This window comes from Allobosea sp. 47.2.35, from assembly GCF_024655635.1.
Lineage (GTDB): Bacteria > Pseudomonadota > Alphaproteobacteria > Rhizobiales > Beijerinckiaceae > Allobosea.
This window is the reverse complement of record NZ_JANLGI010000008.1, coordinates 1-214,834: the sequence shown is the minus strand read 5'-3', so window position 1 is coordinate 214,834 and position 214,834 is coordinate 1. Positions and strand designations below refer to the sequence as shown.

199 protein-coding genes, 1 tRNA gene, 6 pseudogenes and 1 riboswitch are annotated in these 214,834 nt (G+C 66.1%); of the genes and pseudogenes, 115 read left to right on the top strand and 91 right to left on the bottom strand.

Going from position 1 to position 214,834, the window contains the following annotated elements; translation table 11 throughout:
* The 3 genes from NUV79_RS12800 to NUV79_RS12790 all read right to left on the bottom strand — a co-directional run.
* A partial coding sequence (locus tag NUV79_RS12800) for a CoA-transferase (protein ID WP_308218200.1) occupies window positions 1-169 on the bottom strand: 169 nt, incomplete at its 3' end.
* Entirely contained in the window at window positions 169-879 is a 711-nt protein-coding gene (locus tag NUV79_RS12795) for a CoA transferase subunit A (protein WP_257733462.1), read from the bottom strand. The genes NUV79_RS12800 and NUV79_RS12795, both read right to left, overlap by 1 nt.
* 182 nt (window positions 880-1,061) lie before the next feature.
* On the bottom strand, window positions 1,062-1,496 hold the full coding sequence (locus NUV79_RS12790; protein ID WP_310090700.1) for a PACE efflux transporter: 435 nt from the start codon (window positions 1,494-1,496) through the stop codon (window positions 1,062-1,064).
* Window positions 1,497-1,595: 99 nt separating this feature from the next.
* On the opposite strand from NUV79_RS12790, the gene NUV79_RS12785 reads away from it, so the two are divergent.
* The 5 genes from NUV79_RS12785 (at window position 1,596) to NUV79_RS12765 (ending at window position 7,260) form a co-directional block, all read left to right on the top strand.
* Window positions 1,596-2,483, top strand: a complete 888-nt coding sequence (locus tag NUV79_RS12785; RefSeq protein WP_257733460.1) for a LysR family transcriptional regulator — start codon at window positions 1,596-1,598, stop codon at window positions 2,481-2,483.
* 244 nt (window positions 2,484-2,727) lie between these two features.
* A complete protein-coding gene (locus NUV79_RS12780) occupies window positions 2,728-4,293 on the top strand; it encodes an ABC transporter substrate-binding protein (RefSeq protein ID WP_257733459.1) in 1,566 nt (521 codons plus the stop codon).
* 104 nt (window positions 4,294-4,397) lie between these two features.
* Window positions 4,398-5,339 (top strand): ABC transporter permease, encoded by a 942-nt coding sequence (locus NUV79_RS12775; RefSeq protein WP_257733458.1) that lies wholly within the window; start codon window positions 4,398-4,400, stop codon window positions 5,337-5,339.
* Between the two features lie 10 nt (window positions 5,340-5,349).
* A complete protein-coding gene (locus tag NUV79_RS12770; protein WP_257733457.1) occupies window positions 5,350-6,195 on the top strand; it encodes an ABC transporter permease in 846 nt (281 codons plus the stop codon).
* Window positions 6,196-6,273: 78 nt separating this feature from the next.
* Complete coding sequence (locus NUV79_RS12765; RefSeq protein ID WP_257733456.1) at window positions 6,274-7,260, top strand: MurR/RpiR family transcriptional regulator; 987 nt, start codon at window positions 6,274-6,276, stop codon at window positions 7,258-7,260.
* Between the two features lie 15 nt (window positions 7,261-7,275).
* On the opposite strand, the gene NUV79_RS12760 is transcribed toward NUV79_RS12765, so the two are convergent.
* The gene (locus NUV79_RS12760) at window positions 7,276-8,148 is read right to left on the bottom strand and encodes a MurR/RpiR family transcriptional regulator (protein WP_257733455.1); all 873 of its coding nucleotides are present in this window, start codon (window positions 8,146-8,148) and stop codon (window positions 7,276-7,278) included.
* 96 nt (window positions 8,149-8,244) lie between these two features.
* Here NUV79_RS12760 and NUV79_RS12755 point away from each other — a divergent pair, with 96 nt between their 5' ends.
* From NUV79_RS12755 to NUV79_RS12720, 8 genes are all read left to right on the top strand, one after another.
* Window positions 8,245-9,858, top strand: a complete 1,614-nt coding sequence (locus tag NUV79_RS12755) for an ABC transporter substrate-binding protein (RefSeq protein ID WP_257733454.1) — start codon at window positions 8,245-8,247, stop codon at window positions 9,856-9,858.
* Between the two features lie 84 nt (window positions 9,859-9,942).
* Window positions 9,943-10,920: an ABC transporter permease gene (locus NUV79_RS12750; RefSeq protein WP_257733453.1), complete on the top strand. Its 978-nt coding sequence runs from the start codon at window positions 9,943-9,945 to the stop codon at window positions 10,918-10,920.
* Window positions 10,917-11,825 (top strand): ABC transporter permease, encoded by a 909-nt coding sequence (locus NUV79_RS12745; RefSeq protein ID WP_257733452.1) that lies wholly within the window; start codon window positions 10,917-10,919, stop codon window positions 11,823-11,825. Before NUV79_RS12750 ends, NUV79_RS12745 begins: the two co-directional genes overlap by 4 nt.
* Window positions 11,822-12,814 (top strand): ABC transporter ATP-binding protein, encoded by a 993-nt coding sequence (locus NUV79_RS12740; protein WP_257733451.1) that lies wholly within the window; start codon window positions 11,822-11,824, stop codon window positions 12,812-12,814. The genes NUV79_RS12745 and NUV79_RS12740 overlap by 4 nt, the downstream gene beginning before the upstream one ends.
* Entirely contained in the window at window positions 12,811-13,887 is a 1,077-nt protein-coding gene (locus NUV79_RS12735) for an ABC transporter ATP-binding protein (protein WP_257733450.1), read from the top strand. The genes NUV79_RS12740 and NUV79_RS12735 overlap by 4 nt, the downstream gene beginning before the upstream one ends.
* A 54-nt stretch (window positions 13,888-13,941) precedes the next feature.
* Complete coding sequence (locus NUV79_RS12730) at window positions 13,942-14,817, top strand: alpha/beta hydrolase (protein WP_257733449.1); 876 nt, start codon at window positions 13,942-13,944, stop codon at window positions 14,815-14,817.
* Window positions 14,818-15,014: 197 nt separating this feature from the next.
* Entirely contained in the window at window positions 15,015-15,656 is a 642-nt protein-coding gene (locus NUV79_RS12725; RefSeq protein WP_257733448.1) for an outer membrane protein, read from the top strand.
* Between the two features lie 165 nt (window positions 15,657-15,821).
* Window positions 15,822-16,505 (top strand): response regulator transcription factor, encoded by a 684-nt coding sequence (locus tag NUV79_RS12720; protein WP_257733447.1) that lies wholly within the window; start codon window positions 15,822-15,824, stop codon window positions 16,503-16,505.
* Window positions 16,506-16,520: 15 nt separating this feature from the next.
* Here NUV79_RS12720 and NUV79_RS12715 read toward each other — a convergent pair whose 3' ends face one another.
* Window positions 16,521-17,849, bottom strand: coding sequence for a sensor histidine kinase (locus NUV79_RS12715; RefSeq protein WP_257733446.1), 1,329 nt, complete (start codon window positions 17,847-17,849; stop codon window positions 16,521-16,523).
* 186 nt (window positions 17,850-18,035) lie between these two features.
* Between NUV79_RS12715 and NUV79_RS12710 the strand changes: the two genes are divergently transcribed.
* Complete coding sequence (locus tag NUV79_RS12710) at window positions 18,036-18,716, top strand: DUF1134 domain-containing protein (protein WP_257733445.1); 681 nt, start codon at window positions 18,036-18,038, stop codon at window positions 18,714-18,716.
* A 14-nt stretch (window positions 18,717-18,730) separates the two neighbouring features.
* Here the strand turns inward: NUV79_RS12710 and NUV79_RS12705 are convergent, their stop codons facing one another.
* From NUV79_RS12705 to NUV79_RS12690, 4 genes are all read right to left on the bottom strand, one after another.
* On the bottom strand, window positions 18,731-19,414 hold the full coding sequence (locus NUV79_RS12705; RefSeq protein ID WP_257733444.1) for a lysophospholipid acyltransferase family protein: 684 nt from the start codon (window positions 19,412-19,414) through the stop codon (window positions 18,731-18,733).
* A 105-nt stretch (window positions 19,415-19,519) separates the two neighbouring features.
* Complete coding sequence (locus NUV79_RS12700; RefSeq protein WP_257733443.1) at window positions 19,520-20,644, bottom strand: amino acid ABC transporter permease; 1,125 nt, start codon at window positions 20,642-20,644, stop codon at window positions 19,520-19,522.
* 1 nt (window position 20,645) lies between these two features.
* Window positions 20,646-21,818: an amino acid ABC transporter permease gene (locus NUV79_RS12695; RefSeq protein ID WP_257733442.1), complete on the bottom strand. Its 1,173-nt coding sequence runs from the start codon at window positions 21,816-21,818 to the stop codon at window positions 20,646-20,648.
* 188 nt (window positions 21,819-22,006) lie between these two features.
* Window positions 22,007-23,029, bottom strand: coding sequence for an amino acid ABC transporter substrate-binding protein (locus tag NUV79_RS12690; RefSeq protein ID WP_257733471.1), 1,023 nt, complete (start codon window positions 23,027-23,029; stop codon window positions 22,007-22,009).
* 195 nt (window positions 23,030-23,224) lie between these two features.
* Here NUV79_RS12690 and NUV79_RS12685 point away from each other — a divergent pair, with 195 nt between their 5' ends.
* The 11 genes from NUV79_RS12685 (at window position 23,225) to NUV79_RS12635 (ending at window position 32,554) form a co-directional block, all read left to right on the top strand.
* Window positions 23,225-24,772 (top strand): sensor histidine kinase, encoded by a 1,548-nt coding sequence (locus NUV79_RS12685; RefSeq protein ID WP_257733441.1) that lies wholly within the window; start codon window positions 23,225-23,227, stop codon window positions 24,770-24,772.
* Window positions 24,769-25,374 carry a response regulator transcription factor gene (locus NUV79_RS12680; protein WP_257733440.1) on the top strand — a complete coding sequence of 202 codons (606 nt, stop codon included), beginning with the start codon at window positions 24,769-24,771 and terminating at the stop codon, window positions 25,372-25,374. Before NUV79_RS12685 ends, NUV79_RS12680 begins: the two co-directional genes overlap by 4 nt.
* A 125-nt stretch (window positions 25,375-25,499) precedes the next feature.
* A complete protein-coding gene (locus NUV79_RS12675) occupies window positions 25,500-25,991 on the top strand; it encodes a GlcG/HbpS family heme-binding protein (RefSeq protein ID WP_257733439.1) in 492 nt (163 codons plus the stop codon).
* Between the two features lie 83 nt (window positions 25,992-26,074).
* Complete coding sequence (locus NUV79_RS12670) at window positions 26,075-26,764, top strand: ankyrin repeat domain-containing protein (RefSeq protein ID WP_257733438.1); 690 nt, start codon at window positions 26,075-26,077, stop codon at window positions 26,762-26,764.
* Between the two features lie 52 nt (window positions 26,765-26,816).
* Entirely contained in the window at window positions 26,817-27,605 is a 789-nt protein-coding gene (locus NUV79_RS12665; RefSeq protein WP_257733437.1) for a sulfite exporter TauE/SafE family protein, read from the top strand.
* A gap of 147 nt (window positions 27,606-27,752) precedes the next feature.
* Window positions 27,753-28,514 carry a GntR family transcriptional regulator gene (locus tag NUV79_RS12660; protein ID WP_257733436.1) on the top strand — a complete coding sequence of 254 codons (762 nt, stop codon included), beginning with the start codon at window positions 27,753-27,755 and terminating at the stop codon, window positions 28,512-28,514.
* Window positions 28,515-28,533: 19 nt separating this feature from the next.
* Window positions 28,534-29,511 carry a 2-hydroxyacid dehydrogenase gene (locus NUV79_RS12655; protein ID WP_257733435.1) on the top strand — a complete coding sequence of 326 codons (978 nt, stop codon included), beginning with the start codon at window positions 28,534-28,536 and terminating at the stop codon, window positions 29,509-29,511.
* 89 nt (window positions 29,512-29,600) lie between these two features.
* Window positions 29,601-30,404 carry a transporter substrate-binding domain-containing protein gene (locus NUV79_RS12650; RefSeq protein ID WP_257733434.1) on the top strand — a complete coding sequence of 268 codons (804 nt, stop codon included), beginning with the start codon at window positions 29,601-29,603 and terminating at the stop codon, window positions 30,402-30,404.
* Window positions 30,405-30,529: 125 nt separating this feature from the next.
* Complete coding sequence (locus tag NUV79_RS12645; RefSeq protein WP_374679266.1) at window positions 30,530-31,189, top strand: amino acid ABC transporter permease; 660 nt, start codon at window positions 30,530-30,532, stop codon at window positions 31,187-31,189.
* On the top strand, window positions 31,189-31,842 hold the full coding sequence (locus NUV79_RS12640; protein ID WP_257733432.1) for an amino acid ABC transporter permease: 654 nt from the start codon (window positions 31,189-31,191) through the stop codon (window positions 31,840-31,842). The genes NUV79_RS12645 and NUV79_RS12640 overlap by 1 nt, the downstream gene beginning before the upstream one ends.
* Complete coding sequence (locus NUV79_RS12635; RefSeq protein ID WP_257733431.1) at window positions 31,823-32,554, top strand: amino acid ABC transporter ATP-binding protein; 732 nt, start codon at window positions 31,823-31,825, stop codon at window positions 32,552-32,554. Before NUV79_RS12640 ends, NUV79_RS12635 begins: the two co-directional genes overlap by 20 nt.
* Before the next feature lie 27 nt (window positions 32,555-32,581).
* Here NUV79_RS12635 and NUV79_RS12630 read toward each other — a convergent pair whose 3' ends face one another.
* From NUV79_RS12630 to NUV79_RS12595, 8 genes are all read right to left on the bottom strand, one after another.
* Entirely contained in the window at window positions 32,582-32,968 is a 387-nt protein-coding gene (locus NUV79_RS12630) for a RidA family protein (RefSeq protein ID WP_257733430.1), read from the bottom strand.
* Between the two features lie 84 nt (window positions 32,969-33,052).
* Window positions 33,053-34,078: an SIS domain-containing protein gene (locus NUV79_RS12625; protein WP_257733429.1), complete on the bottom strand. Its 1,026-nt coding sequence runs from the start codon at window positions 34,076-34,078 to the stop codon at window positions 33,053-33,055.
* Window positions 34,071-35,018 carry a carbohydrate kinase family protein gene (locus NUV79_RS12620; RefSeq protein WP_257733428.1) on the bottom strand — a complete coding sequence of 316 codons (948 nt, stop codon included), beginning with the start codon at window positions 35,016-35,018 and terminating at the stop codon, window positions 34,071-34,073. Before NUV79_RS12620 ends, NUV79_RS12625 begins: the two co-directional genes overlap by 8 nt.
* Window positions 35,015-36,091: an ABC transporter ATP-binding protein gene (locus NUV79_RS12615; RefSeq protein WP_257733427.1), complete on the bottom strand. Its 1,077-nt coding sequence runs from the start codon at window positions 36,089-36,091 to the stop codon at window positions 35,015-35,017. Before NUV79_RS12615 ends, NUV79_RS12620 begins: the two co-directional genes overlap by 4 nt.
* Complete coding sequence (argH, locus tag NUV79_RS12610; protein ID WP_257733426.1) at window positions 36,091-37,605, bottom strand: argininosuccinate lyase; 1,515 nt, start codon at window positions 37,603-37,605, stop codon at window positions 36,091-36,093. The genes NUV79_RS12615 and argH overlap by 1 nt, the downstream gene beginning before the upstream one ends.
* A 5-nt stretch (window positions 37,606-37,610) precedes the next feature.
* Window positions 37,611-38,453 carry a carbohydrate ABC transporter permease gene (locus NUV79_RS12605; RefSeq protein WP_257733425.1) on the bottom strand — a complete coding sequence of 281 codons (843 nt, stop codon included), beginning with the start codon at window positions 38,451-38,453 and terminating at the stop codon, window positions 37,611-37,613.
* Window positions 38,453-39,394, bottom strand: coding sequence for a carbohydrate ABC transporter permease (locus NUV79_RS12600; RefSeq protein ID WP_257733424.1), 942 nt, complete (start codon window positions 39,392-39,394; stop codon window positions 38,453-38,455). Before NUV79_RS12600 ends, NUV79_RS12605 begins: the two co-directional genes overlap by 1 nt.
* A gap of 31 nt (window positions 39,395-39,425) precedes the next feature.
* Entirely contained in the window at window positions 39,426-40,685 is a 1,260-nt protein-coding gene (locus NUV79_RS12595; protein WP_257733423.1) for an extracellular solute-binding protein, read from the bottom strand.
* A gap of 165 nt (window positions 40,686-40,850) precedes the next feature.
* On the opposite strand from NUV79_RS12595, the gene NUV79_RS12590 reads away from it, so the two are divergent.
* A complete protein-coding gene (locus NUV79_RS12590; RefSeq protein ID WP_257733422.1) occupies window positions 40,851-42,092 on the top strand; it encodes an ROK family protein in 1,242 nt (413 codons plus the stop codon).
* Window positions 42,093-42,116: 24 nt separating this feature from the next.
* Here the strand turns inward: NUV79_RS12590 and NUV79_RS12585 are convergent, their stop codons facing one another.
* The 9 genes from NUV79_RS12585 to NUV79_RS12545 all read right to left on the bottom strand — a co-directional run bounded on the left by NUV79_RS12585 (window position 42,117) and on the right by NUV79_RS12545 (window position 50,320).
* The gene (locus NUV79_RS12585) at window positions 42,117-42,461 is read right to left on the bottom strand and encodes a RidA family protein (RefSeq protein WP_257733421.1); all 345 of its coding nucleotides are present in this window, start codon (window positions 42,459-42,461) and stop codon (window positions 42,117-42,119) included.
* A 19-nt stretch (window positions 42,462-42,480) separates the two neighbouring features.
* Entirely contained in the window at window positions 42,481-43,608 is a 1,128-nt protein-coding gene (locus NUV79_RS12580) for an NAD(P)/FAD-dependent oxidoreductase (protein ID WP_257733420.1), read from the bottom strand.
* Window positions 43,605-45,059, bottom strand: a complete 1,455-nt coding sequence (locus NUV79_RS12575; RefSeq protein WP_257733419.1) for an NAD(P)/FAD-dependent oxidoreductase — start codon at window positions 45,057-45,059, stop codon at window positions 43,605-43,607. Before NUV79_RS12575 ends, NUV79_RS12580 begins: the two co-directional genes overlap by 4 nt.
* The gene (locus NUV79_RS12570; RefSeq protein ID WP_257733418.1) at window positions 45,056-45,364 is read right to left on the bottom strand and encodes a (2Fe-2S)-binding protein; all 309 of its coding nucleotides are present in this window, start codon (window positions 45,362-45,364) and stop codon (window positions 45,056-45,058) included. Before NUV79_RS12570 ends, NUV79_RS12575 begins: the two co-directional genes overlap by 4 nt.
* A complete protein-coding gene (locus NUV79_RS12565; RefSeq protein ID WP_308218199.1) occupies window positions 45,345-46,472 on the bottom strand; it encodes an NAD(P)/FAD-dependent oxidoreductase in 1,128 nt (375 codons plus the stop codon). Before NUV79_RS12565 ends, NUV79_RS12570 begins: the two co-directional genes overlap by 20 nt.
* Before the next feature lie 5 nt (window positions 46,473-46,477).
* Window positions 46,478-47,278 carry an ABC transporter permease gene (locus tag NUV79_RS12560; RefSeq protein ID WP_257733417.1) on the bottom strand — a complete coding sequence of 267 codons (801 nt, stop codon included), beginning with the start codon at window positions 47,276-47,278 and terminating at the stop codon, window positions 46,478-46,480.
* Window positions 47,275-48,141 (bottom strand): ABC transporter permease, encoded by an 867-nt coding sequence (locus NUV79_RS12555; RefSeq protein WP_257733416.1) that lies wholly within the window; start codon window positions 48,139-48,141, stop codon window positions 47,275-47,277. The genes NUV79_RS12560 and NUV79_RS12555 overlap by 4 nt, the downstream gene beginning before the upstream one ends.
* Window positions 48,138-49,181 (bottom strand): ABC transporter ATP-binding protein, encoded by a 1,044-nt coding sequence (locus NUV79_RS12550; RefSeq protein WP_257733415.1) that lies wholly within the window; start codon window positions 49,179-49,181, stop codon window positions 48,138-48,140. The genes NUV79_RS12555 and NUV79_RS12550 overlap by 4 nt, the downstream gene beginning before the upstream one ends.
* A 104-nt stretch (window positions 49,182-49,285) precedes the next feature.
* The gene (locus tag NUV79_RS12545) at window positions 49,286-50,320 is read right to left on the bottom strand and encodes an ABC transporter substrate-binding protein (RefSeq protein WP_374679265.1); all 1,035 of its coding nucleotides are present in this window, start codon (window positions 50,318-50,320) and stop codon (window positions 49,286-49,288) included.
* A gap of 122 nt (window positions 50,321-50,442) precedes the next feature.
* On the opposite strand from NUV79_RS12545, the gene NUV79_RS12540 reads away from it, so the two are divergent.
* Window positions 50,443-51,348: a LysR substrate-binding domain-containing protein gene (locus NUV79_RS12540; RefSeq protein WP_257733414.1), complete on the top strand. Its 906-nt coding sequence runs from the start codon at window positions 50,443-50,445 to the stop codon at window positions 51,346-51,348.
* Between the two features lie 10 nt (window positions 51,349-51,358).
* On the opposite strand, the gene NUV79_RS12535 is transcribed toward NUV79_RS12540, so the two are convergent.
* Together NUV79_RS12535 and NUV79_RS12530 are read right to left on the bottom strand one after the other, a co-directional pair.
* Entirely contained in the window at window positions 51,359-52,552 is a 1,194-nt protein-coding gene (locus NUV79_RS12535; RefSeq protein WP_257733413.1) for a glycosyltransferase, read from the bottom strand.
* Window positions 52,501-53,115 carry a MarR family transcriptional regulator gene (locus NUV79_RS12530; RefSeq protein WP_257733412.1) on the bottom strand — a complete coding sequence of 205 codons (615 nt, stop codon included), beginning with the start codon at window positions 53,113-53,115 and terminating at the stop codon, window positions 52,501-52,503. Before NUV79_RS12530 ends, NUV79_RS12535 begins: the two co-directional genes overlap by 52 nt.
* A 316-nt stretch (window positions 53,116-53,431) precedes the next feature.
* Here NUV79_RS12530 and NUV79_RS12525 point away from each other — a divergent pair, with 316 nt between their 5' ends.
* The 14 genes from NUV79_RS12525 to NUV79_RS12460 all read left to right on the top strand — a co-directional run bounded on the left by NUV79_RS12525 (window position 53,432) and on the right by NUV79_RS12460 (window position 71,766).
* A complete protein-coding gene (locus NUV79_RS12525) occupies window positions 53,432-55,177 on the top strand; it encodes a type I secretion system permease/ATPase (protein ID WP_257733411.1) in 1,746 nt (581 codons plus the stop codon).
* Window positions 55,174-56,529 (top strand): HlyD family type I secretion periplasmic adaptor subunit, encoded by a 1,356-nt coding sequence (locus NUV79_RS12520; RefSeq protein WP_257733410.1) that lies wholly within the window; start codon window positions 55,174-55,176, stop codon window positions 56,527-56,529. Before NUV79_RS12525 ends, NUV79_RS12520 begins: the two co-directional genes overlap by 4 nt.
* A 284-nt stretch (window positions 56,530-56,813) precedes the next feature.
* Window positions 56,814-57,608, top strand: a complete 795-nt coding sequence (locus tag NUV79_RS12515; protein WP_257733409.1) for a calcium-binding protein — start codon at window positions 56,814-56,816, stop codon at window positions 57,606-57,608.
* Between the two features lie 134 nt (window positions 57,609-57,742).
* Window positions 57,743-60,034: a glycosyltransferase gene (locus tag NUV79_RS12510; RefSeq protein WP_257733408.1), complete on the top strand. Its 2,292-nt coding sequence runs from the start codon at window positions 57,743-57,745 to the stop codon at window positions 60,032-60,034.
* Entirely contained in the window at window positions 60,031-60,870 is an 840-nt protein-coding gene (locus NUV79_RS12505; RefSeq protein ID WP_257733407.1) for a class I SAM-dependent methyltransferase, read from the top strand. Before NUV79_RS12510 ends, NUV79_RS12505 begins: the two co-directional genes overlap by 4 nt.
* Window positions 60,867-62,114, top strand: a complete 1,248-nt coding sequence (locus NUV79_RS12500; RefSeq protein WP_257733406.1) for a glycosyltransferase family 4 protein — start codon at window positions 60,867-60,869, stop codon at window positions 62,112-62,114. Before NUV79_RS12505 ends, NUV79_RS12500 begins: the two co-directional genes overlap by 4 nt.
* Window positions 62,111-62,863 carry a hypothetical protein gene (locus NUV79_RS12495; RefSeq protein WP_257733405.1) on the top strand — a complete coding sequence of 251 codons (753 nt, stop codon included), beginning with the start codon at window positions 62,111-62,113 and terminating at the stop codon, window positions 62,861-62,863. Before NUV79_RS12500 ends, NUV79_RS12495 begins: the two co-directional genes overlap by 4 nt.
* Window positions 62,864-62,867: 4 nt before the next feature.
* Window positions 62,868-65,069 (top strand): glycosyltransferase family 2 protein, encoded by a 2,202-nt coding sequence (locus NUV79_RS12490; protein ID WP_257733404.1) that lies wholly within the window; start codon window positions 62,868-62,870, stop codon window positions 65,067-65,069.
* A gap of 2 nt (window positions 65,070-65,071) precedes the next feature.
* Window positions 65,072-66,376, top strand: a complete 1,305-nt coding sequence (locus NUV79_RS12485) for a glycosyltransferase family 4 protein (RefSeq protein WP_257733403.1) — start codon at window positions 65,072-65,074, stop codon at window positions 66,374-66,376.
* A 32-nt stretch (window positions 66,377-66,408) separates the two neighbouring features.
* Window positions 66,409-67,605, top strand: coding sequence for a polysaccharide pyruvyl transferase family protein (locus NUV79_RS12480; RefSeq protein ID WP_257733402.1), 1,197 nt, complete (start codon window positions 66,409-66,411; stop codon window positions 67,603-67,605).
* On the top strand, window positions 67,602-68,774 hold the full coding sequence (locus tag NUV79_RS12475; protein ID WP_257733401.1) for a glycoside hydrolase family protein: 1,173 nt from the start codon (window positions 67,602-67,604) through the stop codon (window positions 68,772-68,774). The genes NUV79_RS12480 and NUV79_RS12475 overlap by 4 nt, the downstream gene beginning before the upstream one ends.
* Entirely contained in the window at window positions 68,771-70,228 is a 1,458-nt protein-coding gene (locus NUV79_RS12470; RefSeq protein ID WP_257733400.1) for a polysaccharide pyruvyl transferase family protein, read from the top strand. The genes NUV79_RS12475 and NUV79_RS12470 overlap by 4 nt, the downstream gene beginning before the upstream one ends.
* Before the next feature lie 83 nt (window positions 70,229-70,311).
* Complete coding sequence (locus NUV79_RS12465) at window positions 70,312-71,346, top strand: GSCFA domain-containing protein (RefSeq protein WP_257733399.1); 1,035 nt, start codon at window positions 70,312-70,314, stop codon at window positions 71,344-71,346.
* Between the two features lie 72 nt (window positions 71,347-71,418).
* The gene (locus tag NUV79_RS12460; protein ID WP_257733398.1) at window positions 71,419-71,766 is read left to right on the top strand and encodes a hypothetical protein; all 348 of its coding nucleotides are present in this window, start codon (window positions 71,419-71,421) and stop codon (window positions 71,764-71,766) included.
* Window positions 71,767-71,773: 7 nt separating this feature from the next.
* On the opposite strand, the gene NUV79_RS12455 is transcribed toward NUV79_RS12460, so the two are convergent.
* Window positions 71,774-72,349 (bottom strand): TetR/AcrR family transcriptional regulator, encoded by a 576-nt coding sequence (locus tag NUV79_RS12455; protein WP_257733397.1) that lies wholly within the window; start codon window positions 72,347-72,349, stop codon window positions 71,774-71,776.
* Between the two features lie 260 nt (window positions 72,350-72,609).
* Here NUV79_RS12455 and NUV79_RS12450 point away from each other — a divergent pair, with 260 nt between their 5' ends.
* The 6 genes and pseudogenes from NUV79_RS12450 to NUV79_RS12425 all read left to right on the top strand — a co-directional run bounded on the left by NUV79_RS12450 (window position 72,610) and on the right by NUV79_RS12425 (window position 78,880).
* On the top strand, window positions 72,610-73,674 hold the full coding sequence (locus tag NUV79_RS12450; RefSeq protein WP_308218198.1) for an ABC transporter ATP-binding protein: 1,065 nt from the start codon (window positions 72,610-72,612) through the stop codon (window positions 73,672-73,674).
* 39 nt (window positions 73,675-73,713) lie between these two features.
* Window positions 73,714-74,760, top strand: a pseudogene (locus NUV79_RS12445) (ABC transporter substrate-binding protein).
* A gap of 28 nt (window positions 74,761-74,788) precedes the next feature.
* Window positions 74,789-75,625, top strand: coding sequence for an ABC transporter permease (locus NUV79_RS12440; RefSeq protein ID WP_257733396.1), 837 nt, complete (start codon window positions 74,789-74,791; stop codon window positions 75,623-75,625).
* A complete protein-coding gene (locus NUV79_RS12435; RefSeq protein ID WP_257733395.1) occupies window positions 75,622-76,431 on the top strand; it encodes an ABC transporter permease in 810 nt (269 codons plus the stop codon). The genes NUV79_RS12440 and NUV79_RS12435 overlap by 4 nt, the downstream gene beginning before the upstream one ends.
* Window positions 76,424-78,040 carry a class I adenylate-forming enzyme family protein gene (locus NUV79_RS12430; RefSeq protein ID WP_257733394.1) on the top strand — a complete coding sequence of 539 codons (1,617 nt, stop codon included), beginning with the start codon at window positions 76,424-76,426 and terminating at the stop codon, window positions 78,038-78,040. Before NUV79_RS12435 ends, NUV79_RS12430 begins: the two co-directional genes overlap by 8 nt.
* A gap of 42 nt (window positions 78,041-78,082) precedes the next feature.
* Window positions 78,083-78,880, top strand: coding sequence for an enoyl-CoA hydratase/isomerase family protein (locus tag NUV79_RS12425; protein ID WP_257733393.1), 798 nt, complete (start codon window positions 78,083-78,085; stop codon window positions 78,878-78,880).
* A 21-nt stretch (window positions 78,881-78,901) separates the two neighbouring features.
* On the opposite strand, the gene NUV79_RS12420 is transcribed toward NUV79_RS12425, so the two are convergent.
* On the bottom strand, window positions 78,902-80,227 hold the full coding sequence (locus NUV79_RS12420; protein WP_257733392.1) for an MFS transporter: 1,326 nt from the start codon (window positions 80,225-80,227) through the stop codon (window positions 78,902-78,904).
* Between the two features lie 184 nt (window positions 80,228-80,411).
* Here NUV79_RS12420 and cyoA point away from each other — a divergent pair, with 184 nt between their 5' ends.
* From cyoA to NUV79_RS12395, 5 genes are read left to right on the top strand one after another with little or no spacing between them, the layout of a single operon-like run.
* Window positions 80,412-81,494: a ubiquinol oxidase subunit II gene (gene cyoA, locus NUV79_RS12415; RefSeq protein WP_257733391.1), complete on the top strand. Its 1,083-nt coding sequence runs from the start codon at window positions 80,412-80,414 to the stop codon at window positions 81,492-81,494.
* 11 nt (window positions 81,495-81,505) lie between these two features.
* On the top strand, window positions 81,506-83,503 hold the full coding sequence (cyoB, locus tag NUV79_RS12410) for a cytochrome o ubiquinol oxidase subunit I (protein ID WP_257733390.1): 1,998 nt from the start codon (window positions 81,506-81,508) through the stop codon (window positions 83,501-83,503).
* Between the two features lie 9 nt (window positions 83,504-83,512).
* A complete protein-coding gene (gene cyoC / locus NUV79_RS12405) occupies window positions 83,513-84,145 on the top strand; it encodes a cytochrome o ubiquinol oxidase subunit III (RefSeq protein ID WP_257733389.1) in 633 nt (210 codons plus the stop codon).
* Entirely contained in the window at window positions 84,142-84,525 is a 384-nt protein-coding gene (gene cyoD / locus NUV79_RS12400; protein ID WP_257733388.1) for a cytochrome o ubiquinol oxidase subunit IV, read from the top strand. Before cyoC ends, cyoD begins: the two co-directional genes overlap by 4 nt.
* 10 nt (window positions 84,526-84,535) lie before the next feature.
* Window positions 84,536-85,276, top strand: coding sequence for an SURF1 family protein (locus NUV79_RS12395; RefSeq protein ID WP_374679261.1), 741 nt, complete (start codon window positions 84,536-84,538; stop codon window positions 85,274-85,276).
* Between the two features lie 78 nt (window positions 85,277-85,354).
* Here NUV79_RS12395 and NUV79_RS12390 read toward each other — a convergent pair whose 3' ends face one another.
* The 4 genes from NUV79_RS12390 to NUV79_RS12375 all read right to left on the bottom strand — a co-directional run bounded on the left by NUV79_RS12390 (window position 85,355) and on the right by NUV79_RS12375 (window position 89,993).
* Entirely contained in the window at window positions 85,355-86,353 is a 999-nt protein-coding gene (locus NUV79_RS12390; RefSeq protein ID WP_257733387.1) for an extracellular solute-binding protein, read from the bottom strand.
* A gap of 80 nt (window positions 86,354-86,433) precedes the next feature.
* The gene (locus NUV79_RS12385; protein ID WP_257733386.1) at window positions 86,434-88,074 is read right to left on the bottom strand and encodes an ABC transporter permease; all 1,641 of its coding nucleotides are present in this window, start codon (window positions 88,072-88,074) and stop codon (window positions 86,434-86,436) included.
* The gene (locus NUV79_RS12380) at window positions 88,071-89,129 is read right to left on the bottom strand and encodes an ABC transporter ATP-binding protein (RefSeq protein ID WP_257733385.1); all 1,059 of its coding nucleotides are present in this window, start codon (window positions 89,127-89,129) and stop codon (window positions 88,071-88,073) included. The genes NUV79_RS12385 and NUV79_RS12380 overlap by 4 nt, the downstream gene beginning before the upstream one ends.
* Before the next feature lie 69 nt (window positions 89,130-89,198).
* Window positions 89,199-89,993 carry an inositol monophosphatase family protein gene (locus tag NUV79_RS12375; protein WP_257733384.1) on the bottom strand — a complete coding sequence of 265 codons (795 nt, stop codon included), beginning with the start codon at window positions 89,991-89,993 and terminating at the stop codon, window positions 89,199-89,201.
* 140 nt (window positions 89,994-90,133) lie between these two features.
* Here NUV79_RS12375 and NUV79_RS12370 point away from each other — a divergent pair, with 140 nt between their 5' ends.
* On the top strand, window positions 90,134-90,910 hold the full coding sequence (locus tag NUV79_RS12370) for a DeoR/GlpR family DNA-binding transcription regulator (protein ID WP_257733466.1): 777 nt from the start codon (window positions 90,134-90,136) through the stop codon (window positions 90,908-90,910).
* A 52-nt stretch (window positions 90,911-90,962) separates the two neighbouring features.
* Here the strand turns inward: NUV79_RS12370 and NUV79_RS12365 are convergent, their stop codons facing one another.
* The 11 genes from NUV79_RS12365 to NUV79_RS12315 all read right to left on the bottom strand — a co-directional run bounded on the left by NUV79_RS12365 (window position 90,963) and on the right by NUV79_RS12315 (window position 107,151).
* A complete protein-coding gene (locus NUV79_RS12365) occupies window positions 90,963-91,964 on the bottom strand; it encodes a 4-hydroxyproline epimerase (protein WP_257733383.1) in 1,002 nt (333 codons plus the stop codon).
* Window positions 91,965-91,974: 10 nt separating this feature from the next.
* Window positions 91,975-93,216 carry an NAD(P)/FAD-dependent oxidoreductase gene (locus NUV79_RS12360; protein ID WP_257733465.1) on the bottom strand — a complete coding sequence of 414 codons (1,242 nt, stop codon included), beginning with the start codon at window positions 93,214-93,216 and terminating at the stop codon, window positions 91,975-91,977.
* A gap of 123 nt (window positions 93,217-93,339) precedes the next feature.
* Window positions 93,340-94,299, bottom strand: a complete 960-nt coding sequence (locus NUV79_RS12355) for a dihydrodipicolinate synthase family protein (protein WP_257733382.1) — start codon at window positions 94,297-94,299, stop codon at window positions 93,340-93,342.
* A gap of 159 nt (window positions 94,300-94,458) precedes the next feature.
* The gene (locus NUV79_RS12350) at window positions 94,459-95,169 is read right to left on the bottom strand and encodes a GntR family transcriptional regulator (RefSeq protein ID WP_257733381.1); all 711 of its coding nucleotides are present in this window, start codon (window positions 95,167-95,169) and stop codon (window positions 94,459-94,461) included.
* 117 nt (window positions 95,170-95,286) lie between these two features.
* Window positions 95,287-97,434, bottom strand: coding sequence for a tetratricopeptide repeat protein (locus NUV79_RS12345; RefSeq protein ID WP_257733380.1), 2,148 nt, complete (start codon window positions 97,432-97,434; stop codon window positions 95,287-95,289).
* Complete coding sequence (locus tag NUV79_RS12340) at window positions 97,425-98,423, bottom strand: family 8 glycosyl hydrolase (RefSeq protein WP_257733379.1); 999 nt, start codon at window positions 98,421-98,423, stop codon at window positions 97,425-97,427. The genes NUV79_RS12345 and NUV79_RS12340 overlap by 10 nt, the downstream gene beginning before the upstream one ends.
* 17 nt (window positions 98,424-98,440) lie before the next feature.
* Window positions 98,441-100,894, bottom strand: coding sequence for a cellulose biosynthesis cyclic di-GMP-binding regulatory protein BcsB (locus NUV79_RS12335; protein WP_257733378.1), 2,454 nt, complete (start codon window positions 100,892-100,894; stop codon window positions 98,441-98,443).
* Window positions 100,891-103,074, bottom strand: coding sequence for a UDP-forming cellulose synthase catalytic subunit (bcsA, locus tag NUV79_RS12330; RefSeq protein ID WP_257733377.1), 2,184 nt, complete (start codon window positions 103,072-103,074; stop codon window positions 100,891-100,893). Before bcsA ends, NUV79_RS12335 begins: the two co-directional genes overlap by 4 nt.
* A 26-nt stretch (window positions 103,075-103,100) precedes the next feature.
* The gene (bcsN, locus tag NUV79_RS12325; RefSeq protein ID WP_257733376.1) at window positions 103,101-103,880 is read right to left on the bottom strand and encodes a cellulose biosynthesis protein BcsN; all 780 of its coding nucleotides are present in this window, start codon (window positions 103,878-103,880) and stop codon (window positions 103,101-103,103) included.
* A 594-nt stretch (window positions 103,881-104,474) separates the two neighbouring features.
* On the bottom strand, window positions 104,475-105,650 hold the full coding sequence (locus NUV79_RS12320) for an OmpA family protein (protein WP_257733375.1): 1,176 nt from the start codon (window positions 105,648-105,650) through the stop codon (window positions 104,475-104,477).
* A gap of 49 nt (window positions 105,651-105,699) precedes the next feature.
* A complete protein-coding gene (locus NUV79_RS12315) occupies window positions 105,700-107,151 on the bottom strand; it encodes a caspase family protein (protein ID WP_257733374.1) in 1,452 nt (483 codons plus the stop codon).
* 169 nt (window positions 107,152-107,320) lie between these two features.
* Between NUV79_RS12315 and NUV79_RS12310 the strand changes: the two genes are divergently transcribed.
* The 7 genes from NUV79_RS12310 (at window position 107,321) to NUV79_RS12280 (ending at window position 113,864) form a co-directional block, all read left to right on the top strand.
* Window positions 107,321-108,580 carry a DUF4399 domain-containing protein gene (locus tag NUV79_RS12310; protein WP_257733373.1) on the top strand — a complete coding sequence of 420 codons (1,260 nt, stop codon included), beginning with the start codon at window positions 107,321-107,323 and terminating at the stop codon, window positions 108,578-108,580.
* A complete protein-coding gene (locus NUV79_RS12305; RefSeq protein WP_257733372.1) occupies window positions 108,580-109,020 on the top strand; it encodes a DUF4399 domain-containing protein in 441 nt (146 codons plus the stop codon). The genes NUV79_RS12310 and NUV79_RS12305 overlap by 1 nt, the downstream gene beginning before the upstream one ends.
* A gap of 22 nt (window positions 109,021-109,042) precedes the next feature.
* The gene (locus tag NUV79_RS12300; RefSeq protein WP_257733371.1) at window positions 109,043-110,734 is read left to right on the top strand and encodes an SUMF1/EgtB/PvdO family nonheme iron enzyme; all 1,692 of its coding nucleotides are present in this window, start codon (window positions 109,043-109,045) and stop codon (window positions 110,732-110,734) included.
* Between the two features lie 113 nt (window positions 110,735-110,847).
* Window positions 110,848-111,597, top strand: a complete 750-nt coding sequence (locus NUV79_RS12295; RefSeq protein ID WP_257733370.1) for an SDR family NAD(P)-dependent oxidoreductase — start codon at window positions 110,848-110,850, stop codon at window positions 111,595-111,597.
* 122 nt (window positions 111,598-111,719) lie between these two features.
* Window positions 111,720-112,364, top strand: a complete 645-nt coding sequence (locus NUV79_RS12290) for a MarR family winged helix-turn-helix transcriptional regulator (RefSeq protein WP_257733369.1) — start codon at window positions 111,720-111,722, stop codon at window positions 112,362-112,364.
* Window positions 112,365-112,399: 35 nt separating this feature from the next.
* Window positions 112,400-113,116 carry a hypothetical protein gene (locus NUV79_RS12285; RefSeq protein ID WP_257733368.1) on the top strand — a complete coding sequence of 239 codons (717 nt, stop codon included), beginning with the start codon at window positions 112,400-112,402 and terminating at the stop codon, window positions 113,114-113,116.
* Window positions 113,117-113,297: 181 nt separating this feature from the next.
* Complete coding sequence (locus NUV79_RS12280; protein ID WP_308218197.1) at window positions 113,298-113,864, top strand: thioredoxin domain-containing protein; 567 nt, start codon at window positions 113,298-113,300, stop codon at window positions 113,862-113,864.
* A gap of 61 nt (window positions 113,865-113,925) precedes the next feature.
* Here NUV79_RS12280 and NUV79_RS12275 read toward each other — a convergent pair whose 3' ends face one another.
* The 3 genes from NUV79_RS12275 to NUV79_RS12265 are packed head-to-tail and all read right to left on the bottom strand — an operon-like array spanning window position 113,926 to window position 117,197.
* Window positions 113,926-114,555, bottom strand: coding sequence for an Isoquinoline 1-oxidoreductase subunit (locus NUV79_RS12275; protein ID WP_257733367.1), 630 nt, complete (start codon window positions 114,553-114,555; stop codon window positions 113,926-113,928).
* Window positions 114,555-116,735 carry a xanthine dehydrogenase family protein molybdopterin-binding subunit gene (locus NUV79_RS12270; RefSeq protein WP_257733366.1) on the bottom strand — a complete coding sequence of 727 codons (2,181 nt, stop codon included), beginning with the start codon at window positions 116,733-116,735 and terminating at the stop codon, window positions 114,555-114,557. The genes NUV79_RS12275 and NUV79_RS12270 overlap by 1 nt, the downstream gene beginning before the upstream one ends.
* A 3-nt stretch (window positions 116,736-116,738) precedes the next feature.
* Window positions 116,739-117,197 carry a (2Fe-2S)-binding protein gene (locus NUV79_RS12265; protein ID WP_257733365.1) on the bottom strand — a complete coding sequence of 153 codons (459 nt, stop codon included), beginning with the start codon at window positions 117,195-117,197 and terminating at the stop codon, window positions 116,739-116,741.
* A 201-nt stretch (window positions 117,198-117,398) separates the two neighbouring features.
* On the opposite strand from NUV79_RS12265, the gene NUV79_RS12260 reads away from it, so the two are divergent.
* The 7 genes from NUV79_RS12260 (at window position 117,399) to NUV79_RS12230 (ending at window position 124,645) form a co-directional block, all read left to right on the top strand.
* On the top strand, window positions 117,399-118,019 hold the full coding sequence (locus tag NUV79_RS12260; RefSeq protein ID WP_257733364.1) for a TetR/AcrR family transcriptional regulator: 621 nt from the start codon (window positions 117,399-117,401) through the stop codon (window positions 118,017-118,019).
* Window positions 118,020-118,039: 20 nt separating this feature from the next.
* A complete protein-coding gene (locus tag NUV79_RS12255) occupies window positions 118,040-118,582 on the top strand; it encodes an ureidoglycolate lyase (protein ID WP_257733363.1) in 543 nt (180 codons plus the stop codon).
* Between the two features lie 108 nt (window positions 118,583-118,690).
* A riboswitch (cobalamin riboswitch) is annotated at window positions 118,691-118,895 on the top strand.
* A gap of 230 nt (window positions 118,896-119,125) precedes the next feature.
* Window positions 119,126-119,884, top strand: a complete 759-nt coding sequence (locus NUV79_RS12250; protein WP_257733362.1) for a methyltransferase domain-containing protein — start codon at window positions 119,126-119,128, stop codon at window positions 119,882-119,884.
* Complete coding sequence (locus NUV79_RS12245; RefSeq protein WP_257733361.1) at window positions 119,881-122,049, top strand: TonB-dependent receptor; 2,169 nt, start codon at window positions 119,881-119,883, stop codon at window positions 122,047-122,049. Before NUV79_RS12250 ends, NUV79_RS12245 begins: the two co-directional genes overlap by 4 nt.
* Window positions 122,050-122,925: an ABC transporter substrate-binding protein gene (locus NUV79_RS12240; RefSeq protein ID WP_257733360.1), complete on the top strand. Its 876-nt coding sequence runs from the start codon at window positions 122,050-122,052 to the stop codon at window positions 122,923-122,925.
* Complete coding sequence (locus NUV79_RS12235) at window positions 122,922-123,905, top strand: FecCD family ABC transporter permease (RefSeq protein ID WP_257733359.1); 984 nt, start codon at window positions 122,922-122,924, stop codon at window positions 123,903-123,905. The genes NUV79_RS12240 and NUV79_RS12235 overlap by 4 nt, the downstream gene beginning before the upstream one ends.
* Window positions 123,902-124,645: an ABC transporter ATP-binding protein gene (locus NUV79_RS12230; protein ID WP_257733358.1), complete on the top strand. Its 744-nt coding sequence runs from the start codon at window positions 123,902-123,904 to the stop codon at window positions 124,643-124,645. Before NUV79_RS12235 ends, NUV79_RS12230 begins: the two co-directional genes overlap by 4 nt.
* A gap of 618 nt (window positions 124,646-125,263) precedes the next feature.
* Here the strand turns inward: NUV79_RS12230 and NUV79_RS12225 are convergent.
* The 18 genes and pseudogenes from NUV79_RS12225 to NUV79_RS12145 form a co-directional block, all read right to left on the bottom strand.
* Window positions 125,264-126,052: a citryl-CoA lyase gene (locus tag NUV79_RS12225; RefSeq protein WP_257733357.1), complete on the bottom strand. Its 789-nt coding sequence runs from the start codon at window positions 126,050-126,052 to the stop codon at window positions 125,264-125,266.
* A 67-nt stretch (window positions 126,053-126,119) separates the two neighbouring features.
* Window positions 126,120-126,887: an SDR family NAD(P)-dependent oxidoreductase gene (locus NUV79_RS12220; protein WP_257733356.1), complete on the bottom strand. Its 768-nt coding sequence runs from the start codon at window positions 126,885-126,887 to the stop codon at window positions 126,120-126,122.
* A gap of 50 nt (window positions 126,888-126,937) precedes the next feature.
* Window positions 126,938-127,093, bottom strand: a pseudogene (locus NUV79_RS25295) (acyl-CoA dehydrogenase family protein); the annotation flags it as partial.
* Between the two features lie 50 nt (window positions 127,094-127,143).
* Window positions 127,144-127,464 (bottom strand): hypothetical protein, encoded by a 321-nt coding sequence (locus NUV79_RS12215; protein WP_257733355.1) that lies wholly within the window; start codon window positions 127,462-127,464, stop codon window positions 127,144-127,146.
* On the bottom strand, window positions 127,464-127,916 hold the full coding sequence (locus NUV79_RS12210) for a MaoC/PaaZ C-terminal domain-containing protein (RefSeq protein WP_257733354.1): 453 nt from the start codon (window positions 127,914-127,916) through the stop codon (window positions 127,464-127,466). The genes NUV79_RS12215 and NUV79_RS12210 overlap by 1 nt, the downstream gene beginning before the upstream one ends.
* Window positions 127,913-128,275: a MaoC family dehydratase gene (locus tag NUV79_RS12205; RefSeq protein WP_257733353.1), complete on the bottom strand. Its 363-nt coding sequence runs from the start codon at window positions 128,273-128,275 to the stop codon at window positions 127,913-127,915. The genes NUV79_RS12210 and NUV79_RS12205 overlap by 4 nt, the downstream gene beginning before the upstream one ends.
* A 25-nt stretch (window positions 128,276-128,300) precedes the next feature.
* Window positions 128,301-128,693, bottom strand: a complete 393-nt coding sequence (locus NUV79_RS12200) for a hypothetical protein (protein ID WP_257733352.1) — start codon at window positions 128,691-128,693, stop codon at window positions 128,301-128,303.
* Window positions 128,690-129,094 (bottom strand): Zn-ribbon domain-containing OB-fold protein, encoded by a 405-nt coding sequence (locus NUV79_RS12195; RefSeq protein ID WP_257733351.1) that lies wholly within the window; start codon window positions 129,092-129,094, stop codon window positions 128,690-128,692. The genes NUV79_RS12200 and NUV79_RS12195 overlap by 4 nt, the downstream gene beginning before the upstream one ends.
* Complete coding sequence (locus tag NUV79_RS12190) at window positions 129,094-130,245, bottom strand: thiolase family protein (protein ID WP_257733350.1); 1,152 nt, start codon at window positions 130,243-130,245, stop codon at window positions 129,094-129,096. Before NUV79_RS12190 ends, NUV79_RS12195 begins: the two co-directional genes overlap by 1 nt.
* Before the next feature lie 43 nt (window positions 130,246-130,288).
* The gene (locus tag NUV79_RS12185; RefSeq protein WP_257733349.1) at window positions 130,289-131,062 is read right to left on the bottom strand and encodes an IclR family transcriptional regulator; all 774 of its coding nucleotides are present in this window, start codon (window positions 131,060-131,062) and stop codon (window positions 130,289-130,291) included.
* Window positions 131,063-131,127: 65 nt separating this feature from the next.
* Window positions 131,128-132,726: an AMP-binding protein gene (locus NUV79_RS12180; RefSeq protein WP_257733348.1), complete on the bottom strand. Its 1,599-nt coding sequence runs from the start codon at window positions 132,724-132,726 to the stop codon at window positions 131,128-131,130.
* Window positions 132,723-133,796, bottom strand: a complete 1,074-nt coding sequence (locus tag NUV79_RS12175) for an SDR family oxidoreductase (protein ID WP_257733347.1) — start codon at window positions 133,794-133,796, stop codon at window positions 132,723-132,725. The genes NUV79_RS12180 and NUV79_RS12175 overlap by 4 nt, the downstream gene beginning before the upstream one ends.
* A 32-nt stretch (window positions 133,797-133,828) precedes the next feature.
* Complete coding sequence (locus tag NUV79_RS12170) at window positions 133,829-134,482, bottom strand: ABC transporter ATP-binding protein (protein WP_257733346.1); 654 nt, start codon at window positions 134,480-134,482, stop codon at window positions 133,829-133,831.
* A 59-nt stretch (window positions 134,483-134,541) separates the two neighbouring features.
* Window positions 134,542-136,233, bottom strand: a complete 1,692-nt coding sequence (locus NUV79_RS12165; RefSeq protein ID WP_257733345.1) for a branched-chain amino acid ABC transporter ATP-binding protein/permease — start codon at window positions 136,231-136,233, stop codon at window positions 134,542-134,544.
* A 4-nt stretch (window positions 136,234-136,237) separates the two neighbouring features.
* A complete protein-coding gene (locus NUV79_RS12160; protein WP_257733344.1) occupies window positions 136,238-137,101 on the bottom strand; it encodes a branched-chain amino acid ABC transporter permease in 864 nt (287 codons plus the stop codon).
* Between the two features lie 45 nt (window positions 137,102-137,146).
* Window positions 137,147-138,304 (bottom strand): ABC transporter substrate-binding protein, encoded by a 1,158-nt coding sequence (locus NUV79_RS12155; RefSeq protein WP_257733343.1) that lies wholly within the window; start codon window positions 138,302-138,304, stop codon window positions 137,147-137,149.
* Between the two features lie 277 nt (window positions 138,305-138,581).
* Window positions 138,582-139,238, bottom strand: a complete 657-nt coding sequence (locus NUV79_RS12150) for a TetR/AcrR family transcriptional regulator (protein ID WP_257733342.1) — start codon at window positions 139,236-139,238, stop codon at window positions 138,582-138,584.
* A gap of 37 nt (window positions 139,239-139,275) precedes the next feature.
* The gene (locus tag NUV79_RS12145) at window positions 139,276-140,766 is read right to left on the bottom strand and encodes an AMP-binding protein (RefSeq protein WP_257733341.1); all 1,491 of its coding nucleotides are present in this window, start codon (window positions 140,764-140,766) and stop codon (window positions 139,276-139,278) included.
* Window positions 140,767-140,986: 220 nt separating this feature from the next.
* On the opposite strand from NUV79_RS12145, the gene NUV79_RS12140 reads away from it, so the two are divergent.
* The 14 genes from NUV79_RS12140 (at window position 140,987) to NUV79_RS12075 (ending at window position 155,062) form a co-directional block, all read left to right on the top strand.
* Window positions 140,987-142,246: an ABC transporter substrate-binding protein gene (locus NUV79_RS12140; RefSeq protein WP_257733340.1), complete on the top strand. Its 1,260-nt coding sequence runs from the start codon at window positions 140,987-140,989 to the stop codon at window positions 142,244-142,246.
* Between the two features lie 93 nt (window positions 142,247-142,339).
* Entirely contained in the window at window positions 142,340-143,242 is a 903-nt protein-coding gene (locus NUV79_RS12135; protein WP_257733339.1) for a branched-chain amino acid ABC transporter permease, read from the top strand.
* Between the two features lies 1 nt (window position 143,243).
* Entirely contained in the window at window positions 143,244-144,254 is a 1,011-nt protein-coding gene (locus NUV79_RS12130) for a branched-chain amino acid ABC transporter permease (RefSeq protein ID WP_257733338.1), read from the top strand.
* The gene (locus NUV79_RS12125; protein ID WP_257733337.1) at window positions 144,251-145,039 is read left to right on the top strand and encodes an SDR family NAD(P)-dependent oxidoreductase; all 789 of its coding nucleotides are present in this window, start codon (window positions 144,251-144,253) and stop codon (window positions 145,037-145,039) included. Before NUV79_RS12130 ends, NUV79_RS12125 begins: the two co-directional genes overlap by 4 nt.
* Window positions 145,032-145,784, top strand: a complete 753-nt coding sequence (locus NUV79_RS12120) for an ABC transporter ATP-binding protein (RefSeq protein WP_257733336.1) — start codon at window positions 145,032-145,034, stop codon at window positions 145,782-145,784. Before NUV79_RS12125 ends, NUV79_RS12120 begins: the two co-directional genes overlap by 8 nt.
* A complete protein-coding gene (locus NUV79_RS12115) occupies window positions 145,781-146,497 on the top strand; it encodes an ABC transporter ATP-binding protein (protein ID WP_257733335.1) in 717 nt (238 codons plus the stop codon). Before NUV79_RS12120 ends, NUV79_RS12115 begins: the two co-directional genes overlap by 4 nt.
* Before the next feature lie 18 nt (window positions 146,498-146,515).
* Window positions 146,516-147,874 (top strand): MmgE/PrpD family protein, encoded by a 1,359-nt coding sequence (locus NUV79_RS12110; protein WP_257733334.1) that lies wholly within the window; start codon window positions 146,516-146,518, stop codon window positions 147,872-147,874.
* Window positions 147,875-147,988: 114 nt separating this feature from the next.
* Complete coding sequence (locus NUV79_RS12105) at window positions 147,989-149,014, top strand: thiamine pyrophosphate-dependent dehydrogenase E1 component subunit alpha (protein ID WP_257733333.1); 1,026 nt, start codon at window positions 147,989-147,991, stop codon at window positions 149,012-149,014.
* The gene (locus NUV79_RS12100) at window positions 149,014-149,988 is read left to right on the top strand and encodes an alpha-ketoacid dehydrogenase subunit beta (RefSeq protein ID WP_257733332.1); all 975 of its coding nucleotides are present in this window, start codon (window positions 149,014-149,016) and stop codon (window positions 149,986-149,988) included. Before NUV79_RS12105 ends, NUV79_RS12100 begins: the two co-directional genes overlap by 1 nt.
* Window positions 149,989-150,017: 29 nt before the next feature.
* Window positions 150,018-150,800 (top strand): enoyl-CoA hydratase/isomerase family protein, encoded by a 783-nt coding sequence (locus tag NUV79_RS12095; protein WP_257733331.1) that lies wholly within the window; start codon window positions 150,018-150,020, stop codon window positions 150,798-150,800.
* Between the two features lies 1 nt (window position 150,801).
* Complete coding sequence (locus NUV79_RS12090) at window positions 150,802-152,049, top strand: dihydrolipoamide acetyltransferase family protein (protein ID WP_257733330.1); 1,248 nt, start codon at window positions 150,802-150,804, stop codon at window positions 152,047-152,049.
* A complete protein-coding gene (locus NUV79_RS12085; protein WP_257733329.1) occupies window positions 152,046-153,218 on the top strand; it encodes an acyl-CoA dehydrogenase family protein in 1,173 nt (390 codons plus the stop codon). The genes NUV79_RS12090 and NUV79_RS12085 overlap by 4 nt, the downstream gene beginning before the upstream one ends.
* On the top strand, window positions 153,218-154,393 hold the full coding sequence (locus tag NUV79_RS12080; RefSeq protein ID WP_257733328.1) for an NADH:flavin oxidoreductase/NADH oxidase: 1,176 nt from the start codon (window positions 153,218-153,220) through the stop codon (window positions 154,391-154,393). Before NUV79_RS12085 ends, NUV79_RS12080 begins: the two co-directional genes overlap by 1 nt.
* Before the next feature lie 3 nt (window positions 154,394-154,396).
* Complete coding sequence (locus NUV79_RS12075) at window positions 154,397-155,062, top strand: EthD domain-containing protein (protein WP_257733327.1); 666 nt, start codon at window positions 154,397-154,399, stop codon at window positions 155,060-155,062.
* Window positions 155,063-155,340: 278 nt separating this feature from the next.
* Here NUV79_RS12075 and NUV79_RS12070 read toward each other — a convergent pair.
* A pseudogene (locus NUV79_RS12070) lies at window positions 155,341-156,198 on the bottom strand (IS110 family transposase); the annotation flags it as partial.
* Between the two features lie 143 nt (window positions 156,199-156,341).
* Here NUV79_RS12070 and NUV79_RS12065 point away from each other — a divergent pair.
* Both NUV79_RS12065 and NUV79_RS12060 read left to right on the top strand, forming a co-directional pair.
* Window positions 156,342-156,686 (top strand): annotated as a pseudogene (locus NUV79_RS12065) (integrase core domain-containing protein); the annotation flags it as partial.
* 22 nt (window positions 156,687-156,708) lie between these two features.
* Window positions 156,709-157,173: pseudogene (locus NUV79_RS12060) on the top strand (transposase); the annotation flags it as partial.
* Window positions 157,174-157,449: 276 nt separating this feature from the next.
* Here NUV79_RS12060 and NUV79_RS12050 read toward each other — a convergent pair.
* The gene (locus NUV79_RS12050) at window positions 157,450-157,635 is read right to left on the bottom strand and encodes a hypothetical protein (protein ID WP_257733326.1); all 186 of its coding nucleotides are present in this window, start codon (window positions 157,633-157,635) and stop codon (window positions 157,450-157,452) included.
* 105 nt (window positions 157,636-157,740) lie between these two features.
* On the opposite strand from NUV79_RS12050, the pseudogene NUV79_RS12045 reads away from it, so the two are divergent.
* Window positions 157,741-157,929, top strand: a pseudogene (locus tag NUV79_RS12045) (IS21 family transposase); the annotation flags it as partial.
* A gap of 20 nt (window positions 157,930-157,949) precedes the next feature.
* Here NUV79_RS12045 and NUV79_RS12040 read toward each other — a convergent pair.
* The gene (locus NUV79_RS12040) at window positions 157,950-158,927 is read right to left on the bottom strand and encodes a LysR family transcriptional regulator (RefSeq protein WP_257733325.1); all 978 of its coding nucleotides are present in this window, start codon (window positions 158,925-158,927) and stop codon (window positions 157,950-157,952) included.
* 788 nt (window positions 158,928-159,715) lie between these two features.
* Between NUV79_RS12040 and NUV79_RS12035 the strand changes: the two genes are divergently transcribed.
* From NUV79_RS12035 to NUV79_RS12025, 3 genes are all read left to right on the top strand, one after another.
* On the top strand, window positions 159,716-160,978 hold the full coding sequence (locus tag NUV79_RS12035) for an AAA family ATPase (RefSeq protein ID WP_257733324.1): 1,263 nt from the start codon (window positions 159,716-159,718) through the stop codon (window positions 160,976-160,978).
* Window positions 160,979-161,888: 910 nt separating this feature from the next.
* Window positions 161,889-162,050, top strand: a complete 162-nt coding sequence (locus NUV79_RS12030) for a hypothetical protein (RefSeq protein WP_257733323.1) — start codon at window positions 161,889-161,891, stop codon at window positions 162,048-162,050.
* A gap of 876 nt (window positions 162,051-162,926) precedes the next feature.
* Window positions 162,927-163,895 carry a hypothetical protein gene (locus tag NUV79_RS12025; RefSeq protein WP_257733322.1) on the top strand — a complete coding sequence of 323 codons (969 nt, stop codon included), beginning with the start codon at window positions 162,927-162,929 and terminating at the stop codon, window positions 163,893-163,895.
* Window positions 163,896-163,982: 87 nt separating this feature from the next.
* Here NUV79_RS12025 and recD2 read toward each other — a convergent pair whose 3' ends face one another.
* Window positions 163,983-166,172 carry an SF1B family DNA helicase RecD2 gene (recD2, locus tag NUV79_RS12020; protein WP_257733321.1) on the bottom strand — a complete coding sequence of 730 codons (2,190 nt, stop codon included), beginning with the start codon at window positions 166,170-166,172 and terminating at the stop codon, window positions 163,983-163,985.
* Between the two features lie 242 nt (window positions 166,173-166,414).
* Between recD2 and NUV79_RS12015 the strand changes: the two genes are divergently transcribed.
* Window positions 166,415-166,693 carry a type II toxin-antitoxin system RelE/ParE family toxin gene (locus NUV79_RS12015; RefSeq protein ID WP_257733320.1) on the top strand — a complete coding sequence of 93 codons (279 nt, stop codon included), beginning with the start codon at window positions 166,415-166,417 and terminating at the stop codon, window positions 166,691-166,693.
* Between the two features lie 46 nt (window positions 166,694-166,739).
* Complete coding sequence (locus tag NUV79_RS12010) at window positions 166,740-167,054, top strand: HigA family addiction module antitoxin (protein WP_257733319.1); 315 nt, start codon at window positions 166,740-166,742, stop codon at window positions 167,052-167,054.
* 84 nt (window positions 167,055-167,138) lie between these two features.
* On the opposite strand, the gene NUV79_RS12005 is transcribed toward NUV79_RS12010, so the two are convergent.
* From NUV79_RS12005 to NUV79_RS11990, 4 genes are read right to left on the bottom strand one after another with little or no spacing between them, the layout of a single operon-like run.
* Window positions 167,139-167,369, bottom strand: a complete 231-nt coding sequence (locus NUV79_RS12005) for a hypothetical protein (protein WP_257733318.1) — start codon at window positions 167,367-167,369, stop codon at window positions 167,139-167,141.
* Between the two features lie 20 nt (window positions 167,370-167,389).
* Window positions 167,390-168,022, bottom strand: coding sequence for a hypothetical protein (locus NUV79_RS12000; RefSeq protein ID WP_257733317.1), 633 nt, complete (start codon window positions 168,020-168,022; stop codon window positions 167,390-167,392).
* A gap of 7 nt (window positions 168,023-168,029) precedes the next feature.
* Complete coding sequence (locus NUV79_RS11995) at window positions 168,030-168,722, bottom strand: hypothetical protein (RefSeq protein ID WP_257733316.1); 693 nt, start codon at window positions 168,720-168,722, stop codon at window positions 168,030-168,032.
* Window positions 168,723-168,781: 59 nt separating this feature from the next.
* Window positions 168,782-169,159 carry a hypothetical protein gene (locus NUV79_RS11990; RefSeq protein WP_257733315.1) on the bottom strand — a complete coding sequence of 126 codons (378 nt, stop codon included), beginning with the start codon at window positions 169,157-169,159 and terminating at the stop codon, window positions 168,782-168,784.
* Window positions 169,160-169,511: 352 nt separating this feature from the next.
* Between NUV79_RS11990 and NUV79_RS11985 the strand changes: the two genes are divergently transcribed.
* The 4 genes from NUV79_RS11985 to NUV79_RS11970 all read left to right on the top strand — a co-directional run bounded on the left by NUV79_RS11985 (window position 169,512) and on the right by NUV79_RS11970 (window position 173,858).
* Complete coding sequence (locus NUV79_RS11985; protein ID WP_067988163.1) at window positions 169,512-169,895, top strand: hypothetical protein; 384 nt, start codon at window positions 169,512-169,514, stop codon at window positions 169,893-169,895.
* Complete coding sequence (locus NUV79_RS11980; RefSeq protein WP_067988160.1) at window positions 169,892-171,667, top strand: hypothetical protein; 1,776 nt, start codon at window positions 169,892-169,894, stop codon at window positions 171,665-171,667. The genes NUV79_RS11985 and NUV79_RS11980 overlap by 4 nt, the downstream gene beginning before the upstream one ends.
* A 1,022-nt stretch (window positions 171,668-172,689) precedes the next feature.
* Window positions 172,690-173,160, top strand: a complete 471-nt coding sequence (locus NUV79_RS11975) for a GIY-YIG nuclease family protein (protein WP_067988157.1) — start codon at window positions 172,690-172,692, stop codon at window positions 173,158-173,160.
* Between the two features lie 14 nt (window positions 173,161-173,174).
* Window positions 173,175-173,858, top strand: coding sequence for an AbiJ-NTD4 domain-containing protein (locus NUV79_RS11970; RefSeq protein ID WP_257733314.1), 684 nt, complete (start codon window positions 173,175-173,177; stop codon window positions 173,856-173,858).
* 118 nt (window positions 173,859-173,976) lie between these two features.
* On the opposite strand, the gene NUV79_RS11965 is transcribed toward NUV79_RS11970, so the two are convergent.
* The 8 genes from NUV79_RS11965 to NUV79_RS11930 form a co-directional block, all read right to left on the bottom strand.
* Entirely contained in the window at window positions 173,977-174,882 is a 906-nt protein-coding gene (locus tag NUV79_RS11965) for a DNA-methyltransferase (RefSeq protein ID WP_257733313.1), read from the bottom strand.
* A 75-nt stretch (window positions 174,883-174,957) separates the two neighbouring features.
* A complete protein-coding gene (locus NUV79_RS11960; protein WP_257733312.1) occupies window positions 174,958-175,791 on the bottom strand; it encodes a hypothetical protein in 834 nt (277 codons plus the stop codon).
* On the bottom strand, window positions 175,769-177,034 hold the full coding sequence (locus NUV79_RS11955; RefSeq protein ID WP_257733311.1) for a 5-methylcytosine restriction system specificity protein McrC: 1,266 nt from the start codon (window positions 177,032-177,034) through the stop codon (window positions 175,769-175,771). The genes NUV79_RS11960 and NUV79_RS11955 overlap by 23 nt, the downstream gene beginning before the upstream one ends.
* 53 nt (window positions 177,035-177,087) lie before the next feature.
* Window positions 177,088-178,230: an AAA family ATPase gene (locus NUV79_RS11950; protein ID WP_257733310.1), complete on the bottom strand. Its 1,143-nt coding sequence runs from the start codon at window positions 178,228-178,230 to the stop codon at window positions 177,088-177,090.
* Window positions 178,227-178,889 carry a hypothetical protein gene (locus tag NUV79_RS11945; RefSeq protein ID WP_257733309.1) on the bottom strand — a complete coding sequence of 221 codons (663 nt, stop codon included), beginning with the start codon at window positions 178,887-178,889 and terminating at the stop codon, window positions 178,227-178,229. Before NUV79_RS11945 ends, NUV79_RS11950 begins: the two co-directional genes overlap by 4 nt.
* The gene (locus NUV79_RS11940) at window positions 178,879-181,092 is read right to left on the bottom strand and encodes an Eco57I restriction-modification methylase domain-containing protein (protein ID WP_257733308.1); all 2,214 of its coding nucleotides are present in this window, start codon (window positions 181,090-181,092) and stop codon (window positions 178,879-178,881) included. The genes NUV79_RS11945 and NUV79_RS11940 overlap by 11 nt, the downstream gene beginning before the upstream one ends.
* On the bottom strand, window positions 181,089-182,132 hold the full coding sequence (locus NUV79_RS11935) for a DNA adenine methylase (RefSeq protein WP_257733307.1): 1,044 nt from the start codon (window positions 182,130-182,132) through the stop codon (window positions 181,089-181,091). The genes NUV79_RS11940 and NUV79_RS11935 overlap by 4 nt, the downstream gene beginning before the upstream one ends.
* Before the next feature lie 183 nt (window positions 182,133-182,315).
* Window positions 182,316-185,198 carry a TrlF family AAA-like ATPase gene (locus NUV79_RS11930; RefSeq protein WP_257733306.1) on the bottom strand — a complete coding sequence of 961 codons (2,883 nt, stop codon included), beginning with the start codon at window positions 185,196-185,198 and terminating at the stop codon, window positions 182,316-182,318.
* Between the two features lie 664 nt (window positions 185,199-185,862).
* On the opposite strand from NUV79_RS11930, the gene NUV79_RS11925 reads away from it, so the two are divergent.
* The 11 genes from NUV79_RS11925 to NUV79_RS11875 all read left to right on the top strand — a co-directional run bounded on the left by NUV79_RS11925 (window position 185,863) and on the right by NUV79_RS11875 (window position 197,161).
* A complete protein-coding gene (locus NUV79_RS11925) occupies window positions 185,863-186,321 on the top strand; it encodes a hypothetical protein (RefSeq protein WP_257733305.1) in 459 nt (152 codons plus the stop codon).
* 9 nt (window positions 186,322-186,330) lie between these two features.
* Window positions 186,331-187,737, top strand: coding sequence for an exonuclease domain-containing protein (locus tag NUV79_RS11920; RefSeq protein ID WP_257733304.1), 1,407 nt, complete (start codon window positions 186,331-186,333; stop codon window positions 187,735-187,737).
* A 113-nt stretch (window positions 187,738-187,850) separates the two neighbouring features.
* On the top strand, window positions 187,851-188,849 hold the full coding sequence (locus NUV79_RS11915; protein ID WP_257733303.1) for a hypothetical protein: 999 nt from the start codon (window positions 187,851-187,853) through the stop codon (window positions 188,847-188,849).
* Window positions 188,850-188,967: 118 nt separating this feature from the next.
* A complete protein-coding gene (locus NUV79_RS11910; protein WP_067993459.1) occupies window positions 188,968-189,888 on the top strand; it encodes a hypothetical protein in 921 nt (306 codons plus the stop codon).
* 122 nt (window positions 189,889-190,010) lie between these two features.
* On the top strand, window positions 190,011-191,012 hold the full coding sequence (locus NUV79_RS11905) for a hypothetical protein (RefSeq protein WP_257733302.1): 1,002 nt from the start codon (window positions 190,011-190,013) through the stop codon (window positions 191,010-191,012).
* 151 nt (window positions 191,013-191,163) lie between these two features.
* The gene (locus tag NUV79_RS11900; RefSeq protein ID WP_257733301.1) at window positions 191,164-192,060 is read left to right on the top strand and encodes a hypothetical protein; all 897 of its coding nucleotides are present in this window, start codon (window positions 191,164-191,166) and stop codon (window positions 192,058-192,060) included.
* A 126-nt stretch (window positions 192,061-192,186) separates the two neighbouring features.
* Window positions 192,187-193,128, top strand: a complete 942-nt coding sequence (locus NUV79_RS11895; RefSeq protein ID WP_257733300.1) for a hypothetical protein — start codon at window positions 192,187-192,189, stop codon at window positions 193,126-193,128.
* 8 nt (window positions 193,129-193,136) lie between these two features.
* Window positions 193,137-194,348: an AAA family ATPase gene (locus tag NUV79_RS11890; protein WP_082732964.1), complete on the top strand. Its 1,212-nt coding sequence runs from the start codon at window positions 193,137-193,139 to the stop codon at window positions 194,346-194,348.
* 53 nt (window positions 194,349-194,401) lie between these two features.
* On the top strand, window positions 194,402-195,247 hold the full coding sequence (locus NUV79_RS11885) for a hypothetical protein (protein ID WP_257733299.1): 846 nt from the start codon (window positions 194,402-194,404) through the stop codon (window positions 195,245-195,247).
* A gap of 419 nt (window positions 195,248-195,666) precedes the next feature.
* On the top strand, window positions 195,667-196,065 hold the full coding sequence (locus tag NUV79_RS11880) for a helix-turn-helix transcriptional regulator (protein ID WP_156450885.1): 399 nt from the start codon (window positions 195,667-195,669) through the stop codon (window positions 196,063-196,065).
* Window positions 196,066-196,123: 58 nt separating this feature from the next.
* Window positions 196,124-197,161 (top strand): tyrosine-type recombinase/integrase, encoded by a 1,038-nt coding sequence (locus NUV79_RS11875; protein WP_257733298.1) that lies wholly within the window; start codon window positions 196,124-196,126, stop codon window positions 197,159-197,161.
* Window positions 197,162-197,225: 64 nt separating this feature from the next.
* On the opposite strand, the gene NUV79_RS11870 is transcribed toward NUV79_RS11875, so the two are convergent.
* Both NUV79_RS11870 and NUV79_RS11865 read right to left on the bottom strand, forming a co-directional pair.
* A tRNA-Arg gene (locus tag NUV79_RS11870) sits at window positions 197,226-197,302 on the bottom strand.
* Between the two features lie 235 nt (window positions 197,303-197,537).
* Window positions 197,538-197,747 (bottom strand): hypothetical protein, encoded by a 210-nt coding sequence (locus NUV79_RS11865; RefSeq protein ID WP_257733297.1) that lies wholly within the window; start codon window positions 197,745-197,747, stop codon window positions 197,538-197,540.
* Window positions 197,748-197,991: 244 nt separating this feature from the next.
* On the opposite strand from NUV79_RS11865, the gene ykgO reads away from it, so the two are divergent.
* On the top strand, window positions 197,992-198,117 hold the full coding sequence (gene ykgO, locus NUV79_RS11860) for a type B 50S ribosomal protein L36 (protein ID WP_038363015.1): 126 nt from the start codon (window positions 197,992-197,994) through the stop codon (window positions 198,115-198,117).
* Window positions 198,118-198,256: 139 nt separating this feature from the next.
* Window positions 198,257-198,910 (top strand): tetratricopeptide repeat protein, encoded by a 654-nt coding sequence (locus NUV79_RS11855; RefSeq protein WP_257733295.1) that lies wholly within the window; start codon window positions 198,257-198,259, stop codon window positions 198,908-198,910.
* 135 nt (window positions 198,911-199,045) lie between these two features.
* Here NUV79_RS11855 and pyk read toward each other — a convergent pair whose 3' ends face one another.
* The 3 genes from pyk to NUV79_RS11840 form a co-directional block, all read right to left on the bottom strand.
* The gene (gene pyk / locus NUV79_RS11850; RefSeq protein ID WP_257733294.1) at window positions 199,046-200,485 is read right to left on the bottom strand and encodes a pyruvate kinase; all 1,440 of its coding nucleotides are present in this window, start codon (window positions 200,483-200,485) and stop codon (window positions 199,046-199,048) included.
* Between the two features lie 173 nt (window positions 200,486-200,658).
* Window positions 200,659-201,102, bottom strand: coding sequence for a DUF1036 domain-containing protein (locus tag NUV79_RS11845; RefSeq protein WP_257733293.1), 444 nt, complete (start codon window positions 201,100-201,102; stop codon window positions 200,659-200,661).
* 2 nt (window positions 201,103-201,104) lie between these two features.
* The gene (locus NUV79_RS11840; RefSeq protein ID WP_257733464.1) at window positions 201,105-202,379 is read right to left on the bottom strand and encodes a glycerate kinase type-2 family protein; all 1,275 of its coding nucleotides are present in this window, start codon (window positions 202,377-202,379) and stop codon (window positions 201,105-201,107) included.
* A 292-nt stretch (window positions 202,380-202,671) separates the two neighbouring features.
* On the opposite strand from NUV79_RS11840, the gene NUV79_RS11835 reads away from it, so the two are divergent.
* Both NUV79_RS11835 and NUV79_RS11830 read left to right on the top strand, forming a co-directional pair.
* Window positions 202,672-202,914 carry a DUF2312 domain-containing protein gene (locus tag NUV79_RS11835; RefSeq protein WP_047574439.1) on the top strand — a complete coding sequence of 81 codons (243 nt, stop codon included), beginning with the start codon at window positions 202,672-202,674 and terminating at the stop codon, window positions 202,912-202,914.
* A 418-nt stretch (window positions 202,915-203,332) separates the two neighbouring features.
* Window positions 203,333-203,689: a hypothetical protein gene (locus tag NUV79_RS11830; RefSeq protein WP_257733292.1), complete on the top strand. Its 357-nt coding sequence runs from the start codon at window positions 203,333-203,335 to the stop codon at window positions 203,687-203,689.
* 12 nt (window positions 203,690-203,701) lie between these two features.
* Here NUV79_RS11830 and NUV79_RS11825 read toward each other — a convergent pair whose 3' ends face one another.
* On the bottom strand, window positions 203,702-204,058 hold the full coding sequence (locus NUV79_RS11825; protein ID WP_257733291.1) for a helix-turn-helix domain-containing protein: 357 nt from the start codon (window positions 204,056-204,058) through the stop codon (window positions 203,702-203,704).
* Window positions 204,059-204,103: 45 nt separating this feature from the next.
* Between NUV79_RS11825 and NUV79_RS11820 the strand changes: the two genes are divergently transcribed.
* Entirely contained in the window at window positions 204,104-204,598 is a 495-nt protein-coding gene (locus NUV79_RS11820; RefSeq protein ID WP_257733290.1) for an NADAR family protein, read from the top strand.
* 4 nt (window positions 204,599-204,602) lie between these two features.
* Here the strand turns inward: NUV79_RS11820 and NUV79_RS11815 are convergent, their stop codons facing one another.
* Window positions 204,603-205,535: a PfkB family carbohydrate kinase gene (locus NUV79_RS11815; protein WP_257733289.1), complete on the bottom strand. Its 933-nt coding sequence runs from the start codon at window positions 205,533-205,535 to the stop codon at window positions 204,603-204,605.
* Between the two features lie 868 nt (window positions 205,536-206,403).
* Here NUV79_RS11815 and NUV79_RS11810 point away from each other — a divergent pair.
* The 4 genes from NUV79_RS11810 (at window position 206,404) to NUV79_RS11795 (ending at window position 210,546) form a co-directional block, all read left to right on the top strand.
* On the top strand, window positions 206,404-208,899 hold the full coding sequence (locus tag NUV79_RS11810) for a TniQ family protein (RefSeq protein ID WP_257733288.1): 2,496 nt from the start codon (window positions 206,404-206,406) through the stop codon (window positions 208,897-208,899).
* 171 nt (window positions 208,900-209,070) lie between these two features.
* Window positions 209,071-209,508 (top strand): Ros/MucR family transcriptional regulator, encoded by a 438-nt coding sequence (locus NUV79_RS11805; RefSeq protein ID WP_257733287.1) that lies wholly within the window; start codon window positions 209,071-209,073, stop codon window positions 209,506-209,508.
* Window positions 209,508-209,813, top strand: coding sequence for an HU family DNA-binding protein (locus tag NUV79_RS11800; protein ID WP_257733463.1), 306 nt, complete (start codon window positions 209,508-209,510; stop codon window positions 209,811-209,813). Before NUV79_RS11805 ends, NUV79_RS11800 begins: the two co-directional genes overlap by 1 nt.
* A gap of 124 nt (window positions 209,814-209,937) precedes the next feature.
* Window positions 209,938-210,546: a plasmid pRiA4b ORF-3 family protein gene (locus NUV79_RS11795; protein ID WP_257733286.1), complete on the top strand. Its 609-nt coding sequence runs from the start codon at window positions 209,938-209,940 to the stop codon at window positions 210,544-210,546.
* A 391-nt stretch (window positions 210,547-210,937) separates the two neighbouring features.
* On the opposite strand, the gene NUV79_RS11790 is transcribed toward NUV79_RS11795, so the two are convergent.
* The gene (locus NUV79_RS11790) at window positions 210,938-212,029 is read right to left on the bottom strand and encodes an alpha/beta hydrolase (protein ID WP_257733285.1); all 1,092 of its coding nucleotides are present in this window, start codon (window positions 212,027-212,029) and stop codon (window positions 210,938-210,940) included.
* Between the two features lie 23 nt (window positions 212,030-212,052).
* On the bottom strand, window positions 212,053-213,240 hold the full coding sequence (locus NUV79_RS11785; protein ID WP_257733284.1) for an MFS transporter: 1,188 nt from the start codon (window positions 213,238-213,240) through the stop codon (window positions 212,053-212,055).
* Between the two features lie 132 nt (window positions 213,241-213,372).
* On the opposite strand from NUV79_RS11785, the gene NUV79_RS11780 reads away from it, so the two are divergent.
* Both NUV79_RS11780 and NUV79_RS11775 read left to right on the top strand, forming a co-directional pair.
* Window positions 213,373-214,275: a LysR family transcriptional regulator gene (locus NUV79_RS11780; protein ID WP_257733283.1), complete on the top strand. Its 903-nt coding sequence runs from the start codon at window positions 213,373-213,375 to the stop codon at window positions 214,273-214,275.
* Window positions 214,276-214,626: 351 nt separating this feature from the next.
* Window positions 214,627-214,803 (top strand): hypothetical protein, encoded by a 177-nt coding sequence (locus tag NUV79_RS11775; protein WP_374679229.1) that lies wholly within the window; start codon window positions 214,627-214,629, stop codon window positions 214,801-214,803.
* Window positions 214,804-214,834 lie beyond the last annotated feature (31 nt).

The window sequence follows — 214,834 nt, the reverse complement described above, 5'->3', positions numbered from 1 at the left end:
GGAAGGGGCCGATGCCGAGCAGGCCGTTCTCGGACTGCAAGGTGACGTCGACGCCTTCGGGGATGTAGTTCGCCACCAGCGTGGGAATGCCGATGCCGAGATTGACGTAGAAGCCGTCCTGCAGCTCCTTGGCCGCGCGGGCGGCGACCTCTTCGCGAGTCCAGGCCATCAGGCTGCCTCCCTCTTGCGCTCGGTCAGCTTCTCGATGCGCTTCTCGTTGATCGTGCTCTTGATGACGCGGTCGACATAGATGCCGGGCGTATGGATGCCTTCCGGATCGAGCGAGCCGACCGGGACGATCTCCTCGACCTCGGCCACAGTCACCTTGCCGGCGGTCGCCATGTTCGGATTGAAGTTCCGCGCGGTCTTCCGATAGACGAGATTGCCGGCGGTATCGGCCTTCCAGGCCTTGACGATGGCGACATCGGCGCGCAGCCAGGTCTCGCGGACATAGAGCTGCCCCTCGAATTCCTCGACCGGCTTGCCCTCGGCGACGACCGTGCCGACGCCGGTCTTGGTGTAGAAGGCCGGAATGCCGGCTCCGCCGGCGCGGATGCGCTCGGCCAGCGTGCCCTGCGGGTTCAGTTCCAGCTCCAGCTCGCCGGCGAGGTACTGCTGCTCGAACAGCTTGTTCTCGCCGACATAGGACGCGATCATCTTCTTGATCTGGCGGCTTTGCAGCAGCATCCACAGGCCGAAGCCGTCGGCGCCGGCATTGTTCGAGATCACGGTGATGTTCTTCACGCCGGAATCGCGGATTTGGGGGATCAGGCTCTCGGGATTGCCCGACAGGCCGAAGCCGCCCGACATGATCGTCATTCCGTCGAAGAGCAGCCCCTCCAGCGCAGCCGCCGGGCCGTCATAGATCTTACCTGTCATCGTTCCTCCCAGGGCGCGGCCTGCTGCCGCGACATGCATTCGCGCCGGGACGGGCAGGCCGCCCCGGAGGTTCCGGGCGATCAGAATACGATCGCCCGCGAATGTCCATGGCTGCCGTAGCACAGATCGCCGGCAGGCTGGGAGGGTCTAAGCGATGCGGCGGCATCAGGCGGCCGGAAGGCTCAGGCGACGGCCAGCCGCGGCTGCGCCGGGACGGGGAAGGCCCGGTCATAGGCGAGATTGAAGAGGAAGGCGTAGACCACGTAGAAAACCACGATGGCGAGGTCCATCACGAGGGTCTCCCACAGGCCCATGCCGAGATACCAGGCCATCGGCGGCAGCAGCAGGACCAGCAACCCGCCTTCGAACAGCAGCGCATGCAGCACGCGCAGCCGCAGGCTCTTGCGGGTATGGCCGGTGAAGCGAAGCATCGCGTGGTCGAAGCCGAGATTGTAGACGAAGTTCCAGAGCGTCGCGACGGTGGCCGAGCCGACGCCGATCACGCCCATATGCGTCGCCGGCAGGTTGAAGAGCATGGCGCCGCCGGGGATCACCAGCGCCAGCCCGATGATCTCGAACATCACCGTATGGCGAACCCGATCGGGGAAGGAGCGCATGGACATCTAAGACACCTATCGTTCTGTTCTCGTTGACGCGGTGCCTTCTATCGCTAAACCTGACGATCTCAAGTTAGATTATATCTGGATATCAGATAGATGAATCTCTCGTTCGAGCAATTGGAGGCCTTCGTCGCGGCGGCTGAGCATGGCTCCTTCTCGGCGGCGGGGCGGGTGCTGCGCAAGGCGCAGTCGGCGGTGAGCACGCAGGTCGCCAATCTGGAGGAGGATCTCGGCGTCGTGCTGTTCAGCCGGGCGGGACGCAATCCCGTTCTGACGGCGGCGGGCGAGCGCCTGCTGCGCGAGGCGAAGGTGGTCCTGGACCGGCGCGCGCATCTGATCGGCGTCGCCAGCAGCTTCGAGAGCCATGTCGAGACGCGGCTCGTCGTCGCCATCGACGAGCTCTATCCCGAGCATCTGCTCGGCGCGCTCTTCGCCGATTTCGCGCGGCATTTCCCGCATGTCGAGCTGGAGCTGCTGTTTCCGCTGATGGAGGATGTCAGCCAGCTCGTGCTGGCAGGGCAGGCCGATATCGGCGTGATGTGGCGCCAGGGGGTGCTGCCGCCGGAGCTCGGCTTCCAGACGGTCGGCTGGGTGCCGATCAAGCTCGTTTGCGGCAAGGACCACCCGCTCGCCGGCACGCGCGTCGACTGGGAGGAGCTGAAGCGGCATCGCCAGATCCTCGTCGCCGCGCGCGGCGACGGGCCGGAGAAGCAGCGCCTGAGGGTGGCTGCCGAGGTCTGGTGGGTCGAGAGCCACTGGGTGATCCTGCAGCTGGTCAAGCAGGGCATCGGCTGGGCCTTCGTCTCCAGCTATGTCATCGCGAACTCGCCGGTGACGGCCGATCTCGTCACGCCCGATCTCCAGTTCGACGATTTCGACCTGCCCGTGGCGCTGGAGATGGTCTGGCACAAGCAGCGCCCCTGCGGACCGGCGGCGCGCTGGCTGCGCGAACGCTTTGCCGCGGCGCGCATCGGCGCGGCCTGAGCAGGCCCCGTTAAGCCGAAATTTCCCGATCCGTGGCGTGGCCCCTGCTTGGCTGACCTGTTTTGGCAATTAAATTACATACTTGACCTCGACGCTCCGCGCCGATTTTGGGCGCTATCGGGTGGTTTTGCGCCAATGGCGAGCTTTTTGGTGAATCTCGATTGCCTTTCGACGGCCGCTGCAGTAAATGATCCGTAATAAAATTTCATAACGCCGCAAATAGCGGCTTCTACGGGGAGTGATCATGCAGAACGATTTCCTGTCTCGTGCCGGCCTGACGCGCCGTGGCCTCGGCGGTCTCGCCGCCGGCCTCGCGGCCTCGACGATGCTTGCTCCAGTGGCCGCCCTGGCGCAGGGCGTTTCGAGCGCGAACCTCGCCATGGTGGGCGAGCCGCAGTCGCTCGACCCGATGGCCTCGACCGCCGATCTCGTCGGCACGATCATGCAGCATGTCTACGAGCCGCTGTTCACCTTCGACGCCAACTGGGCGATCCAGCCGATGCTGGCGGCGGCCCAGCCGACCGTCTCGGCCGACGGCAAGACTTATGCGATCGAATTGCGCAAGGGCGTGAAACTCCATAACGGCCGCGAGCTCGATGCCGAGGACGTGGTCGCCTCGCTGAAGCGCTGGCTGGAGATGACGCCGCGCGGCAAGGGGCTCGCCAAGAGCGTCGCCAGCCTGAGCGCCAAGGGTCCGTCGAGCGTCGAGATCGTGCTCAGCAAGGTCGAGCCGGCGCTGCTGGCGCATCTCGCCCTGCCGTCCGGCTTCGCCGCGATCATGGCGAAGGAATCGATCACCAATCCGCTGGTCGAATTCGTCGGCACCGGTCCCTACAAGTTCCGCGAGCGCAGGCCCGACCAGTTCGTCGTCCTCGTCAAGCATGATACCTACGCCTCGCGCAGCGAGCCGGCCTCCGGCTATGCCGGCAAGCGCGAAGCCAGGATCGACGAATTGCGCTTCATCCCGGTGCCGAACGCCAATACCCGCGTCGAGGGCGTGATCGCCGGCCAGTACCAGTTCTCGGACCAGCTGCCGGTCGAGGCCTTCAAGAAGCTGTCCGGCGCCAGCGCTGCCCGCGCCGTCCTGACCATGCCCTTCGGCTTCCCCTATTTCCCGACCAACACCAAGCAGGGGCCGATGGCCGATGTGAAGGTCCGCCAGGCCTTCCAGATGGCGCTCGACCTCGAAGAGGTGCTGATGGCCGGCTTCGGCGATCCGAAGTTCTTCGCGCTGGCGCCCGAGCATTTCCCGAAGGGCTCGCCCTTCTTCTCGGAAGCCGGCAAGGACAAGTACAGCAAGGCCGATGCCGCCGGGGCCAAGAAGCTGCTCGCCGAGGCCAAGTATGACGGCACGCCGATCCGCATCCTGAACTCCAAGCAGTACGACTTCCATCACCGCATGGCGCTGGTCATGGCCGAGCAGATGAAGGCGGCGGGCTTCAAGGTGCAGCTCGACGTCGTCGACTGGGCGACGCTGATCCAGCGCCGCGGCGATGCCGCGCTCTGGGACATCTACATTACCCACTCGGCCTTCCTGCCGGAGCCGATGCTCTCGCCGCCGCAGCTCGGCGAAGGCGCGCCCGGCTGGTGGTCCAGCCCGGCCAAGGAAGCGGCGCTCAGCACCTTCAACGCCGAGCCCGATCCGGCCAGGCGCGGCGCGCTCTGGGCCAAGGTCCAGCAGGTCGTCTATGACGAGGTTCCCTATATCCGCGCCGGCAACTTCGCCGCGCTCTCCGGCGCCTCGGCCAAGATGAAGGGCTTTGCCGCCATGCCGTGGCCGTCCTTCTGGAACGTCGAACTGAGCAAGTGATCCCGAGGGATCACAGTTCCATCTGACGCCTCCCCGGCGCGGTCTCGACCGCGCCGTTTCTCCATTTCCCGAAACGCCTGCCTCCAGCCAACGGAGCGTATCCGATGCTTGTGCATCTCGGACGCCGGTTCGCCGGCCTGCTGCTCGTGCTTTTCATCGTCGCCGCACTGGTCTTCTTCCTGACGCGGCTGGCCCCCGGCGATCCGGCCGCGCTGATGCTCGGCGACCAGGCCACGGCCGAGGACATCGCCAAGCTGCGTGCCGCCTATGGGTTCGACAAGCCGCTGGTGGTGCAGTTCGTGCTCTGGCTGAAGGAGGTCGCGAGCGGCAATCTCGGCCATTCGATCTTCCTGCAACGGCCGGTGACGCAGGCCTTGCTCGAACGCGCGGAGCCGACCTTCTTCCTGGCGATGTTCTCGCTCGCGATCGCGGCCGCGATCGGCGTGCCGGCCGGCATCGCCTCGGCGGTCTGGCGCGGACGCCCGGTCGACCAGGCGGTCAGCGGGCTTGCGATGCTCGCCGCGAATATCCCGAGCTTCTGGCTCGGGCTGATCTTCATCCAGCTCTTCGCGGTCAAGCTCGGCTGGTTCCCGGTCGCGGGCTACGGCTCGCCTGAGGCCAGCCTCACTGAGCGGCTCCAGCACCTGCTGCTGCCCTCCGCGGTGCTCGGCGTGGTCAATTCGGCGCTGATCACGCGCTTCACCCGCGCCAGCATGCTCGACATCCTCAGCGCCGATTTCCTGCGCACGGCGCGGGCCAAGGGCCTGTCCGAGCGGCGCGTGCTGCTGGAACATGCCTTCCGCAACATCCTCGTGCCGGTCATCACCGTGCTCGGCCTGACGCTGGCGCTGCTGATCGGCGGCGCGATCGTCACCGAGACCGTGTTCGGCCTGCCGGGCGTCGGCAACCTCGTGGTCTCCGCCGTGCTGCGGCGCGACTATCCGGTGATCCAGGGCGCGCTGCTCGCGGTCGCCGCGATCTATGTCCTGATCAATCTCCTCATCGACCTGATCTATACGCTGGTCGATCCGCGCGTCCGTTACTGAGGAGGCGACAATGAACTCACCTGTCCTCGCCTTCTGCCGTAGCCTGTTCCGGCGCAAGCTGGTGCTCGTCGCCGCGCTCGTGCTGCTGATCGCCTTCGTGCTCGCCATATTCGCGCCCTGGCTCTCGCCCTTCGACCCCGGCGCGATGCGCGTGGTCCGGCGCCTGCGCCCGCCGAGCGAGGTCAACTGGTTCGGCACCGACGAGCTCGGTCGCGACATCTTCTCGCGGGTCGTCTGGGGCGCGCGCGCCTCGCTCGGCATCGGTTTTTCGGTCGTGGTGATCTCGATCACGCTGGGCGCGGCGCTCGGATTGCTTGCCGGCTATTTCAAGCGCCTCGACGGCCCGATCATGCGGCTGGTCGATGCGCTGATGTCGCTGCCGGACATCCTGCTGGCGATCTTCCTCGTCGCCGTGCTCGGCGCCTCGGCCGGCAATGTCGTGCTGGCCTTGTCGATCGTCTATACGCCGCGCGTCGTCCGCGTCATCCGCGCCTCGACGCTGGTGGTGCGCGAGATGCCCTTCGTCGAATCGGCCCGCTCGATCGGCGCCTCGACCGCGCGCATCCTGTCGATTCATCTCCTGCCCAATATCGCTTCGCCGGTGCTGGTGCAGGCGACCTTCATCTTCGCCTATGCGGTGCTGGCCGAGGCCGGGCTCTCCTTCCTCGGCGCGGGCGTGCCGCCGGAGGTGCCGACCTGGGGCACGATGATCGCCTCCGGTCAGCAATTCGCGGATGACGCGTTCTGGCTCGTCGCCTTCCCGGGGCTGGCCATCGTGTTCGTGGCCCTGTCCTTGCAGATTGTCGGTGATGGCCTGCGCGACATGCTGGACCCGCGCCTCAGAAAGGCGCTGTGATGGCCGCACGGCCAAGGCATTCCCCGCAGGCCGGCTGTGGCCGGTCTGCATGATCGTTTCCAACCGAGGGCTTGCGGCATGACGCGCGGAACCGAAGCCTCCGACATTCCCGGCCGGTTTGCCGGGGGCGAAGATGCGGTCGGCGCGTCCGATATCCTCAGCGCCATCCGGGCCGGCATCGAGACGATGTCCGAGAGCCAGCGCCGCGTCGGCCGGCTGATCCTCGACGATCCCGACTGGGCGGTGAAGGCGAATGTCGAGGATATCGCGGCTAGGGCCGGCGTCAGCGCACCGACCATCGTGCGCTTCGCCCGCGCCGCGGGCTGCGAGGGTCTCAAGGATCTCAAGCTGAAGCTCGCCGGCGCGCTGGCGCTGGGCGCGCCGTTCCTGCATCGCTCGGTGCATGTCGGCGAGACTGCTGCCGATGTCGTGCGCAACGTCACCGGCAGCGTGACCACCGTCATCGCCGAATGGCAGCGCCGGCTCGACCCGGCCGAGCTCGACCGGGCGGCGGCGGCGATCAAGCGGGCGCGGCGGATCGACTGCCTCGGTACCGGCGCGACCTCGCATTTCCTGGCGCAGGACCTGCAGGCGCGGCTCTTCCGCCTGGGGCTGACCGCGAACGCCTTTTCGGACGCGCATTTCCAGCTGGTCGCGGCCGCGACGCTGACCTCGGCCGATGTGCTGGTCGCGATCTCCTTCGTCGGGCGGATGCCGGCGCTCTTGCGCGCCGTCGAGGTCGGGCGCGAGCGGGGTGCGACCGTGATCGTGCTGACGCAGACCGGGACGCCGCTTGCCGAACTCGGCCATATCGTGGTGCCGATGGACGTGCCGCGCGACGCGACCATGCTGGTCGGCACCGACGCCTATGTCGTCCAGCTGATCGCGATCGAGGTGCTGATGATCCTCGTCGGGCTGCGGCAGGGGCCGGGGCTGATCGCGCGGATGAACGATCTCCAGCATGTGCTCAACACCTACGGCGTCGATCGCGAGGACCCTTCCGTGCTGCATGCCGGCTGGCGGCAGATGCTGGAGCATGCGGACAGCCCGCCCGACACGGATTGATCCCGGTAACGCCGGCTACTGGTGGAAGGTCCAGAGCAGGCTTTCGCTGAGTTCCTTCAGGGCCTCGACTGCATCCGGCCGCTCGCGCGCGACGGCGGCTATGAGCGCATCGGCCAGGGCGAAAACCGCGGTCGGTGAGTTCGGCAGCAGGCGGCTGCGGGCCGGGGCGAAGAGCGTGACGTCGGCGACCGGAGCGAGCGGCGAGGTCGGGCTGTCGGTCAGGGCCAGCAGCGAGGCGCCGCGCTTCTTGGCGAAACTCGCGAGGTCCAGCGTGGCGCGGGAATAGCGCGGCACGGAGATCGCGACGACGAGATCATCGGGGCGGGCTGACATCATGTGCCGGATGGCGCGCTCCGGGCCGGTACGAGATGACGCGAAGATCACATCGGCATCGAGATAGAGCGCAAGCCCGTCCTCCAGGAACGAAGCGACGTGGTGGCTGGCGCCGGAGGCCGCGATGAAGACGCGTGGAGCCTTCAGCAGCAATTCGACGGCCTTGGTCACGGAGGCTTCGTCGAGCCCGTCGCGAGAGGCCTGGAGATTGGCGTTCTGGTCGGCGAGCGCGGCGGTGAAGGTCGCGAAGATCGAGCCTGCGGCGGAGCGAGCGCCGGCGAAATTATCGACCGGGTCGTGAGCGAATTTCAGGGCGGCGGAAAGCCCGCTGCGGAATTCGCTGTAGTTGGCGTAGCCGAGCGCCCTGACGAAGCGCGTGACCGTCGCGTTGGAGGTGCCGCTGCCCTCGGCCAACCCCTCGATCGTCATGGTCGCGACATCGAGCGGATGCTGCAGCACGAAATCGGCCGCGCGGCGATGGCCGTTGCTCAGCGACGGGTAAATCTGGGCGATCCGATTGGAAAGATCCGTCGTCGGCTTCAGGCCCTGTGACATGCGCGGCTACCCGATTGACGTTCGAAAATTTTCATGTTTGCTACTAGACGAAAATAAAGCTGTCAAAAGCGGTTTCAACCGGGAGCGGACCTGATCATGCGTAAACCCCTATTCCTCGCGGCCTTCGCGGCCGCCTGCCTTGCCGGCACGGCCGTCTCGGCGCAGACGCTGCGCATCGCGCTGGCCTCGGAGCCGACGGCCGTCGATCCGCATTACCACGACCTCACCCCCAACAACGCGCTGGCCCAGCATATCTTCGACTCGCTGGTGCGCCAGGACGAGCAGCAGAAGCTGCATCCCGGCCTCGCCACCGCCTGGGAGAACGACGGCAAGAACCGCTGGACCTTCAAGCTGCGCGACGGCGTGAAGTTCACCAACGGCAAGCCCTTCACGGCCGAGGACGTGGTCTTCACCTTCTGCCGCACGCTGAAGAACGAGACCAAGGTCTCCGATTCCTTCGCCGACATCACCGGCAATTTCGCCTCGGTCGAGACGCCCGACGCCCAGACGCTGGTGATCAACACGAAGGAGCCCGAGCCGCTGCTGCCGAACCTGCTTTCGGGCTTGAGCATCCTCTCGGCCTCGATCGTCGAGCACGGCCCGATCAGCTACGACATCGCCAAGAATTGCGGCGTCACCGGTCCATGGCCGACCGTGACCGGCTTCAACGATGGCACGCTTGCCGTCGGCACCGGCCCCTACAAGCTCAAGTCCTATGTGCGCGGCTCCGCGATCGAGCTCGAGCGCAACCCGACCCATTGGGGCAAGGCCGAGCCCTGGGCGACCGTTCGCCTGCTGCCCGTGACCAATGCCGGCCCGCGTCTCGCCGGCCTGCTCGCCGGCGACTACGACGTGATCGAGAACCCGGCGGCGCGCGACCTCGGCCGGATCAAGGACGACAAGCGCTTCGGCCATGTCATCACGCCCTCGACCCGAGTCGTCTATTTCCAGCTCGACGTCGCCCGCGACCAGAGCCCCTTCGTCAAGGCGGAGGACGGCAAGAACCCGCTGAAGGACCTGCGCGTCCGCCAGGCGATGTCGCTCGCCATCGACCGCGACGCCATCGTCAAGCGCATCATGGACGGTGCGGCCGAGCCGGCCTACCAGTACCTGCCGACCGGCATGTTCGGCACGCGGGCGAACCCGCCGAAGCTGGCCTATGACCCGGCGCAGGCGAAGAAGCTGCTGGCCGAAGCCGGCTATCCCAAGGGCTTCCAGCTCACGCTCTCGACTACCAACGACCGCTACATCAACGACAGCCAGATCACCCAGGCCGTCGCGCAGTACCTGACCCAGGTCGGCATCAAGGCCGAGGTCGATGCGATGACCCGCGCGATCTACTTCCCGCGCCGCGCCAAGAAGGAATTCTCGGTCGCGATCGGCGGCTGGGGCTCCGGCACCGGCGAGGCGGCGTCGTTCCTGCGCCAGTGGCCGCCGACCCCGAACGAGGCCAAGACGATCGGCGGTTCGAACTATGGCGGCTACAAGAACGACCAGTTCGACAAGATCATCCGCGAGGCCATCACCACGCTCGACGACAGCAAGCGCGCGTCGCTGCTGCAGGAAGCCGGCAAGATCGTCATCGACGACTACGCCTTCATCCCGCTGCACTTCGAAAGCGGCATCTGGGCCTTCAAGTCCGATCTCGACGTCAAGGGCCGCGCCGACCAGTTCATGCTGGCGATGTCGGTGAAGCCGAAGGCCAAGTAAGCCGCCGGCCGACAGGCCATCGACAAGTCGGGCCGCCGCTCGCAGGGCGGCCCGCGAACCCTTGAGCGGAGCCGGTCGAGCATCATGACCGCCTATGTCCTGCAGCGACTGATCCAGAGCGTGCTCGTGCTGCTCGCGGTCTCGGTCGTGGTGTTCTTCGCCGTCTACGGCATCGGCGATCCGATCGAGCTGCTGGTCTCGCCCTCGGCCAGCGCGGCCGAGCGCGAGGCGCTGGTCCGGCGGCTCGGCCTCGACCTGCCGGTCTGGCAGCAATATTTCGTCTTCATGGGCAACGCCTTGAAGGGCGATCTCGGTCGCTCCTTCGTGCATGGCGTGCCGGCGATCGAGCTCATTCTCGGGCGCCTGCCTGCGACCTTCGAGCTCGTCCTGCTCTCGATGACGCTCGCCATCGTCACCGGCGTGCCGCTCGGGCTTTATGCCGGGCTCGATCCGGACAGCCGTCCCTCGCGCATTATCATGGGCTCAACCATCCTCGGCTTCTCGCTGCCGAGCTTCTGGAAGGGCATGATGCTGATCCTGCTCTTCGCGGTCGTGCTTGGCTGGCTGCCGACGGCCGGGCGCGGTGAGACGGTCTCGGTCCTGGGCATCCAGACCAGCCTTCTGACCCGGGACGGTCTTGCCCATCTCGCCTTGCCGGCGATCAATCTCGCGATCCCGCAGATGGCGCTGATGATCCGGCTTGTCGCCGCCGGCACGACCGAGGCGATGACGCAGGATTATGTGAAGTACGCGCGCGCCAAGGGCGTGAAGCCGCGCCGCGTCGTTGGCCGGCATGTGCTGCGCAACATCCTGATCCCGGTGGTGACGGTCGTCGGCATCGAGTTCGGCAGCCTCGTCGCCTTCTCGACGATCACCGAGACGGTCTTCGCCTGGCCAGGCATGGGCAAGCTCCTGATCGACTCGGTCTATCAGCTCGATCGGCCGGTGGTCGTCGCCTATGTACTGCTGGCGACGCTGCTCTTCGTCACCGTCAACTTCCTCGTCGACATCCTCTATGCCGCGCTCGACCCACGCGTGAAGCTGACGGGAGACATGGCATGAGCGCCCCAGCGAAAGCCCCGGCCATTCCGGCTTATGCCGACACGCCGCTCCGCGAAAAGGTGCTGCGCCGCATCCGCAACCGGCCGACGACGCGCGGGGCCGCGATCCTGCTCGGCATCATGGTCGCGCTGGCGCTGCTGGCGCCCGTCATCGCGCCGCAGAACCCGCATGATCTCGCCGCGCTCAGCGTGATGGATAACCGCCTGCCGCCGGGCGAGGCCGGCATGAACGGCATGACCTATTGGCTCGGCACGGATTCGCAGGGCCGCGACATGCTGAGCGCGATCCTCTACGGGCTGCGCACCAGCCTGATGGTCGGGCTCACCGCGACACTGGGCGCGCTGTTCATAGGCATCTCGGCCGGGCTCGTCGCCGCGCAGTTCGGCGGGGTCGTCGATGCCGTGATCATGCGCGTCGTCGATTTCATGCTCGGCTTCCCCTCGATCCTGATCGCGCTCGTGCTGCTGGCCTCGATCGGGCGCGGCGTCGACAAGGTCATCCTCGCGATCGTCTTGGTTCAATGGGCGCAATATGCCCGGCTGATGCGTGCCTCCGCCCTGGTTGAGCGGCGCAAGGAATATATCGAGGCGGCGCTCAATTTCGGCCTGCCGACCCGGCACATCATGATCGCGCATCTGCTGCCGAACTCGGTCGGCTCCGTGCTGGTCGTCGCCTCGATCAGCATCGCCGGTGCGATCACGCTGGAGGCGACGCTCTCCTTCCTTGGTGTCGGCGTGCCGGTGACGCAGCCCTCGCTCGGCCTGCTCATCGCCAACGGCTTCGAGTTCCTGCTCTCCGGCGAATACTGGATCGCGGTCTTCCCCGGCATCGCGCTGGTGCTGCTGATCGGCTCGCTCAACCTCGTCGGCGACCGGCTGCGCCGCAGCTTCAACGTGCGCTCATGACTGATCTCACAACCAACCCGTTGCTCGAGGTCCGTGGCCTCAGGACCGTCTTCCATGCGCTCGACGGCGCCTGGCCTGCCGTCGACGGCGTGGATCTCAGCGTCTCGCGCGGCGAAGTGTTGGGACTGGTCGGCGAATCCGGCTCCGGTAAGTCGGTGACTGGCTTCTCGCTGGTGCGGCTGATCGATCCGCCCGGCGAGATCGTCGCCGGTACGATCAGCTTTGGCGGCGAAGACCTGCGCGCGGCGTCGGAAGAGCGCTTGCGCGACCTGCGGGGCGATCGCATCGCGATGATCTTCCAGGATCCGCTGATGACGCTGAACCCGGTGCTCAGCATCGGCGAGCAGATGAGCGAGGCGATCCTGGAGCATCGCGACTGCAGCCGCGAGGAGGCCCTCGGCGAAGCCGCGAAGGCCCTGGCCCGTGTCGGCATCTCCTCGCCGGAAGCGCGATTGAAGCAGTTCCCGCACGAGTTCTCCGGCGGCATGCGCCAGCGCGTCGCGATCGCGACCGCACTGCTGAACGCGCCCGACCTGATCATCGCCGACGAGCCGACGACGGCGCTTGACGTCACCATCCAGAGCCAGATCCTGTTCGAGGTGCAGAAGCTCGCCCGCGAGACAGGCACCGCCGTGCTCTGGATCACGCATGATCTCGCGGTGGTGGCCGAGCTCGCCGACCGGGTGGCCGTGATGTATGCCGGCCGCGTCGTCGAGATCGGGCCGGTCGACGAGGTGCTCGACGCGCCGCGCCATCCCTATACGCTCGGCCTTCTGAACTCATCGGCCGCCAATGTCGCGCCGGGCGAGCGCCTGAACCAGATCGACGGCGTCGCCCCGCGCATCGATGCCCGTCCGAGCGGCTGCCCGTTCCGCCCGCGCTGCCCGCGCGTCCAGCCGGTCTGCGCCGCGCGCGATCCAGAGACGGTGGGTGAGGGCGCCCGCAGCTTCCGCTGCCACAACCCGGTGCCGGTGGGAGAAGCGGCATGAGTGCTTCGACAACCACCCAGACCGGCGCCCCGATCATCGAGCTCAAGGGCATCACCAAGCATTTCCGCCGCAAGCCGACGCTGGCGGAACGCATCCTGATGGCGACCGGGAGGGGCAAGGCGCCGCCGGTGCTGCGCGCCGTCGACGGCATCGATCTCAGCGTGAAGCGCGGCGAGGTGCTCGGCCTCGTCGGCGAATCCGGCTGCGGCAAGTCCACGCTGGCCCGCGTCGTCACCGGCATCCTCAAGCCGACGACGGGCGAGGTGGTCTATGAGCAGCGGCCGGTTGCGGGCCTGAAGGGCAAGGAGCGGCTCGATTTCCTGCTGAAGGTCCAGATGATCTTCCAGGACCCCTATGCCTCGCTCGACCCGCGCATGAAGGTCAGCCGCATCGTCGGCGAGGCCTTAAGCGTCCACAAGCTCCTGCCCAAGGCGGAGATCGATGGGGCGGTGGATCAGGCGCTGAGCGAGGTCGGGCTCGACCTCGCCTATCGCGAACGCTATCCGCATCAGTTCTCGGGCGGGCAGCGCCAGCGCATCGGCATCGCGCGGGCGCTTGCGGTGAAGCCGGATTTCCTGGTCTGCGACGAGCCGGTCTCGGCGCTCGACGTCTCGATCCAGGCGCAGGTGATCAACCTGTTCATGGACGTGCGCGAGCGCCATGGCCTGACTTATCTCTTCGTCAGCCATGATCTCGGCCTCGTCCGCCATATCAGCGACCGCGTCGCGATCATGTATCTCGGCCGCATCGTCGAGGTCGGCACGGCGGCGGAGATCTTCGCCAAGCCGGCGCATCCCTATAGCGCGGCGCTGATCGCGGCGATCCCCTCGGCGGCGCGGCGCAAGCGCGCCTTCCAGCCGCTCAAGGGCGAATTGCCCTCGCCCCTGGCGCCGCCGCCGGGCTGCCCGTTCCATCCGCGCTGCGAGCAGGCGATGCCGGTCTGCCGCGAGGTTCGGCCGGTCCTCACCGAGATCGCGCCGGGCCGCAGCGCCGCCTGCCATCTGCACACCAGCATCGGACCGAAAAGTGGAATCCACTTTTCGGAAAAATCCGATGCGGTTCCAATAGAATAGATCATCGTTATCGCGTCCGATCGGACGCGCGATGATCCAGGCTCCGGAGGCCGCATGACCACCAAGACCCTGAACCCACCGGTCGGGCGCAGCACGCTGCCCTTCATCGACGTCAGCCATCCGGACAAGCCGCTGGAGGTGAACTTCTACCGCCCGGCGCGTCACATGCCGAACGATCCCGTGATCGTCGTGCAGCACGGCATGCTGCGCAATGGCGACGAGTACCGCGATTTCTGGATCGATGCGGCCGAGAAGCACAACCTGCTGATCGTCGCGCCGACCTTCCCGAACGCGCCTTTCCCCAAGGCGGAGGGCTACAACAATGGCCTGGTCGTTTCGGGCGATGGCGCGATCGTCCCACGAACTGAGTGGCTCTACGCCGTGCCCGGTCGCGTGCTCGATGCCCTGCGCGCTGCCGGCGTGATCGACAAGCCGGTCATCCGCATCTTCGGCCACTCGGCCGGCGGCCAGTTCGTGCATCGCATGCTGGCGACGGAAGGCGGCGCGCCGTTCGAAGCGGCGATGGCCTCCAATCCCGGCTGGTACACCTTGCCGACGCCGGAGCGGAATTTTCCGGAAGGGCTCGGCGGTCTCGGGCTCGACAAGGCGGCGCTGACGAACTGGCTCGCCTATCCGATGATCCTCTTCGCCGGGGATCGCGACATCGCGACCGACGATCCGAACCTGCCGGCGCAAGCCGAGGCACTGGCGCAGGGGCCGCATCGCTATGGCCGTGCGCATTTCATGCTCGATTTCGGCAAGGTGGAAGCCGCGCGCCTCGGCGTGCCCTGCAACTGGCAGCTGCTCACGGTCGCCGGCATCGGCCATGACGGGGCGGCGATGTCGCGCGCCGCCGCGTCCTACTGGTTCGAGAACGGCCGGATTCCGCCGGCCGAGGAACTTGGCAAGCAGGCCGCTCCGGTTCTCTGACCAGTTTCTACCTAGCCTCGCCCACCACGGGCGGGGCCTTTTTCGACATCGCTCCGCTCCGGCCGCCATTGCCCTCGGAATGGGCAACCTTGCCGTAATCTTCGCCCGCAATCTGCGCATGCCGGCCCGCTCCGATCCACGGAGCCGAATCGGCTGGCAGATGTGTCGGCGGCGACAGGCGCCGCAAGGAGTAATCGATGTCTCGTATCCTTCCGATGGCCGCCCTCGGCCTGATGGCCCTGTTCGCGTTGCCCGCCGCTGCGGCCGACCGTGCACGGCCGCGGCCCCAGGAATGGCCGGCCTATTCGGCGCCGCGTGCCTATAACTGGAACGGCCTCTATGTCGGCGCCCATGCCGGCGGCGCCTTCGACCGCTTCAACGGTGTCAGCAAGAAGAGCCGCAACGAAGTGCTGTTCGGCGGGCAGGTCGGCTACAACGTCCAGATGGGCACGATGCTCTTCGGCGTCGAAAGCGACCTGTCGATGAACGGCTTCGGCAAGGGCTCGAAGCGCGGCGGCGGCACCAGTGCCGATATGCGCTATGTCGGGACGCTGAAGGCGCGCGCCGGCGTCACCTTCGACCGGCTGCTCGTCTACGGCACCGGTGGTCTCGCCTATGGCAGCATCAAGGCGAGTGACGGCCTTGTCTCCAAGACGCGCGGCAAGACCGGTTATATCGTCGGCGCCGGTGCCGAATACGGCATCACCGACAACCTCTCCGCCAAGGTCGAGTACAACTACGTCTCGCTCGGCAAGGACAACTTTCAGCTCGGCAATACCCGCACGCGGGTCGGCGTCACCGAGCACCTGGTCAAGGCCGGTCTGAACTACCGGTTCTGATCGAAGGCTCCGGGCCGGCCCGTCAGCCGGCCCGGTTCGGGTTGCGGTCTCGCGCGTGCGTCGCTGTCGTGCCCGCCGCAACCGGTCATGGGTGGAGCGTCATGTCTGGATTTGTCGCCCCTTCTCCGACATGACGTTCCATCCATGCATCACCACGGACGTGACATGCGCGCTTTGATTGTCGAGGACGAGCCCGAGCTCATGTCCTATCTCTCGCTGCTGCTCGGCAATGCGGGGATGGTCGTGGACCGCACGGACAGCGTGGAGACCGCGCTCGCGGCTCTGCGGACGGCGCCGTTCGACATCGCCGTGGTCGATCGGCGCCTGCCCGATGGCGACGGCTTGTCGATCGTGAAAGCCATGGCCGCGGCCGAGAACCGCCCGGCCTTCCTGATGCTGACAGCGCGCGACGCCAAGCCCGATGTGATCGAAGGGCTGAACGGCGGGGCGGATGACTACCTGGTCAAGCCATTCGAGCCGGGCGAGCTGATCGCGCGGGTTCGTGTTCTCGCACGGCGGCGCCATCCGAAGCGCTCGCTCGTCCTCAGTGCCGGCAATCTTTCGCTCGATCTCGAAGGCCGCAACGCCTCGGTCGGGACGGAGGCGCTCGATCTGCGCCGGCGCGAGGCGCTGATCCTGGAAGCACTGGTGCAGCGCACCGGCCGCGTCGTCACCCGCGACGTGCTGATCGAGGCGGTCTACGGCTTCGACGACCTGATCGAGTCCAATACGCTGGAAGCGCAGATCTCGCGGCTCCGGCGCAAGCTCCGCGATGCCGGGGCGGATGTCGAGATCACCTCGCTGCGCGGCATCGGCTATATCCTGAAGAAGGCCGAGCCGGCGCTCTAGCGCCGATCAATCCAGCTACACCGTCCGGAAGGTCAGGCGGATCGTCGTGCCGCCGCCTTCGGTGTCGCTTAGATCGAGGGTGCCGCCATGAGCGGCCATGATGTCGCGCACGATCGTCAGGCCGAGCCCGGCACCGGTCGAATGCGGCGACATCCGGTTGAACGGCTCGGTGACCTGCGCGCGCTTGGCGGCAGCAATCCCGATTCCGTCGTCGCTGACCTCCAGCACGTTCCCGTCGATGACCTTGACCAGGATGGAAGAACGCGCCTGCGCGTGGCGCAGCGCATTGTCGATGAGATTGGCGAGAGCGGCGCGGGTCGTGGCTTCGTTCGATGCGATCAGGACATCCTGCGAGCCTTCTTCCTCCAGCGCGATGCCGATGCCGTTGCTGAGCACGAGCGGGGCGAGGTCGGCGAGCACGTCGCGAGCCAGCACGTTCAGGCGCAGCGGCTCGAAGGGCAGGTCGGTATTGTGCAGGCGGGCGAGCTGCAGCATCGAGGAGACGATGGTGGTGAGACGGCTGACATCGGTCGTGAGCGCCAAGCGGGCGCCTTCGTCGGATAGCGAATCCACCTTGGTGCGCATCACCGCGAGCGGCGTGCGCAGTTCATGCGCGACATTGTTCATGAAGCGCCGCTGCACCTCCATGTTGCCCGCGATCTGGTCGAGCGCGGTATTCAGCGCGGTGGTCAGCGGCATCAGTTCGACCGGGGTCTCCTCCGTCGGGAGCAGGCCGCGCGGGGCGCGCGGGTCGATCCGGGCGGCCGCCTCGGCCGCACTGCGCAGGCGGCTCGAGATATAGGACACCGACATGGCGATGGCCGCTGCGATCATGATCCCGAACACGACCGAGATCGCTGCCGCGGAGCCTGCGATGGCGCGCAGGAAATAGCCGAGGATCACGTCCCAGCCCGGCCGTCCGCCGCCGGTGGCGACGAGGATGCGGCTGCCATCCTGCTCGGCGACATCGACCGAAAGCGCATCGTCACCACCGACCCGCATCTGGGCGGCGATGGTCGGGCCGTCCAGCCGGATGTCGATCGGCAGGCCCGGCCGCAATTCTGGCGCATACTCGACGACGGAACGTCCGTCGGAGACCAGATACCAGAGCAGTGGGCTGGCCTGCTCGATCTTGATCAGGCCCGGCGATTTCTCGACCTGCAGCGCGGCGCTGCCGGAGGGGCGCACGCTTTGCCGAATGATCTGGGAGGTGACATCGTTGCGCAGGACACCCGGGTCCTCGGTGATGAAGGTGAAGGCGAGCACGGCCGCGATGAAGGCGACGAACAGCACGGTTCCGAGCAGCGTCAGCCGGATGGTGAGGGCGCGCGAGAGCGAGGTCATCGCCGGGCAATCGTCGGCCGCCGCGCGCGTTTCGACGCAGGGGATATCGAAACGGTTTCAACGTTGCGGGTCGTCACGGAGCCTCTGTGCGGGTATGGCTTCTCGGGCCGGGGGCGTCGCCCTGCCGGCCTCTGCATGGACCGTATCACCCTTGTCGTTCAACTCCCTCATGGATCCCCTCGCCTGATGCAAGCGCTGCGCGCCATGGCGGGAAGGTTCCGGCTGCGCCGCATGGTGCTGGCGGTTCTGCTCGCCATCGCGCAGGTGCAGGCGCCGGTTCTCGCGCAAAGCGTTCCGCGGCGCGAAGATATCCGGCCCGGCCAGTTGCCGACCGCGTCGCGGCAGGACATCGCCCGGCTGGTCGAGGGTGTGTTCGATACGGCCTCCAGGACGGTCAGCGTGCCGATCGAGCGTTCGCTCGCGCTCTTCGGGGAGCCGAACGCCTATATCGTCGGCGGCGAGCTCAGCGGTTCCTTCGTGGTCGGCGGGCGGCATGGCAGCGGCGAGTTGCGGTTCTCGGACGGGATACCGATGCCGGTGATCTGGACCGCGCTCTCGGTCGGCATCGGGCTCGGCGCCGATTACGGGCGGGTGATCATGCTGGTCTACGGGCTCGACCGGCAGGAGGACGTGTTCGGCACCTATGCCAGCCTGGGCGGCAGCGCCCATTTCCTCGCCGGAGCAAATGCGACGATCCTCGCCTCCAGCCGCGCGCGGATCGTGCTGATCTCTTCGGGCCTTGGCTTGAGGCTTTCGGGAGACCTTAGCCGGATTCGGATCGAGCCCGGCGGCGAGCCGGAGACGCTGCGCCCGCCGGCGGATATCTGCGGGGCGCCCGGCGGCTGCGCACCGCCCGGCCGCCGCTGAGGCGAGGAGCGGGTTCAGCGCTCGCGACCGATATTGCGCTGAGCCGTCGTATGGAGATCGTCCAGCCGTTCGGAGATATCCATGGCGATCAGGCCGACCTCGCGGGCATCGGCGGCTTTGCGCACGTAAAGAGGCTCGGACCAGAGGACACAGCCGCGCCCGAAGGGCAGGGCGATGCTGGCGCGGTCCCAGTTGTCGAGATCGACCCGCGCGCTGGTGACAGCCGCGAAGAGGTAGATCGGCCGGCCGGTGACGCGGGCGAGCTGGACGGCGCCCTTGCCGGCGACGCGCGATAGCTTGGGGACATCGGCGGTGAGCATCAGGCTCGTGCCCTGGCGCAGGGCATCGCGCATCTCGAAGAAGGCGGGGACGGCGCGCTTCGCCATGATCTTGGCCGGGGTCTGCGTGCCGGAGCCGCGGATGCTGCGGAAGCCGGCGCGCTCGACCACGGTGCTGACGACCGATCCGTCGAAATGCAGGGAGGTCAGGACCGCGACGCGCGGGGCGCCTTCCAGCGCGGCGAAGGTCAGCATCTGCTGGCCATGCCAGGTCAGGGCGATGAAGGGCTCGCGGTTGCGCTCCCAGGGCCGGGCGCCGGGAATGACCGGCTTGAAGCGCGTCGTGCGTTTGACCAGGCCGAGATAGGCATGCAGGGCGCGGCCGGCGAGCGCCGCCGACCGGTCTGGGCTGAAGAGCATCGTCCGATCTCCACGATGAGAATCATCGGGAGTGGTCGGCGCGGGGGCTTGCTGGAACATTGCGCGGGCGCGAAAGGGTCCACGCAGTGGCCTCAAAAGCCCCTGTCAGTGCCTTCCGTGGCCGTGGTCGGTCTTCAGGCGCCTTTCGATGAAGCGGCTATAGGAACCCATGCCGTAGCTGAACACGGCATAGACCAGCGCCGCGAAGATATAGCCCTCCAGCACGGCGATGCCCTGCCAGGCTGGATCGCGCATCGCCGAGCGCACCGTGTCGAGGAAATCGAGCAGGCCGATGATGGTGACCAGCGTCGTGTCCTGGAAGAAGCCGATGAAGATGTTGACCAATGGCGGGATCACGATCTTCAGCGCCTGCGGCAGCACGATCTTGCGCATCGACAGCCAGTAGCCGAGGCCGAGCGAGGCCGCCGCCTCGTGCTGGCCCTTGGGCACGGCCTGCAGGCCGCCGCGCACGGTCTCGGCGATATAGGCGCCGGCGAAGATGATGATCGCGACCTGCGCCCGCAGCAATTTGTCGATGGTCACGCCGTCCGGCATGAACAGCGGCAGCATCACCGAGGCCATGAACAGGATCGAGACCAGCGGCACGCCGCGCACCATCTCGATGAAGACGACGGCGATGACCTGGATCGCCGGCAGCTTGGACGAGCGCGCCAGTGCCAGCAGCACGCCGAGCACGAAGCCGAAGGCGAGCCCGACCGAGGAGAGCATGAAGGAGAGCGGCAGGCCGCCCCAGTTCGTGGTGTTGACCACGGTGAGGCCGAAGAGCCCGCCATACATCAACACGCCGCAGGTGACGACGACCGCGAGCCAGAGCCAGAGCAGGCGGCGCGACCAGAAGCGCGGGATCATCGAATAGATCATCGCGCCCAGGAAGAGCAGCACCGCCAGGGCCGGCCGCCAGTGCTCGTCATAGGGGTAGAAGCCGAAGATCAGGAAGCGCAGCTTCGCCGCCAGGAACGGCCAGCAGGCGCCGGCTCCGGCCGCCGCCTTGCAGGTCTGCGGCCCGCCCTCGACGATGGCGCGGGTGACGAGCCAGCCCCACGCGCCCGTGACCAGCCGATAGATCAGCCAGAGGCAGGCGAAGGTGACGACGGCGTTGAAGGGCGAGCCGATATAGGGCTTGAGCAGCGTGTACCAGCTGCTGGCGTTGCGCGTCGGACGCTCGTCGGCGACGGATGCGAGGGTGTTGAGCTGAGCGGCGTCGGTCATCTCAACGCTCCACCAGCGCGACGCGGGCGTTGTACCAGTTCATCAGCATGGAGATCGTGATCGACATGCCCAAATAGACCAGCATGAAGATGGCGATGCCCTCGATCGCCTGCCCGGTCTGGTTCATCGTCGTGTTGGAGACCATGACGAGGTCGGGATAGCCGATGGCGATGGCGAGCGAGGAGTTCTTGAAGGTCGAGAGATAGGAGCTGGTCAGCGGCGGGATGATGACACGCAAGGCCTGCGGCAGCACGACGAGCCGCATCGTCTGGCGATCATGCAGCCCGACCGCGCGCGCCGCCTCCCATTGGCCGCGCCCGACCGAGAGGATGCCGGCGCGCACGATCTCGGCTATGCCGGCGGAAGCCGAGAGGCCGAGTCCGACGAGCAGCGCGGTGAATTCGGGGGTGACCTGCAGGCCGCCGGTGATGCGGAAGCGCCCCTTCTCCGGCCAGTTCACCACCAGGTCCGGCTGGAAGACCAGCATGGCCAGGAGGATGGGGACGGCCAGCGCGGCCAGGACATAGGGCCAGGCCATGCGGCTCTGGCCGGTGGCGACGCGCTTTCGGCGGAAGGACGAGGCGACGATGCAGGCCAGCACGATGCCGAACACGGCCGCGACCAGCACGCCGGTATGCGCCGGCGACCAGCGCAGCGAGGGCACGATCAGGCCGCCATTGCTGAGGAAGACGTCGGGCAGGATCTGCCAGGCCTCGCGCACCGGCGGGAAGACCGCGACGATCAGTGCGTACCAGAGGAAGAGATAGAGCAGCAGCGGCACGTTGCGCAGCGCCTCGACATAGAGGAGCGCCAGCGTCGAGAGCAGCGGGTTGCGCGACAGCCGGGCGATGCCGACGACGAGGCCCAGCACCGTCGAGAGGGCGACCGCGAAAACCGAGACCCAGACCGTGTTGAGCAGGCCGACCAGGATGGCGCGGCCATAGGTGTTGCCGGAATCGTAGGAGATGAAGGACTGGCTGATGACGAAGCCGGCAGGCCGGGACAGGTAGTCGAAGCCGGTCGCGATGTTCTGATCCGCCAGCTTCCGCGAGACGGTGCCGAAGAGATAGAAGCCGATGCCGACGACGAGCGCGACCGCGACGACCTGATAGAGCACGGCGCGGACGCGCACGTCATAGAGCAGCCGCACCGGGCTGGAATCGGAGGTGGCCATCGGGCTGTTCCGGGCTGGGGACGCACCGGCCGCGCAGGGGCGGCCGGCGGTCTCAGGTCAATCGAGGGAACGCATGGCAGATCGCTCCGCGTCCCGCCGGGCGCGGCAACAGCGATCGAGGTGTTTCTTGCCGCAGCGGGTTTTCCGGACAGTGGAAGCCACTTTCCGGTCCGGTGCGATGGCAGAGCTCACCGGAAGGGCGGGGAGTAGATCAGGCCGCCCTTGTTCCAGAGCTGGTTGGGGCCGCGGGTGAGGCCAAGCGGGGTCTTCTCGCCGAGATTGCGCTCGAAGAGCTCGCCGTAATTGCCGAGCTGCTTGATCGCGTTATAGGCCCACTTGTTATCGACGTTCAGCATCTTGCCGAGGTCGCCGTTGACGCCGAGCAGGCGCTGGATCTCGGGGTCCTTGCTCTTGAGCTGCTCGTCGATATTGCCCTTGGTGATGCCGTATTCCTCGGCCGCGATCAGGGCGTTGACCGTCCAGGAGACGATGTCGCGCCAGTTGCTGTCGTTCTGGCGGACGACCGGGGCGAGCGGCTCCTTCGAGATCGTCTCCGGCAGGATGACGTATTGCTTGGGATCGTTGGCGATGGCGCGCACGGAAGCGAGGTCCGAGCGGTCGGTGGTGATGACGTCGCAGCGGCCGGAGAAGAAGGCGTTGCGCCACTCGTCGGGATTCTCGAAGACCACCGCCTCGTACTTGATGTTGCGCGGCTTGAAATAGTCCTCGAGGTTCTGCAGCGTCGTCGTGCCCGGCAGGATGCAGACGGCGGATTGCGAGAGTTCCGACGCGCTCTTCACGCCGAGCTTGGTCGAGACCATCAGGCCCTGGCCGTCATAGAAGACCACCGGCGCGAAATCGAGGCCGAGCGAAGTGTCGCGCGAGAAGGTCATCGTGGTCTGGCGCGAGAGCAGGTCGACCTCGCCCGATTGCAGGCCCTGGAAGCGCACATTGGTGTTCAGCGGAACGAAATCGACCTTGTCCGGCACGCCGAAGACGGCAGAGGAGACCGCGCGGCAAACATCGGCGTCGAAGCCCTGGCGGACGCCCTTATCGTCGGCATAGGAGAAGCCCGGGGCCGTCGGGGAGACGCCGCAGAGCACCTTGCCGCGCTTCCTCACGGCTTCGAGCGTGGCTTGCGCCGAGGCCGGCGCCGCAAATACGGAAAAGGCCGCAGCGGCAAGGCCGAATGCGACCATTCTGGTGATCATCTTTGACATAGGCGTTTCCCCTTGCGCGCGCCTGTGATCGGCGCGTCGAAAGCGAGCCTATTGAGGCGTGATGGCGTCCGCAAGAGCATTGCAGGCGTCCAGCATGAGGGATTTTCGATCTTTGCGTCACAGCACTTGCTTTACGTCCGACGGTGACGACGCGCGTCCGGCGCGGTAGGCTGGGCATGAAACCGGATGAAATCCTTGACACCGCGCCTCGCCCCTTTCCTGCTGTTGTGGGTTCCGCTGGCACTGGCCGGGCTGGGGCTGGGCGCCGTCGTGGAATTCATGCGGGCGAGCGAGGCGCTCCAGCGCGAGGGAACGACGCTGCACCGCATCGTCTCCCAGCGTGCCGAGCAGCATGATGCGCATCTCACCAGCCTGGCTGCGGTTCTGGCCAGCTCGAACGCGGAATCGGCGAGCTTCCGCGCGGTGATCGAGGCGATGCAGCGCTTCTATCCGCGCATTGCGGCCGTCGAGCTGATCGAAACCGTCTCTGCCGGTGCCACGCCCGCCAGCCTTGCCGATTTCGATCCGGCCGCCTTGTCGACGCGCGTGAGCGCACTGGCGCCGGGGCAGGCCGTCACGCTCGCGAGCCGCTCGGGCAAACCGTTCTACGCGCTGGTCAAGCGTGTGCCGGATGACGGCCATGGGCCGCGGGCGCTGGTTCTCGTCATCGATGCCCGGTTGCTGACCGAGCCGGAAGGCGGACTGCCGGATGATGCCGCGCTGAAGCTGAGCGATGCCTCCGGGACCGCGATCATCCAGCATGGCTGGCCGCTGCAAGCTGGGGCGTCCATCCCGGAGATCGTCTTCGCGAAGCCGCTGGGCAGCCGGTCGCAATCGCTCGTGCTGGAACTGGCGCGGCGGCCGGCCTTCGCCGAATTGCTGCCACCGGGCCTGCTGTTCGGCTGGCCGATCGTGGCGGGGCTCGGCCTGTTCCTGCTGCTGACGGTGCTGCGCGAGCGGCGCGCCAGCCGGCGGGCTCGCGAGGCAGTGCGCCTGCACGAGCATGATGCCAAGCTCGCCCATGCGATGCGCGTCAACACGGTTGGCGAGATGGCCTCCGGGATCGCGCATGAAATCACTCAACCGCTGACCGCGATCCTGAGCCAGAGCCAGGCAGGTCTGAGGCTCGCCAAGTCGGGCGAGGCGGCGCCCGGGGACCTCACCGGCGTGCTTGAGGCCAATGTCCGGCACGCCCGCCGGGCCGGCGAGATATTGGAGCGGTTGCGGGCTTATGTGACGCGGCGCGAGCCGCAAAGGCAGCCGCAGGATCTCAACCGGATCGTCCGCAACGTGGTGGAACTCAGCCAGCGCGACCTGCAGGAGCGGGAGGTCTCGCTGCGGCTGGAGTTGAGCGAACCCGGCCCGCAGGCACTGCTCGACCGGGTTTCGATCGAGCAGGTCGTGCATAACCTCGTCCGCAATGCGGCGGAGGCCGTCGACGCCATGCCAGTGGGCCGGCGCGAGATCGTGCTGGCCACGCGGCTCGTCGACGGCGAGGCCGAGATCACCGTGGCGGATGACGGCCCCGGCATTGCGGAAGCCGACATGGCCCGCCTGTTCGAGCCGTTCTTCACCACCAAGAGCAGCGGAATGGGGCTGGGCCTGCCGCTCTGCGAGCGGCTGGTCGAAGCGGCCGGCGGGCGCATCGCCGTGCGCAACGCGGCGGAGCGCGGGGCGATCTTCAGCGTGCGCTTTCCGGCGATATCAGCCGAATTTGGGATGGCCGCCGAATGAAGCCGGCGCCGCGCACCGTCTACCTGATCGACGACGATGCCGATGTGCGCGACGCGCTCGTCCTGTTGCTGCGCACGATGGGCCTCGCGCCGCGCGCCTTTGCCGGTGTGCAGCCCTTCCTCGACCGACCCGATCCGCGCCAGGACGGCTGCCTCGTCGTCGATATCCGCATGCCCGGCACCTCCGGCCTGCAATTGCTGGAGCGCATGGCCAAGGAAGCCGGCGGCATGCCGACGGTGATGATCACCGGCCATGGCGACGTCGCTGCCTGCCGGCGCGCCTTCAAGGCGGGAGCGGTCGATTTCCTGACCAAGCCGATCGACGAGCAGGTGCTGCTCGAAGCCATCGAGGCGGCGTTCGCGGCACTCGACACGCGCAACCGGACCGAGGCCGCCCGCGCCGGGCGCGAGGCCCGCATGGCAAAGCTCACCCAGCGCGAGCGCGAGATCCTCGATCTCGTCGCCGAGGGGCTGTCGACCAAGGAGATCGCGCGGGCGCTCGACGTCTCGCCGCGCACCGTCGAGACCCACCGCGCCCATATCGCCGAGAAGCTCGGAGCCGGCTCGGTCGCCGAGATGGTGCGCTTCGCGCTGGAAGGTTAGGGCGGGTTCCTCCGTAGGATTACGGAGGTGGCTCCGGCACCGCACCGATCAAAACGCCTGACGGGACCGGATAGCTTGCGGTCATCGAGCTCACGGCTCGTCCTCGCTCAAGTCCCGGAGAGATCATGACCAAGATCCGTTTCGCCGCTGCTGCCGTTGTGCTCGCGCTCGTTCCGGCCGCCGCCGGCGCCCAGGTCCTGCAGGAGCGCAACATGCCGCTCGCCATCGCCCAGGAAATCGCCCAGGCGACCGTCGAGGCCTGCGCCGCCAAGAACTTCAACGTCACCGCAACGGTCGTCGACCGCGCCGGCGTCACCCGCGCCGTGCTCCGTGCCGACCGCGCCGGCCCGCACACCGTCGCCGCCAGCCGTGACAAGGCCTTCACCGCGGCCTCCGCCCGCAACGCCACCGGCGCGATTGCCGAGAACGTCGAGAAGAACCCGGCCGCGCGCAACATGGCCGCGATCGAAGGCTTCCTGCTGCTCGGCGGCGGCGTGCCGGTCAAGGTCGGCGACGAGGTGATCGGTGCGGTCGGCGTCGGTGGCGCCCCGGGCGGCCATCTCGACGAGGAATGCGCCAATGCCGGCATCGAGAAGGTGAAGGCCAAGCTGCGCTGAGCCTGAATCCAGTTTGAAACGGGGCAGGCGGTTGCGGAAGCGGCCGCCTGCTTCGTCATATCGTCGCAAGGAGGAGCGCCGTGATGGCGAGGATGCTGCTGATCGCCTTGGCCCTTGTGGCTGCCACTCTGGCCGGCCCGGCCGTCGCGCAGACGCCGCCCGATGCGGCCGAACTCGCCGCTTATCGCGGCCTGCACGCTGCGGCGGCCTCCGGCGATGTCGCCGCCATCCGCCGCCTCGCGGGAGCCCGAGAGGGGCTCGATGCGCGCGACGGCAATGGCCGCACGCCGTTGCATGTCGCGGCCTTTCGCGGTCAGGTCGAGGCGATCCGCGCGCTGATTGCCGCCGGAGCCGATCCCGGCCTGTTCGACAACCAGCGCTATGACGCCGTCACCATCGTTGCCGTCAGTGACGACGTCCCGGCGCTGAAGGCCCTGCTGGCCTCGGGCGCTTCGGCCAAGCTTACCACCAGCCGTTATGACGGCACGGCGCTGATCGCCGCCGCCCATCTCGGCCATGACGGCATCGTCCGCGAGCTTATCGTGGCCGGGGCGCCGCTCGATCACGTCAACAATCTCGGCTGGACCGCCCTGATCGAGGCGGTGATCCTCGGCGATGGCGGCAAGCGCCATGTCGAGACCGCGCGGGCCCTTCTCGCGGCCGGCGCCAACCGCAATCTCGCCGACCGGCAGGGCGTGACGCCATTGCAGCATGCCCGCTCGCGCGGATACGCCGCTATGGTCGCGCTGCTGGAGGCTGGCGCCGCCCGGTGATAGGCAGGGGCTTCGGCCATGCCTGAGCGGCGTGGGTCGATTCGGGGGCTTCATGACGATCGCGGCGCTACTGCAGCCGTTCAGCACGGCGCAGGTGGTGGCCAGCATGATCGTCGTCTTCCTGACGGCGATCATGCGCGGCTATACCGGGTTTGGCTTCGCGCTGGTGGCCGTGCCGCTGCTCGCCCTGATCGCCGATCCCGTCACCGCCGTGCCGATGGTGCTGCTGCTTGAGGTGGTCGGCAGCCTGCAATTGCTGCCCGGCCTCTGGCGCTCGGCGCACCTGCGCTCGGTGATGATGCTCGTCGCCGGTGCACTCGTAGCGACGCCGATCGGTCTCTACGGGCTCGCTTCGCTTCCGGCCGACGTGATGCGCCTCGTCATCGGGCTGGTCGTGCTCGCGACGACCTGCGCGCTCGCCGCCGGCCTGAAGGCAAGCGGCGAGCCGGGCGCGCCCGCGACCTTCGGTGTCGGCATCCTGTCCGGCCTGCTCAACGGTGCGGCGGCGATGAGCGGCCCGCCCGTGGTGCTGTTCTATCTCAACGCCCAGACGGCGATGCATGTCGGGCGCGCCTCGATCATCCTGTATTTCCTGCTCTCGGATGCGGTCGCGATCGGCTTTGCCGGCGCATCCGGGCTTCTGGTCGCATCCACGGCGGTGCTGGCGGCGGTGACCATTCCCGCGCTGTTTCTCGGGCAGGTCATCGGGACGCGCCTGTTCCGTTCCGCCCTGCAGCGCCATTACCGCATCGTCGCGATCGCGATCCTGCTCGCGGTCAGCGGCTTCGCCATCGCGCAATCGGTCCATGCCTTGTGGGGCACCGGCGGCTATGGCGCTTGAGCTTATCTGCCAACCCAAGCGCTTCCGCATCATCACGGCTGCGGCAGCGCTTCCGGGCAACAAATAGCTTCTTGTAAAATTTCACAACATGTCTACGTTTCCTGCCAACGGGCGCCGACCAAGAGCGCCCTTGCGGAGGAGACCGGGATGGCGCGCAGCGCGGTCCAGCCGAGACAGGCCGAGGTCGAGGAGGCGCCTGCGCCGAAGCGGCGCAATCGCGTCAACCTGTTCGAACTCGCCTATGAGCGCATCGAGGCGATGCTGATCACCTGCGAGCTGCCGCCGGGCCGCTTCCTGTCGCTTCAGGATCTCCAGGACATGACCGGCTATGGCCGGACTCCCATCCATCACGCCGTCAACCGGCTGGCGGCGGACACCCTGATCGTCGTCCGCCCGCGTCATGGCCTCCAGATCGCGCCGATCGACCTGGCGCGCGAGCGCGTGCTGTTGCGGCTGCGGCGCGATCTCGAACGCTTCGTCATCGGGCTGGCGGCGGAGAGGGCCGGCTCCTCCCATCGTAACCAGTTCCTGCATATCGAGCGTTTGCTGCGCGAGCGTCGGGATAGCCTGAGCCTCGCCGATTTCAACACGCTGGATCGCCGGATCGACGAGACGGTGCTCTCGGCTGCGGCGGAACCCTTCCTCCAGCACACGCTGCGCCCGCTGCACACGATCTTCCGGCGCATCGGCTTCATCTATCACAGTGCGATGCCCCAGCGCGTCGCGCTGTCGGTCTCGATCGATCACCACATCGCAGTGTTGAACGCCATCGCGGCGCGCCGGGCGGACGAGGCTGTCGCGGCCTCCGACGCTCTGATCGGTTTCGTGGACGGCATGTTCGACGAGATGGAGGCGGGCATCGACCCATCCCTGCTGGATTGCAGGGTCGAGCCGCTGCTGAAGAGTTGACGGAAGGGACCACCGGATCATGCGCATTGTCTTCCATGGCGAGAATGCCGCCTCGTTCAGCCACGGCTTCGCCGGGCTCGTCGGCGATAAGGCCGAGATCCGGCTCCTGCCCGACCATCTCGAAGCGGGAGCCGACCAGAGGGCCTATGCCGAGGCGGAGGTCATCGTCGGCGTGAAGTTCGATGCCGGCCTACCGCCGCCTGCCGGGCTCAAGCTCTTCCATGTGCCGGGCGCCGGTTACGACATGGTCGATCTCGGCGCGCTGCCGGCAACCGCTGCGGTCTGCAACTGCTTCGGCCATGAGCAGGCGATCGCCGAATACGTGATGGCGGCGCTGCTCGCGCGCAACATCCCGCTCGCCGATGCCGACCGGCGCCTGCGGCAGGGTGACTGGGCCTATTGGGCCGGCGCGCCGGAACGGGTCCATGGCGAGATCGCCGGCCAGACCATCGGCCTGCTCGGTTTCGGCCATATCGGCAAGGCGATCGCGGCGCGGGCCAAAGCCTTCGAGATGAAGGTCCATGTCGCCAATCGTAGCACTGTCCCGGCTTCGCCGCTGGTCGACCGTGCCTTCACGCTCGATGCGCTCGCGGAATTCTGCGGCTCGGTCGATGTCGTCGTCGTCTCCGTGCCTTTCACCGCGGAGACCAAAGGCATCCTCGGCACCGCCGCCTTCGCCGCGATGCGGCCGGGCGCCGTCGTCATCAATGTCGGGCGGGGCCCGACCATCGATGAGCAGGCGCTGTTCGATGCCCTCAAGGCCGGGCGCATCGGCGGGGCGATCATCGACACCTGGTATCGCTACCCCAGCGCTGGGGACAGCGCACCCTTGCCTGCGAATCTGCCTTTTCATGATCTTTCAAACGTTTTAATGACGCCGCACATGTCCGGATGGACCAGCGGCACGATCAGCCGCCGGCAGGGGGTCATTGCCGAGAACATCAAGCGCCGCTTCGCCGGCGAACCGCTCGTCAACGTCGTGCGCGCCAGCGCCTGACAGTCGATGCGCTGACCCGTTTCTTCCCGAACCGGCCGCCAGAAGCCGGGCCATGACAAGCGGCAAGGCCGCAGCAGAGGAGACACCAGATGAATATGCTCAAGCATCTCCGGATTGCCGGCACCTTGCTCGCGCTCGGCGCTGGCATGCTCGCAGCCGGCCAGGCCTCGGCCCAGACGGTCACCGACATCATCAAGCGCGGCTCGGTCAAGATCGGCGTGCTGATCGGCGCGCCGCCCTATGGCTCGGTCGATTCCCAGGGCAACGCCATCGGCTATGATGCCGATGTCATCGCTCTGATCGGCAAATATCTCGGCGTGAAGGTCGAGCTGGTGCAGCTCACCCCGCCGGCCCGTATTCCGGCGCTGGAAGCCAACAAGGTCGACTTCCTCGTCGCCACGCTGGCCCCGACGCCCGAGCGCGCCAAGGCGGTGATGTTCTCGATCCCCTACAGCGCCTTCCAGACCGGCATCTACGCCAAGAAGAACGTTGCGATCAAAACCTGGGTCGATCTCAAGGGCATGAAGGTTGGCGTCAACCGCGGTTCCAGCGTCGAGCGCGAGTTCACCAATCGCGAGAAGGAGCTGAACCTCACCATCCTGCGCTTCGAGGACGACGCCACCACGATGCAGGCGCTGTTCTCCGGCCAGGTCCAGGCCATTGCCGGCCCGGACGCGCAGGCCAACGCCGCCATGAAGGCGCGCGGCGAGACCGAGACCGAGCTCAAGTTCGTCTTCGGCATGCAGCCGAACTCGATGACCATGCGCAAGGACGCCTATGAGCTGCGCCAGTGGCTCAACAACTTCATCTACTACGTCAAGCAGAACGGCGAGCTCGACGCGATCGCCCAGAAGTGGGTTGGCAGCCCGCTGCCGCCGCTCCCGACCTTCTGATCCGCCTTTTCCACCGGATCTGCCGAAAAGCCGGCGCGCCCAGTGTGCGCCGACGACCCTCGACCTACCCCTGAGGCCGAAGGAGCGGGCCATTGCTCTTCCAAGACGTCTTTTCCAAATGGCCGATGATCCTGAACGGGGTCTGGCTGACGATCGTGCTGTCCTTCGTCGCGATCGCGCTCGGCCTCGTGCTGGCGACCGCGATGACCGCGCTGCGTAGCCTCGCAGGCAGCTGGGCCGGCTATATCGTCGACGCCTATGTCGAGCTGATGCGCAATACGCCGTTCCTGGTGCAGCTCTTCATGATCTTCTTCGGGCTGCCGCAGATCGGCATCCGGCTGAACGGGCTTGAAGCCTCCCTGCTGGCGATGACGCTCAATCTCGCGGCCTACGCGACCGAGATCATCCGCGCCGGCGTCGACTCCATCCATAAATCGCAGATCGAGGCCGGGCTCGCGCTCGCCATGACCAAGTGGCAGGTGCTGAAGCATGTCGTGCTGCAGCCGGCCTTCGCCCGGGTCTGGCCGGCGCTGTCGAGCCAGTTCGTGCTGATGATGCTGGCCTCCAGCATCTGCTCCTTCGTCTCGGTGCAGGAATTGTCGGGCACCGCCGCGATCATCGAGCAGGACACGTTCCGCTCGTTCGAGACCTATATCGTCGTCACAGTGCTCTATCTGGTGCTGGCGCTCTCCTTCAAACTCTTCCTCAACTGGCTCGGCAGGAGGCTCTTCCCGCAGGTCTCGGGCCTCGCCCGCCTCACCGAAGCGCATGGGGAGGCCGCCTGATGCAGACCTTCGGTTGGCCAGAGGCCCTCTTCATCCTGCGCTCCGCCGGCTGGACGCTGGCGCTGACCGCGATCGCCTTCTTCATCGGCGGTGCGATCGGGGGCGTGTTCGCGATCATGCGCCTGTCGCGCATCCGCTGGCTGCGCCGTTTTGCGGCCGGCTACATCCTGGTGATCCAGTCGATCCCGGTGCTGATGGTGCTGTTCATGAGCTATTACGGGCTCTCGGCGCTGGGCATCGAATTGCCGCCCTTCCTCGCAGCCTCCGCTTCGCTGTCGATCTATGTCTCGGCCTATCTCGCCGAAATCTGGCGCGGCTCGATTGAATCCGTGCCACGCCAGCAATGGGAGGCCTCGGCCTCGCTGGCGCATACGACGGCGCAGACCTACCGCCATGTCATCCTGCCGCAGGCGATCCGCATCTCGCTGCCGCCGACGGTCGGCTTCCTCGTCCAGCTCGTGAAGAACACCTCGATCGTCCAGGTCGTCGGCTTCGTCGATCTGATGCGTGCCGGCATGCTGGTCAACAACGCGACCTATCAGGCCTTCCAGATCTTCACGCTGGTCGGGGCGATCTATTTCGCGATCTGCTTCCCGCTCTCCCGGCTCAGCCGCCATCTCGAAAAGGTGATGAATGCCAGCCGTTCTCATTGAAGACATCCACAAGAGCTACGGCTCGCTGGCCGTCCTGAAGGGCGTCTCGCTCAGCGTCGATGCCGGGCAGGTCGTCGCGATCATCGGCCGTTCCGGCTCGGGCAAGTCGACGCTGCTGCGCTGCATCAACGGGCTCGAGACCTTCCAGTCCGGCAAGATCGAGGTCGCCGGCCACATGATGACGCAGGACCCGACGAAGCTGCGCGAACTGCGCAAGGATGTCGGCATCGTCTTTCAGAGCTACAACCTGTTCCCGCACCTGACGGTGGGGCAGAACATCATGCTCTCGCCACGGATCACCAAGAACGTGCCGCAGGCGCAGGCTCTCGCGCTCGCCAAGGAGGTGCTGGCGCAGGTCGGCCTCTCCGAGAAGTTCGACAGCTATCCGGACAACCTCTCCGGCGGCCAGCAGCAGCGCGTCGCGATCGCCCGTTCGCTCGCGATGCAGCCGAAGGTGATGCTGTTCGACGAGGTGACCTCGGCGCTCGATCCGGAACTGACCGGCGAGGTGCTGCTGGTGATGGAGAAGCTCGCCAAGGGCGGCATGACCATGCTGCTGGTGACGCACGAGATGAGTTTCGCGCGCAACGTCGCGGATACCACCATCTTCATGCATCAGGGGCTGATCTGGGAGAGTGGGCCGTCGAAGGAGCTCTTCGCCAATCCGCAGACGCCGGAGCTGGCCAATTTCGTCAAGGCCGGCGCTCACTGAGCGCCTGCGGACTTGCAGGCGGCCGGTTCAGTAGACGGCCGTCGCCTCGACCTCGACCAGGAATTCCGGGCGGCTGAAGCCGGAGACGATGACCAGCGTCGAGGCGGGTTTGACCGGGCAATCGGCCAGCGCCTCGTCGCGCGCCTTCATATAGGCCGGCATATGCTTGCGGTCGGTGACGAAGGCGTTGAGGCGCACGATATTCGCCATCGACAGGCCGCCTTCGCGCAGGATCGCGGCGATGTTTTCGAAACAGATGCGGGCCTGCTCGCCGGCATCCTCCGGCACGCTGCCGTCATTGTTGATGCCGAGCTGGCCGGAGGTCAGCAGGACGCCCTGCGCGTCGGCCTTCATGCCATGTGAATACTGCCCGAAGGGCGGGGCGAGCGAAGCGGGCGTGAGCGGCTGTTTCATAAGCTGACGATCCAAGGCGTGAGGCCGCATACGGTCTAGAGCAAGCCGCGTTTCGACGGAACCTCGCCCGATATCGGCCGGGGCTCAAAGTGTCTGTGTGACCTTGCGCAGGTGAGGCGGGCGGTCGGGATCGAGCCCGCGCGCCGCCGCCAGCGCCGCGATGCCACCGTAGAAGGCGCGCGCCTGCAGCAGAGGCATCAGCACGGGCGGGGCCTCGGCCGGTACGGGGAGCGCGATGCCCGGTGCCGCATCGGAGCCGGCATAGGCGATCTCGGCACCCAGCGCGGCGAAGTTGCGGGCGACGGAAAGCGTGCTCTCGCTGCCTTCGTCGGCGGGGTCGAGGACGAGCGCCGGGAAGCCCGGCCCGACCAGCGCCAGCGGCCCATGCAACACCTCGGCGGCGCTGAAGGCCTCGGCATGGATGCGGCAGGTTTCCTTGAATTTCAGCGCCATCTCCTGGGCGATGCCGAGGCCGAGCCCACGCCCGATGACATAGAGGCTCGTCGCCTGTTCAAGGCGCCGGAGGAAGGGCGACCAGTCGCAGAGCCCGGCCTGCCGGAGCAATTCGGGCGAGCGCACAAGCGCGTCCGCGAGAGCGCGCTCGCTGCTCCAGGCGGCGGTGAGGTGAAGGAGGGCGATGCCGGTGGCGAGAAAGCTCTTGGTCGCGGCGACGCTGGTCTCGGGGCCGGCGGCGAGCGGCAGGGCGACATCGACCAGTGCCGCCAGCGGCGAGTCCATGTCGTTGATCAGGCCGACCGTCAGCGCGCCGCCGCGCTTCGCCGTCTCGGTCAGTTGCAGTGCGTCCGGGCTGCGGCCGGATTGCGAGGCGGCGATGAAGACGGAGCCGGATAGGTCGAGTTCTTCGCGATAGACGGAAGCCAGGCTCGGGCCGAGCGAGGCGACCGGCAGCCCGAGTGTTCGCTCCAGCAGGTATTTGCCATAGGTCATGGCGTGGTCGGAGGAGCCCCGCGCGCAGGTCGCGATGAAGGCGGGCTTGCGCCGCCGAAGCCGTTCGCCGAGCTGCGCCATCGCGTCGGCATTGGCCGAGATCTGACGGGCGGCGACCTCGGCCGCCTCGGCGGCCTCGCGGGTGAGAATGGCTTCAGGCATCGATCCGCTCATGGCTGTGCAGCAGGTTCTGGCTGATGTCGTCGACTTCGGCGCGATGGAGCCGGGTTCCGGCCCCGCCGACGGACCGGACGGACAGGGTACCGCAGGCGATCCCTTCCGCCAGAGCCTGTTCGGCCGGGCGCCCGGCGAGCCAGGCGGCGAGGAAACCGGCGTTGAAAGCGTCGCCCGCGCCGGTCGTATCGAGAACCGGACCGCCTTCCGGGGCGGGCAGGGCGATGGTGTCATCGCGCTCAAAGATGCGGGCGCCCTTGCTGCCATCCTTGATGACGACGAGCGGGAAATGCCGGGCAAGCTGGGTTCCTGCCTGATCGAGATCGTCGCAAGCGGCGATGGCACGCGCCTCCGCTGCGTTGGGCAGGAAGATATCGGCGCCGGCGGCGCGCGCGATCAGGTCCGGCCGGCGAATCCAGTCGTCATCCCAGCTCGGGTCGAGCGAGACGGTGAGGCCTGAGCGCTTCGCCCTGTCGATCAGGTCGGGGATTTCAGCGAGCGTCGCGAATTCGGCGATGTGGAGATGGCGCGCGGCCGGATCGGCGAGGGCCGCGTCCAGCGTCGCCGGGCGGGCGCTGCCGGCGCGCCGCGACAGGAAGGCGCGCTCGCCGTCCTGAACCATCACGACGGTCGGCTGCGGGCCGGCCTCGGGCGTGCGTTCGAGCCAGCGGAGGTCGACACCGCTTTCCGTCAGTGCCGGTGCAAGCGTGCCGGAGAGCGGGTCCGTGCCGAGGCGGGCGAGCAGGCCCGCGCGTGTTCCGAGCGCGGCGAGATGGGCGGCCGTGATGAAGCCGCCGCCGCCCGGCACGATCGCCACCGTCTCGGCGAAACGTTCCTCGCCGAGGCGCGGCATCGCGTCGAGCCCGCGGAAGACGATGTCGCAGTAGAGCCGGCCGATGCTGAGGACGAGGTCGCGGCCTGCGCTCATAGCGCGCGCTCGGTCGCCGCGTCGAACAGGCGCAAGGAATCGATGCCGGCGCCGAGTCGGACCTCGTGGCCGACGACCGGCGGCGCCTTGGCCGAGGCCGAGGCGAGGATCAGCCCGTCGCCATGCTCGACATGCACGAAGGTCTCGGAGCCGAGCGGCTCGACCACCGCGACCTTGCCGGGGAGGACGAGATCGGCGGTTTCGCCAAGGGCAAGCACACGCAATTCCTGAGGGCGGACGCCGACCAGCACCCCGGCGGGGAGCGGTGCCGGGCGAGACGGCAGGGCGACGGCGTTGCCTGCGATCTCCAGCTTCTGCTCGCCATCGGCCGTGGTCGCCTTGGCCGGCAGGATGTTCATCGTCGGCGAGCCGATGAAACGGGCGGTGAAGACGTCCGCCGGCTTCTCGTAGAGCTCCATCGGCGCGCCGACCTGAAGGATGCGGCCGTCGCGCATCACCACGATCCGGTCCGCCAGCGTCATCGCCTCGACCTGATCATGGGTGACGAAGACGATGGTGCGGCCGAGCCGCTGATGCAGCCGCTTGATCTCCAGGCGCATCTGGGCGCGCAACTGCGCGTCGAGATTGGAGAGCGGCTCGTCGAAGAGGAAGGCCGAGGGGTCGCGCACCATGGCGCGGCCGATGGCGACGCGCTGGCGCTGGCCGCCCGACAGGGCCGAGGGCTTACGTTCGAGCAGCGGCTCGAGGCCAAGGGTGCGCGCGGTCTCTTCGATCCGGCGGCGCTTCTCGGCCTTGTCGAGCTTGGCCGTGTAGAGGCCGAAGCCGATATTCTCGGCGACACTCATATGCGGGTAGATCGCGTAGTTCTGGAACACCATGGCGATGTTCCGCTCCTTCGGCTCCAGCCGGTTCACCGGACGGTCGGCGATGGTGATGGTGCCGCCGTCGATCTCCTCAAGGCCGGCGATCATGCGCAAGGTCGTCGACTTGCCGCAGCCGGAGGGGCCGACGAAGACGACGAATTCGCCGTCCTCAATCGCAAGATCGATGCCGTGGACGACCTGAGTCTTGCCGTAGCGCTTGACCAGCCCCTGAAGCTCGATACCCGCCATCAGGCTGCTCCCATCAGATCCGCGAAGGCGGCGTCGAGTTCATGGCGCGCGGAGGCCTCGCGCGCAGCGGTCGCGGTCGCAGCGAGGCCAGCGGCTACGAGGACACCGCGATAGCCGGCGAAAGCGGCAGCAAGCGCCTGCGGCCCCGGCCCGCCGAAGCGTTCGCGCACCGCGACGAAATGCTCGGGCGAGACGGCCTCGGCAAAAGCGACCTCGTTCAATGCGGGCTCGCGGCCGGCATGCTCGCGGAAGGCCTTGCGGAACGGGGCATAGCCGTCACGCGGGAGGTCGCCATCGGCGGCCACCACCGCACGCGCGACATCGGCGGCGATCTCATGGGCTGTGCGGAAGGAGAGGCCCTCCGAACGGACCAGCGTGTCGGCAAGCTCCGTGATGGTGATGCAGGAGCGGCGGATGTTCTCGGCGACGCGCCGCCCGTCGACCTGTAGCGCTGGCAGCAGCGCGGCGAGCAGGCTGAGGACGCGCTCGCCCGTCGCGAAGGCCTGGTAGCCGGCTTCGTTGGTTTCGCCCTCGGCGTCGTTCATGTCGGTGAAGGGCGTGTTGTGGACGATGTCCCTGACCATTCGGGCGCGCGCCACTGTCTGCGAGGCCAGATGGCGCAGATGCTCGATCGGGACGGGATTGCGCTTCTGCGGCATGATCGAGGAGATCTGCACGAAGGCGTTGGGCACATAGAGCTGGCCGACCTCGAAGGCGGTCCAGACCTGCAGGTCCTGGATCAGCCGGCCTAGATGCAGGAAGACGAGTTCGACCGCGCTGTAGGTCGCGGTGAGGTAGTCGATTGCGGCGATGCAGCCGTAGGAGTTCTGCAGCGGGGCGGAAAAGCCGAGCAGATGCGCGACGCGGGCGCGATCCAGCGGGAAGCCCGAGGTGGTGATAGCAGCGGCGCCCATCGGCGAGAGATCGAGCAAGGCGCGTGCCTGCACCAGCCGCTCGTGATCGCGCAGCATCACTTCGATCGCGGCGGAGAGGTAATGGCCGAAGGTGGTCGGCTGCGCCGGCTGGCCATGGGTATAGGCGACGATCAATGTCGCCTTCTCGCGCTCGGCGAGTTCGAGCGTCGCGGTGATCAGGGCGCGCAGCAGGCCGGCCACATGGTCAAGCCGCGGCTTGAGGGCGAGCTTGAACAGGGTGTGGTCGATATCGTTGCGCGAGCGGCCGGTATGGAGGCGCCCGGCATCGTCCGCCGGCAGGCGCTTCTTCAGCTCGGCCTCGATCAGGAAGAAATAATCCTCGACCGTGCCGTCATAGCTCAGCTTGGCCGGGTCAATCTCGGCATCGATTTCGGCGAGCGCGCGGGCGATGCGGCCGGCTGTGGCGCGCGGCAGGATGCCGGTCTCGGCGAGCATGACGAGATGGGCGCGATCGATGGCGCGGAAGCTCTCAACATGATGCGTCTTCGCCCCGTCGAAGAGCGGGCGAAGCACCGTCTCCTTGTAGACGGGATCGGGGAAGACGGACGTGTCGCTCGCCCGTGGATCGGTTTTCGTCATGGCAATCAGCCCTTGAGACCGGCGAGGACCACGCCGCGCACGATATAGCGCTGGAGCAGCAGGAAGACGGTCAGCGTCGGCAGGGTGGCGAGCGCGGCGCCCGTCATGATCAATTCCCACTGCACCTGCGATTCCACCGCGAAGCTCGTGAGGCCGACCGGCAAGGTGTAGAGTTCCTTGGAGGTCGTCACGATCAGCGGCCAGATGAAGGCGGTCCAGTTGCTGAGGAAGGTGAAGATCGCCAGCGCCGAGAGGGCGGGCGTCACCAGCGGCATGGCGATGCGCCAGAAAATCGCGAATTCGTTGAGCCCGTCGATGCGCGCGGCTTCGAGGAAGTCGTTCGGCACGGTCTCGAAGAACTGCTTCATCAGGAAGGTGCCGAAGGCCGTCATCATGCCCGGGAACATGATGCCCCAGTAGCTGTCGAGCCAGCCGAAGTTCTTGGCCATGACGTACCAGGGGATGACCAGCATCTCGGTCGGGATCATCAGCGTCGAGAGGATGGCGATGAAGACGAGATAGCGGCCGCGGAACTGGAACTTCGCGAGGGTGTAGCCGACGAGGCTGTCGAAGAAGACGTTCGAGAGCGTGACCGCGACCGCGATGCCGAAGGAATTGGCGAACCAGCGCAGGAAGCGGCCGTCCGAAAGCACGGTGACATAGTTTTGGAGCGTCGGATGGGCCGGGAAGAAGGCGAGATCGTAGATCTCGGAGGAATCCTTCAGCGAGGTCGCGAACATGAAGGCGAGCGGCGTCACCATCAGCAGGCCGCCACCGAAGAGCAGCAGCCAGGCGAGGATGCGGCCGGGCTCGATGCGCAGGGCCATGGGGGAGGCGGCGGCGCTCATCAGCGATCCCTCAGCAGCCTGAGCTGCAGCAGCGAGACCACGAGCAGCACGAGGAAGAGCACGACGGTCTGGGCCGCGGCATAGCCCATGTCGAAGGAGGAGAAGGCCGTCTGGTAGATCATCAGCACGAGCGGCTTGGTGGCATTCAGCGGCCCGCCGGGATCGCTGCTCGTCTGGCTGGTCATGTTGTAGACCTGATCGAATATCCGCAGGAACCCGATCGAGGAGAAGACGACGAGGAAGACGATCGTCGGCTTGAGCAGCGGCAGGGTGATCCGCCGCAGGATCGTTCCGTTCGAGACGCCGTCGATGCGGGCGGCCTCGTAATAGGTTGTCGGGATCGCGCGCAGGCCGGCCATGAAGATCACGACCTGGAAGCCGAGGCCGGCCCAGATCGCGGGCGCCAGCACGGCCGGCAGCGATTGCGTCGTCGAGCGCAGGAAGGGTTGCTGGGCGATGCCGATGCCGGCGAGCAGGTTGTTGAACAGGCCGATCGGGACCGGCTGGTAGAACCAGCGCCAGACCCAGGCCATCGCCGCCGCGGTCGTCAGGAAGGGCAGGAAGTACAAAGCCCGGATGAAGCCGTGCAGGAAGCGCACGCGGTCGAGATGATAGGCGATGGTGAAGGCGAGCAGCAGGCTGATCGGCGTGCCCAGCAGCAGGTAGAGCGCGGTGTTGCGGAAGACCTGCCAGAACACCGGATCGGCCATCAGGCGCTTGAAATTGGCCAGCCCGATGAAGGAGGGCTTGGTCAGCAGGTTCCAGTTGGTGGTGGCGATCCAGAATGCTTCCAGCGTCGGATAGAAGCGCACCACCGCATAGAACAGCACCGGCACGGCCAGGAAGGACCAGGCCCAGAGGACCTGCTTCTGGCGCATGCCGAGGCCCGATGAGAGACGGGCGCCGGATCGCGCATCGACACGAGACGAAGAGGCGTTCATCGCGACAATCCGATCCGGCGCCCGGTCCGCATCACTTCTTGTAGAAGCGGTCGAGGATGGCCTGCTCGGCCTTGGCGGCCTCGGCGAGTGCGGCCTTGGCGTCCTGGTTCTGCAGCAGCACGCGGTTGATCATGTCGAGCGCGACCTGGCGCTGGGCTAGCTCGTCGACGAAGACCGTGGCGTGCGAGTAGTTCAATGCCTTGAGGAACGGCCCGTAGACCGGGTGGTTGAGGTTCTTCTCGGTCTCGGCCGCGGCCTTGCGCGCCGGCAACTCGCCGACGGTCTCGAGCCAGAGCTGCATCGCCTCGGGCGTGGTGACGAAGGCGAGGAACTTCTTGGCCGCTTCCAGCTTCGGGCCGGTCGGCTTGGTGGTGATGGCGTTGACCCAGTAGCTGGCGAAATTCGCCTTCTTGCCGTCGGCCGAGGCGGGCAGTTCGGCGACGCCCCATTCGAAGGCCTTGATGCCACCGAAGGCGCCGAGGCGGAAGGAGCCGTCGATGGTCATCGCGGCGCGGCCGGCGCGGAAGGCAGCCTGGCCCTCGTCCATGAAGCCGACCTGGCCGACCTTGTGGGTGCGCTGGAGATCGGCATACCAGTTCAGCGACTTGGCGCCGGCCTCGCTGTCATAGGTCACCTTGCGGTTGTCGTCGCTATAAGGCGCGCCGCCGTTCTGGCGCAGCAGCGTCTCGCGCCACCAATGGTAGTCCTGGCCGGGGAAGTCGAGCGTGATGCCGGCCGAAAGCATGTTACCGGCGCCGTCGCGCTTGGTCGTCTTCTTGGCCATGTCGAGCAGTTCGTCGACGGTCTTCGGCGGCGTGTTCGGGTCGAGCCCGGCCTCCTGGAACAGCTTCTTGTTGTAGAACAGCGCGAGCGAGCGCACGGCCGTCGGCAGCGCGTAATACTCGCCGTCGCGCTTCATCGCCGAGACGATCGGATAGAATTCCTTCTCGATCATCGCGGGCGGGAAGGCGTCGCGCGGCAGCGGCTGGATGAACTTGGCGCCGACGAAATTGTCGAGCCAGCCATAGAAGAGCTGCACGACATCCGGGCCCTGGCCGGCCGGCATCGCCGCGGCGATCTTGGTCTGATAGTCGGCATAGGGGAAGGTCGTCTGCTTGACCTTGATATTCGGGTTCGCGGCCTCGAAGCGCTTGATCAGCTCGGTCATCGCCTTGACGCGCGCGTCGAAGACATACTGCCAGTATTCGATCTCGACGGTCTGCGCCTTGGCGCCGGCGACCGCGCCGACCGAGACCATCAGACCCAACAGCATCCCGCGTAAGCCGCGCATGACCCTCTCCCCTGATTTCAGCGTCCCCCGCCCCTGCCGGCGGACGGCATTCGGGAGGCTCGCAGACATCGTCGTCTCGGCGGCCCGCGACTGTCAATCAATTAATTCACTTGAGTTGGATTAATTGCCGGAGCAGGCTGTCCACCCGATCCAGCGCGACCGCCTATGCCGAACCGTCCCGTCCCTCCCTCACGCAGCGTCGCCGTCGGCACCAATCCCGAGCGGACGCGCAGCCATAACCGCCGGGTGGTGCTCGAAACCGTGCGCCAGCACGGGCAGCTCGGCCGGTCCGATATCGCGGTGCTGACGAGGCTCACGGCGCAGGCGGTCTCCAACATCGTCGCCGAGTTGGTCGAGGAGGGGTTCCTCACCGAGCTCGGCCGGCGCCGGACGGCGCGCGGCCAGCCGCCGGTCGAATTCGCTGTCAACCCCGAAGGTGGGATGACCGCGGGGATGGAGATCGCGGCGGATCACGTCACGACCGTCCTCGTCGACCTTGCAGGCCGGATCAGGGCGCAGCGCATCGCGCCTCTCGCGGATACGACCGTCGCGGGTGTGCAGAAGACGGCCGCGGCGGAGCTGGCCGCGGTCAGGCGCGAGGCCGGCCTGCTTGAGCGCTTGCTCGGTTGCGGTGTGGTGATGCCCGGTCCCTTCGAAATCGAGGGCATGAACTCGGTCGGCACCTCGCCCTTGCCGGGCTGGGCCGGGCAGGATGCCGCGCAGCTCCTGCAGGACGCCCTGAATACGCCGGTGGTGATCGAGAACGATGCCAATGCAGCGGCGGTGGGCGAGCATCTCCATGGGCTCGGCCGCAACCTGCGCCATTTCTGCCAGATCTATTTCGGCGCGGGCCTGGGCCTCGGCGTCATCGTCGCAGGCCAGCCCTATCGCGGCGCCTTCGGCAATGCCGGCGAGATCGGTCATATTCCCGTGGTGCGCGACGGACGCGCCTGCGCCTGCGGCGGGCATGGCTGCCTCGAACGCTACGCCTCCTTCCATGCGCTGGCGGAGACTTTGCGCGAGGCCGGGATCGTCGGTGTGGGGCCGGAGGAGGTGGCGCGCCTGCATGCGCAAGGGCATCTCGCCCTGTCCGGCTGGATCGCGGAGGCGGCCGGGCTATTGGCGCCGGTCGTGACAATGCTGGAGAACCTGTTCGATCCGGAGACGGTCATCCTCGGCGGTGAGATGCCGGATACGGTGATCGATGCGCTGATCGCGGCGATGTCGCCTCTGCCGATCTCGGTGGCGAACCGGCCGGGGCGGACGATCCCGCGCGTCCAGCGCGGCGGGACCGGGCGATTGACGGCAGCGCTCGGTGCGGCGGCGCTGCCCCTGCTCGACACGATGACGCCGAAGCTCGACCGGGTCAGCCTGCTTCCGGAAGTCTCCGCTTCGGTTTCAGACTGACCGTCGCTCGGCCTGGGACGCCGCTCAGCGCGAGGCGGTGACCACGATCTCGATGATCGCGCCGCCGCCGAGATCGGCGACGCCGACGGTCGCGCGGGTCGGCATGTCCTCGCCGAAGAAACCGGTCCAGGCCGCGTCCATCTCCTTCTTCTGGGAGAGATCGGTGACGAAGATCTGCGCGGCGACGATCGCCTTGCGGTCGAGCCCGACCTCGCCGAGATAGCCCTCGATCTTGCCGAGTATGTTCTGGGTCTGCGGACCCATCGACTGCGTGGTGTCGTCGGCGATGACGCCGCCGACGAAGACGAGATTGCCGGTCTCGACGATGCGGTTCTGGATCGGCGTGCGGATGGAACGCTTGATGGCCATGGGTCTTCTCCTTTGAAATTCAGTGCGTATTGGTGAAGCGGGCGATGTCGAGGCCGTCGATCGGCACGTTCGAGCGGCCGGTCGCGATGATCTCGGCCATCACGGCGCCGGCGCCGGGGCCGAGCTGGAAGCCATGGGCCGAGAAGCCGAACTGGTGGTAGACGCCCTCATGCCTGGCGCTCTTTCCGAAGACGGGCAGGTCGTCCGGCATGCGCGCCTCGATGCCGGCCCAGGCCCGCACGACGGGCGCGCCGCGCATGATCGGGAAGAGGTCCCAGACCGTGCCGGCGCTGATTGCGAGCTTCTTCCAGTCGAGCAAAGTGACGTTCTCGTCGCGCAAGGGCGTCCCGAGATGGCCGCCGCCGATCAGCACCGTGCCGTTGTCGAACTGCTTGAAGGAGAGTTTTCGCCCACGCAGGATCACCACGGGCTTGATGAAGGCCGGCAATGGCGCCGTGATCATCAGCATCGGCGCGATGACCGAGAGCGGCACCGCCTCGCCGAGATCGCTCGCGATCCGGTCAGCCCAGGCGCCGGCGGCATTGACGATGCGGGGTGCTAGGAAGTCGCCTGCATCGGTGACGACGCGCCAGTTCGACCCGTCCTTCTCGACCTTGGTGACGCGCACGCCCTCGCGGATGATGGCGCCGAGGCTCTCGGCCTTGCGCTTGAAGGCCTGCGTCGCCCGCAAGGGAATCGCGGCGCCGTCGCGGCGCGAGATCACGCCGCCGGGACAACTCTCGGAGACGGCGGGGACGATCGAGCGTAATTCCTTGGCGTCGATCAGCTCCTCATGGTGGAAGCCGCGCAAAGTCAGGTCGGCGACGCGGGCGCGGCAGCCTTCGAGATCGGCCTCGTCCTCGGCGACCAGCACCTGCCCGTCGCTGGTGAAGCCGCAATCGTCGTCGACCAGCTCGGCGATATCGTGCCAGAGCGCCATCGAGGCGTTGGAGAGCGGGATTTCCGCGACATGGCGCGCGAGTTGGCGCACGCCGCCGGCATTGACGCCTGAGGCATGGCGGCCGGCATGGTCTTTCTCGATCAGGATGACCGAGAGCCCGCGCATCGCGCAATGCAGCGCGGTGGAGCAGCCATGGATGCCGCCGCCGATGACGATGACATCGGCACTATTGCCGGATGGGCTCACCGCACGACCGCCTTCACCGAGGCGTCGGTTTGCGGCAGAGCGGCCAACTCGGCCAGCGTCACCGGCTTGATCGGCGGGCGCAGGCGGTAGTAGCCGGTCTCGGCCGGAGTCGTGCCGCGCGTCTCGGCGATCAACTCGACCACGGTCGGGCCGCAGAGGCGGCCCTGGCAGGGGCCCATGCCGCAGCGCAGGAAGGCCTTCATCTGGTTGGGGCCGGTGACGCCGAGGCGCTTGGCGGCATCACGGACCTGACCGGCCGTGACCTCCTCGCAGCGGCAGACGATCGTTTCGTCCTTGGGGGGGGCCAGGAATTGCGGCGCCGGCTTGTAGAGCAGGTCGAGGAAACGTCGCCCACGCAGCTTCTTGTCCAGTTCGGCGCGAACTGGCACGGCCTGCCGGTCGCGCTCGGCCTCGCTGAGCTTGCCGAGCCGCGACGCGGCGCCGAAGGCCGCGATCTCGCCGCGCAGGGCCGCGCTTTCCGCGCCGCCGATACCGGCGCCGTCACCGGCGATGGCGATGCCGGGCACGGTCGAGGCGAACCAGACATCGACGCGCGGCAGCCAGGCGTGCTGCTCGACATCGAAATCATGGGCGCAGCCGGCTGCGTTGGAAAAATTGACGCTGGGTATCACACCCTGATGCAGCAGCAGCGTGTCGCAAGCGATGGTGCCGGTGCGGCCGCCCTGCTCGAACTGCACGGAAGCGAGCTTTCCATTGCCGGTTGCCGTCAGGCTGGTCACGCCGGAGACGAAGCGCAGCTTGCGCCGTGCCGCTGCCATAAGCTTGAGGCCCTTGGCGAGATAGGGCGAGCGCAGGAAATCCGGGACGGCGGCGAGCGCCTTCGACCAATTGGTGGAGGGTGTCGTGTCGAGCACGGCGGCGATCTGGCAGCCGGCGGCCGCGAGCTGCCCCGCCAGCAGGTAGAGCAGTGGGCCGCAGCCGGCGATGACGGTGCGCCCCGATGGGATCGCGCCGGCGGACTTGAGGGCGATCTGGGCGGCGCCCGCCGTCATCACGCCGGGCAGGGTCCAGCCGGGGATTGGGAAGGGCCGCTCCTGCGCGCCGGTCGCGAGGATCACCTGCCGGGCGCCGATGATGCGGGCCTTGCCGTCAAGCGAGAGGCCGAGCTCGAAGGTTCCGGGCGCGGCCTCGTCCGGGCCGATCGACCAGACGGTGCAACGCGGGGCATAGGCCGCCTCCGAGCGCTCGAAGCGGGCGACGATGTCGGTGCCACGCCAGTAGTCATCGCCTAGGATCGCGCGGTTCTTCACCGGTGTCGTGGTGACCGCACGGTAGATCTGGCCGCCCGGCGCCGGGTTCTCGTCGGCGAGCAGGACGGAGAGACCGAGCTCGGCTGCGCGGGCGGCTGCCGAGAGGCCGGCCGGGCCTGCGCCAACGACGAGGAGGTCATAGCTCTCGGCGAGCTGTTCGATGCTGGCGACCGGAATCATTCCGCGACCTCCGTCAGATGGCGGCGCCCATGCTGGGTCTCGATGCGCATGCCCTCCGCGAGAGGGACGAGGCAGCCCTGCCGGTTGCCGATGCCGTCGATGACGACGAGACAGTCGAAGCAGACGCCCATCAGGCAATAGGGCGCGCGTGGCGTGTCGGAGACCGGGGTCTCGCGGCAGGCGGTGATGCCGTTGACGAGCAGGGCGGCGGCGACGGTGTCGCCCGCGCGCGCCGTCATCGGGCGGCCGTCGAAGGTGAAGCTCAGCTCCCCGCTCGCGGCAAGATCAGCTATGGGCCGGAACATGGAACCTCCGTGCGGTGAAGCTCGCGACGCTCTCCGGCAAGGTGCCGGCGAGAATCGCGGGAGCGAGCGTCAGGACATGGTTGGCGGCGAGCGTCACGCCGGAATGGCAGGTGACGACGAAGGCGCCGGGATGGGTCTCGGACTGGTCGTAGATCGGGAAGCCGTCGGGGCTCATCACGCGCAAGGCCGACCAGGTGCGGACCACGTTGAGGCCGGCGAGGCGCGGGAACATCTTCACCGCACGCTCCGCCATGCTCGAGAGGATCGGCTGGCCAACGACGGTGTCGAAGCCGCGATCCTCCTGGCTGTCGCCGATCATCACGCCACCCTCGTCGGTCTGGCGGACCGTGACCATCGGATTGTGCAGGAAGGGCTCGGTCTTCTCGGTGACGATGATCTGGCCCTTGCTCGGCTTCACCGGCGCGTCGAGCCCGACCATCGGGGCGAGACGCGCATTACCGAGCCCGGCGCAGAGCACGACCTTGCCGGCCCGCATTTCGCCCCAGGCGCCGGTGATGGCGAAGCCGCCATCCTTCGGGACGATGCTCTCGACCGGGCTGTTCGGGCGATAGTCGACGCCACGTCTCACCGTCGCCTCGCGCAAGGCCCGGAACAGCTTCAGCGAATTCACATGGCCGTCGAGCGGGGAATAGAGCGAGCCGACCACGTCCTTGCCGATGGCCGGCAGGCGCCGCTTGGTCTCGGCGTGGTCGAGCACCTCATAGGGAAAGTCAAAGAGCGGCCGGCTGTTATGGAGGCGGCGCATGGCGTCGACGCGCTTGTCGAGCTCGTCCTGCGAGAGGCAGAGCATGAAGCCGCCGGGCTGGCTATGGGCGACGTCGATCCCGGTCTCGCCGGCCAGCGAAGCGGCAAGCTCATGCCAGGCATCGGCGGAGCGGCGCGACCAGAGCGCGTAGTCGGGCATGCCGAAGCCCTTGGACTGGACCCAGACCAGCGCGAAATTGCCGCGCGAGGCGCGGAAGGCGGTGTCGCCCTCGTCGAGGATCGCGACCTTGGCGCCGTTGCGAGCGAGGCCGAGCGCGATGGCGCCGCCGACCACGCCGCCGCCGATCACGGCGACATCGGGTTCTTTGATGGTGGTGGACACTGGCGTCAGCCTTTTCCGGTTCCGACGAACAGCCGGTCGAGCCCGAACAGCCTGTCCAGCGCCATCAGCAGGATGGCGGTCAGGGCGATCAGGCAGGCGGAGACGGCTGCGATGAGCGGGTCGATATTGTCCTGGATGTAGAGGAACATCCGGACGGGAAGCGTGGTGGTGGCGGGCGAGGCGATGAAGACCGTCATCGTCACCTCGTCGAAGGAATTGATCGCGGCGAGCAGCCAGCCCGAGACGACGCCGGGCAGGATCAGCGGCAGGGTCACCCGCCGGAAGACGACGGCCGGACTCGCGCCGAGCGAGATCGCGGCATGCTCGATGCGCCGGTCGATGCCGTAGGAGGCGGCGAGCACGAGGCGCAGCGCGAAGGGGATGATCACGATGATATGGCTCAGGACCAACCCGAGGAAGGTCCCGGAGAGGCCGATCTGCGTGAAGAAGCGCAGGAAGGCGATGCCCAGCACGACATGGGGGACCATCAGCGGTGACATGAACAGGGCCGTCATCGCCTCGCGGCCGGGGAAGCGATAGCGGGCGATGGCGAGCGCGGCTGGAACCGCAAGCCCGATCGCGACGGTGGAGGAGAGCGCCGCCAGCCAGAGCGAATCCCGGAAGGCGCGCAGGAACTCGGGATAATCCAGAATCGCCCTGAACCAGCGCAAGCTCCAGACCCGGCCGGGCAGCGAGAGATAGCCCTCCGGCGTGAAGGCGACGAGGCAGACCACGACCAGCGGCGCCAGCATGAAGACGACGAAAAGCGTGTGGAACAGGATGGCGAAGGGACCGTTGCGGCTCATTCGAACACCTGTGAATAGCGGCGCTCGACCAGCCGGTTGGCACCGACGGTGAGGATGACCAGGGCTGCGAGCAGCAGGACGGCGACGGCGGCGCCGAGCGGCCAGTTCAGCGTGTTCAGGAACTCGTCATAGGCCAGCGTCGCCGCGACCTTGAGCCGCCTGCCGCCGATGATGGCGGGGGAGGCGAAGGCGCTGGCCGCCAGAGCGAAGACGATGATCGAGCCTGATAGGATGCCAGGCACGATCTGCGGCAGGATCACGCGGCGCCAGATGGTGAGGCGCGAGGCGCCCAGCGAGAGCGCGGCGTTCTCGATCTGCGGATCGAGCCGCTGCAGCGAGGCCCAGACCGCGAGGATCATGAAGGGGATCAGCACATGGACGAGCGCGATCACCACGCCGGTCTCGGTGAACATGAATTCGAGCGGCTGGCCAATCAGGCCGAGCGCCATCAGTCCGCGATTGACGAGGCCGTTCGAGCCCAGCAGCAGCGCCCAGCCGAGCGTGCGTGCGACGACCGAGACCAGCAGCGGGCCGAGGATCGCGAGCAGGCAGAGGCCGCGCCAGGCCGGTGACATGCGGTTGAGGATATAGGCCTCGGGCACGCCGATCAGGATGGCGAACAGCGTCACCAGCACGGAGATGCGGAGGGTGCGCAGGAAGACTTCGAGGAAATAACTGTCGCTGAAGATCTCGCGGAAATTCTTCAGCGTGAACTCGGCGACGATGCCCTTGTACTGGCCCCAATCGTAGAAGGCGAGCAGCACGGTCATGCCGAGCGGGATGATGACGAGGCCGAGGAAGACGGCGAGCGCAGGCCCCGTCAGCCAATAGGGTGTGGCGCGGGCGGAGGCGTCCGTGCTCATGTGCCTGAGCCCTCCGCCAGCAGCGCGGCGTCGCCGGGGCCGAAGCTCAGCGTCACGCTCTCGCCTTCGCCGGGAACGAGCGTACCGTCATTGTGCCGGATCAGGGTGACCGGGCCGGCGGTGCTCTCGGCCGTCAGCAGCCAATGCGCGCCCTGGAAGACGCGCGAGGTGATGCGGGCGGTAAAGCCGGCGGCGCCATCCGCCGCGAAGCCGAGGCGCTCGGGCCGGACCGCGATGCGCAGCGCGCCTGAAGCCGCGCCGGCGAGTGGTACGGACAGGGCTTCGATTGTCACATGGCCGCTTCCGTCGCCGGTGGCGTTGAGGACATTGGTCTTGCCGAGGAAGTTCGCGACGAAGGCGGTATCGGGCGTGCCATAGACGGCATCGGGTGCTCCAATCTGCTCGACACGGCCCTTGTTCATCACGACGATCCGGTCGGACAGCGCCATCGCCTCGTGCTGGTCATGGGTGACGAGGATGGTGGTCGTGCCGATCGAGCGCTGGATCTGGCGGAGTTCCCCTTGCATCTCCTCGCGCAATTTGGCGTCGAGATTGGAAAGGGGTTCGTCGAGCAGGAGGAGCGAGGGCCTGATCACCAGCGCGCGGGCCAGCGCAACACGCTGCTGCTGGCCGCCCGACATGCGGCGGGGATAGCGATCCTCGAAGCCTTTCAGCCCGACAAGGGCCATTGCCTCCAAGGTGCGCTTCTCGCGCTCGGCCTTCTCGATGCCACGCATTTCCAACCCGAAGGCGATGTTCTGCGCCACCGTCATATGCGGAAAGAGCGCATAGCTCTGGAAGACGATGCCGAGGCCGCGCTTGTTGGGGGCGACGCCGCCGAGATCGCCACCGTCGAGCAGGATGCGGCCGCGATCGACCGGCACGAAGCCGGCGATCATCTGCAGCGTCGTGGTCTTGCCGCAGCCGGAGGGGCCGAGCAGCGAGATGAACTCGCCGCGCGCGACCGAAAGGTCGAGCCCCTCGACGGCAACGGCCGTGCCATAGGACTTGCCGAGGCCTTCGAGAACGAGATGGGACATGGATCCTGCGCTTCGTGAAGGAGGTCGCCGACACACCGCCGTCATCCCGGCGCTCCGCTTCGCTGCGGCCGGGATGACGAGGGTGTTTGCAGAAGGTGCCGGCCTTACCGCTCGACCTCGCGGTTCCAGCGGCGGGTCCATTCCTCACGCTTGGCGTTGACGATGTCCCAATCGACGGCCTTGAGCTTCTTCACGTCCTCGCCATAGGGCAGACCCTTCTGCTCGTCGGGCGTCAGCGTCACCGTCACATTGGCGGGGCCGAAGCCGGCGCCGGTCGCCATCACCTTCTGGATCGCGGGCGAGAGCATGAACTGGATGAAGGCATTGGCCTCGGCCGCGTTCTTCGAACCCTCGACCGGGCAGGCGGCGACGCCGAGCGCGAAGCCGCCTTCCTTCGGATAGACGAACTCGACCGGGAAGCCGGTATCGGCGAAGGCCTTGACGCGGCCCGAGCCCCAGACGCCGAGCACGGCCTGCCCGTTCTGGAAGAGCTCGGTCATCTTCGCCGGGGAGGGCTCATAGGCGACGATGTTCGGGTTGATGTCCTTCTTGAACGCCTCGAATCCCGGCTCGATATTGTTCTCGCCGCCGCCGCCGATCTGCGCAAAGGCGATCAGGGCGTGCAGGCCATAGGTGTTGTTGATCGGCGGGCTGACGATCTTCTTGCCGTAGGCCTTCGACTTCAGGTCGTTCCACGAGGTCGGGGCCGGCCACTTGTTCTCGTCGAAGACCTTCTTGTTGTAGAACAGGCCGGTGCCGACGAGGCCTAAGCCGACGCCCTTGTTCGATTTGAACTTCATCACCGGCGCGACGTCCTTGTAGACCGCGCCGTCGGTCAGCGTGCCGCAGAAGCCGAGCGCCACCGCCTGATAGGCCGGGCCGTCATCGACGATCGCGACGTCGATCTGCTGGTTGCCCTTCTGTGCCTGCAGCTTGGCGAGCGTGTCGGTGGAATTGCCGGCGACGTACTCGATCTTGACGTTGGCCTGCTTCTCGAAGGCCGGGATGACCTCCTTGCGCATGGTCTGCTCGTAGGAGCCGCCATAGCCGGCGACATAAAGCGTCTTCTGTTGGGCGAAAGCGGCGGAGCCGGCGAGCGCGGTTCCGGTAACAAGAGCGAATGTGATGGCGAGCTTCACGGTATCCCCTCCTCGTTTTCGAGTGATGCCGTTAGGTTCGAGGCTGTTTTGGAACTGGTCAAATCGAATGTTTCGCGCAGTCCATGCCGAAATGTTATGTTCGATTCGAGAGAGGATCGAGCATGCTGAACCCGCGCCAGATCGAGGCTTTCCGGACAGTGATCGTAACCGGCGGCATCACCGCCGCCGCGCAGGCGCTGAACGTCACGCAGCCGGCGGTGACGCGATTGATCCAGGACCTGCAATATGCGCTCGGGCTGCCGCTTTTCGTGAAGCGCGGCGCGCGGCTGGTGCCGACCAATGAGGCGCTGTCGCTCTATCGCGAGGTCGAGCGTCAGTTCGTCGGGCTGGAGCGCATCGAGAACGCCGCCCGCAACCTGCGCGACGGGCGGGCAGGCTCGCTGCGCGTCGCGGCGCTGCCGGCCTTCAATGTCGGCTTCCTGCCGCGCGTCGTCGGCCGTTATCTCAAGCAGAAGCCGGACCTGGAGATCGCGATTTACGGGAGCATTTCCTCGCAGGTCGTGGATTGGGTGACGTCGGGCTTCTGTGAACTGGGCTTCGCGCAGCTGCCGCTGGATTTTCCGGGGATCGACATCGAGATCCTGCCGGCGATGGCGCCGGTCGCCGTGCTGCCGACCGGGCACAGGCTTGCGGCCAAGGCCGTGCTGGCGCCGGAGGATTTCGTCGATGAGCCCTTCATCTCGCTCGAGCAGTCGACGCAATTGCGATACCGCATCGATGCGCTGTTCTCGGCCCATCGCGTGGCGCGCCAGACCCGGGTCGAGACGCCGTTGTCGATGATCGCCTGCGGGCTCGTTGCGGCGGGCGCGGGGCTCTCGGTGGTCGATCCGTTCACAGCCGAGGAATATCGCGGCAAGGGTGTCGAGGTGAGACCGCTCAGGCCGTCGGTGACCTACGATATCGCCATCATCTGGGGCGCCGGCCGCTTCCGCTCCGCCGTCGCGCAGGATTTCGCGGAGACGGTTCGGACGGCGGCTCTCGATTTCGCCGGAACGGCAGCGGCGTGAAAACCGGGCCTCAGTCGCTGAACTGATGGATCCAGCCGGTCTGGCGAGCGATACAGCGCTCGCGCTCGTAATCGGCGGTGACGGTTTCCCGTGCGGCGCGGCGCAGCGGCTGCAACAGCGTGGGGCTCGCCAGCGCTTCCTCGATGCGTTCAGCCAGCGCTTCACTGTCATGGAACGGGACGAGCAGGCCGTTGCCGCCGTCGCGGATCACCTCCTTCACCGGTTCGGTGTCGGAGCCGATGACGAGGCAGCCGCAGGCCATGGCCTCCAGCAGCGACCAGGACAGGACGAAGGGGACGGTGAGATAGACATGGGCCGCCGATACCTGGAACAGGCGGACAAGCTCATGATGGGCGAGCCAGGGGATATGGACGATCCGGTCGCCGAGCCTTGTCTCGGCCAGCATCGCCTCGCGCCAGCTGTTGCCGTCGGAACGGGGGCGGCCATAGCCGGAGCCGTCGCCGCCGACCACGACGAAGAGTGCGTCGGGGCGGCGGGCTGCAAGGAGTGCGGCGGCGCGCATGAATTCGGGATAGCCGCGATAGGGATCGAGGTCGCGGGCGACGAAGGTCACGACGGGCATGCAAGGCTCGAGCACGCGGCCGTCGGGCAGGACGAAGGTGGCGTCGGGGTCGGGCCGGCAGAAGCGGGTGTCGATGCCGTCATGGCAGACGGCGATGCGCTGGCGATAGGCGGGCGGGTATTGCCGACGCTGCCACTGCGTCGGCGCATAGGCCGCGTCGAGCGTGTCGAGCGCGAGAAGCTGGGCGGCGTTGCGCATGCGCACGCGTTGGCGGTCGGCGGTCGGGATGGGCTCGTCGATGCCGAAATCGAGATCGGAATCCGTGCTGCGATAATAGTACTCGCAATAGCCGATCAAGCCTGCTTCAGGCAGTGCGTCACGGGCGAAGAGCATGCCGCCCCAGCCGATATGGCCGAGGACGACATCGGGCGGGTCGCTGCGCTTGAGGCGTTCCATCAGGCGGGCCACCGCCTCACCGGTGCGCAGGTGATACTCGGTCGCCGCGAGCGCGGGATGCTGGGTCGTGCTCTCGTCGACTGCATAGACGAGCTGGCGAACGCCCGGCGCCTCCTGCGCCGGACGTTCGGTGATCAGCGTGACCTCGACGCCCTCCGCGACGAGGCTGCCGATCAGAGCAGCGAATTGACCAGATCCTGCGCGATGAACGAATAGGACATGCATGATGCGAGCAGCACTCCGCCGTAGCGGAGCGCGTCGTTCCACCACTGTTCGAGTTGGCGCAGGGTTTCGTGGGTTGTGTGCAGGTCGGTGTCGCGGTTGCTCTCCAGGCGCTGGCCGAACTGGCTGGCTTCGTCGAGCAGACGCAGCCGCTCGCACAGCATCTGCCCCTTGAGCGATAGCGAGATCCGAGCCTGCCGGCGATCGCGCGGCGAGGCCCCGCGGTCGAGATAGCCATTCTCGACAAGCTGCTTGAGATTATAGGAGGCGTTCGAGCCGCCGTAATGGCCGCGGTCAAGCAGATCGCGCACCGCGATCTCGCCTTGTCCGATCGTCATCAGCACCATGACTTGCGATGGCGAGATGTCGTCGATGCCGAGCTTGGCCAACTCAAGCCGGAGGTAGTCGAGGAAGCGCCGGCTGACCCGTTCGATCACCCGCGCCAGGTCAAAAGGGGAAATTCGGCGATCGGGGACCTCTTCGAGGGCACCGGAACCATTCGCCGGATGGTGGCCGTTCAGGGAACTGCCTGAGAATTGCTCGCCGCCGTGCAATTTAAAGTGCATTCCTTACCCCACCTGATCGAAAATTAAACAATCCATCTCTTTTGCCTCTTTGTTGTGGTTGGAAGCCTATAGGCAAAGCACATGCCACCTACGTTAGCTAATAGATAAGATTGTAGTATTCTTTGGATGCGCAGAAACTGTTTCGAAATTCAAAATTTCTCATAGTTCAGCCTTATTTGCTTCTGTCTGAGTCGGTGAGCTACGCTTCTAATCTGTCATAATCTTGACACTCCCTCCATGTCTCGTTGCAAGTCCGATGACGGGGTTTTCCCCGCAGCTCTCTCGGGCCCAACGCATCTCAGTCTCGGAGCCTTGCATGAAGGCGGTGAAGCCGGCGCCCGACGCCCTGATCCGGAATCTCCAGCGCTCGTTCGTCGGCGGCCTGAGCTATGCGGGCTTCCTCAGCCTGTGCGTGAACCTGCTGCTGCTGACCGTCCCCCTGTTCATGATGCAGGTGCAGGACCGCGTGATCGTCAGCCGCAGCCATGACACGCTGACGATGCTTCTGGTGATCGCCGTCGGGGCGCTCGTGCTCTATGGCACGATCGAGTTCATCCGCTCGCTGACCTTCCAGGCGATGGCGAGCATCTTCGCGCGCAAGCTCAATTTGCCGGCTTTGCAGGCGGCCGTGAGCTCCTCGCTCGAAAAGGGATCGAGCCAGGCGACGCAGGCGATCCGCGACCTCAACGACATCCGCTTCTTCATCGCGAGCTCGGCCATCGCGACGCCGCTGGAGGCGGCGTGGTCGCCGATCTTCCTCGCGGTGCTCTTCGCCCTTCATCCGGTCTATGGGCTGGTCGGCCTTGCCTCGCTGATCATCCTGCTGCTGCTCGGCGTGCTCTCGGACATGCTGACCCGGCGCGTCCTGAAGGAAGCCAACGATGCCGGCGTCGCCAGCATCAACGAGGTCGGCGCGAGCCTGCGTCATGCCGAGACGATCGAGGCCATGGGCATGCTGCCGGCGCTGTCGCGGCGCTGGCGCGGCCAGCAGCTGGCGATGATCGAGCAGCTCGACATGGGTACGCGGCGCGGCAAGTTCATCGCTGCCCTGACCCGCTCCTCCCGGATGACGATGCAGCTCGCGGTCTATGCGACCGGCGCCATCCTGATCATCCGCAACGAGGTGACGGCGGGCACGCTGATGGCTGCGAGCATCCTGCTCGGCCGGCTGCTGGCGCCGTTCGATTCGATGATTACGGACTGGCGGCAATGGGTGCTCGCCGCCGCCGCCTGGAAGCGCGTGCGCGAGCTCGTGCTCGGCCGCAGCTCGCAGCGCCAGACGGTGCCGACGCCGCCCTGCCAGGGCGATCTCGTGGTCGACCGCGTGATCTATGCGCCGGCAGGGCAGGAGCTGACGGTCATCAAGAGCGTCTCCTTCTCGTTGCAGCCCGGCGAGGTGCTCGGCGTCGTCGGTCCATCCGGTGCCGGCAAGTCGACCTTGGCGCGCTTGCTCGTCGGCGTGCTCCGGCCCAATGTCGGCGGCGTCTATCTCGACGGGCACAGCACCTATCTATGGGAGCGCGGCTCCTTCGGCGCGATGGCCGGCTATCTCCCGCAATCGGTCTCGCTGCTCAACGGCACGATCGCCGAGAACATCGCTCGCATGCGCGATCCCGATCCGCATGCGATCCTGGAGGCGGCGCGCATCGCCGGCGTGCACGAGCTGATCGGCCGCCTGCCGCTCGGTTACGACACCAATGTCGCCGACAGCGACTTCAATCTCTCCGGCGGTCAGCGTCAGCGCATCGGCCTGGCGCGGGCGCTCTACGGCATGCCGCGCCTGATCGTGCTCGACGAGCCCAATGCCAACCTTGATGCCGAGGGCGAGCAGAGCCTGATCCGCGCCATCGCGGCAGCGCGCGACAGCGGCGCCATCGTCGTGCTGATCGCGCATCGCCCCTCGGTGATGCAGGTCGTCGACAAGCTCCTGGTGCTGCGCGAGGGCCGGGTCCAGCAATTCGGCCCGCGCGGCGAGATTGCCGGCATGATCACGCCCGGTGGGCGGGTCGAGATCGAGCCCGCCGCCAATGCTTCGGCCCCGGTTCGCGAGGTGAAGGCATGACCGGACGTTCCCTGATCAAGCGCCCCGAGCACTCGCTCACCGTGCAGATCGAGCCGGAAATCCCCGAGGAGCGCATGCCGAGCCTGCGCAACCTCGTGCTGGCCGGCGTCGCCGCGATCGGCGTCGGCTTCGGCGGTTTCGGCGCCTGGGCGGTGACGGCACGGCTCGACAATGCCGCCGTCGCACCCGGCCTCGTCGCAGTCGACAGCAAGCGTAAGACCGTTAGCCATCTCGAAGGCGGTATCCTCAAGACCCTGCTCAAGGCGGAAGGCGAGCGTGTCGCGCGGGACGAGCCGCTGCTGCGGCTGGAGGATGCGCGCCAGCGCGCCGAATTGCAGCAATTGCAGGCCAAGCGCATCGGGCTTGAAGCCAAGCTCGCGCGCCTGCGGGCCGAGCAGACAGGCGCCGGCGAGATCGCCTTTCCCGCCGATATCGCGCGGATGGAGTCACCGATCGCGCGCGAGGTGCTCCGGGCCGAGCAGGGCCTGTTCAAGTCCCGCGCGCAGGTCCATGACGGCAAGGTCCATATCCAGCAGCGCGTCATCGAGCAGCATCAGGCGGAGTCGGACGCGCTGAAGGCCCAGATCGACGCCACCACGCAGCAGCGCTCGCTGATCGACGAGGAGGCCAGGATCATGGCCGAGCTCTACGAGAAGCGTTACGCCAAGCGCAGCCAGCTCGTCGAGCTCCAGACCAAGCAGAGCGAATTGTCCGGCAAGGCCGGCGAACTCACCGCGCGCAAGGCCAAGGCCGAGCAGGCGGTTGCCGGCGCCAATCTCGAAATTCTCTCGATCAGCCTCGAGCGGCAGAACGATATCGGCGGGGAGATTCAGGAAGGCCAGCTTCTGCTCTCGGAGGTGACCGAGCGTATTGTTCAGGCCGAAGACGTGTTGCGCCGACTGGTGGTGACCTCGCCGCAGGAGGGCGTCGTCGCCAACATCCGGATGCGCACCGCCGGCAGCGTGATCGCGGCAGGCGAGGCGATCCTCGACATCGTGCCGGAGCACGAGCCGCTGATCGTCGAGGCCAAGGTTGATCCGCGCGACATCGACGCAGTGAAGATCGGTTCCACGACGCGCGTGCGCCTGACGGCGTTCAACTCGCGCCTGCTGCCCCCCTTGCAGGCCAAGGTGAGCTATGTCGCGCCGGACCAGTTGATCGACGAGAAGACCGGCGCGCCCTATTTCGTGGTGCGAGCCGAGATCGATCCGGACAGCCTGCGCGACTACAAGGTCTCGCTGCATGCCGGCATGACCGCCGAGGTCATGATCGTCAACGGCGCGCGCCGCGCCATCGACTACCTGCTCTCGCCGATCACCGACAGCTTCAACCGAGCTTTCCGCGAGGATTGAGCGCGCTTTTGGCGCTGCGGCAGCCTGTTATCGGCATATTTCGATTTTGGAAGTATTTCTTGTCGAATACTGATGGAATATCGATCGTAAAATAAAGTCTAAATCATGCTGCATCGCAAAATCGTCACAATAAATCTCTTGCTGCAGCGCATCTATTGAGCAATTCTCATGTGGTCGAGCGACAGTCTGATCTATTGATCGCTGTCGGAAATGTCCTGGTCTTTCCGTTTTGCGGTGCGGCCGCAGAACGTTCCAGGTTCACCAGATCGCCCAGGAGGTGCCGTATGGCGACGATCGAAGGAAGTGCATTCGACGACTTTTTGATTGGGAGTCGTTTCAGTGACGTGATTCTCGCCGGAGCTGGCGACGATATCGTCAAGGGTGGGGATCAGGTCGATTCCCTGTTCGGCGAGGAAGGCGACGACACGCTGTTCGGCGACGGCGGCAATGACGCCCTGTTCGGCGGCGAGGGTAACGATACCCTGTTCGGCGGGCTTGGCGACGATGTCCTGTCCGGCGATGAGGGTAATGACGCCCTGTTCGGCGGCGAGGGCAACGACATCCTCACCGGCGGCGCGGGCGACGATATCCTGCGCGGCAATAACGGCGACGATGTCCTGATCGGCGGTGAAGGCAACGACATCCTGCAGGGCGGGCCCGGCGACGATATCCTCCAGGGTGGCGCCGGAAACGACGTCCTTCAGGGCGGTGACGGGGCCGACATCCTCAATGGCGGCGAGGGCAACGACATCCTGCAGGGTGGCGCTGGCGACGACATGCTGTTCGGCGGTGCCGGCAACGACATCCTGCAGGGCGGTGCCGGCAGCGACACCTTCGTGTTCGAGGGTGGCGGCGGCAACGACGTCGTCCTCGATTTCGAGGCCGGCTCGGACATGCTGCAGATCGCGTCCGACATCAACGGCACGGGCATCAGCTCGGCAGAAGACGTCGCGGCGCGCGCCACCACCGTCGGCGGCAACACCGTCGTCGATCTCGGCAATGGCGACACCCTGACCCTGGTCGGCGTCTCCGCCGAAGACGTTCAGGCCGATCCGAACTCCTACTTCACGGTCGCCTGATCCTGATGCTGCCTCTCGCTCGGCCGCTGCGGCCGGGCGGGAGGCTCGCAGCTCCCGGAGCGCGCACGCCCCCGGAAAGCCTCCCCCGCTTTCCGCATGCGCTCCGGGATTTTCCGTGCCGCAGGAACGCCCCAATGCTTTCTCTCGCGCCCGTCGCGATGGCGACGACACCGCCTGCCCAGCTCGAACTCCACCGCCTCGGCGGCTCGGTCTTCCTGCTCTGCTGGACGCTTGAGGCCTCGCCCTTCGGCAAGCCCGCGATCGCGCTCACGGCCAGCGGCCGGCGCCTGCCCGCGGCCTCGATCTCGCTCGGCCTGCGCGATGGACGCGAGCGGCTCGCCGTCGCCTTCCGCTCCGCCGGCCATGACAATGTCGTCGCGACCCTCAGCGACCATGGTCCGCAAGGCGAGGTGACGGCCGGCTTCGATCCGACGCTGGTCCACGGCCTCGCCGACCCGGCTGAAATCCTCAAGGACCTGACGCCGCAGGCGCGCCTGACGCTCGCCAATGCGCTGGTCCGGGCCTGGCCGCCCCTGTTCGGCCTCGCCGCGATCCCGAATTACCTGTCCTTCCTGCGCCAGTTCCTGCTGACCTTGTTCCCGAAGCCTATCGCGATGCAGCCGACTGCGGCGCTGGTCGAGGGGCAATGGCTGTTCGAGACGGTCGTGCCCGCCGATTTCGGCGCCTTGCAGGGCGTCGCCCGTCTCGATGGCGCGGGGCTGACGCGCCTCGATCTCAAGGCCCGCCTTGGCGCGGCCGATCGCAGCGGCAGGCGCGAGGCCCATCTTGTGCTGGACGCTCCGCCGAGCCGCGGCGGTGGATTACTGATCTTGCAAGGCGAGCGCTCGCTGGTGCTGCGCGCGCTGCCCGGCCGGCAGTCCGCGCCTTCGCTCGGCCGCTGGTGGGCCGGCAAGGCCGCAAGCCGCGATGGTTTGCGCAACTGGGTCGTCGAGCAGCTTGCCGGGCTGTCGGAGCAGGGCCGCCTGCTTGCCATCGAGATGCAGCGGCGCGTGCCGCTCGCCGTGCAGCATGTGCGCCGCAGCGACGACCTGCCCGCTGCCGAGCTTGATCTTGCCGTCTGCAACCGCGCCGGGCTGCTGATCGGCGGCTGGCTGCGCGATCCCGACGATCTCCTCGAAGAAGTGCTGCTCCATCGCGGCAACGGCGAGCCGATCGCGATGCTCTCGCGGTTGCAGCGTTTCCCCGTGCGCCTGCCGACGGGTGCGGATGGCGAGACGCGCGCCGGGACGGGGTTCGCGGGTTTCGCTGCCGATTATGCCGGCGGCGCGCCGGTGTTGCAGCCGCGCTGCGAGATCAAGCTGAAATCCGGAACGACGCTGACATTGCGCCCGCCGGTGCAGCCAGCCGATGCCGTGACGATCCGGGCGAGGGCGCTGGCGGCGATTCCGCCGCAATACCTCACCGCGGAGATGATCGAGACGACGCTCGCGCCGATCCTCGCCGCCTGCCAGGAGGATTTGCGCGACAGCCGGCCGGGACCGGTCGTCAAGGCGTATGGGCAATTGCCGGCGCGGCCGAAGGCTTCGGTCGTGATCCCGCTCTACCGCGTCTATGATTTCCTGCGCGTGCAGGTCGCGGCCTTCGCCGGCGATCCGTGGTTCTCGGAGCATGCCGAGCTGATCTATGTGCTCGACTCGCCCGAGCACGAAGCCGAGGTCGCGCATCTGCTCGGCGGCCTGCATCTCGCCTATGGCTTGCCGATGCAGCTCGTCGCGATGCGGCGCAATGGCGGCTTCTCGGCCGCCTGCAATGCCGGGGCTGCCGTAGCCCGCAGCGAGGCGCTCGCCCTCGTCAACTCCGACGTGATTCCGACCGGCAATGGCTGGCTCGAGGGCTTGATCGCCCGGCTCGATCGTCGCGCAAAAGTCGGCGCCGTCGGGCCGAAGCTGCTCTATGACGACAATTCGCTGCAGCATGCGGGGTTGTTCTTCAAGCGCGACAGCAAAGGCACCTGGCTCAACCATCATTACTTCAAGGGCATGCCCGGCAGCTATGCGCCGGCGAACGTCGAACGGCCCGTACCGGGGGTCACCGGCGCCTGTATCGTGATGGCGCGCGATCTCTACGAGGAACTCGGCGGCTTCGACGAGAGCTATGTGATCGGCGATTACGAGGACAGCGATCTCTGCCTCAAGATCAGGCGCGCCGGCTTCGGCATCCTCTATGTCCCGGATGTCGCGCTCTACCATCTCGAACGGCAATCGATCGCGCGTAGCATCGACTACACGCGCGGCGCCGCCTCCCAGCACAATGCCTGGCTCCAGAGCCAACGCTGGGGCGCCCAGATCGAGGCGCTGATGCAGGCCTTCGAGACCTCCGCGCCGGAACTGGCGCTGCCGGCCCCGGCACCTGCCGAGCCCGACCTTGTTCCCCGCTTCACCTTCAGGAGAGCGACCGCCGCATGACCGCCCTGAGACAGATCGCACCGGAGCCAGTTCCCGCGGAAGCCTCCGTCGGGCCCGAGCTCGACTGGCTCCTGGCCTCGCTGCAGAGCAACCGCTTCATGCCGCACCCGCCGCCGGATTCGATCTTCGTCGGCGACGGCGACTATCGCGCCATCGGCGCCGAATTCCTCGGCCATTTCATCCGCATCGGCCGGCTGAAGCCGGATGAGCGCGTCTTCGATATCGGCTGCGGCATCGGCCGCATGGCGGTGCCATTGACGCAGTATCTCGACCCCGAGCGCGGCAGCTATGACGGCGTCGATCCGGTGATGGAGGGCATCCTCTGGTGCGCCCAGACGATCACGCCGGCCTATCCGCGCTTCCGTTTCCAGCGGCTCGACATCGCCCATCCGCTGTATAATCCGGCCGGTTCGCTACCGGGCATCGAGGTGCGCTTCGGCTTCGCCAATGGCAGCTTCGACTTCGTGACGATGACCTCGGTCGCGACGCATCTGCCGCCGGAGGAACTCGTGGTCTACCTGCAGGAGGCGGCGCGCCTGCTCTCACCGGGTGGGCGGCTCTTCCTCACCGCCTTCGCCCTCGATGGCGCCTCGACCGGGCAGGAGCGCCTGTCGTTCAAGCGCTGGCAGGACGGGCCGGGCTGGTACGCCATCGACGAGGCGCCGCTCGCGGCCGCCGGCATCGACAGCCGCTTCCTGCTGGAGCAGACGGCTGAGGCCGGGCTCGCCGTCGAAGCGCTCAGGCCGGGCCATTGGCGCGGCATCAGCGCGGCGCATTACCAGGACCTGCTGATCGCGACGAAGCCGGGGGGCAAGCAACCGGGGGGCGTGGCATGAGCCGGCGCATTCTCGTCGTCGCGCATAACCATCCGTCGCTGCATCCGGGCGGCACCGAGATCTTCGCGCATGACCTGTCGCAAGCCTATCGCGAGCAGGGCTGCGAGGTTCTGTTTCTCGGCGCGACCAATGCGATGCATCGCGGGCCGCATCCCGGCACGGCGCTGCAGGCGATCGGCGAGGACGTGGTGCTGTGGAGCGCGCATTACGACCGCTTCCACATGAGCCAGATCGACCATTACGGCACGCTGCAGGACCTCGCGACGCTACTGGAGGAGTTCCGGCCGGACGTGATCCACGTCCACCATCTCGTGCTGATCGGCGCGGAGTTCCTGACGCTGGCGCGACGGCTGCTGCCGCAGGCGGCGATCGTGATGACGCTGCACGACTACTATCCGATCTGCCACCATGACGGGCTGATGGTGCGGCCGGGCGACCGCCAGCGCTGTAACGGCTCCTCGCCCTCGGCCTGCCATGGCTGCTTCCCCGAGATCGGCTCCGACCGCTTCCTGCTGCGCGAGCGCTTCATCAAGACGCATCTCGCCGCCGTCGACCGCTTCGTCGCGCCGAGCCGCTTCCTGCGCCAGCGCTATGTCGATTGGGGCTTAGCCAGCGAGCGGATCGAGGTCATCGCCAATGCCCGCCCGGCACAGGAGGCCGCGCCGTATCGGCAGGCCAAGGGGCGCCGTACCAGCTTCGGCTATTTCGGCAACCTCAATCCCTGGAAGGGCGTGCTGCCGCTGTTGCAGGCGGCGCAGTTGCTGCGCGCCTCCGGCGAGACCGAATTCTCCCTGCGCATCCATGGCGGCGCGCCGTTCCAGAGCGAGGTCTTCACGACTGCGTTCGATGCGGCGCTCGCAGGCGCCGAGGGCGTTGTTACCCATTGCGGGCCCTATTCCCGCGACGAGGTGCCCGGCCTGATGGCCGAGGTTGACTGGGTGGTGATGCCCTCGATCTGGTGGGAGAACGCGCCGCTCGTCATCCAGGAAGCGTTCCAGCATCGCCGCCCGCCGATCGTCAGCGCCATCGGCGGCATGGCCGAGATGGTGCGCGACGAGATCGACGGGCTGCATGTCCGGCCGGGCGATCCGGTCGCGCTGGCCCGTACGTTGCGCCGGGCGATGGAGGAGGCCGGCCTCTGGCAGCGCCTCGTCCACGGCGTTGCCGAGCAGCCGACGCTGGCCGACTGCGCCGGCCGCCACCTCGCCCTCTTCGATGACCTCAAGCTCGCGGAGGCCGCATGACCACGGCTCAGCATCAGGACAACGAAGTCCGCCTGCCCAACGTCAATCCCGCCCGCCTGAACGGGCGGGTCGATGCCCTCGATGGCAGCCGGCTGCATGGCTGGATCTGGGACGAGGCCCGTCCCGACGAGGCGATCACCGTCAGGATCTCCCTGGACGGCAAGGTCGTCGCGGAAACGAAGGCCGACCAGAGCCGTATCGACCTGCGCCGCAACGGCATCGGTGACGGCAAGCACGCCTTCTCGATCGATCTCGACGAGACGCTGGTCGCGGCGCGCGCCCGGCTGAGCGTCGTCGGCATATCGCCTGCGACCGGCGCTGAGTTCGAGCTGCGCCTGCCGGCGGCGGACGAGCTCGCGGCGGAGGCGGCGATCGCGGTGCCGCTGGCGCGCTTTTTCGACAAGGTCGAATTGCTGATCGCGCTCAACCGGCGCGGCCAGCTTGCCCAGAAGGAGCTCAACGAGAAACTCGACCGCATCGTGGCGCGGCTCGAAGAGAACCACGCGCTGGCCGAGGCGACCAAGGCCGAGACCGAGAGCCAGAGCGAGATCGTCCGCCGGCTCGGCGAACTCGACGTTTTCCAGTTGCGTTTCGACGGCACCTTGCGCGGCTTCGACGAACGGCTCGACGCGATCCGCAAGGAGGCGCGGGCGCCGCTCAGGCAGGTCACCGTCATCCTCGGCTTCCTTTCGGCGCTCGCCGCGGTGATGTCCTTCGTCACGCTCGCCGTCACCCTGTGGGGAGGGTGAGCCGATGAGCGAGGTCATCGTTCCCGAGAGGACCGCGATCGCGCAGGCGCCGACCGTCTCCTGGACGCCGCTCGGCGAGAACGCGATCCTCGTGCGCAGCCATTGCGACGCGATTCCGGCGAAGGTGCCGGTTGCGGTCGACGGCAACCCGCGCAACCGCGCCCAGACGATGGTGCTGAGCTGGCGCCGGCCCGGTGCCGAGCTCTCGGCGGCGACCGGCTTCCTGTGCCTCGCGCCGGCGCCGAGCGTCGACGATAGCGGCACCGGTGCTCTGCTGATCGGCCGCCCCGACCGGCCGCTACGCCTGATCTTGGCGCCCAAGCCGCAGCCCCTGCAGGCCTTCCTCTCCGAGCTCGCCGACGATGCCGGGCAGGCCTTCCCGAGCGTGGTCGACGGCTTGCTCGAAGTGCTGCTGACCGGCGCACCGAACCCGCGCCGCCTCAGGGCCGTGGCGATGCTGCTGCAGACGGTCGCACGGCCAGGCGGCTTCGTCGAGGTGATGGGTAAGCTCGACGATATCGCTGGATCGGGCGGCGGCATCTTCCTGCAGGGCTGGACGTCACATTTCGCCGCCGGGCGCGTGAAGCTCCTGATCTCGCATGGTGGGCTGTCGCCGGCCCATCTCGAAACCGGGACCTTCGAGCGTGACGATCTCGGCGAGGGCGCGCGCGGCTTCTTCGGCCTGCTGGAGGATTGCCACGCCCAGCATCCCGGCGAGATCGAGCGGCTTTATTTCCGCGGCAATGACGGCTGGCGCGCGCTTGAAGTCTACGAGCGTCATGTCCTGCTCGAGCCGATCACGGTTCCCGGCCATCTGCGCGACGGCTTGCAGCGCGGTACCGCCCCGCAGGCCACGGCCGACAAGCTGAAGCGCGCCTCGCAGCGCTTCGACGGGCGCGACACGGTCTGCCTGCTGGAGGAGCCGGTCCGGGCCGGCATCGACTCGGTCACGGTGGTCGAGGGCACCGGCGTGCTCATCATCGGCTGGCTGTTCGATCCCGAGCGCCGGGTCGGCGGCGTCTCGCTGCGCAGCGGCAGCCAGTCCTGCGCCGTCGACCGCGTGTGGACGCGGGTGCAGCGCGCCGACGTGACGGCGGCCTTCATGGAGGACCCGCGCTTCGGCCCGGCCTTGGCCTCTCGCCGTAACAATCACGGTTTCATCGTCTTCGCGCCAAAACTTCTGCCCGAAGCCGACCAGCCGCTGCATCTCGCCTTCGAGGTGCAGGGTACGGGCCCCGCCTTCCTGCCGCTCGAACCTAACCGCGCCCCGGCGCGTCGCGCGCTTGAGCGCGTGCTCGGCCTGCTCGACCCCCGTTCCTCGACCGCGAACGCCGTGGTCGAGCGCCAGATCGCGCCGGCCTTGCAGGCGGCCGAGATCGCGCCGCCGCGCGCCGCCGAGACGCTCGATGTCGGCACCTTCGATCCCGAGGCCCAGCTCGGCCTCGTCATCGGCCTCGATCATCGCCATCGCGAATTGTCGGCGCTGTTCGCATTGCTCGCGATGGACCCGGAAGCGCGGCCCTTGCCGATCGTGCTCGCGGCGCCCTCGGAGAGCTTCGACCGCGTCGGCGCCGAAGCGCGGCGGCTGGCGCGCTTCTATGGCTTGTCGGTACGCCTCGTCGCGGTCGAAGGCGTCGAGGATGCCTGCGATGCACTGGAGGCGGGCGTGCGTGCGTGCCGCTTCAACACCGTCGCGCTGCTGTCGGGCGCTGCGCAGATCCGCATGCCCGGCTGGCTCAGCCGGCTGGAGCGGGCCTATCGGGCGCGGGGCGGCCAATGCGTGGCGAGCCCGACGCTGCTCTTCGAGGACGATTCCATCCGCTGGGCCGGCGCCTGGCTGGAAGGCGAGGGGGCGAGCCGGCGCATCGCCAACCGTTTCGTCGGCTATCCCCTGGAGGCGGTCGGCAATCTCGGGCCCATGGAGGTCGCGGCCGGGGCCAGCGAATGCTGCGTCCTGTCGCGCGCCGCCTTTATGGAGGTCGGCGGCTTCGCACGCAATTATTTCACCACGGCGGAGAAGGGGCTCGATCTCTGCCTCAAGCTCCGGATGGCGGGCTCGCCCTCGCTCTGGGTGCCCGATGTCGAGGTCTATGCCGTCGACGATGCGGAGACCGCGACGCCCCATGCCGGCGCGCTCGCCCAGCTCGCCGACCGCACCAGCTTCGACCGGCGCTGGGCGCTCGCCATCTCCAACATGAAAGGCTGAGGATGCGGGTTCTCGTGATATCGCACGGCCATCCTTCGCTCTCGCTCGGCGGGGCGGAAGTGGCGTCCTACAACCTGCACAAGGGCTTGCAGGCCGGCGAGGGCGTCGATTCCCATTTCCTTGCCCGCGTCGGCGCGCCGACGCCGCGCCATGCCGGCACGGCCTTGATGAGCCTGCGCCAGCGCGGCGGCGAACTGCTCTACTACGCCGAGGATTACGACCACTTCCTGATCTCGAACCGGGCAACGGAGGAGATCGACCGCGATTTCGTGCGCGTGCTGAACGACCTGAAGCCCGACGTGGTGCATTTTCACCATTTCATCGGGCTCGGGCTCGAATGCCTGTTCGCGGTGCGTGACGCGCTGCCGGACGCGCTGATCGTGGTGACCTTCCACGAATACCTCTCGATCTGCCACCACCACGGCCAGATGGTGAAGACCGGCGCCTTCAAGCTCTGCTACCGGGCCTCACCGACCGATTGCAACGCCTGCTTCCCGGACATCTCGCCCGCCCGCTTCCTGGCGCGCGAGACCTTCATCAAGGGCATGCTGGGGCTGGCCGACCATTTCGTCTCGCCGAGCCGCTTTCTCGTCGATCGCTATGTCGACTGGGGCCTCGCCGAGGAGCGCTTCTCGGTGATCGAGAACGGCATCGACGTGGCGGGTGCCGCGCCGCCACGCCCGTTGCCGGACGGCAAGGGACGGCGTTCGCGCTTCGCTTATTTCGGTCAGCTCACGCCCTACAAGGGCGCCGATGTGCTGATCGACGCGGTGACGCGTATTCCGGAGAAGGTCTGGGGCGAGGATTCGATCCTGCTGGTCTATGGCGGCAATCTGGAGCGGCAGCCACAGGCCTATCAGGACAAGTTCGCCAAGCTGGTCGAGGCGGCCGGCCGGCGCGTGCGCTTCTGCGGCGCCTTCCAGAACCGCGAGATGCCGAACCTGATGCGTTCGGTCGACTGGATGGTGATGCCGTCGGTCTGGTGGGAGAACTCGCCGATCGTGATCCAGGAGGCGTTCTTCCACGGCCGCCCGATCCTGGCGAGCAATCTCGGCGGCATGGCTGAGAAGATCACCGACGAGGTCGACGGCCTGCATTTCCGGCCCGGCAGCCCGGAAGACCTCGTCGACTGCATGACGCGCGCGCTGACCGAGCCCGGTCTTTGGGAGCGGCTGCGCGGCGGCATCAAGCGGCCGATGAGCCATCGCGAATGCGCGGGCTCGCATCTCGACCTCTACCGCCGCCTCCTCGTCGAGCGCAGCAAGCCTGTCCCCGCGCGGCAGGACCCTGCCGCGATGATCGCCTGAAACCATAACGAAACAACAGGGGAGACCCGACCATGGCCCGCATCCTCGTCATCAGCCCCTCCGGGGAGGTCTATGACCACGACAATGTCCGCTGGTATCGCCATGCCGATCTGCAGAGCCATATCGAGCACTATCACAATATCGGCGATGCCTTCGTCTTCGATTCCTCGCTGAAGCTGCTCAATTTCGAGAAGCTCGACGAGTTGCCAATCGATCGCGTCGATCCCGCGATGATCGACCGGCTCAATGCCGAATACGACTACGTCTTCCTGCGCGGCTCGAACTATGTCCATGCGCAGATGAACTGGTCGAAGGCCGCCGAAGTGCTGCGCCGGCTTAAAATTCCGGTGATCGCCTTCGGCATCGGCGCGCAGGCTCCGGTCAGCGGCAAGCTGGAATTGAGCGAGGACACCAAGACGGTGCTCAAGCTCATTGCAGATTCGACGGCGTCGCTCGGCGTGCGCGGCACCTACTCCGCGGAGGTGCTGAACGATCTCGGCATCAGGAATGTCCGCATCATCGGCTGCCCGACGGCGTTCCGGAACAACGATCCCAACCTCGCCATCCGGCTGCCGCCCCTGGAGCAGGTCAAGACCGCCGGCGTCACGCTGCGGCGCGAGGTCTCGAAGACCTATGCCCAGGACATCAAGCGCTACCTCACCTTCCACCGCTCGCTGGTGAAGGCGATGGCGGACCGTTTCGAGGTCACGCTGATGTCGCAGGGCGAGGTCGAGGAAAAGAAGCTCGCGCTCGGCACCATCGACCAGCAGGCACAGGCGATGACGGCGCTGCGTGCGAACGAATGGGCCAATAACTGGTATCTCGACGAGCAGGTCGAGCGGCTCTACCAGACCCGGATGTTCTATTCCGACGTGGTCGCGGAATATGAGCGGCTGGTGCGCGGGCTCGACCTCGTGCTTGGCTACCGTCTGCACGGCAACCTGATGGCGCTCGCGAACGGCACGCCCTCGATCTACTTCACCTATGACAGCCGCACGGTCGAGTTCGCGGATACGTTCAAGATTCCGAGCGTCGACGTTTTCGCCGGCCAGGATTTCAGGCTGGAGGAGTATTGGGAGCAGGCGCGCTTCGACCGCTTCAACGCGGCCTACGGGCAGGTCTATAGCGCGATGAGCGCCTTCCTCAGCGAGAACAAGGTCGACCACAAGATGGTCAGGCGGGCTGCGGTTGCTCAGGAGGCGCCCGCGCCGGAAAGGAAGGTGGCATGAGGGCCGCCCGCATCCTGCGTGGGGCGCTGTCGGCGGCCTGCCTGCTGCTGGCAGTGCCCGCGATGGCGCAGGGCTATCGGCTCGAGCTCGCGCCCGACGCGCAGGAGGAGACGGTGGTGTCCTGGGCGCGCGAGCGTTGCGAGCAATGGGACCTGCCGGACGCACCGCTGCGCGCTTTCCGCGACGACAAGGGCGAGGTCGTCGCCTTCGCCAGCCATTACCGCAACCGCCCGCTGATCGGCCGCGACCTCGCCTCCATCCGCAAGAGCTGCGCGGTTTCCTTCGAGGCGAAGAACAGCGCCGATCCCAGCGCCTTCAGCGACAAGAGCTGGATCGCCGCGACCTGGACAGGCGATGGGCGCCATGTCGAGGCGCTGATCCATGCCGAGTACCATGCCGATAAGCACCCCGGCGCCTGCCGCTTCAAGGAGGCGATGAGCTGCTGGTACAATGTCGTGACCGCCGCCCGCTCGAACGATGGCGGCCGTAGTTTCAGGACCGACGAGCCGCGACCCTTGGTGGCGGCGCCGCCTTACAAACAGGATGTCGGACAGGGTCGGCATCGCGGCTTCTTCAACCCCTCGAATATCGTCGAGAAGGACGGCGTCTGGTACGCGCTGATCGCGACGACGGGCGGCGAGGGCCAGAAGAACGGCGTCTGCCTGTTCCGTTCGACGGATATCAAGGACGCGACGGCGTGGCGCGCCTTCGACGGGCAGGATTTCACGATTCCGGCGGTCGATCCCTATCGCGACGACCTGAGCCAGGCACGGCCGTGCCAGCCGCTCAGGCACCTGCCGACGACGGTCGGCTCGGTCACGCGGCACGAGGCGAGCGGGCAATGGCTCGCGATCTTCCATCTCGGCCCCGACCCCAGGCAGGGCGTCTCCGGCGGACGCGTCGCCTATAGCTGGTCGAAGGACCTCGTGACTTGGTCGCCGCTGCAGACGCTCGTCACGCATCCGACGATGTGGAGCAAGGATTGCGGCGACCGCGACCGCTACGGCTATGGCGCCGTGGCTGACCCGGCCTCACCCTCGCGCAATTTCGAGACCACGGGCGACCAGCCCTTTCTGTTCATGACCAAGATGCATGTCGCCGACTGCAAGATCGGCCCGCAGCGCGATCTCGTCCGCATCAAAATCCGCATCGTGAAGGACAATCCATGAATGCGCCCGCCCATCCACTTCCGGCCAGCCAAGCCGTGCAGACCATGAAGATCCTGCGCGCTACGACGCAAGAGGTCGTCGTACTCGTCGCCCGCGAGCCTGGCGGGAGCTGGCCGTCGCTGCGCCTGCTGCTTGACGGGCAGGACTACGCCACGATCAACCCGGGCGCGCTCGTCACCGGCGATGCAACGGTGGCCGAGATCGCCATCCCGCTGCCGGCCCTGCCGGAGACGCGTCTGCGCTCCATCGCGGTGGCGGATGCGCGCACCGGCGCGCTCGCGCCCGGCTCGGAATTGCGGCCGGTCTCGAAGACCAAGGCTCTGCGGGCGCTGGTGATCTATCCGGCGGGCGAGGTCTACGACCACGACAAGGTGCGCTGGTACCGCGCGCCGATGGAGAAGCTGCTCAGCGACTACTTCAATATCGGGGACATGATCGTCTACGACTCGACGCTGAAGCTCCTCGATTACGCGCATCTGGAGCCGATGAAGATCATGTCGCCGACCGATGCCGACATCGCGCGCTATGCCAGCGAGTTCGACTTCGTCTTCGTGCGCGGCTCGAACTTCATCCATGAGAGCATGGAGTGGTTCCGTGCGGTCGAGGTGCTGGAGAAGGTCAAGCTGCCGGTCTACGCCATCGGCGTCGGTGCGCAGGCGAGCCAGAACCGTCGGATCGAACTCCCCGAAGCCTCGAAGCGCTTCTGGTCGATCGTGGCGGAGCGTTCTGCCGCCATCGGCGTGCGCGGCGCCTTCAGCGCCGAGACGCTCAGGCAGAACGGCATTCGCAATGTCGAGGTCGTCGGCTGCCCCTCGATCTTCCGCACCCGCAATCGCGACCTCAGGATCCGTGTCCCCGACCAACGGGACATCCGCAAGGTCGCGTTCAGCCTGCGTCGTGAAGCCGACAAGAGCTATACCGCCGACCCGGAAGCCTATCTGCGCAACCAGAAGGCCGCGCTGCTCAAGGTCGATGCCCAAAGCGAGATGGTGATGTCCTCGCATGGCGAGCAGGAGGAGAAGGCCTTCTTCCTGCGCGATCCCGCCGCGAAGGAGAAGGCCGTCGCCGAATTCACCCGGACCGGCTGGTGGAACGGGGCGGAGGATGCCGCGATGCGCCGGATCTACGAGAAGCAGCTCTTCTCGTTCTTCGATGTCGAGCATTACGACGCCTTCGCCCGCTCGCAGGACCTCGCCGTGGGCTATCGCGTCCATGGCGTGCTGCCGGCGGTGGCGCATGGCGTGCCCGGCGTGCTCGTCGCCTATGACACGCGCAGCCAGGAACTGGCCGAGACGCTGAAGATCCCGGTCGTGCCGGAGGCGGCGTTGGCCGAGGGCGGGTGGCGCGCGGTCTATCAGGAGGCGGCGCTGAACGGCCTCGCGAAGAGCTATGCCGGATCCTACGACCGGATGCGCGGCTTCCTCGACCGGAACGGCATCCCCAACCGGATGTGAAGGGCCAGCCCGGACCCATGACCGGCCCTCGCAGAGGCGCGAAGGCCTTCCGGCTATCGGCTTCCACGAACCAGGAGACGATCATGAAGATCGAGTACGATGCGGGCACGGCCCTTTCGATCATGCGCGGCAATCCCGTGCGCGGCTGGACCTCGGGCAAGCCAGAGAAGATGGCCAAGGAACGCCTGACCACGGGCGACTATGTCGCTGTGGAGCACAAGTCGAAGTTCAAGCTCGATCCATCCGAGCCGATCTTCACCATGGGTTCGTGTTTTGCGCGCGAGGTCGAGAACATCCTGATGATGCGCGGCCTGCCGCTGCTGCTCGAAGGCCATGGCGTGCCGGCCGAGCATTTCGAGAGCTGGAACGAGGAGAACGGGCGCGGCGGCGGGGCCGATCGCGGCCAGCTCAGCCGGGGCGCGCTGAACAAGTACTCGGTGCGCTCGATGACGCATGAGATCAAGCGCGTCCTGCTCGGAGAGAGCTACCCGGACGAGGGGCTGATCGAGCTTGCGCCCGGGCAATGGTTCGATCCGCAGGCCAGCGGCCTCAGGCTGCTCGATCGCGAGACCGCGCTCGCCAACCGCCAGCGCCTCACCGCCGCGACCGCGCAGATCAGGCAGGCGCGCGTCTGCTTCTTCACGCTGGGGCTGACCGAGACCTGGCTCGACGCCGAGACGGGCATCGCCATGAATGCCCATCCCGGCCCGGTCTGGCTGCAGCGCATGCCGGAGCGCTTCCGCTTCGTCGATTACGGCTATGACGCGACGCTGGCCGACATGCTCGACATCATCGGGCTGATCCGCGAGCACTGCCACCCGGAGATGCGCTTCGTCGTCACGGTCTCGCCGGTGCCGTTCGGCGCGACCTTCAAGGATGCCGATGTCATCGTCGCCAACAGCGCCTCGAAATCCGTGCTGCGGGCCGTGGCGGAGGAATTGTTCCGGCGCCACGACTTCGTCGACTACTTCCCGAGCTACGAGATCGTGCTCAACTCGCCCCGCGCGCTCGCCTTCCAGGACGACCAGCTCCATGTCGCGCGCGACATGGTCGGGCATGTGATGGAGACCTTCCAGGGCGCCTATCTCGCGCCGCAGGAGCAGCCGCGGGCGGCCTGAGCGCGACCGCAGGCCCGGCGTCATCCGTATGGACGATGCCGGGTGCCGCGCCGGATGGGATTATGCGGGCCCATGAAGATCGTAGCGGCAACAGTCCTGCTTGGCCTCCACTTGCAATCCGTTCAGGCCGAAACCCTGTTCGTGACCTGCGACAACGGCATCCGCTGCTTCCGGGCGCCGTGCCCGGCCCGCGACGTCCTGCTGCTGCCCTCCAACCGGCGCCTGCCCGGCACGGAAGCTTCGCTGGAGCAACTGACCGTCGCTGAGCGCAAGCGCGTGGCGGATGTCAGTGGCAGCTACTACGGCACGATCGTCTTCGCCGGCGAGATCGATGAAAGCCGGAAGCCGCCGGTGATCGCGACGCGCATCGTCCGCAACGCGACGAAGGTCGAAGCCGCTCTCTGCCGGAAGCGTTCCTAGAACGCGGTCACGGATCGCGACCGAGCAGGGCGCGATGCCAGCTCAGCGAGAGCGTCCCGGCGAATTCGTCATCGCCGAGGCCGAGGGCCAGGCCCCGCGCGAAGACCTCGTGCAGCAGCTTGTCGACCATGGCGATGCAGCCCAGCGCCGTCGCGAGGCGCTGGGGGATCGGCTGCGCCGCCAGCGAGGGCTCCTCGCGCTCCGCCGCGCGCAGGACGCGATGGGCCAGCGCGAGATTGGCTTTCAGGCCGATTGCAGCGAACTCGTCCAGTTCGTCGGCAAGCTGCCCTTGGCAGCGCATCAGGCCGATATTCCGGCGGTAGAGGTCGATATAATAGAGATGCCCGACGACGAGCCGCTGATAGAAGCTCTGGCCGGGCTGGCGCTGCGGCCGGTGCGCGCGGATCGCTTCCATGAAGGCTGTCAGCACGTCATGGGCGACGCCGCGCTTGTCCTTCCAGTGCAGGTAGAAGGTGCCGTGGGCGAAATCGGCGCGCTTGCAGACATCGGCGACCTTGAGCCCACCGAAGCCCGAATCCTGAATCAGTTCCGCCGCCGCGATCATCAGTTTTCGGCGGGTCATCTCCGAGCGCGACAGTTTCGGCGCGGCTTCCAGTTCGGCTCGCATCGCTTCCGGCAAGCTGAAGCCGGAGGTTGCAGCTTGCGGTTCATTTGAGCCAGTGGTTGCGCTAACGGCCATTCTGGCCGCGTCGATAGCTTCGTCAGCCTGCTTTGCGGATGGATGGCCGCTTGACACGTCTCGTCTCCGATTCACATACTGACATTGATATCAGTTTCAGGATCGTGATGCACCCATCTCTAGCACATCGCGGCGCGAAAGGGTTGCAGGCCTCCACAGGCGGGGCGCCGATCTCGTTCTCCGGGATCACGAAGCGCTACGGGCCGGTCGAGGCGCTCCGGGAATTCTCGCTGGATATCGCGGGCGGGGAGTTCGTCACCTTCCTCGGCCCGTCGGGCTCCGGCAAGACGACGGCGCTCAACATCCTCGCCGGCTTCATCGAGCCCAGTGCCGGCGACGTGCTGATCGACGGCGTCTCGATCACCCGCTTGCCGACCGAGAAGCGCAATGTCGGCATGGTCTTCCAGAGCTATTCGCTGTTCCCGCACATGGATGTCCGCGACAATGTCGCCTTCCCGCTGCGGATGCGCGGTGTGCCGAAGGCGGAACGTCATGCGCAGGCCGAGCAGGCGCTGGCGATGGTCCGGCTCGCAGGCTTCGGCGGGCGCAAGCCGCATGAACTCTCCGGCGGCCAGCGCCAGCGCGTCGCCTGCGCCCGCGCCATCGTGTTCGAGCCGCGCGTGCTGCTGATGGACGAGCCGCTCGGCGCGCTCGACCTCAAGCTGCGCGAGGCGATGCAGGACGAGATCAAGGAGGTGCAGCGCCGCATCGGCTGCACGGTGATCTATGTCACGCATGATCAAGGCGAGGCGCTCGCCATGTCCGACCGGATCGTGGTGATGAGCGAGGGGCGGATCGAGCAGATCGGCACGCCGGCCGCGGTCTATGACAGCCCGAGCAACGCCTTCGTCGCGCAATTCGTCGGCGAGACGAATTTCTTAGCCGCAGAGCTGGCCGGGGGGCGGCTCGCCTTCGCGGGGGCCGACGCGCCGGCGCCGGCGCGCCTGCCGGAAGGCTGGCGCGGGCGGGTGGCCTTGCGGCCGGAGCATTTCACGAGGGTCGCGGAGACTGGCGGCGCGCCTGCGCTCGCCGGGCGGATCGGCGACGTCGCCTTCCATGGCGGCAGCTACCGCTATGTCGTCGAGACGGAGCAGGCCGGGCGCGTGATCGTGCAGGAGCAACGCCGGCATGGCGGCGACGGCCCCGTTGCCGGTGCGCCGGTGACCCTCGGATTCAGCCTGGAAAGGGCAGCGTTCCTCGACGGCTGACGATCGATTCCACGACATAACAAGGGGAGGGAACGAACGATGACCGCAGTGACGAGACGTGACATGGGCCGCCTGGCGCTGGGCGGCGCGGCGCTCGCCGCATTGGGCACGAGCGCCCGCGCGCAGGCCGTGACGATCACCGTCAACGGCTCCGGCGGCAGCCTCGCCAAGTCGCTGGAGCGGATCTACGAGAAGCCCTTCACCGCCGAAACCGGGGTTGGCGTCCGCGCCACGGCGCCCGTCTCGCTGGCCAAGCTCAAGGCGATGGTCGAGACCGGCAACATGGAATGGGACCTGACCGAGATGGGCGGGGCTGACATGATCGAGGCCGTGAAGAACAACTGGCTGACCGAGGTCGACTGGTCGATCGTCGATCCCGACAACAAGCTGCCGCCGATCGCCCGCCAGAAATACGGCATGGTCACCTCGACCTTCTCGACCGTGATCGCCTATCGCACCGACAAGTTCGGTGGCAAGGCGCCGAAATCCTGGGCCGATTTCTGGGACGTGAAGACCTTTCCGGGGCCGCGCGCCTTGTAGGATTCGCCGGTGCAGAACCTCGAATTCGCGCTACTCGCCGACGGCGTGCCGGCCGACAAGCTCTATCCGCTCGATGTCGAGCGCGCCTTCAAGAAGCTCGACCAGATCAAGCGCCATGTCGCGGCCTGGTGGACGACCGGCGCCCAGCAGGTCCAGCTCCTTGTCGATGGCGAGGCGGTGATGGGCACGGTCTGGAACGGGCGCGTGCCGCCGCTCAAGAAGGAAGGCAAGCCGGTTGACATCATCTGGAACGGCGGGGCGCTGCAGCTCTCCTACTGGGCGGTGCCGAAGGGTGCCAAGCACCCGAAGGAAGCGATGCGCTACATGAAGACGCGCCTCGATCCCGACAAGGGCGTGCAGCTTCTGCAGGATTCGCCCTATCCCGGCTTCGCGCCCGGCCTGATCGAGAAGGTCGATCCGGAGCTTGCCAAGATCCTGCCGATCCATCCCGACAATGTCGCGGTCCAGTATTCGTTCAACCCGGAATACTGGAGCGAGAACCGGCCGAAGCTGACCGAGCGCTGGGCCGCCTGGCTGCTGAGCTGAAGCGAGCGACTGGCCGAGGACAGGTAACGTGCTCAGGAAATCGCTGGTGGCGCCGCTTCTGGCCGCGCCGCTCCTGCTGCTCTTCGCGATCTTCTTCGTGGTCCCGTTCGTCGAGATCATGCGGATCTCGTTTGCGAGCAAGGGCGGGGCATGGGCCGGCGTCAGCTGGCTGATGTCCTCGCCGGTCTTCGCGGTGGTCTTCCTGAACACGCTGAAGCTCGCGCTCAGCGTTACGCTGATCTGCCTCGTCCTCGGCTATCCCGCCGCCTGTTTCATCGCCGGCCAGCCGGCCTCGCGGCGCGGCATCTATCTCGCGCTGGTGCTTTTGCCGTTCTGGACCAGCGTGCTCGTGCGCACCTACACATGGTCGCTGGTACTCGGGCGCGAGGGGCTGCTCAATGCCTCGCTGATCTGGCTCGGGATCACCTCCGAGCCGCAGCGCTTCCTATTCACGCCGCTCGCGGTGCATCTCGGCATGGTCCAGATCCTGCTGCCGGTCGCCATCCTGACGCTGGTCGGCGTCATGACCGAGCTCGATGCCGGGCTGGTCCGGGCTGCGCGCGTGCTCGGCGCCTCGCCCTGGCGCGCCTTCTGGCATGTCTATCTGCCGATGACGAAGCCCGGCATCGTCGCCGCCGCGATGCTGCTCTTCATCCTCTCGCTCGGCTTCTATATCACGCCGGCGCTGCTCGGCGGGCCGCGCCACCGCACCATCGCCAACTTGATCGACCTCCAGGTCCACCAGATGAACGACTGGACGGCGGCTTCCGCCATGGCGCTTGTCCTGTTGGCGACGACGATCGTTGCGGTCGGCCTGCTGCGCTGGCTGGTGCCGGAGCGCAATCTCTACGGGGGTGCGCGATGAGCTCCCGCCTCGTTCGCATCGCGCTCGCTCTTTGGTTCTGCGCTGTCGTCTTCTTCCTGCTGTTCCCGCTGATTTTCCTGATCCCGCTCTCCTTCAACGAGTCGGAAATCCTGAGCTTCCCGCCGAGTGCGTGGTCGCTGCGCTGGTATCGCGTGCTCTTCACCGATGCGTCCTGGAGCGGGGCGCTCTGGCTCAGCGTCAAGATCGGCGTGCTCGTGACGATCCTGTCGGTCGCGATCGGCACGGCAAGCGCATTGGCGATCGTGCGCCATCGCCTGCCGGGAGCAGGGCTGCTCTACGGGCTGGCGATCGCGCCGCTGATCGTGCCGGGCATCGTCATCGCGCTCGGCATGTTCATGCTGTTCGCGCGCCTCAAATGGCTGGAGAGCCTGACCACGCTGGTCCTCGCCCATACGGTCGTGGCTGTGCCCTATGTCATCGTGGTGGTGAGCGCTGCCCTGCGCAATCTCGACGAGACGATCGAGCGGGCGGCGCGCGTGCTTGGTGCCGGCCCGTGGCGGAGCTTCCTGCTGGTGACGCTGCCGGCGCTCAGGCCCGCGATCCTCGCCGGAGCGATGTTCGCCTTCTTCGCCTCCTTCGACGACCTGATCATCACGCTCTTCGTTTCCGGGGCGATCGAGACCCTGCCGCTCCGGATCTGGAACGACCTCAATCTCAGGCTCGACCCGACCGTCGCCGCCGCTGCCTGCGTGATGGTGGCGATGTCGATGGTCGGGCTCGGCATCGCGGAAATCGCACGCAGCGCCGGCTTGCGCCGGCTCAGGACGGAACAGGCCGATGGATAGGGAATTGCAGGAAGCCGCGGATTTGCGCGCATTGATCGAGGCCGAGCCGTTCCCGCGCAATCTCGCGGCCTTCATCGACGGCTGCGCGGATGAGATGGGCGATGCGCCGGTAGCGAATTTCTTCGAGGCCGGCATCGCGCTGAGTTATCGCGAGCTTGCCGAGAAGACGCGCGCGCTCGCGGCCGGGCTTGCGGCACGCGGCATCGGCTTCGGCGACCGGGTCGGCGTGATGCTGCCGAACATCCCGGCCTTTCCGCTGACCTGGCTGGCGCTGGCACGGATCGGCGCGATCATGGTGCCGGTCAATGTCCGCTATACCCCGCGCGAGGTCGCCTATGTGCTGACCGATAGCGGCGCCGGGACGATCGTCATCGATGCCGGCGTGCTCGCCGAGATTGGCGAGGCGCCGGAGGTCAGGGACCTCCCAGCTTTCGCCAGGCCGATCGTCGTCGGTGGTGCGGGCGATTGGGAGGCTCTCGCCGCGACCCCGGCGGCTGATTTCGTGCCCGTGCGCGAGCCGGAGCTCGATGACCTCATCAACATCCAGTACACTTCAGGCACGACCGGCTTTCCCAAGGGCTGCATGCTCAGCCACCGCTACTGGCTGACGCTCGGCCGGGTCGCGGCGATGCGCGCCAACGGCATCGTCAAGCATGTCATCGCGGCCCAGCCCTTCTACTACATGGACCCGCAATGGCTGCTGCTGATGGCGATGCGGCTCAAGGGCACGCTTTTCGTCGCGGCCAAGGCCTCGGGGACCCATTTCCTTGACTGGGTCCGGCGCTACGGCATCGAATACTGCATCTTCCCGCAGATCGTCCTGAAGCAGGCGCCGCGGCTGGATGATCGCGATATCCCGCTGAAGATGGTTTCGGTCTTCGGCCTGCGGAAGAACATGCATGCCGAGCTGGAGGCGCGCTTCAACGTGGTGGCGCGCGAGAGCTTCGGCATGACCGAGGTCGGCTCGGCCCTGTTCACGCCCTATGGCGCGACCTCGATGGTCGGCTCCGGCACCTGCGGCATCGCCTCGCCCTTCCGGGAGGCCACGGTCCGGGACGAGGAGGGCAACGAAGTCCCGCCCGGCGAGATCGGCGAATTGTGGATTCGTGGCCCCGGTATCCTGCAGGGCTACTGGAACAAGCCTGAAGCCAATGCCGACAGTTTTCGCGAGGGTGGCTGGTTCCGCACCGGCGACCTGTTCCGGCGCGACGAGCGCGGTTTCCATTATATCGTCGGGCGGATCAAGGACATGATCCGCCGCTCCGGCGAGAACATCGCGGCGCGCGAGGTCGAGGCGGTGATGCTCGGCTGGCAGGATATTCTCGAAGCCGCCGCGATACCCGTTCCCGATATCGATCGGGGGCAGGAGGTGAAGGCCTGCATCGTGCTGAAGCCGGGCGTTGCCGCCGATGCCTTCGATGTCGACGGCTTCTTCGCGCATTGCAGCGCGCATCTCGCGCCGTTCAAGGTGCCGCGCTTCCTCGAATTCCGCGCGAGCCTGCCGAAAACCCCGTCCGAGAAGGTCGCCAAGCACGTCATCGTCGCCGAGCGCGAGGACCTGCGCGCCGGCGCCTATGACCGCCTGTCCCGTGGCTGGCTCGCCGGCTGAACCGCTTCCGTTTCGAGATATCCGCGCCGAAGGAGAATCGCCTTGCCGCTTCGCTACGAGAAGGATGGCGACATCGCCGTCTTCACCATCGAGAACGGGTCGGTGAATCCGACCAATCCGATGATCCACAAGGAGCTTTTCCTCGCGCTCAAGGACTTCCTGGCGGATACCTCGATCCGCTGCGGCATCCTGACCGGGGCCGGCGAGCGCGGTTTCTGCGCCGGGGACGACATCAAGACCCCTTACAAGCGCGGCACCACCTCGCGCGACGAACTCGCCGACCATCTCTGGCCGCATAATGGCGAGGGCGAGACGCCGCATGATTTCTCCTGGTCGCGCGACGTTCTGGCGCTCGAGCGCTTCAAGCCGATCATCGGCGCGGTCAACGGCTGGTGCCTGGGGCAGGGCATGATCTACCTGCTCTCGCTGACCGATATCCGGATCGCCTCGACCAATGCCAGGTTCGGTTTCCCCGAGGTCGCCTATGGCATGGGCGGCGCGGGCGGCACCTCGCGGCTCGGCCTCCAGCTGCCGCACACGGTCGCGATGTGGATGCTTCTGACCGGCGAGCCGATGGAGGCCGAGGAAGCCCTGTCGCATCGTCTGATCAACAAGGTCGTCGCGCCCGACGCCCTGATGGCGACGGCGCGCGAGGTCGCCGGCAAGATCACGCGCCATCCGCCGGAGGCCGTGCGCGTCGAGATGGAGGCCTATTACCGGGGCCGCGAGCTCTCGCGTGCCGACGCTTTGGCCTTCACCAAGCATCTCTACCGGGTGCAGCGCATGGGCCTGCGCGAGGAACCGGTCCAGCCGGACCGCTTCCTCTATCGGCAGGGCTGAGGTGGGCGGGGGCGGGGCGCGCTATTCGTAGCGCGCTTCCAGCCGCCGGTCGATCCACAGAGCCGCCAGCGTGCAGAGCGCGCCGGAGAGCAGGTAGAGCCCGACCCAGGCGAGGCCGAAAGCGCTGGACAGCGTCAGCGCCACCAGCGGGGCAAAGCCGGCGCCGATCAGCCAGGCGAGGTCGGAGGTCAGCGCCGCTCCGGTATAGCGGTATTGCGGCTTGAAGCTGGAGGCGACCGCGCCGGCGGTCTGGCCATAGGCGAGGCCGAGCAGGCCGAAGCCGACGATGACATAGATCGTCTGGCCGGCGAGGCTGTCGCCGAAGAGCAGCGGCGCGACGATGCTGGACAGGCTGAACAGCGCGATCATGCCGCCCGAGAGCAGCAGCGTGTTGCGGCGGCCGATCTGGTCGGCGATCAGGCCGGAGGTCACGACCGCGCCGGCGCCGACCACGGCGCCCGCGCTCTGTACCAGCAGGAACTCCGAGACCGAACGGTTGGTGAAGAGGTTGATCCAGCTCACCGGGAAGATGGTGACGAGGTGGAAGAGCGCGAAGCTCGCCAGCGGCACGAAGGCGCCGAGGATGATCGTGCGGCCATGGGCGCGGATGAGCTCGACCACAGGGACCGGCATCAGTTCGCGGGTTTGCATCAGCTCGGCGAATTCAGGGGTCGCGACCATGCGCAGGCGGGCGAAGAGCGCGACGACGTTGATCGTCAGCGCGACGAAGAAGGGATAGCGCCAGCCCCAGCTCAGGAAATCCTCCTTGGAGAGCGCACCCTCGAAATAGGCGAAGAGACCGGCGGCGAGGATGAAGCCGAAGGGCGCGCCGAGCTGCGGCAGCATGGCGTACCAGCCGCGGCGGTTCGGCGGGGCGTTGAGGGCGAGCAGGGAGGACAGGCCGTCCCAGGCACCGCCGAGCGCGATGCCCTGCAGCAGGCGGAAGCCGGCGAGGATGACGATCGACCAGATGCCGAGCGTCGCATAGCCCGGCAGGAAGGCGATCGCCGCCGTCGAGCCGCCGAGCAGGAAGAGCGCGGCGGTGAGCTTGGTCCCCCGGCCGTAGCGGCGGTCGATGGCGAAGAACAGCACGGAGCCGATCGGGCGGGTGACGAAGGCGAGCGCGAAGATGCCGAACGCATAAAGCGTGCCCGTCAGCCGGTCGGCGAAGGGGAAGACCAGCTCGGGGAAGACCAGCACGCAGCCCAGCCCGAAGACGAAGAAGTCGAAATATTCGGAGGTTCGTCCGATGATGACGCCGAGCGCGATATCGGCCGGCGCCACATGGCCGTGGCCGCGCTCTTCCGTCTTGTGTCTCGATGAACGGCTCGCCGCGTCAGCGCTCATGACCGCGAATTCCTCTTTGGCGGGCCGGCCGTCAGAACCGGACTTGCCCGCACCTCCTGCAAATGGATACGGTGGATAGAAGCCACCCGTCAAACCGTCGCAATGGGACAGATTGTCCGATGTGCAGTGCGGGAGAATGGGAATAGAGAACGGCGGTTCCCGGATCAGGGAGGTCTCGAGTCTCTTGAGAATCTTTCGAATTCTACCGATTTTGCCGTTGTTCGCGCTGCTCGGCGGCTGCCAGATGGTGCTGCTTGGCCCATCAGGCGATGTTGCGATGCAGCAGCGAAACCTCCTGCTCGCCTCGACCGCGCTGATGCTGCTGGTCATCGTGCCGGTGATGGCGCTGACGATCTTCTTCGCCTGGCGCTACCGTGCCTCGGCCAAGGCGAGCTACGATCCGGACTGGAACCATTCGCTGCCGCTGGAGGTGGTGATCTGGTCGGTGCCGCTGCTGATCATCGTCATCCTGGGTGCGATGACCTGGATGGGCACGCATCTGCTGGACCCTTATCGCCCGCTCAACCGGATCAGCGCCAGCAAGCCGGTGGTCGAGGCCAGGGCCGGCGGTAACGGGGTCAAGAAGGAGCCGCTCGTCATCCAGGTCGTCGCGCTCGACTGGAAATGGCTGTTCCTCTACCCGGCGCAGGGCATCGCCTCGCTCAATGAGGTCGTGGCGCCGGTCGACCAGCCGATCGAGTTCCGCATCACCTCGTCCTCGGTGATGAACTCGCTCTTCATCCCCGCGCTGGCCGGCCAGATCTACGCGATGCCGGGCATGCAGACCAAGCTCAACGCCGTGATCAACCATTCCGGCGAGTTCGAGGGCTTCTCGGCCAATTACAGCGGTGCCGGTTTCTCCGACATGCGCTTCCGCTTCCGCGGCGTCGACGACAAGGGCTTCGGCGACTGGGTGCAGGGCGCGATCCGCAACGGCAGCACGCTGGGGCGCGAGGACTATCTCGTGCTGGAGCGGCCGAGTGAGCGCGAGAAGGTCCGTTATTTCCGCGACATCCCGTCCGATCTCTTCAGCGCCATCCTCAACATGTGCGTCGACCGTGCCAAGATGTGCACGCGCGACATGATGGCGCTGGACGCCAGGGGTGGGGGCGGCAAGGAGGGCATCCATATCGTCGCGCAGCTCGAATACGACAAGAGCGTGCGCCGGGGCGGGCAGCCGATGCCGCCGCGCCCGTTCGTGACGGCGATCTGCACGCCGACCGATGTCTACGGCACCGCGGGCGTCACCGCCCGCGCCGCCAACTAGGCGAGTGAGCGATGACCTATCCCGACTGGTGGAAGCTGATCTTCGGCCGCTTCACCCTTGAAGCGATCCCCTATCACGAGCCGATCCTGATCGGGACCTTCGCCGCAGTGGCGCTCGGCGGCCTTGCCCTCGTCGCGCTGGTCACCCGCTACAAGCTCTGGGGCTATCTCTGGCACGAGTGGTTCACCAGCGTGGACCACAAGAAGATCGGGATCATGTACATGATCCTCGGCGTCATCATGCTGCTGCGCGGCTTCGCCGACGCGCTGATGATGCGCGGCCAGCAGGCGATCGCCTTTGCCGGCAACGAGGGCTACCTGCCGCCGCATCATTACGACCAGATCTTCACGGCGCATGGCGTGATCATGATCTTCTTCGTGGCGATGCCCTTCGTCACCGGCCTGATGAACTATGTCGTGCCGTTGCAGATCGGCGCCCGCGACGTCGCCTTCCCGTTCCTCAACAATTTCTCGTTCTGGATGACGGTCGGCGGCGCCGTGCTGGTGATGATGTCGCTGTTCGTCGGCGAATTCGCCAAGGTCGGCTGGCTCGCCTATCCGCCGCTCTCGGGGGCCGCCTACTCGCCTGGGGTGGGCATGGACTACTACCTATGGGCCCTGCAGATCGCAGGCGTGGGTACGACCTTGTCCGGCGTGAACCTGATCGCGACCATCGTGAAGATGCGCGCGCCCGGCATGGACATGATGAAGATGCCGGTCTTCACCTGGACGTCGCTGTGCACCAACGTGCTGATCGTCGCGACCTTCCCGATCCTGGCGGCGACGCTCGCGCTTTTGACGCTCGACCGCTATGTCGGCACGAATTTCTTCACGAACGATCTCGGCGGCAACCCGATGATGTACGTGAACCTGATCTGGATCTGGGGCCACCCGGAGGTCTACATCCTGATCCTGCCGATCTTCGGGGTGTATTCGGAGGTGGCCTCGACCTTCTGCGGCAAGCGCCTCTTCGGTTACGCCTCGATGGTCTATGCGACGGTGGTCATCACCATCCTGTCCTACCTGGTCTGGCTGCACCACTTCTTCACGATGGGCTCGGGCGCCAGCGTGAACTCCTTCTTCGGCATCACGACGATGATCATCTCGATCCCGACGGGCGCGAAGATATTCAACTGGCTGTTCACGATGTATCGCGGCCGCATCCGCTTCGAATTGCCGATGCTGTGGCTGCTCGCCTTCATGATCACCTTCGTGATCGGCGGCATGACCGGCGTGATGCTGGCGGTGCCGCCGGCCGATTTCATCCTGCATAACAGCCTGTTCCTGATCGCCCATTTCCACAACGTCATCATCGGCGGCGTGGTCTTCGGCGTCTTCGCCGGCATCGCCTACTGGTTCCCCAAGGCCTTCGGCTTCAAGCTCGACAAGTTCTGGGGCCTGCTGTCGTTCTGGTTCTGGGTGATCGGCTTCTACGTCGCCTTCATGCCGCTCTACATCCTCGGCCTGATGGGCGTGACGCGACGCCTCAGTCGCTTCGAGGACCCCTCGCTGCAGATCTGGTTCGTGATCGCGGCCGTCGGCGCGGTGCTGATCGCGCTCGGCATCCTCTGCTTCATCATCCAGATCGCCGTCAGCATCGTCAGGCGCGAGCCATTGCGCGATACGACCGGCGACCCGTGGGACGGGCGCACGCTGGAATGGTCGACCTCCTCGCCGCCACCGGCCTACAATTTCGCGTTCACGCCGATCGTGCATGATCTCGATGCCTGGGCCGACATGAAGAAGCGCGGCTACCGGCGCCCGCTCGGCGGCTTCAAGCCGATCCACATGCCGCGGAACACCGGCGCCGGCGTGATCATCGCCGGGCTCGCCACGATCTGCGGCTTCGCGCTGATATGGTACATCTGGTGGCTGGCGGCGCTGACCTTCGTCGGCGTGGTCGCGACTGCGATCGCGCATAGCTTCAACTACGACCGCGACTTCCACATTCCCGCTGACGCAGTCGTGCGTGAAGAGGAAGCGCGCAGCAGACAGCTCGGACGGGCCTGAGGGGCGATGATGGCCAAGGCGAAAGCACAGGCACAGGCCGCGGGCGTTCCGACGTTCTACGTGACCGAAGACGAGCACGAGCACTCCGGCGGCTCGACCATGCTCGGCTTCTGGCTCTATCTGATGAGCGACTGCCTGATCTTCGCAGTCCTCTTCGCGACCTATGGCGTGCTCGGGCGCAACTATGCGGCCGGGCCGTCGGGCGCCGACCTGTTCGATCTCAGGCTGGTCGCGGTGAACACGGCGATGCTGCTGTTCTCCTCGATCACCTACGGCTTCGCCATGCTGGCCATGGACAAAGGCAAGCAGGCGCTGATGCAGCGCTGGCTGCTCATCACCGGACTGTTCGGCCTCGCCTTCCTGGCGATCGAGCTCTACGAGTTCGCGCATCTCATCCGCGAGGGGGCGACGCCGATGCGCAGCGCCTTCCTGTCCTCCTTCTTCACGCTGGTGGGCACGCATGGCCTGCACGTCACCTTCGGCCTGATCTGGTTGACCGTGCTGATGGTGCAGGTCTCGAAGCGCGGGCTGATCGAGGCCAATCGGCGGCGCCTGCTCTGCCTCTCGATGTTCTGGCACTTCCTCGACGTCATCTGGATCGGCGTCTTCACCTTCGTCTATCTGATGGGCGTGCTGAAATGAGCGGTTCCCAAAGCCACGTCGACCCGCACGCCGAGCAGCATGGCGCCCATGGCGACGACCATGCCCCGCATGGCAGCCTGCGCGGCTATGTCACCGGCTTCCTGCTCTCGGTCGTCCTGACCGCGATCCCGTTCTGGCTCGTCATGAACGACGTGCTCGGCAACGCGACGCTGACGGCGATCGTGATCATGGCCTTCGCCGCCGTGCAGATCGTCGTCCACATGGTCTATTTCCTGCACATGAACGGCCGCTCCGAGGGCGGCTGGAACATGATGGGCCTGATCTTCACCATCGTCATCGTGGTGATCGTGCTCGCCGGCTCGCTGTGGGTGATGTACCACCTCAACACCAACATGATGCCGGACATGCATAAGATGTGAGACCGGATCGGTGCCGGTGGAAGCGGGCGGGCGCAAGCGAGGCGGCCTTGCTCGGTTCGCTTTTGCAACAGCACTTGGTCTGTTCGTCCTCGTTTTCGCTGGTCTCGGCATCTGGCAGCTTGAGCGCCGGAGCTGGAAGGTCGACCTGATCGCCCGCGTCGAGGCGCGGATTCATGCTCGAGCCGCCGCGGCGCCGGGATCGGCGGAATGGTCCAGGATCAGCGCGGCCACCGACGAATATCGCCGCGTCATGCTGCAAGGCCGCTATCTCGATGCCCCGGAAACGCTGACCATGGCGGTGACCGAGCGCGGGCCGGGCTTCTGGGTTCTCGCGCCGTTCCGTAGCGATGCCGGCTTCACCGTCCTGGTCAATCGCGGCTTCGTGCCGGAAGGGCAGCGCGGGGCGGGAGAGCGGCGAGCGACGGGCGCCGGGGATACGAAGGTGGTGGGCCTGCTGCGGCTGAGCGAGCCTGGCGGCGGCTTCCTGCGCAGCAACGATCCCGCTGCCGGGCGCTGGTATTCGCGCGATGTCGTTGCGATCGCTTCTGCGCGCGGGCTGGGAGAGGTCGCGCCCTATTTCGTCGATGCCGATGCGGCCGCGGAGCCTGGCCCGCTGCCGCAGGGCGGCATGACCCAAGTCAGCTTCCGCAACACGCATCTGGTTTATGCGCTGACATGGTTCTGCCTCGCGCTGATGAGCGCGGGTGCCGCGATCTTCCTGATCCGCCGGGGCGGCGAGGAAGCGCCGTGAGGGAGCTTCAACCGGGTGGCTTCCTGAAACGAAATCAGGCGCCCGGAGGCGCCTGAGAACTATCGGGTTGCGGCCCGCTTACTTCGTGGCTGTGCCGTAGGACTGCCAGCGCTTGAGGAACTCATCGCGCTTGGCGGCGGCCTCGTCCTCGTCGATGGCGAAGACCTTGACGCTGTCGATCGCCGGCAGCTCGACATGCTTGGAGACGTCGATATCGCTGCGGCTCGGCCGGCGGAAGGCGTTCTCCAGCAAGGCGATCTGGGCTTCCTTCGACAGCATCAGGTCATAGGCTGCCTTGGCGTTGGCGCCGGCCGGCGCGCCCTTGACCAGCACCTGGAACTCCGGCGTCGAGAAGGTGCCCTCGGCCGGATAGAGCAGCGAGATCTCGCGCTGGCCGCCGGCGACATAGGCATAGGCGTTCGACTCGAAGGTCAGCCCGATGGCGAATTCGCCCTGGCCGACGGCGCGCAGCACCGTCGATGCGGCGCTGGAGACGGTCAGGTTGGCGGCGAGCGCCTTCAGGCCGTCCGGCCCCATCAGCTTGTCGACGCCCCAGAGGATGGTGAAGGCGGTCGAGCTGTTGGCGGGGTCGGCGATGATGATCTTGCCCTTGAAGGCGGGGTCGATCAGGTCCTTCCAGGTCTTCGGCGCCGGCTTCCCGCCGAGCTGGTTCTTGTTGATCATCGCCACCACGAGATGGACGTTCGAGGCGGTCCAGAGATTCTCCGGGTGACGCAGCGCAGCCGGAATGGCGGATGCGGCCGGGGAAGCATAGGATTCGAAGAGCTGCTTGAAGGCGCCGAGCGTGTTGGCGCTGGAGCTCCAGAAGATGTCGGCCTGAGGCTTGGCGGCCTCGGCTTCGATGCGGCGCAGCAGCTGGCCCGAGCCGCCGGTGATCGTGCTGATCTTCAGGTTGGGCTGCTTTTCCTTGGCGACGCCGAGCACGGCATCGACCGATTGCGCGTTATTGGAGGTGTAGAGCACGACGGTGCCCGAGGCGCTTTGCGCGAATGCGGGCGCTGCGGCCATGCCGGCGAGGCCGGCGAGCACGGTGCGGCGGTCGATCAGGTGGGTCATGTTCGTTCCTTTCACTCCGCCTTCCCCTCTGAGCGCGGGCGGCAGGCGGCGCCGGCCCGGCCTTGTGTTGGTCGGTTCGTTCAGCTCTTCGACGAGAACAGGTCGATCTTGAAGACGCGGGTCGCGACGATGATCGGGATCAGGATCACCGCGACCAGCACGAGGCCATAAGCCGAGGCCGGGGCCATCAGGTTGGAGTCGATCAGCTTGTAGATCTGGATCGGCATGGTCTCGCGCCCGCCGGAATAGACGATGATCGAGGCCGAGAGCTCGGCGACAGTGGTCGTCCAGGTCAGTACCGCAGCGGCGGCGACGGCCGGCAGCATCAAGGGCAGCACGACCTTGAAGAAGGTCGAGACCGGCGGCACGCCGAGGCTGATCGACGCTTCCTCGATCGAGTTCGGGATGTTGTAGAGCGTCGAGGACGCGTTGCGGATGCCGAAGGGCAGGCGGCGCACGATATAGGCGAGCACGATGATGCTGGCCGTGCCGGTGAGCGGCAGGAAGCCGGTGTTGAAGGACATGATCAGGCCGATGCCGATGATCGTGCCGGACAAGGCCAGCGGCAGTGCCGTCAGGTAGTCGAGCGCGGGCGTCAGAATGTTGCGCTTCTTGACGATGAGATAGCTGACGATGGCCGAGAAGGTGATGCCGATCGCGGTCGCTGCGGCCGAGTAGAGCAGCGTGTTGATCACCGGATCGGGCGCGATCCTGACGAGGCGCTCGACATGCGCCGTGGTCCATTCGCCCCAGCGCATGACCGGGCCGCGCGAGACGGTGAAGGCGCCGACGACGATCGAGCCCAGCGGCAAGAGCGAGACGATGACGAGGAGCCCGGCGGCCAGCCCGATGAAGAGGCCAGGCAGGCCGCGCAGCTTCTCGGCCCGCGCGCCACGTCCTTGCGTGACCTCGTGGCGGCCGCGCGAGACGATCCAGCGCTGGACGAAGAGCACGATCATGACCAGCGCGATCGAGACGGTCGCGAGCGTCGACTGCATCACCGGGTCGGAGCCGCCTTCGGCGACCGCGGCCTGGTAGGTCAGGACCGAGAGCAGCGGCACGCGGCTGCCGAGGATGGTGGCAGTGGCGAAGTTGCCGACGACGAGCGTGAAGACCAGCAGCGCGCTTGCCAGAACCGAGGGCAGCACCACCGGCAACATGACGTTGAGGCGCGAGCGGGCGGGCGAGGTGCCGAGGCTCTGCGCGGCCTCCTCGAGCTGGACGTCGAAGCCGCGGATGGCGGCGAGCGTGCCGATATAGGTGTAGGTGTAATAGGTGAAGGTCATCACCGTGATCAGGCCGGGCCAGCCGTAGAAGCTCGGCATGTCGATGCCGTGGCCGCCGAGCCAGCGCGTGATGAAGCCGTTATTGCCAAGCATCATCAGCCAGGTCTGGGCGGCGATGACCTCGGGAATGACCAGCGTGACCAGCGGCAGCACCGCGACGATGCCCTTGCCGGGAAAGTCGAAGCGCGCGGTGAAATAGGCGAGCGGCACGCCGATCAGCGTCGTGGTCAGCGTCACGGCGATGCCGAGCACGATGGTGTTGAGGATGGCGGCGAAATATTTGGGGTCGCCGGCCAATGTCACCCAGCCGTTGCGGCCACCGCTGCCGATGGAGCCGGTCAGCACGTTGAGCAGGGGATAGAGCAGGAAGACGGCCAGGATCGCCAGCGCCAGCGCGGAGAACCAGAACCAGATCGAGCTGAACTGGCGGGTCATGACGCGAGCACCAGCGTGCGGGCGGGATCGAAGCCGAGGCCGACCGCCGCGCCGGGCTCGAAGCGGTCATGCGCGCCGCTCTGCAGGTCGACCGCGAGCACGCGCCCGCTGTCGAGCGCGACCTTGTAGCTGGTCTTGCCGCCGAGATACTGGCGATGCGCGATCTTGCCCGGCAGCGTGCCGGCCGTGCCGGGCTCGGCCAGCAGGATATCCTCGGGACGCGCGACCAGAGTCGCCTTGCCGGCGGCCAGCGCCGCCGGGGCGCGGGCCGTGATGGCGGCGCCGTCGAGGGCGATGGTCGCGGTCTCACCGGCCTGCCGCGCGGCGGTCTCGACCGCCATGATGTTGGCGCCGCCGACGAAATCGGCGACATAGCCGGTGCGCGGCTCGCGGTAGATCTGGGCGGGCGTGCCGACCTGCTCGAGCCGGCCCTGATTCATCACGCCGATCCGGTCGGACATGGCGAGCGCCTCTTCCCGGTCATGGGTGACGAAGACCGTGGTGATCTTCGCCTCGCGCTGGAGCTCGACGATGGTCTCGCGCACCTGGAGGCGCAGCTTGGCATCGAGATTGGAGAGCGGCTCGTCCATCAGCAGCACTTTCGGCTGGATGACGAGGGCGCGCGCCAGCGCAACGCGCTGGCGCTGGCCGCCGGAGAGCGCGGCCGGATGGCGGCTACCCAGATGGCCGAGGCCGACGCGCTCCAGTGCCGCCTGGACCCTGGGCTTGATCGCGCTTTCCGCCAGCTTGCGGGCGCGCAGGCCATAGGCGACGTTGTCGAACACGGTCTTGTCCGGGAAGAGCGCGTAGTCCTGGAAGCACATGCCGATATCGCGCTTGTGCGGCGGCAGATGCGTCACCTCCGTGCCGCCGAAGCGCATATGCCCGCGCTCGGCGGGGACGAAGCCGGCGATGGTGCGCAGAAGCGTGGTCTTGCCGCAGCCAGACGGGCCGAGCAGCGTGAAGAACGTGCCCGGCTCGATCGTCAATGCCAGCCCGTCGATCACACGCTGACCGCCATAGGCGACGGCCAGATCCTCGATCGCAATGCCCATCTCGTCGTCCCCTCTGACTGAAGCTCCGGCGGATCGGCGCCGTCTCGGAGCGAATGGTCTGTAGTCGGCTTAACGCTTCATCGCGGTCTCGACGAGTCCCAGCATCTCGCGGTGACGGGCCGGATCGCCGGCCGCCATGATGCGCTTGCCCGTCCGGTGATCGATCGGCCGCCCGTCCCAGTCGGTGATGACGCCGCCGGCGCCTTCGATGATCGGGCGGAAGGGCGCGAAATCCCAGAGCTTCAGACGCGTGTCGAAGGCGGCATCGGTGCGCCCCGAGGCCAGCAGGCCGAAGCTCATGCAGGCGCCGCCCCAGATGCGCCAGGCGGTCGCGGCACGCATGGCGTCGAGCGCCGGGGTCTCTTCCGCGTCGAAGAAGTCGGGATTGCTCGCGGAGAGGATGGCCTCGCCGAGCGCACCGCAGGCGCGGGTACGGCAGGGGCGTCCGTTATGCGTGGTGGGGCTGCCCTTGACGCCAATCCAGCGATCGCCGGTGATCGGGTGGTCGATGATCCCCAGGATCGGCTCGCCTTCCTTCATGAGGGCGATCAGCGAGCCGTAGACCGGCAGGCCGGCGATGAAGGCGGCGGTGCCATCGATCGGATCGAGCACCCAGACCAGATCGGCGTCACCATCGGAGGGAGCCTCCTCCTCGCCGATGATGCCGTGGGTGGGGAAACGGTCTGCAAGCATTTCGCGCATGCGTCGCTCGATGCGAGCGTCGAGCGCGGTGACGAAGCTGCGATCGGGCTTGACCTCGACATCGGGGCGGACGGTCGCCGCATCGCGCAGGATCGCGCCGCTCTCCGTCGCTAGCTGGAGGGCGAAGGCCAGCCACTCGTCCTGATTGTTCCCGGCGCGCATCCGCTATCCCCGATCACTCTGGAGATGGCTTAGCATTCGTGGATATCTGTGGCAATGTGTATTTATGTGTATTTTATGGAGGCTCTGGTTGTGCGCTGCTGCGAGCGGTGCCATGAGCGTTGCGGAGGAGGCGATTGCATATGTGGCAAGGTGATCGAAAGCAGCGCATCGGCACGCTTCTCGAGACATTCGGTAGCGTTTCGGTCGAGAGGTTGGCCCAGGAGTTCGAGGTCTCCCACGAGTCGATCCGCCGCGATCTCGTCGCCATGGAGCGGAACGGCCGCTTGCGGCGCATCCACGGTGGAGCGGTCAGCCTTCCCGCAGAGCAGGACGCGTCCTACGGAGCCCGTTCCACGGTCCGGCTGCAGGAGAAGCGCGCCATCGCACTGGCTGCGCTGGCCCTGATCAAAAGCGGCCAGACACTGTTCCTCGACGGGGGAACCACGACGGCGGCACTGGCGGAGGAACTGAAGAGCGTTCCCGAGCTCAACATCCTCACGAACTCGCTGCAGGTCGCGACGAGCATGGCCTCGACCCAGCAGAGGATGGGCAGCCGTGTCTTCCTGCTCGGTGGTGCGATCGTGCATGAGCCGCCGGAGACCGGCGGCGCATCGACGATCAACGACATCTATCGCTTCAAGGCCGACGTGGCGCTGCTGTCGCCCTTCGGCGTCGACGTGGACGGCGCGGCGACCAACTTCTTCGAGCACACGGCGGAGATCGCCCGGGCCATGGTCGCCAATTCGGCCAGCGTCGTCCTGATCGCCGATCATTCCAAGATCGGCGTGACGAGCCGTGTCCGCTTCTGTGAGCTCGATCGGGTTTCCGCCATCGTGACCGACAGGAAGGCGAGGCGGTTGCCGGCTCTCGCTGCGCTGTCGACCGTCGTCGGACGCGTCATCGTCGCCAATGGCTAGGGCATCGGGGCGACCAGCGCTCTGCTGAGATGAAGCGGGCCGCCGAGGCCCCTCACGTCACCACGAAGCCGTGGGCGAAGGGGTCGCGATCGTCGATGAAGATCGTGTTGTAGCCGGTCATCCGGGCCCAGCCGGCGATGGAGGGGATGATCGCGGGCCGGTTGGCGACGGTCAGGGCAGCCTCGACCCGGCCCTTGAACAGCGAACCGATGATCGATTCATGCACGAACTCGTCGCCGACGGCGAGCTTGCCCTTGGCGGCGAGCTGCGCCATCCGGGCCGAGGTGCCGGTGCCGCAGGGCGAGCGGTCGATCGCCTTGTCGCCGTAGAACACGGCGTTGCGGGCATGCGCCTCCGGCTTCGTCGCCTTGCCGGTCCACTGGATATGGCTGAGGCCCTGGATCTCAGGGTGCTCGGGATGGATGAACTCGTATTTCCTGTTCAGCGCCGTGCGCAGCTTCGGCGACCAGCCGATCAGCTCGCCGGCGGTATGGTCGATCATGTCCCGGAAATTCTTCTGCGGCTCGACGATGGCGTAGAAATTGCCGCCATAGGCGACGTCGACGACGATCTCGCCGAGACCCTCGACCTCGGCCGTCAGGCCCTCGGCATAGAGGAAGCCCGGCACATTGGTCAGGCGGACCTCCTCGACGAAGCGGCCTTCCTGGCGATAGCTGATATCGACCTTGCCGGCGGGCGCGTCGATCGAGAGCTTGCCGGGCTCGCGCGGGGTGATCAGCCCGTTCTCGATGCCCATGGTGATCGTGCCGATGGTGCCGTGGCCGCACATCGGCAGGCAGCCCGAGGTCTCGATGAAGAGCACGGCGACGTCGCAATCGGGGCGGGTCGGCGGGTAGAGGATCGAGCCCGACATCATGTCGTGGCCGCGCGGCTCGAACATCAGACCGGTGCGGATCCAGTCGAATTCGCGCAGGAAATGGGCGCGCTTCTCCAGCATGTTGTTGCCTTCGAGCCGCGGGCCGCCGCCGGATACGAGGCGCACCGGATTGCCGCAGGTGTGGCCGTCGATGCAGGAGAAGGTGTGGCTGGCCATGGTCCGACTCTCAGAAGCGCTGCGGTGAGAAGGAAGCGATGTCGATGGCCGGCGGCCGGTCCGTCAAGAGATCGGCGACCAGCCGGGCGGTGCCGGCCGATTGCGTCAGGCCGAGATGGCCATGGCCGAAGGCATAGATCACGCGCGGCGTGGCGCGAGCGCGGCCGATCGCCGGCAGGCTGTCCGGCAGCGAGGGGCGGAAGCCCATCCATTGCACGCCGTCATCGGGCCGGAGACCGTGCAGGAAGGTGCGGGCCTTGGCCAGCATCGCCTCCGAGCGGCGGAAATTCGGGGCTAAGTCGAGCCCGCCGAGCTCGACGGCCCCGCCGACGCGGATGCCGATCGAGAGCCGGCTGACGACGAAGCCATGGCCGCCGAAGGTGATCTGCGTGCGCAGGTCGAAGGCATCGGGCGGCAGCGTGGTGTTGTAGCCGCGCTCGGTTTCGAGCGGGATGCGTTCGTCGAGGCTGTGCGCGATGCGGTGGGAGAAGGCACCGGCCGCAAGGACGACCTGCGCGGCCTGACGCGGGCGGCCGTCGCGGACATGGACCGCGACGCCGTCGCTGAGCGGCTGCAGACTTTCGACCTCGAGCCGCTCGATGATACCACCGCGGGCGCGGAAATGGTCGGCGAGAGCCAATGTATAGCCCTGCGGATCGGCGATCGAGTACCAGCCGGGGGTGAAGGTGCCGTGGGTGAAGCGCGGAGCGAGGCCGGGCTGGATCGCGGCCATGCCGTCGGCGTCGAGATGCCGGAAGGCGATGCCGTGTTCCTCGCGTGCCTGCCAGCCGGGCAGGGAAGCCTCCAGCTCGGCCTTGCCCTCGTAGACCTGGAGATTGCCGTCCTTGCGCAGCATCCCGAAGGTGCCGGTTTCGTGCAGGAACGGTTCCAGCTCCGCCTTGGACAGGTCCATCAGGGCGGTCTGCGCCGTCGTGGAATGCGCGACGCGGGCAGGCGAGCAGGCGCGCCAGAAGCGGAGCATCCAGGGTGCGATCCTGAGCGCATAGGCCGGCGGTACCGAAAGCGGCCCAAGCGGATCGAGCAGCCATTTCGGCGCCTTGCGCAGGATGCCGGGCGAGGCCAGCGGCAGGATGTCGGTGAAGGCGAAGGCACCGGCATTGCCGGCGGAGGCGCCCGCGGCCGGCCCGGTCTTGTCTAGTACGGCGACCGTCAGGCCGCGCCCCTGCGCCGCGATCGCGGCGGAGAGGCCGACCACGCCGGCGCCTATGACGATGACATCGGGATTGGCCATCTGCGGATGCGTTTCACGAATGCGGGCCGAAAGGTCGCCCCGGCCGGACAGCGGCCCGGGCGCGCCCGACATGGAGCTTTTCGACGCGCGGCGGAAGATGCTCCGCCGCGCGGGGTTGCATGATCAGGCCGCGTATTTGCGCACGGCGTCCTGCTTCGACCAGTCGGCATACCAGGCGTCGAACAGCTTGAGCTGGGCTTCGCAATAGCCGCGCTGGCTGTCGCTCAGCGCATCGGTCTCGTTGAAGTGCAGCGCGTATTCCGCGTCGCCCTTCATCACCATCATGTGCTTGAAGAACAGAACGAGATCCGGGCCCGCATCGAAGGATGAGAGCACGCCGAGCGCCTGCTCCAGTTCCTGCGCGCGGCGGCGCGCCTCGGCATCGCCGGCCGCGGCAGCGACCGAGAGCTTGCAGAGATGGAGCACTTCCTTCGGCAGCACGTTGCCGATACCGGTGATCGCGCCGGTCGCGCCGCAATTGACGTAGCCATGGACGACGGTGGTGTCGATGCCGATCATCAGCGAGACGTCGTCGTCGCGGCTGGTGATGTTCTCGGCCGCATAGCGCATGTCGTCGGCGCCGCCGAATTCCTTGAAGCCGACGAGGTTCGGATGGTCGGCGCGCAGCGCGAAGAACAGGTCGGCGCGGGTGGCGAAGCCGTAATAGGGGCTGTTGTAGATCACGGCCGGCAGCCCGGGCGCGGCGGCCAGGATCGCCTTGAAATGAGCCTTCTGGGCGGCGATGACCGAGCCACGCGACAGGACGCGCGGGATCACCATCAGGCCCTTGGCGCCGACCTTCTGGGCATGGGCGGCGTGCGCCACGGCGGAGGCGGTGTTGACCGCGCCGGTGCCGACGATGACCGGGATGCCGGCCTTCACCAGGCGTTCGACGCCTTCCATGCGCTGCGCATCGGTCAGGAGCGGCCAGTCACCCATAGAGCCGCAATACACGACGGCGGACATGCCGGCGGCGATCAGCTCCTTGCCCTTGCGCACCAGCCCGTCGAAATCGGGCGTGCGGTCGGCGTTGCACGGGGTCATCAGCGCGGGGATCACGCCGGAGAAAATCTGGGCCTTCATCTCGCTCTCCTTCTGGCTGTCATTCTTGCAGAGGCTTCGCCGCCAGAGCCGTGTCCGATCAGATCGCGATCCGATTGGTGCGTGCTCCGGCGGCGCCCCCCTCCGAGCCCTTCATAGCGGTTTGCATATTCTTTGTCGACAAGAATTACACAAGAAGCGTCACAGCGTGACGTCGAGGCGTTCCTCTCCGATCATAAGTTTCTGAATCTGCTGCACGATCTGCTCGGCGTGCGCCTTTCCGAGGCGATCGGCCAAGGTGGTGTCGCGTGCCACGATGGCGGCGATCATGGCCTCGTGCTCGTCGACGAACTGCTGGGGCAGCCGGTCGTCATAGGACTGGTAGTAGAGCCGCAGGAAGCGGCGGCCCTCGTCGAGGAGGCGGCTGAACAGGCCGTTGAAATAGGGATTGCGGCCAGCCTCGGCGATGGCGGCATGGAAGGCGGCGTTGGTGGCGATCATCGCGAGGGCATCCTGCGCCTTCACGGCGGCGGCGAATTCAGCCTGCCGGGCCTGGATCGCCTCGAGGTCGGCCGGACGGCGGTTCTGCGCGGCGAGCTGCGTCGTCACGCGGTACATCAGCGTCAGCGCGTCGAAGAAGGGCGACATGTTGAGGAAGTCGAGATTCGCCACCATGGTCGAACGGTTCGGCAGCGTGTCGATCAGCCCTTCGCCAGCCAATCGTACCAGCGCCTCGCGGATCGGCGTGCGCGACATGCTGAAGCGCTCGGCAAGCTGCACCTCGTCAATCGGACTGCCGGGCGGCAGGACGAGATCGAGGATTTCATTGCGCAGCAGGTCATAGACGAATTTCACGCCCGAGCCGCGCTTGCGCTCCGGGGCGGGCGCTGCCTTGTTCTTGGTGGCTTTCATGGGGAATCCTCTTGTCGACAAGAGGAATACTGTTGACGCGCTCGCGGATCAATCAGGTGTCGGCGCTTCACCACGTCATGACGGCCGTCATCACCTGAAAAGCGGCCGATTCCCGCCTCAATACCGGTTGAGGCGGGTGGCGTCGCGGATCGCCGTGATACCCGACAAGGCCTCGGACGACCTGTTCACCTTGTACAGGGTTTCGAAGATGCGCCCGGCATCGTCGTAACGGCCGAGATTGTAATAGGCCCAGCCGCGCATCAGCATCAGGTCGGTCGTCTCGGGGGCATGCCGGCGCCGTTCCGACAGGGTGAGCAGGGCTCCGTTGAAATCCTTCGCCTCGTACTGGGCATAGAACCGTTCCGACAGAAGCAAGGTGGCAAGTTCCCGGCGTCGCGCGGGCGGCAGGTTGGTGGCACCGGCTACGGCGGCGGCTTCGCTGGTCAGGCCCTGCTGGATCTTGGCATAGGTCAGGCCGGTGGCGGCATCGGCCGCGACCTCGGCATTGCCGCTGCGCCGTGCCGCCTCGAAAGCCTGTGCAGCAGCAACCGGGCGCTTGAGATTGAGCAGGCACCAGCCGCGCTGCAAGGCGGCAGCGCCGGAGCTGCCGTTGCCGCAATTGCCGCCGACGGGGCGGGGCGCGGCGGCGCGCCCGGTGGCTGCCATCTCCTCGCGCTCGACCGGGCTCCCGCGGCGGGTGCGTACCGTCGGAGCTGGACGTTGTCCGATCGGCTCGGCGGCTGCTTCCGGGCGCGGAACGTCGCGGATTTCCACGGGACGCTCGGTGGTCGCGGCCGGGCGGGCGCGGCGGGGATTGAGCACCTCCGCGATCCGCTGCGAGCGGCTGCCCCATTCGGAGACAAGGGCGCGCAGGCCCGCCTGGTCGCGCTGCCGTTCGCGGACCAGCGCCAGGCCGTAAGCAGCAGGTTCGTAGTTGCGATCCCAGGAGAGCGCGGTCTCGAACCAGGTTCCGGCGGGAGCGGTCTGCCCGGCATTATAGGCATACCAGCCGAGCGCGCCGGCGCCGGGCGCGTATTTGTCCTGCCCGACCGCCCGGGCGATGCGCTCGACCACGGTGCGGTCGAGGCGCGGCGGCGGCTCCTGGGTCAGCAATGCGGTGATGACGTCGAGATAGGCCTTGCGATTGGCTGCACCGGCTTCCAGCCATTGGGCGCCGAGCGTCTCGGCTTCCTGGTACTTCCTGGTCGCGCCCAGCGCGAGAACGGCCCCCTCGGCTGCCTTGGCGCCGCCATTGCGCGCCAGCGCCGTCTGGAACCAGGTCGCGGCCTTGGCCGGCTCGTCGTGATGCAGGGTGTAGAAGCCGAGCAGGATGGCGTCGTCGGGCGTGGTCGCGGCGTTGGCGAGGGCCTCGATGCGCTGGATCTCGGCGGCGGTCGCCTTCTGGGTCGGGTCGTCGGCGGCCTTGCCGATATGGCGCCGGGCGATCTCGTCGCGGATGCTCGCAAACTCGTTCTGCCGCTCCTGGGCGAGAAGCGCATCGACGAGAGCCTCGGGTAGGGTGGCGAGCGCTTTCTGCATCGTGCCGGCGCGCTCGGCCGGATTGGTGCAGTTGGTCAGGACGTAAGCATAGGCGTCGCGGGCGCGTTCGGGCTTGCCGGTCTGGACGAAGGCCTCGGCGACGCGCCAGAGCGCATCGACGCTGGCACAGGTCAGCAGCGCCGGCGTCTCGGTGCCCAGGCGGATGACCTGCTCCCATTGCCGGGCGTTCGATGCGTTGACGAGGCGCTGGCGCGCCTCGGCCGCGTCAAGCTGGGCGATGAGATCGGCGGGCGCTCGCCAGCTCGGATCGGCACTGCCGCGCTGGACGATGGCGGCGCGGATTTCGCCGTGTTTGCCCTCGGCGAAGAGCCGCCACATCCGCTCCAGCTCTGGATCGCCAGCCTGCCCCTGAGAGGCAGGATCGGTCGACGGCTTCCATTCCGGATAGAGCGCCCTGAGCCGCGCGAGCTCGGCCTCGTAGCGGCGGGTATCACCCTGCGTCGCGAAGTAGCGCAAGGCGGTTTCGTCGACCTTGGGCGCTGGTGACGGAGGTGTTGCCGGGCGGTCCGGCGAAGCGGCTTGCGCGATTTCGTTCGCTGCCGGAGCGGGCAGGCTCTGCGGGGATTGTTGAGGAGCCTGTGCCTGCGCGGGCTGGATGATCGGCTGCGCCGGTTCGCGCGATGCGGTGTCATGGCCGTAGCGGCCGAGCGCGTAGAAGGCGAGGCCTGAGACTGCCACGGCGATGAGGACGGGTTTCACAGGCATTGCGGATACCTCTCGCTGAGCATCGAGAGGGTGAGAAGATGCAGCGTCGACGGGTAATAGGCGGTGGGCTGGAATGTCCTGAGCTCAGCCGGCACCGGCGTGTCATCAAGCGCGCAGGCCATCGCGGCGGAGAGGATGCGGTAGCCCGCATCCGGCAGCGGCTCGACCGGCTTGCCGCTGATCACATCGACGACGGCCGTGCCGTCGGCCCAGGCCTGGCGGAAGGGCGCAAGGCGCGCCTTGTCGCCTAGCCCCGCGCGCAGCAGGTAAAGCGGGATACGGATGGCGTTGTAGCCGAACTGGGCCGGGAAGCCTTCGGCCGGCTTCGCGGCGGCCTTGATCGAGAGCCATTCGGGCGCCGGCATCTTGCGCTTGGCGAGATCGTCGAGCAGCTTCAACCCGCTGGCCTGTACCTGCATCCAGCGCTGGTCGCCGGTCAATTTGGCCAGCACCGGAAAGGCTTCGAACACCCAGTAGGAGGGGTTGATCACCGGCCCGTCCGCGCGGTCCTTCTCCGAGAAGCCCACCGCGCCGGGCATCAGCCAGGCCTGCCCGGCATGCTGCCTGAGCGCGACCTTTGCCAGCGCGTTGGCGATCTGGCGGGCAGCGGCGGTGTGGGCCGGCATGTTCCAGCGTGCGCCGGCGCAGGCCAATGCGTGCGCGATCAGAAGATCGCCGTCGCTGGCATTGTTGATGTCGGTGACATGCGGGCTCGCCTTCGGGTCCCAGCGCCAGGCCGCGAGACCGTCATCGCGGATGAGAAGCTCCGTGCGGGTGAAGGCGAATATCTTGGCGAAGGTCGCGCGGTCGTCGGCGAGGCAGGCCAGCAGCAGGCCGTAGCCCTGGCTCTCGCTATGGCTGATGCCGCCGTTCACATCATCGACGACGCGCCCCTCCGCCGTGACGAACTTATCCCGATAGAGCGCCCAGGCATTAGCGGGCACGGCCGCGTATGCGCCCGGCATGAGGCCGAGGAAGACGGCTGCCATGGCTGCGAGGACCCATCTCATGAGCGCCGACCCAACCGCCCGAGCATCAGGGAGGTTCCGATGCCGAGCCCGATGCAGGCAAGCAGCAGAGCCAGCGCGTAGATGCCGATATTGCTCGACATCCAGTTGGCGAAGACCAGCCGCATGTTGGTGAGGCTGAATGGCCGGGTCATGACGAAGGAGGTCCTGTCGGCCGAGATGACATGGGCGTCCTGCGCGCCGCGGAAGGCGGTGATCCGCCCGGCCATGCCGGCCCAGTTGCCGGGCGAGACGATGCGGCTGACCGCGCTCTGCAGGGTCTCGTCGCGGCGCGCGATGAAGGCGGTCCAGACCTGCCGCGTCTCGGGGTCGGCGGCCTGGGCTGCGATCAGTTCGGTTCCCTCCGCCGGCTCGTAGAGCGTGGGCGCTCGCGACGGTGCCCGTAACTGTGCGAAGGAGAGGTCGAAGGTGCTCTGCAGCCACTGGTCGAAGCCGACGAAGTAACGGGCCAGCGGACCGCCGAGCGAGCCGCGCCAGCGATCGCGGACGGCTTCGGTCGTCGGTGCCGCGCCGCCTGAGGCCTCGGGCGTCGCCTCGCGACCCTGCAGGCGGTTGATGACGGCGTCGAAGACGGCCGCGCCTTCCGCATCCGGTGTCACCACCACGGCATCGGCTCGCTGTGGCCAGGTGGCCCGGACATTGTCGGCGATACCGACGCGCGGCAGCAGTCCCGCGGGCATCTGGCCGGCGGTGCCGACGATCAGTGCCGGCCGGTCCCCGACCAGCGCGGGGTTGTTCACGACATCGACGGCGAGCGGCCGGCTGGCGTTGCGCGCGATGCGCGCGAGCAGCGTCGCGGCGGCGCTGAGATTGGCGGTGTCCTGCCGGCCCATGATCAGGGCGACGCGCGACGCGACCGAGTAAGGGAAGCCGGTGCCCGCGATCGCCGCGAGATTGGGGCTGACGCCGATCTTGGCGAAGTCCGGCATGGAGAGGACAGAGGTATCGAACAGGGCGAAGCGGCTCTTGCCCGGCAGCGTCGCGCCGGGGCCGCAGGCGAGGTCCGACTTCGTCAACGTCACCGCCTCGAACCAGATCTCGTTGATGCCCGGCTGGAAATGCCGCAGCGGGATGGTGATCGGGAATTGCTGGAAGAGCCCGCCCGTCGCCGCATTGAGCGGCACGGTCGCTGCGACATTGCCGTTGACGAAGATCTCGATATGGCTGTCGCCCGGCAGGACCTCCTGCGAATAGGCACCGTCCAGATAGAGCGTCGTCTCGCCATAGGCGTTGGCATAGAAATCGCCGGGCATCGCGACGACCGCGCGCACGCGCATGCGCCTGCCGGTCGATTCCTGCGTGGGGATGCCCAGCTCGGAGAAGCGGATCGCCTGCCGGTCGGAAATGAAGGGCGCGTCCGGCAGGTGCCAGCTCGCGGTGTCCATGGTCTTGCGGTTGATATTGGCCGGCCGGGAGACCGGCGTGGTCAGGAGCTTCGCGATCAGGGCTTCGAGATCGGGCCAGCCTTCGCCGGTGACGAGCAGGAGATCGCTGCTTTTCTGCGCGGGTACGAAGCCGAGGAAGCTGCGGCCATTCGCTTCGGCGGGGAGCGTGCCGAGCAGCGCGCGCATCTCCTCGTTCGTCCCGAGCGCCACGGTGAGCGTGCCCGGCCGGAGGCGCGCCGGCATTTGCTCGGCCACCGTCACCGCGACCTGCCCATAGCGGCCGCGCAGCGCGAGTGCCTGCGCCGTGGCGAGGATGCTGCCGGCGGCAACGCCTCGCGAGGCGCCGGGCGCGACGATGACGATGTTTGTCTGCCCGCCTTCGTCGGCGCCGATGGCGGCGAGGTCGTCGATGCCGCGCAAGGCCGATGGCCGGGCGCTCGCGTTCCTGAAGCTCAGGCGCGTGCCGGCGCCGTCGATGCGCGTCCAGAGCTCATAGGTCGAGCCCACCGTGCAGTCGGTGCGATGGCGCTGCACGGCCTCGAAGCCGATCGTGTTCTGGCCCGCCCGGAGCAGGCCCTTGCGCAAGGCGACGGAGGTCCGCTTCAGCCGATCGGACGAGGCGATCGGCATTTCGCTGACGCGCTCGCCGTTGATCCGGACCGTGAGGCGCGAGGCTTCCGGCATAACCACGAGCGCGTTCTGGAAAGCGATGTCGAGGTTCAGCTCGGCTGCCGCCTCGTCCTGCGTCAGGTAGAACGCCCAGTTGCGCATGTCGCTCTCGCCTTCGAGCGTGACGCGCGCCGCCGGCAGGAGCGGCTTGAACAGGAGGGCGGAGGCAGCTGCCGCCGGAGCCTCCGCCGGAGCTGCGGCAGGAGCGGGGCTGGCGGGCGGAGGAGCGCTTGCCGGAGCCTGCATGGGCGGCGCGATCATGAACGGTGCCGGGCCCGGCTGGGCGGGTGGTGCTTCCTGCGCCGGGAGCGGCCCGGTTGTGAGCAGGGCCGAGGCGGCGATCGCGGCCAGATGCGTGGAAAACCGGATGCGCTTCATTCCGCAGCTCCCGGCCGGGTGGTCGAACGGGACAGGCGGTAGAGGCCGAAGAAATAGGAAAGACCGCGGCTTGTCTGGAAAACAGCCAGGCGCATGAAGCGCAGTGTTCCCAGGATCACGCCGGGGTTATGGCGCCGCGCCTTCTGGAAGCGGCTCCAGTTCTCGGCGTCGGAGAAGGCCAGGTCCGCGATGATGCGGCTATGCAAGGGCTCGGCCGGCTCGTAGCTGCAGCCAAGCAGCAAGCCCTTGTCGTCCAGCTCGCGCCGCCGGACGCGGACGGGCAGCGCGCCGGCAGGCATGTCGATCGTGGTCTCGAATGTGATCTCCCCGGCGGTATCGACCGGCAGCTTGTCGAACTCCTTCGACATCACCCTGATGGCGATGCCGTCGACGGAGACGTTTTCCGTGATGACCCGGGCCTTGCGTCCGTCGATGCTGATCTCGCCGCGGCGCTTGACCGCGAAGCGCCGTGCGCCGCGTCCTTCCGGCCGCTCGGAGACGACGCCGAGCGCGCAGCCCGCCATCAGCAGGTTGAGCATGTTCCACAGGCCGACGACCAGGGTGATGTCGGCGTTATAGGGCTCCGTGATCGTGCGCCAGTAGGTGGCGCCGACGCCGAGCGCGAGCACGGCGAAGATGATGAAGAACGGCCGGCCGAGCTCGGAGACGCGCCTTGTCTCCAGCGACTCGTTCTTGGCGGTGACCTTGAAGGTCGGCTTGCTCGGGTTGAGCAGCACCGAGATCACGGCCGGTAGCAGGTAGACCGACTGGATGAACTCGTAGAGCTCGGAGATCCAGGGCCAGCGATAGCGGCCATAGAGGTAGTTCTGCATCATCAGGTTCACCACCATGTAGCTCAGCACATAGGCGATGAACTCGGGCCCGGAGGCGACGAAGATTTCCAGGCCGAAGAACAGGTAGAACAGGGGCGCGACGAGGAAGGTCAGCCGGGCGAAGGGGAAGAGCCAGAACAGGGCCGAGGAGGAGTAGCAGAGGCGCTGCGGCAGCGAGAGACCGCGCTTGAACATCGGGCGGTGGAACATGAGAATCTGCATCATGCCCTGCGCCCAGCGCGAGCGCTGGCCGATGAAGCTGGTGAAGGTCGCCGGCTGAAGCCCGGCGATCAATGGCTTGTCGACATAGACGCTGTGCCAGCCGGTGGCGTGCAGGGTGATCGCGGTCTCCGCATCCTCGGTGATGCTGCGCCCGGAGAAGCCGTTGGTGGTCTCGAGCGCGGTCCGCCTGAGCACCGCGGCCGAGCCGCAGAAGAAGGAGGCATCCCATTTGTCGAGGCCGCGCTGGATGATGCCGTAGAACATCTCGTTCTCGGAGGGCATCGAGCGGAAGGTCTGGAGATTGCGCTCCAGGGGGTCCGGGTTGATGAAGAAATGCGGCGTCTGGACGAGGAAGAGCTTCGGGTCCTGCCCGAAATAGCCGATCGTCTCGGTCAGGAAGCTGCGCGCCGGGGCATGATCGGCGTCGAAGACGACGATCAGCTCGCCCTTGGAATGCGCGATGCCGTTGTTGAGATTGCCGGCCTTGGCGCTGATATTGCGCTCGCGCGTGAGATAGGTGACCCCGAGCCCCTCGCAGAGCTTCTGCAGCGTCGCGCGGCGCTCGCGGGCGGCGCTGGCTGCGGCGAAATCGTCGGCATTGCACTTCTCGTCGGTGGCGCCGTCGTCGAGCAGATAGATCGTCAGGCGGTCCGCTGGATAGTCCATCGCCAGTGCCGCCGAGAGCGTCGTCGCCAGCAGCTCCGGCTCCTCGTTATAGGACGGCACGAAGACATCGACCGTCGGCGCGTTCGCGAGGTCGATCGGCGGCGTCTCGCGCTTGCGCAGCGGCATCGCCACCACGAAGAGGCTCAAACCCAGCATGCCGATATTGTAGAGTTCGGCGAGATAGACGATCAGGCCGGGGATGAAGTCCTCGAGCTGGTTGACCGGCGGCAGCGTGCTGGTCGTGCGCCAGTAGACGTAGCGCAGCACGATCGCCGTTCCCAGGCCGAGCGCGATCAGCCGCCAGACGCCGTAAGGCCGCAGGAACTTGAGCACGACCATCGCGCCGACCACGATCGTGCCGGCGATCAGATGCGCCTGCAGGCTGATCGGCAGGGTCACGAGCGCGATGACGACGATCGCGGTCAGGGCCCAGAAAATGACGTAGCTCGCGGTTCGCATCGGGTGTTCGGCTATTCGGGTTGGGCTCAGGGCGCGGGTGGCGGCGGGACGGTGGGGTATCCTTCGAGAGGTCTGATTGAGACCGGGTCGGGGGCTTGGATTTCCACGGGCGCGGGTCGTTGTCTGCGCTCCGGCCGGGGCCTTGCGGCCTGCGGGCGCTGCGGGGCCTCGCCGAAGGAGGGCTGCGGCGCTTGCGGATAGATCGGCGCGCCGGCTTCGCCGAGGTCCGGGGAGGGCGCGGGGGCATCGCCGATCGGATTCCAGCCGACGCGCTGCAGCCGGGCATTGAGCGAATAATCATAAGCCAGGCGCAGGAGCGAGGCCTCGGTCGCGGCGGGATCGCAGATGCGCAGGCGAACGGAGATCACGCCCGAGCGTGGCCGGAACACGCTGTCTCCCCGTGCCAGCCGTTGCCAGGCGTAGAGGCAGGCTTCGCCGCCGGCGCCGCGTCCGAAGGCATAGCCGAAGGGGCCGTACCTGTTCTGGACGAAGACCGCTGATGGCGCCATGGCGACGCCGGGAAGGCGCTCTTCCATCTCCCTGGCGATGGCGAAGTCGTCGATGCTGGGTTCCCGCAGCAGACTGCCTTCGACGCCCGCTTCCTCGGGGAGATCGGCAGCCGTGAGGAAGGCGACGTGGAAGGCGTTCTCGCCCGGCGTTCGGCCGCGGGTCGCCAGGGAAATGGTCTGCGAGACGCCGTTATCATAGGTCCGCTGGGTGACGCCGATGACCGGTACGCTGCCGGGCGGAGGCAGCGCCATCGCACGGCCGATATCGACGGAGGTCGCGCGCGAGGCGGTGACCAACTGGTCGCCTGAGAAGCGCTGCTCGCCGCAGCCCGCAAGTATAAGGGCCAGGCACGCTGCCGCGAACCCGCTTGCCACAGGTCTGGAGGCGTCACGGAGCATGCCGGGGCGTGCCGCAGCGATGACGTTCCAGGCCCTCATAGGCACGCGCGCCGATGTCGGTGCAGCATCGTCATGTCTTGACCATTGGTTAATACAGGTTAACGCCCGGTTACACTCGCCAGGGCGCTGCGCTGCATGCTTCGCGCCTGCGGCCGTCCCCAATACAAGTGATTCGCGGGGTTATTCCAACCTTTGGGTGGGCGAATGTTTCGCTCCCGCAGGCGAGCCGAGCCGGCCGTGCCCGCGTAAACACAGGTTGCCGCCGGCGGAAACGTTTCTTCGCAGAGACAGAAAAAGACCGGGAACTGCGCGATCACTGAGGGGTGGAGAGGCCCGCGTCAGCCCGCAGGAGGCGACTGGAAGCATGCCACCTGTTCACAAAGAGCAGGGGACAAAGCCGCGGAATCTCCGGGGGCCGCTTGTCCGGCCCGGTCCTGTGTCAACCCATGATGCGCAGGCTCCGGTCCTGATGCCTTTTTGCGCGAAAGGGCTCTAGCAGCCGATCACCTTGAACTCGACCCGCCGATCGAGCGCGTCGCTGGCATCGTCCTTGCCGGTCCCGACGAGGTTCTCACGGAAGCCGCGGCCGGTCGCGATCATGCGACCCCGGTTATCCGGCGCGCCGGTGAGCAGCAGGTCCATGACGAACTGCGCCCGCAGGGCCGAAAGCCGGTCGTTCACCTGCGGCAGGCCGGTCTGCGAGGTATGGCCGACGATCTCCAGGCAGGCGCCCTTCTGGCGGGCGCGGGTCGCGATCTGGCTGAGCCACATCGGATAGGGCTCGGTGATCTGGCGGTCGTCGATGAACTGCGTCGTGCCGGGCTTGAACAGCAGCTTCACCATCAAACGGTCCGTGCCGAGGCCGTAATCGATCAGGTCGCCGAAGGCATCGACCATGTCCTCGCGCCGCGCGAGCTTGCTGGCGGCGAGATAGGTCCCGATCCTGACGCGGTGCTGCTCGCCGCCGGGCAGCTTGCGCGCCGCCCGGTAGAAGGCCAGCGCCTCACGGAAATGCTGCGTCTCATAGGCGAGGATGCCGTCATTGATCAGTGCATTGGCGGTGAGCCTCTCGACATAGGCGGGGTCGATGGCGTCGCCGAGCTTCGTGCCCTGGCAGGTCTTGATATAGACGTCCGTCGCTTGGTCCTTCGCCCAGAGTGGCGAGTCCCGGTAATATTGTGTCGGCGTCGCGTCGACGCCCTCTAACCGGGCGCGCGAGACACCCTTGGACACGACGCTGTTGGATTTGAGATCGGCCAGCGTCAGGCAGATGCGGTAGGCATCGCGCGGCCCATCGGTGACACCCTGGTTGTTCACGGCGGTGAAGGTGCCGACCAGTACCACAGGCTGGCTGGCGAGCGCCTCGCTGTCGAAGGGCAGCACGTTGAAGCGCGGGTAATTCGCCTTGACCATTTCCATCAGCGTCGCCTGCATCGAGCGCGTCGCGGCCGATTGCGCGCCGGAGGCCGCATCGATCAGCGGGTCGATGACGAGGTTGACCTTCTCGCCGGTCACGGCCGCCTTGCCGAACAGGTCGTCGGCCGCCTTGCGCAAGGCGTCGGCAAAGGGAACCGGGGTCGGTGGCGCGGGCTGGGCGCCGGCCGTGGTCATGCCCGCCAACAGGGCGAGGCCGATCGCTACGGTCTTGAAGCGGACAAACCCCGTCATGGCTCATCTCTCCAGCTTCGAGCGGGCTTTCCGCCACGGAGGCCCAGCATCAGCGGCATTGCCGCAGTTGTTCGCGCCCGCCCGGCGTCAGCTCGCCGAGCTGCGCCCGCATCAGGAGTTCGGCGCAATCGCCGGAGGACCTTCCCCGCGGCGCCGCTCCGGGAGCTGCTTCCGGGGCGCGTGGCGGCGCGCCCGGCAGGGCGATGGGTTGTGTCGAGCGGCTCGGCGCGCCGGGGGCGCCAAGCCGCGCCGCCAGCGCCTGCTCGACCGTCCGGCGCTCCTCGGCGAGGCGCTGCTTCTCCGCCTCGATCGCCGCAAGCTCGGTTTCCCGGCGGGCGAGTTCGTCGGCGAGGCGCGCGCGCTCGGCCTTGTCCTGGACACGTGGCGCGGGCTGAGCAGGGGCAGCCGCGACCGGCGCGGAGCCCGGAGCCGGCACGGGCGGCGGGACGCCGACGGCGTCGCCGATATCCTTGCGGGCGAGATCATCAGCAGCTTGCCGTCGTCCCTGTTCCGCCCGTTCAAGGCGCTGGAGCAGGGCGCGCTCGCGCTCGGCGAATTCGCGTACGAGCTTGTCGCGCTCGGTAGAGACCGAAGAGCGACGCTCGAGCAGGTCGAGACGCGTCCGAGCATCGATGACGAAGAAGCTCTGCGGATAGCGCTGGATGAAGGCCTGCAGGGCGGCAGGTTCGTCGCTGGCGCGGATGCGGCGCCAGACATCGGCATCCGTCTCTTCGCGGTTGAGGTAGAAATCGCCGAGCAGGGAGAGCGAGAGTTCCGGCGTCTGCCGCCCGGCGGTGGTGTCGTAGACGCTCTTCTGCACGCGCCGGAACAACGTTGCGACCTCCAGTCCGGGCTGATCGATCTCGCGCACCAAAGCGGCGGTGAAGGGGCTGTTGCGGCCGGCGCCATCGGCGGCGACGTCGTTGGCCTGCGTGGCATAGGCGATGACCATGCCCTGCGCGCGCTGGACCGGAGCCAGGCCTGAGCCGACCGAGAAACCGCGTGTCGCCTGCCGCTTGGCGAGCAGGCCGACGAAGGGATTGTTGCGGCAGGCGTCAAGCACCATGATCTTGACACCGCGGGCGTAGTTTAGGGCGGTGACGACATCGTTGAGCCGCGTCGTCTCGTACTGGACGCCGACCTCGTCCTCGACCTTCGCCTCGACCGGGACGAGATAGTTCTCGCCGTTAAACTGGAAGCCGTGGCCGGCGAAATAGAACATCGCGGCATCGGCATCCTGCGCCAGTCGGGCGAAGCGCGTCAGGGCCGCGTCCATGCCACGCTTGTCGAGATCGATGCCGTCGACCACCTCGAAGCCGACCTTGCGCAGGGCGACCACCATGTCGCGCGCGTCGTTCACGGTGTTCGGCAGGACGGGGGCGTTGCGGTAGCTGGAATTGCCGATAACCAGCGCGACGCGGCGCTCAGCCGGCGCCTCGGCCAGGACAAGGCCGGGCAACAGCAGGAGAAGCAGGCCGCAGAGTCGCGCGACGAGGGTCATGAATCACGGTCCTAAAGGCAGTCGGCAGCCTCTACGTCATGCTAATGCATGACCCCGATCGCCTCCAGAACAAAGCATAGTTTTCACCGAAACGGGATGGCGTTTTGCTTGAAGGCGCCAGTCGGCGCTGGTAGCCTTCGCTTCATCTCCTCGCGGAAGGAAGACGCTGATGCTTCGCCTCGCGCCGGCGCTTCTGCTGTTGGGTCTGGCCCTGGCGATCCCATTGGCCGATGCCTTCGCGCAGGAACGTGCCCGCCAACGCAGTCCGGCTCCGCCGACGGCGCGCCTTTCCTTCGTCGGCCTCGCCGACAAGGCGCAGGTTCCGGCCAAGCTCACGGTGCGTTTCGCGATCTCCGGCATGGAGGTCGTTCCCGCCGGACAGGTCTCGCGCAATGGCGGGCATCACCACCTGCTGATCGATACCGAATTGCCCCCGCTCGACCAGCCGATTCCCAGCGACTTCAACCATATCCATTTCGGCGGCGGCCAGACCGAGGCCGAGATCGCGCTGACGCCGGGCAAGCATACGCTGCAACTGCTTTTCGCCGACCACAACCATGTGCCGCATGATCCGCCGATCGTGTCGGAGCGGATCACGGTCGAGGTTCCGGCGACGGCGGCGGAGAAGCCGCGCTCGGCCGCGGCGCCCGGGGCCCGCGTCTTCTTCATCGATCTGCAGGACGGCGCCACGATCCCGAGCCGGACCAGGATCCGCTTCGGCTCGGAGGGTATCGCGGTGACGCCAGCCGGGACCACCAGCACGAATGGCGGCCACCACCATCTCCTCGTCGATACCGAACTGCCGGCGCTCGACCGCGAGATCCCCAGCGACTTCAACCATCTGCATTTCGGGCGCGGTCAGACAGAGGTCGAGCTTTCGCTGCCGCCTGGCGAGCATACGCTGCAATTGCTGATGGGCGACCATGAGCATGTGCCGCATGATCCGCCCGTGGTTTCCCAGCGCATCAGGGTCCGTGTCGTCGCCGATGGGCAACCCGCTGTCGCCGCGCCATCGGCGCCACATGCCCATGGCACCGGCAAGGCCCGCACCGCTTCGCCCAACGATGCCGTAGTCTATTTCGTCTATCCGCGGGACGGTGACCGGATCTATCCGACCTCGACGATCCGCTTCGGCCTGCGCAACATGGGCGTGGCGCCGGCGGGCGTCGCCAAGCCAAACACGGGGCATCACCATCTGCTGGTCGATACCGGGCCGCCCGCCTTCGGCGAGCCGATTCCGGCCGACCTCAACCATATCCATCTCGGCGGCGGCCAGACCGAATACCGGCTGACGCTGCCGAACGGCCGGCACACGCTGCAGCTTCTGCTCGCGGACGAGAACCATGTGCCGCATGATCCGCCGGTGATCTCGGAGCGCATCACGGTGATCGTGGCGCCGGGCGGGCCGCACGCGAGGAGGCGCCGGTGATGTCGCAAGCCCGCATCGCAGCCTGTCTCATTGCGCTGATGGCCTTGTCGGGGGCCGGCTTCCAGGCCATGGCGCAGGCACCGGTGCGTCAGGCGGCTCCGCCGGGCGCGCAGGTCTATTTCCATTATCCGGTCGATGGCTTGAGCGTGCCCGAGCGTTTCACGGTGCGGATCGGCCTGCGCGGCATGGGCGTCGCACCGGCCGGCATCAACCATGCGCGGACCGGGCATCATCACCTGCTGATCGACACCGATCCCGGCCCGCCGGACCAGCCGATCCCGTCCGACTACAACAACATCCATCTCGGCAACGGCCAGACCGAGGTGGTGGTGACGCTGCCCAAGGGGCGGCACACGCTGCAATTGCTGCTCGGCGACCACCTGCATATTCCGCATAATCCGCCCGTGATGTCCCCGAAGATCACGGTCAATGTCCGCTAGCCGCGAAGGGTTCTGTCCGCCGATGGCCTGGTTACGCGTCCTGGTTGCCGCTCTCCTGCTGCCGCTGCTGGCTCTGCCCGCCTTCGCCCAGCAGCAGGGGGAGCCTGCGCGCGTCGCCCTCGTCATCGCCAACGAGGCCTATCCGCAGGCGCCGATTGCTGGCGCCGCCCAGCAGGGGCGTGCCGTCGCCGAGACCCTGAGAGCCGGTGGCTTCGACGTGGTTGCGGTCGAGAATGCCGATCGCAACGCGCTGCGGCAGGCGATTGCCGGCTTCGCCAGCAAGCTCAGGCGCGGCGCGCAGGTCGTCGTGTTCTACAGCGGCCATGCCATCCAGCAGCGGAACCGCAATTTCCTGCTGTCGTCGCAGGGTGGCACCGAAGGCGCTGTCGATCTCGACGAGATCGTCGATCCGCTGATCATCGCGCGGCCGTCCAGCGCCCTGATCTTTCTCGATGCCGGCCGCGACAATCCCTGGCGAGGCACGGCGAGGGGGCTCCTGCCGCTCGAGCCGATGGAGGGGATCGCGGTGCTGTTCCCGGCGGCTCCCGGCAAGACGCTGCCAAGCGGCGCCGACCGCGCCGCCGAGGCCTGGCTGAAGGCGATCCGGACACCGGGGCTGGAAATGGCGCAGGCGCTGAAGCAGGTACGGGACACGGTCGCGCGCGAGACGAGGCGCAGCCAGCAGGCCTGGCTCTCGGCGGAGCCACCGAGAGGCCTCGTCGTCACGCCCGTCGCCCGGCCGGTCGCCGTGGCGCAAGGCAGCCGTGCCGTGATTCCGCCGCCCCAGACGCCGGGCGCGACCCAGGACGCGGCCTATGATCTCGCCTTCTGGGAATCCATCCGCAACAGCCGCAATGCCGCAGAATACCGCGCCTATCTCGATGCCTACCCGAACGGGCGCTTCGCTTCCCTCGCCCGCACGCGCGAGCAGGAATACCGCGCCAACCCAGCTGCACCGGCTGTTGCCGTCGCCGCGCCTCCGCCGGCCGCTCCTCAGGCCAACGGGGCGCCGCAGCGCGACTGCACGGGCTGCCCGGAGCTGATCGCGATCCCCGCAGGCAGCTTCCAGATGGGCTCGAACGATCTCTACGAGTTCGAGAAGCCGGTGCATCCGGTCACGATCCGTAGCTTCTATCTCGGCGCGCGCGAGGTGACCTTCGAGGAATGGGACCTCTGCATCGACCAGGGCGGCTGCGCCTATCGGCCGGATGATCGCGGGCTCGGCCGCGGCAAGCGGCCGGTCACCGACATCCACTGGAACGACGCCAATGCCTATCTCGCCTGGCTCTCGGCCCGGAGCGGAAAGCCCTATCGCCTGCCGACCGAAAGCGAATGGGAGTATGCCGTGCGCGCCGGCACCGCAACGACCTATCCCTGGGGCCAGACCCTGGTGAAGGAGCGCGCCAACTGCCTCGGCTGCAACGACCAGAAGCGCGGCAGCGCCGTTCCGGCCGGGCAGTTCCCGGCCAATGCCTTCGGCCTCTACGACATGGCCGGCAACGCCGCCGAATGGGTCGCCGATTGCTGGAGCGAGCATTATCGCAGCGCGCCTCGCGACGGCAGCGCCTATACGGTGGGGGGATGCCGCGAGCGCGTGCTCCGCGGCGGTTCGTTCAACAATGATCCGCGCTATCTGCGCTCGGCCGCGCGCTTCAAATACGAGGCCGATGTGCGCTTCTACACCAACGGCTTCCGCGTCGCGCGCGACCGCTAACACTGCTGGTCCTACCTGAAAGCGCAGGGGCGGCATGCGTGCCGCCTGCCTTGAAGCGCGTCCCTTCCCGCCGGCAATAAGGACCGGGAATCCATCAGGAAGGGGAGGCCAGCATGGCCAAGGAATTCACCGGCAAGCGCGTCATCGTCATGGGCGGCAGCCGTGGCATTGGTCGCTCGATCGCGCTCGGCTTCGCTGCGGGCGGGGCGTCCGTCTCGATCTGCGCACGCAGTGCCGGGCCGCTGGAAGCGACGCGCCGGGAGATCGAGGCGCTCGGCGTCACCGCCCATGCGGGAAACGTCGATCTCGCCGATGCCGAGCAGATCGCGACCTATGTACCGGAGGCGGTGAAGGCGCTCGGCGGGCTCGACATCCTCGTCAACAACGCCTCCGGCTTCGGCCAAACCGACGACGAGGAAGGCTGGGCGGCCTCGCTCAGCGTCGACATGATGGCGGTGGTGCGCGGCAGCCATGCGGCGATCCCCCATCTCCAGCCGGGCTCGTCGATCGTGAACATCTCCTCGATCTCGGCCCTGCGCGCGTCCTCGCGGTCGGCGCCTTATGGGGCGATCAAGGCAGCGGTGATGCACTACACCGGCAGCCAGGCAAAGATGCTGGCGCGCAAGGGCATCCGGGTGAACTGCGTCGCGCCGGGCTCGATCGAGTTTCCCGGCGGCTCCTGGGAGAACCGCAAGACCTCCAATCCCGAGCTCTATAATGCGACGCTGGCATCCATCGCGTTCGGGCGGATGGGCAAGCCCGAGGAAGTCGCCGAGGTCGTGCTCTTCCTCGCCTCCGCCAAGGCGAGCTGGGTTACCGGCCAGAGCATCGTCGTCGATGGCGGGCAGCTCGTCGGGCCCTGAAGACGCGTGTCACCGGCTGCCGGCGCCCTTTCTGGAGGGCGCCGGCAGCCTCTCCGCCAGGCTTTCGAACAAACCCGGCAAGTGGTTCTTGTTTATACATAGGAATCCTATATATTAGCGCCATGGAAACGCCCGGTAACCCGACGCTGATCAGTCACCGCCTGCGCGAGGCCTTTGCCCGCGTCGCGACCGTCATGCGCATCGACGACTGGGAGCGGGCGAAGCGGGCCGGCATCAACCCGACACAGCTGGCGATCCTCGAATTGCTGGAAGGCCGCGAGGGCGGGCTGTGCGTCAAGGAGATCGCGGCGCATCTCGGCGTCTCGCAACCCACGGCGACGGATTCGATCAATGCTCTCGTGCGCAAGGGGGCGGTCGAGAAGCGGGCGGTGGCCGGCGACGGGCGGGCCGTGGCCATCCTGCTGACGAGCGAGGGCAAGGCGCTGCTCGCAGCCGACGCGACGCTCGAGGGCACTACTGGTCAGGCCGTCGATGCGCTGGGAGCGGCGGAGCAGGAACGACTGCTTCTCAGCCTCATCAGGATGATCCGGGAATTTCAGGAAGCCGGCGCGATCCCGATCCAGCGCATGTGCGCGAGCTGTCAGTATTTCGCGCCCTTCGCCCATCCGGGCGCGGCGCGGCCGCATCATTGTCGTTTCGTGGACGCCGCCTTCGGCCAGCGCGAGCTGCGCATCGATTGCCGCGACCATCAGACAGCCGATCCCGCTTCCCGGGCTGCCACCTGGGAAGCATTCCAAGCGGGATAACCACCCCTCCAGGCAAGGATAGAAGGGAACAGATCATGATTGCCAGAAAGATAACCGGCGCGCTCGTCGCCGGGGCGGCCTCGCTATGGCTGGCGACAGCCGGGGCTCATTCGGTCAAGTCGCCGCCGGCCGAGGCGGTCCAGGCCTCCTTCGACATCATCGAGACCACGATCGTGACCAAGGGCGACACCGCCGTGTTCACGACACGGGTGCGCGGCGAGGCCGGCAAGGACAAGCCCGACGCCACCGGCAAGTTCGAAGGCTCCAGCGTCTACGCTTATGTCTGGCCGACCACGCTCAACAGCGGCGAGATCGGCTTCGAGAAGGACCAGGGCATCGTCGCGCTCGCCGTCACCTTCCATCCCGATTTCGACGACGCGGCCTATAGCGGCAAGAACCGGCATGTCTGGCACCCGCACTGGGTCGTGCTGGCGCAGGACAAGGCCTGTGGCGCCGGGCTCAAGGTCATCGACATTCCGGCAGGTGCCAAGCCGAAGGTGCCGCCAACCTGGCCGAATGTCCCGCTGCTGATCGACAGCCCGGACTATCCGACCAGCTTCAAGGGCGACACGGTCGATGTCTCGATCCCGGTATCGCTGATCGGCGGCATCAAGGGGGCGTCCTTCGACGGCGTCACCGCGGGCCTGAAGGTCAACGGCAACCTGCATGCGCCGCTGCTCTGCGTCAGCAATGTGTTCAAGGTCGCATCCGGCAATCTCAGCCTTCCCGGCAAGGTCATGCCGGCGCGCTGACGGCACTGGTGCCGGTTCGCCGACTGCCATCGACGAACCGGCCTGTTCTCCCCCTCCAGGCAAATGAAAGGACAGAACATGACGAGGATTACTCTTGCCGGCCGGGAAAGCGCAACGGGCACGGCCCGCAAGCTTACCGGCTTCTCCAGCCATGCAGCCGCCTGACGGAGGGATCGCCATGATGTCCGGCGATCAAGCCGTGCTCGCCCCGGAACTGGCCGTGAGCGAATGGTTCAACACCTCCGCGCCGCTGACGCTCGCCGGCTTGCGCGGGCGGCCCGTCTTCCTGCATACGTTCCAGCTGCTCTGTCCCGGCTGCATCGCACAGGCGATCCCGCAGGTGCAGCGCATCGAGCGCGTCTTCGCCGGGAGCGAACTGCAGATCATCGGCGTCCATACGGTGTTCGAGCACCATGCGGCGATGTCTCCCGTCACGCTGCGCGCCTTCCTGCACGAATACCGATTGAGATCGCCGGTCGGGGTGGACCTGGCCGAAGAGGGATCGGATATCCCCGTCACGATGCGGCGCTTTGGTCTGCGGGGAACGCCGTCCTCGGTGCTGATCGGGCGCGACGGCGCGATCCTGCACCATGCCTTCGGGGTGGAGGAGGATCTCGCCCTGGGCGCCCGCATCGCCATGGCTCTGTCCGCGCCCGCGACGGAGCTTCGCTCCGGCTCGACGGAAGCCGAAGCGGAAGGATGTGACGCTGGCCGGTGCGAGGCTCCCGCGATGACGGGCGCCGTGTGAACGACTGAATGCATGCGGGACGCCGGCCTGTCCGTGTTCAGGCCGGCTTCCTGTCTGTCCGCTACGATGCCGGGCAGGCAGCGCCTGTATCGGCCCAGGCCTGCATCAGCGCGCCGAATTCGGCTGCGGTGCCCGGCGCCGGCTGACGTCCCTTGCCGGGGTTCCAACCCCAGAGCACCAGCGTGTCTGTCGTGACATGCTTGACCAGCGCGGCGAGATCGCGGCTGCCGTTGCGGTTCTGGTCCTTCAACTGCTCGCAGATCTGGGCGACCGTCTTGCCTTCCCAGGCCATCGAGGCCGGGGCCAGCGCCCAGTGACCGTCGCCGGGAACGCCGGCTGGATCGAAGTTCTGCTTGCCGTGGCAGGCCGCGCAAGGCAGGCCGGCTGCGCCATGGCCGTCCTTGCCGCGCACCACGACGGGCTCGTGCAGCTTGCGCAAATCGCCCTGCCGTGGCCGCTCCGTCGCCGGGTGGCAGTTCATGCAGCGCGGATGGGTCAGCACCTTGCCCATCTCGGTGAAGAGCGCCACCGAGCGGTCGCGCTGGTTGGCGATCGAGGCGAAGCTCGCCACGGGTCGAAGTGTTGCGCCGCCGGGCTGGGCCTGCCCGGCATTCTGCGCCAGCGTCAATGCGCTGCCGCCGATGCAGACAGCAAGCGCGGCGCCGGCGGCGAGGATCAGGTTGCGGCTCATCAGACGGTGCCTCCCTGCATCGGCAACTGGCGCGGCCGGCCATGTCCGAGCGCGGCGAGCGCATTGGCGACGGCTGGACCGATCGGTGGCACGCCGGGCTCGCCGATTCCGCTCGGCTTCTCCGTCGAGGGAATGATCGTCACCTCGACCGCGGGCATCTCATGGATGCGCAGCGAACGGTATTCATGGAAATTGGTCTGGACCGGACGGCCGCCATCGAGCGTGATCTGGCCATAGAGGGCGTGGCCGAGGCCGAAGCCGATGCCGCCCTCGACCTGCGCGCGGATGATGTCGGGATTGACGGCGACGCCGCAATCGACCGCGCACCAAACCTTGTGGACCTTCGGCTCGCCCTCCGGCCCCATCGAGACTTCGGCGATCTGGGCGACGAAGGACCCGAAGCTCTCGACCACGGCCACACCGCGGGCGCGGCCATCGACCGGTCCCGGGCCCTTCCAGTTCGCGAGTTCCGCGACGGCCTTGAGTACGCCGGCCGCGCGCGGGTGCTTGTCGCCCATCAGGGCGAGCCGGCCGCGAACCGCATCCTGACCGGCTGCCTGCAACAGCTCGTCGACGAAGCACTCGACGGCGTAGCCGGTATGGGTGTGGCCGACCGAGCGCCACCACAGGGTCGGCACGCCGACCTTGGGGTTGTGCACCTCGCAGCGGAAATCCGGCACCTCGTAGAATATTTCGTTGGCGCCCTCGACCGAGGTCGCGTCGATGCCGTTCTTGACGACCATCGCCTCGAAGGGCGTGCCGAGGAAGAAGGACTGGCCGACGAGCGTGCTCGACCATGCGGCGATCTTGCCGTCCTTCACTGAGCCGCGGAAGCGATGCACGAAGAGCGGGCGGTAATAGCCGCCGGTGAGGTCGTCCTCACGGGTCCAGACCACCTTGACCGGGCGGTTCGGACCGATCGTCTTGGCGACGAGCGCGAGCTCGGCTGCCAGATGCTGGCTGACCTGCGCGCGCCGGCCGAAGCTGCCGCCGGCCAGCATCGTCTCCAGGGTCACCTTCTCCGGCGGCAGGCCGAGGATGCCGGCGATGGTCTGGTGCTCGGTGGTCTGGAACTGGCTGCCGAAGCGGGCATGGGCTTTCTGCCCGTCCCATTCGAGATAGCCGTCGAGCGGCTCCATCGGCGCATGGGCCAGATAGGGGAAGACGAACTCGGCCTCGATCACGCGCTCCGCCTTGGCGAGAGCGGCCTCGGCATCGCCATGGCTGCCGGCGACCGTGCCGGGCTGGCGGGTGAGCTTGCGATACTCGGCGATGAGTTCCGGGCTGCCGCGCTTCTCGGCGGCGCTGTCGTCCCAGGTCACCTTCAGCGCCTCACGGCCCTTCAATGCCGGCCACATGCCGTTGGCATAGACCGCGACGCCGTAACCGATCGACTTCACATCGACGACGCCCTTGACCTTGAGCGCCGCTGCCGCATCGAAGCTCGCGACCTTGCCGCCGAAGCGCGGCGAGCGGGCAACGACCACCGTCAGCATGTTCGGGGCGTGGATATCGATGGTGAACTGCGCTTTGCCGCGCGACTTGTCGGCGCTGTCGAGGCGCTTCACCGCGCCCTCCTTGCCGATCAGCTTGTAGGCCGAGGCCGGCTTCAGCGGCGGGTTTTCGGGCACGGGCAACTTGGCGGCGGCCTCCGCAAATTCGCCGAACGAGCCCTTGCGGCCGGAAGCGTGGCTGATCACCCCGTCCTCGACCTTGATCTCGCCAACCGGCATGTTCCAGGCGGAGGCCGCGGCCTGGACCAGCATGATGCGGGCGGCGGCGCCGGCCTTGCGCATCTGCTCCCAGCTGTTGGAGATGGCGGTCGAGCCGCCGGTGCCCTGCACGCCGAAGGCGAGATTGGCATAGAGCTTGACGTCGGCCGGGGCGTGCTCGGCGCGCATCTGGCTCCAGGCGGCGTCCATCTCCTCGGCCGCGAGCGTGGCCAGCCCGGTGAAGGGCCCCTGGCCGAACTCGATATGCTTGATCAGCACGGTCACGGTGGAGTCCGGCGCGACCCGGATGAAGGCGTTGGGCGCGAAGGTGGCGTTGCCGCCGGGCCGATAGGCCGCGCCGGCGCCCGACTGCGCCTTCGCATTGCGGGGCAAATGAAAGCCGATGACGAGCGCGCCGGCACCGGCCAGCAGCGAGCGACGGGAGAGCTTGGGATCATGCGCGGTCATGGCTCAGATCTCCAGCGCGCGGGCCGCGTCATGGATCGCGGCGCGGATGCGGACATAAGTGGCGCAGCGGCAGATATTGCCGTTCATCGCGAGGTCGATGTCGCGGTCGCTCGGCTTCTTGTTCTCCTTGAGCAGGGCGATGGCGCTCATCACCTGGCCGGACTGGCAATATCCGCATTGCGGCACGTCGCGTGCGATCCAGGCGGCCTGGACGGCATCCGCCTCCTTGCCGGCGAGGCCCTCGATCGTGGTGATCTCGCTGGTGCCGACCGCCGAGACCGGCGTCACGCAGGCGCGCAGCGGCTGGCCGTCGATGAAGACGGTGCAGGCGCCGCATTGGGCGACGCCGCAGCCGAACTTGGTGCCGGTGAGGCCGATATTGTCGCGGATCGCCCAGAGCAGGGGCGTGTCGTCGTCTACGTCGACGGTATGCGTCGTCCCGTTGACCTTGAGAGAGACCATGGCTGCCTCCGATGCTGGCATGACGCAGCGCGGCACCATGGTGCGGATCAAGGGCTCGCCCTCGATGGCCCGATCTGACATATCAGATGGCGGGCGATGGATCCGTAGCCCTGGGTCGCGCGACTGGACTAATTAGACGTTCTGAGTCTAACTAGGATGGTCGCGCGCAGTTTGGATTTTGTCAAGACTGCAGAAGCTGCAATGCCGGACGGAAACGAAGGTTCCAACGTTCTCCCTGCGGAGGATGCCAATGCCCGCACCGACCAGATCGCCGATGCGGCGCTACGTCTGTTCGCCCGCTACGGCTACAAACGCAGCTCGATGGACGACATCGCCAGGGAGGCAGGCCTCGCCAAGGCGACGCTCTACCTGCACTTCAAGGGCAAGGACGATGTCTTCCGGGCCATGCTGGACCTGCTCGGGCGACGGGTCGAAGCACGTTGCCGTGAGGTCGTGGCGCGGAAGGGGCCGTTTCCCGAACGGCTTGCGGCGCTGCTCCAGGCGCATCACGGGCTGGCCTATGCCAGCTTCGGCACCGGTGAGCATCTCGTCGAGTTGAAGGCGGTGATGAACACGATCGCGACGCATGAATTGCAGGCTTTCGAGCGGATCTTCTCGAGTTTTGCCCGTGAGTTGCTGATGCAGGCCGAGCAAGGCGGCGAGATCAATCTGTCGCGCCTGCCGGCCAGTGCCGACGACTGGATTGCCAGCCTGCTCTTCGCGACCGCTGGAGCGAAACTCGGCACGCCGCCCAGCGCCGCGGATTACGCACGTAGGCTGGACGCGATCGCCTTGGTCTTCGCGGCCGCATTGGCGCGATAGGCGCATCGAAGGAACGCTGCATGCAGGACGATAGCGGTACCGAGCTCCAGTCCCTTGCCCCGCTTCACATCCAGCCGGTCACGCAAGCCGCGTTCGAGCCTTTCGGCTGGATCGTCGAGGCCGGCGAGAACGGCCGCGCCGCCAATAACGGCACCGCGCGCCGGCACGATATCCATGCTCATCCAGCCGCCGAGGTGAGAACCGGCACGAGGCTGGTAACCTCGATCTTCGCGGCGAAGCGGCAGCAACCGGCCCTTGTGATCTCCATGCTGGAACGGCATGTGAATTCGATCCAATGGATCGTTCCGCTCGATGGCGCCGGCCATGTCGTCATCGTCGCCCCGGACGGTGAGGATGGCAGGCCCGATCTTGCGAGACTGACCGCCTTCTCATTCTCCGCGGCGCAGGGCGTGATCTATCGCCGCGGCCTCTGGCATCACCCCATCATGGCCGTGGGGTCCGATGCGCGTTTCCTCGTCCAGTCCTGGCAAGACGGCACCGAGGCGGATTGCGAAATCATCGCCATCGAGCCCACGGTGCTCGCCGCGAAGGACGTAAGCTGACGAGCGGCTGCCAGCAGCGCGTTGCGCGATGAGGGGCCGGCCGGATACCGTCCACAGCCTTCGTGCCTGCCGCCTCAACCAATCGCTTGACGCCACAATCTCGCCATCTACGTTAACCGGCGTCGAGGTCTTCGGAGCGATCCGAAGCTAAGAGGGAATCCGGTGACGTGCTCTTGCACGGAACCCGGAGCTGCCCCCGCAACTGTGAGCGGCGAGCTTTCGGCTACCTGAAGTCACTGGCGTCCGCGCCGGGAAGACAGGCTGAAAGCGACGACCCGCAAGCCAGGAGACCTGCCCCGACGCAGTGATGATGTCGCGCGGGCGGGGTGTCCGGCGGAATCGCAGTGCACCGGGCGCTTGCTGTCCGTCTGCCGCGCTTCCTCCCTCTGCCCCGGCCGCGACAGCGAGGGGCTGACGACCATGATAGGGTTTCTGACGTGGCCAGGAGGCGGCCACACGCGCGGGCTGACGCAAGCTGCGCCCTATGGGTCTGTGGTAGGGATAGGTTATTGTAATGTTATAACATTGCGATAGAAGGCGGATATGAGCTCTGCCTCCTCTTCTCTCCTCGCGCCCTCTGTGGCGCCCCTGGATCCGCTTGCGCTCTATGCCAGCGCCATCGATGCTTCCGATTATGTCGCGCGTGTCGCGCCTCTCATCCGCCAGCTCGCGCCCGGGATCGACGATCTGATCGATATCGGCGCCGGGGGAGGGCAGCTGGGCGCAGCGCTTCGCAGGCCCGGAGCGCGCTGGACAGCCATCGAACCGTCTCCGACGATGCAGGCTCGGCTCGCCGCCTTGCCGCAGCCGCCGGTCATCATCCCGCATGGCTGGGACGACCTTGCGGTCGAGTGCGAAGCGGCCGATACGGTCCTGGCCGCGACCATGCCCGGCTACTTCACGGATGCTGCCGGATTTCTGGCGCGCTGCTGGGGCTGGGCAACCCGTCAGGTCGTCTGGATCGTCGCGGCGCAGAAGGCGCCCAAGGGACTGATCCTCTCGGCCTGCCTGCCGCGCGAGTGGCACCGCGAGGACGAGACGCCGGGCATCGATCTGGTGCTGCCCCGGCTCGGTGCCGACCTGCCCGATCGCATGGACGCTGTCGATTGGACCTTCTCGCTGGTACTGCCGGACCTGCCGGCCTTCGCCGCCTTCCAGGCCGACCGGCTGGGCTGGTTGCCCAACGATCCGCGCCGCCCGCAGCTCTTCGACCATCTCCACAAGCAGGCCGAGCCCACGCCGGCCGGCTTCCGCCTTTCCTGCCATCGCCGCTCGGCCATCCTCGTCTGGGACCTGCCATGATCCGCCTGAATTCCCGCAAAGCCTGCCTGCTTGCTGCGACCTGCCTGACGGCGATCGGGACCGTGCCGGCCTCCGCCCAGACCGAAATCAGGCTCGACGAGCTCGTCGTCACGGCGACGGGCCGCCCCGAACCGCGCAGCAGCATTCCCGGCACCATCCAGGTCATCGATTCCGCGCAGATCGAGCGGGCCCGCGCGCAGTCGATCACCGATCTGCTGGCGGAGAACGCCGTCGGCTTCTTCAGTCAATGGACCCCCGGCCAGACCTCGATCAACATTCGCGGCGGCGCTACGGACGGGCAGGGCAAGGATTTCCGCAGCCAGGTTCTGGTGCTGATGAACGGTCGCCGCGCCGGCACGGCTAACCTGTCCAAGCTCTCTGCCGCCGATGTCGAGCGAATCGAGATCATCCGCGGCCCCTCTTCGGTGGTCTATGGCAGCCAGAATATCGGCGGCGTCATCAACATCATCCTCAAGACCGGCCGCACCGCGCCGGGCACGATGATCGAGGGGGCAGGCGGTTCCTGGGGGCTGCTGCAGGGCAAGGCCCAGACCGGCGGGCTCTATGACAGCATCGATTATTACGCCGGCATCTCGGGCGGCACACGCGACGACTACCGGTCCGGCCGCGGTGGCACGACCATGGCCAATACCGGCTGGAAGCGCCTCGGCATCGCCGGCGCGCTCGGCCTGCAGATCAATCCCGACCATCGCATCGAGACGACGCTGCGGACCGACGGCATCTACGATGTCGGCTTCCGCGGCTCAGGCGCCAACACGATCAGCCAGGAAGACCGCTACAACAATTCCGTCGACATCACCTATCGCGGCCAGCTCCCCGGCGGGCAGTATCGCTGGATGCTGCAAGGCTACGCCGTTCAGGACGTCGACAATTTCCGCTGGGCCTCGCCGGTCATCCGGGGCGGCACCGGCCTGCCTGCTGCCGGCACGGCTGCCGACTACAATCGCCGCGAATTGAACATCGTCGGAACCCGCTTCCAGCCGAGCATGACGCTCTGGGCCGGCAACGACCTGCTTGCCGGCTGGGACTGGGAACGTAGCACATTGCGCTCGATCCGTGACCGCATCGGCGTCCCCGGCAATCCGCTCAGCCCCGTCTCGCCGCAGGACAACAACCAGTCCGAGACGGTCAACGCGCTCTATGTCGAGGATTCCCAGAAGCTCTTCGACGATCGCGTGACGCTGCGCGCCGGCGTGCGTCGCACCTTCGGCACGACCAGCTTCGAATACACGCCGAACCTCGCCGGTCAGCGCCCGCGCGAGGTCGACTATCAGGCGACGACGTACTCGACCGGCGCGACCTTCAAGGCGACCGACCGGCTGACTTTCCGCGTCGGCTATGCCACGGGCTTCCGCGCTCCCACCGCGACGGAGCTCGCAGCCGATTTCAACACGCTCGGCGGCGGGCGCATCTTCGGCAATCCCGCGCTGAAGCCGGAAACGAGCGAGCAGGTCGAGGCCGGCGCCGCCTATGCCGGCGACGGCTGGCGCGCGGATTTTGCGATCTTCCAGAACGTCATTTCCGACCGCATCGTCACGCGCGCCCGGACCAATGTCGCCAATACCTCCGACTATGCGAACAATGCCGGAGACGTCGTCGTGCGCGGCGTCGAATTGCAGCTCGATGCCGATGTCCTGAAGCTGACCGGGTACGACAACACCGCCTGGCGCTGGTCGGTCTTCGGCAACGGCTCCTGGAACTTCGACATGGAGGACAAGGGCGCCGCATTAACGGCCAATAGCCGCAAGCCGGAGCGCATGTACCAGTACCAGGCGGCAGTCGGCACGCGCTTCGGCCAGGCCGGCGTGCGCTACCCGTGGTCGGTGCAGGTGTCGGGCGTGCTCTATGGCCCGATGTGGTACAACACCGAGGAGAACCTGCTCCTCCCCTTCGCCGAGCCCAACCGCGACTGGATCCACCGCAAGAATCCGTTCTGGGTCTGGAACCTGCGCGGCGAGGTGGAGGTGAGCAAGGGCGTGAAGCTCTTCGCCCTGGTCAACAACCTCTTCAACAAGAACGAGCACCCGATCTTCATCGGTATCGACAAGCGGCCCTACAAGCTCGATTCGCGCTTCGCCAATGGCGGCTACGGCACATCCATGCCGGGTCTCGAGTTCCAGGCCGGATTGCAGGCGCGGTTCTGAGTGCGGCGGGTCGTTCTTGCTCTCGCTGGCCTCATCGGTGCCGCGGCTCCGGCCATCGCCGAGACCGTCCGGCTGACCGATGCGGTCGGCCGGGCGGTCGAGATCGCGCAGCCGCCGCAGCGCATCGTGCCGATCTTCGCTTCCAACGCGGAGCTCGTGGCGGCACTGGGCCTCACCGATCGCATCGTCGGCGTCGAGAGCTATACGCGTTTTCCGCCGGAGCTGACGCAGAAGCCGCAGGTGGGTGGCCGGCTCGGCTTTTCCGTCGATGCCATCGTCGCGCAGCGGCCGGACCTGCTGATCGTCACGCCGGCAAGGCAGGCGATGCACCAGCTGATCGACCCGATGACGCGGCTCGGCGTGCCGGTCGTCGTGCTGCTGGCGCGCAGCGTCGCGGAGGTGATGGACAATCTGCGCCTTGTCGGCCGGGCCGCGGGTGTGCCCGAACGCGGCGAGGCTGTGGCCGCCGCGCTCGAAGCGCGCCTCGCAGGCATCGAGAAAGCTGCCCCCGTTGCGCGTCCTCGCGTCGCGATGATCACGGGCAGGCTCGGCAATGGGCTCGTTCTGATCGCGCGCGCCGACACTTATACGGGCGATGCCATCGTGAAGGCGGGCGGCCGTCACGCGTTGGAGCGCAGCGTCGTCGCCCATGTCTCGCCCGAGGCGATCGTGGCGGCCGATCCCGATGTGCTGCTCTTCGCGGGCACGAAGGCGGATCTCGACGCGCTCGTGGCCCAGCCCGGCTGGCAGCTTGCGCGGGCGGTGCGGGACGGGCGCGCCTATACGGTCGCCCGCGCCGAGTTCCTCATACCGGGGCCGCGCACCGTCGACGGCATCGAGAAGCTTGCAGCCCTGCTGCGGAGGCCCGACCGATGAAGGCGCGTTTCCTCGCCATGGCCGGGATACTGATGGCCGTCCTGCTCTTCGCCGTGATGGCAGGGCATGACTGGGCCTCGCCTCGCAAGCTCTTGCAGGCTTTGTCCGGCGCTCCGGACATGGAAAGCCGCCTGCTTCTGGTCTGGCGGCTGCCGCGGGTCGTCGCGGCTGCGCTGGTCGGCGCGCTGCTCGGGCTCGGCGGCGCCATCTTCCAGGGCGTGTTCCGCAATCCTTTGGCCGAGCCCTATCTGCTCGGGGCATCGGGCGGAGCGGCGATCGGCGCGACGATCGCCCTGCTCGTGCCGCTCGGGCTTCCGGGTGGTCCGGCCCTGGCGGCGCTCTCGTTCGCCGGTGCCTGGGGCGCGACCTGGGTGGTGCTGGCGGTCTCTGGACTGCACGGCCGGCCGGATACGGCCGGGCTACTGCTGGCCGGGGTCGCTGTTGCGGCGATCCTCGGCGCCTTGCGCTCCTTCCTCATGCTGGCTCTGTCGGACGACACGGTGAACCTGCAGGTCGTGCTCAGCTGGACGCTGGGTGGCATCCAGACCCCCGACCTGACGGGTTTGCTGCTATTGGGCGCGCTCGTGGCGGTTGGGCTGGCAGCGGCGCTCTGGCTTGCGCATGGGCTCGATCTTCTCGGGCTCGGTGACGAGCAGGCCTTTGCGTTCGGGCTCGATCCCGTCCGTTTCGCGCGGTGCGCCGTTCTGGTCGGTGCCGCGATCGTGGCGGCGGCCGTGGCCTTCGGCGGGCTCGTCGCCTTCGTCGGCCTGATCGCGCCGCATCTCGCACGCTGGTGGATCGGTCCGCGCCATCGCGCCCTGATGCCGGCGAGCGCGCTCATCGGCGCCGCGCTCGTCGCCGTCTGTGACGGCATCGCGCGGTCCGTGTTGCCGCCTGCGGAAATCCCGCTCGGATTGGTCACCGCCCTGATCGGCGGCCCGTTCTTCCTGCTGCTTTTGGCGCGGAGGCTGCAGGCATGATGCAGGTCGTCTGTCGCGATCTTCGGGTTCAGGCTGGTGGCGCCGCGCTGCTCGATGGCGTGAGCGTCGCTTTCGAGGCGCCTGCGCTCGTCGGTATTCTCGGGCCCAACGGCGCGGGCAAATCAACCCTGCTGCGCACCCTCGCCGGCTATCGCCGGCCGGATCGTGGCGAGGTGCTGTGGAACGGCCGGTTCCTCGCGGCATGGAGCGCAACGGAGCGCGGCTCGGCCTGCGGCTACTGTCCGCAGCAATTCGAGCCGGCATGGGATTACTCCGTCGCGGAGATCGTCGGCCTGGGGCGGGATCGCAACCCGCTTGGGGCCCCTATCGTCGATGAGACGTTGCGGGTGCATGGCGTCGAATCCTTGTCCCAACGGCGCTGGAGCCAGCTCTCGGGCGGAGAGCGGGCCCGGACGATGCTGGCCGCCACCCTGGCGACGAGGCCGCCTCTCGTGCTCGCCGACGAGCCCGGAGCCAGTCTCGACATGCGGCATCGGCTCGCCTTGCTGGAGCGGTTGAAGGGCTATGCCGGCTCGGCGCTGGTGATCGTCGTGATGCACGATATCGACCTCGCCCTGCGCTTCTGCGACCGGCTCATCCTGCTGGATGAGGGGCGTGTGGTCGCCGACGAGCCGCCATCAAGGCTGCTCGAGGCGCCGGCCTTCGAAGCGGCGTTTGGATTGCGCCTGCAGGCCGAGACGCGCCGGGCGGACCGGGACTGGGTCATCGGTCTCGGCTGACATCTCCGCTCAGTGATCGACGGCGCGTTGGCGGGCGCTAGCGATGCCGCCTCGCCGATAATGGCCAGACAGAATTGGTTACGTCATCGACCTTCGCGCCAAGCGCGGAGCCGGGAACCAAGCATGGATTTGCGGCTGTGAACGGCGCTCTCTGGAAAGAGCTAAGTGATGGCGCGCCCGAAAGGATTCGAACCTCTGACCCTCAGATTCGTAGTCTGGATCGAAATCGTTGTTTATCAGTTGCTTAGGTGAAGGTGTCTTGTAAAAATCGAACGTCAAGAGAGTTGGAAGATGCTGTCTTTTCCAACAGTCCAACAAAGTACGAATGGCTGGCACGACGTCGGTCTCTGTCCTAAACAGGAGGGGAAAGGAGTTTCAGGTCGAGTACATCATTAGGAAGGCGAGCATGCCGCCGAACGCGCCGGAGCCGAAAGCATCGACACAGCCGCCCGGAACCTCAGGAAACCCGCCAAGTTCCTGCCCAACGGACCGCAGATCAAGACAGCCTGAGACGACGAGGCTCGATTACCCAAACTCAACGCGAATCTGCCTCCGTCTCCAAGTCGACTTTTCAATGGCATCCACCGATATACAAAGTTTCGCAAGAACCGGTTGAAGTCATTCGTTACCGCGTGACGCGGTGCGCAGATGGCTGGACGCCTCGTCCTCCGCCCTTCGCCAGACTTCCAGCGCGAGGGGGTTACGCGCTTCCTCAGCCAGATGGCCGACTAGGCCGATCGCACGCGCCATGACGCCGAAACCGCGGATGATCTGCCATGGGAAGCCAAACTCACAGCAAATCGCACCGATCGCCCCAGTAGCATTGAGGGGCAGCGTCTTGCCCAAGGTCTGCTCGGCCTCTTGCTGGACGAGTTGCATGAGAGCGATGTAGCGGCCCGCCATGCCGTTCTGTTCGGCAAGCTGGAATAGTCGTGGGGTTCGGGGATCGACGGGCTTGTGCACTGGATGGCCTATGCCTGGAATGGCACGCTTGTCCGTCTTGAAGCGGTCAACAATATCGCGCGCAATAGGAGAAAGATTCGGCGGCGTCGGAGCATCTTTCGGTAGAGCTTCATAAAGCAGCTTTGCTGCCCCCTCAGTGGTGCCGACGAACACCGTGCCGAGGCCGCATAACCCGGCGGCGACGGCAGCCTGTAGGGATTCCGGAGCGCCTGCATAGGTCAATCGCGCGGCCAGTGCCGAGGGAGTGAGACCATGCTCCACCAATGTGATGATGATCGCGTTGAAGACCGCCGACTGTTGGGGTGTCGGCCGTTCGCCGGTCAGTTGAAGAAAAGCGAAGTCACCAAGATTGAAGTGCCCGAGAATCTCATCGGGCAGACTCAAGCCGCGGATCGCGATTGTGTCTGCGGAGCTCCAGGCGATATCCGAACGAAGTGGTTTCACGGTGATCTCGTCGCTCCCTGTCGATGGACTGACATTGGTCCCAGCCTCGTAACGACGGAGGCCTCTATTAAGACCTCGCAAAGCCGTCGTAGGCGGGCCATGCCATGCCCGCCAGGAAGCCGGCGTCGACCGGCAGGTTAGCGCCCGTTACGCCACTACTGTCGGACCCGATCAGCCAGGCAATGGCGCGGCCAACTTCAATCGGCTCGACCAGCCGGGCCATTGCCGATTGCGCCGTGAGCAGGTCGTGCTTCAATGCTCCCGCATCGAGGCCTGACTGTAACGCCGGGGTGGCGGTGAAGCCTGGTGACACCGCATTCACGCGAACGCCGTGGCGTCCCCAGGCTGCGGCGAGCGAGGTCGTTAACTGAATGACCCCTGCCTTTGCGGCAGCATAGGCATGTGCCGGGCAGCCGCTCATTCCGGCGATCGAGGCGACATTTACGATCGCTCCCTTCCCGCGCGAAGCCATGCGCGATCCGGCTGCGCGGCACATGAGGAACGTGCCGCGCAGGTCGACCGCCATCTCACGATCCCAGTTCTCCATTTTGATCCGCTCGGGCGCATGCATCTTGCCCAGGATGCCGGCAGCATTCACCAGCCCGGTAAGGGCGCCATGCCGCTCCTCGATAGCGGTGACTGCCTCTTCGACTTGTACCTCGTTCGCAACATCGACCGGCCGTTCCCATACCAGCGCTTGTTCCGGCAAGGGTTCTCCCGCATTGGACTCCCGATCGACGATCACGGGTGTTTCTCCCGCCGCGATCAGGGCGCGAGCAGCAGCCGCCCCGATCCCACGGCAGCCGCCCGTCACTAGGATCAAACCACCCGTCATTGTGAACCTCCAGCAGTGCTACCAGCTAAGCAGGCCTGGCGGCGGCGTTGTTAGTAGGAACGCTGCAGCCCGATATCGTGCTGTGCGACATAATTCAGGATCATCTCCTCTGAGACGGGAGCGACCCGGAATAGCCGCGCATCACGCCAGAGCCGTTCGACATGATATTCCTTGGAGTGCTCCATGCCACCGAGCGTCTGGATGGCACGGTCGGTCGTGAGGTCCGCCGTGTGTCAGGCGAGGTACTTGGTCATCTTCACTTTGGCATCGGCCAGCGGGAACTGGATGCTCTGATAGAGCCGATCGGCATGCCATTGAAGATCTTGCGCTCGCGCGCATAATCGGCTGCGAGGCGGATGGCGAGCTCCGCAGTGGCAGTCAGGCCCGCGGTCATGACGATGCGCTCGGTGTTGAGCACGTCGAGCAGTTCGCGAGAGCCGCCATCGCTCGCGCCGAGGGTTACGATTTCGTCCACGCCCCAAAGGGCATGGCCACGAGAGCCCGGCCGACTGCCGCCATGATGAACTGCGTGACGCTGCGCCGCGGGCTCGGCGTTGAACTCCTCACGCAGCGCCATCAGGCGCCGGGCCGCAGTGCGATCATCATGTCCGAGAAGCCGGACTGCACAAGTTCGCCGTTTTCATCGACGAGATCGAAGCGCCGCTCGACGATCCCCGCTTTGCCGGCTGATGTCATTCGCTTGCCGACGATGTGCATCTCGACGGTGATCGTGGTTCCGATCAGGATCGGCTTGCTGAAGGTCCATTCGCGGATGTTGAGCATCGCGATCGCCGATTCCTCGAACACCCCCCACTGGTTCATCGCGCCGAGAATGAGCGTCAGCCCGAAGATGCCGGCCACGACGCGCCCGCCGAAGCGTGTCTGCTTCGCATAGGCCTCGTTGGCATGGATCGGGTTCCAGTCGCCGGACATCATGCAAAAGAAGGTGTTGTCTGCGTCGGTGACGGTGCGTCCGCCGCTGCGATAGACAGCGCCGATCTCAAGGTCTTCGTAGAAGAGCGTGTTCATGTCGCTGCCTTTCGCCTTTCAGCTTGGCCGCCCACTTCCAGATGGCCGTGGATCACAAACTCGTCCTTCTGGTTCTTGACCCAGATGCTGTGTCGCCCGTCGCAAGCCTCTGCCCCGCCAGCAACGATGCGGTCGCCGGGCCGGACGGGGGAGACGAAGCGCACGGTCATCCGTGCCGCCGCTGCAGGCGTGCCGAGATTGCGGGCGATCATCTGCCAGATCAGCCCCAGCGACATCGTACCGTGGGCGATGATGCCATGCATCGGCGTCGTAGCGGCAAAGACGGGATCGAGATGGATCGGATTGAAATCGCCCGTGATCCTCGCATAGGCGTCGATCGCCGGCTGATCGACGAGCATCGCGATTTCACGGAACGGTCTCACATCATTTGGACCAGGCAACTTTCATCACTCCGTTGAATAGCAGTTCATGGCCTAGCGCGGCGCGAGTCATTGTCCCGAAGGTGACCCAGCGCCTATCGCGCCTGACCTCTTTGTCCGTGCAGAGCACATCGGTAACCACTCGCGAGCCAATCTCGGGCAGGCTGATGATTTCGTAGCTCTGTTCGCCATGGATATTGCCCGGCGGCCTGATCGGGCAGGCATGGGTATAGGCCCGCATGGCGATGACCGCGAGGAAGCCGACCGGAATCAAGCGGATATCCTCGTCCTCGGCGCCGGCCGGAAACAGGCGGCGCCAGTCGGCCACGGTCTGCGGGTCGAGGTTGAGTTCCATGCGCCCGAGATTCGCGCCGGGTTGAATGTCGTCGAAGATCATGACGTTTCCTCCATGCGCTCGGCGTAAGGCAGGACTCCGTCGGCCTCGTCCGCGACGAAGTCGATTGCGACCCTGTCGCCGATCGCCGGCTCCAGCGAGCCCACGAGCTGCATCATGGCGCGGAATCCCTCGTCGAGTTCGACGAGCGCGAGCGTGAAGGGCACGATCGGCTTGAAGCGGGGTGAAGCGGCCTTGTGTACGACCGTGAAGCTCGCGATGTGCCCGCGCCCGCCCGACACCTCATCGCGCAGCGCCCGACTGCCGCAGGATCGGCATGTCCTGTATCCGCAGAGCTGCGCCTCGCGACAGGCCGTGCAACGGCTGAAGACCAGTTGGCGGCGCGCGCACCCCTCGACATAAGGCCGATGCGGATCGCCGACCGTGTAGGTGTCGCTAGTCATCACTGCCTCCCGAGGATCAGCGAGCAATGGGCCGACAGGATGCCGCCATCGTTGTGCACGAAGCCGATCTCAGCACCTTCGACCTGGCGGCCCTGCGCCTGGCCGCGAAGCTGGCGGACCGTTTCGACGATGTGGAACATCCCGCCCGACGCGCCTGAATGCGCGTAGGAGAGGAGGCCGCCATGCGTGTTGCAGGGAAGCCTCCCGCCGAGATCAAGGGCGCCGCCGGCAGCGGCCGGTCCGCTCTCGCCTTTCTCGAAGAAGCCCATCGATTCGAGCTGGATCACCAGCGTGATCGTGAAGGAATCATAGATGCAGGCGACGTCGATATCGGCCGGTGTCAGCCCAGCCTGGCCGAAGGCCTGGGTGGAGGACTGCTTGCAGCCGAATTCCGTAAGCGATGCCGCGGAGACGATGTGCTCATGAGTGTGATGCTGGCCCATGCCGAGGATGTCGATCGCAGGCTGGCGCGTATCTCCCGCCGCATCGCGGGCACTGACGACGAGCGCGGCGCCGCCATCCGAGATCAGGCAGCAGTCGAGCAGCCGCAGCGGTGTCGCGATCGGGCGGGATTCGATGACGTCGGCGACGGTGATGGGGACGCGCATCTGCGCTCCCGGGTGGCGGGCCGCGTGGTTGCGGTGCGCCACGGCGACATGGGCGAGGTCCTCCGGCGTCGTACCATATTCGTGCATGTAGCGCTGGGCGACCAGCGCATAGGCGGCGGGGACGATGAGCCCGAACGGCTGCTCGAAGACCGGGTGGCCGACGCCGGCAATCGCGTTGATCGTGCTGTCGCGGCTCATGCCCGTCAGGCGGTTGTCGCCGGTGGCGATGAGCACATGGCGGCAGATCCCGGCGGCGACCAGAGCGGCCGCCTGCATCACGAGAATGCCCGCACTCGCGCCGCCGGCATGGATCGCCGAGCAGACCTTAGGCTGCAGCCCGAGCTGTTCGCTCAGGACGGACGCCATCATCAGATGCGGATGCGTGACCGAATAGGCGCAAAGGAAGCCGTCGATATCCGCTGGCTTCAAGCCTGCGTCGGCCATTGCGGCAATGGCGGCATCGGTGTTGAGGGAAGCCGCCGTGCTGCCCGGCAGCTTTCCGACCGGCGTGTCCCCGATCCCGGTGATGACGGCGCTCAGCATAGGCCGCCTCCGGTTGAAGCTGGGAGCGCTCCCGGTCTCGGTGCTAGGCGACTGGCACCTCGCCACCGGTCATAGCAACAAGGTCCTGCGCCGCCGCCTTCACCGCCACAGCCAGTGCCTTGAGGTTGTCCTCGTCGAATTGCGTCGACACGACGACGGTGGAGATCGCCATCCGAGCGATGCCATTGCGGCCAGGAACGGCCGCCGAAACCGTGGTGATTCCGGTATTGAAGTTGCCGTAATCGACCGCATAGCCTGTTTCGCGTGCAGTCTGGACATCCTGCCAATAGCTTTCGAAATCCGGCGCGTTCTGCCAGCGCAACTCCTTGAAGCGCTCGCGCAGTTCCTCTTTGCCGATGCCGCTCAAGGCCGCGACACAGCGGCCGGAGGCGCCGATCAAGATTGGAAAGCGCTGCCCTATGGTCAAATGAACCCGTATCGCGGCGTTTACTTCCGCCTTGTCCACCAGAACGAAGCGGTCCTGGCCGGCGTCCTGCCAGAGGAGAGCCGTCACGCCGAAGCGGCTTGCGATCTCCTCCAAACGCGGATGGAAATGTCGCACGAAGCCGGCGTCGAGCACGCTGTGCGCCAGTTCGACCAGCCCCAGGCCCAGACTGTACCGCTTGGATGCCGAATCGAAGACGAGGAGGCGTTCGTAGGCCAGCGTCTTCAGGATGTTGAAGCAAGTGCTCGCATTGATCCCCAGCGCCTGCGCAATCTGCGAAACGCTCGCAGGCTCGCGCGTGCGATTGAGATAGCGAAGGATCCGGATGGCGCTCGTGAGGGCAGGAACCAGCTTCTGCGGAGGCGTTGTCATTCTCCATGAAGAATACCATTCGCTATAGAAGTCAAACTTGATGAGATGGTCATGGCCTGATCGCTCTAGACTGCCGTGCCGCGGGCCCTGCGCCGGCCGAAGACGGCGTGCGCGTCCCAGGCTTTGTCGTTGGAGAGGGCCTTGAGCTTGTGCCGCTCCACCTCGCGCTTCGCGGCGGAACGAGGGAACTCGTCGATCTGTTCAACGAAGCGCGGCACCTTGAAAGCTGCCAGCTCCTTCGAAGCCCAGCGGATGAGTTCGGCGGGATCGACGCTGCTGCCGGGCTTCAGCTTGACGAAGAGCTTGACTTCCTCTTCGCCTAGGGCGGCCGGAACACCGACGACGACAGCCTCGTCGATCCCTTCATAGCGGCTGATCACCATCTCGATTTCATAGGCGGAGACATTCTCGCCGCCTGTGCGCAACCAATGCGCCTGGCGTCCGGTGAAATAGAGATAGCCGTCCTCGTCGAGATGGCCGAGGTCGCCGGTATGCAGCCAGAGATTGCGCCAGCATTCGACGGTCCGCTCCGGCTTGTTGAAATAGCCGAGCATGAAGGTGAAGGGCTTGGTGGGGCGAAGACAGATCTCGCCGGTCGCTCCTGGCGGCTTCGGACGATCGTGCTCGTCGAGGATGGCGATCTCGCACCAGCCCCACCCTTTGCCGTTCGCCTCAGGCTTCGGCGAACCGACCTTGTTATGCACGATCAGGACGCCTCCGGTCTCCGACAGCGAATAGACGTTGACGACGTCGATGCCGAAGCGGGATCGGAAGGCTGTGGCGATGTCGGCCGGGACCTGGCTCAGCACGCCAAGCGACACGCGGACCGCGTGGTCGCGATCGCCGGGGCCGTCCGGCTGCTGGCAGAGCAGCGTCACCATGGTGCCGATCGGATCGATGATCGTCGCGCCGGTTTCGCGGATCCGCGGCCAGAAGCGGCTGACGCTGAACCAGCGCTCGATATGGGTCGGGATGCCGGCGACCAGAGGGCCGATGCAGCCGATCATCAGCCCGCCGTTATGGAAGAGCGCGAGCACCGAATAGTGCACATCGCCGGGCCGGACATCGAAGGCTTCGATGTAGCGGTAGCCGGCGGCGATCCAGGCGAAATGCGGCAGCTCAACGCCCTTGGGCATGCCTGTCGTCCCGCCGGTATAGATGATCACAGCCGGGTCGCCCGGAGCGATGGCCACCTGCGGTACGGGGGGGCCTTCTGCGAGTAGGGTCGAGAAACCCTGCGAGCCTGTGGCTCCGATTTCGAAGATGCGGAACTGCCAGTCCCGCTGAGCGGCCAGCTCGTCTACTTTCGGTCGCGTCTCGCTATCGAGGACCAGTAGCTTCGGGCCGGCATCCTCCACCGAATAAGCCAGGTCGCCGCCGGTCAGAGCCACGTTCAGAGGAACCCAGACGGCACCGATCTTCATGCAGCCGAACCAGGTGAGCAATTGCTCGATCGCATTGTAGGCGAAGCTCGCAACCCGGTCGCCCTTGCCGATGCCGAACGCCGCGAGGTTCGCGGCGACGCGGTCGGAGCGGACGTCCAGCTCGCCATAAGTCAGCGCCTGTCCTGCCACCTCGACGGCAAGGGCGTCCGGTCTCTCACGGCCTCGAGAGCGGATCAGATCGTCGATCGTAACCCAGGCGGCATCGGCGAGCGTGGTCATGCGGGCAAAATCTTTCGCTTCTGGAGCTCGCCGAGAAGCTCGACAAACATGGCCTCGGTGTCGATGCACGCATCGAAGCCGGCCTGGCGGAGCTTGATCGTGCTCATATGGTGCGGGTTGGGACGCTGGCCGTAGCCGAGCAGGAAGTCGGCGAACTGCCACGACGGCACGATTTCCTTGTAACCGTAGGGCTGCAGCCCGTGCTTGGCGACGATGCGGTCCCAGATCGGCTCGTTCTGGGGCATGACGCGGGCGAGCGAGAACGGATGCGGCGGCGCGTACTCCATCCCAAAGAGTTCCGCGACCTTGGGCCAGACATTGTGCCAGACGTAGACGTCGCCGTTTGTGACATTGAAGACCTGATTGTGGGCGTTCGGACTCTCCGCTGCCCATTCGATCGCCTTTGCGATCAGGCGCGCATCGGTAGCCTCGCCAATCCGCTCGACGCCGCCGGGAAAACGGAGCGGCAGGCCGTATTCGCGCGAGATCGCGGCGAAGACGCCGATTGCGGTGATGATATTGAGCGGGCTGCCGATCGCAATGCCGCAGACGATCTGGGGCCTCAGGACCGACCATGTCCAGGATCTGGTCTGCTGCCGGTCGCCGATCCAGTCCTGCTGATTGTAGTAGAAATTCGGCGGCATGTAGCGCCGATCGCTTTCGCGCGCCGGCTGGCGGAACGGGCCGAGATGGCCGCCATAGGCCTTGGTTCCCTGCAGGAGCGTGATGTGCTGCAGCCCGGGCGAATTCTCCTCCACATTGGTCACAAGGTTCTGCAGCATCTGCAGATTGACCTCGACATGATCCATTTCAGACCAGCCGCGGGTGACGTCGGCCTTCTCGTAAACGGCGGTATAGGCAATGTTGGTGACGTCCTTGAGGCCCGCCAGCTTCTCCTTGCAGTCGGCCGGGTCGCGCAGATCGACCTGAATCCATTGGGCGCGCGTCGGAAAGTCGGGTTGGCGGCGCGCCATGCCGACGATCTCCCAATCGGGACGGGCTTCGAAATGCTCCAGCACGCAACGCCCGACCGCTCCCAGGGCGCCCACGATCAGCATCTTCTTCTTCATCGGGTGTCTCCGCTTTCGCCCCGGGCAGGGGCTCAAAGGTATTGGACCAGTACGGTACGGTCGGTGAGTGCGTCCGGCGGTCCGCAATAGACGGTCCGCCCCGTGCGCATGATCATCACGCGATCGGCGATAGGCAGGCTCTTTTCGATGTTCTGCTCGACGATCAGGATCGTTGCGCCAAGGCTGGCACGGACCCTCTGCACACTGTCCATCACGGCGCTGACCAGGTTCGGCGCCAGGCCGATCGATGGCTCGTCCAGGATCAGAAGCCGCGGCGAGAGCATCAGCGCGATCCCGATCGCCAGCATCTGCTGCTGCCCGCCGGACATCGTCCCGGCGAGCTGCGAGCGGCGCTCCCTGAGAATGGGGAAGAGGTCCTCGACCTGGCCGATGCGCCGTGCGATCTCGCTTTTGTCGGTGACCGTGAAGCCGCCGAGCACCAGGTTCTCATGCACCGTCAGCCGCCTGAACACCGCATGGCCCTGTGGGACAAAGGCGATGCCGTTCTTCACATTATTGCGCGGAGCGCGCGCCGTGATGTCGCGGCCGTCGTAGAGCACCCGCCCCGCGGATGGAGCGAGCAGACCGAACAGGGCGCTGAGCAGCGTTGTCTTTCCGGCGCCGTTGTGGCCGAGCAGTAGCAGGATCTCGCCGGGGGCGATCGCAAGGTCGAGCTCCTGGACCACGCGCCGCCTGTCGTAGCCGGCCGAGAGCTTCTGGATCTCGAGGATGGGAGGGATCGCGCTCATTGGATGTAGCGCTCCACCAGCTTGGGATCGCGCATCAGCTCCTCCGGTTTGCCGAAGGCTAGAACCTTGCCGCCGTCGAGATAGGCGGTGACGTCGCAGACCTCGCGGATCACGTCGAGATTGTGCTCGATCAGGCAGATCGTCCGCCCCTGTTCGGCGAGCCGCCTGACGATCGGCAGCACCTGGTCGAGCGTCGTCGGATCGAGGCCGGACAATGGCTCGTCGAGAAGCAGCACTTCTGCGTCGGTCGCTAGCAGGCGGGCGATTACCAGCAGCTTCTCTTCCGCATAGGACAGGTTGTCGGCGCTTTGCTCGGCGCGATCGCGCAGGCCGACGAAGTCGAGCACCTCGAGCGCTCGGGCCATGTTCGCATGATCCTGCGCTCGCACGGCGAATGGCCTCAGGAAGACATTCCAAAGCCGGTCGCCGAGCTGATCGGGAAACGCCGTGAGGACATTCTCCAGCACGGTCATTCGCTTGAATAAGCGGAGGTCCTGGAAAGAGCGCGCGATGCTGGAGCGAACGATCCGATGCGGTCGGCGGTCGGCGAGCGGCAGGCCGCGCATCGAGACTCGGCCCGCGGTCGGCGTCAGGAAGCCGGTCAGCAGATTGAATGCTGTGGTCTTGCCGGCGCCGTTCGGGCCGATCAGACCGGTCACGATGCCCGAGCGCAGCTCGAGATCGACCCCGTTGGCTGCGACGATTCCCCCGAAATTCTTGTGCAGATCGTTGCCGGCCAGGGTCACCTCGCCCCTTACGGGCCGCGTCCAGGCGTCGACCTCTAAGACACCGGCCGCACGCTTGGCGCTCTCGGGCAGGCGATAGCGATAGCGCTCCGGAAAGATCCCCTCCGGACGGAAACGCAGGATCAGGATCAGCATCAGGCCGTAGAAGGCATTGCGCAGCAGGTCGGCGGTGCCGACCGGCAGGGCCATCAGCTTGAGCAACTCGGGCAGCGCCACCAGGATCGCGGCGCCGGCGGCCGCGCCGAAGAGATTGCCCGTCCCGCCGAGGATGATCATCGCCAGCACCAGGATTGTCTCGTCGATCGAAAAGGACTGCGGGCTGACGAAAGTGATGTAGTGCGCGAGCAGCGAACCGGCGATCGCAGCGCTGGCGGCGGAGAAAGCGAAGGCGATCAGCTTCAGTGCCACGACGTTCTTGCCGATCGACTGCGCGGCGAGTTCGTCCTCCCGCATCGCCCGCAGCGCCCGGCCGAACGGCGAGAAGGCGAGCATATGCGTGATCAGGTAGACGAAGGCGGCGACGGCGGCGGCGAGCACCAGGAATGAGCCGGGCGTCGACAGCGTCTGGCCGAACAGGGTCAGACGCGGGATTCCGCTGATTCCGTCCGGCCCGCCGGTCAGGCCCTGCGCATTGCGCAGCACGTCGATGACGATGATCTGGAGAGCGAGCGTCACGACTACGAGGTAGTGGCCGCCGATCCGCAGCGCGGGCAAGGCCGCGATGGCGCCGATCACGCCGGTCAGGACAATACCGCAGACCAGAGCGGGCAGCACCGGCACGCCGTATTGCGTGGTGAGGATCGCCGTCGTGTAGGCACCGATCGCGTAGAATGCGGCATGGGACAGGGCGAACAGTCCGGCGAGCCCGATCACGACGTTGAAGGAGATTGCAAGGATGGCATAGAGACAGACCATCACGAGGACATGATAGACATAGTCCACGGCGTCAGTTCCCCCGCAGTAGACCGGTCGGACGCCACAGCATCACGACGAACAGAACCATGAAGGCGATGGTCGACTGCCATTCGGTCGGCAGCTTCCACATGCCGGCGCTTTCGACGAGCCCGAGCAGCAGCCCGCCGATCGCGGCGCCCCAGACCGACCCGACGCCGCCCACCACCACGGAGATGAAGGCATAGAAAACGGCAAAGAAGCCGATATGCGTCGAGGCTCCGTCGCGAACGAGGATGTTCGCCGCGCCGATAGCCGAGATCATCGAGCCGAGTGCGAAGACAACGATTGCGACCTTGCGCGTGTCGATCCCGATGATGCGGGCCATCGCGACATTGTCGGTGACGGCGCGGATCGCGTTGCCCCAGGCACTCGTGCGCAGGAAGATCGCAAGGCCCACGGCGATGATCACGAAGACCGCGATCTGGACGAGTTGCACGCCCGTGATGACGACGTCGCCGAGGACGTAGATGCCGTAGCTGATATCGGAGAGGGTCTTGGCATCCGTGCCGAACAGGACCGCCATCATGTTCGATACGAGGATGAAGAGCCCGAGCGAGGCGACAAGGACGACGAAGGACGGGCTGCCGCGGGCCAGGAGCGGTTCGTAGAGCACGAGGTAGGCGACGACGCCGGCAATGCCAGCGAATGCGACCCCAAGGACGAGAGCGACCGGAAAGGGCAGGCCGAGGCTGGCTGCCAGCCACCACATGACATAGGCCGAGGCCGCCAGGACCGGCCCATAGGCGAAATGCACGATGCCGGTGGTGCCGAAAATGAGGCCGAAGCCGATGCCAAGGAGCGCATACTGGCTCCCGTTGCTGACGCCATTGGCCAGCAACTGCAAGATGAGATCCATGTCCTGTGATCCGGTCTGGAGAGGTTCGCGCCTAGCAGGGTCGGCCTAGTCCGCCTGCGCGGGCAGGAAGCGCTCGAGCTTCAGCGCTCCCTCGTCGACCTTGAGGATCGCGACCCGCTTGAGCGCGACGCCGTTCTTCTGGAACGTCATCTTACCGCCATAGACGCTATCGAAGGCCGGATCTTCCCACAGCGCTTCCGTCAATCGCGCGCCGGTCCAGAAATCGCCGCCCTTGGCCTTGGTCCGGCGGATCAGCGTCGCAATAACCTGGACCGCTTCGTAATAGTTCGCGGCATAGAAGTCCGGCTCCTCGCCATAGCGCTTCTTGTATTCGTCGTAGAAGCGCTGCCCCATCGGATTGTCGGCTGCCGGGGCGAAGTAGTCGGTCGCGACCTCGACGCCGTTGGACGAGGCCACGCCGGCCAGTTTGGTGTCCTCGTTGGTCCATTCCATCGAGATGATCGGCTGTTCCATGCCGATCTCGCGTACGCGCTTGACCACGAGGCCGGCCTGGGGCGTCGTTGGCCAGTTGAGAACGACATCGGGCTTGGCAGCGCGCAATTTGGCTACCTGGGTGTCGATGTTGGTGGCGTCGGCCGCGAATTGTTCCGTGGCGACGACCTCCATGCCGAGCTTTTTCGCGACCTCTTGAGAGGCGGCGATGACGCTGTCGCCAAATTCGGATCGGCCTGCGATCTGCGCGATCCGCTTGAAGCCGCGATCCTTGGCCCGGCGGACGGCCGCGGCCGCCAGGTCGGTCGCCAGCGAGCGATTGTGGAACATGTAGGGAGAGACGCCGATCATCTTCAGACTGACGCCGCCACCATTCAGGACGAAGACCTGCTTCTCTTTCGAGATCGGCGCGATTGCGACCGTCGGGCCGGAGAAGGAGGAGAGCACAGCCGGTGTTTTCACGACGTTGATCAGCCGGTTCATGCCCGCGACGGCGGCCTGCGTGCTACCGCTCTTGTGGTCCTCGATGACCAGTTCGAGTTTGCGGCCATCGATGCCGCCGGCTGCGTTGATCTCGTCGACGGCAACCAGGGCGCCGCGGCTCATCACCGTTCCGTAGTGGGGGGTCGCGCCGCTCATCGAAAGGATCGCGCCGATCCGGTAGACATCCGGCTCTTGCGCAGGAGCCGCTCCCGCCAGCCCGACAACCACAAGCGAAGAGGCCGCTCTGAGAAACGTTCGCCGATCCATTTTATTCTCCCTATAGAATTATATTCTTTATTGAGAATAGACGAACATATGTCGCCGTCCTTGTCAATCCGTCGTTTGCGCGCCGGCCTCCCCCGACTGAAGTTCGCGGGCATTCACATGGGCGCCGGACCATGGGCCATCGCGAACGCCGTCTCAGCGGTATCGTCGCGCACTCGTTCCTCGAGCCGTCACATTTCCGAGCTACCGACGAAGAGCGGACTCGCTAGGAAGCGTCGTGAACGATCGCTTCGGTCCTCAGGCCACTCCGCCCCGCGCTTCAGCCAAGCGCGTCGGCCTTGTTGAACAGCCCGACGGAGATCAGCTTCTCATAAGCGGAGAAGACATGGTCCGGCACGGCCTGCGGCCCGTCCTCGCCATAGGCGTAGCGGCGGCTCAGATAGCCGCGCGCGCCCATCAGCACATGGACGATGACCTCGAGTTCCTCGTCGCTGTAGTCGCCGACCCGCCCCGGCCCCCGCGCACGCTTGAGCAGCCGGACATAAGCGGTCGAGATGTTGTCGAGATGGTGCTGGTAGCCTGTCGGAGCGTAGACCTCGGCCTCGTTCAGGATGCGGAGGAATTCCGGCGTCTCCTTCAGGAAATCGAAGAAGGCGCGGAAGCGCGTGACCTCCTTTTCCAGCTCGGAGCTCGCCTGCTCGATCCGCGTGCGGATGAAGGCGACCATCTGCTGGCCGATGGCCGGCAGCAACTGGTCCAGCAATTCCTGCCGGTTCTCGAAATGATTGTAGAACGTGCCCTGCGCCACGCCGGCAGCATCGGTGATGCGGGCAACGGAAGCCTCTGCATAGCCATAGCGGCCGACCATCTTGGCGGCGGCCTCGAACAGGCGACGCTTGACGTCGTCGTTCTTCTCGCTGCGCGTCAGTTTGACCGGACGCTTGGCGGTTGCCGTCTTGGTTTTGCTGATGACCATGCGCGTCAATGGCTCGCTCGTCGTGACAGTGCTTGGCTTAGGACCGGAATTCGTCCCGGAGAAGCCTTTTCAGAATCTTTCCGGACGGGTTTCGCGGCAGGCTTTCGCGAACGACGATGTCGCGCGGCGCCTTGAAGGCCGCAAGCTTTGCCCGGCAATGACGCCTCAGCTCCTCCAGCGACAGCTCTGCGCCCGGCTCGAGCACGACGAAGGCGACGGGCTTCTCGCCCCAGCGATCGTCGGGCGCACCGATCACTGCGACCTCGCGCACCTGCGGCAACTCGAAAATCACGCGCTCGACCTCCGAGGATGCGATGTTCTCGCCGCCCGAGATGATCATGTCCTTCAGCCGGTCGGTGAGGAAGAGGAAGCCGTCGGCGTCGAGATAGCCCATGTCCCCGCTGCGGAACCAGTCGCCGAAGAACGCCGCCTGCGTCTTGGCCGGATCCTTCCAGTATCCGCGGGTGATCTTCGGACCGCGCAGGCAGATCTCGCCGGTCTCGCCGGCCGGCAGCTCCCGCCCCTGCTCGTTGCGGATCGCGATCTCGACATGGGCCAGCGCCCGGCCGACGGAGCCGATCTTCTCGATCTCGCGCCCGGCTTCCATCAGCGTGTCGCCGCTGCAGGTCTCGGTCAGGCCATAGGCGTCGATATAGCGGGCCTTGGGGAAGCTCTCGCCGAATGAGCGGATGCGCGCTTCCGGCGTGCGTTCGCCGCCGCCGATGACCCAGCGCAGGCTGGTCAGGTCGAGACCGCTCGCGGGAGCCGCCGCCAGCATGGCGCTGGTCATGACGGGGGCGAGCCAGGCGCTGTCGAGCTGTTCGCCAGCGATCGCCGCCAGCGCCGCCTCGGCCGAGAAATCGCGCAGGATGCAGAGCATGCCGCCGACCCAGAGCACGGCCATGCCCGGCAAATCGAAGGCCCCGACATGGTAGAGCGGGCCGGTGACGAGCAAGCGATTGCCGGCATTCAGCCCGAGCGCGACGACATGGTCGCTGCACTTCCAGTAGAAGTTCTCGTAGCTGTGCATCACCCCCTTGGGCCGGTCGGTGGTGCCGGAGGTGTACATCAGGCGGAACAGGTCGCCCGGCTTTCGCACGACACGCGCCGCGATCTCCGCTCCGGAGCCGAGCCGCGTGCTGTCGGACTGGGCGGCGACGTCGAGCAGCACGACGTTGCCGGCCAGCGCCGCGCCGGCCGCCAGTTCCTCGTCCGCGATCAGAAGCTTCGCTTCGGAATTCCCGACGATGTAGCCAACCTCGTCCGCCGAAAGCCGGAAATTGATCGGCAGGAACACCGCGCCGATATACCCGACCGCGATCGCGATCTCGATGAAAGCGGCGCTGTTCTTCATCAGAACCGCCACGACATCGCCTTCTCCGATGTCGCGTTCCCTCAGCCAGCCACCGGTCCTGGCGACCCTGCCGGAGAGCGCCGCATAGCTGATCCGGGCCTCGCCGAAGACGATGGCGGTGCGCTCCGGCGTGCGGCTGGCATGGAAGTCGATGAAGCTTGAAAGATTGATCATTCGCGTCAGCCGCCCGTCTCGATTCCACCCTCGCGCCAGCCCGCCGCGAAGGTCGGCCCAGTCATTTTCTGATCAATGACTCGTAATTCATTTTTCGCTTGACGTCACCTCCCATCGTCACGACTATCAACCGCAACATGGCCGCGGGTATGCCTCCCGGCGAATAACGCACGCTCACCGCAGAAGCGGAAAGGGCGAGGGCAAACACAGGGAGAGAATGATGACCAAGACGCCGTTGACCTCAATGAATCGGCGCGGATTCCTCGCCGCGGGAGCGGCCGCCGCGGGCACGGTCTCGATGCCGTGGGTCGCCAGCGCGCAGGCCAAGACGATCAAGGTCGGCTTCCCGACGATCCTGTCCGGGCGCGTCGCCCAGCTCGGCACCTCCTCGCGCAATGCGGCGCAGATGGAAATCGAGAAGGTCAACGCGGCCGGCGGCATCGGCGGCCGGACGATCGAGCTGGTCGTGCGCGATACCAAGGGGCAGCCCCAGGAGGCCGCCCGCGTCGCCCGCGAGCTCGTCAACTCCGACGGCTGCGAATTGCTGATCGACGCCGAAGCCTCGACCGGCGCCTTCGCCGTGCACGAGGTGGCGCGCGACCTCGGCGTGCTGTGCATCCACACCAATTCGGAAACCTCCTCGCTCAGCGCCGATCCGAAGCTGAAGCTGCCGAACGCCTTTCGCTGCGCCCGCCAAGGCATCCACGATTCGGTCGTCGGCGGCACCTACGCAGCCGAGATCGCCAATGCGAAGAACCTGACGCGCTGGGCGACTTGCTCGCCGGACTACGCCTACGGGCGCGACACCACGGCCGAGTTTGTGATGTACTTGAAGCAGTTCGCACCGAAGGTCGAGGTGATTAGCGAGGCCTGGCCGAAGATCTTCCAGCCCGACTACACCGAGGCGATCACCAAGATCCTGCAGGCTAAGCCGCAGGCGCTCTATTCCTGCCTCTGGGGCGGCGACCTGACCTCCTTCATCGACCAGGCCGCGATCTATGCGCTGTTCACGCAGATGCAGTTCTACGCCGTCAACATGGCCGACTACACCGCCCTGACCGCAGTGAAGAACCTGCCGGCCGGCATCCATTCGGGCAACCGCTACATCAAGACCTTCCCGTCGACGCCGGAAAACGCCGCCTGGGGCGACGCCTACAAGGCCAAGTATGGCGAGTATCCGACCAACTGGTCCTGGCAGAACGCGCTCGCCATCAACTTCCTGGCCGAAGCGGCGAAGAAGGCCAACTCGGCCGACGGCAAGAAGATCGCCGAGGCGCTGCGCGGCCTGACCGTCAAGTCGCCCTTCGGCGCCGACGGCACGGTCACGATGCGCGCCGAGGACCAGACGATCGTCGGCTACGCCGTCGGCTGGGGCACGACGATCCCCAAGGAACCCTATGTGCCCGAGATGAAGAGCGTGCCGTGGCAGCGCATCTTCGAGCTCGAGACCGCCTGGAAGAAGTCGAAGGGCTTCGCCTGAGCTCTCAGCCGCGGCGATGGTGACCGCCGCCTCACTTCCCGGACAGGCCGCGCGAGCGCGCGGCCTGAACGCCCCTCTGTCGATGAGCGCGCGATGGATCTCAACGCCCTGACCGAATGCCTGGTCTCGACCTCCTGCATGGTGACGCAGGTGACCAGCGGCTTCATCATCGGAATGCTGCTGTTCCTGGTCGCGATCGGGCTCACGCTCATCTTCGGCGTGATGAAGATCGTGAACTTCACGCATGGCGCCTTCTACATGATCGGCGCCTATCTCGCGATGACGGTGTTCCAGGCCACAGGCAGCTACACGCTCGCTCTGCTCGGCGCGGCCATCGGCGCCTGCCTGTTCGGTGTCGTGGTCGAGCGCTTCTTCATGCAGCGCATCTATGGCGGCAACGTCCTGATGCAGCTCCTGGTCTGCTACGCGCTCGTCCTCATTCTCGACGATCTCGTGCGCATCATCTGGGGACCGGAATTCAAGTCGATGGGGATGCCGGACGCCTTCCGCGTGCCGCCGCTCTTCATCATGGGCGGCATCGTCCCGCCCTTCTATCTCTTCCTGATCGCGGCTGCGCTCGCCATCGCGGTGGTCGCGGGGCTCGCCATCGCCCGCACGCGCTTCGGCAAGACGATCCGCGCCGCCGCCCACAACCCGTCGATGGTCTCGGTGCTCGGCATCAACACCGGCCTGCTCTTCACCGGCGTCTTCGCGCTGGGCTGCCTGCTGGCCGGGCTCGCCGGCGGGCTGGCGGCGCCGGTGCGCTCGCTGACGCCGGGCATGGGCTTCTCCATCCTGATCGAGAGCTTCATCGTCACCGTCATCGGCGGCATGGGCTCGATCCTCGGCGCGCTGGTCGGAGCCGTGCTGATCGGCCTGATCCGGACCTTCGGCGCGCTGGGCTTCCCGCTCTTCACGGAGGCGCTGATGTATCTCGCCATGGCGGTCGTGCTGATCGTCAAGCCGTCGGGCCTGTTCGGACGCGAGGCCACCTGAGATGAAGAGCCAAGCCCTTCGCGACGGCCTCTTCGGCCTCGCCGCCTTCCTGATCCTCGCCGCCCTGCCGCTCGTCACGACGAGCAGCGCCCTGATCGACTTCGTCATCCGCTGCGCCGCGCTCGGCCTGTTCGCGACCTCGCTAAACCTGCTGGTGGGCTATGGCGGCATGGTCTCCTTCGGCCACGGCCTGTTCTTCGGCATGGGCGCCTACAGCTTCGGCATCATCATGCAGCGCACGGGCATGCCGATCCCGCTCGCCATCCTGCTGACGATGGCGGTCGCGGCCATCGTCGCGCTCGTCGTCGGCGCCATCTGCGTGCGGCTGAAGGAGATCTACTTCGCCTTCGTCACGCTCGCCTTCCAGATGCTGGTCCACAGCATGATCATCGCCTGGACCCCGGTCACAGGCGGCGACCAGGGCCTGCGCGGCGGCATCCCGCGCCCCTCCTTCCTCGGCATCAACCTCGCCGACCAGAAGCAGCTCTATCTCTTCGCCGCCGCCCTGCTCGTCGTCGGACTGCTGGCGATGCGCCACATCGTCTCCTCGCCCTTCGGCTACACGCTGCGCATGGTGCGCGACAACCCGACGCGCGCCGGCTTCCTCGGCGTCGACGTCTACCGCACCCGCCTTACCGCCTTCGTCCTGGCCGGCGTCTTCGCCAGCCTCGGCGGCGTCGTGATGAGCCTGTTCGTCTCGGGCGCCTATCCCGAGTTCGCCTTCTGGACGATGTCGGGCGAGGCCGTCTTCATCGTCATGCTCGGCGGCACCGCCGCCTTCCTCGGCCCGATGGTCGGCACCGTGCTGCTGCTCCTGCTGAACGACTTCGTGACCCGCGTCGCGGAGCATCACGGGCTGGTGCTCGGAGCGGTGATCCTGCTCTTCGCGCTCGGCCTCCGGAAGGGATTGCTGGACTTCGCCCTGGACTGGCGCGCCGCGCGCCGGACCCGCGCCCAGGCAGGCGGCGACAAGGCCGCCGGCGCAGACAAGATGCAAGGGGTTGCGACATGAGCGAGGCGATCATCGCCGTCGTCACCGGCGGGGCCAGCGGCATCGGCGCATCCTGCTGCCGCGAGCTGGCGCGGCGCGGGCACAAGGTCGTCGTGCTCGACCGCGACATGGCGAGGGCCGAGGCCGTCGCCAGCGAGATCGGCGGGAACGCCCTGTTCGGCGATGTCGGCGACGAGGCCGGGCTCAAGGCCGTCGCGGCCCGCATCGAGAGCGAGATCGGCCCGGTCGGGATCGTCGTCAACAGCGCCGGCGTGCTGCAGCCGCCGTTGCGGCCGACCGAACTGCCGATGTCGGTCTGGGACCATGTCGTCCATATCGACCAGCGCGGCACCTATCTCGGCTGCGTCGTCTTCGGCGCCGCGATGCTGGCGCGGCGCAGCGGCAGCATCGTCAACATCGCCTCGATCGCCGGTTCCCGCTCGATGGCGCTGCACGCCTATGCTCCGGCCAAGGCGGCGGTGATCTCGATCACGCGCTGCCTCGCCGCCGAATGGGGCCCGGCCGGCGTCCGCGTCAACTCGGTCTCGCCCGGCTTCACCCGGACGGCCGCCTTGCAGGAGGCGATCGACAAGGGCGAGCGCGACGTCACCAATCTCGTCGGCAGCGTGCCGATGGGCCGGCTCGTCGAACCGGACGAGATCGCCCGCGTCGTCGGCTTCGTCGCCTCGCCGGAAGCCTCGGCGCTCTCGGGCATCGATGTGCCCGTCGACTGCGGCTGGATGGCCGGCACCTCCTGGCACACCTATGGCGGCTTCCGCGATCCCGGGAACGGCCCGCATGCTTGAGATCACGAACCTCGTGAAGTCCTTCGGCGGCGTGCGCGCGACCGACGACGTCACCATGACCTTCGCCACCGGCTCGCTGACCGCGATCATCGGTCCCAACGGCGCCGGCAAGAGCACCTTCTTCAACCTGCTTTCCGGCGCCTTCCGCCCGGATAGCGGCGATATCCGCCTCGACGGCCAGTCGATCGTCGGCCTGAGCATCGGCGAGATCGTGCGCCGCGGCATCGGCCGGGCCTTCCAGGTTGCCAGCATCTTCCCGTCGCTGACCGTCGAGGAGACGATGCTGGCGGCGGTCAGCGCCCATCACCGCCAGTCCGGCAGGCTCGGAGCGCGCTTTCCGCTGCCCTCGACGCGCGACCATGCCGCCCACTGCATCGAGATGGTCGGGCTGACCGCCAAGCGCGACATCCTCTCCGCCAACCTCTCGCATGGCGACCAGAAGCTGCTCGACATTGCACTCGCGCTCGTCCTGGAGCCGAAGGTCCTGCTGCTCGACGAGCCGACGGCCGGCATGGGCCCGGAGGAGCGCTGGCGGGTGATCGAGAAGGTGCGCGAGCTGTGGGAGCGCCAGAAGATCACCGTCGTCTTCATCGAGCACGACATGGACATCGTCTTCCGCATCGCTCCCTCGATCCGCGTGCTGAGCTATGGCCGCGTCCTCGCCGAGGGCACGCCCCAGGAAATCCGCACCAACCCCGCCGTGATCGAGGCCTATCTCGGCACCGAACATGAGGCCGCGGCATGAGCGCGCGCACCGTCATCGAAGTCGCCGGCGTCGACGTGTTCTACGGCGCGAGCCAGATCCTGTTCGGGGTCGATTTCGCGATCCAGGAAGGCCAGACCATGGCTCTGCTCGGGCGTAACGGCGCCGGCAAGAGCACCACCATGAAGGCCATCGCCGGTCTCGCCCCGCCGAAGCGCGGCACGGTCAAGCTGTTCGGCAACGATCGCACCCGGCAGAAACCCTATGAGATGGCCCGCGCCGGCCTCGGCTTCGTACCCGAGGACCGGCAGGTCTTCCCCGAGCACAGCGTCGAGGACAACCTGCTGATCGCGTGCAAGCCCGGCCCGGACGGGCGCGACGAATGGAGCCTGGAGCGGATCTACGAGGTCTTCCCGCTGCTGACGCCGCTGCGCCAGCGCATGGCGGGCAGGCTCTCCGGCGGCGAGCAGCAGATGCTGGCGATCGCGCGCATGCTGATGGGCAACCCGTCGGTGCTGCTTCTGGACGAACCGAGCGAGGGCCTCGCACCGATCATCGTGCAGCGCATCGGCGAACTGATCCGCACCCTGCGCAAGACCGGCGTCACCATCCTGATCGCCGAGCAGAACATGCATTTCTGCCTCGGCCTCGCCAGCGATGCGACCGTGATCGACAAGGGCCAGATCGTCTTCCGCGGCTCGATCGCGGAACTGAAGGCCAATGACGACGTCCGCCAGCGCTACCTCGCGCTCTGATCTTCGAGGGAGACACGCATGCCGACACTGACGCAAGACATTGCCCGCTTCATCGCCGGGCTGGAGGCGACGACGCTTCCCGCCGAGGTCGCCGACAAGGCGCGCGCCTGCCTCGTCAACGCTCTGGGCATGGCCGTCAACGGCTTCGACACGCCCTATGCGCCGGTCGCGCGCAAGGCCGCGATCGCACTCGACGGCGAGGTTGCGACGGGCGCGACCCTGTTCGGCGACGGCCGGCGCAGCACGATCGGCGCGGCCTGTCTCGCCAACAGCGCGCTGTTCCACGGCCGCGCCCAGGAGGACACCTGCGGCGCCGCCCATTTCGGCACCATCCTGATCCCGATGCTGCTCGCCATGACCGAGGCGCGCGGCTACCCGCTGTCGCGGCTGATCCCGGCCCTCGTCGCCGGCTACGAGGCCGGCGGGCTGTTCGAGAACGCCTTCGCCGGCCGCACCACGCCCGCCGGCTTCCGCTCCTCGGCGACCTATGGCTGCATCGCGGCCGCAGCAGCGGCCGGAAAGCTGATAGAGCTGGACGAGGACAAGCTCGCCGCTGCACTGGCCAATGCGGTGTCCTTCACGGGCGGTGTCCTGCAATCCTTCGCCGACGGCACGGATGAGTGGCGCTATCAGGTCGGCGTCGTCGCCCGTAACGGGCTGATCGCGGCCGAACTCGCCGCGGCCGGCTCGGTCTCGGCGCCGCATGCCTTCGAGGGGCGCGCCGGCTTCGTCCGTTGCTTCGCCGGCGCAGAGATCCCGGCCGACCTCGCCTCCCGCCTCGGCCGGGACTGGTCGATCCTGCGCGTGACCTTCAAGCCCTACCCGGTCTGCGCCTTCAACCAGACGCCGGTGACCGGCGCGCTGGCGCTTCGCGAGACACTTAACGGTAGAGAGATCAAGGCCGTCCGGGTGCGGATGAACCCCTATGAGACCGGCTATGCCGGTATGGATGCGACCGGGCCGTTCAGCTCGATCTCCGGCACGCTGATGAGCATCCCCTTCTGCATCGCGACGACGCTCCTGCGCGGCGTTCCGAGCACGCGACACATGACGACCTATGACGACGCCACCGTGAACGGACTGGTCGCGCGGACGACGCTGATCACCGATCCGAAGGTGCCGATCCTCAGCGCCGTCATCGAGGCGGACACCGCTGCGGGCGACACACTCGTCCATGAGCAGCGCATGACGCCGACCGACTATGCCTTCGACCGCGCGACCTTGCGCGAACTCCTGACCCAGACCGGCGCCGAACAGGGTCTTCCCGGCGAGTTGTTCGAGCGGATCGAGCGCGCCGTCGATGCGCTGCCCGGCGGCCGGATCGAGGATTTCATCGGGCTGTTCACGGCCATCGAACCGAGACGCGCCGCCGCCTGACGGCTTTTCCGGATCAGGCGAAGCAGTGCACGGCCGTATTCCGCCTCGAATAAAATGAATCATGACTCATAAATCATATCATGCTAATGCTGCCGCATCGGGATCGAGAGCGTCATGAGTGAGCAAGCAACACCGAGGACAGCGCGCGGAGAGGCCGGCACGGGCCATAATGCGGCAGCCGAGCTGCTCGCGCTCTACCGCTCGCTCGTGCTCATCCGCCGCAGCGAGGAGCGGCTGAGCAAGATGTTCGCCGATGGCGAAGTGCCCGGCTTCATCCATCTCAGCATCGGGCAAGAGGCGGTTTCGGCCGGCGTCATGTCCACGCTGACGCCCGAGGACACCATCGCCTCCACGCATCGCGGCCATGGCCACGCCATCGCCAAGGGACTTTCGCTCGACGGCTTCTTCGCCGAATTGCTGGCGCGCGAGACCGGGCTCTGCCGTGGTCGCGGCGGCTCGATGCATGTCGCCGACATGTCGGTCGGCATGCTCGGCGCCAACGGCATCGTCGGCGCGGGCGCATCGATCGCACTCGGCAGCGCGCTCGCGCACAAGACGCAGAAGAACGGGGCGATTGCCGTCGCCTTCTTCGGCGACGGCGCGCTGGCCGAGGGGCTGATGCATGAATGCCTGAACATGGCGGCGCTGTGGAAGCTGCCGCTGCTCTTCGTCTGCGAGAACAATGGCTGGGGCGAGTTCCTGCCGACCTCGAAGCAGCTCGCCTTCAACCTGAAGGACCTCGCCGCCGCCTATCGCATCCCGCATGTCGTGATCGACGGCAACGACGTCGCCGTGGTCGCAGAACATGCGGCGCGAATCGTCGCCGAGGTTCGCCGGGACGGCCCGCGCGTGCTGGAATGCATGACGACGCGCGTGCGCGGGCATTTCGAGGGCGATGCCCAGAAATACCGCGACCCGGACGAGCTCGCTGGGCTGAGCGCGCGCGACCCGCTCGAGGTCGCAGCGGGGCAACTCAAGGCGCTGGGTGTCGGCGAGAGCGCGCTTACCGACATCGCCGACGAGATTGCAGCCCGGATCGAGGCGGCGGTCGAAGCGGCCCGCGCGGCGCCGATGCCGAGCTTCGAGGCGGCGCAGGCCGATGTCTACACCGGCGCCGTCGCCATGCAGGAGAGTGCCTGATGGCCGAGATGCGTTATCTGCGCGCGATCAACCAGGCGCTGGCCGATGCGATGGCGGCCGATCCGAGCGTGATCCTGCTCGGCGAGGATGTTGGCGAGGCCGGCGGCTCCTTCGGCGCGAGCCGCGGCCTGCGCGACCGCTTCGGTGCGGACCGGGTGCTCGATACGCCGATCTCCGAGGCGGCGCTGGCCGGCGCCGCGGTCGGCGCCGCGCTGAGCGGCTTACGGCCGGTCGCCGAGATCATGTTCATGGACTTCACCACGCTGGTAATGGACGCGCTGGTGAACCAGGCCGCCAAGGCCCGCTTCATGTTCGGCGGCCAGCGCTCGGTGCCGATGGTGCTGCGCACGCCCCATGGCGGCGGCCTCGGCGCCGGCCCGCAGCATTCGCAATGCCTAGAAGCCTGGTTCGCCCATGTGCCGGGACTCAAGGTGGTCTGCCCGTCGGACCCGGCCAGCGCCTATGGTCTGCTGCGCGCGGCCATCGCCGATCCGGACCCGGTCGTCTTCATCGAGCACAAGGCGCTCTATGCGATGAAGGGCGAGGTGCCGGACGATGCAGCCGTTCTGCCGCTCGGCCGAGCCGCTATCCTGCGCGAAGGCCGCGACGCCACGATCGTCGCCTATGGCGCCGCGGTCCACACCGCACTGAGCGCAGCCAAGCAGCTCGCCGAGGAAGGCATCGAGGCCGAAATTGTCGACTTGCGCAGCATCCAGCCCTGGGACGAGGCGACCGTGCTGGCGTCGCTATCGCGCACCCACCGGCTCGTCGTCGTGCATGAGGCGGTCGAGGCCTTCGGCGTCGGCGCCGAGATCGTCGCCCGCATGGCCGATATCGGCTTCGACGAGCTCGACGGGCCGATCCTGCGCGTCGCTGCGCCGTTCATGCCGGTGCCGTTCTCCAAGGGGCTGGAGACAGCCTACCTCCCCTCTCCGGAGCGCGTCGCCGCAGCCGTGCGCCGCACGCTCGCCTGAAGGAACTCGTCATGTCTGGAACGCCCGAAATGTCGGACAGCATCCTCTACGAACGCCGCGATGCGGTGTCGCTGATCACGATCAATCGTCCCTCGACGCTGAACGCCCTCGACATGGCGACGCTGGCCGCGCTCGACCAAGCCGTGGTGCGCGCCGCGGCGGACGATCAGGTCCGGGTCATCGTCTTCACCGGCGCGGGCGAACGCGCCTTCGTCGCCGGCGGAGACATCGCCGATCTCGACAGCCGCCAGGGGCTGCCGCACTACTTGGAACTGGGCGAGCGTCTGCACAGCGTCTTTCGCCGGATCGAGACGCTGGACAAGCCGACCATCGCGGCCGTGAACGGCTGGGCGCTGGGCGGCGGCACGGAGCTTCTGCTCTGCATCGACATCCGTATCGCCGCGGTCTCCGCCAAGCTCGGCCTGCCGGAGATCAATCTCGGCCTCTTCCCGGGCGCCGGCGGCTCGCAGCGGCTGATCCGCCAGATCCCGCTCTGCAAGGCCAAGGAGCTGATGTTCACCGGCTCCCGCATTGATGCCACGGAGGCCGAGAAGCTCGGCCTGATCAACCGCGTCGTGCCCGACGCCGAGGTGCTGCCGCAGGCGCTCGCGCTGGCAGAGACCATCGCTGCCAAGTCGCCTCTGGTGCTGAAACTGCTCAAGCGCACGATGAGCGACGGCCTCGACATGCCGCTGCCTTCCTCGCTGCGTCACGAGCAGGCGATGATCGGCCTCGTGCTCGATACGCAGGACGCTCACGAAGGCTGCCAGGCCTTCCTCCAGAAGCGCTCCGCGCAGTTCAAGGGCGCCTGAGATGAGCGCCTCTGCCGCGATCGTCATGCCCAAGCTCGGTCTGACCATGACCGAGGGCCTGCTCGCCTCCTGGCGGGTCGGACCAGGCGACACGGTCGCGACCGGCGATGTGCTCTTCGTCATCGAGACCGAGAAGATCGCGACCGAGATCGAGGCGGAGCGCGCCGGCCAGATCGACGCCATCCTGGTCCCCGAGGGTGAGACCGTGCCGGTCGGCGCCACGCTCGCCACCTGGGCGGATGGCACGGCTGCCGCCTCTGGCAGCGGCCCCGCACCAGCGCCCGTCGCGGCTGGCGAGGCCAGGCCGCAGCCGGCGCCCATGGCTGCCCCCACGGTCGAGGCACGCCCGTCCGGCGGCAGCAGCGCGCGCATCGTCGCCACCCCGCTCGCCCGGCGCGTTGCCCGCCAGAATGGCGTCGCGCTCGATCGCGTTGCCGGCTCGGGGCCGCATGGCCGCATCAAGCTGAAGGATGTCGAGGCTGCGCTCGCCGCCGCCCCGGCCGCAAGCCATGCCGCAGGCGCCGCCGCCCGCAAGGCCGACAGCCAGCGCCGCCCGGCGACTGCGGTCGAGCAGGTTGTGGCGCGACGGCTCTCGCAGGCGAAGCAGACGATCCCGCACTTCTACGTGATGGCGGAGGCCGACATCACCGCCCTGCTGGCCATGCGGGAGGAGCTGAACGCGGCCGGCATGCCGCAGCGCCTCAGCATCACGCATTTCATCATGACGGCGGTGGGACGCGCGCTCCTGGCCCAGCCCGAGATCAACGCGGTCTGGGACGAGGGCGACATCGTCACGCTCGCGGGCAGCGATGTCGGCATGGCGGTGGACAGTCCGCGTGGGCTGATGGTGCCGGTGCTACGCGATGCAGGGGTCCAGCATCTCGACGCCGTCGCCTCCTCCTGCGCCGGACTCGTGGCCAGGGCGCGCGAAGGCCGGCTGAGCGCGGCCGATTGCGAGGGCGGCGCGATCAGCGTCTCCAATGTCGGCATGTATGGCGCCTCACACCTCGTTTCGATCATCAATCCCGGGCAATCCGCGATCCTCGGCGTGGCGGCGGTGAAGCCCGTCTTCCGGCCGGATGCGCAAGGCCAGCCGACGCTTCGGCAGGAGCTCGGCCTCGTCCTGTCCTGCGACCACCGCGTCATCGACGGCGTGCGCGCCGCCCGTTTCCTCGACCTCGTCGTGACGACGCTCGAACACTCATTGCCGCTGCTGCGCCAGCCGGCGCCCCAAGGGAGCCAGACATGAATTTCGACCGCAGCGACGAGCAGACCATGCTCATCGAGACCGCGCGACGGGTCGGCGAGAAGTTCGGCCTCGACTACTGGCGCGAGCTCGACGCCGAGAAGGCCTTTCCCTCGGCGATCTGGCAGGAGATCTGCGACGCCGGCCTCTGCGGCATCGCGATCCCCGAGGAATATGGCGGGGCCGGCCTCGGCATGACCGAGGTCGCCATGGCGATCGAGGCGCTCTGCGCGGCCGGCGGCGGCTCGACGCTCAGCCAGATGTTCATGTGCAACCCGGTGTTCGGCGGCGTCACGATCAGCAATTTCGGCACCGAGGCGATGAAGCGCGAATTGCTGCCGGCGCTCGTCGCCGGCAAGGCGATGTTCGCGATGGCTCTGACCGAGCCGGATGCGGGCACCAACTCGCTCGCCATCAAGACCTTCGCGAAGGCCGATGGCGACGGCTGGCGGATCAGCGGCCAGAAGATCTGGATCACGGCCGTGCCGCAGGCCACCAAGATCCTCATCGTCGCCCGCACTAAGAAGCTGGAGGAGGTCAGCCGCAAGACCGACGGCATCAGCCTCTTCCTGATCGATGTCGAGCGCGCGGGGTTGACCCATCAGGCGATCGACAAGGTCGGCACCAACACCCTGCCCTCCAGCTCGGTTTTTCTCGATAATGTGCGGGTCGAGCCGCATGAGCTGGTAGGCACGCTCGACGGCGGCTTCCGCCAGCTGCTCGACGTGCTCAACACCGAGCGCATTGTCACCACCGCAGGCCTGGTCGCGACGGCGGAGCTCTCGATCAAGCTCGCCGCCGATTACGCCCGCGAGCGCAAGGTCTTCAACAACGCCCCGATCGGCTCCTATCAGGGCATCCAGTTCCCGCTGGCCGAGGCGCAGATCCAGCTCGAATGCGCGCGGCTGATGAACCACAAGGCCGCGACCTACTACGACCAGGGCAAGCCCTACGGCACCGAGGCCAACATGGCGAAGTACATGGCCGGCCAGGCCGCTGGCCTCGCCACCGACCGCGCGATCCAGACGCTCGGCGGCATGGGCTACGCCAAGGAGTACCATGTCGAGCGGCTGTGGCGCGATGCGCGCCTATTCAGGGTCGCGCCCGTCTCCGAGGAGATGATCCTGAACTACGTCGCCCAGCACGATCTCGGCCTGCCGAGGTCCTATTGATGCAGGCCGTCACGACCGCAAGCGACGCGGCGCCCGCCCTGCCGCTGCTGCTGCGACCGCTCGCCCTGCGCGGGCTGGAGCTCAGGAACCGCATCGTCGTCTCGCCGATGGCGACCTACAGCGCCGATGGCGGGATGCCGAGCGACTTCCATCTCGTGCATCTCGGCCGCTTCGCGCTCGGCGGCGCCGGGCTGGTGATGACCGAGGCGACGGCCGTCACCGAGCAGGGCAAGATCACGCCCGGCTGCCTCGGCCTTTGGCGCGACGAGCAGATCGCCCCCTTCCGGCGCCTGACCGATTTCCTCCACTCCTACGGCGCGGCCGCCGGCATCCAGCTCGGCCATAGCGGCGCGAAGGGCGCGAGCCAGCGGCCCTGGCACGGCTACGGGCCGCTCGGCGCGACCGACCTCGCGGCACGGGGCGAAGATGCTTGGCCGCTGGTCGCAGCGTCGGACGAGGCCTTCGATGCCGGCTACGAGACGCCGGCCGCCCTCGACGAGGCCGGCATGGGAGCCCTGATCGGAGACTATTGCGCGGCCGCGCAGCGGGCGGAGGCCGCCGGCTTCGACGTGATCGAGCTGCATTGCGCCCATGGCTATCTGCTGCACGGCTTCCTCTCCCCGCTCGGCAACAAGCGAAACGACCAATATGGCGGCTCGCTCGAAAACCGCATGCGCTTCCCACTGAGGCTCGCCCAGGCCCTGCGGCAGGCCTGGCCGAGCGACAGGCCGATGTTCGTCCGGGTCTCGGCGATCGACGGCGTCGATTATGGCTGGGGCCTCGCGGACACGATCGCCTTCGCCAGGGCGCTGAAGGGTGTCGGCATCGACCTCGTCGACTGCTCGACCGGCGGCATGCGGGTGCCACGCGAATACGGCCTGCCGGCACGCGCGCCCGGCTTCCAGGTGCCGTTCTCGGAGGGCGTGCGCAAAGAGGCGGACATCGCGACCATGGCCGTCGGCCTGATCCGCGACCCCGCCCAGGCGGAGGCCATCCTGCAGGAGGGGGCGGCGGACCTGATCGCGCTCGGTCGCGAGATGCTGTTCGACCCCAACTGGGCGGCCAAGGCGACGGTGGCGCTTGCCGGCGAGACGGGCTGGAACGCCTGGCCGCAGGCCTTCGGCTGGTGGCTCCAGCGCCGCGCCCGCCTCGACCGTCCCAAGTCCGGAGCCTGAGCGATGCGCAAGATCGTCACCCTCTTGAAACGGGCGCCCGGCCTCTCGGTGCAGGAGTTCCAGCGTCGCTGGTCGCAGGAGCACGGCCCGCTCGCCGCCGCAGCCCCCGGCGTGCGGCGCTATGTGCAGTCCCATGCGCTGGAAAAGGGCTACGCCAAGGGGGAGCTGCTGTTCGACGGGATCAGCGAAGCCTGGTTCGACGATGACGCCGCCGTCGCGACCCATGACGCCAGCGAGGCCGCGCGCCGGGTCGCGGCGGATGTGGTTCCGCTCGTCGATCCATCCCGGCTGGTGCGGATGGCCGTCGACGTCCATGTCATCAAGGACGGCCCGGCGCCGGAGCCCGCCGTCAAGAACATCGAATTCGTCAACCGCCGGCCCGGCATGCCTCTGGCGCCTTTCCGGGACTATTGGCGCAGCATCCATGGACCGCTTGCCGCCACCATCCCCGTACTGCGGCGCTATGAGCAGAACCACCTCGCCCTCTCACAATGCGAGACCGGTGAGCATGTCTATGATGGCCTGGCGATCACCTGGTTCGATTCGACGGCCGACATGAAAGCCGGCACGCTGACCGCGGAATATGTCGCGACCCGCGCTGATGAGCCGAACTTCCTTCCCGACGGTCACCTGCCGATCATCATCACCCGCGAAGTGTTCTTCGGCTAGTCGATGCGGAAGGCCCTTGCCTTCTGATCATCTGGAATAGGCCAGCTTTGCCCTGCCCAATAGCGGACGTTAGTTGTGCCCGCTCTGGGTGTGAGTAAGCGCCGAAGATTGACCCGGCGAATTCTGCCTTTAACGCGCTGACTTGAATGGCATTTTGCCGCCCAGCGACGGGGTTGCGCCCGGCGCCGATCGCCCCATCTCTAAATGCGGATAACCTTTTAAATTGAATGGCTTATATGCCGCTTGAGGTTGGGGCATGCTTCGGCGCTGAAACACACCGGAATCCGCCGCAGCAACTGATAATCGTGATGGTCGGCCAGCGTGGCCTGCGCGATCTCCTCGATCCGGTTGCGCTCCCGGATCAGGCCTCGCGCCTGGGCGATGATCATCCGGAACATCGTGATCGCCGCACTGTCCTCCGGCACAGGCAATGCGATTGATGTGCAGGCCGTCTGGTAGATGTCGTTGATCAGCCGTGCCTTGGAGACCTTGCGGCCGACCAAAGGCCAGGCCTCGAGTGCGAAGGCCTCTCGCCCCAGTGCGGTAATGCTGCCGGGCGTCGGGAAGCGCTCAATCAGTGCCAGGAACCAATCCGACCGGCTATTGCCGGCGAAGCGGCCAATCTCCGGGAAATACAGCGGCAGGTAGTGCGTCAGAATGCGGTGCCAGGTCTGGGTCTTGGTCTTCGAGATCGTCTCGTGCGTCTTCGACAACTCCTGGAGATCGTTGATGCCGGCCGCCAGCGGATCGACATAGGCCTGCGTGGCGCCGATCCGCAGCATGTGCAGGATCACCTGGGCATCCTTGGGATCGTTCTTGTCCCAGCCGTTGTGCAGAGCCTCTCGCGTCCGCGCGAGTGCGACCGAGGAGATCAGCCGCAGCTCGAAGCCTGCCGTCAGCAGCCGATAAGCGAGCGTGCGATGGTAGTTTCCGGTCGCCTCGAAGCCGACGATGATCGGGCGTCCGATCGCGGAAAGCTCAGCAGCCAGGCGGTCGTAGTCCGGCTTGGTCGCCAACACGGTCATCCGCCGGCGGCGGCCGCCTTCCGGTCGTTCGATCAGGACCTCCTGACGATGCTTGGACATGTCGATCGCTACCAGCACGGTGCCGGTGGGAGTAGAAAAGCGCTTGGTCATGGTTGGCCTCGCTCCAAAGTGTTGTCTCGACAACCTCACTTTAGAGACCTGTTGGCCGGCCATGACCGCCGTGACGGCGCGCTGCGCTACGCAAGGCTTCGCGCGCCGTCAGCCAACGGTCGAGCCTCTTCCCAATGTGCTACGGCCCCGAGTTCGTCGCCAAGGCCGTACAGGGTTGGATCGGCGCGGTTGGCGCGAAGACCGCCTACATCGCGCCCGGCAGCCCCTGGGAGAACGGCTTCATCGAGTCGTTCAATGCCAGGCTGCGGGACGAACTGCTCGACGGCGAGATCTTCTACACTCTCGCCGAGGCGAAGATCATCGTTGAGAGCTGGCGGCGGCACTTCAACACCGTACGCCCGCATGGCTCGCTCGGATACAAGCCTCCCGCGCCGGAGGTCTTCGTGCCCGCCATGACCGCGCGGGCGGCTGCGCTATCCAGACCGGCTGAGCCGACCGCGTTGGCGCCGAGGCCAACCGCACACTAACATTCAACCTGGACCTCTCGGCGGGGGCGGATCAGTTGTCTCCGAATGGGCAACTCGCCGCCGGCGCGCTGAGAAAGCGGACGCAAGCAGTCTCGCACGTGTCCCGTCGGCCCGGACCATCGCGAGGTTGATGACCACCGGTCGCGACCATCTCACGAAGGCCGAAACTGTTACGATCGCCGCGATCGAGACCGGCGTGCCGGCCTTGGTCGAGGCCCGCGAGATCATCGCCGGCTTCCACGCCATGATCAGGTCGAGGCGGGCCGAGCCTTTGGCTTCCTGGATCGAGAGCGCCTCCCAAAGCCTAGTCGCTTCGCTGGCGAACGGCGTCCGACGAGACGAGGCCGCGGTGCGAGCAGCGATCCTCTCCGCCTGGTCGAACGGTCAAACCGAGGGCCAGATCACCCGGCTCAAGCTCGTCAAACGCCAAATGTACGGCCGCGGAAAGATCGATCTCCTCCAAGCCCGTCTGATCGGCGCGCAATGACCCCAAGCGTCAGCAGAACTGCGTCAGACCCTAACTTGCACGCCGAAATACATGCAAGACCCATGTCGCTCTCGCGCTCGGGCTCTTGCCACCTGTCAGAAGGGCTTCTCCGTCGCCTTCGCCACCGCGGCTTCGCTGGTTAGCCAGCTCCTCGAGGCGCACGACGCGACGCGTCTGCTCAGGCTTCAGCGCGAGTTGCAGGCGGTCAAGATGCTGAAAGAGGACCGATTCCCGCTTGCGGCTCGCTGCACATAAATCGGCTCCCAGCGCTTCGGCCTAGTCCTCGTGCTCCTCCGGCGCGTGGAAGGCCACGTTGAACTCCGGATCGTCGCCGAAGATGCTGCGCGCGAGGTCGACCGCGCGGGCCTTTGCGTCCGCGTTCGACATCTTGGCATAGGTCGTGAGCGCCATGGCGTGCTGGTAGACCAGCATGCGGTAGTCGGTCTTCAGATCCTCATCCATCGTTGGTCTCCGTTGTGAATCCTGGGCTCACAGCCTCATAGAGGCCGCTGTTTCAGACATGCGGTGAATTCCGCAGCCTGCTTCCCGCAGGCGATGCGGCGCCCAATCGGCGGGGTGCGGCAAAAGCTCCACTTCTTTTGCCTGGCCCTGCCGCTGTGGGACGCCTGCTTCGTGAAGGCGTGCCCGAGCGAGGCGACGGAAGTGCTCCTGGACGGGCACGTCTCGGCCTTCGGCTTATTCGGGGGCGTGCCGGTATCGGTGCTTTACGACAACACGCGCACCGCAGTGGCGAAGAACTTTGAAAACCTAGAGTATCAGCCTGAGTTACCGAAAGGCATAGGCCCAACGTCCTTTGACGGCACGAACTCATCCCTGAAACATTTCCAGCGACGTGGATCGAACAGCGACTTTAGCCAGGCGATTGTCGTAGTCACCGCCGCCCGCTCGCGAGCATCCGACCTGTAGGTCAGCCAGATGTCCCTGTATTTGGTCACAGGCAGGTTCAGGGGAACTACCTTGTTGCCAAACGCGACCGAATAATTTGGCAACGCTCCAATACCGATCCCAGCTTCTATCGCCCGGATCGCCCCGCAACTCCCCAGGACCCTTGCTGCTACCTGCTCGTTGCGGAGCTCTCCCAGGACGTTGGCGACGTGCCCTTCTTCGACATGGCCGTCGAGTTGCTCGACGAAGCGGTGCCGCCTGAGTCCGGCGAGGTCGGCGGGGCACCCATGCAGATCCAGATAGGCCTGTGAGGCGAATAGTTCGAAATGCATGCGGCCCAGCTTTCCTGCCACGAGGTCCGGCGCGGTGGGAGGCGTCATCTGAATCCCGAGATCGCTGTCGAACCTCAGGATGTCGGCGACGCCATTGGCGATGCGGAAATCCAGGCCGATCGTGGGGTTTGCTTTGTGAAAGGCTGCGGCGTTCGGGACGAGCCAGTTTACGCCGAGGCCTTGCGTCACCGTGATCGACACGAAGGCGCGGTCTCCGCGGACTTCTGCTGCCAACTGATCAAGGCCGTGTACTGGAACGGCCATTTGATCGATCAGCGCCAATGCCCGTTGGCCAAAGAGAGTTGGAGAAACGCCCTCTGGCAACCGGTTGAGCAGCTTGGCACCAAGTTCTTTCTCCAATTCGCCGATGCGCCGGAACAAGGTCGCCGCCCCGACGCCCGCCCGCGCGGCAGCTCGCCGGATGCTACGTTCCTCGGCGGCCAGCGCGAACAGCCGCAGGTCGTCCCAGTTCATTCGATCAATTCGAGGTGATTTGCTGAGGGTGTCGTGAGCCATGTTTTCGATCTGCCGGCGCGCAAAGTGGAACGCCTTGCGCCCATAATGGAACGCAAACGTTAATCGACCTTACGGCACCCGACCTGCGTAATCGTGGGCGACTGAGGCGCCGCCGAGCAGGGGCGGCCACTGAGCCATGAAGGTGGGGCGATGTCATGCATTTTAAAAGAACCTGGCATCCGTACCCTACGAGCCGCACGGCTCGCGCCACGCCTATCGACGTCCCGGGCTGGTTAAACTGGGGCCAGAAGCAACTGAGCGACGCGCTTGCAATGGCGGCGGCTCGGGAGGCGGGGCGTGCTGCCCAAGTCGGAGCCCTGGAGGAGGCGTTGCGTTCATGCGACGCCGATCACGAACTGCTCCGGGAGACCGGCCTCCTCAACCCCGATGGAACCCCAGAGCTCCGTTGGCATGCGAGGTTCGACGACGGGCACGACGCGATCGCGATCCGGCATGGGATCGAGCCAATGCGAAACCCGGCGTGTCGAGAGGGGAATTTTGTAGCCGGCGTCGGGTCGGAGCCGCGACGCGGACGCTGGCGCTCACCAAAGCGCTCGATCTGGTTCGATTTCGTCAGGCGACGGGTTCCTCCCTCGAGCGATTAGTCCTCGCCCTGCTCTTGAAACACCGTCGCCAGACCATTCCGCGCTGTAGCCCGGCCTCGCGGGAGAGGGAACAGCGCGGCTCTACCGGCGCGCTCGCGGGCCGCCGTCTCCTCCCCCTATCCGAGAGTTGTCCAAACCATGCACAAGCCAACCCTATCCGGCGGTTCGAATGCTGGCTCCGCTATGTCTGTTTCCAACCCAGCTTCGCCTCCTCCTGATGTGGCCGGTCCGGCCTTCCTGGTTCCCCAACCTTATCGTGCCCTGAAAGGAGCGAAGCTGCGGATGCGTGAATTTCTATTCGGTCCTGCCTATCAGCGGCATCAGGTCACGCTCACGATCGCCGCGGGTGGCACGGGCAAGACGTCGCTATGCATCGCCGAGGCCGTGGCGATGGCCTCTGGCGCGGCATTCATCGAGAAGCCTCTCCAGCCGCTGCGGGTGTGGATCTACAACGGCGAGGAGCCAATTGACGAGATCGACCGCCGGATCAAGGCCGCGGCCATGGCGCAGAAGCTCGACCACGAAGCGTTGAAGGGGCGGCTGTTCGTGAACTCGGGACGCAGCGCGAACCGCATCAACCTCTCCAGCGGAACGGACAAGGCGCGGCTGGAGGTTAACGAGCCGCTGGTCCGGAGCCTCGTCGACAGCATCGCCGGCAAGATCGACGTTATCATCGTCGATCCGTTCATTTCGACCCACTCGGTCTCTGAGAACGACAATACTGGTATCGACATGATGGTGAAGGCCTGGGCGCGGATCGCCGAGCAGGGCAAATGCGCCGTCCACCTCGTGCACCATGCCTCAAAGGGCGGCAGCAGCGACAGCGCCGACGCCAGCCGCGGAGCGAGTTCGCTTGCAGCGGCCGCGCGGCATGTCCGCAACCTCTCGCAGATGGGCACCAAGGACACCGAGAGGCTCGGAGTCAGGGATGGCGGTGCCCACCGCTATGTGGCGATCAGGGCGACCAAGCAGAACAACTCGGGCGAGAGCGCCGCCAACTACATCAAGCTCTCCTCGGTCGCGATCGGGAACGATCCCGATCCGAAGAATCCCGGCGATATCGTCGGCGTGGTCGAGCCGTTCGCCCCGGAGATCGAGCAGTACGGGCTCGATGACATCGTCTCGGCGGCACTCGACGCGCTGGGCGGCCTAGAGACGCAATATGTCTACAGCGCCAACTCCCCTGACTGGTTCGGGTATGCGATTGCCGGGGAACTCGGAGCCGACGGGAAGATCCACAGGCAGGACATCGAGAGCGTCATTGACCTGATGCTGCGCACCCGCGTCATCGAGATTTATAACAGGCCGGGCAAGAACGGTCGCAAGCGCGATTGCGTAAGGCCCGTGGGAATCTACGCGTCGGCGGCAGGCTCGCTGGCTCCGGCAGCCTTGCAGCCCTCCGAGCATGATAGCGAAGTCAGCATGGAAGGGACGTCGTCGCCGTGAATGCGCGCTCGCTCCCGCCCGGCCCTTGACGCCGGACGGGAGCGAGGCTCCACCATAACAGCCCGGCTTCGCGGGCAGAGATGGCTTGCATCACAAGGGGCATTCATGCCGGGAGCACTCCTCCCTCGGCCCATCTTAGCGCGGCGTCAGCTACGGTGAGGAAAAACCGCGTCTTTCGCCGTTTCTGTCGTCGGACTGCGACCGATAAGCGTTCACGGTAACGTCCCGGACTACCATCCTTCCCTCGCGCTCCCGTCGAACGGAGTCTTACTTGGCGGCGTCAGGGTTTCCGCCAACAGGTAGATCAGTCGGAAAGCTGCATAGCCGTCCGAATGATCTGGTACGATGATCGTCTCCGGCTCCCGGGCTCGCTCGGGAGCGCGACGCTCATCCGCGCGACGATAGTTGAGCCTCCCGGCGGGGTCGCTGCGCTTGGCCCGTATAGTGCCGAGGGGAGCCGCTCGGCAGCCAGGACCAAGATCGTATCGAGACATTCACCACCACCGCCCACCCCCTTCAGGGGTGGGCGGTGGTGGTGAATGATCAGATAGCGAGCGCTGGGGTCCAGGCTTGGCGGCCCCCCAAGGAATGTAGGCGCGAAGGAACGCGATGGTCTCGCGCGAACCCACCTCAACGAAACAGGAGTCGGCTTTCCATGGAAGAGGGGCGCGAGGGGAAAATATCTCCCCGTTCGGAATCTCGGAGCTATGCAACATCCCTTGCATGCATCCGGCCGACCCGCCGCGATCCTGGCCGGCATCCGTGTCGAGAACAGTTTTCGGGGGCGCGAGGGAAAAGGGAGCTAGGATGGTCCAAACGTGGCTTCCCTGCTTTCCGACCCGGTCAAGACGCGGCGACGATACGTCATGTTTTCCTGTTTGAGACGGGGCTTGCCCGTGAGCATCGCCTGTTGCCCACGAACGGCCTCGCCCAAAGCGAGGCGATGATGGACCGCGCGACAAGCGTGGCCGATCAAGGAGAAGCCGCAACCGCCGCCGATCATGTCGTGATCTTGCGTCTGCTCGGCGGCCGCCAGGGCTGGGCCTCGATCCTGAGATCGACCGATCCCTGACCCACGGCGGCAGCCTGGCCTAGCTTGGAAGTGCAAGATCACCGTCGAAGGCGGTGCCTTCATCGCACCCGCCTCATCCTCCCGAAGCTCGCCGGATGCGGATGAGGCGAGGAACCTGGAACAGCAGGCGTCCATGCTCCTCCCGCGCCTGCCGTTCCCTTCCTGTCGGTTAACCATGATCAAGGTTGCGGCTGCCAGAGTGCATTCTGGCCTTGGTCAGATACTTGTTCATGGTATGTTCGATTTAATCCTGCCCGCGTGATTCGGAGCAGCAGGGCGCCGAATTCAGAGACCCGCTCGACACAGCGGGCTTGTGAGCGTCGCCCTGCCGAGCCTCAGCGGTCAAGAAGGGCGGCCGTGCAGGATCGGGCCGTTTCCAGGTTCTGCCCACTGGGTTTGCGCCCTGGGGCGTGGGGATTGTGTACGGACTGGGGTCGACAGATCGCATCCGTGTAGGGGCGCCGGAACTTCGCTACCTACACTACGCCGGGCTTACTGTGCCGCGCCCGGGTACGTCCGAGTGAGGCGCGGATGACCACCTGCCGAAAGGCAGGTGGCCAACCGTGAGTCTGCTCGATGCCTTCGATCCTGCTCCAGCTTTTCTGCGTGCCGCCTATTTTGCTCGGCTCGCCGCCGCTGGCCGGCATGCCCGCCCTGTCCGGCTCTTCGAGAGGCAGCCAGCTTTTCTGCGACAGAGTGGTGTCTACGCCGCTGCTCAAGAGAGGACATCGCGACGCCCATCGGGCCCGATCTCCGCCGCCCAGCTGCTCTTTTCCGGGTCCGCGCGCCACAGCTCTGCGAGTGGCGGCCGATCTGGAGCCATCAGCCAGTCGGCTCTGCGGTGCCATCACCATCTTCAATCTTCAGGAGTTCCCAATGCGTATCGACCAGCCCATGCTTGACCAGTCCACGAACGCAGGCCAGCAGACCCGGTGGGTCGCCTATGTCGAAGGTAATCTGGCGGGTGGCTATCTGCCGAAGTATGCCTTCACCTGGCGTGGATTCGCCTGTGGTGAAAACGAGGCCATCACCAACGCGGCGAAAGCCGCCCAGCTTGCGCTGCGCACCTTCGATGCCCTCGACAGGCGGCCCGTCACGGGGGCTGCTCCGTTCGCGACGACGGCGTTGCGCGTCGAAGCCGTGCCTGAGGGATACCCCACTCGCAACGACTTCACGCATGGACTGAGCGTCGTCGGGGAGCCCTTCATCCAGCGAGGTGGCCCCGAGGAGAAGCTCTGCTTCACCGTGGAGCGATCCGACTACACTCCCGGATCCAGCGAGCACAAAGTCGCAAGCCGGGTCAGGCGCGAGATCGAACGTCTCCTGATGATCGACCCCGCCATTCGCCGGGCTGCCCGGGACGGACGGCAGATCTCCATTTCCTGGCAAGCGCGTGTCGATGTGCTCTATCCGACCGGAGGCCCTCAGCGGCCGTGCCGCGAGGTGGGGTTCAGCGTGTGTGACGAGCAGCACGTCGGCATTCCCCTCGCTGAAGCGACCGCCAACGCGATCCTGATGTTGATGCTCCAGGCGCGCGTCGCCTACAGCACCTGGAAGCAGTGCCGCCTGTTCTCCCTGGTCTGGTGGCCCCCGGTCGACGAGCGGCCCGGATATCAGGACGCATTCGAGGAGCAGAGGGCGAGGTTGCTGTGCAATCCCGGCCGGCTTTTCGGCGAGGCCATCTGGGACCTGCTGAGGTTCGGGCACGCCGACCTGGCGGCGCATGCCGTTGCGATGGCCGATACGACCGAGCCGCGTGTCTCTGCTCCGATCGCCGAGAGCGCCGGGACTTCCAAGGCCGCGCGGACGGTGCCGTCCTTACCCAACGCCGCCACCCTGAACTGATCCCCGATCAGGGCGACGAGCCCGATCGCTCTAAACGCCTCCATGCCGCGATGGCATGGGGGCGCCTGCCGCTGGAATCTGAGTCCGTCACGCGCGGGCGGCCGGCGCCAACCATTCCCTGAGCTTCGACCATCTCCGCCGGCCGGAAATGTTTTTGACCGCCATGGCAACGGCCTTCTTCTGTCCGAGCAGGATGACGAGGCGCCTGCCGCGCGTGACTCCGGTGTAGAGCAGGTTCCGCTGCAGCATCGCATAATGCTGGGTCAGGACCGGGATGACCACGACCGGATATTCAGATCCCTGCGATTTGTGGATCGTGGTGGCATAGGCCAGCACCACCTGGTCCAGCTCGCCGAACTGGTACGACACGGAGCGTCCGTCGAAGGCGATCGACATCTCGGCGGTGTCGAGATCGATCGAACCGACGAAGCCGACGTCACCGTTATAGACCTCCTTGTCGTAGTCATTCTCGATCTGCATCACCTTGTCGCCGACGGCGAAGGTCGTGCCGAACTTCTCGACGCGGGGATCCGTGCGCGGATTGAGCGCTTTCTGCAGCTCGATGTTGAGCGAGCGCGCGCCAACGCCGCCCCGGTTCATCGGGCAGAGGACCTGGATGTCGCGGACCGGATCGACGCCGAATCGGCGAGGGATGCGCTCCCGCACGATCTCGATCAGGCGCGGCACGGCGATCTCCGGACTGTCGGCCGGCACGAAATAGAAGTCCGTTTTGCTCTCCGGCCTGGTGAGGTCCGGCAGCTTGCCGGCATTAATCCGATGTGCGCTCTGGATGATCTGGCTCTGCGCGGCCTGCCGGAACACCTCCGTCAGATGGACGACGGGCACGGCGTCGCTCGCGATGATATCAGCCAACGCCTGGCCCGGTCCCACAGGCGGCAACTGGTCGTCATCGCCGACGAGTATCACTGCTGCGTCGTCTGGCACGGCCTTCAAGAGCGCGTTCATCAGCATGACGTCGACCATTGAGGTCTCGTCGACGACGAGCAACTCGCAGGCGAGTGGGTTCTCGTCGTTGCGCTTGAAGCCGCCGGTCTTTGGATCGACCTCCAGCAGGCGGTGGATGGTTTTCGCCTCGCGCCCTGTCGTCTCCGTCATGCGCTTCGCGGCTCGGCCGGTCGGGGCGCAGAGCAGGAGTTCGACGCGCTTGGCCGCGAGGATCTTCAGGATGGAATTGACCAGCGTGGTCTTGCCGACGCCAGGCCCGCCGGTGATCACGGTGACCTTGGAGGCGAGCGCGGTGCGCACAGCCGCCTTCTGGCTGTCGGCGAGCGTCAGCCCGGTCTTTTCCTCCACCCAGGGGATGGCCTTCTCCGCGTCGATCTCGGGCCAGGGCGTTTTGCCGGATTTCAGGACCTTCAGCCGGGCGACGATCGACTGCTCGGCTCGGTAAAGCCCGGCGAGGAACACGCAAGGGCGCTCCTCGACTGTATCGGCGATGACGGCGCCTGTCTCGAGCTCCAGCTTCAGCGCATCGACAATCAGGCCTTCCGGGATTTCCAGCAGCTCTACCGCGAGAGGCAGGAGTTCGTCGCGAGGCAGGCCACAATGGCCATCGTCGAGCGCTTCAGTCAGGGCATAGGAGATGCCGGCACGGGCCCGGATCATCGCGGTCTTCTCGATGCCGAGCTTCATCGCCACGGCGTCGGCGGTGCGGAAGCCGATGCCGCGGATGTCGCGCGCCAGCCGATAAGGGTCCTCCGAGATCAGCTGGACGGCATCGTTGCCATAGGTCTTGTAGATGCGAACTGCACGCGAGGTGCCGACACCATTCGCGTGGAGGAAGATCATGATCTCACGGATAACCTTCTGCTCCGACCAGCCGGCGACGATCCGTTCCGCTCGCTTCGGGCCAATACCGGTCACCTCGCGCAGCCGATCCGGCTCGGCCTCGATGACGTCGAAGACCTTCTCACCGAAAGCGCGCACCAGCTTCTTCGCATAGACCGGACCAATGCCACGGATCATGCCGGAGCCGAGATACTTCTCGATGCCCTCGATCGTGGTCGGCGGCATGGCCTTCAGGAAGCGCGCCCGGAACTGGATGCCGTGCTGGCGGTCGTTCGACCATTCCCCGCTCGCCTGGATGAACTCGCCGGCGGATATGACCGCCGCGTGCCCGACGACGGTGACAAGATCGCGTTTGCCGCGCGCCTTCACGCGCAGCACCGCGAAGCCGTTCTCCTCGTTGTGGAACGTGACGCGCTCGACGAGGCCCGCCAGGACCTCGGTCGCGGATTCAGCCGGACGGGGTTTCATGGCGGTTATATTCCGCGGTTCTCCGATTGAGAGAAAGGACCCTGGCGGCCCTCGTTTGCCGCGCTGTGGCGTCTGTTGACGCCGCCATCCTTTCCTCGCGCTCGCTTGCCGCGCCGCCGCGTCTCGTTTCCGGCTCGGGTCTTCGCCACCATCGCCATTCCTCAGGCAGTGCCGCCCCAGGAACGGGGGTTCCGGCGTAAGCTATTCGTTGACGTGCGTAAGCAGTAAGCTTACTTTCCATCATGATCCGGTCTTTCAAGCACAAAGGCCTCTCCGAGTTATGGGAGAAGGGACGGACCGCGAAGGTCGACGCCAAACTGCAAGACCGCGTGCTTCGCCGCCTCGACGCCCTCGACGTGGCCGGAAGACCGGAGGACATGAACCTCCCCGGCTTCGACTTCCATGCGCTGAGGGGCTTCGATCCGACGCGGTACACGGTCCATGTCAACGGGCCGTGGTGCATCACCTTCGCCTTCGACGGCGTGGACGCCCTCGCCGTCGATCTGGAGAACTATCACTGACCGGGGCCATGCCCCTATCCCCGCGCCACCGTCAGGAGCCCCCACCATGCCCGATACGACCCCCGCCCTACGATCCCGTGACCGCGCCCCAATCCATCCGGGCGCCCTGCTGCGCGAGGACGTCATCCCCGCCGTAGGCAAGCCGAAGGCGGAGGTCGCGCGACTGCTCGGGATTTCCCGTCAGCATCTCCACGACATCCTGGAAGAGAAGAAGCCTGTCTCGCCGGCCGTCGCGGTACGGCTTGGCAAGCTCTTCGGCAATGGCGCCGGCCTTTGGGTCCGCATGCAGGGAGCCTACGATACCTGGCATGCCGAGCGAGAGGTCGACGTCTCGAACATTCCGACGCTGACCGCGGCCTGACGAGGGCGGCCGGCGACCGATCTCGCGAGACGCTCACGGCCCGCCGCGACGACCGGGAGGTCGCCAGGCAGGCAAGCGGTAGGATCAGGGCTGTGCCTGAGACCGGGGCGTCGAAGACAGTGCCCCGGAGGCCGTATGCTTTTCCGCCCAGGAGGAGAAGGCGGGATCGGTGCCGAAGACCCGACGCATCAACGCGAGCGAGGCAGCGGCAGCACGCGCCGGGGAAGCGTTGCGCATCGTCATCAACTGCGCGGAGTGGTTGAACCAGATTTCGTCGAAATCGCGGTCACGGTCGAGTTCGTTGTCGAAGTCCATGATATGTGCTCCTTCCAGGCTCAAAGGCGGCCCTTGTTGGCCGTGAGATACGCTTGCAGTTTCGTGATGAGAGCCGGCGACACGGCGGTCAGCGCGTCGCAAGCCCGGCGGACGTTCGGATTCTGGTGCCGGAGCAGCCTCCCCATCAGGGCGAGATCGTCCCGCGGCGCCGTGGCGATCGATTTGACGAGGTCGCGGACCTCGTCGTCGGCATTGCGCGCCAGGGACCCCAACTTGTCGCGCGCGACCTCCAGCTGCGCCTCGGCGCTGGTCGCGCGACCGTTCGCGTCGGTGACGGCCTTGAACGCGATCTCGGCCGCACGCTGTTCCACGCGGGCGTCGAAGCTGCGGATCCGCTCCTCGTCGAGGCGCCGGGCTTCGTCAGCGCTCCGGCGTTCGATTCCCGCGACCAGGGTCGACATCGACGTCATGGCGAGTCCGGTCGAGGTCACGGCCGTCAGAAAGCCCGCGACGATGGCCTTGCGCGTCAGATCGCCGCGCACCCGTTTCTCCGTCTCTGCCGCATCGCCGAATTGGGTTTCGGCGCATGAGACCCGACGATCGAGATCGTCGATCGCGTCGAAAACGGGCGCGACGGGATCCTTGTCGCGCACGCCCGTGGACGTTCTCAGCGCCTCGGTGAAGCGGGCCATGCCGATCTCACCAGGGCCGGAACTCGGGGTGATCGAAGAAGGTCGCCTCGACCGTGCGGATCATGGTCAAAGCGCCCTGCGCCTCGAAGCGGTTCCGACCGGCGATCATGGCGTGGGGCGGCGTGCTCGTGCGGTGCACGTCCGCCATGGTCATGCCCAGGTGCGGCAGGCGGGCGGGCTGGCCGATCTGGCTGGCGAGCCTGACGAAGGCGGGATCGGCGATGGCCGCGTCGGCATCGAGCCCGCCAGCCTCGTTGTGCACGAGCAGGATCGAGGCGGCCCCGCAGTTGAGCGCGATCCGCGCCGCGGCGGTGATGCCGTCGCGCTTGGAGATCGGGACGATGAAGCGGATGTCTTCCGCGACCGCCGCGCCCCGGTCATTGACCCACCTGAGGACATGGCCCTCCATGTTCGCGCCGAGGTCTACGATCGCCGGGCGAGAGCTGCCGAAAACCCTGTTCTCGAGGAAAGGCACCACGGCCTCCGGCCTGTCGTCCTCCAAAGCGTTCTCGGGCGGCATCGACTTGAAGTAGCGCCGCGAGGTCGGGTTCGCCGGCTCGACGTCGAAGATGTCGATCTCGACCTTCCGGAAGATGGCGGTGCTGGCCATGAGCATCGCGAGGGTGCTCTTGCCGCCCCCGCCCGCGGCTGCGAGGACGTACTTCTTGCCGGGCGAGGCGGCCTTCGTCGTGGTGGTCATCGGTAACTCCTCATGATCGCGTGGTTGGTAGGCGATTGGGCAGTGGTGATCGGCTTGGCTCAGTCGATGGCATCAGGTCGTCGGAGGTTCGCCACCGTGCGCGGAATGGGCCGGCCGTTTTCGGCGACGAGAACCGGCATGGCCGGGGCCTGAGCCGACTCCGGGGCGTGGGGACCGGCTTTGCGGGGGCGCCCCGGTTTCCCGGGCTCGCCCGTCGGCCTGTTCCTGCGCCGGTACTGCGCGGCATAGTTCGCGGCGAGCTCCGGGCTGATCTGGAAGCCGTTACGAGCGAGATCTGCCAGAATGTCTTTCCAGTGAACGTCGCGCTCGAGCGCGGCTTCGATCGCCGGCATCATCTTGAAGAACTCGCTCTTCAGGGACACTGCCGTCGGCCGCGGAGCGAGCCGGGCCAGGCTGTCGGTTCGCGGGTCGCTCATGCTGCTGCCCTCCTTGCGCCTATATTGGCAGCATGATTTCTCGGGCGCACGTTGTTTAAGTCGCCATGAAGATCGTTCATGCCGAGCGCGCCAAAATCGTCAAACGCGTCAAAATAATATTCAGCGAAATATTGCGAGCTTTAACGTATCCAATTTTGTTAGAAACGTTGCGGCTATGTTCCAGATATGATCGCAGTCAATTTTATTGGATGTAGGATCAACTACAGTATGCCAGTGACGACATGTTTACGGCGCTGCCGCCTGACATGTCTGCTGGCCAAGGGGCTCTGCCCCCGTGGACCCCCGCCGCCCTTCGGTCGGGCTGTCCGCGCGAACGCACGGAAGGCCTGCCATGGCAGACCGAAAGCAAGATGAGAAGGACGAGAAGAGCCGCCCCTTCGTCTTCCGAGTGGCGAAGGAAGAGGCGGAGAAGCTGGTCAAGGTCGCCGTGGCAATGGGGGTAACCCCGGGCCAGCTGGCACGAAGCATCATCGAGCGCGAAATCGGCCTGATCGCCCGAACCGCCACGGTCCGGCGCCGGGTCGCCAATGCCGACCTGCTGGGCCAGGCGCTGGGTCAGCTCGGCTGGGTCGGCAACAATATCAACCAGGTTGCCGCGCACCTGAACGGAGGCAGGCCCCTGCCTTGGAGGCAAGATGAGCTGGAGCGTATGCGGCTCGACCTGGACACCGCCTTGAGTGCCGTCATGGCCGCGCTCGGACGGGGGCGGCCATGATCATCCGATCCAGCTATGTGAAGGACGATCCCAACCGGGTGGCCCATCTCCTCAACACCAGGAACAACAGGCGCGTCGTCGAGCACCGCGATTTCGACCGCGGTTATCCGGGCGATCTGCGCGGTTTCCTGGCGTTCTCTTCCGCCCTGACCGCAGTCCATCCCAGGGCGCGGATCACGCTCGGGCACTTCAAGATCTCGCCGGCGCAGGCCTTGAATCGCAGGCAGCTACTTCGTACGGTCGCCCATATCCGGCGGGAGAACGGCATCTCCCGCAATCACCCGATGCGCTTGATCGAGCATGACAAGGGGGACAGGCCGCCGCATTTTCATCTCCTCTTCAGTGCGGTCGATCCTGCGACGGGGCGGGTCCTCAGCTCGAAAGACAACTATGTGCGCGACGAACTCGTCAGCCGCCGCCTTGAGATCGCCTTTGGCGAGGCTCTGACGCCGGGGCCGAGGGTTCAGCGGAACGCTGCGGACCTACGCGCTCGTGGCCGGGATCGAGAGGCGCAAATTCTCGAACCCTGTGAGCCGGTCCGCAGACGCGACAAGGATAGCGAGGCCGACCGCCAGCAGGCTGCCCGGACGAAGCTGACGCTGGCGGAATTCCGTGACCGTCTCCTCGCCGCCGTCAGGAAGGGGCTGCACTCAGGAGCCCTTCCTCGCGCCCTTGCCGCGCAGGGCTTCTCGGTTGCGATCGGGAACCGCAAGGAAACCCTTATGGCCGTCCACGACGAAACCGGCATGGCGCTACCTTTCGCCGCGTCGGTCGAGATCGCCTCGTGTGGGAGCCTGGAGATGATACCGTCGGTGATCGCGCAACTCCGTCGCGACGCACCGCCTCTTGCCCAGGCTCGCCGCGAGGGAGCGGCCCGGACGCTGAAACGAGCCGAGCGCGATCTCGACCGTGAAATCGATCGGGGCCGTTTCGAGGCTGCGGCGGACGGTGAGTTCGACAGCATCTTCAGCCGGATGCGGCGCGCCCGCGAGAAGGCAGAGGCCGATTCCAGCAAGGTCGGGCGGGGCCAGTCCCAGGCTGCAATGCGCCGGGCTACCCTGGCGACCCGACGCGAGACGGCCCGGATGAGGCAGTTGAGGATCGACCGGGCTTTTCGGACGGCGCGCATTCTGCAGTCTCGCCGCGCTCGCAAGGTTGCCTTCGCCCTGGCCGCAGGTGGGATGCTGTTGACCGGCGCGGGGTTGTCGGTTGCGCTTGGTGTCGGCTTCGTCGCGACCATCGCCATGAAGGGTTACGGCGACACCTTGCGCGCTCACGCGCGGATGCTGGTGGCCCAGAGGCGCGCGGCGGTCACCAGAATCCGCCCTCTGCCTAAAAGGCAGGTTGCGCCGGTCGCCGTCACGGAAAGGGGGATGGCAGATCCGCAGAAGCCGTCCGCCCTCGCGTCTACCCCTCCTGAGAAGGAACGCAAGCCGGCGGGCTTCGACTTCGCCCTGATCGGAAAGTCTCATCGCGTGCTCGCCGCGATGGCCCTGGAAGCCCTCTCGGGCGGAGCCGTTCCGATTGCGCGCGATGCCCTGCAGCGCGCGCTCGGGGAGGATGCCTTTGCCGGTCTGGTGTCGCTCGCCCGAGGCGGCAGTGTGCGGCAGCGCAAGGTGGTCCGGTCATGGAACGGTGGCCGCTCCATCCACGCGTTCGCGGCCGAGGCGGCCCTGCGCCGCGCCGGGGAAGTCGATTCGGCGAAGGCCATGGCCGCCATCGGCCGTCAGCGCAGGCTCAGGGAGCGCGGTCAGACGAAAGGCCGGGGTTGACCGGGGGCGTCAAGCGGGCGTTCCGGTCCGTCTGCGCTTGAAGCCAGACGAGAACCTCCGCGCGGTCGTAGTAGGGCCGGCAACCCTCCCGAATGACCGCCGGAGGGCCCGTCCGGCGCCGCCGCTGGGAACTCAGGGCTGCCTCGGAAATCCCGAGGATCGCGGCGAGTTCCTTCGCCTTGATCTGGGCACGCGGAAATTGGCGAACAGATTCGATCTGATAGGCGAGGGAGGACATGGCTTGACGACCGCTCCGGAGCGAGAACGCTTCGTCGCTTCGCGAAGCATCGGAGCCATCAAACGCGAGATCGGCTATATGCCCCGCGAGTCGTCGATCCGCATGCGCTAGACTACTGGCGCTTCTACGTCCGAGCCGCCCCGCTACAATCTTGCCTCATCGGCAGCCAGGATTGCGGGTCGTCACTCCGCAATGCACCCGGCCAATCGCACGGTTCCATACGCAAATAATATGATGAAATACCTAGCTGTCAATCCATTTGTTTGAACGGCGCGTTTCCGTTTCGGCATCGAGTCGGCCCCCAGAGATAGGCGCGACCCTCCAAAACGTGAAAATCCGCGACAAGACGCCGACGGGAATTGCTCTTTGGCAAGGCCCAACTATCATCATCGAATGGTTGTTTCCGCGAGGAATAATGCAATGCAGGTCCGTCTGGATGAAAATGCCTTGCATAAGATGAAGTGGCACGCCCGCGAGGTTCTCGCACCCGCACGCCATGGGCACACGCTCGAGGCTCTGGCCCGCGGACTAGGCGCAAATACCTACAGAGGACCATTAACCTATGCCCGAAACTTCGGCGGGATCATGTAGGATGGCGACGGCTTGAAGGCGGTAGCATTTCTAGCCGAACGAGAGGTCACGGTTCGGTCCGGCGGACTCGCTGATGTTGTCGCGGGGCATTTGGTCAAGCGCGAGCACTTCTGCTGAGGGTCAGAGCAACTGGTGGCAGCGTCCCCGCCCAGGTCGCCGGCTTTGCCTAGCCGTCTCGGCCAGCGGAGGAACGATGAACCCCGATTTCGCCGCGATGGCCGAGAGCCTGCACCCCTCGTTCGAGCGTCTTGTCGCCGGACAGGCATTTACCGGCGGAGCGCTGCCCCGCGACATGCCATTGAGCTGCGTCTACCTGTTCACCCAGGGCGGGCGACACCTCTACGTCGGACGCTCGAACGAGCTGCGGAAGCGGTACGCTAGGCACTGCAACCCGGGCGCGACGCATCGCATGGCGGCATTCGCGTTCCGCCTGGCCCGGGAGGCCACCGGCAAGGCCAAGTCGAGTTACAAGGCCGGGGAGGACAGCCGAGCCGGCCTGATCGCGAACGCCGAGTTCCTCGCCGCCTTCACCGAAGCCAAGGCCCGCATCCGCCGAATGGACTACCGGTTCGTCGACGAGGCCGACCAGACTAGGCAAGCGCTGCTGGAGATCTATTGTTCGGTCGCACTGCGAACGCCGTACAACGACTTCAATACGCACTAAGCGAGCAAGGTGACATGGACGAGCGTAGCTCATTCTCGGCACGCCACGGATACGCCGCGCCTGAGGCCGAGATCACGGTGCGCGAGGACGCGCCCGAGCTCGTGAGGGCCGCGGTGCTCGCTCTAGGGAATGCAAGCGGCATGTCGGTCGACACGCTTCGCTCGACTGTCTGCGAGGTGCTGTTGCGCGTTCCGGACCGCAACAACTGGAGCCCGTCGAACGTCTCGGAGGAGACTCAACACCTCGTCTTCGAGGCCCCGTGGTTCCGCGTCTACGACATCGCCGAACGCATCTACGACCGGCTCTACAACCAAGGTCGGCGCGCAGAGGTCGAGTTCGCCTATCAGCTGAACGAGGTCTTTCGCGAGCATGGCATCGGCTACGAGATGAAGGACGGCCGGGTGATCGGACGCGGCTCCCTGGCCTTCCGGGAGGCGACCGAAGAGGCGATCAGGCTAATGGACGCGGCTGCTAAGCCGACGGCTGCCATAAAGATGCGCCACGCGCTTTCGGACATCTCCCGCCGGCCGCCGGACATCACCGGCGCCGGGCAGCACGGGATGGCCGCTCTCGAATGCACCGCGCGCGACGTCATGGGCCAGCCCAGCGCTCCCCTTGGGCAACCGCTGCCAGGCCTCGGTCTGATGAAGCCGCCGGACAAGGGCGTTGAGGGATTGTGGGGTTACGCCAGCCAATAGGGGCGTCACGTCGCGAGGGGAAGGACGCGCGATTCGAGGAGGCCAAGTTGGTCGTGACCGTGTCCTCGGCGCTCAGTGTCTACCTCCTCCGCCGTAACAACCCCGGCCTCTTACGGCCTTAGGCCTTGGTCACCCACTGCAAGGCGTGACGGCAATAGTCGGCGTGCCGGTCGATGCCGATGGCCGGGCGGCCGCTCTTGAGCGCCGCCACCATCGTCGTCCCCGATCCGACGAACGGGTCGAGGACGGTCCCGCCGGGCGGGCAACCGACCGCGAGGCAGCGATTGACGAGCTCAAGTGGATACGGCGCCGCGTGCCTCATGGGGTTGTCCGGCCGCGCTGGGAACGACCAGATGTCCTCGTTCCCGTCTAGGCCGGTGCGGTCGAAGAAGTAGCGGGGCGCGCGCGAGAACATGAAGATGTGCTCGTAGTCGCGCCAAGGCCGGTCCCTCGCCGTCGGTTCGCCGAGCGACCCGGGCCGGTCCCATATGATGTCGCTACGCAGCGTCCAGCCCTCCTTCTGCATCGCCAGCGCGACGCGCCACGGGATGCCGATCAGCGACTTGCGAGGCAGGCCGAGGCCCGGCCCGTCGACCGCGCGAAGGACCGTGCGGGCCATCTGGCGGCCGGAGGCCTTCGCGTCCCGGCCGTGAGGCTTGCCCTTGGCCGAATAGTAGGTGTCCCCGATGTTAAGGAAGAGCGTGCCGGTCGGCTTGAGAACGCGCCGGGCCTCCGAGAAGACGTCCCGCAGGGCCTCGACGAAGCCTTCGATTGTGGCCTCGTGGCCGATCTGCCCGTCGTAGCCGTAGTCGCGCTGCCAGTAGTACGGCGGCGAAGTCACCATGCAGTCAACGGTCTCGCTCTCAAGCGACTTCAGCCCCTGCAGGGCGTCCGCCTGGATGACCTTCCACGGGAGGTTCTTGCCGACCGTTCCCTCGAAGACCTGGACGGGCGCCGCCTTGACCCGCTTCGGTGCCGGAGGAGCGCTTTCGACGCGCGCCGGCTGACGGGTCTGATCGGCCAAATAGGCCTTCAGCGCTGACGGCGCGACGCGGATGTGGCGCTCGCCCGCTAGTTGTCGGCAGGCTCTTGCTGCTTCCTACGTCCGGTCGCCCGTTCGCTTGGGCTTGGGGCCCGCCAGACAGGAAGCTAAGGCACGACGGCATCGCGCATCCGCCTCCACGACTAGATCAGCGAGGATCTGCGATAACTGTTCCTCTAATGACCGCTCGTTCGAATCGCGCCACTCACGATGCACACGCCCGGCGTAAGGAGTCGCCAATTCGGCGATCCGGAGCCCGTAAGCTTCATGGATCTGAGTCTGCGCCGAACGTGGTCCGGCCTTTCTGAAGGGCGCGCCGACGCCAACGACGATTGTGACGACTTGGCTGCCGATGTTGATGGAAATCGGCTGAAAGGGGTCGGCCGAGCGCCGCACGCGCCCACCCAACTCCTCGATGGCTTCCGATAGCATGTCGACCAGTCGCGTGCGGCGAAAGTGCTGATCGCCCACGGAATGTTGCGAAAGTCCGTGGGCGATGGCCGGCATGCCTTGTGAAATCGAGGCGAGCACTCTTGACCGGGTCGCGCCCAACGCGATCGGAAACAGGACTTCGGATCGTCTGCACACTCCGAGACTGCCCAGATCGACGATCACGCGAAAATCGGGGAGAAAGACTGATGGCTCCGGCAAGGTGGGGCGGAGTGTCATATCGCGCTGGGTGCGCCAATAGCCACGCCCGGGTGCCGGTACCTCAGCCAAGTGACAGAAGCGAGCAATCCTTCGTGGCGTCGTTCCCAACATGGCCGCGGCCTTCCCCAGCGGCATCGACCACACCAAGTCGAACACGTCACGACGGGTGAGCGAACGATCCCGCGCCTTGTCGATGTTCGGATATGCTATGCCGTGTTCAGGGAACTCTTTCGTCGCCATCTTGAATCATCGAAACTACCCCGGAGCCTAACCCGTCGCAGAACCTCTTCAATCCTGCGGGCGCAGAAAGCCCTTTGACGGCAACGTCGAGGGCCACGACGCGGACCTCGTCGACCTCTATCCGCTCTAGCATGCGAACGGCCCCTGTCGAAGTGGGACCGTTCGCGTCAGGCACGCGCGGGTACACCAAGCAAACAACTCCCTGTCCTGTTGCCCTGGAGAAAGCAAGGCTTTCATAGAGATCCGCAGATTGGACGGTGGCGTTGCCGCGTTCGAACCGTCCCTTGTACTTGGCGTCCAGTAGAAATCCCGATCCCTTTTTCACGCTGCTCGACACGGCGAGGTCCGGCGTAACGTTGACGGCCCGGAATGAGCCCCCTGAACGTCGGGTCCGTCCCAATTGAGCGGACCTTTGCGATTGCGTCAGATGGCCGCCGAAATAGGATCGAACGGCGAGCGTCAGCAAGTTCTCCCAGGCGCGCCAGGTATCAACCACGAACCCCGGCGCTTCCGACCCGCCCGGAGACAGGCTACCACTCAAGCCGCGTAGGACGTCCAGGCTCAAGCGATATGTCGGCTTCCAGGCGCTGGATCGACTGGGGAGCCTGCGCTCGGTCAATCGAGGTGATCCTGGCCTGGGCGGGAGATCATGCACGACGCGTTCCAACCTCATCCGCGTCTCGGCGTCCGGGGTCGCAAGTGCCAACGTCATCGCCGCGCGCCGAACGGCATCGTTAAACTCGTTCCTCCGCGTGAGGCCGGTCACGATCTGCGAATATCCCTCCTCATCGGGTACGATGAGATCCACGGGATCGAAATCACCCTCGATCTCGAACCCTTGGAATTGCTCTCGCCGATAGACCCGGATAGGTCGTCGACGGTTCTTCCAATACAAGCTTGCCAGTGCCCTGCCGATCAGAGTCGGCAAGTCGGTTTTCGACGAAGAAGATGCGGACAGGCCTTCATCAAGAAGGTGGCCGTGCTGCGAAAGCAGGGCCAACAGGAAGAAATCCTCCTGCCATCCTTCGGAAGGGCCGAGGAATTTGGGGGCGACCTCGATCTCCATACGCGGACCGAGTGCGAGCATACCCGCGAAGTCGACTGCCCTAACGTCGTCACCAACAATCTGGATTGGTGAAGCGTCGAAGCCGAGGGTTCGCGCCACCCTGCGCCCGGCGGTTTCCAAGAGCGCGCGAGCAGCGCTCCGTTCGATTCCGACCTTGGCGGCGATTTGGCGGATCAAGGGCGTTGGTTCGCCGTATTCCACCAAGGTCCAGCGCGGGACATTGCCTCCGATCACCCCGGGTCGACCCCTGCCACCGCGAGCAGCATCCCGTATATCGTTTCGCGGTCTGGAGCAGCGGGGCCCTCGATCACTAGGGAGGGCAACTCGCCGAAGTTCCGCTGAGCCAGCTCGTACACATGGCCGACCATGCCTGCGGTGGCGTTCAGCACAGTCGCAACGCCGCGCACGTCTCCGAAAAACACCTCGTCGATGTGTGCCCGAATTGACTGCCACGCGGTGATGACGTGGAAAAGGGCGGCATCGACCGTTTTGGCTGGTTCGTCCATTAGGAGGATGCCGTGCCCGATCCGGAACTCCTGTCCCCTTCCTAATGCGATGCGGTCGTTCACAGCTGCCCACGCCAGGATCGCCGCCGCGTAGACGTCCGCCGGCGAGCCCGGTGAGGGGGGTGGAACGTGGGTAGGCGCAACATGTAGCGCGGCGCGCAGCGCGGAAGCGTCCGGCTCCAGACGGTAGGGTGCCCATCGGCGGAGAAAGGCGACGTCGAGCGGCTCGACCGAAACATCAGCTTGGTTCATCGCGCCGAGGATGTAGAGGTCGTGCGGCAGTGCGTACTCCACGAAGGCGCCCGTTGCGGGATCCAGCAGATCGAACACCTGGGTCTGGCGGTGCGGCTTCCCATCCGGCGAAAGACGCTTGTCCCCCTCCATGGCGACGATGGCGCCCCCGAAGACCTGGACGGCGGGTCCGCGATTGATCTCGTCGATGATCAGCAGTGCTGCTCCGCCTGCCTGACGAGCGTGCTCGCTGGCCCGATAAAGTATCCCTTCGCTGATGCGGAACTGCGCGGTGGCGCCAGACCGCAGGTCCGGCACGATGCCCGTCAGGAAATCCCGCGCCTTGCTACCTTGATGGAATGCCGTCCGGAAAACCTTACGGTTGGCACGCCCCGGTGACGGAAGCACCGTATATGAGGCTGGATCGGAGCCGCGTTGGATTGGCACGTCGTCATCGTGCATCAACGTCGGCGCTTGGCCGCGCGGGGACATACCACGCTGGAAACGATCGGCGACCTCGGCCAAGAGCCTTGTCTTTCCCGTGGCCGGCGGGCCCGCGATCAGCACGTTGTGGCGAGTTGCGAGCGCGGCGAGCACGATCGAGGATGCCGCAGACTTGTCGAAGGAGCCGGTCATGGCGACGGTACGATCTGAGGATATGAGGTGCCCGTCGAGAGGTCCAGCCAGCCAGAAGCGGCATTTCGCCCGCTTTGATCGAGGCAGGTGCTAAGGAATTTCCTCACATCGTCTGGCCATTTCGGGCTCGTCAGGGATGCTCCCATCACGCAAGCGGGGTATATCCGTCCTGAGTTCGTCTCGATGAGGAGCAAAAGTATCCGGTGCTCCCGCTTCCTGCTTATCTTTCCCGCCGCGTCCTTCTCGTTGGCTTGCCTATCGATGAGTCGTTGAACCATTTCACCTAGGCCATAGCGATGCACCTTTGCCAGTCGCATCTCGCCCTTGCGGGCAGCCGTCGGTTCCCAAACTTCGATGGGAGCGCGCTTCTCTTCCCCGTTCGGGCTTTCCTTCCAATGCAGCTCGCCAATTCGCACCTGCCCCTGCACGCCTACGTTCGCCCGACGCGAAACCTGTCGCGTTTGGGGGAACATTCGCGCGAGAAATTTCGCGAACGCTTCGGCCGGCCGTAGCCTAAGGTCACGTGCTCCACCGCCCGTGGGAGAGTCGTTCGACAACGCCTTGAATTTCCTGACGTCACCGTCCAAAACCTCGCGCGCCAAGATGCGCTTCACGCCATCGGGGTCGGGATGGTCGATGGCGCTCGGCTCACTTGGCATCCCTGACCTCCATCAATGATCCTGCAAGTTCGCTCGGCAGGTATGGTATCGCGTTCGCATTGAACGCGGCTTGCACGCGAGCGGCCCACGGTTCGCCGAAGCCTGGACGCCCCTTGCACCAAGTGGCCATCACTAGATCGCGGGTCACCGTCGATCGCGTGTCGGCCGGCGAGAGAGGCTGTCCTCGATCGAGCAGCGGAAAATCCTCCAACATGCGCAGCAAGTCGCCATCATCCAGCCCGTACGCCCGCGCTACGAGCACGTCGGCCTCGGCCCGGAGCTTCGCTATCCGCCATGCATTGTCGAAGGTCGCCGGGCCGCGATCATGGTCGGCCAGCTTTTTGCTGATCTCGACCAGCCGCCGACCGGGCAGCGTGTCGGGTTGGATCGATGGAAGGCGCAGACCCAGCAGAAGGAAATAGTTCACCGTGGTGGTAACCACGCGTCGCAGCAGCCAGTCGAATGGCAGGCTATTGACGATGGCCACCCACAAGCGAAGGCGATCCTCGCCGGGGTCGTTAGGGAAAAGGACTGTAGGGACCTTGTTGCCGCAAACCACTCCGGAAGGGATGAGGGCAGCCATCATCGTTCGCTCGTTCGTCTGCCCCGTTATATCGCAGAAGCCCGCCCTCAACTGGGATGAGCGTTCGACGACGGACGGGGCAAGGGAGCCCCTGCCTATCCAGAACTGAGGATGCAGGCCTGATGATCCGGGCGGCGTCATTGACCATCTCGCCGCGCGTCCCTCGCCTCCGAGATATCTCTTCGCGCCGAAACGATGCGGTTGGATCATCCGGCCTTCGACGACGGGCAAAGCGTTCTTGGTCGATGCCTTGCTGAACTGACCTCGGGCATGGGTCATGTCGACCTCACGACAGAACTGGGGAAACCAGGGGCTGTCCGGGTCCGAGATATCCAGGCCGGCTCGCTGCGCCTTCAGGAAGATCTTCCACTCCGTCTCGTCCCTCACTTCGGGAACGGTCAGGTCCGGCCGGACTTCGCCCAGCAGCTTTCGAGGGATCTTGACGACGTTTCCCGCTTCGAATCCCATTTCGCTCCAGCGGGCATGTGACAGCGAGATCGCAGAGCCGGTCCTCGCGCCTGGGCTGCGCGATTTGTAGCTGATCGACAGGAACTTGAAACGCGTATCGATCGAGAAAAACCGCGCCTTGTTGTCCAGCACCGAGATTTCGAGGTCGCTCGATCGGGCGAGTAGGAAGCGCCGCAGTGCCTCTGTGCCCTTCGAGCGGATCACTCCGCCGGGAACCAGCAGCGCACCGGTGCCACCGGGCTTGGTGAGACCGATCATCAGCTCAGTGAATGCGACGTAGAGATCTGGTTCCCCATCCCCAAGGGTGCGATAACGACGGGCCAGCTCCGTCGACCTATCAGACGCAGCTCGACGTCCTGCGTCATAACCGAGGAGATCCAGATCGGCGAACGATTGCCCGTAGTGACGCTCGCCGCCTTGGCCGCGGACGAACTCATGCCGAGACAGCTTCACCTTCTCCCAAGGTGGATTGCCGATCACCACGTCGAAGCCGCCAGGCGCAAGCGCGTCCCAGCTGCGCCTTGGCTCCAGCAGGCTGTCCTGGACGCGCCACCGTGAGCGCATCTTCAGCAGTGCGTTGAGGTCGTTGGTCAGGCTCGCCAGCGCGATGAGGGTACCTCGAAGCGCCATCTCGGACATGTCGGACGCATAGACGCTTTCCGAAAGCCAATCGGCGGCGAGTATTCGATCGGGGCCGCAGGCCGCGAGCGACGTCGCGGCGAGCAGGATACCGGCTCCGCAGGCCGGGTCGACCACTTTGGCACCCGGTACCAACGCATCCCTGACGTGGGATGCCAGTCGGAGAGCCAAGCGATAATCCGTGTGATATGCCCCATCGGCCCGCTGCCTGGAGCTATCGAGTCTTTCCCGTGCGAGCGCGCTCAGTGCGAGCGCGGGTGGGATGCCCGAGGCATCGATCTTCTCGACGACCCCGCGCGCGATATCAAGCAGCTTTGCGCTCTTTGACACTGGACGTCGTCCGAAAGCTTCGAAGTAGCCATCGAGATCGAAACCCCCGAGGCGGCATGCCGTCGCCTCCAGCAACTGGAATCGGGCCTCGTCGGCACGACCTCCCAATTTCGCGACGTGCGCATCGACCAGCTTTTGAGTTGTGGCCAGCCGCTGTTCCTCGGCTGTTCGGAACTTCGTCATGCCGCTACCTCAAATCCTGCGGCCGCCCGATCGATGCAGATCAGGACCTCTTCGACAGCCGATCCGCGACGGCTTGCCGTCGCGTTCGGGCGGTATCGCCCTATGCTCATCAGCGGCTTTACGACCACCCGGCCAAGCGGGGATAGAACGCTTTCGAGTTCATCGAGCGGCACGTGCCCTTCGTCGCTGTAGGAAAGCAGCACCCGCCTGGAAGGGATTCCGGCGACGAGATCCCTAAGTGCTCCGACAGCGCGGGTTCGATAGCAATAGTCGGAAGCTTTGTCCCTCCATGGCCTGATCCCCCCCACGCCGGTCACGTCGGGAGCGTCGCCGAGAGCGATAGTTTCCAGGATATGGTAATAAGCTGCGTACTGGCGTTTCGTGTAGGGTGGGTCGAGATAGACAACGTCTTCTGTCCGGCACTCGACGTCGGTGGCGTCCAGCGAGGTCACCGTGAATGGGGGAGCTTCTATCGGCATCAATCGGGGAAGGATCTCTATGACTTGAAGGGCCTGTGGCTGCCACCGCGACATGAAACACCCGTAGGTGCCGGCCGTGTTCGCCACCTTATTTGTTGCTCCGAGGAGATCCGCCAGCAGCACCAAATGCTCTGTTTCGGTTAAGCGGCCCCCTGCGTACCAGCTTTCCAACGCGAGACGCATGCCATCGATCTTCCGGGCGTTGCCCTCGCTGAAGTAACGCCGCTCGACGCCCGCATGCTTCGCGGACGCCGGGCTGTATTCGCTCCACACGAAACCGCGCCGCCCCTTGACGGCGTTCATCTCCCGAACCGCTCCCGCGTATCCCCCGAATGAGGTGAATTGGGCCTGGCGTGAGGACACCAAACGGGCCGCGGCGATCGTCGTGGCGCTCTTGAGATGATCGTTTAGATGGACGGGCCACCCCGATCGGGCGGCCACCTCTGCCACCGCTCCGGTGCCGCAAAACACGTCGACAAATCGACCGTGGTTCGGACGACCAACCTGCTCCACGATCGCATGGGCGAGCCTGAGCTTGGATCCGATGTATCTGAACGCCACGACTACCCCCAAACGGCTGCCCGATCCGCGAATCGTAGCCTCAGCCTAAGCATGACACAGGTTTGAAGTTCACCAATAGGTGTCAGACGACCGCCCGCAGGCAGGAGCTTTGCACTGGCCATTTGCAGCGGACTAACCGCTCCGCTGCGGCGAGCGGCCCAACATGAACCGGGCCAGGCAAAACTATGGTGAAATCCGAGGTCCGTGTCCCTCGACCCTGTACTTTCGAGCCCGAAGATCGAAAGCGTCCAGGCCACCCTCCATGATGGTGGTGATCGCCTCCCGGATCGACGGCGTCTCGATGGCGCCGTCCGCTTCCACATTGATGCGGGCGTCCTCGGCCCCCGGTCGGTCCTCGGCTACGGTCGCGCGCATCACGACCACTTTATCGGCGTCCCCGTTGACGACGAGGTTCGGGTTGTGGGTCGCGAAGAGGATCTGTCGATGCCCCTTCGATGAGCGGATCAGTCGGACGATCTCCATCATGACCTTGTTGTCGAGGTCGTCCTCAGGCTGGTCGACGATCAGCGTCCCTGCCGACTGTCCGAGGAGGAGCCTCAGCAGGGCCGAGGCCTGCTGTCCCGGCGAGGCCTTGGCGAATGAGATGCTCTGCCTGCCCGCGACATAGGTCATCGCGATCCTATCGCGAGGGGTCGCCGCGAAGACCTGGGCCAGCGTCTGGTCCGTCAGGTTGGCGTAGACCCGCGCCAACTGCTGCGGCGTCAGCGTGACCCTCCCGCCGAACAGTACGGCCCGAAGCTGCGCCGCCGCCTCCACGCCCGGCTCCGAGGGGTTGCCGGCGAGGATCTTGTCCCGGTAGGCGTCGAGCAGGCCCGAGCAGAGCGCCGGCCAATCCTCCGCGTCGGGGGCGAAGACCGCACGCACCCATTCCTCGCAGTGCATCTCGGTGTCGCGGAAACGGCTGCCCTCGAAGAGCGCGCATAGGGCGGCGTTGGCGTCGACCGGGTTCCTGTCACGCTCGACCTTCGCCTTCAGCGACCCCGCGGACTTCTCCGCGATCCGTTCGGCGGAACCCCTCAGGACGGCCCTCCGCGCCTCGACCAAAGCTCTCAGGCTTGCCGCCGCGGCGTCTAGGGCTGCGAGGGCGTCGCGCCGGTCGAGCTCGGTCTGCGCCGCCTTGGACCGGGTCGCGGCGACCTCCCGCATCTGGCCGTCGAGCTTCTCGTTCTCGGCGATGAGCGCGCCGTGCGCCGCTTGCCGACGCTTGGCTTGCTCGTAGCGCTCATGAAAGAAGGATCGCGAGACGTCAAAGCCGACGCGCGCCTCGGCGGAGGTCACGCCAACTCCGTCGAGGAGCGCCACGGCCTGATCGAGAGCGTTGCACGCCCCAGCCCGCGCCGCTTCGACGGCAGCGGCGACGGGGCCTACCTCAGGGAAATCCGCGAGATCCGGCTGGGTCGAGGCCGGCATGGCCAGAAGCGAATCCCGAAGCGCGATCAGGCGCTGCCGATCGGCCGCGACGCGAGCGTCGACGTCGTCGAGATACTTGGCGGTCCGATCGAAGGCCTGGGCGTCCGCGATGGTCTTCATGTCGTCGGGCGTCACGCCGCCGCTCGCCATCTGCTCGCCGAGCGCCGCCTGCCGCCGCCGAACGTCCGATACCATGTGGTCGGCTTGCGTCAGGTCGAGCCTGGCCTGCCAGTAGGCGGCGGCGTCGATGAGGGCCTTGGCGACCGCGCGCTTCGCGTCGTTCATCTCCCCGTCGATGCGACGGCGCTCCTGGATGGCCTCCGCGGCCGCAATGCCGGTGATGTTGTCGGCGGCGACCTCTGGGTCGAGCATCGTCGTCGAGAGTTCCTTCTGCGCGAAGGCCCGGGCCGGGAAACGGCGCTGCGCCTCCTGGACCGTCATCTCCTCCTCCTCGCCGGCGATCGTCAGCAGGATCTTCTCCGGCTTGCTGCCGTGCCGGGTCCAGGTTTCGGCGACGCCGTTCCGTTCGAGCGATACGATGACGTAGCCATCGCCTAGGGTGTCCGTGATGAGCTCGGCTTCGCGCGTCCGCGGCTTGCGCGGCTTGAGGTCGTCCTGTTCCAGGTCCTCGTCCGACTTCCCTAGTCCGAACCTGAGATATTCCAAGACGGCGCTCTTGCCCGAGCCGCGGCCGCCTATGAAAGCGTTGAATCCGTCGTTGAAGGAGATCCGAACGGGTTCGGCACCGGTCAGCTTCGACTTGATCTCGATCCCGACGATGTGCTCGGAAGGCCGTTGCGGGGGGACGTAGGCGATGCGCGCCTCGTCCGCCAGGAACGCTTGTCGGAACCCTTCGAGCGTTTCCTCGCCGATCTTGATCCAGCATTCGTGGGCGCCCAGCCGCTCGAAGGTTGGGCGCTTGCTATCGCCCGTTGCGACGATCGCACGGCGTCGGGTGCCCCAGTCGGCTATCCTGCCCTGAATCTTGTCGAGCGTCGGACCGTCGAGCGCACCATGCTCGCATTCGATGTAGACGGCGTCGTGCGGAAGGTCCCGGGCGCGCGACGCATGGCCCGTCACGTTCAGATGGTTCTCGGTCGGAGGCTCGTTCAGCGACTTGTAGGCGGTCGGGGAGCCGAAGTGCGGTAACAGCATCGTCACGGGGGCGAGCGTTACGTCCTCGGCGACCGCCTTGAACAAGTCGGCAACCGTCAAGCCGCATTCCGTCAATGGCCCAACTCTGGCGAGCGCGTGATCCGTTACACGCACGCCGGGCAGCTTGCCCAGGAATCGCATCCAGTCCTCCGCTTGCGTCGACGGATCGAAGATCGCAAGGACCTGAACGCTGTCGCGGCAGGTGACTTCGACGCCCGGCAGGACGAGCACACCGGCGCGGCGACCGGCCCCGACGACATGCGGCAGCATGGCAACGTCGTGATGATCAGTGACGGCAACGATGGATAGACCTTTTTCGCGGACCACCGCCATGAACGTGTCAGCCCAGGCGTCGCGGGCGGCCAGCCCTGCCGCATCGGCTGCCGGGATGCCGTCCGATCCCGTCCATCCAGCGTCACGCGGCGTATGACACTGCAAGTCTACGCGCCGCCACAAGGCACCCGGATGTTGGCCGGACATTCGCGAATCCCCCGCTTTTGGGGGCATTAGAACGTGAGGGCACAACCGTAGCTAGCGCTTACGCTGGATAAACCCTAATCATTTGTGCCGAAGCCTAAGCCCCTTCCATCACCTCAGCGGAATTCCCCACAAGTCGGCCTTCCCCCAAATCGCCCACTGGCGTACCCGATCGGCCATCGCGGCCGCCTCGATCCGATCGACGGCCTCGCGGGCCCGCTCCGAGGCGGCGAGATAACGCCCCGTCGAGGCGCCAAGTCCGCTCAGATGTCGCCGGAGCGCGGCACCGCGAGTGGCGGGGACGCCGCGGAGCCTTGCCAGCGCAGCGCCCTCACGGCGTCCGTCACGTCCGCGACCGCCTGCGCCTACGAGGGCCATGCGGCGCCCGCGACGAGTTCCTCCTCGCAGCCACCGCCCAGAACCTCAGGAAAATGGCGAAGCTGATGCCGATAAGAGCCCAACCCTGGCCGGCATGAGGGCGGACGCCCTCTCAACAATGCGTCAAGCCGCGACCGACAGCGCGCCAACGCCGACTTCTTCAACACAATCGGCCAAACCTGCACATTGGACGCCTCCAGAAAGATAATGTGATCGGAACCCATTTTGGGAACCCCTGAGAACATGAGCAGACGCGCCGTTCCGGGTCATGCCAGAACGGGTAAGTTTGATGAGCAGGACGAATGGGGCGGCCTTTGCCGCCGATGACGAGACGCGCCTGACGGCCGCGGATCTGGGACGCTACCAGCGCACCTACGTGCAGCTTGGCGACAATGCCGCCCGGTACTTCCTGCTGTGGCAGCTCTCGACGGCCCATGCGATGCTGCTGGAGCAGGAGGGGGATAAGATCCATGTCGAGTTCGGCGGTCTCAACGGCCGACAGCTCGCCGAGGGCGCCAGGCAACAGGCGCGTTTCTTCGCCTTCATGATTGCCGAGCTGCCCGCGCGCAGTGAGGAGGACCTCGAGCGCAAGATCACGACCTATGAGGCGATGATCTTCCAGGAGGACGAGACGGAGCGCTCTCATGCGGCGGTTATGGTCGAGACCGCCATGCATGTCGATGCGCGTAAGCTCGGCATCAATCTCAGAAAGCTGCCGATCGAGGCCGGCACGACGAGCCGGCACTGAGAGGCGGTCATGTCCTACATCGTCTACGACCTCGAAACCTCCGGCCTGGAGCCACTGTGGAACGTGCCGCTCCAGGCGGCCCTGATCCACTGCGACGACAATCTCGTGCCGCTCAGCGAGCTCTCGCTGCGCTGCCGGCTTCCGGCCCATATCGTGCCCGCGCCGGGAGCGCTGCTGACCACCGGTATCGGTCCCGCCCAGCTCGAGCAGGCACCGATGTCGAGCACGGAAATGCTCACCGCCATCGCAAAGGCGCTGTCTGCCTGGGCGCCGTCGACCGTGATCGGTTACAACACCATCCGGTTCGATGAGGAAATGCTCCGGCACGCGTTCTTCACCCATCTCCTCCCGCCCTATGCGACCCAGCTTGGCGGTCATCGCCGGGCTGACCTCCTGACGATGACCCGGGCCGTCGCGATGCTGGAACCCTCTGCCATCACCGTGCCGGTCGGCCCAACTGGCAAGCCGAGCTTCAAGCTCGGCGACATCTGCAGGGCGAACGGCATCGCGCTCGCCGAGCACGAAGCACATGATGCGCTCGGCGATACCCGAGCGACAATGGCCCTGTTCCGGCACCTGCGCCAGATCGCACCTGCAACGGTCGCGATGATGCTGAGCCTCGCCGACAAGGCCATCCCGAACCGGCTACTTGCCGGCGGCGAGGTTCTGCTCCTCGGCGGCGCCGCGAAGCTGACCCCCGTGGTTGGCGTCGTGGCGAACCCGACTGTCGCAACCTCCTGGGCGACTGTCGATCTCACCATCGACCCGGCCAGCTATCTCGACGGCAGCGCGGACGAGGTCACAAAGCTTATGTCGGGCCCGGGCCCGCGCCCGATCAGGCTGGTGCGGACCAATGCCCAGCCGATCCTGCTGGCCTATGCGCAGGGCTGCAATGCCCTGCCACCCGAGCAGCGCGATGAGGCACTCTACCACGAGCGCGCCGCCCGCATTCGCGATCATGCCGGCTTCCGATCCAGTGTCGCAGTCGCCATGGCAAATCGCTTCGCCGATCGCGAGCCTTCGCCCTACCCGGAAGCCAGCCTCTACGGCGGCGGCTTCCTCTCGAACGAGGACGCGCGGCTGAGCGCCCGCTGGAACGCTTCGCCATGGGAGGATCGCCCGGCTATTGCCGCGCAGTTCACGGATGAGCGGCTGAAAGCTTTTGCGAACCGACTGATGCTGCTGGAGGCTCCGCAGTCGATGTCCCCGGTCGCTTGGCAAAAGGGCCAGGCTTGGCTACGCGAGCGACTGACCACCGACGCCGAGGTGCCGTGGCTGACTCTGCAAGGGGCTTTGCGGCAGGTTGCCGAGCTGCGTGCGGGTCTCGCTGAGGATGAGGTCAGCAAACATGCTCATCTGGACGAGATCGAACGGTGGCTCCGTCAGCGCAGCCAGTACTTCCAGCTGGCGGCCTGAACCCAAAACCATCTGCCCTGACGACGAAGGCGCCCACCGGGCGCCTTTTCCATGTTGGGATCGAGAGGGAAAGCGCAGCCGGGATGGCTGTAACCCCGATGAAAGTACCCGACATGACCAGGAAGAATGAGGGCGGCCGCTCGCTTGCGCCGCGCAGCAGCAAAGCGATCGACAAGACGGCGGAGACCACCCTGCGCGATCCTATCACGGTGGCGATGGAGATCGCTGCGGGCGATGATCTGAGCGTCGCCGAGCTGGTGGCGTTCAGGCGCCAGCCGCTCGATCTCAAGAATGCTGCGCGGAACGCCAAGAACCTCCATTCTGAGGAGTTCCGGGTCTGGCTCGCGCGAGAGAGTGGCGACGAGGTCGGTGAGGCCGTCTGCGGCGGGCTCGAGATCATGAGCATCAGCCTGATCGCGCTCGTCGCGCTCTGGCCGGCAGACGACCTCGACGCGGCCGAGGCAAAGCTCGCGCTCGACGCGAGAACGGGCGTGCAGTTGCATCGCCGCGAAAAGGACTTCGGCGGCAGCATGGAGGCGCAGACCGCCCGGCGGATCCGCTGGCGACGCGGGGCATTCGCAGTGCCAGCTCTGATCCTGCCGCCGGCGCCAGCTGCGCCGCAGTCCGATGATCGTGGACTCGCAAGCTGGCCGCTCGAGCGCTTCGATCTCGTCGAGGGACTTCCTCTTCGAGGCGGCGTTCCCGCCTTCGCCGACAGGCAGGTGGTCGAATGGAGCCGGTTCGCCCGATCCGCCCCGGATCTCGGCTTACTCGTGCAGCGCGCGGCAAAAATGTTCGAGACCTGCGACCGCCTGCTCGAACTCGCCGGGCGCGGTCCCGTCAACGCCAGCGAGCTGATGGTAGCCGCCGAGGGGGCGCGCCTGATGGGATACCTCGCCGCCTGCCAGGTCATGATCTGGCCTGTCCACAACCGAGACGCGCTGGCTACCAAGAAGCAGGTGGTCGCGCTGATCAACAGGCGCGGCGAAGCTGGCGACCCGCCTTCCATGCAGTCGGCAGTTCGACACATCACGGCCGAGGCGGCGTGGATCAAGACTCTGCCGTACGATGCGCGCGACAGGTTGCAGTTCGACTGGAACGAGCTGGTCTGAGTCGGCCGGATAGGAAAGCACGAGGGAGGCGTCCGGCATCGGACGCCTTTCTCGATTCCAGGACCGAGGGAAAGCGCAGCCACGTGGCTGTCACCCCCAAGGAACTGGGACGACTGACATGAAGACCATCTCCTCTCCCTCCCTCGCCGACATCGAGCTCGAACTGCCGCTCCGACACGTCACCGACGACCTCGCCGTCTTCACCGACCGCCTGTCGCTATCGGCGGGCGCGGAAAGGGGCTACGCCAGCTTCGCCGCCGAGACTTATCCAGTTGGCGACATGACCGAGCGCGCCATCGGACACGCTGTCGAGATCACCCGCTTCCTCGCGCTCGCCGGCACCTCCGAACGGGCGCAGGTTGTCTACTACCTCGACATGCTCGTCGGACTGTCGCTCCTGAACGCGGCCTCGACCATCACGGTCGCGCTGGCGCCGCCACGCTTGGCCGTCGACTTCGCGGCGCGGCGACGCGTCCTCGGTGACGTCATTGCGGCAGTCGGTGGAGATGCCGACTTCGCCGCTGCCGCTCGGAAAGCCTTCGCGCATGGCGATGTCGGCGACGTCGAAGTCGTCGAGACGGTGTTCCATGTGGCCGCAGTGCCCACCCCCGATGACGCGCGTGACGGTCGCCCGACGGTCCTCGGCCTGGAGCAAGGTCTCAGCCTGATGGCCTTCCTGCGCGACCAAGCGCCACCTTCGATCCTGGTCGACCGCGCGGCCTTGCAGCTCGACGACGCCGACCGCTTCGCGCGGGCGGTTGAAGAGGATGCTGATCTCGATCGCGAGCGTCTCGACCGGCTTCAGCGCGCCTGCAACGGCGCGAACCTGCTGGCGGCCGCCGATCTGTCGCGCGCCTGCCTGATCGACGCGGTCACGGCCGGAGACCAGCCCCTCCGAACCCGGATCGAGGATATGGCGGAGCGCCTGGTCGAAGAACGCCTGCGGGACATCGTGATGTTCGCCGCCGCGATGGCCGATCGCCTGAAAGAACTGCGTCGCATGCAGCAGGACACGGCCGGCCGCTTCAAGCCGCTCTGATCAGGACCGGAGCAGATTCCGAACATCCCGAGAGGCGCCGCGGACCGCGGTGCCCTCTCGCGATTCCAGGGGCCGGACGAGGACGTAGCCGACAGGGCTATGACCCACATGAGAAAGCAGACATGACCAGGAACGACTCTCGCGGCCCGCTGGCGCCGCACGACAATGCACATCCCGGTGGCCAGGATGGTCCGGCCGAGCCCATCCGTGATCCTTTGGCGGCGATCACAGAGAGCGTCAGTGACGATCCGTCGGTCGCGGAGCTGATCGCATTCCGGCGCAGCGCGCCTGACCTTCAAGCTGTCGCCATCGACGCGAAGCGCTGTGGCGATGAGGCTCGCCGGCTGCTGATCGGCAGCGACCACCCCGATCCGCAAAACCGGGCCTGGGTCGCGCTCGCCATCGCAAAACTCTCCTGCAGCGCGATCGTCGCGATCTGGCCCTGCGACACCGTTCGCGATGCCCATGCCAAGATGGCGCTTGCCGAGGCCGACGCGCTCCACGGTGACGATGCCGAGCGTGGCGAGGCCGCTATGCTCGATGCCGCGAGCGCGACCCGGATCCGGCTTCAGCGCGCCGCCTATGCGGTAGACCCGCTGATCGTGCCGCCGGGGCCCGCGGCCCCCTCCCAGGATGATCGGGGCCTGGCGCACTGGCCGATCCGGCACTTCGATCTCGTCGATCTGACCCCGCCCTCGGCCGGGGACGTCCTGCTCTCGCCTCGAGAGATCGCCCGCTGGGGCCTGTTCCTGAAGGCGGAGCCTCCCTTCGAAGGCCGGCTCGCTCGTGTCGAGCAGATGTTCGCGATCGCCGATCGCCTGCGGGTTCTGGCGCGGCAGGCGGAAGATGGCGCGCGCGATCTGCGCTGGGCCTGCGAGGGCGCGCTCATCCTGGCCTACATGGCCGCGGCGCAGATTGCGATCTGGCCGGCGCTGAAGCATTCGCCGGAGGCGCAGGCGAAGGAGCGCCTAGTCACCGTCATCAACGCGCGCGCCAGCCGCGGTGATCCCGCGCACATGCAGGCGACGATCCGCCATCTGTTCACGGAAGCCGCCTGGCCCGCCCATGGCTGGCGTCCGACCGCGACGGTCGTGCGCGAGCCGGACTGGATTCCGATCGTCTAGGCCAGTTCTAGGCGAACTCACCAGAGGTCTTCCAAGGAAGGGGCGGCGCCGCGCGGTGCCGCCTCTTCGCGTTTGGTCCACGCAAATGAGGAAGAGAGACAGGGGAAGGGCGCTGCGGACAGCAGATCACCCCTCATGAAAGAGCATTCCCGTGAAGATCAGCAATAACCCGGACATCGCGGCGGCCTGGCGTTCGGCCGCCGCCGACCTCCCGCTCGCCGGCGTCGTCGACGAGCTCGAGGCTCTCGAGTTCCTCGGCGACGAGGATCAATCCGGTCTTCGGCGGTGCGCCTCGGTCTGGCGCGAGCGCCCCTCGCTCCTACCTATCCGGGCACGAGCCCGCTTCCATGCCGCGCAGATCCAGGACCTGCTAATGGCCCTCGGCGCCGGCACCCTCACGGTCGACGACCTCAAATCCGATGCTGTCCAGGCCTGGGCGATCCTGATCAATGCCGGCAATGTCGCGACGATGCTGATCGCGCCGCGCAGCGAGGCGGATTATCGCGCCCGCGCCGATCTGCGCCGCGCCCTGCGCCATCAGGCGCGTCGATCGGGCGAGCCTCACATCGCCCATCGCGTCAGCCGGATGTGCGGCGACGACTTCGTCGCGCTCAGCGAAGACGGCATGAGGCCGGCCAGGCTGCCGAAGATCTTGGCGGAGCGCTGCCTCAGCGCTGCGGCGGGCGAGCCCGCGGCCTATCCGGTCGCGATGGCCCGGTCGCTGCAGCTTTGGCTCGCGACGCCGGTCGACCTCGCCGACGTCTTCGACGGTGCACGCACGCTGCTGCGGCAGGTTGATGTCTGGCGGCGCCTCCAGGGCAAGATTGCGGATTCTTCGCTTCTCGATGATGCCATCCGGGGGGCGGAGCTTCTCGCCTATGGCCGGCTCGCCCGGATCGGCGTGTGCCGGGCACTCGACGACGACGACCACGCCGTCAAGCAGGCCGCCCTCGACCTGATCGCACCGCGCGCCCGTGATCCCGATCCCATGCGGGCCGCGATCGAATGGGCGGTCGAGCTCGGGCGGACTGTCACCGACCGCGACTGATCTGCGCGCTCCAGCTCCTGATGCTGAGAACGCAAGGGCGCGCCTCCCCGGCGCGCCTTTCGGCATGGCGATCGCGAAGCGGTGAAGGGGCGGAAGAGCCGACCCCAGGGAAACAGGTTCAAGGCCATGACCGACACCACCGCACCGACCCTGCGCGACCTCGTCTTCACCACCGACAGCGTGCAGGTCACCGACGAGCTCGCCGCCTTTGAGGGGCTCCTGCCGGACATGCCGGACGACGTCGAGCGCCATGCTGCTCTTCTCGAACGGCTACCGCCGCTTCTCGACCTGCGCGAAAGGGCTCTGTTTCACGCCCAGGAATATCAGCGCTTCCTGACCCTCGCCGACGCCGATCCCTCGGCGCTGGAGTACATGGTCGACATCGGCAATGCGCTTGCGCTCCTGTCCCATGCCGGCGAGATCGCGATGCTGCTGGTCCCGCCTGCCTCGCCCGAGGACCACTTCGCCAGGGCCATGCTCGCGAAGGAGCGAGGCGAGCAGTATCGCAAGGGTGACGGTGTCCATGATGCCAAGCTGATGGAGCGCGCGCTGCGGCGCTCCTTCGCCGACAGCCACCCGCGTCTCGTGATCGGCGCGCGCGTGCCGCGCGGCATGGAGGAGGCCGCCCAGCGCTTCAGCGGTGCCGTGCTGCCGCAATCGGGTGCCGGCGACAGCACCCCGCCCGAGGTCTATCACCTCGATCACGGGATGGCGCTGGAGGCCTGGTTCGACGACCCGCCGGATCTCGCTCTCCTGCTCGATGAGGTGAGGACGCTGTTCGCGAGCGTCGAAGCCTGGTCGCAGGCCGAGCCACCATCTCCCTTCTGGTACGGCGCCCGGCGCGGTGCGCTGATCCTCGCCTATGCCCGCCTCTGCCGGATCGGTCTCTGGCCGGCACGCAGCTCCGACGACCTGATCGTGAAGATGGAGGTCGAGCGGCTCATCTCCGAACGTGCAGCCGATCCCGATCCGATGCGTGCCGCGGTCGAGATCGCGCTCGGAGTCGGACGCCGCATCGCCAAGCAGAGCGGGCGCTTCGTGACCGTCCTCGGCGGTGTCGAGCTGTGAGGCCGGTGATGACAAGCAGTCCGTCTCCCGCCGCCGAACTCTTCGAGCACCGGCGCATGCTCAATCTTCAGTTCCTGCTTGGCCATCTGCGGGACCAGCGTCCTGATGGCGCGCTCACGATAACCAAACATGCCGATGCCGCCGAGATCGGCGCTGATGGCCCGGATCAGACGGCCGGTCCCGCGATCGAACTCTACGATGCCGAGCGACTGGCTCGTCGGCTCGGCCATGGAGACGGCTTCGTCGGAGACCCGGCCGAGGCCAATAACGACGAGGATGCAGGTCAGGCGCGCCAGGTCCGGCTCTGGACCAGGATGTATGCCGACGAGCGCGGGCCCTGGCGCAAGCTCGTTATCCCAGACGACGTCATGATCGATCGTCTCGCCAGCCTCGATGCGATCTGTCCGCAGTTCAGCGAGGTCACCGCCTGGATCGTCAGGGCCGCGGGGCTCAGTGCTACGACCGGGACGCCACTGCGGCTCGATCCCGCCGTGGTCGTCGGACCTCCGGGCACGGGGAAGACCTTCTATGCCCGCAAGCTCGCCGAGGTGCTCGACGTGTCCTCCGAGGTCATCGCCATGAACCTGATGACGGACCGCGGTTCGGCGTTCTCCGGGCTGACGCCGGTCTGGCGGGCGTCCGGACCGGGCAAGGTCGCAAAACTCCTGATCGAGGGCAGCCATGCCTCGCCCCTCATCGTCATCGACGAGATCGAGAAGGCCTCGCCTATCAATCCGGCCGAGACGCCGACGAATGTCCTGCACTCCCTCCTCGAGCGCGAGAACGCCGCCCGCTTCGTCGACGAGTTCGTCGATTTGCCGATCAGGGCCGACCACATCTTCTGGTTCGCGACGGCAAACAGCCTGGAACCGCTGCCGACCAGCATCGTCGACCGGCTGATCGTGTTCACGATCGAGCCCAAGCCCGCAGAAATGATCGCCATCCAGAAGAGCATCTTCCACGAGGCGAACCTGCGAGTCGGCGGCAGGTTCGCCGAGCCCGAGGTTGCGCTGTTCCAGGCCACTGCGGCTCACAATCCGCGCATGCTTTCGCGCCTCTGGGACATCGCGATGGGCTTCGCCTGCAAGGCCGGCCGACGGCATCTCGTCGCTGCGGATATCCGCGGGGCCGAGCAGGTCCTCCTCGGAGGGAAGGAGGGCGCGAGGAGGCCAATCGGGTTCATCCGGCCGGTCGAGAAGGGAGAGAGGGAACGGGAATGAGGCGAGAACGGGAATACCCCCCGGGAAGCCCGAGACGACAGGAAACAAAAACCATGATGAACACGACCAGCAGCGAGGGCCACGTTACTCCAGCGACGCGCCGCCGCATCCGCGAGGAGGGCAGCACGGCCGCCGTCACGCACTATGTCGAGACGCGCTGGCCCGCGATCGGCGGCAGGAAGCTCGCGCCGCTTCCGGAGCGCGCCTTTCTCGATGCCGGGTTCTCCGAGGCCTACCAGCCCGGCCATGTCGCCTATGTCTATGTCGCCGGCTCCGGCGACACGCTGAAGGCGCCCGACCAGCCGAGCGGCCTCCACGGCCTGGCGCGGCGCTTCGCCCTGCCGCTGTTCAAGATCTCCGCGACCGCGGCCGAGAACGCGCTCGCCCGGATCGAGGACATCAACCTCGAGCGCTACGCCGGCATGTACGAGGCCGAAGCGGGCCTTGCCTGCGATCCGGGTTACGACAACTGGCGCCTCGTCCTCATCCATCCCTCGCGCAAGCCGCTCCCGGGCGCTCCCGTCGAGGCGCGCTCGCGCGTCATCCGCGTCCTCCTACCGAAGGGGCTTTCCCTCATCGCATTCGAGAAGGAGCTCCATGAGCGGCTTAGCGCGGCTTCTCTGCCTCGCTGGATCTCGTCTCCTGCCGGCCGCCGGCACTGCGCCGATCTCAACCTTGACCCGCGCGACGCCATCCGCCTCACCGGCTACAATACCGGTGAGGGAGAGCGCGTCAGCCGTGCCGACGAACTCTACATTTTCAAGCCCCGCCTCGACGGTGGGCGCCTGCTGACAATCATCGAGCGCATCGTCCACGAATTCGTCGTCCGAGACGCGGCCAATGATCGCCCGGCCTGGGGATGGGTTTCCGTTAACCAAGGCTACCGGCGACAGGCCTGACACTCTGGACGGCGGCTTCGGGGAAACTGCCGTTCGTGCTACGTTCTGAATGCATCGAGATCGATTCGGGTCGCGGTCGAAGGCCAGCGGGATTCCTCCACACACTGGGATACCCCGCCCCTTCGACTTCCGATGGAAAGCGCATGTTGCCGCGTGCTCGAAGCTTATGGGCAACCCTGTGTGGCCGCCGGTGGCCGCATGGAGATAAAAACCGGAGGGTCTTGGTTGCCGAGCTTCGCGCTCGGCCGCCGCGGTGTTGGAACGAATTCGGGGTCGACGGAAACAGATCCCGCTGGGCAGTAGCGCTGAGACCCGCGAACCCAGCTGCGTCAGGGCAAAACGTGCCAGCCCTGTGCAAATTCGAGTGAGGCGCGGAAACGATCCAGCCGAAAGGCGGGATTTTCCGTGGACTCTGCTCGATGCTTGGCGACGATCCCTCTTTGGGCGCACGCTGCTTGGACGCTTCTGCACAGCGGAAGGTTCAGGTGCTGAACGCATGGCCCCTGCTGCTGAGCCTTGAGCAGGTCTGCGCCTATCTGGACCTCTCCCCTGTGACCTTCCGTAGGGTTTGCCCCGTGCCGGCGGTCGCGCTCGGCGCTGCCGTTGCGCGCTGGAATCGAAACCAGATCGACGAGTGGGTGAATTCCTTACCCCCGAAAAACCAGGCGTTCGCCGGCGGAAACGCCGCCGATCAGCCGCGCCGCTATCAACCTGCCGAAGCTGTTGCCGACGAGCGACGCAACGAGGCACTTCAGAAGATCCGCGACAGGCACCATGGACGAGCCAAAGCCAAGAATTCCTCATGTCCAGCGCGTTAGAAAGCCGGACGGCCGCATCCACCTGTACTTCCGCAAAGGGGACTACCGGGAAGGGCCCTTGACGAGCCCGGACGGCAGCGATGAACTTCGCGTTGAGGTGCGGGCCATTCTCAATCGCCTGGAGGCCCGCCAGAAGGTGCAGGGCGGTCTCGAGGGGACGATCGGGGCGATGCTGCTGCGCTATGCCGGTGATGGCGAGAAGCGCAAGCCGTCCGCGGAATTCCTCGGGCTCGCCGGTAGCACCCAGGCGGAATATCTGAGGATGGCGACCGAGATCCGACAGGATTGCGGCGAAGTCTTCCTCCAGGATGTGACGGTCAATTGGTTCCGGGACGTCCGGGATGCCTGGGCGCTTCTGGGATACAAGGCAGCCAATGACAGACGGCAGGTGCTCAAGAACGCCTTGGCCCCAGCTCTGGACGACGGCCGCATACCGGCGGACCCCTTCGCGAAAATCGGTAAGCTTCCTCGTCCCCACGATGCGGGAGAGGCACATCCGATCTGGGAAGAACATGAGTTCGAGGCGGCGCTCGAAGACGCGGTGCAGCGCAACCTTTCGGGTTTGGCCCGGGCATACGCCCTCGCACGCTGGGGTGGCTTCCGGCGGGGCACGATCTGCATGATTCCCCTTGCAGCCCGGACGACGGGTTTCGACGATCAGGGTAACCCGCAGCCGCGCCTCTTCTGGATGACGGAGAAGAGAAAGGTCCTCTGCAACAAGCGCGAGGATACTAGGCTGACCGCGTTCCTGACCGCTACGCCGAACAAGGCATCCACCATCGCCTACAATGCCGACGGCAATATCTGGAAAGAAAGGCAGCTCGGCCAGGCGGTCGAGCGTCACATCGAGCGCTTGGCCAAGGCTGGGAAGCTACGTCCTGGCCTCAATCTCCACGGCCTGCGCCATTCGCGCGGCGTCGAGCTCGCCGAGGCTGGAGCGAGCGATGCCGAGATCATGTCGCAGCTCGAGCATGCGACGGACCGGGCTGCGAAAATCTATCGCCGTCAGGCCGAGCGGCGCCGTCTTGCGGACTCCGGCCAGGACAAGGTGGACAATGTCATCAGGGCCCGGAAAAAAGCCGCAGCCGAGGGCTAAGTCCCCGGCTGTAAACGGCCTGTAAATTTCCTGTAAACTCGGAGCTCGAAAATGAGCTAAGTAGTGGCGCGCCCGAAAGGATTCGAACCTCTGACCCTCAGATTCGTAGTCTGATGCTCTATCCAGCTGAGCTACGGGCGCGTCTCAGAGCGTCATGACGCGTTGCGTCCGGCCTGATGACGGGGGAGATAGCCGGTCCATTTCGTCTTGGCAACCCTCAAAATCAGGAAGTCATCGAATTGTTGTGATCGAGTCCCGAGCCGGCTCGGCGAGGCGTCGGTGCTGCCGATTTCAGAGCACCATGCCTGCCGGGCCATGCGAAAGCGGCCGCAGCGGAGTCCTTATCGCCTCGTCTGCGGCTGAAGGCTCTGTCCGGTCAGCGCGTCGCGCGGCGGGTGGCGCGCACGACCGAGGGGCCGGTAACGGCGCCGGCCGCACCGCCGACCACGGCGCCGACAGGACCGGCAACCACGGCGCCGGTGCCTGCGCCGACGGCCGCGCCTCCGATGCGTTGTTCAACGGTGTTGCCGCAGGCGCCGAGCATCAGCGTCGTGGCGAGGATCGAGGCGAGAAGAGGCAGGCGCATGGATGATCTCCGTATGGGCGAGTGTCCAAACGCCATTCTGTGGTTCAGGTTCCCGTCGGGCGAAAGCGGATTTCCTGCGGGCCAAGGCGCGATCGCACTTGCGATCCACGGAAAAATCCGTATACAGCCGGCATCGCATCAGTCGCACCATTGCATGGGCGGTGAGGACCGTTGAGGTTCGCGTCGCAGACTGAAGGTTTTTGACCGGCCCATCTCACACGGGCGGGCCGATGGAGTTGAGACGATGAAGATCCGTAATTCGCTGAAGTCGCTGCGCGCGCGCCATCGCGACAACCAGCTCGTGCGCCGCAAGGGCCGCGTCTACATCATCAACAAGGTCCAGAAGCGCTTCAAGGCGCGTCAGGGCTGAGACGTCGCGCGGATTTTCCGCGCGGCTGCCTCGGTTGGGATTTCGAAGAGCGGGACGCCGATGGCGTGCCCGCTCTTTGCGTTGCACGCTCGCCCGGCTGTGATTTGACCGGACGGCGATGGTGGCTAAAGTCACCGGCATGATCCGTTCTCGCACCGCGTCTGCTGCCATCGCGCTGCTGCTGGCTTCGGCTGGGCCGCTGGCCATTGGTGCGGCCCTGGCACAATCTGCGCCGCCACCGCGGCCCGGTACCGTCGCGCCCGACGACAAGGCGGATAACCCGGTCACGCCCAATGTGCCGCAGCGCAGCCCGGCAGCGACGCTGGAGCGGCTGTTTCAGCGCCTGCACGATGCCGCCACGCAGGAAGAGGCCGAGGGCGTCGCGCGCCTGATCCAGCGGCGCTGGGCGCGCTCGGGCTCCGACACGGCGGATTTGCTGATGACGCGTGCGCAGCAGGCGCTGAAGGACAAGCAGAACGAGCTCGCGATCGAATTGCTCGACCGCGTGATCAGCCTGCAGCCGGACTGGGCCGAGGCCTGGAACCAGCGCGCCAACGCGCTCTATCTCATGGGCGATCCGATCCGCTCCATGCTCGATATCGGCGAGACGCTGAAGCGCGAGCCGCGCCATTACGGCGCGATGATGGGGCTCGGCATGATCCTGCGCCAGCAGGGCGACGACAAGGCCGCGATGAAGGCCTTCCGCAAGGCGCTGGAAATCTACCCGCAGTTCGACGCGGTGAAGAAGGCCGTCGATTCGCTGAAGACGGATGTCGACGGCCGCGACGCTTGAGTGCCGAGTGCTTTTCTCGTCATGCTCGGGCTTGACCCGAGCCTCTCATGCCGGAGAGAGCGCTTCTCGACGAGGTCCTGCCTGAAAGAGATTCTCGGGTCTGCGCTGCGCTTCGCCCGAGAATGACGTCCCGGTTCAAGCCTTCTCGACATGCTCCTGCGCGACGAAGGCGATACGGACCATGTTGGTCGCGCCCGGCGTTCCGAACGGCACGCCCGCCACCACGATGATGCGGTCACCAAGTTTGGCGTAATGCTCGCGCACCGCGAACTTGCAGGCACGGAAGGCCATGTCGTCGGCGTCGCTGGCATCCTTGGTGACAATGGCGTGCACGCCCCAGACCAGCGTCAGACGCCGCGCGGTGGCGCGATTGGGGGTCAGCGCGATCACCGTCGAGTTCGGGCGCTCGCGGGCGATGCGGAAGGCGGTCGAGCCCGACGAGGTCCAGGCGCAGATCGCCTTGAGGTTCAGCGTCTCGGCGATCTCGTGGGAGGCCTTGGCGATGGCGTCGGCGCCGGTCGCTTCCGGCTCGTTGCGCTGCGATTCGAGGATCGAGCGGTAGACCGCGTCGTTTTCGACCTCCTCGGCGATGCGGTTCATCATCGTCACGGCTTCGATCGGATACTGGCCGGCGGCGCTCTCGGCCGAGAGCATCACGGCGTCGGCGCCTTCGAAGACGGCGGTGGCGACGTCGGAAACCTCGGCGCGGGTCGGCACTGGGCTCGTGATCATGCTCTCCAGCATCTGGGTCGCGACGACGACCGGCTTGCCCTTGAGGCGGGCCATGCGGGTCAGACGCTTCTGCGTGCCAGGCACCTTCTCCAGCGGCATTTCGACGCCGAGATCGCCGCGCGCGACCATGATCGCGTCGGAGGCGTCGATGATCTCCTCCATGCGGGCGACGGCTTGCGGCTTCTCGATCTTGGCCAGTGCCAGCGCGCGGCCGCGCACGATCTTGCGCAGCTCGGCCATGTCCTCGGGGCGCTGCACGAAGGAGAGCGCGATCCAGTCGACGCCGACCTCGGCCGCGACCTCGGCATCGGCGCGGTCCTTATCGGTCATGGCGGAGACGGCGATGGTGGTGTCGGGCAGGCTCACGCCCTTGCGCGAGGACAGGCGCCCGCCGACCAGGACCTTTGTCACCGCTTCCTGGGCCGAAGCCTTCTCGACGACGAGGCGCAGCTTGCCGTCATCGAGGATGAGGTGGTGCCCGGGCTCGAGCGCGCTCAGGATTTCGGGATGGGGGAGGTGGACGCGCTTGGTGTCGCCAGGGGCGGGGTCGGAATCGAGCGTAAATCGCGCGCCCTTTTCCAGCATCACGCCGCCGTCGCCGCCGAACTGGCCGACGCGCAGCTTCGGGCCCTGCAGGTCGGCGAGGATGCCGACCGGGCGGCGGAACCTGCTCTCAAGCCCACGCAACATCGCCACCTTATCGGCCAGCGTCTCGCGCTGGGTGTGGCTCATGTTGATGCGGAAGACGTCGACGCCGGCAGAGAACAGTTTTGCGCACATCTCCTCGGTTGAGGAGGCGGGGCCCAGGGTGGCGATGATCTTGATCCGGCGTTCGCGCTTCATTGTTCTTCCCCTGCGACCGGCGAGCCCATACGGCACCGGCCGCGCCCTTTCGTTCGTTCTGGAGCGCGGTCAGCCCGTCGCCGGGGCCTCGCTTCCGTTTCTTGTCCGCAGGGCCGGCTGACCCTGCGTCGGTCGTCTACCTTATGCCGAGACTTTCGCCCGACGTAAGCTGGTCAGGGCCGCGGAGTTGCGCCGCCGCCCGTATCGGTGAGCTGGATCGTCCAGCTCTTCTGCTCGCCTGTATCGACCTCGAAGAAGCCGGCCCGGTCATAGCCGCGCGCCAGGCAATCCTCTATGCCCCGGATAGTGAACTCCTTGTTGCGCACGCACATGACCGATTTGCCGGTCCATTCGCCGCCCTTGTCGTAATCGACGGCGTGAACGTAGTAGAAGCGCGCCGCCAGCGTGCCGCGCAGCAATGTCTCGCAGCCGCGCGGGCTGATGTTCCACCAGCCCTCGGTGATCCAGCCCTGCGCATCGCGGTAGCCGATCGCGACGCCGATGCGGCTCGAGGTGGTGTTGCACATGCGCAAGTCCGCCTTGGCCGGAGCCACGCTTCCGAGGAAGGCGGCCGCGCAGAAGGCGAGGGGGAGGACCGTTCGAGGAGAGCCCGGCATTCTCACGGTTCGATCAGGATCACGCGGCAGTCGTTGACATTGGTCAGCGTCGGTCCCGGCTGCAGCAAATCGCCGAGCGCTTCGAAGAAGCCGGTCGAATCGTTGTCGGCGAGGGATCGGGCGGGATCAAGGCCGATCTCGGCGGCGCGGGTCAAAGTCTGGGGATCGACCAGTGCGCCGGCCGGGTCGGTCGCCTCGCCGCCGCCGCCATCGGTGCCGTCGGTATCGCCGGAGAGCGCGACGATGCCGGGTTCGCCGGCGAGCGCAATGGCGAGCGCCAGCGCGTATTCCTGATTGGGGCCGCCGCGGCCGGAGCCGCGCAGGGTCACGGTGAGCTCGCCGCCGGACAGGATGGCGGCGCGCTTGCCTTCGCGCTTCAGGCGCTTGGCGAGATCGGCATGGGCAGCTGCGATATCGCGCGCCTCGCCTTCGAGATCGGCGCCGAGATCATGCACTGCATAGCCGGCGGCCTCGGCCGTCGTGCGTGCCGCCGCCAAGGCGTCGGCAGGGCGGGCGATGATCCGATATTCGCTGTTGGGGAAGGCGGGGTGACCGGGCTTCGGCGTCTCGTTTGCGGGATCGTCGAGAAGCTTGCGGGCGGGGGGCGGCAGGTCGAGCCCATAGCGGGCGACGATGGCGCGGGCTTGCTCCGTCGTGCTGGGATCGGCGACGGTCGGGCCGGAGGCGATGGCGGTCGGCTCGTCGCCGGGCACGTCGGAGATCGCGAGCGTCAGCAGCCGGGCCGGAGCGGCGGCGAGCGCAAGCCGCCCGCCCTTGATCCGCGAGAGCCGCTTGCGGACGATGTTCATCTCGCCGATCGGCGCGCCCGAGCGCAGAAGCGCCTTGTTGACCGCCTGCTTCTCGGCGAGCGCAAGCCCGCCGGCGGGCGCGACCCAATTGGCCGAGCCGCCGCCGGAGAGCAAGACGAGCACGAAGTCATCTTCGGTCGCGGAGCCTGCGAGTGCCAGGGCCCGCTCGGCGCTGTCGATGCTGCCCTGATCGGGCACGGGGTGGCCGGCCGCGACCATCTGAATGCGCCTGGTGGGCGCGGTGTAGCCGTGCCGTGCTACGGCATGGCCGAGGAGGCGGTCGGACGGAAAGCCCTGGTCGAGATAATGCGCCTCTGCGAGTGCCATCATGCTACCTGCGGCCTTGCCGGCTGCGAGCAGGATCAGGCGTCCATTCGCGGGCGGTGCGGGCAGATGCTGCGGCAGGCAGCCTGCGGGATGGGCGCGGGCGACGGCGGCGTCGAAGATCGCGCGGGCGGTCGCGCGCATCGCGGCGATGGCGGTGGTGGATTGCGGCACGCCGCGCGGCTCCCTTGATCCCGGCCGCTTCGCGGCTCGCTCCTTGTCACCGTTGTAGGGTGGCTTGGAAGCGGCGTCATCAGCCGTCTGGCAATTTAGTCATACTTTTTGAGAAGATTGCGCGGTGGAGACGGGCCGGCGCCCGACTGTGGGGTGTCAGGACTGTTGATGGGCGGCCGGGCTTGCGCCAGTTCGGTCTTGACGGGCGCCCCCCATCCGGGCGAACGCTGCCGGCCAATTTCGTATCCGAGAAGGTTATCAGATGGACGATCCGGTTCAGGGCGACCAGCTCAAGAGCATCGTCGAGCGCATCGAGCGGCTCGAGGAAGAGAAGAAGACGATCGCCGACGACATCAAGGAGGTCTATGCCGAGGCCAAGGGCAACGGCTACGACGTCAAGGTGCTGCGCAAGGTCGTGGCGCTGCGCAAGCGAGACCTCGACGAACGCAAGGAAGAGGAAGCGATCCTCGATCTCTACCTGCAGGCCGTCGGCGAAACCGCGTAAGCGGTTTTCTGTGCAGCAACCCATAATTTGGACATCGAACCCATAATCTGTACCTGACTACCCCCATAATTTGGCTATGCGCTACCAAGGCGTATACTAGGGGGTAGTAAGGAAGGGTTCCGGTCCGAGTTGCGATCTGGAGCGCTGCTTCAGATCGCGAGGTGCTGTCCATGATGGGCAGCACCTCTAGGATTTCTGCAATCGGAGAAGCTCGCATTCGCGTGCCGGCGTCAAAGCGCTGGCCGATGCGTATTGCGCGCCGTCAGCCCTGAGAAGCTCCGCAGAGGCAATTACCCACTGGACGCCGCCCCCGTCGCGCCGACAATCTGGCCTGGCTTCACGGATTCGGCCGACTATGGACAAGCAAGATCTAAAGTTCCCTGCTGACGTTTGCGGATGGCTCGAAACGCGATGGGGAATGGACCAGACCTACGTCACGCTTCTCGGCCTTCACCAGCCCACATATGAGATAGGATCGCGGACGCAGTTCAGCGTCGAACTTACATTCACGAAAATCTATAGACCTTACAGAAGCCGCCTGAGTTTGGTGCGCTTGAAAGACCAGTACGAGGTCACGACCCGAGACGTTTCCTCCGTCAAGGAAGTGCTGGCCGAGCGGTTCGGAAAGCCCGTCCGCAGCGGCACTTCGGATACAGTGTTCTGGAGATTTCCAACCACGACCGTCTCGATGTGGCACCTCGTCGGTCGCGACGGCTTGATCGTCATTGACTTCCAACCCACGGCCACCTTCCAACAGGCCGCGAGCGCATTCTGATCGGAAGATAGCCTATCGACGCAGCTTGGCGTGCTGCAGGTCGCCAATCGCGTCGAGCATTCGTGTGATCGCTTTAGCCCCTTCGGGGGTTTCATCCCATATTTTTCGCATGCTGGCTTCGGCCAAGGCCCATGATGCATTCCGCTTCGCCGTCTTGGCCTCCCGCCGGGGAATTTCCACACCAAGCGCCCTGCAGACTTGCACCAAGTTGTGGCTCAGCGTCTTGAACTGTCCCGAGCGGATCCTGCTGACCTGACTCGCATCAACCCCCGCGATTCTGGCGATTTCAGCCAAAGAACTGCCGCTGGCGTCGAATGACGCACGGATTTTTTTAGAAAGAAGCTCAAGCTGCTTGCTTGTTGGTTTCATGCAAATTAGCATGAAGATATTGGGGTTAATTTGCAAGGAGGCGATATGGACGAGATTCGCTTTTATCGGGCGAGTGAGAAGCCCTACGGCGCCTTTAGCAACCTCTACCGTCGCGACGTGATTTTCGAAGGCGAGGTCTTCGCAACCAGCGAGCACGCCTATCAAGCCGGGAAGGCCCGCAAGCCTGAAGTCCGCAAGTGGCTGATGGAGGCGCCATCGCCCGCCTTGCTGGCGATGGCGGCGCATGGCCTCTATTACTGGGACGTCGCGCCTGGTTGGTCGACGTTCAAGTTCGATCGGATGCGCGCCGTGCTACGCGCGAAGTTTGATCAGCATGACGACCTGAAGGCACTTCTTCTTTCGACGGGCGAAGCGCGGCTTGTGGAAAGCGCGACCGTCGATAACGAAGTCAACAGGCTGTGGGGCGAGGTCAACGGTGCCGGTAAAAACACCCTCGGCGTGATGCTGATGGAGCTTCGCGCCGCCTATCGGCTGCAGCAGACTCCGGAAACCGAACGACTTCTAGTCGCAGTCGCTTAAGGGACTAGGCGGTTTCTCGGCTCAGAACGCCGCGGGCGTATTCTGCACCACGCGCCTTGAAAACCCCGCGTGCGCCTGCATAGCCGCAATTTTCCGCGGCCAGTCGCTGCCCAGCTACGACGCCATCGACCAGTCCAGCGGCGTGAAGCTCTTGGGACGTGGGGCGGTGTGAGATCATCCAGTCGATCAGCCCGACACTGACCATGTCCCCGCATCCGCACGTATCCAACACGGACTCGGCTGGGATTGCATCACACCAGACGCGGCCGCTATCGTCCGCAATCTCAAGTCCAGCCGCTCCGTGCGTGACGATGCGGACTGCGCCCGATGACGTCGCCTCGAGGCGAGCGCCGAGCCTGTCTGCGGAATATTTGACGATCGAGGCCATCTGAAGCGCCGCTTCGAAAAGATCCTCATGATCGACGTCCGAGGGCTCGAAAAATATGATGGCGCCGCCGGACGAGGCTGTTTTCATGGCTTCGATGATGGTCGGCGAAACGCGGTCGGCATAGAACACAAAGCATGTGCTGAGCACCGGCATAGCAGGGCTCAACTCACCATCGTCGATCGGTTGATAGCGAGGCAGATCCTCCCGTGTGACCGGGCACCTGAAACTGAAATCGTGAGCTCCCGTTGCCGTATCGAGCTCTTGCGCGAGGATTGGCGAACGAACGCCGGCGCGACGGCTGATAAACCTGACCGATGCTCCTGCCTGGGAGAATTCCTCGACCAGACGCTCGCCCTCGTTGTCGTCGCCGAGGGCCAAAACTGGCGCCACATGGCGTTGAAGCATGGCGAGAGAGACCAGGACGTTGCCACACGATCCGCCGAGCGTCTCGTCCGTCAGGTCGCCGTCAGCATAAATCCGGTCCAGCACCGTGAATCCGGTCCCGGCCACCTCGATGGCATCGTCAAGCAGGGAGATCGGTAACCGCATGCCTGACATATGGCTCACCCTTTATGGGCTGTCGATAGACAGCGATTGGACATCCAGCCTTATTCTGCGCCCCTCATCGGGCCTCAACGCACGTAGCACCTTCAGCAATGCATCTGGGCCGGTCGGATAATCTCCGAACAGAGACCAACAGCCGTCAGCAGCGCCACACACCTCTCCAACGCTTATCCCGAACGGATGTGCCAGGAGCGCGTAATCGTTACCTGACCTTCCGCCGCTATCCCCGAAGCATAGGACCTCAGACGATCGCATGGTGGAAGCACGAACGACTTCCACAACGTTAAGTTTGGTGGATGACGAAGGGATAAAATCGAAACTGTGACCCGAACGCACGACCTTCACCCTGTCAGATCGCTTTTGCGGGAACCCCCGAACTGGAGAAAATCAGGTCGCTTTACAACCAACTGCGACGCAGGAGCGGCGGCGATTTCGAATTAACACCGTTCAACTGGAACAACGAGGATGACTGCAATGAATGGCAGAAAGTCCTAGACATTATAGACAACCACCTTCCCATCCAGCCCGCGTTTCGTTTTGCAGATGGTCTGCTCCCGCACAAATTCCATCTCGCAACCAAAGGCAATCTTGATAATCTCATCAAGCTCCTTTTCCGTGCCACCTCAATTGCCTACGACGACGGCGACGACAGCCTCCGCTTGGACGTCTTGGCGGAGTCGTTCGAGAGGATGAGGCGGGGGAGCGACGCCGCCAATCCTTTCGGTGATATGCGCAGGCGTGTCTCTGAGCCCCAATTGATTGAAGATGACGAGGAAGAAGATGACGATGAGGTCACGGGCCTAAGGAATATGCCCCGTCAGATGCGCGACAGCTATTCCAGGAGGCACGGCTGATGGCGACGATGAGAAGCCCGTTCCCCGGCCGCGTGAAGCATCATATCGACGAGCCGGCGTATAGCCTGCTTCTTCGGACATCGCTCGAAAATGGCATGGTGCTGATTCACAAGATGTTCGACATGGCGGGGCCGCGAGAAGCGTCCAGTCTCTCGAAGCTCTCTCCCGACGAGGTCGCTCGCCTCTGCAAGGCGGACCCAGTAGCTGTCGCCTTCGCCACGCCCGCGGTTTCGCCTTCCCGCGTGGATGTGCTCGGCGAGACCTTCAGCGCCGAGCATTTTAGCATCAACCGACGTCGCTGGTGCCCTCAATGTCTTGGAGAAAACGGCTACCACCGCGTCTGGTGGGACATAACCGCGGTATCCTCGTGCCCCTTCCACCAGGTCAAACTGGTATCGAACTGCGGCTGCGAAAATCGGCCCGTCCAGTGGCGTCACAATCCGATGCTGAGGTGTCGACGGGGCCACGAATTGCACCGGGTGGCTGCTCCAGCGGCCACCGCGGAGGCTTTGGCTCTCGATGGGTACATCGTGCGCCGGCTGCTTCAGATTGATCAGCCCGCCAGTTCATTTGACGGAATGGCTATGTCCGAGTTCCTCGCGCTCTGCGAGCGGCTAGGACAAGTTTCAAAAAGTCGCGACTTCAAATTGATGCAGGTTCGCCGGAGCATTCGGCCGGGGGAGCTTTGCGCTGAGGGCTTTCGGATTCTATCCAATTGGCCCGACGCATTCCAGGAACTGCTTAATCGCTTGAACGCGGAAAGCGAGAGACGCGCCGGTCGGCAGGGCGTCATCAAAGCTTATGGCGAATTCTATCTTTGGGTACGAGAGCTTCCCGACCACGAAATCGGCTTGGCTATGAAAGGGGAACTGCGCCGGCACGCCGAAGCTCACCTCACTTTGAAGGCCGGAACCGATCTCGGCGGCGCGCCGGTTAGGTTCGATACAGTAACTGTCGAAGAAGGCGCTCGCCGCTGTGGACTGGGGTACGTCCGCTTTCGAGACCTCCTCGCCAAGCTGGAAATCCAGGTGAGGGGAGAAGGGCAGGGGGCTCGGATTGATATCCGCCGCGATGAGTTCGAGCACCTCGAGGCCAGAGTTAAAGGCTTCAAGATCTTGAAGCAGGTCACCACCGAGCTTGGGATCGACGCTGTCGCGGTCGCAGAGCTAGCCCGAGGCGGGCATTTAAAGGTCATCGCTGAAGGTACAGGCGGGTCGGATTGGCTTTTCCCACATAGTGCCGCGTCCGATTTTCTCGCAAAGCTTTGGACACGCGCGGGAGCCAGTTCGCCTGAGCCCGGGCGCTATGTTCCGCTTGCGGCGGCAGCCAAGAGCGCTGAAATTTCCCTCACACAGGCTGTCGATGCGATTTTTAGCGGTGAGGTCGTCAGCGTTCGTGGCGGTAAGGAGCCGGCGTTGTCGGCGATTTTGGCCGACCCGGCTGAGCTCGCCTCGAAGAAGGCGCTGGATGGCGTTGCGCTGTCTGTAGCCGCGGAGGATCTGGGACTTAGGCAATCCGTGCTGGATGAAGCGCTGGCGGCTGGCGTCCTAAAGGTCGCCGGTCCTCCTGGCCAGCAGCTGGTTCTTCATCGGGCGCTAGCTGAGTTCAAAAGGAAATACGTGGGTATCGTCGAGCTTCGGCCGCTCTTGAATGTCCGGAATTTTCAGCTGGCGGTAGAGAGGCTGGCAGGTGCCGGCATCATGCCAGTTGTCACCGGAACGCGCGTCAGCGACTACATATATCGGCGTGGAGCAGTCGTCGATCTCGACAGAGCATCTCAGCATACCGGGACTACACCGGCGCGCGGCCGCAACCGTAAGGACATCGCCAAAGAGCTGTTCATGGAAGCCTCGATGCTTCGGCAACTCGTTGAGGCGGACCTAATTTCGATGCAGCCAGGCTGCCCTTATGGGAGCATCAGTGATGGGGAAGTCGCTCGGTTCAAGGCCGCTTATGCGACGTCCTCGGATCTGGCCAAGGTATTTGGCATTGAGGGATGGAAAACTATCATCACTCAGATGGAGCAAAACGGCGTGGGTGCTGTCTGCAGACCGCCGCAGTTCGACGCTTTTCTGTTCCCGCGGCCAGAGGCGCTGCGCGTGATGCAGTCGTACGTCGATGCCAATAAGCCGGTCGCCCTCCCCGATCGCGGACCGTCTGTCACGCTCAAGGAAGCGGGAGCTCAGCTCGGCATGGCTTACAACATGGCGACCGATGTGGCGCGAGCGAACATTCTGCCTAACCACTATCAGGGCCGGGCAATCATGGTGACGTTGGCCGATATTGAGGCTTTCCGAAAGCGCTATATCTTGGGCAATGAGCTGGGCGCACTGGCCGGGCGGGACGAGCATCGAGGAAGCGGCGCAGCGGTTACTAATAGACTTCTGGAGCATGGTCTGAAGCCTATATGTCGCCGGCCGCAGTTCTATTCGTATCTCTTCGAACGGAGCGCGGCGTTAGAGGCCATGAAGCGCGCTAACCTGTTGCCTTCATAGCGGTGGCGCTGCCACCAGATTCGAAGAAGGTTTTCCTATCCAGGCAGCTGCTGATCACCCGCTCGGCAGCTGCGACCTCTTGAATTAAGTTTTCAATCGCCATAGTCGACTCGCAGGGCAAATCATTTCTGATTGCCATGACGATTCTCTATCGGGCTTCTGGAGTTATTGATGGCTGAAGACAGCGAAAATCTAACTGCTTTGGTTGCCGACATAGTCTCCGCATACGTTTCAAACAACAGTGTTCCGGTCGCTGACCTTCCTAGCCTCATCGCCACCACACATGCTGCGCTTTCGGGCCTTGGCAACCCGCCTGAGCCCATCCCTGAAGAGCGGCCAAACCCCGCAGTGTCTATCAAGAAGTCGATCACACCTGAGTTCTTGATCTGTCTTGAGGACGGGAAAAAGTTCAAATCGCTCAAGCGCCATCTGCGCACGGCCTACGATATGACGCCCGACGATTACCGTGCTCGTTGGGGTCTGCCACCGGACTATCCAATGGTCGCTCCCGCCTATGCCGAAGCGCGCTCGTCGCTCGCCAAGAAAATGGGGTTGGGTCAGCAGCGGCGAAAAACGCCGGCACGTGGTAGGACCGGCAAGACGAACTAATTTATCGAGCCGTATCTCAGCTGGAGGGCTTAATGACCAAGAATGAATTGATCGCCGCGATCGCCGAAGACGCCACCAAGTCCAAGGCTGATGTCTCGGCTGTATTGGCTTCACTCGCCAATGTGGCTTCAAAGACGCTCAAGGCGGGCAATGATTTGACTCTCGGTGGCATCGGCAAGTTATCATCCGCTAAACGCGAAGCTCGCCAAGCCCGCAATCCTTCGACGGGCGCCATGATCGACGTGCCTGCAAAGACCGTGGTTAAATTCAAGGTCGCGAAAGACCTTGCTGACGCCGTCGCGTAATATTGATGTGGTGCCGCCGGGGGTTACGGGCGGATCGGTCATTGCTGATCCGCCGGGGTCGCTTCCGGCACTGGTGCGGGGTATCGATCGTCCAGATGGCCCACCCCCCTGGAGTGCCGGCCGCATGAGCCCTGCCGATCGCGTCGCGCGCCTGAAGATCGAGCTCGATGACTGGAGCCCAGTCATCTGGCGGCGTGTCGAGGTGCCACTGACCGCTTCTCTCAAGGCTCTGCATGACGTTATCCAGGCGGCAATGCCGTTTGAAGACTATCATCTCTTCCAGTTCCGCGCCGACGGGAAGCGCTTCGCCATCCCCGATCCGGAGTGGGAAAGCCTGCGCGACAGGACCTTCTCTGCTAGGACGACCAAGCTCGGCGCGCTCTTCGATCGCGGTGTCACCCAACTTTCCTACACCTACGACTTCGGTGACGATTGGCGGCACACAGTTACCGTTGAAGACGTCTTCGCCTCGGATTTCGGCACTGAGTACCCTCGATACGTCGATGGTGCCCGGCGCGGGCCACCGGAGGATGTCGGCGGAATCCCAGGCTTCCAGCTCTTTCTCGACGCCATCGCGGACCCCGACCACGAGCAACATGACGAACTCATGCGATGGCACGGTCGTCCTTTCGAACCAGAGCAACTCGACGTGGCTGACATCCGGGGCCGCATCGCCAAGCTCGCCAGGCGTCGCGCCATTGGCAAGGCCGCGTTCGCCAAGAGCAGACGCTAGGTCAACTGATCGGGCCGCATGCGCCCGCGGCCCTCGCCGGATGGATACCCTTGACCCATACAGACCAGTCCCCACGGCACCCCGCACCCGTGAATACCTCAACCCGCCTTACCGGCTCGTCGATCTCAACGCTCGATTTAAGCGTAAGCTCTGGAAATCGTCATATGTCCAAGCCCTCCAGGCTCGGAACATCAACGTTCATGCCCCATTCCGAAAGGTGGGGCCGGCACGTCGCTTACTTTGAGCCGACGGGCTCTGGCGCTGTGCTTGTTGCGTAGCGTGTCAGCAATGCCCGCCAGCAATGTCCGACGCGACGACGGTTTGTGCCCAGGCGTCTCTGATGGCTTCCCTTCAGAGGAAGCCTGCGGGGCTTTCCTCGACCCGGCCTTCGTCACGCGGCCAGATGCCGGTTGAAGAAACTGGCCAGCTTGTCGAACGGGATTACGTCGACCTTGTCGTATAGATCGACGTGGCTGGCGCCCGGGATGATCATCAGCTCCTTCGGCTCCGCGGCGGCCGCATAGGCGGTCTCGCTGAAATAGTGCGAATGGGCCTTTTCGCCGTGGATCAGCAGGACAGGTCGCGGCGAAATCTCCTTGATGTAGGTCAGGAGCGGCATGTTCATGAACGAGAGCGGTGTGGTCCGAGTCCAGGAATTGCCGGAGTTGACCGCACGCGCATGATAGCCGCGCGGCGTCCGGTAATAGTCGTGGTAATCGACCAGGAACTGGGCCTCGCCGCCTTTCAGGTCGTTGTAGGGTGGCTGGTAGGCCGGGGCTCCGTTCGCGGCGTCTTCCCAGCGCTGCCTGCTCAGTTGCTCCAGCATTTGCGTGCGCTGTTCAAGCGTCACGCTGTCGTTGTAGCCCTTCGACATGACACGGGTCATATCGTACATAGTGCTGGCGACGACGGCCTTGACCCGCTTGTCCACGGCGGCGGCATTCAAGGCCATGCCGCCCCAGCCGCAGATGCCAATGACGCCGATCCGTTCGCGGTCGACCGACGGGTGAAGGCCGAGATAGTCGACCGCCGCGCTGAAATCCTCGGTGTTGATATCCGGCGAGGCGACATTGCGGGGCTCGCCGCCGCTTTCGCCGGTGAAGGACGCATCGAAGGCCAGCGCGGCGAATCCGCGCTCCGCCATCATCTGCGCGTAGAGACCCGACGACTGCTCCTTCACCGCGCCGAACGGTCCACCGACGGCAAGCGCCGCCAAGCGACGATCGGCCCGGTCTCTCGGCAGATACAGATCGCCCGACAGGGTGATGCCGTAGCGATTCCTGAAGGTGACCTTCCGGTGATCGACCTTGTCGCTCTTCGGGAAGGTCTTGTCCCAGTCCGCTGTCATGGTCTGAGCCTTTGCGTTGGAGAGGTTGAAGAGTGATGCGGCGGCCAGGGTGGCGACGCCCGCACCGGTCAGCTTCATCAGGTCGCGACGCTCCAAGCGCTTGGGCGGCGTCGCGATTGTGTTGGTGGGATCCATCGATATCTCCCCGTTCTCTGTGATTATTCGGGCTTCAGCAGACGGTTTCCGTTGCCGATCAGTGCGATGCCGATGGCGGCCACAACCACGCTCCCAATGAAGGTCGCGGTGATCGACAGGCCGTCGAGGAGCAGCCCGCCGACCACTGCGCCGAACAGGATCGAGGTCTGGATCGCCGCGACCATCAGGCTGCCGGCGGCCTCCGGCGCATCGTTCGCGTTCTGCGACATCCAGGTCATCCAGATCACCGACATGGCGGTGTTCGTTGCGCCCCAGATCGCCAGGAAAAGGCCCGCCGCGGCGACCGAGCCGCCGAGCAGCAGGAGACCAGCCGTGCAACCTCCCATCAGCAGAGCGGGCAGCTTCAGGAGAGAAGCGACGCTGCCATGCAGGAAGCGGCTGGATGCCCAGGTGCCGACGAAGCCGGCGCAGCCGAGCACCAGCAGCAGGATCGAGAGCGTGGTCACATCCGCACCCGTCACCTGCTCCAGAAACGGGCGCAGATAGGTGAACATCGTGAAGGCCGAGCCCCAGGACAGCATCGAGGCGACGAGGCCGCGCAGGAAGTACGGGCGCTTCAGCAGGCCGAACATGGTCCGGACATCCTGCCGCTGGCGCGTGGGCAGCGATGGCAATGCGATGAGGTGCCAGACGAGGTTGACGGCGACGATGGGCGTGAGTGCCCAGAACACCGCGCGCCAGCCGAACAGGCCACCCAGATAGCTGCCGACAGGCGCGGCGAAGGCGGCCGCGATGGCCTGCCCGCCATACATCAGCGCCAGCGCACGCGGCACGTCGCTCTGGGGAACCAGCCGCATGATCACAGCGGTCGCCAGCGCCCAGAAGCCACCGATGCAGATGCCGAGCAGGGCACGGCCGAGCATCAGCACCGTGAAGTTCGGCGCGGCCGCGACCAGGATCAGCGAGACCAGCATGAAGGCCGCCATCGCGATCAGAACCCATTTGCGGTTCAGCGTTCCGGCAGCCGTCGTGATGGCCATGCTCGCCGCAACCGCGAAGAGGCCACTGATCGAGATCGCCTGCCCGGTCTGCCCCTCGGTCGCGCGCAGCCCCTCCGCCATCGGCGTCAGTAGACTGACCGGCATGAATTCCGAGGTGATCAGCATCGCCACGCAGAGCGCCATCGACAGGACGGCGCCCCAGGCGGCGGTCGGCTTGGTTCCTTCCTCCGATACGGCGGCAATCGCCATGGTGGTTCGCTCCTGAATCCGTTGTTGCAGTGCAAACTAGCGACCTCGCGGCGAAACGATTAGCCGCCTGAATTGGAATGCGCTGATCGACCTGATCGATTAATCTCCGGCGGGCAGATGCCGAGGGATCTCATGGACAAGACCGATCTCAACCAGCTCAGATGGTTTCAGGTCGTGGCCGAGGAGCACAGCTTCACCCGGGCGGCGGCGAAGATCGGCGTCGCGCAGTCGACCCTGAGCTACGCAATTAAGCAGTTCGAAGACCGCATGGGCGTCCGCCTTCTGACCCGAACCACCCGCAATGTGGCGACGACGGCTGCGGGCGAGCGGTTGCTCCAAACCATCACGCCGCGGATCGCGGAGATCGAGGACGAGATCGCGGCGCTGACGGCGTTGCGCGACAAGCCCTCGGGCTCGGTCAGGCTGACGCTGTCGGACCATGCGCTCGAAAGTGTGGTCTGGCCGAAGCTGAAGCCGATCCTCCGCGACTATCCCGACATCCATGTTGAACTGATCCTCGATAGCACCTTCCGCAATATCGTCGAGGAGGGCTTCGATGCTGGCGTCCGTCTGGGCGAGAGCGTCGAGAAGGATATGATTGCAGTCCGCATCGGTCCGGACTGGCGGCTGGTAGCGGTCGCTTCGCCCGGATATCTCGGTGCGCACGGAGTGCCGAACAATCCTCAAGACCTAGTCCAGCATGTCTGCATCAACATGCGCCACGAAACAGCCGGCGGGCTCTATACCTGGGAGTTTGAGAAGGGCGGGCAGGAACTGCGTGTTCGGGTGAGCGGCCAGCTCACCTTCAACAACTCCTATGCCATTATCGAAGCGGCGGTGAATGGGTATGGAATCGCCTACGTGCCCGACGATATCGCTAAGCGGCATGTCGGATCAGGCCAACTGATCCAGGTACTGGACGACTGGTCCCCCTTCTTCGACGGCTATTTCCTCTACTTTCCCAGCCGCCGCCAGAATCTCCCAGCCTTCAAGATCATCATCAACGCTTTACGGCACCGAGGCCGGACCGGATGAAAGCCGTTCTCCAATTAGGCTGATAATCCGCCTTGCAAAAGGCGTCTAATGTGCGGTCGTGCAAATGGCTTCGGCTTCCGGCTCTTGCGCGTGTGTTTGGATTGGGCTGAGGGCCGGCGTCCGATAGTCTCCAGGGGAGATGCTACTGAGGCGGCATTGGGAAATTGCCCTCGCCAATTTGCCGTAAGAGCCCTCCGTTCGGATTCATGATCTCAGTCGATCGCTGGTTCCGTTCGAGCCGAAATCGACGCTTCCGCAGTCGTCCACTGTTGGATGTGCAGATCCTGTCATATTGACTCCATCTCTGTGGTCATCATACTGGTCTTACCAGAATAAAAAATGGTTTCAGGGATGGAAGCTCAAGATGCCGACAGCGCCTCGGGGTTCGAGCGCGTGTTCGCCTATCTGCGAGAGCGGCTGCTTGACGGCACGCTGAAACAGGGCGAACGGCTCGTGGCCGAGCGCGAACTGGCCATCCAGCTGTCAAATCGCATTGAAGCGCATCCCCCTTATCGCGTTGAAGGCTAGCCCCCCTTAGGCTCGCGCCGACGTGCCGGGA

Excerpts from the sequence above, each read along its gene's own strand:
- NUV79_RS12795 (WP_257733462.1), bottom strand. The coding sequence starts at position 879 with ATGACAGGTAAGATCTATGACGGCCCGGCGGCTGCGCTGGAGGGGCTG.
- NUV79_RS12790 (WP_310090700.1), bottom strand. The coding sequence starts at position 1,496 with ATGCGCTCCTTCCCCGATCGGGTTCGCCATACGGTGATGTTCGAGATC.
- NUV79_RS12785 (WP_257733460.1), top strand. The coding sequence starts at position 1,596 with ATGAATCTCTCGTTCGAGCAATTGGAGGCCTTCGTCGCGGCGGCTGAG.
- NUV79_RS12780 (WP_257733459.1), top strand. The coding sequence starts at position 2,728 with ATGCAGAACGATTTCCTGTCTCGTGCCGGCCTGACGCGCCGTGGCCTC.
- NUV79_RS12775 (WP_257733458.1), top strand. The coding sequence starts at position 4,398 with ATGCTTGTGCATCTCGGACGCCGGTTCGCCGGCCTGCTGCTCGTGCTT.
- NUV79_RS12770 (WP_257733457.1), top strand. The coding sequence starts at position 5,350 with ATGAACTCACCTGTCCTCGCCTTCTGCCGTAGCCTGTTCCGGCGCAAG.
- NUV79_RS12765 (WP_257733456.1), top strand. The coding sequence starts at position 6,274 with ATGACGCGCGGAACCGAAGCCTCCGACATTCCCGGCCGGTTTGCCGGG.
- NUV79_RS12760 (WP_257733455.1), bottom strand. The coding sequence starts at position 8,148 with ATGTCACAGGGCCTGAAGCCGACGACGGATCTTTCCAATCGGATCGCC.
- NUV79_RS12755 (WP_257733454.1), top strand. The coding sequence starts at position 8,245 with ATGCGTAAACCCCTATTCCTCGCGGCCTTCGCGGCCGCCTGCCTTGCC.
- NUV79_RS12750 (WP_257733453.1), top strand. The coding sequence starts at position 9,943 with ATGACCGCCTATGTCCTGCAGCGACTGATCCAGAGCGTGCTCGTGCTG.
- NUV79_RS12745 (WP_257733452.1), top strand. The coding sequence starts at position 10,917 with ATGAGCGCCCCAGCGAAAGCCCCGGCCATTCCGGCTTATGCCGACACG.
- NUV79_RS12740 (WP_257733451.1), top strand. The coding sequence starts at position 11,822 with ATGACTGATCTCACAACCAACCCGTTGCTCGAGGTCCGTGGCCTCAGG.
- NUV79_RS12735 (WP_257733450.1), top strand. The coding sequence starts at position 12,811 with ATGAGTGCTTCGACAACCACCCAGACCGGCGCCCCGATCATCGAGCTC.
- NUV79_RS12730 (WP_257733449.1), top strand. The coding sequence starts at position 13,942 with ATGACCACCAAGACCCTGAACCCACCGGTCGGGCGCAGCACGCTGCCC.
- NUV79_RS12725 (WP_257733448.1), top strand. The coding sequence starts at position 15,015 with ATGTCTCGTATCCTTCCGATGGCCGCCCTCGGCCTGATGGCCCTGTTC.
- NUV79_RS12720 (WP_257733447.1), top strand. The coding sequence starts at position 15,822 with ATGCGCGCTTTGATTGTCGAGGACGAGCCCGAGCTCATGTCCTATCTC.
- NUV79_RS12715 (WP_257733446.1), bottom strand. The coding sequence starts at position 17,849 with ATGACCTCGCTCTCGCGCGCCCTCACCATCCGGCTGACGCTGCTCGGA.
- NUV79_RS12710 (WP_257733445.1), top strand. The coding sequence starts at position 18,036 with ATGCAAGCGCTGCGCGCCATGGCGGGAAGGTTCCGGCTGCGCCGCATG.
- NUV79_RS12705 (WP_257733444.1), bottom strand. The coding sequence starts at position 19,414 with ATGCTCTTCAGCCCAGACCGGTCGGCGGCGCTCGCCGGCCGCGCCCTG.
- NUV79_RS12700 (WP_257733443.1), bottom strand. The coding sequence starts at position 20,644 with ATGACCGACGCCGCTCAGCTCAACACCCTCGCATCCGTCGCCGACGAG.
- NUV79_RS12695 (WP_257733442.1), bottom strand. The coding sequence starts at position 21,818 with ATGGCCACCTCCGATTCCAGCCCGGTGCGGCTGCTCTATGACGTGCGC.
- NUV79_RS12690 (WP_257733471.1), bottom strand. The coding sequence starts at position 23,029 with ATGATCACCAGAATGGTCGCATTCGGCCTTGCCGCTGCGGCCTTTTCC.
- NUV79_RS12685 (WP_257733441.1), top strand. The coding sequence starts at position 23,225 with ATGAAATCCTTGACACCGCGCCTCGCCCCTTTCCTGCTGTTGTGGGTT.
- NUV79_RS12680 (WP_257733440.1), top strand. The coding sequence starts at position 24,769 with ATGAAGCCGGCGCCGCGCACCGTCTACCTGATCGACGACGATGCCGAT.
- NUV79_RS12675 (WP_257733439.1), top strand. The coding sequence starts at position 25,500 with ATGACCAAGATCCGTTTCGCCGCTGCTGCCGTTGTGCTCGCGCTCGTT.
- NUV79_RS12670 (WP_257733438.1), top strand. The coding sequence starts at position 26,075 with ATGGCGAGGATGCTGCTGATCGCCTTGGCCCTTGTGGCTGCCACTCTG.
- NUV79_RS12665 (WP_257733437.1), top strand. The coding sequence starts at position 26,817 with ATGACGATCGCGGCGCTACTGCAGCCGTTCAGCACGGCGCAGGTGGTG.
- NUV79_RS12660 (WP_257733436.1), top strand. The coding sequence starts at position 27,753 with ATGGCGCGCAGCGCGGTCCAGCCGAGACAGGCCGAGGTCGAGGAGGCG.
- NUV79_RS12655 (WP_257733435.1), top strand. The coding sequence starts at position 28,534 with ATGCGCATTGTCTTCCATGGCGAGAATGCCGCCTCGTTCAGCCACGGC.
- NUV79_RS12650 (WP_257733434.1), top strand. The coding sequence starts at position 29,601 with ATGAATATGCTCAAGCATCTCCGGATTGCCGGCACCTTGCTCGCGCTC.
- NUV79_RS12645 (WP_374679266.1), top strand. The coding sequence starts at position 30,530 with ATGATCCTGAACGGGGTCTGGCTGACGATCGTGCTGTCCTTCGTCGCG.
- NUV79_RS12640 (WP_257733432.1), top strand. The coding sequence starts at position 31,189 with ATGCAGACCTTCGGTTGGCCAGAGGCCCTCTTCATCCTGCGCTCCGCC.
- NUV79_RS12635 (WP_257733431.1), top strand. The coding sequence starts at position 31,823 with ATGCCAGCCGTTCTCATTGAAGACATCCACAAGAGCTACGGCTCGCTG.
- NUV79_RS12630 (WP_257733430.1), bottom strand. The coding sequence starts at position 32,968 with ATGAAACAGCCGCTCACGCCCGCTTCGCTCGCCCCGCCCTTCGGGCAG.
- NUV79_RS12625 (WP_257733429.1), bottom strand. The coding sequence starts at position 34,078 with ATGCCTGAAGCCATTCTCACCCGCGAGGCCGCCGAGGCGGCCGAGGTC.
- NUV79_RS12620 (WP_257733428.1), bottom strand. The coding sequence starts at position 35,018 with ATGAGCGCAGGCCGCGACCTCGTCCTCAGCATCGGCCGGCTCTACTGC.
- NUV79_RS12615 (WP_257733427.1), bottom strand. The coding sequence starts at position 36,091 with ATGGCGGGTATCGAGCTTCAGGGGCTGGTCAAGCGCTACGGCAAGACT.
- argH (WP_257733426.1), bottom strand. The coding sequence starts at position 37,605 with ATGACGAAAACCGATCCACGGGCGAGCGACACGTCCGTCTTCCCCGAT.
- NUV79_RS12605 (WP_257733425.1), bottom strand. The coding sequence starts at position 38,453 with ATGAGCGCCGCCGCCTCCCCCATGGCCCTGCGCATCGAGCCCGGCCGC.
- NUV79_RS12600 (WP_257733424.1), bottom strand. The coding sequence starts at position 39,394 with ATGAACGCCTCTTCGTCTCGTGTCGATGCGCGATCCGGCGCCCGTCTC.
- NUV79_RS12595 (WP_257733423.1), bottom strand. The coding sequence starts at position 40,685 with ATGCGCGGCTTACGCGGGATGCTGTTGGGTCTGATGGTCTCGGTCGGC.
- NUV79_RS12590 (WP_257733422.1), top strand. The coding sequence starts at position 40,851 with ATGCCGAACCGTCCCGTCCCTCCCTCACGCAGCGTCGCCGTCGGCACC.
- NUV79_RS12585 (WP_257733421.1), bottom strand. The coding sequence starts at position 42,461 with ATGGCCATCAAGCGTTCCATCCGCACGCCGATCCAGAACCGCATCGTC.
- NUV79_RS12575 (WP_257733419.1), bottom strand. The coding sequence starts at position 45,059 with ATGATTCCGGTCGCCAGCATCGAACAGCTCGCCGAGAGCTATGACCTC.
- NUV79_RS12570 (WP_257733418.1), bottom strand. The coding sequence starts at position 45,364 with ATGTTCCGGCCCATAGCTGATCTTGCCGCGAGCGGGGAGCTGAGCTTC.
- NUV79_RS12560 (WP_257733417.1), bottom strand. The coding sequence starts at position 47,278 with ATGAGCCGCAACGGTCCCTTCGCCATCCTGTTCCACACGCTTTTCGTC.
- NUV79_RS12555 (WP_257733416.1), bottom strand. The coding sequence starts at position 48,141 with ATGAGCACGGACGCCTCCGCCCGCGCCACACCCTATTGGCTGACGGGG.
- NUV79_RS12550 (WP_257733415.1), bottom strand. The coding sequence starts at position 49,181 with ATGTCCCATCTCGTTCTCGAAGGCCTCGGCAAGTCCTATGGCACGGCC.
- NUV79_RS12540 (WP_257733414.1), top strand. The coding sequence starts at position 50,443 with ATGCTGAACCCGCGCCAGATCGAGGCTTTCCGGACAGTGATCGTAACC.
- NUV79_RS12535 (WP_257733413.1), bottom strand. The coding sequence starts at position 52,552 with ATGCATGTCCTATTCGTTCATCGCGCAGGATCTGGTCAATTCGCTGCT.
- NUV79_RS12530 (WP_257733412.1), bottom strand. The coding sequence starts at position 53,115 with ATGCACTTTAAATTGCACGGCGGCGAGCAATTCTCAGGCAGTTCCCTG.
- NUV79_RS12525 (WP_257733411.1), top strand. The coding sequence starts at position 53,432 with ATGAAGGCGGTGAAGCCGGCGCCCGACGCCCTGATCCGGAATCTCCAG.
- NUV79_RS12520 (WP_257733410.1), top strand. The coding sequence starts at position 55,174 with ATGACCGGACGTTCCCTGATCAAGCGCCCCGAGCACTCGCTCACCGTG.
- NUV79_RS12515 (WP_257733409.1), top strand. The coding sequence starts at position 56,814 with ATGGCGACGATCGAAGGAAGTGCATTCGACGACTTTTTGATTGGGAGT.
- NUV79_RS12510 (WP_257733408.1), top strand. The coding sequence starts at position 57,743 with ATGCTTTCTCTCGCGCCCGTCGCGATGGCGACGACACCGCCTGCCCAG.
- NUV79_RS12505 (WP_257733407.1), top strand. The coding sequence starts at position 60,031 with ATGACCGCCCTGAGACAGATCGCACCGGAGCCAGTTCCCGCGGAAGCC.
- NUV79_RS12500 (WP_257733406.1), top strand. The coding sequence starts at position 60,867 with ATGAGCCGGCGCATTCTCGTCGTCGCGCATAACCATCCGTCGCTGCAT.
- NUV79_RS12495 (WP_257733405.1), top strand. The coding sequence starts at position 62,111 with ATGACCACGGCTCAGCATCAGGACAACGAAGTCCGCCTGCCCAACGTC.
- NUV79_RS12490 (WP_257733404.1), top strand. The coding sequence starts at position 62,868 with ATGAGCGAGGTCATCGTTCCCGAGAGGACCGCGATCGCGCAGGCGCCG.
- NUV79_RS12485 (WP_257733403.1), top strand. The coding sequence starts at position 65,072 with ATGCGGGTTCTCGTGATATCGCACGGCCATCCTTCGCTCTCGCTCGGC.
- NUV79_RS12480 (WP_257733402.1), top strand. The coding sequence starts at position 66,409 with ATGGCCCGCATCCTCGTCATCAGCCCCTCCGGGGAGGTCTATGACCAC.
- NUV79_RS12475 (WP_257733401.1), top strand. The coding sequence starts at position 67,602 with ATGAGGGCCGCCCGCATCCTGCGTGGGGCGCTGTCGGCGGCCTGCCTG.
- NUV79_RS12470 (WP_257733400.1), top strand. The coding sequence starts at position 68,771 with ATGAATGCGCCCGCCCATCCACTTCCGGCCAGCCAAGCCGTGCAGACC.
- NUV79_RS12465 (WP_257733399.1), top strand. The coding sequence starts at position 70,312 with ATGAAGATCGAGTACGATGCGGGCACGGCCCTTTCGATCATGCGCGGC.
- NUV79_RS12460 (WP_257733398.1), top strand. The coding sequence starts at position 71,419 with ATGAAGATCGTAGCGGCAACAGTCCTGCTTGGCCTCCACTTGCAATCC.
- NUV79_RS12455 (WP_257733397.1), bottom strand. The coding sequence starts at position 72,349 with ATGACCCGCCGAAAACTGATGATCGCGGCGGCGGAACTGATTCAGGAT.
- NUV79_RS12435 (WP_257733395.1), top strand. The coding sequence starts at position 75,622 with ATGAGCTCCCGCCTCGTTCGCATCGCGCTCGCTCTTTGGTTCTGCGCT.
- NUV79_RS12430 (WP_257733394.1), top strand. The coding sequence starts at position 76,424 with ATGGATAGGGAATTGCAGGAAGCCGCGGATTTGCGCGCATTGATCGAG.
- NUV79_RS12420 (WP_257733392.1), bottom strand. The coding sequence starts at position 80,227 with ATGAGCGCTGACGCGGCGAGCCGTTCATCGAGACACAAGACGGAAGAG.
- cyoB (WP_257733390.1), top strand. The coding sequence starts at position 81,506 with ATGACCTATCCCGACTGGTGGAAGCTGATCTTCGGCCGCTTCACCCTT.
- cyoC (WP_257733389.1), top strand. The coding sequence starts at position 83,513 with ATGGCCAAGGCGAAAGCACAGGCACAGGCCGCGGGCGTTCCGACGTTC.
- cyoD (WP_257733388.1), top strand. The coding sequence starts at position 84,142 with ATGAGCGGTTCCCAAAGCCACGTCGACCCGCACGCCGAGCAGCATGGC.
- NUV79_RS12390 (WP_257733387.1), bottom strand. The coding sequence starts at position 86,353 with ATGACCCACCTGATCGACCGCCGCACCGTGCTCGCCGGCCTCGCCGGC.
- NUV79_RS12385 (WP_257733386.1), bottom strand. The coding sequence starts at position 88,074 with ATGACCCGCCAGTTCAGCTCGATCTGGTTCTGGTTCTCCGCGCTGGCG.
- NUV79_RS12380 (WP_257733385.1), bottom strand. The coding sequence starts at position 89,129 with ATGGGCATTGCGATCGAGGATCTGGCCGTCGCCTATGGCGGTCAGCGT.
- NUV79_RS12375 (WP_257733384.1), bottom strand. The coding sequence starts at position 89,993 with ATGCGCGCCGGGAACAATCAGGACGAGTGGCTGGCCTTCGCCCTCCAG.
- NUV79_RS12370 (WP_257733466.1), top strand. The coding sequence starts at position 90,134 with ATGTGGCAAGGTGATCGAAAGCAGCGCATCGGCACGCTTCTCGAGACA.
- NUV79_RS12365 (WP_257733383.1), bottom strand. The coding sequence starts at position 91,964 with ATGGCCAGCCACACCTTCTCCTGCATCGACGGCCACACCTGCGGCAAT.
- NUV79_RS12360 (WP_257733465.1), bottom strand. The coding sequence starts at position 93,216 with ATGGCCAATCCCGATGTCATCGTCATAGGCGCCGGCGTGGTCGGCCTC.
- NUV79_RS12355 (WP_257733382.1), bottom strand. The coding sequence starts at position 94,299 with ATGAAGGCCCAGATTTTCTCCGGCGTGATCCCCGCGCTGATGACCCCG.
- NUV79_RS12350 (WP_257733381.1), bottom strand. The coding sequence starts at position 95,169 with ATGAAAGCCACCAAGAACAAGGCAGCGCCCGCCCCGGAGCGCAAGCGC.
- NUV79_RS12345 (WP_257733380.1), bottom strand. The coding sequence starts at position 97,434 with ATGCCTGTGAAACCCGTCCTCATCGCCGTGGCAGTCTCAGGCCTCGCC.
- NUV79_RS12340 (WP_257733379.1), bottom strand. The coding sequence starts at position 98,423 with ATGGCAGCCGTCTTCCTCGGCCTCATGCCGGGCGCATACGCGGCCGTG.
- NUV79_RS12335 (WP_257733378.1), bottom strand. The coding sequence starts at position 100,894 with ATGAAGCGCATCCGGTTTTCCACGCATCTGGCCGCGATCGCCGCCTCG.
- bcsA (WP_257733377.1), bottom strand. The coding sequence starts at position 103,074 with ATGCGAACCGCGAGCTACGTCATTTTCTGGGCCCTGACCGCGATCGTC.
- NUV79_RS12320 (WP_257733375.1), bottom strand. The coding sequence starts at position 105,650 with ATGACGGGGTTTGTCCGCTTCAAGACCGTAGCGATCGGCCTCGCCCTG.
- NUV79_RS12315 (WP_257733374.1), bottom strand. The coding sequence starts at position 107,151 with ATGACCCTCGTCGCGCGACTCTGCGGCCTGCTTCTCCTGCTGTTGCCC.
- NUV79_RS12310 (WP_257733373.1), top strand. The coding sequence starts at position 107,321 with ATGCTTCGCCTCGCGCCGGCGCTTCTGCTGTTGGGTCTGGCCCTGGCG.
- NUV79_RS12305 (WP_257733372.1), top strand. The coding sequence starts at position 108,580 with ATGTCGCAAGCCCGCATCGCAGCCTGTCTCATTGCGCTGATGGCCTTG.
- NUV79_RS12300 (WP_257733371.1), top strand. The coding sequence starts at position 109,043 with ATGGCCTGGTTACGCGTCCTGGTTGCCGCTCTCCTGCTGCCGCTGCTG.
- NUV79_RS12295 (WP_257733370.1), top strand. The coding sequence starts at position 110,848 with ATGGCCAAGGAATTCACCGGCAAGCGCGTCATCGTCATGGGCGGCAGC.
- NUV79_RS12290 (WP_257733369.1), top strand. The coding sequence starts at position 111,720 with ATGGAAACGCCCGGTAACCCGACGCTGATCAGTCACCGCCTGCGCGAG.
- NUV79_RS12285 (WP_257733368.1), top strand. The coding sequence starts at position 112,400 with ATGATTGCCAGAAAGATAACCGGCGCGCTCGTCGCCGGGGCGGCCTCG.
- NUV79_RS12280 (WP_308218197.1), top strand. The coding sequence starts at position 113,298 with ATGTCCGGCGATCAAGCCGTGCTCGCCCCGGAACTGGCCGTGAGCGAA.
- NUV79_RS12275 (WP_257733367.1), bottom strand. The coding sequence starts at position 114,555 with ATGAGCCGCAACCTGATCCTCGCCGCCGGCGCCGCGCTTGCTGTCTGC.
- NUV79_RS12270 (WP_257733366.1), bottom strand. The coding sequence starts at position 116,735 with ATGACCGCGCATGATCCCAAGCTCTCCCGTCGCTCGCTGCTGGCCGGT.
- NUV79_RS12265 (WP_257733365.1), bottom strand. The coding sequence starts at position 117,197 with ATGGTCTCTCTCAAGGTCAACGGGACGACGCATACCGTCGACGTAGAC.
- NUV79_RS12260 (WP_257733364.1), top strand. The coding sequence starts at position 117,399 with ATGCCGGACGGAAACGAAGGTTCCAACGTTCTCCCTGCGGAGGATGCC.
- NUV79_RS12255 (WP_257733363.1), top strand. The coding sequence starts at position 118,040 with ATGCAGGACGATAGCGGTACCGAGCTCCAGTCCCTTGCCCCGCTTCAC.
- NUV79_RS12250 (WP_257733362.1), top strand. The coding sequence starts at position 119,126 with ATGAGCTCTGCCTCCTCTTCTCTCCTCGCGCCCTCTGTGGCGCCCCTG.
- NUV79_RS12245 (WP_257733361.1), top strand. The coding sequence starts at position 119,881 with ATGATCCGCCTGAATTCCCGCAAAGCCTGCCTGCTTGCTGCGACCTGC.
- NUV79_RS12235 (WP_257733359.1), top strand. The coding sequence starts at position 122,922 with ATGAAGGCGCGTTTCCTCGCCATGGCCGGGATACTGATGGCCGTCCTG.
- NUV79_RS12230 (WP_257733358.1), top strand. The coding sequence starts at position 123,902 with ATGATGCAGGTCGTCTGTCGCGATCTTCGGGTTCAGGCTGGTGGCGCC.
- NUV79_RS12220 (WP_257733356.1), bottom strand. The coding sequence starts at position 126,887 with ATGACGGGTGGTTTGATCCTAGTGACGGGCGGCTGCCGTGGGATCGGG.
- NUV79_RS12215 (WP_257733355.1), bottom strand. The coding sequence starts at position 127,464 with ATGGCGCTGCGTGAGGAGTTCAACGCCGAGCCCGCGGCGCAGCGTCAC.
- NUV79_RS12210 (WP_257733354.1), bottom strand. The coding sequence starts at position 127,916 with ATGAACACGCTCTTCTACGAAGACCTTGAGATCGGCGCTGTCTATCGC.
- NUV79_RS12205 (WP_257733353.1), bottom strand. The coding sequence starts at position 128,275 with ATGCTCGTCGATCAGCCGGCGATCGACGCCTATGCGAGGATCACGGGC.
- NUV79_RS12200 (WP_257733352.1), bottom strand. The coding sequence starts at position 128,693 with ATGATCTTCGACGACATTCAACCCGGCGCGAATCTCGGGCGCATGGAA.
- NUV79_RS12195 (WP_257733351.1), bottom strand. The coding sequence starts at position 129,094 with ATGACTAGCGACACCTACACGGTCGGCGATCCGCATCGGCCTTATGTC.
- NUV79_RS12190 (WP_257733350.1), bottom strand. The coding sequence starts at position 130,245 with ATGCTGAGCGCCGTCATCACCGGGATCGGGGACACGCCGGTCGGAAAG.
- NUV79_RS12185 (WP_257733349.1), bottom strand. The coding sequence starts at position 131,062 with ATGACAACGCCTCCGCAGAAGCTGGTTCCTGCCCTCACGAGCGCCATC.
- NUV79_RS12180 (WP_257733348.1), bottom strand. The coding sequence starts at position 132,726 with ATGACCACGCTCGCCGATGCCGCCTGGGTTACGATCGACGATCTGATC.
- NUV79_RS12175 (WP_257733347.1), bottom strand. The coding sequence starts at position 133,796 with ATGAAGAAGAAGATGCTGATCGTGGGCGCCCTGGGAGCGGTCGGGCGT.
- NUV79_RS12160 (WP_257733344.1), bottom strand. The coding sequence starts at position 137,101 with ATGGATCTCATCTTGCAGTTGCTGGCCAATGGCGTCAGCAACGGGAGC.
- NUV79_RS12155 (WP_257733343.1), bottom strand. The coding sequence starts at position 138,304 with ATGGATCGGCGAACGTTTCTCAGAGCGGCCTCTTCGCTTGTGGTTGTC.
- NUV79_RS12150 (WP_257733342.1), bottom strand. The coding sequence starts at position 139,238 with ATGGTCATCAGCAAAACCAAGACGGCAACCGCCAAGCGTCCGGTCAAA.
- NUV79_RS12145 (WP_257733341.1), bottom strand. The coding sequence starts at position 140,766 with ATGATCAATCTTTCAAGCTTCATCGACTTCCATGCCAGCCGCACGCCG.
- NUV79_RS12140 (WP_257733340.1), top strand. The coding sequence starts at position 140,987 with ATGACCAAGACGCCGTTGACCTCAATGAATCGGCGCGGATTCCTCGCC.
- NUV79_RS12135 (WP_257733339.1), top strand. The coding sequence starts at position 142,340 with ATGGATCTCAACGCCCTGACCGAATGCCTGGTCTCGACCTCCTGCATG.
- NUV79_RS12130 (WP_257733338.1), top strand. The coding sequence starts at position 143,244 with ATGAAGAGCCAAGCCCTTCGCGACGGCCTCTTCGGCCTCGCCGCCTTC.
- NUV79_RS12125 (WP_257733337.1), top strand. The coding sequence starts at position 144,251 with ATGAGCGAGGCGATCATCGCCGTCGTCACCGGCGGGGCCAGCGGCATC.
- NUV79_RS12120 (WP_257733336.1), top strand. The coding sequence starts at position 145,032 with ATGCTTGAGATCACGAACCTCGTGAAGTCCTTCGGCGGCGTGCGCGCG.
- NUV79_RS12115 (WP_257733335.1), top strand. The coding sequence starts at position 145,781 with ATGAGCGCGCGCACCGTCATCGAAGTCGCCGGCGTCGACGTGTTCTAC.
- NUV79_RS12110 (WP_257733334.1), top strand. The coding sequence starts at position 146,516 with ATGCCGACACTGACGCAAGACATTGCCCGCTTCATCGCCGGGCTGGAG.
- NUV79_RS12105 (WP_257733333.1), top strand. The coding sequence starts at position 147,989 with ATGAGTGAGCAAGCAACACCGAGGACAGCGCGCGGAGAGGCCGGCACG.
- NUV79_RS12100 (WP_257733332.1), top strand. The coding sequence starts at position 149,014 with ATGGCCGAGATGCGTTATCTGCGCGCGATCAACCAGGCGCTGGCCGAT.
- NUV79_RS12095 (WP_257733331.1), top strand. The coding sequence starts at position 150,018 with ATGTCGGACAGCATCCTCTACGAACGCCGCGATGCGGTGTCGCTGATC.
- NUV79_RS12090 (WP_257733330.1), top strand. The coding sequence starts at position 150,802 with ATGAGCGCCTCTGCCGCGATCGTCATGCCCAAGCTCGGTCTGACCATG.
- NUV79_RS12085 (WP_257733329.1), top strand. The coding sequence starts at position 152,046 with ATGAATTTCGACCGCAGCGACGAGCAGACCATGCTCATCGAGACCGCG.
- NUV79_RS12080 (WP_257733328.1), top strand. The coding sequence starts at position 153,218 with ATGCAGGCCGTCACGACCGCAAGCGACGCGGCGCCCGCCCTGCCGCTG.
- NUV79_RS12075 (WP_257733327.1), top strand. The coding sequence starts at position 154,397 with ATGCGCAAGATCGTCACCCTCTTGAAACGGGCGCCCGGCCTCTCGGTG.
- NUV79_RS12050 (WP_257733326.1), bottom strand. The coding sequence starts at position 157,635 with ATGGATGAGGATCTGAAGACCGACTACCGCATGCTGGTCTACCAGCAC.
- NUV79_RS12040 (WP_257733325.1), bottom strand. The coding sequence starts at position 158,927 with ATGGCTCACGACACCCTCAGCAAATCACCTCGAATTGATCGAATGAAC.
- NUV79_RS12035 (WP_257733324.1), top strand. The coding sequence starts at position 159,716 with ATGTCTGTTTCCAACCCAGCTTCGCCTCCTCCTGATGTGGCCGGTCCG.
- NUV79_RS12025 (WP_257733322.1), top strand. The coding sequence starts at position 162,927 with ATGCGTATCGACCAGCCCATGCTTGACCAGTCCACGAACGCAGGCCAG.
- recD2 (WP_257733321.1), bottom strand. The coding sequence starts at position 166,172 with ATGAAACCCCGTCCGGCTGAATCCGCGACCGAGGTCCTGGCGGGCCTC.
- NUV79_RS12015 (WP_257733320.1), top strand. The coding sequence starts at position 166,415 with ATGATCCGGTCTTTCAAGCACAAAGGCCTCTCCGAGTTATGGGAGAAG.
- NUV79_RS12010 (WP_257733319.1), top strand. The coding sequence starts at position 166,740 with ATGCCCGATACGACCCCCGCCCTACGATCCCGTGACCGCGCCCCAATC.
- NUV79_RS12005 (WP_257733318.1), bottom strand. The coding sequence starts at position 167,369 with ATGGACTTCGACAACGAACTCGACCGTGACCGCGATTTCGACGAAATC.
- NUV79_RS12000 (WP_257733317.1), bottom strand. The coding sequence starts at position 168,022 with ATGGCCCGCTTCACCGAGGCGCTGAGAACGTCCACGGGCGTGCGCGAC.
- NUV79_RS11995 (WP_257733316.1), bottom strand. The coding sequence starts at position 168,722 with ATGACCACCACGACGAAGGCCGCCTCGCCCGGCAAGAAGTACGTCCTC.
- NUV79_RS11990 (WP_257733315.1), bottom strand. The coding sequence starts at position 169,159 with ATGAGCGACCCGCGAACCGACAGCCTGGCCCGGCTCGCTCCGCGGCCG.
- NUV79_RS11985 (WP_067988163.1), top strand. The coding sequence starts at position 169,512 with ATGGCAGACCGAAAGCAAGATGAGAAGGACGAGAAGAGCCGCCCCTTC.
- NUV79_RS11980 (WP_067988160.1), top strand. The coding sequence starts at position 169,892 with ATGATCATCCGATCCAGCTATGTGAAGGACGATCCCAACCGGGTGGCC.
- NUV79_RS11975 (WP_067988157.1), top strand. The coding sequence starts at position 172,690 with ATGAACCCCGATTTCGCCGCGATGGCCGAGAGCCTGCACCCCTCGTTC.
- NUV79_RS11970 (WP_257733314.1), top strand. The coding sequence starts at position 173,175 with ATGGACGAGCGTAGCTCATTCTCGGCACGCCACGGATACGCCGCGCCT.
- NUV79_RS11960 (WP_257733312.1), bottom strand. The coding sequence starts at position 175,791 with ATGGCGACGAAAGAGTTCCCTGAACACGGCATAGCATATCCGAACATC.
- NUV79_RS11950 (WP_257733310.1), bottom strand. The coding sequence starts at position 178,230 with ATGACCGGCTCCTTCGACAAGTCTGCGGCATCCTCGATCGTGCTCGCC.
- NUV79_RS11945 (WP_257733309.1), bottom strand. The coding sequence starts at position 178,889 with ATGCCAAGTGAGCCGAGCGCCATCGACCATCCCGACCCCGATGGCGTG.
- NUV79_RS11940 (WP_257733308.1), bottom strand. The coding sequence starts at position 181,092 with ATGACGAAGTTCCGAACAGCCGAGGAACAGCGGCTGGCCACAACTCAA.
- NUV79_RS11930 (WP_257733306.1), bottom strand. The coding sequence starts at position 185,198 with ATGTCCGGCCAACATCCGGGTGCCTTGTGGCGGCGCGTAGACTTGCAG.
- NUV79_RS11925 (WP_257733305.1), top strand. The coding sequence starts at position 185,863 with ATGAGCAGGACGAATGGGGCGGCCTTTGCCGCCGATGACGAGACGCGC.
- NUV79_RS11920 (WP_257733304.1), top strand. The coding sequence starts at position 186,331 with ATGTCCTACATCGTCTACGACCTCGAAACCTCCGGCCTGGAGCCACTG.
- NUV79_RS11915 (WP_257733303.1), top strand. The coding sequence starts at position 187,851 with ATGACCAGGAAGAATGAGGGCGGCCGCTCGCTTGCGCCGCGCAGCAGC.
- NUV79_RS11910 (WP_067993459.1), top strand. The coding sequence starts at position 188,968 with ATGAAGACCATCTCCTCTCCCTCCCTCGCCGACATCGAGCTCGAACTG.
- NUV79_RS11905 (WP_257733302.1), top strand. The coding sequence starts at position 190,011 with ATGACCAGGAACGACTCTCGCGGCCCGCTGGCGCCGCACGACAATGCA.
- NUV79_RS11895 (WP_257733300.1), top strand. The coding sequence starts at position 192,187 with ATGACCGACACCACCGCACCGACCCTGCGCGACCTCGTCTTCACCACC.
- NUV79_RS11890 (WP_082732964.1), top strand. The coding sequence starts at position 193,137 with ATGACAAGCAGTCCGTCTCCCGCCGCCGAACTCTTCGAGCACCGGCGC.
- NUV79_RS11885 (WP_257733299.1), top strand. The coding sequence starts at position 194,402 with ATGATGAACACGACCAGCAGCGAGGGCCACGTTACTCCAGCGACGCGC.
- NUV79_RS11880 (WP_156450885.1), top strand. The coding sequence starts at position 195,667 with ATGCTTGGCGACGATCCCTCTTTGGGCGCACGCTGCTTGGACGCTTCT.
- NUV79_RS11865 (WP_257733297.1), bottom strand. The coding sequence starts at position 197,747 with ATGCGCCTGCCTCTTCTCGCCTCGATCCTCGCCACGACGCTGATGCTC.
- ykgO (WP_038363015.1), top strand. The coding sequence starts at position 197,992 with ATGAAGATCCGTAATTCGCTGAAGTCGCTGCGCGCGCGCCATCGCGAC.
- NUV79_RS11855 (WP_257733295.1), top strand. The coding sequence starts at position 198,257 with ATGATCCGTTCTCGCACCGCGTCTGCTGCCATCGCGCTGCTGCTGGCT.
- pyk (WP_257733294.1), bottom strand. The coding sequence starts at position 200,485 with ATGAAGCGCGAACGCCGGATCAAGATCATCGCCACCCTGGGCCCCGCC.
- NUV79_RS11845 (WP_257733293.1), bottom strand. The coding sequence starts at position 201,102 with ATGCCGGGCTCTCCTCGAACGGTCCTCCCCCTCGCCTTCTGCGCGGCC.
- NUV79_RS11840 (WP_257733464.1), bottom strand. The coding sequence starts at position 202,379 with ATGCGCGCGACCGCCCGCGCGATCTTCGACGCCGCCGTCGCCCGCGCC.
- NUV79_RS11835 (WP_047574439.1), top strand. The coding sequence starts at position 202,672 with ATGGACGATCCGGTTCAGGGCGACCAGCTCAAGAGCATCGTCGAGCGC.
- NUV79_RS11830 (WP_257733292.1), top strand. The coding sequence starts at position 203,333 with ATGGACCAGACCTACGTCACGCTTCTCGGCCTTCACCAGCCCACATAT.
- NUV79_RS11825 (WP_257733291.1), bottom strand. The coding sequence starts at position 204,058 with ATGAAACCAACAAGCAAGCAGCTTGAGCTTCTTTCTAAAAAAATCCGT.
- NUV79_RS11820 (WP_257733290.1), top strand. The coding sequence starts at position 204,104 with ATGGACGAGATTCGCTTTTATCGGGCGAGTGAGAAGCCCTACGGCGCC.
- NUV79_RS11815 (WP_257733289.1), bottom strand. The coding sequence starts at position 205,535 with ATGCGGTTACCGATCTCCCTGCTTGACGATGCCATCGAGGTGGCCGGG.
- NUV79_RS11810 (WP_257733288.1), top strand. The coding sequence starts at position 206,404 with ATGGCGACGATGAGAAGCCCGTTCCCCGGCCGCGTGAAGCATCATATC.
- NUV79_RS11805 (WP_257733287.1), top strand. The coding sequence starts at position 209,071 with ATGGCTGAAGACAGCGAAAATCTAACTGCTTTGGTTGCCGACATAGTC.
- NUV79_RS11795 (WP_257733286.1), top strand. The coding sequence starts at position 209,938 with ATGAGCCCTGCCGATCGCGTCGCGCGCCTGAAGATCGAGCTCGATGAC.
- NUV79_RS11790 (WP_257733285.1), bottom strand. The coding sequence starts at position 212,029 with ATGGATCCCACCAACACAATCGCGACGCCGCCCAAGCGCTTGGAGCGT.
- NUV79_RS11785 (WP_257733284.1), bottom strand. The coding sequence starts at position 213,240 with ATGGCGATTGCCGCCGTATCGGAGGAAGGAACCAAGCCGACCGCCGCC.
- NUV79_RS11780 (WP_257733283.1), top strand. The coding sequence starts at position 213,373 with ATGGACAAGACCGATCTCAACCAGCTCAGATGGTTTCAGGTCGTGGCC.
- NUV79_RS11775 (WP_374679229.1), top strand. The coding sequence starts at position 214,627 with ATGGAAGCTCAAGATGCCGACAGCGCCTCGGGGTTCGAGCGCGTGTTC.